Source organism: Micromonospora sp. NPDC049257, from assembly GCF_040678915.1.
GTDB classification, from domain to species: Bacteria; Actinomycetota; Actinomycetes; order Mycobacteriales; family Micromonosporaceae; genus Micromonospora; species Micromonospora antibiotica.
Genome location: NZ_JBFAQU010000008.1, coordinates 63,516 through 289,397 on the forward strand (window position 1 = coordinate 63,516; position 225,882 = coordinate 289,397).

The following is a 225,882-nucleotide window of genomic DNA, read 5'->3' on the forward strand; positions in this document are numbered from 1 at the left end:
GAGGGTGAAACCCAGCGCGGTCGTCCCGCCAACCGGAATGGTCGCGTCATCGAAAGCCTTGGCGATCGTCGGTGGCGCGACGACCGCCGCGCCGACCGTGACGGTCGCCGACGCGACGGCGCCCGGACCACTCTCGTTCGAGTCCACCGGACTTGTCGTGTTGACCTTCGTACCGCTGGTCGTAGCGGTGACGTTCACCGAGAACGTGCAACTCCCACCAGCCGGCAACGTCGCACCAGCCAAACTGATGCTGCCACCACCGGCCGTCGCGGCGATCGTGCCACCACCACACGAACCAGTCAGACCATTCGGAGTGGCCACCACCAGCCCGGCGGGTAGCGCATCGGTGAAAGTGACCCCGGTCAACGAGGTACCCGCGTTGGGGTTGGTGAGAGTGAAACTCAACGACGTCGTCCCGCCAACCGGGATCGTCGCATCTTCGAAGGCCTTCGAGATGGTCGGGGGCGCGATGGATGCGGCACAGAACGGTCGCGTGATCGTGTTGTGGATCAGCGTGACGGCACCGTTGCGGGCCAGCACCCGTCCGGCGACGGTGGCTCCCTCGCCCAGAGTCGCCGACTGCAACGCCAGGATGCTTCCGACGAAGACGGTCCGGGTGTTCAGGGTCGCCGAGCTGCTGACCTGCCAGAACACGTTGCACGCCTGGGCGCCGTTGACCAGGCTGACCCGGCTGTCAACCGCGGTGATCAGATCGGACCCCGCCTGGAAGATGAACACCGAGTTGGGATCGTTCTGCCCGTCCAACGTGACGGTGCCGGTCAGAGACATGGTGGCGGGTGACGTGTACACCCCGGCGACCAGGGTTTGCCCGCCGAGTTCGCCTACCGTGCTGGTCGTGGGCTCGGCCGCGGCGAAGTTGTACGCCGTGGTCAGATCGGACTGGGCCTGCATCGCCGCTGCGTCACCGACGTGCGTGGCGCCGTTCACCACGGGAGCCCCGGTGACTGACGTGCCCGGCCAGACACCCAGGTCCCCGTTGATGACCGAAGGACCGACGGGGGGCGGAACGTCGGTGACCGCCTGACCGGCCAACACCCCATAGGTCTCGGCAGTCCCCAACGGCACCGGAGACTGAGCCCAGGCCGGCGCCCCCGAGACGCCGACAAGGATCGTCGTAGCGACGACGGCCCCCGCCATCAACGTCGCAGTGGACCGACGACGCACGCGATACGCGAGCGAAACGGATCTCGACACGGATTCCCCCACCAATAGAGCCCGCCAGCGGGCAGAGATTCAGAACGCGAAAGCTGTACCGACGCTCGCGATGAGCATCCCAAAAGCCTCGGGCCGGAGTGTATCGGTGCAAAGGTGTTTAAAAACGACCAAATGCGCTAAAACGGCAGTAACCAGATAGGTCTTCATATCGCTCGGCCAGTCCTGCTGGCCGCGTCTCAAAGCTCGGGTCGGAGCAATGAGTTGATCGCGGCGACGCGAAGCGTGGCCTGGTCGCTCACAGCGAGATGATCGAACGTGGCGGCCATCGCCCGGCGGTGTTCGAGCTGGTTGAAGCCGCACTCGACAGGGTGACGCTGGCGGCAGGCGGTGGGGTCGAAGTCGGCGGTCGGCCACCCTTGGACCCTCTTTGTGCCCGCTTGCGCCTGACCAACCCTGATCGAGATCGTGGCCGGGCTGCCGCCCGGCGCACGGTTGGCGGGGGCGCTGTACACCTTGCCCGCGAGGACCCCGTCGGGCCGGGTGCGGGTCGACTGCCGTCGGGCCGGGGGAACCCCGTATGCGGGCGAGCGGCACACGGGTCCACCCGCCACTTCTGCGCGCCGCCATGCCCCGGTCGAACCGGCCTCTGCTGCGCTGGCTCGCAATCCCCGCGATCGGCCCTGGCCGGCCCCCCGGTCGGCCCAGACTAGGGCAAGAGGCATGTGAGCAGGCCGGAAAGGAGCGCTCCGTGACGCCGGGTTCGGCGAATGAAGGATCAGGCGTAACTCAACAGGCCACGAGGCCGTGACTGAATTCGGCCCGGCACCGCAGGCGGCCACCTGGCCCGCAGCGCGACCTGAGCGGATCACGGCCCACCTGATCGGTTGATCTGGCCGACGGCGCTGACCCAGCCAGCGGACGACGACCAGCGGGAGCCATCGATGAGTGACATTAGCCCTGACGTTGACCGTCGGCGGGGCAGTGACTACGCCGACCTCCCCTGGACGCCGCCCACTACACCTTCGTGTGGATGGACGCCCTGACCATGAAGGTCCGCGAACACGGACGCACGGTCAACGTCCACGCCCTGATCGCGGTCGGGGTCAACGCCGACGGCCAGCGTGAAGTCCTCGGCATCGACGTCGCCTCCGACGAGGACGGCGCGGGATGGCTGGCGTTCCTGCGATCACTGACCGCCCGCGGACTGTCCGGGGTCCAGCTCGTCATCTCCGACGCCCACTGCGGCCTCGTCGCCGCGATCGGCGCTGCCCTGCCCGACGCGACCTGGCAACGGTGCCGCACCCACTACCTGCGCAACCTACTCACGAAAGTGCCCAAGTCGGCGCAACCCTGGGTCGCCACCCTGATCCGCACGATCTTCGACCAGCCCGATGCCGAAGCCGTCGCAGCCCAGTACGGGCGGGTCGTCGCCACGATCGAGGCGAAGTTCCCGGCCGCCGCTGAGCACCTCGACGCCGCCCGCGACGACCTACTCGCCTTCACCGGCTTCCCGCGCGAGATCTGACGCCAAATCTGGTCGAACAACCCACAGGAACGCCTGAGCAAGGAGATCCGCCGCCGCACCGACGTCGTCGGGATCTTCCCCCAACCGGGCGGCGATCATCCGCCTCGTCGGCGCCGTCCTGGCCGAGCAGACCGACGAATGGACCGAAGGCCGCCGCTACATGGACCTGGAACTCCTCACCAAAGCCCGCCTGATCACCGTCGACAGCAGCCAACACGACACCGACCAGACCGACGCGACATCGATCGCCGCATAACATCAGACCGGATCACGCGATGGCCGTCTCTCACACCACCAGCGCGGACGTGACCGCGTTGACACAACTCGACCTCGGATCATCGATGTGCTCGCCGACAAACTAGTAGACATCGCCCGAATCTTGGCGTCAGCGAGCTACCTAAAAGTCAGGGGACTGCGTAGTGAGACAGAGCCGAAAACGCCACAGCTGGTCTCCGCGCTCTGGGACGACACCTGGACCTGCGTCGGCGGCCCGGCGCCACTTATCCACACCCTCGAACGCGACCCCGTGGCCAATGCCCGCCATGTCCGACTCGACGAGGACGCGCTGCCGCCGGGGCTGGTCCGCGAGTGACGACCCACGTCCCCGGTCAGCGGTCAGCCTCCGATCGTGGCTATCGCCCCCACTTCTCGGCAGGACGGCAGTCGCTGGTCGGTTTGCCGTAGATCCGCTTCCCGTCGGGGCCCGTGTAGCAGTGCTCGAGTTGGTCCTCGGCCTGGAACAGCGGGCGCCTGTCGATCTCGGTCCCTCCGGAGTCGTAGCTGACCAGTTGAGGGTCGTTGCTCGCTTTGAGTCTTGCGTCACTGGTCATGAGGCCGAACGCGCCTCGCGAAAGTCGTGCTGTGGTGGTGTGGCCGTCGCCGTGGTCGAGGACGAGGCGGTGGACGCGGCTGCTGGCCCGGCCGCTGATGCTGACGTCCCCGCCGTCGGACTCGGTGGAGGCCAGCAGCAGCCGCTGCACCGGCCCGGGCAGCCAGGCGCCGTGCGGCCACGGCTCGGTGGCGCCCCCGCCGGACTCCCGGGCTGTTCCCGTCCCTTCCACGTCGCAGGTGGCGTAGCCGACGTCGTTCATGAACAACACCAGTGTGCGGTCACCTCGCTCGGTGGCCACCGCGAGGTCGGCCAGGGACACCGGGACGGGTCGCTCACCCGGATTCTGCCGGGTCTGTCGTTGCGGGGAGTTCCACTGCAGGCACCGCTCGGCCGCTTCCCGCAGCGTCGGCGACAGCTCCCCGGGTCCCATGGCCAGCACCTGCATGGTCGAGCGCTCCGGCCGGTCCCGCACCACCGCCGCAGCACCGGACGCCACGGCCAGCAGCACCGCCGCAGCAATGGCGATCCGCAGTCGTGGAATACGCGGCGGAGGCGGGCTCACGAAGCCGAGAATCCGGGCCCGTATCGCAAGCGCGGCCTCCGGCGGCAGGTCCCGCTCCGCGGGCAGGTCGAGAATGTCGTTCACCGCTTCCCCTCCTGGATCTTCTCCGGCATCAGACGGGCCAGGCGGCTGCGCGCGCGGCTCACCCTCGACCGCACCGCCACCTCGCTGATGCCCAACACGGCCGCCGCGTCCGGGTACGACACGCCGGACCACAGGCACAACGCCACCGCCTCCCGCTCGGCCGGCGGCAACCTGCGGACCACCGAGAGGACCTCGGTCATCCGCCGCTCATCGTCGAGCCGCGCGGAAACCTCATCGGCAAGGTCACCATCGGCGTACCGCTCCACCGGCAGCCGCCGTATCAGCGCCAACCACCGGCGCGCCGACCGCCGCTCGGTGCGGACCGCGTTCGTGGCGACGACCAGCAACCACGGCAGCGCCGATCCGTCCACCAGGCGGACGTTGTGCCAGCGGCGCCACGCGACGAGGAACGTCGCCTGGGTGACGTCCTCAGCCGTCGACCACGACCCGGTCAGCCGGAACGCGTGGTTGTAGACCGGGCGGGAGTATCGGTCAAAGAGCCGACCGAACGCCGCCTCGTCACCGGCGGCGATCGAGGACCACAGGTCCTCGTCCGACGGCCATACTTGATGCCTCACACCACACTATGGCCGCCCACGCCGACCCTGTTGCAGGCCGACGGTCGAGGCCTGAGGCCGTGGCGCCGGCGCGAGAGCCGCAGCGCGTGTAGGCGATGGTGGCCAGCTCACCGGGCGGCGAACCAAGCGTCAGGTGTCGAGGGCTGCGAGGTTGAGGCGTTCGAGCAGGCCGGGCTTGCGTGCACCGACCGTAGCTCGGCCAGTCGTTGTTGGAACAACCCGCTGTCTCCGTCGCCTTCGGCGAGATCGCGCAGGTCGATGAGGAGTTGCACGGCGGTGTCGTACTCGCGGGCTCTCTTCGTGGCGATGAGTTCGTCGACCCGGTGCCAGGCGGCGGGGGTCGCCGGCTGCGAGGCCGGCCCGGACCGGGATGATCGAGGCGAGCGGACCGTGGCCGTCCAGATCCCACTCGTCGGTGCCGTCCTCGTCCTCGTCGTGAAGGTCGATGATGACGTGCTTGCCGGCAGTCCAAGCGGACGCGCTGTCACCCTGGCAGTACTGGGCCACGGTGGCGGGGTCGAGTACGTGTTTCGGTAGTCGCAGCATGAGCTGGCGGGTTCCCCAGTTCGCCAGGTGCAGGTGCGCGTCAAAATACCGCTCCATCAGCGTGCGCGGGTCGCCCTTGAAGTTGCCCACTCGTAGGTGTTGGCGAAGCTGGTGGCAGTGATGTCGGCGCGTGTCGACAGCGACCGCAACTCGGCCCGCTCCCGCCCAGTGAGGGGCCGGTCGACGGCGGTGAACTCGTAGTACTGGTACTCGCTCATCGCGGCCTACCTCCCGGCCCAGTGCCGGTAAGCGTCGATCCACGCGGCGCCGTCCGGCGTAGGGGTGGGCAGCGGCAGGTCGAGCAGGTCGATCCGCTGCCGGTGCTGGCCTCGGGCGCAGACCGCGACGATGGTGTCCGCAGTCAGGTTGATCTTCCGCACGGTGACCTCGACGCCGAGAACGGTAGTGGTGAACGGGACCGAAAGATGCTCCTCGATCATGGTGAACAGGCCGGTGAGCTGCTCGTCGTCGCCGTACGCGTCGACCGTGGCTTCCTCGATCATCGCCTCTAGCGCGGCGTTGCCCTTCGATGCCATCGGCGGAGGATATCGGACCGGCGTCAGGGTGTTCGGAGCCCGCTACGCGAGGATGGTCGGCATGGGTTCGGTGGCCGAATTCGTCGATCTTCGCCGGGAGGTGGAGCGGTTACGGGCGGAGAACGCCCGGCTGGTACGTCTGCTGGAGCTGCGCGGCCAGGACACGACTTGCGGCACCGGAGCAGTTGTCCGCTCCGGTTGAGCCTCCGGGGCTGGTCACGCCCTCGACACCCTCTTCCTCGCTGGCCCGATCTCCTACGACGGCCTACTCGTCCAATGCGCCGGCCGCGTCATCCGCGCCGCGCCCGGCAAGGACCTCGCCGAGGCCCACGACTACCACGACCCAGCCTCACCCATCCTCGCCGCCTCACTCCCACGCCGCATGCCCGGATACCGGGCCCTCGGCTTCACCAGAACATGAGACCCCCTCCGGCAACTCTGGCCCACCCTCTGGCTGCCACCCCAACTCCGCCAGCCTTGGGAGGAAGCCTTTCCCGAACTCGCCGCGACCCACGACAACGCGACGTAGCCCTGGGCTCCTTCCACGAACCGGCTCGCCCGCGTGGCCCGCAGATCGAACATCAAATAACCGCGTACCGAACGCACCTTCTGCCGCAGATCGAAAGCCATAGCCCTCGCAGATCGAAAACGCGGCCGTTATGATGACGCCGTGTCCGCACCACATCTGATCCCCCGCCGCGCCGCCGCGCAGGTCGATGCTGCCCTGGCGGACACCCGCGTCGTCTTGATCAACGGAGCACGACAAGCAGGCAAGAGCACCCTGGTCCGCCTCGTTGCCGGCGATCGCCTGGCCGAACGCCGCGATCTTGATCGGGCCCAGGACAGGGCGGCAGCGATAGCCGACCCGGTCGGCTTCGTGGACTCCGCCGAACTCCTGGTCATCGACGAGATCCAGCGCGCTCCGGAACTCCTGTTGGCCATCAAGGCAGCAGTCGACGAGGACCCCCGTCCGGGCCGGTATCTGCTCACCGGCTCGTCACGGTTGTTCGGCATGGTTGCCGCCCCGGACGCATTACCCGGCCGGATGGAGACCGTCGAACTCTGGCCGTTTTCCCAAGGCGAACTCGACGCAGCGCCGGACGGATTCATCGACGCCGTCTTCACGCTCGGTCCGGACCTGCGACACGAGTCGGACGTCACCCGTGCCGACTACGCGGCCAGGATAGTGCGCGGCGGCCTACCCGAGGCCACCACCCGTACCGACCCGCGCCGCCGCCAACGGTTCCTCGACGCCTACGTCCAGGCGCTCATCGACCGCGACGTCCGCCAGCTGTCCGACATCCAGCACAAGGGCGAGCTACGCAAGCTGGTACGCCTCCTCGCGGCCAGATCCGCGTCAATCATCGCCGCGAACTCCCTCGAGTCCGCCCTCTCACTCAGCCGGCCGACGATCGCCCGCTACCTCCAGGCCCTGGAAGAGATCTTCCTGATCAAACGGATCCCGGGCTGGTCCCGCAACCTGGGCACCCGCGCCACCGCCGCGCCCAAACTGATCTTCGTCGACTCGGGCATCGCCGCCAACGAGATCGCGACCGACGCCCGGGCACTGCTCCGGCCGGGCGCACCGTTCGGCCCGTTACTCGAGTCATTCGTCCTGTCCGAGCTGTCCCGGCAGCTCACCTGGTCCGAGCAGCCCGTCGATCTGTCCCACTACCGCGACCAGAGCAGGTACGAAGTCGACGCGGTGCTCGAGAACCGAGCTGGGCAGGTGGTCGGGATCGAGGTCAAAGCAGCCACCACCGTCGGACCCGACGACTTCCGCGGGCTACGCCGACTCGCCGACCGCCTCGGCAATGACTTCATCGCCGGCATCGTCCTTCACACCGGAACCGCCACACTGCCGTTCGGCGACAAACTCCGCGCCATGCCGGTCAGTACCCTGTGGCAGGTTCCCGCCCCGGCAGCAGACTGACCTCGCCCGCAGGTCACTCCTCAACCGGTCAGGGCCATCGAGGACTGAAGGGTTTCGAGGACCGAAAGGGCGCGGCCCTGCTGATCTTCAGTAAGCGATCCCAGCAGCGCCCCGCAGCGACCGGCACACGAGGCCAAGAAGTAAGAAGCCGCAGGTCATCGGCCTGCGAACACCGGCGGAGGCCATTCTTAGGAAACCGATGCTCCATCCCCCTGAGTTACGAGGGCGTGAGCGCCGAGTCTAGCGACCCCGCAGGTTCACCTGGGATGTCAGAGAGTAACCCACGTTCCTCGGATCGCCGTTGTCCCAGCCCAGGAGCGCACTCAAACGCCATCGATCGATGCGCAGGCACTCCCCACAGCGTGGCAGGGGGTCAGCTTCGGCCTGTTCGCGCCGACCCTCGACTACAGCGGCAGCGCATGGGATCGGGACGTCCTCGACCCGCGGGTTGCTACCCACCCGTCGATCCTGACGGCATTGCGGCAGGTCGGCGAGCCGCAGATGGCCGCCGTCGCGCTGGCGCACGAGGACCTGTGGACGTTGTACGCGGTGAGCAGGGTGATGGAATTACTGATCCTGCCCAGCCAGCCCCACGCCACCGATCCCGACGATCCCACGGACTGGCTCCCGTCCTCGGCGTACCAATAGTTCGTCGCGGCGATCGGCGGCACGTTCCCAGCGGGGGAAGGGTTCCATCCGTTCCTGCACGAGATCGTCGAGGTCGAGCCGGCGGACGATCCGCAGTTGCCGCCGGTGCTGGCCGGGCAGTGGTGGCCGGGGTGCCTGCTCGGGTCGCTGCTGCTCATGCGGGGCGGCGTGAGCGTCCGCGCCGGTGCCCGCCACCTGGATCCCGTACTCGCCGCTAACTCGACGTTGTACTGGGCGTGGCGGCGGCGGTACCGGCAGGCGGCCGACCTGTCGCACGGCTGGGGCGGCGACTCACAGTGGCGCACCGGATTCCGTCGTGACCACCGACTGGCCGACCGGCTCGTCTACAACACGGACGTGGCGCTGGACCCGACACCTCCCCATCCCGGCGGCCAAGATCCGAGCACGGACGTGGGCCTCCTGCGTTACCGATGCAGCACCCTGACCGACCACGACGACGACCAGTGGGTGTGGGACAGCCGCCACGTCGAACCGACAGCACCCACCGCCACACCGCCTGAGTAGGCGACGCACCCGAGCCAGGGTGAGAACGCGTCGACCCGTTCGACGGTGTCCGGCAGGGACAACACGATCACCCCGTGCGCCTCCAGCAGCCGTACCGGGTGCGACACCGGCCGCCGTCGAGCCCGAGCTCCCGGCGTGCCGCCGCCGCGACCGCGCGGACGCCCTCGGCCCGCGCCGGTTCCGGCGGGTCGAGCTGCGTCTCGGCGAGTACGCGGTGACGCGGTTTGACGGCGGGCGAGCCCTACCGCTTTACTACTACCCTAGTAAAGCAGGGAGGCTCGATGTTCCACTTCCGGCTCGACACCGGCTCCGGCGTACCGCCGTATCTGCAGCTGGTCCACCAGGTCCAGCAGGCTGTCCTGCTGGGTTTCCTGCGACCCGGTGACCGCCTGCCCCTGATCCGGGAGGTCGTCGAGTCGCTGGCCATCAATCCGAACACGGTGGCGAAGGCATACCGCCAGCTGGAGCAGGAGAACCTCGTCACCGGCCGGCCAGGCCACGGCACGTTCGTCAACGACGCGCTGCCGGCTGCGGTGCCCCCGGCCACCTACACCTCCTTGCGGAGCGGCCTGCAGACCTGGCTGCGGAGGGCGTACGCCGCAGGGCTGGACGATCAGGCGATCGCCGCGCTGTTCGCCAGCGTCCACCACCAGACCAAGACGACTGCGGAGTCAGCATGACGGCCCACCCCGCGCTGCGTACCAGGAACCTCGGCAAGCGGTACCGCAAAGCCTGGGCCCTGCGCGACTGCACCCTGGAGCTGCCCCCCGGCCGCGTCAGCGCCCTGGTCGGCCCGAACGGCGCCGGCAAGACCACCTTGCTGCGCCTGGCGGTCGGGCTGCTCACGCCGACGACGGGATCGGTCGAGGTGTTCGGCGAATCGCCCGCCACCAACAGTGTGCGGGCCCTGACCCGCATCGGTTTCCTCGCGCAGGACCACCCGCTCTACCGCCAGTTCACCGTGGCGGACCTGCTGCGCTTCGGCCGCTCCTGCAACGTACGCTTCGACCACGGGCTGGCCGCGCGACGCCTGACCCAACTGGGCATCCCGTTGCACGCCCGCGCCGGCGCGCTCTCCGGCGGGCAGCAGTCCCAGGTGGCGCTCACGCTGGCGCTGGCCAAGCGACCCGACCTGCTGGTCCTGGACGAGCCACTGTCCAGCCTGGATCCGCTGGCCCGGCAGGAGTTCCAGCGGACCCTGATGGGCGCGGTCGCCGACAGCCAGCTGACCGTGTTGTTCTCCTCCCACGCCATCCACGAACTGGAACGGGTCTGCGACCACCTCGTGGTGATCAACCACGGCCGGGTCGTACTCGACGGCGACATCGACTCGCTGCTGGCCGAACACCGGCTGCTCCTGGGTCCACGGGTCGGGGCGGACCCTCACGGCCCGTCCGTGGTCGAGGTCAGCCACAGCGACAGGCACACCACCATGCTGGTACGCCAGGCGGCAACGCCGGTCATACCCGGCTGGCAGGCGAACCCCGTCGGGCTGGAAGAGCTCGTGCTGGCCTATCTGCGCCGGCCCGCCGGCCTCGACGCCGAACACCGGGAGCAGACCGCATGACGTGGATGATGTGGCGTCAGCACCGTACCGAGGTCCTGGCACTGACGGTCTTCGTCGGCGTCGTCGCGGTGGCGCTGTTCGTCCTCGGCCGGCCGATGCACGCCCTGTTCCCGATGGGTCCGACACACTGCCTGGTGCCACCGCTGGACCAGGGCTGCCGATCCGCGCTGGCCCGGCTACAGCAGGACCACGGCTACAGCACCACCGTGCTGATCCTGCTCAACTTCGTCCCGTACGCGATCGGCGGTTTCCTCGGTGCGCCGCTGCTCGCCCGGGAGCTGGAGGCGGGCACCTGGCAGCTGGCCTGGACCCAGGCGGTGCCGCGCCGGCGCTGGCTGACCGTCAAGATCCTGGTACTCGGCACCGTCAGCGTCCTTCTCGCGGCGGGACTGTCCACGGTGGTCGCCTGGTACCGGCAGCCACTCGACCTGCTGGGCGGGTTCGACATCACCGGCTTCGACCTGACCGGAGTCGTGCCCATGGCGTACGCCCTGTTCGCGTTCGCGCTGGGCGTCGCAGCCGGGCCGGTGCTGCGCCGCAGCCTGCCGGCCGCCGCCGTGGCGTTCGTGGCATTCCTGGCCGTACGCTTCACCGTCGCCGGCTGGATCCGCCCGCACTTCCGCACGCCGGTCACCCACGTCCAGGCCTTCGTGCCGGGAGCGGGCGACATCACCGACGGTACGACCAGTGCCCGGGACATGGTCCTCGACCAGGGGTTCGTCGACGCCAACGGCCGCCACATCACCGGCCTCGACGCCGTGATCATGGAGGGAAGGGCCCGGGAGGGGGGCGGCGACCCCACCGTCTACCTCCACGACCACGGCATCCAACGGTGGGCTGTCTACCAACCCGTCGAACGCTACTGGACCTTCCAGGCCATCGAGACCGCCACGTTCGTCGCGCTGGCCCTGCTGTTGCTGGCGCTGGTCTTCTGGCGGATCCGCCGCCCCACGTTCTGACCAGATGGTCCCACCGGGATCCCAGAGGGAACGGGTCAGGAACTGCCAGTCGCTTCCACGGCGCTTCCGTGGGTTTGAGCGGCGACCATGGTGACGAGGGTGTCGATCAACTCTTCGGCGGTGGTACGCCATTTGTCGCCTTCGAGCTGACCGGTGAGTTCCATGCCGGCGATGCCGTCGGCGCTGGCGAGGAGCAGTGCGGCGTACCGGCGGGCGTGGTGTTCGCCGGTCACGTCGGCGACTATTCGAAGGGATTCGTGGGCGCCGGCAGTCGCCTAACCAGCCCTGAGGGTGAGCAGGGTGATCTCGCTCGGCGCGAAGATCCGGAATGGTGGGCCCCAGAAACCGGTCCCCCGGCTCGTGTAGAGCTGGGTCCGACCGTGCCGGCTGAGGCCCTGCACGACCGGCTGGTCGAGCCGGACCATGTAGTGGAACGGCCACATCTGGCCGCCGTGGGTGTGCCCGGACAGCTGCAGATCCACACCGGCCGCGACCGCGTCGTCGATCTGCTTCGGCTGGTGCGCCAGCAGCAGCACAGGCAGCTGCGGGTCGGCGCCGGCCAGCGCCGCCGCGTGGTCGGCGCGGTGACCGGCCACGCCCGACGCGGCGGCGGTCACGTCGTCGACCCCGGCCACGACGAGCCGTGCGCCGCCCCGCTCCACCACGAGGTGCCTGTTGTGCAGAGGCTCCCAGCCGAGGGTCCGCATGTGGTCGACCCAGCCCTGCGCCTGGCCGTAGTACTCGTGGTTGCCCGTCACGTACACCCGGGCCAGCCGGGCCTGCACGGTGCCCAGCGGCGCTGCCTGCGCCCGGCGCTGGTCGACCGTGCCGTCGGCGATGTCGCCGGTGTGGCAGACGATGTCGGGGGCCAGGTCGTTGACCACCTCGATCGTGCGGGCGGACCAGCGGGCCCGGTCGATCGGGCCATAGTGGGTGTCGGTCAGTAGCACGACCCGGACCCCGTCGAGACCGGCACCCAGCCGGTCGATGGTGATGTCCACCCGCCGGACCCGGGGCACCCGCATCGCCTCGGCGTACCCCCAGATGGCCAGGACGACCGAGACGAACGCCGCACCGACCGCCACGGCCCGGGACCGGACCGGATCGGCGACTCCCGCCACGGCGAGCGGGAGCCGGAGCACGTTCGCGATCAGCGTCCAGACGAACAGGATCCAGACCAGGCCAAGCAGTGAGTCCGCGATGCGCGCCGCCGAATCCAGCCGCCGGCGGCCGTGCCCGAGATACATCAGAACGGGGAATGCGACCACCGCGACCACGAACACGGCCGTGCCGGCGCCCATCACCGCCGCCGGCCAGCGCGCCGCCACCGTCAACGTCCACCACGGCAGCCCGAACAGCAACGCCAGGACCGCGATCAGCGTCGCCCCGGACAGCAGAGGTCGCAGCAGCCCTCGCGCCGGCCGCACCTGTACGGCATCGCCAGAAGCCATCGTCATCCTCCCGTCGGGGTCCGTGCAGCATGACACGCCCCGGGCTGGATCGACCATGCCGGCAACCTGCCCACCGGTGGCGTGACCGGTGTGCCGGCGACCTGGCAGCTCAGGGTGGCGGGATGTCGACCAGGCGGCGCAGCAGGGCGCTGAACTGGGCGCGTTCGGCCACTGTGAACCGGTCGAGCAGGTCGTTCTGGGCGGCGTCGACCAGTGTGTCCATCTCCCGCATCCGGGCGGTTCCGGCGTCGGTGATGTGAACGACGTTGCGGCGCCGGTCCACCGGGTCGGGTTCCCGGCGGAGCAGGCCGTCGGTCTCCATCCCGCTCAGCGTGGTGACCGCGTCGCCCCGGTCGATGCCCAGCCGGCGACACAGCTCTGCCTGGCTGATCCCGCCGAACTCGTCGAGCGCGGCAAGGATGCCGTACCGCATCCGGTCGCCGGGGCGGTCCAGGTGCGTCCCGACGACCCGGTTCGCGCGGGCCGCCCCGTGGTGGAGCAGCCAGGAGGTCAGCCGCCGGAGCCGAGCCGGCGGGGCCCCCGGCTGCTGAGCGGGTTCGTGCTCACTCACCCGACCAGTGTAGCTAAACGTTGGACTTCCAACGACCTGGCGATTATCGTTGGTTGTCCAACGATCTGTGATGGGGCGGCGATGACAGTGGGCAGCGCGAGCGCCGGCACGGACACCAGCGCGGGACGGACCCCCACCACGGCGGTTCCCGCCCCGGTGTGGCGGGTCGCGGTCGTCCTGGCGTCCGGTTCGGTGATGACCGGCCTGGACACCTCGCTCGTCAACGTGGGCATCGAGATCATCGGTCGGGAACTGGACGCCTCACTGACCGAGATGCAGTGGATCAACAGCGGCTACCTGCTCGCCCTCGCCGCGGCCCTGCCCACCTGCGGCTGGGTCAGCCGGCGGATCGGCACCGGTCGGCTCTGGCTCTGGGCGCTGGCCGGATTCACCCTCACCTCCGCGCTCTGCGCGCTCGCCCGCAGCGCCGACACGCTCATCGCCGCCCGGGTGCTCCAGGGGCTGACCGGCGGACTGCTCATCCCCACCGGAATGGCCATCCTCGGTCAGGTCGCGGGGAGCGGACGGATGGGTCGGGTGATCGCCGTGTCCAGCGTGCCGGCCATCCTGGCCCCGGCCTTCGGCCCGATCATCGGCGCCCTACTCATCGACAACTTCTCCTGGCGCTGGATGTTCCTGGTCAACGTGCCGATCGGGATCGTCGGGCTGCTGGTGGCCCTGCGGGTCGTTCCGCGTGGTGCGGCCGGTCGGGCCGCCCGGCCGGACGTGCCGGCCCTGTTCCTGGTCGCCCTGGGGCTGCCGCTGCTCACCTACGCCGTCACCGCAGCGATGGACCGGCGCGGGCTGTTCGCGGCGGCCGTGCTGGCCCCACTGGCGGTCGCGCTGGTCGCGCTCGTGCTCTTCGTCCACCGGTCGCTGCGCGCCGCCGAGCCGCTGATGGACCTGCGACTGACCAGGGATCCGGTCTACGCCGCCGCCGCCAGCACCATCTTCTTCTCCAGCGCGGCACTCTTCGGAGGGCTGATCGTGATGCCGCTGTACTTCCAACTCGCAATGGCCAGGGGCATCATCGACACCGGTCTGCTGCTGATGGCGTTCAGCCTCGGCGCCACGGTCACCTTCCCGGTCGCCGGACGGCTGACCGACAGACACGGCGGCGGCATCGTCACCGTGGTCGGGCTCGTGGTCACCGTCGCCGGCACCGTCCCGATGGCGGTCCTGCCGTCCGATCCGAACGTCGTCCTCGTCGAGGCCCTCCAGGTGGTCCGGGGTGTCGGCCTGGCCCTCGCCGGATCCCCGGTGGTCTCCGCCGCGCTGGCCCGGGTCCGGTCCCACCAGATGCCGGACGCCAGTGCGCAGGTGAACATCCTGTCCCGGGTCGGCGGCGCCGTCGGCAGCGCGCTCTGCGTCGTGGTACTCGCCGACGCGCTGGCCGACGCCCGATCCGAGGTCGAGGTCGCCGCGGCGTTCCAGGGCACCTTCTGGTGGCTGACCGGGATGGCCGCCGTCGCCCTCGTCCTCGCCACCTGGCTCACCCGGGCGCAACGAGGCGCCCGCCGGACGGGGCCGAAGTGACCCGGGCACCGCTGAGCACGTCCAACAATCAGGAGGTCAACCAATGCGTATCGGCATCATCATCGGCAGCACCCGCCCGGGACGGCGGGGCGAGGCGGTGGCGCAGTGGGTCCACAAGCTGGCCACGCAGCGCGGAGACGCCAGCTACGAGATCGTCGACCTGGCCGACCACGACCTGCCGCACCTCGACGAGGCGGTGCCGGCGGCGATGGGACCGGAGAACTACGTGGGCGACCACACCAGGCGCTGGGCGGAGACCATCTCGCGCTACGACGGGTACGTCTTCGTCACCCCGGAGTACAACCACTCCTACCCGGGCGTACTGAAGAACGCCATCGACTACCTCTACTCGGAGTGGCGCGACAAGTCGGCCGGTTTCGTCGGGTACGGCCTCCACGGCGGGATCCGGGCCGTCGAGCACCTGCGGCTGGTGCTGGCGGAGCTGCACGTCGCCGGTGTCCGTGACCAGGTCACCCTGAACTACTTCACCGAGTTCGGCCCGAACGGCGAGGTGCTGCCGGCCGAGCACCAGGAGCCCATCCTGCACCGGATGCTGGACCAGGTGGTGGCCTGGGGCGGCGCCCTGGCCACGCTGCGCCAGAAGTGACCGGCCGGTGGGGTGCCGTCGACGACGGCACCCCACCGTTGCGCTGCCGGTGACGCTCCGGGACGTCCACGGGGCGTCCGGCGGGAGCTACCGTCGCCACTTCTCGGCGGCCCGGCGCCGCTGGTCGGTCTGCCGTAGATCCGCTTTCCGTCCGTCGGCACCGGTGAGTTGCGGGTCGAGGTCAACCAACGGGTGGCGCTGGCCGACCTGCCCGCGCTGCACGCCCAGGCCGGCGCGGGTGAGTTGTCCGGCAAGACCGTCGTCCTCGCCCCTGCGGCCTGACCTGCTCCCGCCGCCCTCCCCGTCCGGTCCACAAGGGATGCGCTGACCGCCCACGCGAGGGTTGGGGCGTTCTCCGGCGGGGAATGAGACGGAGCCCAGTCCCGGAGGGAGGAGAGGCGATGGGATCGGCCATTGGGCCCGCCGCTCGGACCGGGGTGCCGGCGTCGCCGCCTTCGGGCCGCATCTTCGGTGCCAACTAGCTCGCCTTCGTCACCGGGACCGGGCTGTCCTCCGTAGGTAACGCCGCCTGGTACATCGCCCTGTCCTGGACCCTGGCCAGCACCGTCAGCCCGGACGTGGCAGGACTGCTGCTGGCGCTGGCCACGCTGCCCCGCCTGGCGGTGCTGCTGTACGGAGGGGCTGTCGCCGACCGGCACAGCCGCCGGAAGGTGATCATCGTCAGCGACGGTGTCTCCGCCGTCGTCATGGTCGGCGCGGCCGTCGCGCTGCTGGGCGGTGGCCCGTGGTGGGTGCTGTTACTGGCTGCGGGGGCGCTATCGGTGACCGGAGCGTTCTTCGTCCCCGCCTCGGCCGCGCTGCGACCCCAACTCCTGGCCAGGGACGATCTCATCCGGGGCAACGCCCTCTACTCCCTGGCGTTACGCGGCGGGCAGGCGGCGGGTGGACCGGTCGGCGCCTATGCGCTCGCCCTGGGCGGGGGCCTGCTGGTCGCGCTGGTCAACGCCGTCTCGTACCTGTTTTCGATGGCTGCCGTCGCTGCCACCCGCCCTCTTCCCACGCCCCCGCTGAAGTCGGTGCCTGAGCAACCCTCCCGCGCCGGGGCTTCCGGTGTCCGCGCCGGTCTGGCCTACGCCTGGCGGCACACCCGGCTGCGGAGCCTGATGTTCGTGCTGTTCCTCAACGAGCTGAGCTGCGCGGGGGTGCTCAACGTCGGGCTGGCGTTGTTCGCCCGCGACCGCGGGCTCGACGAGGGCGGTGCGGGGCTGCTGCTCACCGGCTTCGCTGTCGGCTCGGCGATCGGTGCTCTCGCCCTGATCGTGGTGCCGGCCCGGCGGGCGGCCGGGCCGGTGTTCGGCGTGGCGCTGCTCGTGCAGGCCGCGCTGCTCGTCGCACTGTCCGCAGCGGACTCCACCGCCCTCGCGGTGGCGATCTTCATGGCGCTCGGCGCGCTACTCGGGGTGACCGCCAGCCTGGGCACGTCCCTGTTGCAGTCGTGGTGCGATCCGCAGTACCGGGGCCGGGTGCTGGCGGTGCTGGCGCTGGTGGCGTTCGCCTCGATCCCCCTCGGCAACCTGCTGATCGGCGTCCTGGCGGCGCGCTTCGGCATGGCCACGGCCCTGCTCGTGCACGCGGTGATCGCGGTGGGTGCCGTCACCGTGTTCCTGTCCCGCGCCGCGCTACGCCGCGCCGCCCTGTAGCAGTGGCCCGGGGTGCCCGACTGGGCTACCGACCGGCGGGGGCGTCGGATGGCGGCTCGGTGAAGTAGTCGCGGAGCACGGCGATCTGCCCGGCGCGGAGTCGGAATATCTGCACGAGCGACATCGTCGTCTGCTGCCCGTCCGTCCCGTCGAAGGCGACGTCGATCTCGGCGATGAACACGTCGGGGTCCGGAGTGTCGTGCAGGAGGTGGGCGGAGCGCGTCAGGTTCACCGTGCCCTCGGGGGTCGGAAGCTGGTGGTAGGCGTTGGTCCCGGCCCGGATCGCCGCCCGACCGACCAGTCGGCCGTGCAGCGGATGGCCGGCGGGAACCAGCGGTGCTTCGTAGACGCCGTCCTCGGTGAACAACGCGGCGATCGCATCCGGGTCCCGGGTGACCGCACCGGCGTAGACGTACCGTTGGAAGATTTCCTGGTGTGTGAGGTCCACCCTCCAGTTTAGCCTGCGGACGAGCCGGAGCGGGGGGACGCCGAACGACGACGGCCCGACGCGGAGAACCCTTCCGCGTCGGGCCGTCGTCGTTCGGGTGGGGTCAGCTGGCCGCGCAGGTGGCGGTCGCACCGGGGCCGGTGCCGTTGCCCTGGAAGCCGAAGTTGGTCGACTGCCCGGCACCGACCTGCCCGTTGTAGCTCACGTTGGTGAACCGGACGGTCCCGCTGGTGCCGCTGGACTGTGCGCTCCAGGTGCTGGTGACGCTGGCACCACCGGGCAGGTTGATGCTGACGTTCCAGCCGTTGAGGGCGGTGGCGCCGGCGGTGACCGTCACGCTCGCCGTGAAGCCGCCGTTCCACTGGTTGACCACCACCGACGCGGTGCAGCCGTTGCCCGCAGGCGGCGGGGTGGTGGGCGGCGGCGTGGTGGGCGGGGCCGTGGTGGGCGGCGGGGTCGTCGGCGGGGCCGTGGTGGGCGGCGGGGTGGTCGGCGGGGTCGTCACGGGCGGGTTGGGTGCGCCGTTGGCCAGGCTGAAGGCCAGGTCGGGCTGGAACGAGCCGGCGGTGTAGCGGCAACCGTCGGCCTCGCCCGGCGGCTTCACCCACAGGTACGCGTCGATGTTGTTGTCGCCGGTGTTGGTCGTCGGGTACTGCCCGATGCGGCGGTCGGTGTTGTCGTCGCCGCACCAGTCACCGCTGGCACCGCCGTTGCGGCTGGTGTCGATGACCTGACGCTTGCCCGACAGGCCCATGCCGTTGAGGGCGTTGATGACGTTCCGGCCGAAGTTCGCCTCGCTGGAGGTGGGGTTGTAGTTCGACACGTTGGTGAAGAAGCCGTCGGCGTACTGGACGCCGGCCGCGCGCAGACGGTTGGCCGTCTCGCTGGGGCTGTTCCAGGTGGAGTGGCCGCCGTCGAGGTAGACCTTGGCGTTGGGGTTGGCCGCCTTGAGGGTCCGGGTGGCCGTCGAGATCGCCTGGTTACGGGCGTTGATCTCGTTGCTGTTCAGGCAGGTCAGCAGGGCGAGCGAGTCGGTCTCCAGGATGATGATGACCGTCTGGTTGCCCAGCCCCCGGGCGAAGTTCGACACCCAGGTCTGGTACTGGTTGAGGTCGGGTGCCCCACCGGCGCTGGCCCCACCGCAGTCCCGGTTGGTGATCTCGTAGATGGAGAGCACCGGGATCTGCCGCGCGGAGTTGGCGGCGCCGACGAACGACGCGGCCTCGGACTGCGCGGTCGACGGGTTGAAGTTGGCGAACCACCGGGCCTGCGGCTGGCTGGCGATCTTGTCCCGGATGACGCCGACCCGCGAGTCGCCGGGGTTGGCGGAGACCCAGCGGACGACGGCCGTGGTCGGGTCACGGTAGAGCGGTCCGGATATCGTCCCGGCGGAGGCGGTGCCGCCGGCGAGGCAGACGCCGGCGGCGGTGACGCCCGCGACGGCCGCCACACTGAAGGCCGCCACCGATCTGCGGCGGAGCGAGGAGAGGGTAGCCACGACGTATTGCCTCCTGGTCACATAGATGTTTCTACATGGGAGCGTTCCCACGACGGTAGCCGAGGCACGCGCCGCTGCCAAGACGTACGGCCCGCTCATTGGGGCATCGACCAACTTCACGGTCCGGACGGGCCGGGCGGCAGCGTACCGCCGGTGTGGAGGCCCGGCGACGGGAACGGAAGGCGGCCCCGCTCACCGGGTCACGGCGTGTGCACCCGGTCGACCTTGACGGTGAGCACGACGCGCTGCTGCCCGCCACCGCCGAAACCGGGATAGGGACGGCCGAGGTATCTCCGGGACAACTCGTCGATGTGCTCGCGGGCACCGGCGGTGGCGATGTCCACCACGCTGCCGCGCAGCGCCCAGTACCGGGCCGGGGCGGCGGGGTCGGCGACGCCGAGGGCGACGCGCGGGTCGCGCCGGACGTTGCGGGTCTTCTGGTGGGTGTCCACGGTGTTGACGAGGACGTGTTCGCCGTCGGTGCCGACCCAGGTCTGGGAAATCTGCGGTGACCCGTCCGGCATGAGCGTGGTCACGAAACAGATCGCCGTGCCGCGGAGGACCGCGGTCAGGTCGTCGGGGAGAGCCGTCATGGGCTGCGCCTTCATCTCGGGGTGTGGTGGTAGAGCCGGGCGATGACCGACTCCTGCGGCGGGTCGTCGGACAGGTCGGCGCCGCGCAGGCCCGCCAGGGCGATCCGCAGCGCGCGCCGCCACAACTGCGGGGCGAAGGCGCGGGAGGCGTCCATGACGCTGCCCACCATCAGGTGTACGGCGGCGAAGTCGGCCGGGGTCGCGCCGGCCGGCAACTGCCCGGCCCGTACGGCCCGGTCGACGAGGCCCGCCACCAACGGGGTCATCCGCTCGTGCGCCCGCTGCACCTGGGCGGTGGCCTGGTCGCGCCCCCGGAGCAGCTCCCCCAGCCCCCGGCTCTGCGCCTCGATCTCCAGTTGCCGTTCGAGGAACCAGGTGAGCCCGGTGAGGGCGTCGTCGTGGCGCGCGGCCTCCTCGGCGAAGCTGACGACCCGGTCGATGTGCTCGCTGAACAGGGCGTCCAGCAGGTCCTGCCGCTGCGGGAAACGGCGGTAGACGGTGCCCATCCCGGTGCCGGCCGCCCGGGCGATGTCCTCGTACGACACCTCCAGGCCGTTGGTGGCCATCAGCGCGTACGCGGTGCGCAGCAGCAGTTGACGGTTGCGCTCGGCGTCGCGGCGCAGGGTGGGGGGCGGATCGCTCACCTGCCGGAGCCTAGCCAAATGGAATAAAAATTCCAAGTGGAAGAAGCATTCCACATCATGGTTGCGCCGAGGCCCGCCCCACCTCCCGGCGCCGGATCGGGGCGACATCGCCCACACACGGCGACAGCGCCCACACACGGCGACAGCGGCACCGCCGTCGTGCGCGGTACCGCTGTCGCCGGGGGGCAGGCGGCCCCGACCCCTGCCGCGTGCCGACCCGCCCTCGTCGGAGGGGTTCCGTTACGGCCGCAGAGCCTGCGCGGCCGGGGTCCAGGTCGACTCGTTGCTGACGTCGGCGACCCTGATCCCCTGGGCGATCTTCTTCAGCTCGGCCACCGGCAGCTTGTTGCCCAGCCCCATCCCGCTGACCTGGAGCACGACCGAGCCGTTGGCGTTCCAGATGTTGCAGAAGCCGCCGCCTGCGGCGTCGCCGCCCGGGACCGGCCGGTCCGAGCCGGGGTAGCACTTCGTCACGCCCGGCTCCGGGGACTGGTTCGAGCTGCTGCCCGGCGTGACGAAGATGTGGAAGCCGTCCTTGATGCCGTTCTCGGTCGCGTCGTACGGCGCGCTCAGGCCCGAGGTGGGCGCGGCCGGCCGGGTGTACGTCGCGCCACCGAAGTCACCGGCGCGGGCCGCGGCGATGCCGCTGAGGCCGGGCATGGCGTGCGTGCCGGACTGCAACGGGCGGTAGCCGGCCGGCACGTAGCCGACGGTGAACGGCACCGTGGCCGGCTTCGGCCGGCTGGGCTTCAGACCGCCGACCAGGCCGCCGAGGTCCTGGAAGCTGGGCGAGGCGACGGAACCGGAGATCGACGTCACCGCCGCCCAGGCGTCGGGCGCGTACTCCCAGGCGAGCAACTTGTTGCCCTCGTCGACCGGCTTGCTCGGGTCGAGGCCGACCGGCAGGGTCGCCTGCACGGCCTTGTGCCCGGCCACGGTGACCTTCCGGCCGTTCTTGATCCCGGCCGGGTCGAAGACGCCCGGCCGGTAGACGGTCAGGTACGCCCACAGGCTGGGCTTGCCCCCGGTGGCCCGCTTCTTCTGCTCGATCTCATCGCCGCGCGCCTCGATCTCGTCGGCCGTGACCGGCTTGTCGTTCGAGATGTGGCCGTCGGAGTAGACCGAGGCGATCTGGTAACCGACCGACGCGACGATCGGGTCCTGCACGTGCAGCGGGCCCGCGTCGTACCCCTTGAAGGTGAAGGTGAACGGCGGGGCGTCGGCCCAGCGGGCCTCGGCCGGGCCGGCGGCCGCCACACCCACCGGGGGCGGTGCGGCAGTGGTGCGCTGCCCGGCGCCCAGGGTCGGCAGGGTGAACGCACCGGCGACCGCGACCACGACGAGACCGGCCACCCCGGCCGACGCGAACCCGGCCCGGCGACGCCGCTGCGCCCGCCGCCCGGCCGCGACGATGTCGTCGGCGGTACGCGTCATCGGCGGCTCCTCCCCCGTCACGGCGTCCACCAGCTCATGCAACTGCATTGGTCCACTCCTCTGTCGGCTTCCCGGTGAGATTGATGCGTTCGGCGGCGAGTGACTCGCGCAGCTTCGCCAGACCACGGGAGACCTGACTCTTGGCCGTCCCCACCGTGCAGTCGAGGACGCCCGCCGTGTCCTCCAGGCTCAGACCCAGGTAGTGCCGCAGCACCACGGCGGCCCGCTGCCGGGCCGGCACCGCGTCGAGCGCCGCCCGCAGGCGCATCCGCTCGTCGGTCGCGTCGGCCGGGTCCCGCAGCGCGAGGTCCGGCATGGCGTCGCCGGCCGACCGCTCCCGCCGCCAGGGCCGCCGGGTCTCGTCGATCGCGGCGCGGTAGACCATCGTCTTGACGTACAGGTCCGGTCGGTCCAGCTTCCGCCACCGGGGGTAGAGCTTGACCAGGGCGTTGGCCACGGCATCCTCGGCCGCGTGCCAGTCGCCGCAGGTCATGTACGCCAGCTTGCGCAGCGACGCCATCTGCGACGTCACGAACTCGCGGAACGCTTGTTCGTCTTCGGCTTTCAAGTCGACTGCCTCCTCGTGACGGAGGTAGAACGGAGCCACCGGGCCGGGGAGTTGCACGTCCGGCGAAAGTAGTTGCCGAACCACTACGCGTAGCGAAGGCGGCCGCCCGCTACCCCGCAGGGCGGATCCCGGCGGGGTAGGGCCAGGCATACCGGAAACGCTACGGCCAGTGGGCTGGGTCGGCCGGTGTCGCCCTGACAGGGTTCGAGCATGACCTCGCCCGTACCTCTGCACCTGGCGACGGCGCTGCGCCGACGCGACTACCTGGTCTCCCCGTGGCCGTGGCGCGCGCTGGCGTACCTCGCCACCACCCTGCCGGTCGCCGGACCCCTGTCGATCGGCCTGCTCGTCGTCGGGGCACCCCTGCTGGCGGTGCTCAACGCGGCACGCCAGGACCGGACGGTGGAGCTGCCCATCATCGTGTTCCTCACCGTCGTCGCCCTGACGGTGCTGGCGTTGGCCCCGATCGTCAGCGTCGCGGTGGCCCCGGTCGAGCGGTGGCGGCTGCGTCTGGTCGACCCGCGCCCGCTGCACCGGCCCCGCTTCACCGATCTGGTCGCGCGCTACACCAGCGCCGGCGCCTGGCGGGAGGTCGGCTACACCTTCCTGCTCGGCGGCCTGGTGCCGCTGGCGTACTGGCTGCTGTTCCTGGTCGTGCTGCTCGACGGGACGCTGGTCGCCAGCCCTTGGCTGGTCGGCGACGCCGACTCGGTCACCGTGGTCTGGACCACGATCGACACCGCCCACCAGGCGATCCCGTACGCGGCCGTGGGCGTCGTGTGCGTCCCGGCGCTGGTGTACCTGGCCGGCCTGCTCGCCGCCGGCCAGGCGACGGTGGCCCGACGGCTGCTCGACGGGTCCGCCGAGACCACGGCGCTGCGGGAGGTCACCCGGTCCCGGGCCCGCCTGGTCGACGCGTACGAGGCCGAACGTCGCCGCATCGAACGGGACGTGCACGACGGCGCGCAGCCCCGCCTGACCAGCCTCACCCTCCAGCTCGGCCTGGCCCGGCTGGACGTGCCCGACGACTCCCCCGCGGCCCGGCCGTTGGCCGTCGCGCACGAGCAGGCCAAGGGGCTGATGGTCACCCTCCGGCAGATCGTGCAGGGCATCCGCCCGCAGCACCTCACCGAACTCGGCCTGGCCGGCGCAGTCCGGGAACTGGCCGGGGCGGCCACCATCCCGGTCGACGTCCACGCCGACCTCGGGCAGCCGCTGCCGGAGGTGGTCGAGACCACCGCCTACTTCGTGGTGTCCGAGTCCCTGGGCAACGTCGCCCGGCACGCCCGGGCCAGCCGGGCCGAGGTGCGGCTGACCCGGTCCGCCGGCAGTCTCGTGGTGGAGATCGGGGACGACGGGTGCGGCGACGCCGACCCGGCCCGGGGCAGCGGACTGACCGGGCTCGCCGACCGGGTCGCCGCCGTCGACGGCCGGCTGCTGCTGTCCAGCCCGCCCGGTGGTCCTACCCTGGTGCGGGTGGAGCTGCCGTGCCCCCGGTGACCCGGGTCGTGCTCGCCGAGGACGGGGTGCTCCTGCGGGAGGGTCTGGTCGGCCTGCTGAGCCGGTTCGACTTCACGGTGGTCGCCGCCGTCGGCTCCGCCCCGGAGCTGCTGGACGCGGTGGACGCGCACGAGCCGGATCTGGTGGTGACCGACATCCGGATGCCGCCGCAGCACCGCGACGACGGGCTACGGGCCGCCGTCACCGCCCGCACCCGGCACCCGCACCTCGCGGTGGTGGTGCTCAGCCAGCACGTGCAGGCCGAGTACGCCTCGGCGCTGCTCGACAGCGGTGACCGCCGCCGGGTCGGCTACCTGCTCAAGGACCGGGTCGCCGACGTCGCCGAGTTCGCCGCGACCCTGCGTCGGGTCACCGACGGCGGCACGGCCATCGACCCCGACGTGGTACGGCACCTGCTGCACCGCCCCCGCGACCCGCTCGCCGCCCTGTCGGCCCGGGAGCGGGAGGTGCTGGTGCTGCTGGCCGAGGGGCACTCCAACACTGCGATCGCGGCCCGGCTGCACGTCACCGAGGCCGCGATCGGCAAGCACGTCGGCAACATCCTGGCCAAGCTGGACCTGCCGCCCAGTGACGACACCAACCGTCGGGTACTCGCCGTCCTCACCTACCTGCGTACCGGCCCGGCCCGGTGACCACTGCGGGGTCGGGCGTCGCCGCCAGCGGGTCACCGACGGCCCCGGGCAGGTCCACCACCCGGGTCGCCCAGCGGGCCAGCAGGGCCGGGTCGTGGGTGATCAGCAGCACGCCGGCGGAGTGCCGGCGCTGGTAGTCGGTGACGACGGCGGCGACGTGGGCCTGGGTGGAGGCGTCGAGCATCGCGGTCGCCTCGTCGCAGAGCAGGTGGTCGGGCCGGTGCGCGAGGGCACGGGCCAGGCAGGCGCGTTGCAGCTGCCCGTCGCTGACCGCGTGCGGACGCCGGGTGAGCAGGTCGGGGGTGAGCCCGACCAGGTCGGCCAGTTCGGCGGTACGGGCGGTCGTCGCCGCGGTCGGGGTGCCGGTCGCCCGCAGCGGTTCGGCGATCAGGTCGGCCAGGCTCAGCCGGGGGTCGCTGGCGGCGCGGGGGCTCTGGAACAGGATCGCCACGCGGGTCCGCACGGCGGCCGGCACCCGGTGACGGACGCCCCCGACGGGCCGCCCGTCCAGGGTCACCCGACCGCTGTCCGGGGCGTGCAGGAGGGCCAGCACGCGGGCCAGGGTGGACTTGCCGCTGCCGGAGGGCCCGCGCAACCCGACCGTCTCGCCGGGGGCGATGTGCAGATCGACGCGGTCGAGGACGCGCTGCCGACCGAAGTGGACGGTGATCTGGTGCGCGGCGAGTCCGGTGGGGGCCACGGCCGTGGTGTCGGGTGGGCCCGTCGGGTCGTCGACGGTGGTCGTCATGCCGGTGCCTTCGAGGTGAGCGGGTGGTGGCAGGCGAGCCGCCCCCCGCCGTCGGCGGCGAGGCGGGGTGGGGTGTGGCAGGCGTCCGTGGCCCGGGGGCAGCGCGGGGCGAAGGCGCATCCGGCGGGCAGGTCGGTGAGCATCGGCGGATGGCCGGGCACCGGGGTGAACGCCCGGTCGGGCAGGGCGTCGAGCAGTCCGGCAGTGTAGGGGTGGGCGGGCCGGTCGAACAGGTCCGGGGTGGGGCGGTGTTCGACGATGCGGCTGGCGTACATCACGGCGACGGTGTCGGCGACGCGGCGGGCGGCGGCGAGGTCGTGGGTGATCAGCAGCACGGCGGCCCCGGTGTCGCAGCGGCGGCGCAGCAGGTCCAGGGTGTGGTCGACCAGCGGGCGGTCGAGGCCGGTGGTGGGTTCGTCGGCGAGCAGCAGCGGCGGGTCGGGGGCCAGCGCCAGGGCGGTGGCCAGCCGCTGGGCCATCCCGCCGGACAGTTCGTGGGGAAAGCGGTCGAGGTCGGTCGGGTGCAGGCCGACGTCGGCGGCGACCCGTTCGGCGGCGTCGGCGGCAGCCCGGCGGGGGTGGCCGTGGGCGCGCAGGGTCTCCGCCAGCAGCCGCCGGCCGGTGCGCACGGGGGTGAGGGCGGTGGCCGGGCTCTGCGGGACGAGACCGACGGCCCGACCCCGGACCTGCCGGGCGAGGTGGCGCTCCCCCACCGCGATCAGGTCGACCGGGTCACCCGCCGTCGGGTGCAGGCGGGCCCGCCCGGTGACGGTGGCGTTGCGGGGCAGCAGGCCGAGCAGGGCGTGCGCGAGGACGGACTTGCCGCAGCCCGACTCGCCGACCACGGCCAGCAGCTCGCCGGGGTGCAGGTCGAGACTCAGGTCGCTGACGGCGTGCACGACGGTGTCGCGGAGCCGGAAGCGGACGGTGAGCCCGTCGACCGCCAGCAGGGCGCGTCGGCGGCCGGTGCCGGCGGGGGCGGTCGTGGTCACAGCTGCAACTCCGCTCGTACCCGGGGGTCGAGGCGGTCCCGCCAGCGGCCGGTGAGCGCGGCGAGGGCGAGGGTGACGGTGACCAGGGCGAGACCGGGGACGATGCTGGCCCACCAGGCACCGGTGAGCAGGGACCGCTGACCGTCGTTGATCATGTTGCCGATGGAGGCGAGGTGCGGGGGCAGGCCCAGGCCGAGGAAGGACAGTGCTGTCTCGTGCCAGACGGCATGCGGGACCATCAGCGTGGTGGCCAACGCGAGGCGCGGGAGCACGTGCGGCAGCAGGTGCCGGGTGAGCACCCGGGCCCGGCCCGCCCCGCCGGAGACCGCCGCGTCGATGAACGGGCGGCTGCGCAGGCTGAGCAGTTCGGAGCGGACGATGCGGGCGGTGGACAGCCAGTGCGTCAACGCGATGGAGGCGACGACCGCGCCGAGGCTGGGGCGCAGCATCGCCACGATGAAGATGCCCAGCAGCAGGTGCGGCAGCGCGGCGATGGTGTCCACGACGCGCATCAGGGCCCGGTCGACCCGCCCGCCGACGGTGCCGGCGACCGCGCCGACGAGGCCGCCGATGACGGTGGCGACCAGGGCGGCGACCGCGCCGACGAGCAGCGAGACGCGTAGCCCGTAGAGGCTGCGCAACGCCACGTCACGGCCGAGGTCGTCGGTGCCGGCCAGGTGGTCGGGCGAGGGTGCGAGCCGGGTCCGGGCGAGGTCGACCGCGCTCTGGTCGAGCGGCCAGAGCAGAGGCGCGAGCAGGCAGGCGACGACCGCGGCGGTGAGCACACCGGCGGCCAGCACCACGCCGGGACGACCGCCCCGCAGCAGGGTCGACAGCCGACGCGACGGCCGTCGCCGGGCGGGCCTGGTGGCCGGTGCCGGGGCGGGCGGGGCGGCCGAGGGCGGGGCGGCCGAGGGCGGGCCGGCCGAGGGCGGGGCGGGCGTGGTGGCCGGTGCCGGGGCGGGGGCGGGGTCAGTCATCGAGGCGTACCCGGGGGTCGGCGGCGGCGTAGCCGAGGTCGGTGGCCAGGTTCGCGGTCAGCACCACGACGGTGGTGGCCAGGGTGGTGGCGGCCAGCAGCGGGAAGTCCGCGCCCAGCGCGGCCTGCACGGTGACCGCGCCGAGGCCGGGCAGTGAGAACACGGTCTCCACCAGCACCGCGCCGCCGACGAGTTCGGGCAGGTGGGTGCCGACCAGGGTGAGGAAGGGCAGCAGCGCGGTCCGCAGCGCGTGGCCGAACAGGACGGTACGCCCGGGCAGCCCCCGGGCGCGGGCGGCCAGCACGTGGTCGTCGCGCAGGCTCTCGGCGACGGCGTCCCGGACGAACAGCACGAACCACGGGGCCTGGGAGATCGCCAGCACCGTCACCGGCAGCACCAGGTGCCGGGCCACGTCGGCCGGGTCGGTGCCGGTGGCGGTGAGGTCGGTGAGCCCACCGGCGGGCAGCCAGCCGAGGGTGAGGGCGAACAGGGCGATCGCGGCCAACCCGATCCAGAACACCGGCATCGACTGCACGGCGTACGCGACGGACCGCAGGGCCCGGTCGAACCAGCCACCGCGCCGGTACGCGGCGAGGGTGCCGAGCAGCACGCTGGCCACCAGGACGAGGGCGAGGGCGACACCGACGAGCAGCAGGGTCCAGCCGGCGCGGGCGGCCAGCACGGAGGTGACGGGTTCGTGCCGGCTGGTGGACCAGCCGAGGTCACCGCGTAGCAGGTTGCCCACCCAGCGGGCGTACTGCACCGGCAGCGGATCGTCGACACCCCAGTTGGCGCGCAACTGCGCGAGGTTCTCCTCGGTGGTGGTGAAGGCCGCCGCGCCCGCGTACTGCTGGGCGGGGTCGATCGGGGAGGCCGCGCCGAGGGCGAACATGCCCATGCTGGTCGCGGCGAGCACCGGTACGGCCACCAGCAGCCGGCGGCGGATCACCACCCCGGCCCCGGCCAGCCGCCGACGTCGCACCCGTGGCGGGCCGGTGGGTGGGGCCTTCGTCGTCACGGTGTCTTCGTCCAGGTGTGCACGTTCCACCAGATGCTGTTGGCGACGTCGTGCTCGTGCGGCTCGACCCGGGGCGTCACCCCGGTCACGGTGTCGCGCACCACGTAGGTGTGTTGCAGGTAGGTGAGGAACACCCACGGCACGTCGGCGGCGAGCTGCCGCTGGAAGGTGGCGTACGCGGCCCGACGGGCGGCCGGGTCGGCGCTGTCCCGGCCGGCCTGCAACGCGGCGTCGACGGTGGCGGACCGGTAGGAGCCGGGGTTGAAGAAACCCTGCCCGGCGAAGGCCGACCCGAACAGCTTGAACGAGACGAAATCCGGGTCGTACGGCGTGCCGTACCCCATGATCAGCGCGTCGGTCTTCATCCGGGGGGTGATCGCGTCCCAGGTGAGGCCCTGCGGGCTGACGGCGATGCCGATCTTCCTGGCGTCGGCGGTGACCGCGAGGGCGAGTTCCTTGCGCAGGCTGTCGGTGGCCGGGTACATCAGGGTGAACGCGGCCTTCCGGCCGGCCCTGGCCCGGATGCCGTCCGCGCCGGGCGTCCAGCCGGCGGCGTCCAGGATCGCGGTGGCGGCGGCCGGGTCGGCGGCGGGCCGGCCGGCGACCGACGCCTCGACGAACTCCGACGAGGGCGGCACCGGCCCGAACGCCGGTTCCCCCGCCCCGCCGAGTACCCCGGTCACCATGGCCTGCCGGTCGACCGCCGCGTTCAGCGCCCGACGGACCGCCAGGTCGCCCAGGACCGGGTTGCCCGTCGGAAGCATCACCCCCCGGTAGTCGGCGGTGGGGACCCGATGCACCCGGTGGCCGCCCAGCCCGTCGAACCCGACGGCGAGCTTCGGCGGCAGCTCGGCCGCGTCGAACTCCCCGGCCCGCATCCGTTGTGCGCGCACGTTGTCGTCGGCGACGAACGCCACCACCACGCCCGGGTTCGCCGGCTTGCCGCCCCAGTACCGGTCGTTGGCCGCCAGCACCAGCCGGTCCCCCGGCGTCCACGACGTCATCCGGTACGGGCCGGTGCCGATCGGCCTGCGGTTGAACTCCGCCTTGTTGACGTCCTGCCCCGCGAACGCCTTCGCCGGGACGACACCCAGCGCCAACCGTTGCAGGAACGGCGCGTACGCGTGTTTCAGGGTGAAGACCACGGTGGACGGGTCGGGGGCGGCGACGGAGGCGAGCATGTCCAGGTCCGAACGCAGCGTCGAGTCGACCTTGGGGTCCAGCACCGCCTGGTAGGTGAAGACCACGTCCTGGGCGGTGAGCGGGCTGCCGTCGTGGAAGAGCACCCCCTCGCGCAGGGTCGCCGTGACGGTCCGGCCGTCCGCCGACACCTGCGGCAACTCCCGCGCCAGGGCCGGCACGAGCTGGTTGCGGGCGTCCCGGGCGACCAGTCCGTCGAAGATCAGCGACGCGCCGTCGGGGCCGTAGTTGAGCACCGGGTTGAGGGTGTCCGGCTCGCCCGCGGTGGCCACCACCACGGTGCCGCCACCGCTCGTCCCGCCGGCCGACGGGACCGGGGACGAACAGCCGACGGCGGCGAGCAGCGCGACGCCGACCACCGCCGACACGCGTACGGACCGGGGCTTGACCATGACGTACTCCTGGGATTGTCCGGTGCGGGGCCGGCGGCTCGGGCGGTGCCGTGGGAGCGCCTGTCGGCTGCGGGCCGGTCGGCGGATCAGCGGGGCGGACAGCGAGGCGGGGCCCAGCGACAGCTCCCCGGATGCGGCGGTCGCTGGCGGGCGGGCACCCCGACGAGGTGCGGATCATCGCGCCGGGGTTGCCCACCACTGTTGCCACTATTCCGCAGTTGCACTGTATTGGCAATAAGAGCGGCACCGGCCAGGCCCGCCTGGTCGACGCCCCGCTCGCCCCGATCCGGATCGGGGCCTGGGCCCGGGCCCGGACGACACAGTCTTGACGAGGCTCATCTGATCGCCCAGAGTCGATGGAATAGGTGTCCACGGCCAGGGCTCACCGGGCGAGCCGCACTGGCCGGGACACAGCTCGGCCGAATTCGAGGGCATGGCGAGCCGTCGACGGCGATCGAGGGGAGGACCACCAACGACGACAAGATGAACGGAGAAGCGGCACATGTCAGGAATAAGCACACATTGGCGACGCGGGATCGGCAGGATGACCAGCATCCTGCTGGCGGCGGCGCTCGGCGCCGTTGCGCCGGGGGTGGCCCCGACGGCTGCGGGAGCACACCCGCCGGCCTCGACGCGCTACTCCTTCGAGAACGTGAAGATCGGCGGTACGGGTTTCGTCAGTGGGATCGTGTTCAGCCAGGCCCGGAAGAACCTGGCCTACGCGCGTACCGACGTGGGCGGCATGTACCGGTGGAACGGGGCGACCGGCACGTGGAAGCCGCTGCTGGACTGGGTGGACTGGGACCACTGGGGTTACATGGGGGTGGCGAGTGTCGCCGCCAGCCCGTCCGACGCCGACCGGGTCTGGGCGGCGGTCGGGATGTACACCAACGGCGTGGACCCGCACCACGGCGCGATCCTGCGCTCCCGGGACCGGGGTGACTCGTGGCAGGCCACCGAGCTGCCGTTCACCCTGGGTGGCAACATGAGCGGTCGCGGCATGGGCGAGCGGTTGGCCGTGGACCCGGCCAACGACAGGGTGCTCTACCTGGGTGCGCCGAGCGGCAACGGCCTCTGGCGCAGCACCGACGGCGGTGCCCGCTGGTCGCGGGTGACCAGCTTCCCCCACACCGGGGACAACCCGCAGACGACCGGCACCGCCGAGGACCCCGGGCTGGTCTGGGTGGCGTTCGACCGGAACACCGAACGGCACGGAACCACGACGAAGACCATCTACGTCGGGGTCGCCGACCCGGACGACCCGGTCTACCGCAGCACCGACGGCGGTGCGACCTGGAGCCCGCTGGCCGGGGCACCGACCGGCTACTTCCCGCACCGGGGCGTGGTCGACCCGGTCAACCACCTGCTCTACGTCACCACCGCCGACAACATCGGCCCGTTCGGCGGCGGCAAGGGCGACGTGTGGAGGTACGCGGCCACCCCGGGCACCTGGACGCAGATCAGTCCGGTCCCGTCGAGCAGCGGCGACAACTACTTCGGCTACTCCGGCCTGACCGTCGACCGCAGCGACCCGGACACGATCATGGTCGGTTCCCAGGTCTCCTGGTGGCCGGACGGCATCATCTGGCGCAGCACCGACGGCGGCGGCACCTGGTCGCGGATCTGGGACTGGGACGCCTGGCCGAACCGCAAGCTGCGTTACACCATCGACAGCAGCCCGAACCCGTGGATGACGATGGGCAGGCAGGACGACCCACCGCTCTACGCCCCCAACATCGGCCAGGTGATCTCCGCGCTGGAGATCGACCCGTTCGACTCCGACCGCCTGCTGTTCAACGGCGGCCCCGGCATCGCCGGCACCACGGACCTGACCGCCTGGGACTCCGGTGACACCTTCACCATCACCCCGATGGTGGACGGCCTGGAGGAGGGGGCGGTGCAGGGCCTGGTCAAGCCGCCCGGTGGCCCGCTGGTCAGCGCGATGGGCGACGTGGGTGGCTTCCGCCACGACGACCTCGACGCCGCCCCAAAGACGATCTTCACCAACCCGATCTTCTCCACCACCCGCAGCGTCGACTTCGCCGAGCGCAACCCCCGGGTGATCGTGCGGGCCGGTGACTTCAACGACGCCGACCGCCCCGGCGACAGTCACGCGGCGTTCTCCACCGACGGCGGTGCGACCTGGTTCCAGGGCACCGAGCCGAACGGCGTCAACTCCGGCGGCAGCATCGCCGCCTCGGCCGACGGCAGCCGGTTCGTCTGGGCCCCGGGCGACTCGGGCCAACCGGTCGTCCACTCGGTCGGGTTCGGCACCTCGTGGACACCGTCCGTGGGAGTTCCGGCCAACGCCATGGTCATCGCCGACCGGGTGAACCCGCTGAAGTTCTACGCCTACTCCAACGGCACGGTGCACGTCAGCACCGACGGCGGGGCCAGCTTCACCGCCTCGGCGGCCACCGGCCTCCCCACGACCAACTGGGGGGTACGCCTCAAGGCGGTACCCGGACACGAGGGTGAGATCTGGGTCGCCGGTGGCGCGTCCTGGACCTCGTACGGGCTGTGGCGGTCGACCGACTCCGGTGCCTCGTTCCAGCGGGTGTCGACAGTGGACACCGCCGACAACGTGGGCTTCGGCAAGGCGGCACCGGGGCGGTCCTACCCGGCGCTCTACGTCGCCGCCAAGGTACGCGGCCAGCAGGGCGTCTTCCGCTCCGACGACGCCGGCCGCAGCTGGGTGCGGATCAATGACGACCGGCACCAGTACGGCGGTCTCCCCGAGTCACTCACCGGCGATCCTGACGTCTACGGTCGGGTCTACCTGAGCGGCTACGGGCGGGGCATCGTCTACGGCGACCCGGCACGTCGGTGAGACCTGCCGGGGCCCGGCATGTTCCGGGGCCCGGCAGGTTCCGGTGGGTTTGACGGCACGAGGGCCCGGAGCCGGTCGGCTCCGGGCCCTCGGTGCTGCCTGCGGTCAGGAGATGGCGCAGGTGATGTTGCCGGGCGGCGGGGTGCCGTTGCCGGTGGCGGTGAAGCCGAAGGTGGTCGAGCCGTTGGGCGCGAGCGCACCGTTGTAGGCGGCGTTGCGGACGGTGACGTTGCCGGTGGTGCCGGTGTTGACGCCGTTCCAGACGCTGCTGATCGCCTGGCCACTGCCCAGGCTCAGGCCCACGGCCCAGCCGGTGATCGCGCCGGAGCTGGTGTTGGCCACGGTGACCTCACCCTGGAAACCGCCGGGCCAGTTGTTGATCGCCTTGTAGGTGGCGGTGCAGCCGCCGGGCCCGCTGGTGGGCGGCGGGGTGGTGGGCGGAGGCGTGGTCGGCGGGGCGGTGGTGGGCGGCGGGGTCGTCGGCGGAGCGGTGGTCGGCGGGGGCGTGGTCGGCGGCGTGGTGGACTGGAACTGGCTGAAGAAGCGCCAGATCTCGCCCGAGGTCCAGGTCCGCGAGTCGTTGGGGCTGCCCGAGCCGTCGACCGGGCTGGGGGTGTGGTCCCCGTCGAACGCGGCCCACTGCACCGGGAAGCCGGAGCGGCAGCCCGAGTAGACGGTGGTGATGTGGGTGAAGGTGTTGAGGCCCGGCTCGCGGGGGCTCTGCGCGGTGCAGCCGTTGTTCCGGACGAACGTGTCCCGCAGCGACCGGCCCATCGAGATGTTCAGCACGCTGTCGTGGGTGCCGTGGATGCCGAAGTACGGCACCGGCTGGGTGCCACCGTTGCAGCCGCTCAGCTGGGCGCCGGAGAGCACGGCGACCGCGCGGACGACGGTGGGCCGGGCGCAGGCCACCGCGTAGCTCATCGCCCCGCCGTAGCTCCAGCCCAGCACGAACCGCTGGGTGGTGTCGACGCACAGGTCGTTCTCGACCTGCCGGGTGATGTCGTCGAAGAGGGTCAGGTCCCGACCGTTGGTGTTGGCCCACCCTGCGTCGATGCCCTGCGGGGCGACGAAGATGGTGCTGTTGTTCGACAGCGGCAGCAGGCCGTAGTAGCCGGCGGAGGACACGTTCTGCGCCGAACCGTTCAACCAGTGGAAGCCGACGACCAGCCGGTACTGGCGGTTGCGGTCGTACCCGTCCGGGATCCGCAGGATGTAGCTGCGGTTCTGGCCACTGCTGGTGATGGTGCGCGTGCCGTTGCTCAGCGTGGGCGCCTTGCCGCAGCCCGCGGTCGCCGCGAGGGTGCCGTTCGTCGCGGCCTCCGCCGTGGCGGGCAGCCCGCCGTTGAGCGCGCCGCCGACGGTCGCCGCGAGGAGAACGGCCACGGCGGCGATGGTCGGAAGTAGATGTCTGTGTCTCACCATTGCTTGGCTCCTTGCCATGGGTCTTTGTCCCGGTGGTGGTACGCGACGTCGAACGGGCGGGCGTCGGCCGGCCCGACGGGGACAGCACGATGCGCACGGAGGACGACTCGGACCCGTCGGTTCGCCGTCGGCGAGTCGACTCGGGTGGGCGGACGCGCCCGTTCGGCGCGGGCGGCACGACGGCTCGGTGGGGCGGCCCGGACTGTTCACCGACCGGCAGGGGGCGCGGGAGGGGTGCCCTCGCGCACCGCCGCCGAGTGACGGGGATGACTGGGAACGTGCCCTTCGCTCCCGGCCGAAAGATAGCAGGTTATCGATAACATGCTCAACCGGTCACGTCCCGGGGCGGTCGGCGCGGATCCGCCGACACACCACGACCGGGCCCACCGCCGGCGGACGCCCGACCCGCCGCAGCCGGGGTCCGGCGCGCGGCGGCAGGTCGGACCCGGCCCGCACGACCGCGCCGTTTTCCCTGGCCAGGAACCCCTTCCGCAGGTCGGGGCGACGCTCCGGAACGGGTCGGGGACGACGCGCGCGGCGTCGACCGCTGTAGCCCCGCACGGGGTTCACCGAGCCCGACGGCACCGGGAACCGACAGCTCTCCTCGAAACTATCGGTGGCGAAATTCGTAACTTTCCGGAATCTGGACCCGTCGACGACTGTGACCGCTAACACCGGAGGCGCTCAGGGCGGTCGACCGGGGGACACCGTCGATGGCCACCACCATGCTCCGATCTCACCCCCACCCGAGGGCTGCTGAATCGTCATGGGCGACACCGGGCGTCGCCCGCGGTGGCCGGTGTCGCGGCCCACGGTCAGGATCGGGCGAACGACCCGTGGCGGGCCCGACACCGGCCGGGCCCGCCGCGCCCACCCGGGGCAGCGGGTCGCCGGTCAACTCGGCCGCTGGTCCTGCTGGTTGCGCCGGAGGGCTTCTTCGAGTTGGTCTTCGAGAATGATGATCCGACAAGCGGCTTCCAGGGCTGTGCCCTGGTCGACCATCTCCCGCGCCCGCGCGGCAAGGCGCAGCTGGTGACGGGAGTAGCGGCGGTGACCGCCGGCCGACCGGACCGGGGTGATCAGCTTCGCCTCGTCGAGGCGACGCAAAAAGTCCTGGGTGGCACCGGTCATCTCGGCGGCGCGGCCCATCGTGTAGGCGGGAAAGTCCTCGTCATCGAACATGTCGTCGGGTTGGGCCATACACACACCTCTCCGTGACGAGGGCCCCGGCGCTTTCGCGCCGGGGCCCGGGGTTTACGGGTCTGAAACACCATCTACCGACAGGTTCGTCGGTTTGTCGTATCCGCACCCGCCGCCATCGGCGGACCAGGGCGCGAGGATCGCATAAGCGTGACCGGAGACCACCTCTCGTTCGATGGAAACTGCGGTGTCCGGCTCCAGAATCGACACGTGCGTCCTGGAGGCGGGCGATCCAACGGTGTTCGGGGCCCTCCCTTTCCTCTGCTTTCACTTCCTGACGTTCGTCGTGCTGTCCATCGGTGTCGGAGCCCCACGCGACTTCATGGCCCCGTCCACGTGCAACGGACTGTCCCACCAGGCGAGCCCCGAACCAGCACTGGCCCACCTGTCTGCCCTGACCTGGAATTACATCAGGGTCTTGTCGTTCACCATCACGCTCTTGCTCTGCTTGCTGCGGTGATCAGAACTCACCGCCGTGCCGGCCGGGCCACGAGACATGTCCGGGGCCCCGCTCGGTCACTTCGTCGGCGTTTTCGACGATCTCTGCTGTCAACGACAGGAACACTAACCACTGCCGGCAAGAATATCTAGCGTTTCGCACATAGTTTTTCTCCGTGAGCGCGTGGACACCTGACGTAACGCAACGGGCCGCCGTGGTCAGACGCTGGCCAGCGCCTCGGTCGGCGACAGGGCGGCGGCGCGCATCGACGGGTAGACGCCGGCCACCACGCCCACCACCACCGCACCCCCCAGCCCGGCCAGCGTCGACGACAGCGGGATCACCACCGGCCAGTGGTGGTACGTGGCGTAACCGACGGTGACGGCCACGCCGAGCACCGTCCCGGCCACCCCGCCCAACGCCGCCAGGGCCACCGACTCGGTGAGGAACTGGCCCCGGATCTGGCCCCGGTTGGCCCCCAGCGCCCGCCGCAGGCCGATCTCGGCCCGCCGTTCCAGCACCGAGATGACCATGGTGTTGGCCACCCCGATCCCACCGACCAGCAACGCCACCGCAGCGAGGGCGAGAAACAGCGACGAGAAGGCGCTCTCCGTGGCGCGCTTCGCGGCCAGGGCGTCCGACGGTCGGCTGACCAGCACGTCGGCCGGGCTCTGCGGGCTGACCGTCTCGGGCAGCACCGCCCGGACCTGCTCCACCGCCGGCTCCAGCGACCGGACGTAGAGCACGGTGGGGTGCCCGTCGAAGCCGAGTTCGGACTGCGCGGCCGGCCAGCCGACCAGCACGGACCGGTCGATCTCCGGCAGCAGCGGGACGGCGGCCAGGATGCCGACGACGGTGAACCACCGGTCGCCGATCATCACCTGCTGACCGGGGCCACCCCCGGTGCCCACGTCGACCACCCCCAGCCGGGCCGCCGCGACCGACCCGAGCACCACGGTGGGAAACCGTGCGGTCGCCGGGGTGAGCCAACTGCCGTGCTGGACGCGGGCGTTGATGATCGGGAGCAGGTCGAGCTGACTGGCCAGCACCGTCAGGCCGGAGCCGTCATCGGGGTCGGCGCGGTCGGACCGGCGTACCAGGGTGTGGGTGTTGGCCACCGCGCTGACGCTGGTCACCGGGCCGACCCGACGTACCATGCCGGTCGATTCCTGCGGCAGCAGCGCCGGTGGGTCCTGGTCGGGCAGGGCCCGTACCTCCAGCATGTTGGTGCCGAGCGCGGCCAGTTCCCGCATGAGCTGGGCCTGGCTGGAGGCGGGGATGCCGGTGACCACGATCATCGTGGCGATCCCGATGGCGATGCCGAGCGCGGACAGCGCGGCCCGGGTTCGCCGGGTACGGATGCCGAGCAGACCCAGTCCGAGCAGGTCGGTCAGGGCCAGTCGGACCGGCCGGGCGGCGTCACGTGCGGTACCCGGATGCGACGCCTGCGGGGTGTCCGTGCTCATCGGGGCGTCACCACCCGGCCGGAGTCGGCGACCAGGTGACCGTCGCGCAGCTCCACCCGACGGGGCAGTCGGGCGGCGATGTCCCGGTCGTGGGTGATCACGGCGATGGTGGTGCCCTCGGCGTGCAGCCGGTACAGCAGCTCCAGGACGGCCTGGCCGGTGCGGGTGTCCAGCGCGCCGGTGGGTTCGTCGGCGAGCAGCAGAGCGGGCTGGTGGACCAGCGCCCGGGCGATCGCCACCCGCTGCCGCTCACCACCGGAGAGCTGGTGCGGCAGGTGCGTGACGCGGTGCGCCAGGCCGACCCGGTCGAGCGCCGCGAGGGCCAACGACCGGCGGTGCCGGCGCGGCACCCCGGCGTAGAGCAGCCCGGTGGCGACGTTCTCGGCCGCGCTCAGCCCGGCGGTGAGGTGGAACTGCTGGAAGACGAAGCCCAGCCAGCGCCCCCGCAACGCGGACAGTTGCCGGTCGGAGAGCCCGCCGACGTCGAGCCCACCCAGGTGCACCGTGCCGGACGTCGGCCGGTCCAGGGTGCCCATGATGTGCAGCAGGGTCGACTTGCCGGAGCCGGACGGGCCGACGATGGCCAGCATCTCGCCCCCGGTGATGTCGAGCGAGACACCGGCGAGGGCGGTGACCCCGCCGGGATAGCGCATGGCGGCATCGCGTACGGCCAGCACGGTCACGAGGTCGTCACCACCTTGAGGTCCTCGGTGATCCCGTCGCCGGAGACCTCGACCATCCCCTTGGCGAACATGCCGGTGGCGACGGCCACGAACCGGTCGTCGTCGGCCCGTTGCAGCGCGTAGCCGCCCTCGCTGAGCGCCACCAGCGCGCCGACCGGCACGGCGAGCACGTCCGGTCGGGTCTCGCCGGCCAGGTCGACCCGCACGTCGGCGGCGTCGGTCCCGGTCAGGTCCTCGTCGACGGTCACCGTGACGGCCCGCTTGGGCTCACTGGTCGGGCCCGCGGCGTCGTCCTGCGCGACGGTGGTGCCGACCGCCGACACCGTGCCGTCGACCGTCTTGTCGCCCGGCAGGGTGACCGTCACCCGGTCGCCCCGGTGGACCGTCCCGGCCTCGGTCACCGTGGCCTGGACGGTGATCACCTTCGCGGTGGGCGTGACGGTCAACAGCGGGGTCTCGGCGTCGTCCCCGCGTAGGGCGGTGACGGCGTCGACCCGGACCGCGCCGGGCAGCACGACGACGTCGCCGACGGCGATCCGGCCGGTCACCGGCAGTTCGACGTCCTGCTGCCAGCGCTTGATCGCCCGCATCAGCGAGCCGGTCAGCACCCCTTCACCCTTGCGGACGACGACCCGGGCGGGGGTGGCGGCGGTGCCGCCCGCCGCCGGTGTGGGTGCCGCCGCGCCCTGCCCAGCAGCCTCCTGCCCGGACGCACCCTGACCAGCAGCCGCCTGCCCGGACGCGGGCTGACCAGAGGCCGCCTGCGCCGACGCCGGCTGCCCCGGCTCCGACCCCGCGCGCTGCTGCCCCGTGGCGGTCTCCCCGGGCCCGGACGCCGACTTCTGGCCGGACGTCGACTTCTGCTGGCCTGACGTCGACTTCTGGCCGGACGCCGGTGTGGCGGGGCCCGCCTTCGCCGGCCGGACGACCTTCTCCCCCGGTACGGGCTGGTAGCCGATCTCGTAACCCAGCGCCTTGAGGTTGGTGGCGATGATCCGCACGTCACGGCCCACCGTGCCGGGTTCGGCGAGATCGCGGTAGAGCGGCAGGCCACCGTAGAACAACGGCACCGGCTGGTCGTCGATCCGGTAGAGCTGTTTGCCCCGGGTGACCGTCGCACCGGCCGCCGGCAGCCAGGTGACCGTCCCGCTCCGACCGCCCTTCACCGGTTCCGCCCGCCCGTACCCGAGGGTGCCGGTCAGCGACACGGTGGTGGCGAGGTCGGTCCGGACGACGGTGGTGGTCTGCACCGGGACCAGCGGGTCCCCGGAGGGCGTACCCGGACCACGGTGGACGGACCAGGCGACGCCGCCGCCGACGACCGCCACCGCCAGGATCAGTATCGCCGGGACGACGAGGCGTCGACCGGTGCGGCGCGGTGGGCTCTGCGCTGGTGACTGTTCTGTTGGCACACCGCCGAGCATGGCGACGGTTCTTCAGAAACCTGTCAGGATCGCCCCGCCTCACGGGTTTCTGACATCAGGCGACGACCGTGGGCACCATGCCGAAGATGCTCTCCGTGCAGGCCCGTCGCTTCGCCGTACCGGTGCTGGTGGTCGGTTGCCTGCTCAGTGGTTGTTCCACCGCCCGCACCGACGACCGGGCCGACGGCCCACGGGCCGACAGTTCCCGGGTCGCCTCGTTGCAGAGCCCGGACCCGGCGTCGAGCAGCCCGGCCGGCTCCGTCGAGGACCAGCGTCCCCTGATCCCCCTGGACGCGACCAACGACGAGATCGAGGCCCTGCGGGCGGTCTGGGGTGAGTGCGTGGCGAAGGAGGGCGGCCCCGGGTACGAGGACGGTCGGAGCGTCATCTGGAAGGAGAGCCAGAAGGACCCGAGGGCGAAGGAGGTGCGGGCGGCGTGCCGGTCGAAGGAGCCGGAGTTCTTCGATGAACGGCAGAAGCGCACGGACAACGCCGCGTTCCGGGACAACCAACGGCAGTGGTACCAGTGCGCCAAGAAGGCCGGTTACCGGCTCACCGAGCCGGACGAGGACGGCGAGTTCGGCATCACCGAGGTCGGCCCGAACGGTGACTTCCAGTCGCCCCGGATGACGGCGTGCCGGCGGGAGGCGTTCAGCCGATGACCGGCATCATCCTTTCGGGTAGCCATCCTTCCGTCCTTCGGGTAGCGTTCGCTCCACCAGATGGACGACATGACGCGGTGGCCAGTCCCGTGATCGTGACCCTGTGACAGCGCGCAGCCCGTCCGCGTGCTCCGGCGTCAGCCGATGCGGAGGTTCCTCCGGTCGCTCCGATCAGCGGGCACGTGCGGAAGGCCCAGCATGCTCACCACGTCCGAACCGACCGCCGGCACCCCCACCGACCAGCACCGCGCCGCCAGCGCCGACGAGCTCGTGGCCGCGATGGCGGCGCTGGCCGCCGACGACCCGCGCCGCCCGGTGCTGCGGGCCCGCGCCATCGAGGCGTGGTTGCCGCTCGCCCGGCACCTGGCCCGCCGCTACTCGGGGCGCGGAGTCCAGGACGACGACCTGGCCCAGACCGCCGCGCTCGGGCTGATCAAGGCGGTCGACCACTTCGACCCGGAGCGGGGTGTCGCCTTCACCGGGTACGCCATCCCCACCGTCGTCGGCGAGATCAAGCGGTACTTCCGGGACCGCACCTGGTCGGTGCGGGTCCCCCGCCGGCTCCAGGAGCTGCGCCTGGCGATCAGCGAGGCGAACAGCACGCTCACCCACACCCTGGGCCGTTCGCCGACCGTCGCCGACATCGCCAGCTACCTCGACGTGTCCGAGGAGGCCGTCCTGGAAGGGTTGGAGGGGGCCCGCGCCTACCAGGCCACCTCGCTGTCCACCCCCATCGGCACCGACGGCGGCATGGAACTCGCCGACACCCTCGGCGTCGAGGACCACGAACTCGAACTGGTCGAGATCCACGTCGCCCTCGGCCCCGCCCTCGCCACCCTGCCGGACCGCGAACGCCGGATCCTGGCCCTGCGCTTCTACGGCAACCTGACCCAGGCGGAGATCGCCGACCGGGTCGGCATCTCCCAGATGCACGTCTCCCGGCTCATCACCCGGGCGCTGGCCGTCCTGCGCGGCCGGCTCACCGACGACCGGGGGTGAGTACGGCGGGCGACCACGGGTACTCCGCCCCCATGGCGCGGTACACGGAACCCGAGCTGCGGGAGCGGCTCAAGGACGAGATCAGGGCCGGTGACCGGGGTGGTCGGCCGGGACAGTGGTCGGCGCGCAAGTCGCAGTTGCTGACCCGGGAATACCAGAAGCGCGGCGGTGGCTACCAGGGCCCGCGCGACGAGCGGCAGCAGTCCCTGCGGCGCTGGGGTGACCAGAAGTGGCGGACCCGGCAGGGCACCACCCGGGCCCGGCACGACGGCGAGACCGACCGCTATCTGCCCGACCGGGCCTGGAAGCAGCTCTCCCCGCAGCAGCAACGCGCCACCGACGCCCGCAAGCGCAAGTCGTCGACGGCCGGCCGGCAGTACGTCGCCAACACCGGGCCGGCCCGGCGGGCCCGCCGGAGCGTCACGTCGGCCGGGTCCCTCACCGAGCTGACCGTCGCCGAGGCGACCCGGCACGTCCGCGATCTTGACACCACGCAGCTCAGAGCGGCCCTGCGTGCCGAGCGCCGGGGCAAGGGCCGCAAGACGCTGATCCGTCGGCTGGAGTCGGCCCTCGACCGTCGCTGACCCCGAGCGGGGCATCGCGGCGGCACGAGATACGCGGTGAGCCGGCATCGGACGACCTACAGCCGGTCGAAGCTCTCCATGCCGGCAAGGTCTAGCAACTCGGTCCGGACAGTCGGGCACTCCTGCCCGGTCTGGTCGTCGATCTGGCGGCCACTCGGCACCGCGCCCTGCTTCTCGTACCAGGAATAGAGGTTCACGGTGAGGTTGGCCATCGCACCGGTCTCGGACCCGATACCCCGCAGTGTCGGCAACCGCCCCTCCAGGTAGGCGCACACCTCCTTCGCCGACACCGGCGTCGAGTCGCCGGCCGCAGCGGACCCGGCCGCGCTGGACGCGGCGTCGGGTGGCGCGGCGGCGGTGTCGCACGCGGACAGGGTGAGCACGAGACAGAGGGTCGACACGAGCGTACGCACGGTTTTCATCGGTTCTTCGTCCCTTCAGGGGGTGGGTAGGACGGGTCGTCCGCAGCGGACGGCTCGTCGGCCGCCCCGGCGGTCGCGGTGACGAGCCAGAGGCCGGCGGGCAGCCGGTAGCCGACGTCGGGTTCCCGGAACCGGTCGAGCAACCGGGCCGCTCCCGCGCGCGCCGCTGCCTGCCCGGCGGGCGGGGCCGCCCGGTACGCGGCACCGGCCGGGCCGATCTCGACGAGCCACTCGGCCACCGCCTCGGCGTCGTCGGGTGCCTGCATGACCACGTCACACGGCGTGGTCGTGACAGTGGTCCAGCCCGCAGCGGTGAGGATCCGGATGAGCCGCGCCGGGTCGGCGAAGGCGAACGGACCGGGTTCGGCTCCCACCGGTAGCGGTGGCAGCGCTCCGAGGTGCGGTGCCGCGCCGAGCATCGCGGCGAACAGCCACTGGTTGACGGTGCCGTCGCGGAACACGGTCGCGGCCAGTCGGCCTGCCGGGCGCATCGACCGCCGGATCGCGGTGCAGCCGGCGACCGGGTCCGCCAGCAGCATCAGGGCCATCCGCGAGTACGCGGCGTCGAACGGCGCTCCCGGTACGGCATCGAGGGTGTCGATGTCCGCCGCGTGGAACCGGATTCCGGGGTACCGGTCCGGGGGGAACCGTCGCCGGGCGGCGGCCACCATCGCCTCGGCGATGTCGACGCCGACCGCCGTGCCGGCCGCGCCCACGGCCGAGGCGAGTTCGGCCGTGGTGCCGCCGCAACCGCAGCCCACGTCGAGCACTCGTTCGGCGGGCCGTACGGCCAGGCGATCCATGGCCGCCGCGCCCAACGGTCGCCCGATCCCGTCCTGCCAGTCGGCGTGCCGGATCCAGCCGGCCGCCGCCCCTGCCCAGAAGGTGGCACCTCGGGACCGCAGGGCGGCGGCGTCGGCCATCAGAACGGCATCTCGGTGCCGTCGACGCTCACCGCGCGGAAGCCGGCCGCCTTCGTCGGGTCGAAGCCGTCCTCCTGCGCTGCCAGGCCCGCCGCCCGGACCAGCCGTTCGGACTGGAACCGGCGGAACGCGGCCTCGTCCTGCCAGATGTTGATGATGCGCCAGCCGTCCTCGACCGGGCCGGCGACGTGGGCGACGAGCCCCGGCGGCCGGTCCGGTCCGAGGTGCCGTTCGACCTGGCGGTACTCCGCCTCGCTGACGCCGGGCATCTCCTGCAACACACCGAACGGCATGGCCACCACTTTCGATAGAGTTATAATCTATCGAATAGAGCACTACACTCGTGGCGTGGTTGTCAAGAGGCGCTATGACTCCTCCCGGCGGAAGGAACAATCCCGACAGACCCGAGGGGCGATCCTCGAAGCGGCCGGTCGACTGTTCGTCGACCCCGGTTACGCGGCCACCCCGCTGACCGCCGTCGCCGCAACGGCAGGCGTCGCGGTCCAGACGGTGTACGCGCTGTTCGGCAGCAAGCGCCAACTGCTCTCCGACCTGGTCGACGTCACCCTGGCCGGCGACGACGAACCGGTGGCCCTGCCGGACCGGCCCTTCGTCGCCGAGATCCGGGCACTCGCCGACCCCCGCGCCAAGCTCATCCGCTACGCCCGCCACCTGGTCGAGGTGAACGCCCGGCAGGCCCAGGTGATGCTCGCGCTGGCCGGGGCCGCCACCGCCGATCAGGACGCCGCCGAGATCTGGCGCAAGAACGTCGACGAGCGCCGCCGGGGCATGGCCATGTTCGCCGCGGAACTCGTCGGCACCGGGGCCCTCCGCCCCGACCTGGACGTCGACCAGGTCGCGGACATCCTCTGGCTGGCGCAGGACGTCCGCAACTTCGACTGGCTCGTCCGGCAACGGGGCTGGCCACCGGAGCAGTACCAGCGGTGGTACGTGGACACGGTCGGTGGGGCCGTCCTCGCCGGCCCCCCGCCGGGGTGACCGACAGCGTGACCGGTCCCGGCGGGGTCCCCGCCGACCCACGGTCGGCTCGTGAGGCGGGCGGCACCCGGAGTGCCTATGCTCGACGGGTGGAGGACAGCGACCAGATCGTGCTGGCCGAGATGCTGCAGTCGGCCGAGGACGCCGCCCCGGTCGAGGCCGTCGAGGCGGTCACCGGAGCCATCGCCTCGGCGCTGGACGCGCTCGGCGTGTCGCTGCTGATCGCCGATCTCAGCGGTCGGGCCCTGGTCCGGCTGACCCACCAGCCGGGCGCCGACGGGCCGGGCCGCCTCCAGGACGAGGAGGCCGCCGAGGTGCTCCCGTTCGACGGCGGGCCCTACGAGCAGGCGGTGCGCCTCCAGCTCCCCCAGGTGCTGCCCGGCAACGGCCGGTGGCGGCTGCTCACACCCGTCACCGAGCGCGGCGAGGTCATCGGCCTGCTGGAGATCGACCTGCCCGACGAGCCGGACGACGAGGTGATCGCCCGGGTCGCCCGGACCGCGCACGCGTTGGCGTTCGTGATAATCGCCAACCGGCGGCACACCGACCTGTTCGAGTGGGGGCAGCGCAGCACCCCGTTCACCCTCTCCGCCGAGATCCAACGCCGGCTGCTACCCGCCTCGTTCACCTGCGAGGGCGGCGCGTTCACCCTCTCCGGTTGGCTGGAGCCGGCCGCGAGCGTCGGCGGCGACACCTTCGACTACAGCGTGGCCCGCGACGTGCTGCACCTGAGTGTCACCGATGCGATGGGCCACGGGGTCGCCAGCGCGCTGACCGCCACTCTCGGGGTGGGCAGTCTGCGCAACACCCGCCGCCGTGGCCTGAGCCTGACCGCGCAGGCCGACGAGGCCAACAGCGCCATCGCTGAGCACGCCAACGTCCGTGGCGCGTACGTGACGGCGGTGCTGGGCCGCATCGACCTGCCCACCGGGCGCTGCGAGTTACTCAACGCCGGGCACGTCCCGCCGATGCTGGTCCGCGACGGCCGGACCACGGCCCTGGAACTGCCCGGCAACTTCCCGCTGGGCATGTTCCCCGAGGCGGGCTTCCGCAGCGGGGAGGTCGCCCTGCGCCCCGGTGACCGGCTGGTCGTGGTCACCGACGGGATGCGCGAACGCAACGCCGCCGATCTCGACCTACCGGCCGCCCTGCTCGACATCGCGCCGTTGCACCCCCGCGAGGCGGTCCGGGCGCTGTCGGACGCGGTGCTGTCCATCGCCGGTCCGGCCCTGGCCGACGACGCGACCCTGCTGATCATCGACTGGTACGGCGACCACGGGCCGCGCCGTAGCACCGCCGGCGCGGACACCACCCGGGCCAGCGTCCGGCCCCACTGAGGGGATCACGACACCCGGGCCGCCGCCTCGGCGTCGGGCACCGTGTCGAAGATGCCGATGACCTGGTCGACCGACGTGATCGACAACACCGTGCGGACCGGCCGGCGGACCCCGGCCAGCCCGAGCCAGCCGTTGCGTTCCCGCAGCTCCCGATAGGCGACCACGAGCGCGCCGAGGCCGCTGGAGTCCATGAACCCGACACCGGTCAGGTCGACCACCACGACCCGGGCGCCGCCCTCGACCACTTCGCGTAACCGTTCCCGCAACTGCGGGGTGGTGCTCATGTCCAGGTCACCGGCGATCTCCAGCACTGTGCCGGCACCCTCCTGGCGGGTCGACATCGTGAATTCCACGTGAACCCCCTTCGTTGCGACGTACCGGACATCCGATGACGCAGTACGTCGTTCCCACGGTGCCAGAAACCACCCATGAGCGCTCGGCGACGCCCGCCGGGTGGGCGGGTCGGTGGCGACTCGACGACTGGCGCACGGACCGGGCCGGCGCTTCCTACGCCTGTCGTGACCTGCGCGGTCGTCCGGAGGCAATTGCGCACGGCTTGCCGCGCAAACGCGTACATAACTCACATGAGTATCTTGACCAGCGACTGATCGTCGGTACGGTCCTTACTCACGCGGCGCGTTTCTCCCTATGTGGACGTCGCGGCTGGTCCTTCGATCGGAAGGCGATACATGACCACTCCCTCAACCCCCAGGGCACGCCGGGGCCGACGGGCACTCGGCCTGATGGCCGCCGGGCTGCTCCTGGCCGGCGCGATCCCCGGTACGGCGTCGGCGGCCGAGCCCGACCCACGCGTCGGCCTCGGCGCGGGCTGGCTCGACGCACAGTCCGCGATCAGCAACCTCGAACAGGTGGCGCACCGCGACAAGCCGGCCGGATTCGTCGACCCGACCAACCCTGGCAACGGCGGGTACTACAACTCGGACCTCGCCTTCGGCGGCCGGTACGCCTTCCAGGGCAACTACAACGGCTTCACGATCACCGACGTGGCCAACCCGGCCGAGCCGACCCTGGTCACCAGCGTGGTGTGCCCCGGTGGGCAGGGTGACCTCTCCGTCCAGGGCAACCTGCTCTTCATGTCGGTCGAGGAGACCCGGGGACGGGTCGACTGCGGCACGAACCCCAACGTCGGCACCCGGTTCCAGGGCGTGCGGATCTTCGACATCAGCGACGTCCGCAACCCGGTGCAGGTCGCGGGGGTTCAGCTCTGCCGTGGCTCGCACACCCACACGGTGGTGACCGACCCCCGCGACGCCGACAACATCTACATCTACGTCTCCGGTACGGCATCCGTGCGCCCGGCGACCACGATGGAGGGGTGCAACAACAACGCCGCCGACGGGGAGAACCCGTCGCGGTGGCGGATCGACGTGATCAAGGTGCCGGTGGCCGCACCCCAGAACGCCGCCGTGGTCAACCAACCGCGACTGTTCCAGGACCCGGCCACGGGTCGGGTCGACGGCCTCCAGAACGGCCCGGTGACGCCCCGGCACCCGTCCGGGTCGACCTGGTCGCCCACGCCGAACACCAACGCCTGCCACGACATCACCGCCTACCCGGCGATCGGCCTGGCGGCCGGCGCGTGTCAGGGCAACGGCATCCTGATCGACATCTCGGACCCGGCCAACCCGAAGCGGATCGACGAGGTGGCCGACCCGAACTTCGCGTACTGGCACTCGGCGACGTTCAACAACGACGGCACCAAGGTGATCTTCACTGACGAGTGGGGCGGGGGCAGCGGCGCACGCTGCCGCGACACCGACCAGCCGCAGTGGGGCGCCAACGCCATCTTCGACATCGTCGACCGGAAGATGACCTTCGCCAGCTACTACAAGCTGCCGGTGCCCCAGTCGCTGCAGGAGAACTGCGTCGCGCACAACGGCTCGCTGATTCCGGTGCCGGGCCGCGACATCATGATGCAGGCCTGGTACCAGGGCGGCATCTCGGTGTTCGACTTCACCGACTCGGCGCACCCACGGGAGATCGCGTACTTCGACCGGGGGCCGGTCAGCCCGACCTCACTCGTGCTCGGTGGCTTCTGGTCGGCGTACTGGTACAACGGCAACCTCTACGGCAACGAGATCGCCCGCGGTTTCGACGTGTTCAAGCTGACCCCCAGCGCGCACCTGTCGGCCGCCGAGATCGAGGCCGCCGGCCAGGTGAAGCTGGCCGGGTTCAACGCCCAGGGCCAGCCGAAGATCAGCTGGACGCCGAGCTTCGCGCTCGTCCGCGCCTACCACGACCAGGTGGTACGGGCCGGCGCGATCGACCCGGCGCTGAGCACGGAGGTCGACGCGGTCCTCTCCCGGGCCAGCGGATTCGCCGCCGAGGGCAGGCGGTTCGCCGCCGAGGAGCAACTGCGTGCCCTGGCCGACAAGCTCGACACCGCAGCGCACCGCACGCTCCGGCAGTCCGTGGTGGACCTGGCGGACACCTTCAACCCGAGGGTCGCCGCCACGGTGGGCCCGGCCGAGCCGACCGGCAGCAACGGCTGGTACACCGGTGACGTCACGCTCACCCTCACCGGCCTGATCGCCGGTCTCTGGACCGGTCAGTACTCGATCGACGACGGCGTGACCTGGGTGGACGTCCCGGCCAGCGGTGTCGCGACGATCAGCGCCGACGTCAAGGGTCCGGTGCGATACCGGGCCGTCGACGGGGCCGGCAACACCTCCCGGCAGGGCAGCCAGTGGCTCAAGATCGACCGGACGGCACCCGCCGTGCAGGTTTCCGGGCTCACCGACGGCACCTCGTACGGTGACTCCGGTGCGGTGACGGTGGACTGGTCGGTCACCGACACCGGTTCCGGGCCCGGCATCAACCCGGACAGCGCGCTGCTGGACGGCAAGCGGGTCGCCCGGGGGACGACGGTCGCCCTGTCCAGCCTCCCGCTGGGCAGCCACACCCTGACGGTGACCGCGAAGGACAAGGCCGGCAACACCACCAACCGGTCCGTCACGTTCACCACGACGACGTCCTTCGCCGACCTGCGGTCCCTCGTGGACGGTTACCGGTCCGCCGGCACCGTCAGCGCGGGCAACGCCGACAAGCTGACCACCAGCCTCGGCAAGGCCGCCGCGGCGGCCAGCGGCGGGCAGCCGGCGGAGGCGGTCACCCACCTGACCACCTTCGTCGACCAGGCCCGTGCGCTCAACGCCGTCGGCGCGCGCAACCTGCTGGTCCGCGACGCCCAGGCGCTGATCGACCAGCTCGACAGGTAACCCGCCCGGTCCGGCCGGACCGACGGATCGCACGAACCGGGGCCTGCCCAGCGACGCTGGGCAGGCCCCGGCCGTTCCCCGACTCCTGCGGCCCGGTCCGGTGCCGCCCGACGGCGGCTCAGCCGAGTTTGGCCAGCACCCGAACCGGTGCCGCCCGACGGCAGCTCAGCCGAGTTTGGCCAGCATCTGCTGCATCCGTTGGATCTCGATGCCCTGGTCGGCGTTGACCTCGCGGGCGAACTGGTCGCTCGCCGGCTCCAGCCCGCCGCCGCCCGCGTACAGCTGCTCCACCATGGTCAACGCGCCCTGGTGGTGGCGGATCATCGCGGTGAGGAAGAGCCGGTCGAACTCCGTACCACTAGCCTGCTTGAGCTGGTCGAACTGGGCGGCGGTCAGCATTCCCGGCATGAGCGCGTCGTGCGCCGCCCCGTCGTGCGGGCCGGCGGCCGGCACGTTGCGCTCGGCCAGCCAGGTGCGCATCCGGGCGATCTCGTCGCCCTGCGACACCTCGATCCGCTTGGCCAGCAGCGTCACGTCCGGGCTGGTGGTCCGTCCGGCCAGCAGCGCGGTCATCGCCAGCGCCTGCGTGTGGTGCGGGATCATGCCCTGGACGAACCGGCTGTCGGCTGCGGTGAACCCGGGCGGCGAGACCTGCGCCAGGTCGGTGCCGGACAGTTGCCGACCCGGCTGGCCGGGTGCGCCCGGCTGCACCACGCGTGATGTCGGCGGCTGGTAGGCCGGGTCGTCCCGGCCCACCCAGAGGGCCACTCCCACCACCGCGCCGAGGACGACCGTGGCGACCACACCGGAAACGACCACGCGACGGGGCAGCGGCACGATTCACCTACCAGTCTGGGCTTGAGCTGCGCAGAGTCCCTGGGAATAGTGCCTCAATCCCGGCACCCCCACCAGCCCACGAATCGGTGGAATCGGGCCCATCCGTAGCCACTTTCGCTCACTCATCGAAAAGTTTCCCCGAATCGATCCAAAGTGCTAGTGTCTGCGATCAATCTTTGATGTGACGCGTTCCATACCGACCCGCCATCGGGAGAAAGTGGCGCGGTCCCTCCCCGGCCGGGCCCACCACCACTGGAGGAACCATGACCGCCCCGCACCGGCGTCGCTGGCGTCGCAGACCCGTGCTCGTGGCCGCCGGCACCGCCCTGGCCACCGTGCTCGCCACCGCCTCCGTCACCCCGGCCACCGCCGCACCCACCGCCGACCTCCCGCCCCAGGAACCCGGCGTCACCCTGCGCTCGTACGACATGGGCACCCCGCTGTCCGCGCTGTGCACCCTCAAGCCCGCGCAGACGCCCAACGTCGACAAGCTGATGCCGCAGGTCAACTGGACCAGCACGGATGACTTCGGGCTCGCCGACCGGTTCATCAGCCACGTCACCGCCAACCTCGCCGCGCCCGTGGACGGCACCTACGCCTTCCGCCTCACCAGTGACGACGGCTCCCGGCTGACCATCGGCGACGCGGTCGTCGTCGACCACGACGGGCTGCACGGCGAGACCGCCAAGGACGGCACGGTCACCCTCACCGCCGGCCGGCACCCGCTGCGCATCGAGCACTTCGACGACGGCGGCGGCCAGGTGCTGCGGCTGGAATGGCGTCCACCGGGCAACGCCGACTTCACCCTCGTCCCGAACTCCGCGCTGAGCACCGAGGCCGGGGTGGTCCGGGTGACCGCGCCGGGCTGGAAGTACTGCGAGGGGGCGACCGACTCGGCCGGCGACGGTCTGCCGCTCGACCGGGTGCACCCCGGCTACACCCTCACCGACCTGCGCCCCGACGGGTTCCGGCCGCAGGTCACCGGGATGGCGTTCCGCCCCGACGGCGCGCTGGTCCTGAGCACCTGGGGCGGCACCGACAACGCCACCGGCGAGATCTGGGTGGCCGAGGGCGCTACCGGCGCGACCAGCCCCGACCAGGTGACCTACCACCGGTTCGCCGACGGGCTGCGCGAGCCGCAGGGCGTCGCCGTGGTCGACGGCACCGTCTACGTCAGCCAGAAGCACGAGCTGACCGCGCTGCGCGACACCGACGGCGACGGCGACGCCGACGACCGCCGTACGGTCGCCACCTGGCCGTGGGGCGGCAACTTCCACGAGTTCGCCTTCGGCCTGCTCTACCGGGACGGGTTCTTCCACCTCAACCTGTCCGTCGCGATCAACCAGGGCGGCGCCACCACAGTGCCGCAGCCCGCCGCGAACCGGGGCACCTCGATCAAGGTCAACGCCCGGACCGGCAAGATCACCTATGTGGCCGGTGGGCTGCGCACCCCGAACGGGATTGGCTGGGGGCCGCGCGACGAGGTCCTCGTCACCGACAACCAGGGTGGCTGGCTGCCCGCGTCCAAGCTGGTCCAGATCCAGCAGGGGGCGTTCTTCAACCACTACACCAGCCCCGACGGGCCGTACGACGACAAGCCGGTGACCCGACCGATCGTCTGGCTCCCGCAGAACGAGATCGGCAACTCCCCGTCCACTCCGGTGCTGCTCGCGCAGGGGCCGTACGCCGGGCAGCTCGTCGTCGGCGACGTCACCTACGGCGGCCTGCAACGGGTCTACCTCGACGAGGTCGAGGGGCAGTACCAGGGGGCGGTGTTCCGGCACACGCAGGGCCTGGAGGCCGGCGTCAACGAGGTCACCCTCGGCCCCGACGGCGCGGTCTACGTGGGCGGCGTGGGGGCCGGCGGCAACTGGGGCCAGGAGGGCAAGCTGACCTACGGCATGCAGAAGCTCACCCCCAACGGCACCTCGACCTTCGAGGTCAAGCAGATGCGGGCCACCGCCAACGGGTTCGACCTGGAATACACCGAGCCGATCTCGGCCGAGACCGCCGCGCGGCTCGCCGGGGCGTACCAGGTGACGCAGTGGCGCTACGGGGCGACCAGCCAGTACGGCGGGCCCAAGCTCGACCTGGAGACACTCACCGTGACCCGGGCGGTGCTGGCGGCCAACGGGCGCACCGTCCGGCTGCGTATCCCGGGCCTGAAGGAGAACCGGGTGGTGCACGTCCGCTCCCCGCGCCCGTTCTCCGCCGCCGACGGCGAGCAGTTGTGGAACACCGAGGCCTGGTACACGCTCAACGAGATCCCCGGCCGGGTGTCCCAGCCGCAGACCTTCTTCGAGGCCGAGGAGGGTCGCACCGTCGGGGTCGGGATGGCCACCGACCACGCCGCCTACTCCGGTGCCGGCTTCGCCGCCGGGTTCGCCGACGACGGCGCGTCGACCCGGATCTCCGTCGACGTCCCCGAGGCCGACAACCACGACCTGGCGATGCGCTACAGCAACGGCCCGAACCCGTTCTCCGGCCCGAAACAGCTCAGCCTGTACGTCAACGGCAAGCGGATCGAACAGACGGTCTTCCCGTCCACCGTCACCTGGGAGGAGTGGGGCACCGTCACCAGCAGGGCACACCTGCGGCGGGGACGCAACATCGTCGAGTACCGCAAGGAGAGCGCCGACTCCGGGCACGTCAACCTCGACGTGCTCGCCGTCCGGCCACGCGGCGAACGGATCACCCTGTTCGACGGCGGCGACCTCACCGAGTGGCAGCACACCGACGGGCGCGAGCCGGAGTGGACGCTCGCCGGCAACACCATGACCGTACGCGGCGGTGACCTGCGCACCGTGCAGGCGTTCGGCGACTTCCGGCTGCACGTGGAGTTCAACCTGCCGCTCTACCCACCGGAGGTGACCGGGCAGCAGCGCGCCAACAGCGGGGTCTACCTCCAGGACCGCTACGAGATCCAGGTGCTCGACTCGTTCGGCGTCGACCCGCCGCAGAACAACGACTCCGCCGCCATCTACACCCAGAAGGCGCCCGACGTGAACGCGGCCCGACCGCCCCAGACCTGGCAGACGTACGACATCGAGTACCGGCAGGCCCGCTACGACGCGGCCGGCGTCAAGGTGGCGAACCCCCGGGTGACCGTGGTGTGGAACGGCGTCACCGTGCACGACGACGTGGAGATCCTCGGCCCGACCGGCGGCAGCCGGCCGGAGGGCCCGGCGGCCGGCGCGATCCGGCTCCAGGACCACGGCAACCCGGTCCAGTACCGCAACATCTGGATCAAGCCGCTCGACGGGTGACCCGGTAGGAGACGCGGCCGGGACCGTTTCGACGGCCCCGGCCGCGCCGCGTCGCGGGCTGGCCTGATCGGCACCTCCTTCAGGCGCGGATCCGCCCCGGCACCGAACTCCGCGCGAGCCTGGATAGAGTTACGTCAATGACGTCGCTGGAGTGGTCACCCGCCCCCGTCGGCATCGACGCCAGCCGCTGGGTGAGCCGGTCGGGTTGCCGGCCGACGCTCGTCGTGGCCCACACCATCGCGAGCTGCCAACGCTTGCTGGACGTCATCGGGTACGTCGAGGGCGACCCCCGCGTGCAGGTGGTCTTCACCGTGGCGCCGGACGTCTTCAACCATCAGGTGGCACGGTTCCTCGACCGGCTCGGCGCGCTCGTCCTGCCCTGGTACCAGGCCGTCCGGGAGCACTTCGACCTCGGCATCGCCGCCGCCCACGGCGGGCTGCACCAACTGCACGCGCCGCTCCTGCTGCTGGCCCACGGGGCCGGACGGAGCAAGCGGGTGCGACCCGGTCCGTCCGACGCGCCGGTGCTCGCAGACCCACCGGTGTACGGTCTCGACGCCCAACGGCTGACCCATGACGGGCGCGTGCTCCCGACAGCCCTCGCCCTCTCCCACGACCGTGAGTTGGAGGTGCTGCGTCGGCAGTGCCCGGAGGCGGTCGAGGCGGCTGTGGTCGTCGGCGACCCCTGCGTCGACCGGCTCGTCGCCAGCCTTCCCCGCCGCCCGGACTACCGGCGGGCCATGGGGTTGGGCGAGCATCAGCAACTCGTCGTGGTCTCCTCCACCTGGGGCAGGGACGGTGCCTTCGGCCGCTGGCCGGACCTGCTTCCACAGTTGATGAAACAGCTCCCGGCGGACCGGTACCGGGTGGCCGCGCTGCTGCACCCCGCGATCTGGGACGGACACGGGCACCGCCAGATCCGCGCCTGGCTCCGGGGCTGCCTCGACGCCGGGTTGCTGCTGCCCGATCCGACCGAGGACTGGCGTGGCCCGGTGGTTGCCGCCGACCACGTCGTCGGCGACCACGGCTCCGTCACGGCCTACGCCGCCGCCATCGGACGCCGGACCCTGCTGCTCCCCGCCCAGGGACCGGTACCGGCCACCGGTACGGCCCAGCACCTGCTCGCCACCCACGCACCCCGCCTGGACCCCCGACAGCCGCTGATCTCCCAACTCGCCCTGACCGGCGAGGTCGACCCCGAGACGGTGATGGCTGCGTTGACCGCCCGCCCGGGCAATGCCGGCGTGCTGCTGCGGCGCACCATGTACCGCCTGCTCCGGCTTGCCGAGCCCGACCAGCGGCAGCAGACCGACCCCGTCCCCATGCCCCGCCCCCACCACTGGGCGACGGAACGTGGTCTCGCCGGCTGAGCGGTGCGCATCCTCGTGACCAGGGCTCCCGGGCACCTGGCGACGCTCACCCTGGGGTCGTCGCCCTCACGGTCCGCTGGTCGTGCGCTCGCGCAGGTGGGACAGCGGTGCGTGCGGTGGACGCCACTCCAGCAGCAGCGCCGTCGCGTCGTCGTCGAGCTGCCCCTCCTGGTAGGCGACCACCGCGCGCACCAGCCGGCGCATCGTCTCCGGGGTAGCCAACTTGTCGTTGAGGGCACGGTTGACGAAGTCGACGAGACGCGTCAACCCGAACCGTTCCCCGTCGACGCCCCGCGCGTCGGTGATGCCGTCGGTGTAGGCGAGGATGCGGTCCCCGGGGTGCAGCTCCTCCTCGTACACCTCGGGGCGCTGGGTCGCCAGGTGGCCCAGGCCGAGCGGGAGCGCGGTCGGGCCCGGCAACTCACGGATCGCCTTGCCGTCGCGCAGCAGCAGCGCGCCCGGGTGGCCGGCGTTGATCACCCGGAGCCGGCCGGTGCTCCGCTCCAACTCGACCAGCAGCGCCGTGGCGAACATGTGCGGGTGCTCGGAGCGCACCCACCTGTCGATGCTGGTCGCCGTGTCGACCAGGTCTAGGCCACAGCGGCGCGCGTTGCGGTAGGCGCTGACCACCAGGGAGGCCAGGGTGCTCGCCTTGATGCCGTGTCCGCAGGTGTCGAACAGCCCGACGCTGAGCACGTCACCGTTGAGCGCGTAGTCGAAGATGTCCCCGCCGACGTCGTAGCACGGTTCGAGGATGGTGGTGAGCAGCATGTCGTCGGTGGCGAAGGTCAGCGGGGGCAGCAGGCCCCAGACGATCTCGGCGGCGACCTGCATCGGCAGCCGACGCCGCAGCCGCTCCACCACGTCGCCGTACGGTCGGCGGTTCACCACGAGTTGCGCGACGCAGGTCGCCAACTCCCAGGCCGGCTCGTTCATCGCCGGGTCCCCGGCGGCCGGCGAGACGATCTCCAGCACGCCCATCCGTTCGCACCCGACGAGCAGCGGCACCCAGATCCGGTCCGCGCTGTCGGCCGCGTGCTGCACGTCGAGGCCGGTGAACGCCCGACCGGCGAGGGTCGTCTCGATCGCCAGCTCACCCCGGTCGAGACCGGCACCGAGCAACGGTACGAGGCTGGCCTGCTGGTAGTCCGCCAGGTAGATCACGATCTCGGTGGCGTCCATGGCCGGCGCGGCCCGGTTCACCAGCAGGGGCAGATCGTCCGGCCCGCCGCGGGGTGCGGCGAGCTGGAGCCACCGCACCGCGTCACCCGCGTCGGCCAACCTGAACCTCCCCCATCTTGTCCTCCACACCGTAGGAGGCACACGGCAAACCGCCAACACCTGATTCGGGCAGCACGGCGGGCAGGGAGAATGACCGTGGCGGACATCTCGGGTCCGCGCCAACGAAGGAGGCAGGGTCGTGGTCGTCGCGGGACTCGTCCTGGCCGGCATCGCCGGCCTCATCCATGTCTACATCTTCTACCTGGAGTCGGTCGTCTGGACCACCGCCCGCGCCCGCGCGGTCTTCGGCACCAGCCGCGAGGAGGCGGAGGCGACCCGGCAACTCGCCTTCAACCAGGGTTTCTACAACCTCTTCCTGGCCGTCGCGATCGTCGTCGGCATCGTCGCCTACGCCGTCGGCGCGCACACCGTCGGCGCGACCCTGGTCTTCGTCGGCGCCGGGTCGATGGTCGCCGCCGGGCTGGTGCTGCTGATCTCGGCACCCGACAAGGCCAGTGCCGCGCTCAAGCAGCTCGTCCCCCCGCTCCTCGCCGTCGCCGCCCTGGCGATCGGGCTCAGCCTCGGGTAGCGGAGGCGGGACAGCGACGCCCGGTGACGGAGGCGGCCGTGAACCGACGAGAACCGCCAGCCCGGTGACCGTCGGGGCACGGCCTGAGGCGGTCAGGGGCGGTAGCGGTAGCCCATGCCCGGCTCGGTGATCAGGTGCCGGGGCCGGGCCGGGTCGTCCTCCAGCTTGCGTCGCAGCTGCGCCAGGTACTGCCGCAGGTAGTTGGTCTCCTGCTGGTACTCCGGCCCCCACACCTCGTGCAGGAGCTGACGTTGGCTGATCAGCTTGCCGGGGTGGCGCAGCAGCCGTTCCAGCACCGCCCACTGGGTGGGGGTGAGCCGGACCTCGGTGCCGTCGTCGCGGGTGACGGTGCGGGTGGCGAGGTCGACGGTGTGCCGACCCACCTGGGCGGTGGCCGTCGCGTCGACGGGTGAGGAGGCGAGGCGGCGGGTGACGGCGCGGATCCGGGCGAGGAGTTCGTCGACCCCGAACGGCTTGGTGACGTAGTCGTCGGCACCGGCGTCGAGGGCGGCTACCTTGTCCGCGCTGCCGGCCCGCCCGGACAGCACGATGATCGGGATGGTGGTCCAGCCGCGCAGGCCCCGGATGACCTCCACGCCGTCGAGGTCGGGCAGGCCCAGGTCGAGCACCACCAGGTCCGGCGGGTGGGCGGCGGCGGCCTTCAGCGCGGCCGTGCCGGTCCCGGCGACCTCGACGTCGTACCCCCGGGCGCGCAGGTTGATCCGCAGCGCGCGGAGGATCTGCGGTTCGTCGTCGACGACCAGGATGCGGGTCACCGGTCCGGCCTCTCGTCGGCGGCGGGCAGCCGCAACACCATGGTCAGCCCCCCACCGGGGGTGGTCTCCGGGGTGATGCTGCCACCCATCGCCTCGGCCAGCCCCCGCGACAGGGCCAGCCCCAACCCCACCCCGGTCTGGTTGTCCCGGTCGCCGAGCCGCTGGAACGGCAGGAAGACGTGCTCCCAACGGTCCTCGGGGATGCCGGGGCCAGTGTCGATGACCCGCAGCTCCACCTGCCCGGCGTGGCTGCTGGCGGTGAGCGTGGGCGGCTGCCCGGCCGGGCTGTGCCGCAGGGCGTTCGCGACGATGTTGACCAGCACCCGTTCCAGCAGGCCCGGGTCGGCGTCGACCGCCGGCAGGTCGGCGGGAATGTCGGTCCGTACGTCGGCGGCGGCCGGCCCCAGCTCGTCCAGGGCCAGCGGTACGGCGTCCTCCAGCCCGATCGCGGTGCGGGTGACACCCAGCGCGCCGGCCTGCAACCGGCTCATGTCGAGCAGGTTCGCCACCAGCCGGCCGAGCCGGTCCAGGGACTCGTCGGCGGTGGCGAGCAACTCGGCCCGGTCCTCGGGGTCGAAGTCGACGTCGGGGCTGCGCAGGCTGCTCACCGCGGCCTTCGCCGACGCCAGCGGGGTACGCAGGTCGTGGCTGACGGCGGCGAGCAGCGCGGTGCGTAACCGGTCGGCCTCGGCGAGCGGCCGGGCGGTGGCGGCTTCCTCGGCGAGTCGTTCCTGGCGCAGCGCGACGGCGGCCTGCGCGGCGAACGCCTCGACGATGCGCCGGTCGGCGGCCTCCAGCCGACGGCCGCTGAGCACCACGGTCAGCCGGTCGTCGACCGGCACCGTGGTCTCCCCCGCGCCAGGGCTGCCCGCCGGGTCCACCCCGACGCTGGCGACCCGACGCCAGGCCCCCTCCTCGTGGGCCCGGCCGGGCCGCCCCCGCGCGTCGGGGACGAGTTCCAGGACGCTGACCGCGCGCAGCCCGAAGGTCTCCCGCAGCCGGTCGAGCAGCGCCGGCAGCGGCCGTTCACCGCTCAGCACGCCACCGGCGACGGTGGCCAGGGTCTGCGCGTCGGCGGCGGCCCGGGCCGCTTCCCGGGTACGCCGGGCCGCCACGTCCACCACCCAGCTCACCGCGACCGCCACCCCGACGAAGACGCCCAGCGCGAGGAGATTGTCCGCCTCGGCGATGGTCAGCGTGCGGTACGGCGGGGTGAAGAACCAGTTCAGCAGCAGCGATCCGCCGAGCGCGGCGACCAGTGCCGGCCAGAGCCCACCGACCAGCGCCACTCCGACCACCCCGGCCAGGAAGATCAGGATGTCGTTGGTCAGGGTGAGGTCCGGCAACACCGACAGCAGCAGGGTGAGCAGCGGCAGGCCCAGCCCGGCGAGGGCGAACCCGAGCAGCCGACGCCGTCGGGACAGCGCGGCCGGCATCCCGGCCCCGCGCCGGCCCCGCCCGGCCTGCGGGTGGGTGACCAGGTGCACGTCGATCGCCCCGGAGCGGGCCGTGGTGGTGACGCCGACGCCCCGGGCGATCAGCTGGGCGAACCGGCCGCGCCGGCTCGCGCCGAGCACCAGTTGGGTGGCGTTGACCCCCCGGGCGAAGTCGAGCAGGGCGGCCGGGACGTCCCCGCCGAGCACCTGGTGGTAGCTGCCGCCGAGGCTCTCCACCAGGACCCGCTGCCGGGCGAGCTGGGCCGGGTCCGCCCCGGCCAGCCCGTCGTCGCGGGCCACGTGCACGGCGAGCAGGTCGGCCCCCTTGCTGCGGGCGGCGATCCGGGCCGCCCGGCGGATCAGGGTGTCCCCCTCCGGGCCGCCGGTGAGGGCGACGACGACCCGTTCCCGGGCCTCCCAGGTGGCGGAGATGCCCTCCTGGGCCCGGTACCGGTCGAGCTGGTCGTCGACCTTGTCGGCCAGCCAGAGCAGGGCCAGCTCACGCAGCGCGGTGAGGTTGCCGACCCGGAAGTAGTTGCCCAGCGCCGCGTCGATCCGGTCGGGCCGGTAGATGTTGCCGTGCGCCATCCGCCGGCGCAGCGCCTCCGGGGTCATGTCGACCAGTTCGACCTGTTCGGCGGCGCGGACCACGGCGTCCGGGACGGTCTCCCGCTGGGTGGTGCCGGTGATGCGGGCGACCACGTCGTTGAGTGACTCCAGGTGCTGGACGTTGACCGTCGACAGCACCGAGATGCCCGCGTCGAGCAGTTCCTGGACGTCCTGCCAGCGCTTGCCGTGCCGGGAGCCGGGCACGTTGGTGTGCGCCAACTCGTCGACCACGACCAGCTCCGGGCGGCGGGCCAGCACGGCGTCGAGGTCCAGCTCGGTGAACTCGGCGTCCCGGTAGCGCAGCGTGCGCCGGGGCAGCACCGCCAGGTCGCCGATCATCGCGGCGGTGTGCGGCCGGCCGTGCGTCTCCACCAGGCCGACCAGCACGTCGGCGCCCCGCTCGGCCCGCCGCCGGGCCTCCTCCAACATGGCGTACGTCTTGCCGACGCCGGGGGCGGCACCCAGGTAGATGCGCAGTTCACCTCGTGGCACAGGACCATCCTCTCGCTGTGCGTACCGCCCCGGGGCGCGACCGCCGGGCCGGCACCCCGGGCAGGGGTGCCGGCGTCGGGGCTCAGCGGGCGGGCAGGCTCCGGTCGAGGGCCAGGTTGAGGGCCAGCACGTTCACCGCGGGGGCACCCATGAAGCCGAGCGTCCGGCCGGTGGTGTGCTCGGCGACCAGCCGCCGGACCACCGCCGGGTCCGCGCCGCGCTCCCGCGCCACCCGGGCCACCTGGATCCCGGCGTACGCGGGGCTGATGTGTGGGTCGAGGCCGCTGCCGCCGGCGGTGACCGCGTCGGCGGGGACGGCGGGGTGTGCCGGCGCGTCCCCCCGGACCGGGGTGATCAGCCCACCGGCGGCCCGGTAGTCCTCCCCGGGTTGCGCCAGCTCCACCGGCACCCCCTGCCAGGAGGTGACGAACGGGGTGGCCGGGGCGGTCTGGTTGACGCTGACCACCCGGGTGATCCGGCCGGTCAGCCCGTCGGCGCGGAACACCGCCAGCACCGCCCCCACCCCGTCGGGCGTGCAGTACGGCCGCCGCCCGTCGACGCCGTCGAGCAGGCCGACCGCCCGGCTGCGGGCGCAGACCTGGCTGAGCAGGCTCCGGGTCGAGTCCTGCGGGTCGACGGCGAGGGTGTCCAGCACGCTCTCCGGGCCGAGGTTCGAGGCGCCGGAGGCGGTCGGGTCGTAGCCGTCGCCGGCCCCCGACGGGCGGGACTGGAAGTAGCGCGGGACGGGGTCGCCGTCGGCGTCGGTGAAGGACTGCCCGATCAGGGTGCTGCCGACGGTCCGGCCGTCCACGGTCAGCAGCGAACCGTCGGTCTTCGCGTCGAGGCCGGGGAGCCGGCCGACGGCGACCAGGGTCAGCGGGTAGGCCACCCCGAGCAGCACGGTGAACACGAGCAGGGCGCGCAACGCGGCGAGGTGGGCGGCGAGCCAGGCGGGTGGGCGCATCACGAGACTCCCGGAACGAACTGGATGAGCAGGTCGATGATTTTGATGCCGACGAACGGCGCGACGATGCCGCCGAGGCCGTAGACCAGCAGGTTGCGGCCGAGCAGCCGGGACGCGGCGGCCGGCCGGTAACGCACCCCGCGCAGCGCCAACGGTACGAGCGCGATGATCACCAGGGCGTTGAAGATCACCGCCGCGAGGATCGCCGACTCGGGGCTGCCCAGCCGCATCACGTTGAGCCGGTCCAGGCCCGGGTAGATGCCGGCGAACATGGCCGGGATGATCGCGAAGTACTTCGCCACGTCGTTGGCGATGCTGAAGGTGGTCAACGCGCCCCGGGTGATCAGCAACTGCTTGCCGATCTCCACGATCTCGATCAGCTTGGTCGGGTCGGAGTCCAGGTCGACCATGTTGCCGGCCTCCTTCGCCGCCGACGTGCCGGTGTTCATCGCGACCCCGACGTCGGCCTGGGCCAGCGCCGGGGCGTCGTTGGTGCCGTCCCCGGTCATCGCGACCAGCCGGCCGCCCTCCTGTTCCCGGCGGATCAGGGCGAGCTTGTCCTCCGGGGTGGCCTCGGCGAGGACGTCGTCCACCCCGGCCTCGTCGGCGATCGCCTGCGCGGTACGCGGGTTGTCTCCGGTGACCATCACGGTCCGGATGCCCATCCGGCGCAGCTCGGCGAACCGCTCCCGCATCCCGGTCTTCACCACGTCCTTGAGGTGGATGACGCCGAGCGCGCGGGCCGGCTCCCCGGCGACGTGTTCGGCCACCACCAACGGGGTGCCGCCGAGCCCGCTGATCTCGTCGACCAGCTGACCGACCTGTTCGCCGGGGTGACCGCCGTGCTCCCGTACCCAGGTCAGCACCGCCGTCGCCGCCCCCTTACGGACCCGGCGGGCCGGCGCGTCCTCCGGCGTCAGGTCGACGCCGCTCATCCGGGTCTGCGCGGTGAACGGCACGAAGTCGGCGTACGGCAGCAGCCCCGGTTCCTCCGCGCGCAGGCCGAACTCCTGCGTCGCCAGCGCAACCACCGACCGGCCCTCCGGGGTCTCGTCGGCGAGGCTGGCCAGCTGCGCGGCGGCGGCCAGGTCGGCGGTGGTGACCCCGTCGGCCGGCAGGAACGCGACGGCCTGCCGGTTGCCCAGGGTGATCGTGCCGGTCTTGTCCAACAGCAGGGTGTCGACGTCCCCCGCCGCCTCCACCGCCCGGCCGCTCATGGCCAGCACGTTGCGCTGCACGAGCCGGTCCATGCCGGCGATGCCGATCGCCGACAGCAGCGCCCCGATGGTGGTCGGGATCAGGCAGACCAGCAGGGACACCAGCACCACCCCGGTCACCCCGTCGTCGGTGACCGCCCCGGTGTCGGGCGCGGCGGCCTGCCAACCCTTGGCGAAGATCGCCAACGGCTGGAGGGTGACCACGGCCAGCAGGAAGATCAGGGTGAGCGCGGCGAGCAGGACGTTCAGCGCGATCTCGTTCGGGGTCTTCTGCCGGTCGGCCCCCTCGACCAGGGCGATCATCCGGTCGATGAAGCTCTCCCCGGGCCGCTGGGTGATCCGCACGACGATCCGGTCCGAGAGCACCCGGGTGCCGCCGGTCACGGCGCTGCGGTCACCGCCGGACTCCCGGATCACCGGCGCGGACTCACCGGTGATCGCGGACTCGTCGACGCTGGCGATGCCCTCGACGACGTCACCGTCGCCGGGGATGGTCCCACCGGCGCTGACCAGGACGACGTCGCCCTGCCGCAGCTGCGGCGCGGGCACCGCCTCGTCGGTGTAGGTGTCGGCGCGGGCACCCGGCGACCAGCCGACCAGGCGGGTGGCGATGGTGTCCCGCTTGGCCTGCCGCAGCGAGGCGGCCTGCGCCTTGCCCCGGCCCTCGGCGACCGCCTCGGCGAGGTTGGCGAAGAGCACGGTGAGCCAGAGCCAGCCGGTGATCGCCCAACCGAACACCGACGGGTCGGTCACCGCCAGGACGGTGGTGAAGGCCGCGCCGATCTCCACGATCAGCAGCACCGGGTTGCGCCACAGGGTGCGCGGGTCGAGCTTGCGCAGCGCGTCGGGCAGGGAGCGGAGCAGCTGCCGGGGGTCCAGCAGGCCGCCACCGGCCCGGCCACCACCCGGTGCCCGGCCGTCGGGTGGGCCCACCGCCACCCGGGCCTCGGCTGGGCCGGCGGTCGGCGGCTGCTCGCCACCGGATGCCACGGACGGGACGGTCATGTCGTTCTTCCCCATGGTGGTCACCGCCCTTCGGCCAGCGGGCCGAGGGCGAGCGCGGGCAGGAAGGTCAACGCCACCAGGATCACCGTGACGCCGACGACCATCCCCACGAAGAGCGGGCGGTGGGTCGGCAGGGTGCCCTCGGAGGCGGGGGTGGGTGCCTGGCGGGCGAGCGAGCCGGCCAGCGCGAGCACCAGGATGATCGGCAGGAACCGGCCGAGCAGCATGCACAACCCGAGGGCGGTGTTCCACCACGGGGTGTTCACGGTGATCCCGGCGAACGCCGAACCGTTGTTGTTGCTCGCCGAGGTGAACGCGTAGAGCACCTCGGACAGTCCGTGCGGGCCGACGTTCAACGCGGTCGAGGCGTTGCCGGTGGCGAAGGCGGCAGCCGTGCCGATCAGCACCAGGGCCGGGGTGACCAGGAAGTACAGCGAGGCGAAGGTGATCTCGCGGGAACCGATCTTCTTACCCAGGTACTCCGGGGTCCGGCCGACCATCAGACCGGCGACGAACACCGTGATCACCGCGAGGACCAGCAGCCCGTACAGGCCCGCGCCGACGCCGCCGGGGGCGACCTCGCCCAGCATCATGTAGCCCAGCGTCATCATCCCGCCCAGCGCGGTGTACGAGTCGTGGGCGGAGTTCACCGCGCCGGTCGAGGTCAGTGTGGTGACCGCGCCGAAGGTCGCCGAGTTCGACACGTCGAAACGGACCTCCTTGCCCTCCAGCGCCGCACCGACCGCCTGCGGCACGGTGCCGTGCCCGGCCAGCTCGAACACGTTGGTGAGGGTGACGCTGCCGAGCGCCAGGACGGCCATCACCGCGACGATCGCGTAGCCCTGCCGGTGCTGGCCGACCATCCGGCCGAAGACCCGGGGCAGGCTGAACGGGATCAGCAGGATCAGGAACAGCTCGACCCAGTTCGTCCAGGCCGTCGGGTTCTCGAACGGGTGGGCGCTGTTGGCGTTGTAGAAGCCACCGCCGTTGGTGCCCAACTCCTTGATCACCTCCTGGCCGGCCACCGGACCACCGGGGATGCTCTGCCCGCCGCCGGTCAGGGTGGTCACGTCGGTGCCGGCGGAGAGGTTCTGCACCACCCCGCCGAGCATCAGCACGACCGCGCCGAGCACCGCCACCGGCAGCAGCACCCGCAGCGTGATCCGGACCAGGTCCACCCAGAAGTTGCCCAGCTCGCCGGTACGGCTGCGGGCGAACCCCCGGACCAGGGCCACCGCCACCGCGATGCCCACCGCGGCGGACAGGAAGTTCTGCACCGCCAGCCCGGCCATCTGCACCAGGTGACCCATGGTCGACTCACCCGCGTACCACTGCCAGTTCGTGTTGGTCACGAACGACACGGCGGTGTTCCAGGCACCGTGCGGGACGACCGGGTCGAAGCCCAGCGACAGCCACAGGTGGTCCTGCCACCGCTGGAAGGCGTAGAGGAACAGCACCGAGACGGCGGAGAAGGCCAGCACGCTGCGGGCGTAGACGCCCCACGACTGCTCGGCGGCCGGGTTCACTCCGACCAGCCGGAACACCCCGCGCTCCACCCGGGACTGTCGGGTGCCGGCGACCACCCGGTACAGGTGGTCGCCGACCGGGCGGTACGCGACGACCAGCGCCACCACCAGGGACAGGATGAAGATGACGCCCGCTGTGGTCGTGGTCATCAGAAGCGCTCCGGGAACAGCAGCGCGACGACCATGAACACACCCAGGCCGATCGCCAGCACCAGGCCGACGGCGTTGACGGCGTTCACCGCTTCTCCACGCCCCTCACCACGAGGGCGAGCGCCGCGAACAGCACCACCGTCACCAGTACGAACACCACGTCAGACACGCGGACTCCCTCAACCGGACCCGAACGCCGTGACCGCCTTCCGGCCACGCCGGGCAATCACAACGCGCTCTGATCCGATCGGGCAGGGTCCATAACGCGACCTAGACGGGCAGCCGCGGTTTCTTGACGTGTTCTTCACGCCGGCCACCGCAGCCGGTGACGGCGGTCACGGTGCGGAGGGGAGGTCGGTGCGTGGACGGGCGGGACGGCCCGGGCGGTCGTACCGGCATGGTCAGCGGCGGATGGCCCGCCGGATCGACTCGGGCACCCGCCGGGCCACCGCCCGCCGCAGCCGGAAACGCAGGCTGTCCAGGTGCGCCACGGTGACCGGGCGGGCACCGTCGGCCGCACAGCGGAACGCCACCGGCAGCGTGGCGTCCTCGGTCCAGCCACAGCAGGTGACCCGGGCCTTCAGGTCCCAGGTGCCGCTGCTGCGGCCACCGTTGAGCGCGCCGACGTCGAGTCGGGCGGTGCCGCGCCGGACCAGCCGCAGCGTGCCGTCGCCCACCGGGACCAGCTCGACGGCGCCGGTGACCGGCACGAAGAACTCCTCCCGGGTGTCCCGCCGCCGGGCGATGACGTCGAGCTTGGACTGCTTGATCCCGGGGGTCGCGTCCCGCAGGTCGGCCGGTACGTCGTCCACCGGCACCACCAGCAGCCGCTGCTCCCCGTCGGCGGTGAGGGTGAGCGGCTGGTCGCCGAAGAACAACTCGCCGGTGAGGGTGACGGTCAGGACGCCGCCGTCCTGCTCGACCCGCTGCACGGTGGGCTGGGCCCGGACGGCCGCCTCCCACTGGGCCAACCGGCGCAGGTCGGCGGTGCGGCCCTGCTCGATGAGCCGGGTGATGATCCGTTGCAGTGGCGGCAGACCGGCGGCGACGCCCGGGGCGAACCGGTCCCGGATCGTGCGCTGCGCCTCGCCGACCAACTGGTCCACCCAGTCGGCGGGCGCGTCGAGCAACCGCCGGCCGCGAAGTCGGGAGACCATCTCGTTGCGCAGCCACCGCCGGTGCAGCCGGTCCCGCAGCGCACCGGCCTCGGTGTGCGCGTCGACGATGTCGAGCGCCTCACGCAGGTTGACGAAGTAGCCGGCCGGCTCCAGCGCGGTGGCGGTGACGTTGCCGGCGTCGACCCGCCGCTGGTGGTGGTAGCAGACGTAGTCGGCCAGCACGCAGGTGCGGCGGGACAGGAAGTAAGCCCGGGTGACGAAGACGTGGTCCTCCAGCCGGCGCTTGCCCTCCGGGAAACGCAGGTCGTGCTCGATGAGGAAGGAGCGCCGGAACAGCTTGTGCGCGGTGAGGCTGTCGATCAGGGGCGCGTTCGCCAGGGTGGCGTCGAACCGGTTGCGCCGGAACAGTTCGCGCGGCACCGAACGGCGGTGCCCGGCCATCTTGCCGACCACCAGGTCCGCGTCGTGCTCGCGGGCGCAGGCGTACAGCCGTTCCAGCGCCTCCTCGCCGAACCAGTCGTCGTCGTCGGCGAAGAAGACGTACTCGCCCCGGGCGTGTTGGACGCCGAGGTTACGGGGCCGCGACGGCCAGCCGGAGTTGTCGATGTGCAGCACCCGGATGTGCGGGTGGGCGGCAGCCAGTTCGTCGAGCCGGGCGCCGGTCGAGTCGGTCGAGCCGTCGTCGACGAACATGACCTCGAACTCGCCGGCCGGCAGCGACTGGCTCAACAACGAGGTGACGAGCTTCTCGATGTGCGGTCCGGAGTTGTACGCCGGGACCACGACGGTCACCTTGGGGTCATTCGTACTGGCGGTCATGGCTCTTCCTGAGGCGGTCCGTGAGCCGGCGCGGGGATGCGCCCAACCGTGCGGACGGGCACCCGTTTGGGGGGCGTTCCGTCGCCGACATGGCCCGTTCAGTTTGCGGACTTTACGCGACCGCAGGGGCTGACGCAGGCCCCGAATCGGATGATTTCTCGATCCTCGGCCCGGCGGTGCAGGACGACCCGTTCCCGCCTGGAACGCCACCCTCGACAGTGGCCGGGACCACACTCCACCGGGCACCCACCGAACCCCGGATCACCGCACGGCCGGCCCCGACCTGAGCTGGTCGGCCGGCCCCGACCTGAGCTGGTCGGCCGGCTCCGAACTGGGCTGGCCGGGCGGCTCGGAGCTCGGCCGGCGGGGCGGTGATCCGGGTGCCGGAAGGACGAATCCTCGACAGCGGACCCAAGCATGGGAAACCGCTACGCAGGGTAAACCGAGATCATGGCACCGCTTCGCACCTCGCCGCCCCCGCCTCAGGCCACCGAGTTGCGCCGGTGGGAACTGGCCGATCCCGCCGGCCTGCGTGCCCTGCGCGCCTCGCTGCACGAGGCGCTCACCGGTGAGCGGCTGCTCGACGGTCAGAACCTGGACGAGATTCCCGAGCTGATCGTCCTGGTCGCCACCGAGTTGGCCACCAATGCCCTCAAACACGGCATTCCGCCGACAATTGTCCGACTACTCACCATCGACGAGTCGCTCATCCTCGACGTCGCCGACCACGACCTCAGCACCATCCCCGAGCTGTCCGACACCCGGCCGATGGGGGCCGGCGGCCGGGGACTCCAGATCGCCATGGCGGTCTCCCTGGAGGTCGGCTGGTACGCCACCGACCGCACCAAGAACATCTGGGCGTCCTTCCCCCGCCGCTGACCCGACCGGGCAAGGCCCCGCCACATGGCCACAGCCGAGTTGGCCCGTCACATGGTCACAGCCGAGAAGCCCGACGGCCGGTCGCAGCCGAAACGGCCGCAGCCGAGAAGGCCCGCCGCACGGCGCAGCCGAGTTGGCCGGCCCGGCGGAAGGGGTCAGTCGCCGGCCGGGATCGGGTCGTCGTACTCACCGGCGGGACCGGTGAACAGGGTGCCGCCCGCCATCGGCCAGGCGTTCGGCCGGCAGCCGTGCAGGCCGAGCGTCTGCTGCTGCATCACCGGTGCCGGCCCGCCTGCCGCCGGGCACCGCTCGTGACCCCGGCCCAGCCGGTGCCCCACCTCGTGATTGAGCACGTACGACCGGTAAGTAGCGAGATCACCCCTGAAGTCCGGTACGCCCCGTGCCCACCGCGCCACGTTGATCACCACCCGGTCACCGTTGCGGCAGGAGGTGTAGCGGTCCGAGGTGTCCCCGCACAGCTCGCCCCGGGTGACCGGGGTGGTCAGCAGCACGGTGAAGTCCGCCGGGCCGTCGGCACCGACCCGTTGCAGCCGCCACCGGCCGTCGGCGGTCCAGCCCCGGCGGTCGGCAAGCACCACCGCCACCTCCCGGCCGAACCGCTCCGGGTCGACGGCGTCGATGCCACCCTCCACCGCCACCCGGTAGCGCAGCAGCTGGCCGTCCCGCCCGGCGACCGCACCCTCAGCGGTCGCCGTCCGCCAGGTGCCGGTCCCCCGTTGCGGGTAGCGCAGCGCCGCCGGGGCGGGCGCGGCGGCGGATCCGAGCGGGACGGGTGCCTCCGCCCGGGTCGGCACGGGTGGTACCGCGGCGGCGGGCGGCCGGACCGGCTCCCGGCGGACGTCGCCGATGAGCGCGCCCAGGTCGACGCCCTGCCGCTGGGCCACCACCGCACCGCCGGCAGCCAGCCCGGCCACCACCAGCACCACCGACAGGACACCGGCCGGGGTCACGCCCCGGCGTCGCCCCCGGTGCCGGCCCCGGTCAGCGGCCTCGCTCACCGTCAGGGTGCTCACCGTCGTCCTCCCCGTCCACCTGTGGTCCACTCCGGGCAGGAGTACGGGCGCGAGGCCCGAACGGATGAGTGCCCGGGAGGAGCAATCCGGACCCGGGTACCGTTGCCGGGCAGACACTCCCGACGATCCGGACACCACCCGGCCGTCACGCCGAGGAAGGACCACCCGTGCCGGACGCCGACGCCCTCATCGCCGCCGCGGTCGCGGCGGTGCGCGGCACCGACGTACGCAATGCGGAGCGGAAGCTGGACCAGCTCGTGGTCGGCGGTGACGGTGGCCGGCCGACGCCCGGCGGACCCGAAGGCCCGGCGGCGGTGGACGCCGCCCTGCTCGGCCGGTTGGTGGCCTCCCTGGGTCGGCTCTGGCCACGGGGCTGGCAGCCGGCCGACGTGGCCCGGATCGTGACCCGACGGCTGGGCGCGCGCCCCGGCCGGCTGGTCACCGAGGCCCTCGCCGCCGACCGGGCGGCCCAGCCCGGCCCGGTGCCGCAGTGGTGGGACGACCAGTTGGCCGGCCTGGACGCCCGGGTCCACGGGGACGACGACGCCGGATGGCTGACCGGTTGGACCACCCGGGAGGGTACGGACCGGATCACCGCCCTGCGCGACGCCATCGAGGTGCTGGCCCTGCTGACCGGCCTGCCGCCGGTCGCGGTGCTGCGCCCCCCGCCCGGCGGCGTCGGCGGACCGGCCACGACCGCGTCGAGCGGTCCGAGCGGATCCCGGGTGCTCGACCGGGTACGGGCGTTGCTCGCCAAGGCGGAGTCCACCACGTTCCCGGCCGAGGCTGAGGCGTTCACCGGCAAGGCGCAGGAGCTGATCGCCCGGCACAGCCTGGAACGGGCGCTGGTCGAGGCGGACACCGCCCACCCGGACCGGCCCGGTGGGGTCCGGATCAGCACCGACGCCCCGTACGCGGGTGCGAAAGCGCTGCTGGTGCAGGAGGTGGCGGCGGCGAACCGGTGCGAGTCGGTCTGGTCCGACGATCTCGGTTTCGCCACCGTGCTCGGCTTCTCCGCCGACCTGGAGGCCGTCGAACTGCTGCACACCTCACTGTTGGTGCAGGCCACCGCCGCGATGCTGCGCGGACGCCGGGAACGTCAGGGCGGCGGTCGACGCACCAAGGCGTACGACGAGGCTTTCCTGCACGCCTTCGCCCGGCGTATCGGCGAGCGGCTGCGGGCCGCGACCGACGAGGCGAACCGGCAGGCGGCGCAGGACGCCGGGGCGGACCGGCTGCTGCCGGTGCTCGCCGCCCGCTCCGGTGCGGTACGGGAGCGGATGGACACCCTCTTCCCCGGTGTCACCCGGGCCCGGCTGACCGTGCGGGACGCCGAGGGCTGGCAGTCCGGCACCTCGGCCGCCGACCGTGCCTCGCTGGCCGGTACCGCCCCGCCGGGCCGGCCGCTGCCCGGTCGACGCTGACCCGACGGCCCGGGATCCGCCCACTACGTCCCTGTGCCCGCGCCCGACCGGGCATCCCCGGCCCGGGCAGACCCTCGGCCCAGGTAAGTCTCCCGGGCCGGGCAGGACTCCAGGCCGGGCAGGACCGCTGGGTCCGCCGGGCAGGACCGCTGGGTCCGCCGGGCAGGACCGCTGGGTCCGCCGGGCAGGACCGCGTGGGGTCCGGGTCAGACGTGGCAGTCGCGGGTGAGCCGGGCCGGGATCTCGACGAAGTCGGTGCCCATCCAGCTTGCCGGGCTCTTGGCCGCCGCGCCGCCCTCGATCTTCGTGGCGGTCTCGTCGACCAACTTCTTGATCCGGGCGTCCCGGGCCTTGCGGGCCTGCGCACGGAGGTCGTCGGCGAGCCCGCTCAGTCGCCCCTTGAGCTTGCCGTTGAGCTGCTCCGGGGTGAGTTCCTCCCGGGTGGCGGCGGCCGAGTCGGCGGTGATCTGCCGGCTGCCGTCGATGATCAGCTGGTCGACGGCGCGACAGACCTGCGCGGTGTTCGCGGCGGTGCCGGCGGTCGGGGTGCCGGCCGTCGGGGTGGTGGTCGTCACCGTGTCGGGCGTGGCCTGCCCGGTGGGGGCATCGGCGGCACTGGTCGGCGTTGCGGGTGCGGCGTCGGTGTCGTCCCCGCTGTCCGAGCAGCCGCTGGCGAGGACGGCGAGGACGGCGAACGTGAGCGCGGTGGCGGAGCTGCGGTGCATCGACTTCCCCGTTTCGATGTGTCGGGCGGTACCACGGACACGATGCCGCACGGCCCGCTCGGCCGACGTCTCACCCCCGACGCGCCGCACCCCCCGACGCGCCTCACGCCGGACCGACGAGGTCGGTCCGGCGTGACGGGTGGCGCGGTTCAGCTCTTGAAAGCGTCCTTGACCTTCTCGGCGGCCTGCTTGAGGCTGGACTTGGCCTGGTCGCTGCGACCCTCGGCCTCCAGACGCTCGTTGTCGGTCGCCCGACCCACGCCTTCCTTGACCTTGCCGGCGGCGTTCTCGGTCGTGTTTTCGATCTTGTCGTCGAACCCCATGAGAGCCTCCCGAATAAGCACTTTTTCCAACGCCCCTCAACTACCCCCACCCCCCATCCCCAAAACACCCCCACCACCCGCTCCGGCCCGTTGACCAAGAGGTTTGCGTCACCAGCAAGCCGACTGGTGACGCAAACCTCTTGATCAACGCGGTCGTCCGGGGTGGAGGCTGGTGGTGGAGAAGCGGCGGAGGCGGAGGCTGTTGGCCACCACGAAGACCGACGAGAAGGCCATCGCCGCGCCCGCGATCATCGGGTTCAGCAGGCCGGCGGCGGCCAGCGGGAGGGCGGCCACGTTGTAGGCGAACGCCCAGAACAGGTTGCCCTTGATCACGGCGAGGGTGCGCCGGGAGAGCCGGATCGCGTCCACCGCGGCGGTCAGGTCGCCCCGGACCAGGGTCAGGTCGGACGCCTCGATCGCCACGTCGGTGCCGGTGCCCATGGCCAGCCCCAGGTCGGCCTGGGCCAGGGCCGGCGCGTCGTTGATCCCGTCACCGACCATGGCGACCGTACGACCCTGCGCCTGGAGCCGGCGGATCACGTCGACCTTGTCGGCCGGCAGCACCTCGGCGGTCACCTGGTCGATGCCCACCTCGGCGGCCACCGCCTTGGCGACGGTCGCGTTGTCCCCGGTGAGCAGCACCGGGGTCAGGCCCAGGGCACGCAGCCCGGCGACCGCCTCCCGGCTGGTGGGCCGGACCACGTCGGCGACCGCGAGGACCCCACGGGCCCGCCCGGACCAGCCCGCCACCACCGCCGTACGACCGGCGGCCTCCGCCTCGGCCACCGCCCGGACCACCTCCTCCGGTACGTCCAGACCCCGCTCGCGGAGCAGCCTCGGCCGCCCGACGACCAGGTCGTGGCCGTCGACGGTGCCGGTGACGCCGAGCCCCTCGGCGGCGGCGAACCCGGTGACCGGGGGCAGTTCCCCGGCTTCGGCGGCGCCGGCCGCCACGGCGCGGGCGATCGGGTGCTCGGAGCCGGCCTCCAGCGCCCCGGCGAGCCGGAGCAGTTCGGCCCGGTCCTGCCCCTCGGCGGGACGGACGTCGACCAGGGTCATCCGGCCGGTGGTGACGGTGCCGGTCTTGTCCAGCACCACCGTGTCGACCTGCCGGGTGGATTCCAGCACCTCCGGTCCCTTGATCAGGATGCCGAGCTGGGCACCCCGCCCGGTGCCGACCAGCAGCGCGGTCGGGGTGGCCAGGCCGAGCGCGCACGGGCAGGCGATGATCAGCACGGCCACCGCGGCGGTGAAGGCGGCGGTGGGGCCGGCCCCGCTGCCCAGCCACCAGCCCAGCGTGCCGACGGCGAGCACGATGACGATCGGCACGAAGACCCCGGAGATCCGGTCGGCGAGCCGCTGCACGGCGGCCTTGCCGGTCTGTGCCGCCTCCACCAGCCGGGCCATCTGGGCGAGCTGGGTGTCCGCGCCGACCCGGGTGGCGGTGACGACCAGCCGGCCGCCCGCGTTGACGGTGGCACCGGCCACCGTGTCGCCCGGCCCCACCTCGACCGGCACCGACTCGCCGGTGAGCATGCTGGCGTCGACCGCCGAGGTGCCCTCGTCGACCCGCCCGTCGGTGGCGATCTTCTCGCCGGGCCGGACCACGAACCGGTCGCCCACCACGAGCTGGTCGACCGGAACGCGGGTCTCCGTGCCGCCGCGCAGCACGGCGACGTCCCGCGCGCCGAGTTCGAGCAGGGCCCGCAGGGCCGCCCCGGCGGTCCGCTTGGAGCGGGCCTCGAAGTAGCGGCCGGCCAGCAGGAACACGGTCACCCCGGCGGCGGCCTCCAGATAGATGTTGCCGGCCCCGTCGGTGCGGACGATGTCCAGCCGGAACGGGTGGGTCATCCCGGGCATCCCGGCGTCGCCGAGGAAGAGCGCCCAGAGCGACCAGCCGAACGCGGCCAGGGTGCCGAGCGACACGAGGGTGTCCATGGTCGCCGCGCCGTGTCGCAGGTTGGTCCAGGCGGCCCGGTGGAACGGCAGCCCGCCGTACGCGACCACCGGGGCGGCCAGGGTCAGTGACAGCCACTGCCAGTAGGTGAACTGCCAGGCCGGCACCATCGCCAGCACGATCACCGGCACGGTGAGCACGGTCGACACCCGCAGCCGGGTCCGCAGGGCGCCCAGCTCGTCGACCGGCCCTGCGGCCGGTTCCGTGCCGGCGGGGGTGGGCGGCGGGGGGACGACGGCGGTGTAGCCGGTCTTCTCGACGGTGGTGATCAGGTCGTCGGGGGTGACCCCGTCGGCGTACCGGACGGTGGCCTTCTCGGTGGCGTAGTTGACGCTCGCCTCGACGCCGTCGAGCCGGTTGAGCTTCTTCTCGATCCGGGCGGCGCAGGACGCGCAGGTCATTCCGCCGATGGCCAGTTCGATCAGGTGGGGTGCGGTGGGCAGGTTCGACGTGTTCGGGGTCATCGCGGCACCTCCGGTCAACCGTGGGTGTGACCGGCCCCGCCGGTGCCGGTGACGGGCACGCTCGGCGTCGGGTCGGTGGTGGGCTCCGGGCCAACGGGGCTGGGGACGGGTCGCGGGGTGTGCGTGGGGTCGTGGCGGGTCTCGGCGGGCGGGGTGACGGGGCCGGTCAGCTGGCCGACCCCGTACGCCGCGCCGAACACCACCGCGAGGGCGAGGGCGAATCCGCCCAGCCTGGTCGGTGTGTTCACCGGTCCCCCCGGACCGTCACGCCTCGACGAGGTCGTAGCCGGCCTCGTCGACGGCGGCCCGCACGGACGCGGTGTCCAGCGGGCGGTCGCTGGTGACGGCGACCCGGCCGGAGGCCAGGTCGACCTGGACGTCGGTGACACCGTCGAGGGCACCCACCTCGGCGCTGACCGCGCTGACGCAGTGCCCGCAGGTCATGCCCTTCACCTGGTAGTTCGTGATCATGCGGCTCTTCCCTCCACTCGTCCAACATACCCCCCAGGGGTACGTCACCCTGCGACCGTAGCATACCCCCCGGGGGTACGCTATCCTGGTCGCCATGACCACACCGAGCACCCCGGTCCGGGGCTACACCGCCAGCAAGGACCAACTGCTCGCGCGGCTGCGCCGCGTGGAGGGGCAGGTCCGGGGCATCGAGAAGATGGTCGACGACGACCGGTACTGCATCGACGTGCTCACCCAGATCTCCGCCGTGCAGGCCGCCCTGGACAAGGTCGCCCTCGGGCTGCTCGACGGCCACGCCCGGCACTGCATGCACGAGGGGGCCGCCGAGGGCCGCGCCGACGAGATGGCCGCCGAGATGATGGCCGCCGTCGGCCGCCTGATGAAACGCGGCTGACCGGCCCGCCCGTCCGGCGACCTGCGGTCGGCGGGGCATCGGACGGGCGGACTGCCCGGCGTCGCGGGGCCGGTGGGATCCGGCCCCGCGACGCCTCACGGGTGGCGGTCAGCGCCGGGCGAGGATCTTGCGCATGGTGTCGATCTCGCCCTGCTGGGTGGTGACGATCTGCTGCGCCATGGCCCTGGCCCCGGCGTGCCGGCCGTCCGCCAACTCCTGCCGGGCCATGGTGATCGCACCCTCGTGGTGGGCGATCATCAGGGTGAGGAACCGGCGGTCGAAGTCCCGACCGGTCGCCCCCTCCAACCGGGCCAGGTCGGCGTCGGACATCATCCCCGGCATGCCGTGGTCCATCCCCGGCAGGTGACCGTCGGCCGGGCCGCCGGACGGGACGGGCCGGCCCCAGGCGGTCAGCCACCCGGTCATGGTGGCGATCTCCGGGGCCTGGGCGGCGCGGATCCGTTCGGCCAGCCGGGTGACCTCCGGATCGGCGGCCCGGCTCCCGGCCAGCTCCGACATGCGTACCGCCTGCTGGTGGTGCGGAATCATCATCTGGGCGAACATCACGTCCGCCGGGGCGACCCCGGCGGACACGGAGGCGGCCGGGGCGGTGCCCGCGGCCGGACGGCCGTGGCCGCCGTCGGAGGAATGGCCCCCGCCGCAGGCGGTCAGGGCGGACGCGGTGGTGAGAGCGACGCCGGCCAGGGCGGCGCGACGGGCAAGGGTACGAGTGGACACGGGCAGACCTTTCGGTACGACGGAGACGGACGGCGGACACGGCGGAGCCGCGCCCGGGTGTCCTATCTGCGCAGTACCGACACCGTGGCGAGCCGGAGCCCGAGCGGGCGCGGTGGCGGGGCGCGCGGCTCCCGGGGCCGCGACGGCGGACGGGCCACCCCGGCCGGCCTGGTACGCACCGCGCAGAGCAGCACCAGCAGCGTCACGGTGAGCGCCCCGAGCACCGCCAGGCAGACGCTCCACCCGGTGGCCGGTGAGCCGGTCGGCTCGTAGGGCAGCACCACCACACATCCGGCCCCGCACCCGAGGGGACGGGCCGTCACCATCGCGAGCCGTACCGGACCGGTCAGGTCCCCCCGGTCCATGACCGGCGACACGACGGACGTCCGGTGGGGGCGCTCGACCGGGGTGTCGTGCCCGACGGAGGCCCGGTCCGCCGAGGTGGAGTGGCCGACCGTGGAGTGGCCGACCGGCCGACCGTCGGCGGGATGACCGGCGGCCGGGTGCGCGTCGTGGCCGAGGGTGTGCATCGCGGACAGCCCCAGCAGGGTGCCGACGAGCAGCAGCAGCCGCAGCCACCGCCCGGCCGTCGTCGTTCCCGCCCGCCGCACGGTTCCACGCTAGCCGTCCCGGACGACCGGCGGGCCCGGACGGGTCGGCCACCCGACACGGGCGTACCCGCCGCAGCGGTGGCGGGGCCTGCCACCAGCACGTGAACCGCGCGGCCCGACCTGGTGCTGGCTACCATCGTCCGACGACCCGCCGCCCGTGGATGAACCGGCTGGCCGGCTGACACGTATCCCGTCCCGGATCGTTGGGAGTACTCGCACATGGGCGCCGACCACACCCGTCCCGCTCCGTCCACCCCACCCCGGGTGCGGCGGATCCTCGTCATGACGGTGGTGCCGCTCATCGTCGTCACGGTGATCGCCACGCTGCTGCTCTGGCCGGGGGAGACCCCGAAGATCGACCAGGGCGAGCAGGTGCCCCGCTACCACGGCACGGTGACCCGGGTGGTGACCGAGCCGTGCCCGCCCGCCCCGCAGACCCCCGACGGCCCGTCGGGGGCGGCCGACGGGCCGTGCGGGACGGTGACGGTCACCGTCGGGCAGGGCCCGGACAGTGGTGAGCAGGTCGAGACGCCGGTCCCGTCGGGGCCGGGGGCACCGACGGTGGCGGTCGGCGACGAGGTGGTGCTGGTCGCGTTGGCCGACCCCACCGACCCGTCGGTGAGCAGCTACCACATCGCCGAGCACCAGCGGGGCATGCCGCTGCTCTGGCTGGTCGCCCTGTTCGCGGCGGCGATCGTCGCGTTCGGCCGGCTGCGCGGGCTGGCCGCCCTGGCCGGCCTCGGGGCGAGCTTCGCCATCCTGTTGACCTTCGTGGTGCCGGGCATCTCCGCCGGGGGCGCACCGCTGCCGATCGCGGTCACCGGCGCCGCGCTGATCATGTTCGTGGTGCTGTACCTGACCCACGGGGTCACCGCGCAGACCTCGGTGGCGGTGCTCGGCACGCTGGGCAGCCTGGTGCTGACCGGCGTCCTGGGCACGCTGGCCACCGCCGCCACCCACCTGACCGGGTACGGCAGCGAGGAGGCCACCACGCTGTCGATGTACCAGCGCGACGTGGACCTGCACGGACTGCTGCTGGCCGGGATCATCATCGGTTCGCTGGGGGTCCTGGACGATGTCACGGTCACCCAGTCGGCCACCGTCACCGAGCTGGCGCACGCCAATCCGGGGCTGTCCCGGTTGCAGCTCTACCGGGCGGCGACCCGGGTCGGGCGGGCGCACATCGCGTCCACGGTCAACACGATCGTGCTGGCGTACGCGGGGGCCTCGTTGCCGTTGCTGCTCCTGCTCACCGCCGACAGCCGGCCGGTGAGCCAGATCCTGACCAGCGAGTTCCTGGCCCAGGAGATCGTCCGCAGCGCGGTGGCGACCCTGGGGCTGGTGGCGGCGGTGCCGCTGACCACCGGATTGGCCGCGCTCGTCGTCACCGCCGGGCGCGGTCCCGCCGACGCCGACGCGACCGGACCGACGCCCACCCCACGCCCCGCCCCCGACCGTGCCGAGGCGCTGGCGGCGCTGAGCGGCCCCCGGCACGGCGAACCGTCCACCCCGGCCCCCGCACGGTGGCCAGACCCGGAAAGGAGCACGGACACCGCATGGTGACACTGCGCTGTGTGACCGGAGGTGAGGTCGCGGCTGTCGGTCGCGTCACTGATTACCCCTCGCTATCGGGAAAATACGCATTTTGCCGGGTTGTGACCGTAGATCCCCGGTACGACTCTCGGGTAACCTCGCTGCCGGTCACCGCCGAAGGCGCCCACCGGAGCCAGCGGTGCCACCGCCCAATCGCCGTACGGCGAGCCGGGGAACCGAGCACCTGGGGTGAATCCGCGCCAGCGGTAGGGGCCACTTCCGTCCCGAACCCGTCAGCTAACCCGGTCGGCGGTCGACGGAAGGGACAACTGTGACGGCACCCCTACGCCACTGGTGGACTCCGGTGGTGGCCGTGCTCGCCGCCCTGGCGCTGGTCGCCGGGCCCGCCGCCTCCCCCGCGGCGGCAGCACCCAACGCGCCCACCCCCTCGGGGCACGAGGAGGACGAGGAGCCGAAGCTGCTCACCGACGTCATCGAGGCGACGAACCGGGAGTATTCGGCGGCGAAGAACCGGCTGGAGAAGTCCAAGAAGCGCCAACTCGAGTACGCCATCGAGGTGGAGAAGGCGGAGCAGGAGCTGGCGGCGTTGGCTCCGCAGGTCAACGAGATCGCGGCCCAGTCGTACCGGACGGGTCGGGTCGGCGCGGTCGCGGCGCTGCTGGAGAGCAACGCCCCGGACACCTTCGTCCGGCGGGCCGCCGCCCTGGACGAGCTGAACATGGTCAACGCCGGCAAGCTGGCCGAGGTCAACAAGGTCAAGAAGCGTGCCGAGCAGGCCAAGCTCGCCGTCGACACCGAGGTCCGTGAGCAGCAGAAGCAGACCAACCTGATGGCCAAGAAGAAGACCGAGGCCGACAAGGCGCTCGCCCTGGTCGGCGGTCGGGGCTTCACCGGTGGCCTGGTCGACGCCACCTCGCCGGTCGCCCGGATCGCCCCGGGCCAGACGGCCGACGGCGACTGGCGCGGCGAGTCGTGCAGCGAGAACGACCCCACCACGTCCGGCTGCATCACCCCGCGCACGCTGCACATGTACAAGGAGGTCAAGCGGGCCGGCTTCAACCGGTTCGTCGGCTGCTACCGCCCCGGCGGGCCGTGGGAGCACCCCAAGGGCAAGGCGTGCGACTGGTCGTTGCAGAAGAGCGGCTTCAGCCCGTGGCACAACAACGACACCCGGATGTACGGCAACAACCTCGCCGCGTTCCTGATCCGCAACTCGGACCGGTTGGGCATCTACTACGTGATCTGGAACCGGCAGATCTGGTTCCCGGCCAACGGCTGGAGTTCGTACTCCGGGCCCTCCAACCACACCGACCACGTCCACGTGTCATTGCTGTAGCCGGCCCTCACCAGCACGAAGGCCGCCCGGCTGAGCCGGGCGGCCTTCGTCGTGCGTGGTACGCCTCAGCCGGGGACGGCCGCGGGCTCGCCGGTCGGCACGGCGTCGACACCCGTCGGCACGGCCGGCCCGGGTACGACGGCAGCGGCCGCCGCGGTGGTGGGCGCAGCCGCCCGGGTGGCGGGAGCGGCGGCCTCGTGGGCCGGCGCGACCTGGCGGACCTCACCGGCGGCGAGGCGGTAGGACATGCCGACCACCGCGCACCGCCCGGCGGCCACCTCGGCGGCGATCACCGGGGAGTTGCCGAGCAGCACCTCGACGGTCTGCGCGATGTGGATGTCGACGATCCCGTCGATGTCGTGCACTCCCTGCTGGTCGGCGCGACGCAGGCTCGGCCCGACGGCGGCGACCACCGAGTAGAGGTGCCCCGGGGGCTGGGTGCCGGTACGGGCCGCCTCCCGGGCCGCCTGCACCGCCCCGCAGGAGTCGTGCCCGAGGACCACCACCAGCGGGGTGCCGAGGATCGTCACCGCGTACTCGACGCTGCCGAGCACCTCCGGCCCGGCGGTGTGCCCGGCGGTCCGGACCACGAAGAGGTCACCCAGACCCCGGTCAAAGATGATCTCGGCGGCCAGCCGGGAGTCGGAGCAGCCGACGATGACGGCGAAGGGATGCTGGCCGTCGGCGACGGCGGCCCGGTGGCTGGCACCCTGGTTGGGGTGGTGGGGCTCCCCGGCGACGAAACGCCGGTTGCCCGCCTGTAGTTCGGCCAGCGCCTGGGTCGGAGTGATCGGGGCCATTGCCTCACCTCGGTCCGGAATCGCACCTGGTCACGCCGGCCGGCGGCGACGACGGCCGTGTTCCCACGGTCACACGCAGCGAAAGGTACGTCAAGATTTCGTGATCCACGTTTCAGGCTTTGGTCGCCACGATGTCGACCAGGGGTCGAGGCCCACGGTCCGACCCGGCGGCCGACGGCGGGCCTCCCAGGTACGGGCCATACGATGACGTCATGGCGACGACGACGGGCGGCACCGGGAGCACCCGGAACTGGACGTTCCTCACCAACCACGGTCACGTGCTGCTCGCCATCGCCCGCAACCCCACCGCCCGGCTGCGGGACGTCGCCGAGGAGGTCGGGGTGACCGAGCGGGCCGCCCAGGCCATCGTGGCGGACCTGGAGACCGGTGGCTACCTGCGGCGTACCCGGGTCGGCCGACGCAATGAGTACACGATCGACCCGAGCGGTCACTTCCGGCACCCCGCCGAGGCCGACCGCCAGGTCGGTGCCCTGCTCGCCCTCTTCACCCCCACCACGCCGACTCAGGCGTCGGGGCCCACGGCCCACCCGGCCGACGCCTGAGGCATCAGCCCACCTGCCCGACCGAACCCGGCGGCGACAGCCCGGGCGACCACGCCCCAGGCGGCAGCCCAGGTGACCGGTGCCGAGTCGACGGCCCACCCCCGGTGCGTGCGTGGGCGGGCCGTCGGGCGTCCGGTGCTTCATCCGGGCCACGGCGCGGTGGCGGCACCCGGACCGCGCCCCCAGGCCGGGACGGCTCAGCAGAACCGGCCCGGGGACGGCTCGACAGAACCGGCCCGGGGACGGCTCAGCAGAAGCTGCCGGCCCGCGCGCCGCCGTCCTGCCGGGTGGTACGGAGGTCGCAGAGGTCGTAGCCGTTGGCGGTGAGCGCCGCCTTCGCCGCCGTCGTCTGCGCCCCGGTCAGCGCCGGCTCCCGGGACAGGACGAAGCCGGTGCTGCGGTCCGGGTCACCGACGACCGCCCAGCGGTAGTCGGGGTCGAGCCCGATCACCACGTAGTTCGGCCCACCCAGGTAGAGCCACCGGCTGCCGAGCTTGAGGAACGACACGGTCAACGCCGAGTCGGCCGGCGGGTTCTCGCTGCGGGCCCGACCGGTGACCGCACTGGTGGTGCCGACGATGGTCTGGCAGGTGTTGCGGACCCCGACGGTGCCGTCGGGCTGGACGTCGTACCGGGCCTTGACGTTCTTGAAGCACTGGATCTCGAAGATCGCCGGGATGGCCGCGACCTGGTACCAGTCGCCCGCGTACCGCTCGACGTCGACGTCGGCGACCGGGGTGAGTGGCCCGGTGTCGACGGCGGTCGGCGCGGCCTGCGCGGGTACGGCGGTGGCCAGCACCGTCGCGGTGGCGACGGCGACGGCCGCAGCGACCTGACGACGTACTCTCATGGTGTCTCCTCCGGTCTGTCCGGTCCCGGCGCGGCAGGATGTCGCGCCGCCGGCCAATTGCCCGGACCGACCGGGCGGAAACTGTCGGCATTCTCATCGCCGTCGATGCATCCGGGAGCAGGTCAGCGCGCGTATCCCTGCTGGGAACGGTCCGTCCACAGGGCACACCGTGGCCCGGGTCACTGGCCCGATCGGGTCGCCGACGCTGCGCGCACGGCCGGGTGGGGATAGGTTGGACGGGTGATCCGCCCAGCTTCCACCCGGCCCGTCTGGGTGTCGAGGCTGCGCGACCTGACCCGGTTGGCGGTCACCGCCCTGGTGCTCACCGTCGGCCTCGGCGGGCTGTTCGCCGCCACCGGCGGCCCGGCCGCCGCTGCCGCCCAGCCGCTCGTGGTGACCTCGCGGGTGGCCGAGCTACCCGCCGACACCTGCGCCGGTGACGACGCGTCCACCGAGCCCCGTCCCGGTGCCGGGCGACCCGCCCACGGGCCCAGCCGGCCGCTGCCGGCCGGATCCGCCGATGAGCCCACGGTCCGGCCCGCCGCCCGGTTGGACGTGGCGACGCCGGACCCGGCCCGGGACGCCACCGGCCGGCGCGGCCCGCCCCGGCACTGAGCGGCGCGGCCCTCCTGGTCCCCGTCCCCGACCGCGCCCCGGTCCGAGGTGGGCCGGCCGGATCCGGTCCGTTGAGGACACGCCGCCCGTAGCTCCCGCCCCGACCGGGCCCCCGTCCGTCCACATCGTTGTTCCACCGTGAGGTGCTGGTGATGCAGACCGTCTTCTCCGCCGTCCTGCCCGACGTCCCCGCCGCCGCCGGAATCTGGCTGATCCTGCTCGCCGTCGCGGCCGTCGCCGTCGCGGCCCTGGTCGTCCGTCCCGACCGGTTCCGGCTGGCGGTGGCCCGCCGGTTCCGCGACGCCGCCCTGCCCGACGATCGGGAGCGCACCGAACAGGACCGGGAGCACACCCGGTACGCCGAGGAGGTCGCCGTGGCGGCCGACCGGGCGGGCACCACCGCGAGCCGGCTGCGGGCCGAGTGGCTGGCCACCCAGGACGAGGTCGAGTCGGCCTGGACGGCCCTGGAGTCGGCCGAGGCGCACCTGCGTCGGCTCGCCGCCGCCGCGGCCATGCCGCTGCCGCACACCGGGCAGACCCCGGCCGAGTACGCCGACCGGGAGCGCTGGCTGCACCGGGCCGCCGAGGAGGCACACCGCCGGGGCGAGCTGTCGGACGCGCAACTCGACGACGCCCTCGCCCACCGAGCCGGCTGGGACCCGCGCCGGCACCCCGTGGAGCAGGAACTGGTGCTGCGCCGCGCCACCCGGGACCACCTGGCCGCCCGGCACCGGGCGGCGGTCGCCCGGGAACAGGCGGCGTGGCGGGCTGCCGACCTGGCCGGGGCGGCGGCGCGCAGCCTGCGGGACGAGGCGTTCGCCGCGCGGGAGCGCCGGCCGGAGCGGGCCGAGTCGGTGCTGCCGATGGCGGACAGCCCGCGCCCGTCGGCCGAAACCACCCGGGAGAACCCCACCGTGGCACGCGGCCGGGCCGCTGTCGCCGCCTACTGACCCGACCGCGACCGGTCGGCCCGTCGGGTCGGCGACGGAATCCGGCGCGACGGGCCGGGCTGGGCTAGCGTTGCGGGCATGTCCCGGGAGATGTGGGCGCTCGTGGTCGTCGGCGGCATCCTGGCGCTGGCGACGCTGGTCGGCGCGGTCCTGCTGGCGGTACGGGTCATCCGCACCCGACGGCTGCTCGGCACGCTGGGCGTGGGCGGCAAGGTGGCCTTCTACGGCGCGCTCATCTACACGATCCTGCCGGTCGACGTGTTGCCCGACCCGATCTACCTGGACGACATGGGTGTGCTGGCCGGTGCGCTGATCTACCTGGGTCGCCTGGCCCAACGCCGTCGGGCCGCCGGGCCGCCGCTGCCCGGCCGACCTGGTGCCCTGTCCGACGCCTCATCCTCCCCGCCCGGCCAGGGTCGGACCGGGCGGATGATGTCATGATCGGGGCTGAACCGGGGCGACGCCCCGCACGGGACGGGAAACGGACATGGCCGGCAGACACCAGTTGGACCCGCACGACGAGCGGGTCCTCACCTTCTGCCGGGAGCGGCACCTGGCCACGCTGACCACCCCACGTCCCGACGGCACGCCGCACGTCGTACCGGTCGGGTTGACCTACGACGCGACGGCCGGGCTGGCCCGGGTGATCACCTCCGGTGGTTCGGCCAAGGCCCGGTACGTCGCCGCCGCCGGATCGGCCGGCGTCCCGGTGGCGGCCTGCCACCTCGACGGCCGTTGGTGGCTGACCGTCGAGGGTCGGGCGGTGCTGCGCACGGACCCCGACGCGGTGGCCGAGGCGGAGCGCCGGTACGCGGAGCGCTACCGCCAGCCGCGCCCGAACCCGGAGCGGGTCGTCATCGAGATCACCGTGACCCGGCTGCTGGGTTCCCTCCCGCCCCTCCCGTCCGACTAGGACCGATCCACCGACCGTGCGCCGGGACGGCCCCGCGCGGCAACACCGGCAGCGGGCGTCCGTCGCCCGGCCTGAGGTCGGCCCCGGGGTGCGTCCCCGGCGGGTCGGCCCGGGAAGTCGGAACCGGCAGCTCATCGACGGTGATGGTTCGGGTGCCCGGTGGTGGGTACAGGCCCCGCCAGGAGCCGATCCGCCCGCAACCGGTAAGGGGCACCGAGATGAGCAACGCACAGGCCACCACGGGTCAGGATGTCGTGGACGTCCTGACCGCCGACCACCACGAGATCGAGACGATCTTCGTGGAGCTGGAGAGCCGACAGGGCAGCGCCGAGCACCGTCGCCGGCTGGCCGACGTGATGATCGCCGAGTTGGTCCGGCACGCGGTCGCCGAGGAGATGTACGTCTACCCGACCGCCCGCCGGGCGTTGCCCGACGGCGACCAGCTCGCCGAACACGAGATCGCCGAGCACGCCGTGGCCGAACGGACGCTGAAGGAGCTGGAGCCGCTGGACCCGTCCGACGCCCGCTTCGAGCCGCTGATCAGCCACCTGACGAAGAGCATCCGGCACCACGTGAAAGAGGAGGAGGCTGAGCTCTTTCCCCGGCTGCGGGCCGCCGTCGCCCACGAGGAGCTGGTCGAACTGGCCGACCGGGTTCAGGCGGCGAAGGGACACCTGCCGACCCGCCCGCACCCCGGTGCCCCGGACCATCCACCGGCGAACCGGCTGCTCAATCCCGGTGCCGGCCTGGTCGACCGGATCAGGGACGCGCTGAGCGGGCGGCCCACCACCAGGGCGGAGCTGCACGACCAGCAGGGTTGAGCGGGGGTTGGCCGTCTCCGGGTACCCCGCCGGGGCCGGCCACCACCCGCTCAGGCGCCCGGGGCGATCCGGCTGTCGTCGGCCGCGTCGGACACCACGATCGCCTCCATCGGGCAGGACTCGGCGGCATCCAGCACCGCGTCCGCCGGATCGATCCGTTCGGCCAGCGGCCGGGACAATCCGTCCACCAGCACGAAGTGGGCCGGGGCGTAGCCCGCGCAGATTCCTGCCCCGATGCACCGGGTCGGGTCCACGTGCACCCGCCAGCCGTGCTCCCCCATCTGTCCTCCGTCCTTCCGTCACCAGGTGACGGGCAACGCCGTCAGGCCCCGGACCAGCAGGCCGCTCTTCCAGGTCAGTGCCGACTCGGGCACCGCCAACCGCAGGCCCGGGGTACGGGCCAGCAGGGTCTCCAGGACCACCTGGAGTTCCATCCGGGCCAGTTGGGCCCCGATGCAGTGGTGCGGGCCGTGCCCGAAGGCGAGGTGCGGGTTCACCTTTCGGTCGAGGTCCAGCCGGTCGGCGTCGGGGAAGACGCTCTCGTCCCGGTTGGCCGAGGGGATGGAGACCAGCACCGGTTCACCGGCCCGGACCAGCACCCCACCGAGTTCGACGTCCTCCAGGGCGTACCGGGCGAACGCGGCGGTGGCACCGAGTGGGATGAAGCGCAGCAGTTCCTCCACGGCGGACGGCACCAGGGCCGGTTCGGCGCACAGCCGCTGCCAGACGTCCGGCTCGGTGAGCAGGACGTAGACCAGGTTGGGGATCTGGGTCACGGTGGTCTCGTGGCCGGCGGCCAGCAGGCCCGCCGCCAGGCGTACCATCTCGTCCTCGGTGAGTCGGTCGGCGTTGTCGTCGCGGGCCCGGACCATCGCCCCGATCAGGTCGTCGGTGGGGGTCACCCGCCGCTGGGCGATCAGCCCCGCCATGTACGACAGCAGGTTGTCGATGTAGCTCTGCGCCACCTCCGGTCGCAGGGACGTGGTCGACACGATCGCCTCCGACCAGGTGTGGAAACGGTCCTGGTCACTGACCGGCACGCCCAGCAGATCGCAGATGACCCGGATCGGCAGCGGGGTCGCGACATGGCTGACCAGATCGGCCGGCGACCCTGCGGCGATCATCCCGGCCACCAGGTCCTCGGCCAGTTCCCGGGTCCGCGGGCGGAGTTCCTCGACCCGTCGGGCGGTGAACGCCTTCGCCGCCAACCGGCGCAGCCGGCTGTGCTCGGGCGGGTCCATCCCGAGGATGCCGGCCTCCCGCTGGTAGGGGCTGCTGCGCGGCTCGTCCCGCCCGACGGCGGCGGCCCGGCTGAACCGGAGGTCACCCAGCACGGCTCGTACGTCCGCGTGCCGGGTGGCCAGCCAGGCCGGCTCACCGAACGGGAGTTGGACCCGGATCAGCGGTTCGTCGCGGCGCAGCCCGGCGTAACGGGGGTCGACGTCGAGCCGGTGCGGATCGCTGAACGGGTAGGGCCGGGCGATCGTGGCGTGCGTTGTGTCGGTCACCGGGGATGCTCCCTCTCGTCGACGGCCCGCAGTGCCGCGTGCCGGTCCACTCCACACGACTCAACGGTGAGTCATGCCCCGACTGCGGATAGTAGCGAGCCTCGTCGATGGTTACCAGAGGTGAGCAGCTATTGACACGACAATGCCGGACCACCCGAACGGGTGACCCGGCATTGGGAACGGCTCAGCGACCCTGGTCGCCCTCACCGGTGCGCGCCTGGATCGCGTCGACACCCTTGTCGATCTGCTCGTCGTGCTTGCCGCCGGTCCGCTCGTCGGCGAAGTCGCCGGCCTTGTCCAGGCCCTGGTCGACCTGCTTGTCGTGCTTGTCGGCGAAATCCTTGACCTTGTTCATGAAGTCGCTCATGGTGTCCTCCTCGTCGTCGGCCTGTTGCGTTCCCCGTCCGCCCGGGCACAAACACCGCAGCGCGGCGGCAGCGGGCGGACCACAGCGCCCGGCGGGTCGACCGCACCACCAGGGACCGGCACGACACCCCCGCTGAGCGGCGCGACAGGACAGTCCGGACGGCACCGTGCGGCGACAGCGTGCCGGCGTCACCCTTGCTGGGCGTGGCCGACCGGGTGCGACCGTCCTGAGCGGAACCCACCGGTCGGCACGACGTTGAGCCACCGGGTGTCGCGGCCGACCGGGTCGGGTATCGACCCCGCCGAGACCGAGGAGGATCCGACGTGGTCGAGGACGGTACCGGGCGTACGCCCGAAGTGACGGCTGCGGGTGCCCGCCCCACCCCACGGCAGGCCTGGGCGGCGCTGCCCTGGCTGATCCGCACGGCGGTGGTCTGGAGCGCCTGCCTGGTGGTCGTGGTGTTCGGGTGCTACCTGCTGGGGAAGGTGGCGGTGCTGCTCGCGCCGCTGGCGATCGCGGTGGCGGTCACCTTCTTCCTCACCGCGCTGCTCGACCCGGTGCTGTTGGCCCTGCGCCGGCTGCGGGTACCGGCCGCGCTCGCCGCGCTGCTGAGCGTCCTGCTGCTGCTCGGGGTGCTGGTCGGGGTGGGTGTGCTGGTGTGGAACCTGACCGCCGCCCAGTTCGGGGAGCTGAGCCAGCAGCTCGACGAGGGTCTGCAACGCTCCCGCGACTTCGTCACCGGGACCCTGCCGGTCAGTGACGCCCAACTCGACAAGCTGGTCCAGCAGGTCCGCGACGGCCTGGGTGGCAGCGCCCCGGACCCGGTCGGCGGGGCCCGTACGGCGGCCGAGGCGGTCGGCTCCGCCCTACTCGCCCTGGTACTGCTGTTCTTCCTGTTGAAGGACGGCCGGTCGATGTGGCACTGGGTGCTGCGTCGGATGACCGGCCCGAACCGGGCGGTGACCGCCGAGGCCGGTCGGGCCGGTTGGCGCACCCTCGGCGCGTACAGCCGGGGCACGATGCTCATCGCGGCCATCGACGCGCTCGGCATCGGGCTGGCGCTGGTGCTGCTCGGGGTGCCGTTGGCGCTGCCGCTGGCGCTGATCACGTTCCTCGGCGGCTTCGTACCGATCATCGGGGCGACGGTCGCCGGCGCGGTCGCCGTGCTGGTGGCGCTGGCCGCCAACGGTCCGACCACGGCGCTGCTGGTGCTGGCTGCGGTGATCGCCGTCCAGCAGATCGAGGGCAACCTGCTGGAGCCGTTGGTCATGAAGCGGCAGGTGCAGCTGCACCCGGCGGTGATCCTGGTGGTGGTCACGGCGGGCACCCTGATCGCCGGCATCGCGGGGGCGTTCGTCTCGGTGCCGATCGCGGCGGTCGCCTACCGGGTGGTCGACACCGTCCAACGGCACCGGGAGCAGGTCGCGTCGGCCCCGCCGGAAGACCGCCCGCACCACCGCCACGACGACGAGTCACCCGCCACCCCCGCCTGACCCACCGATCCGGCACCCCACACCGTCGGGCCACGATCGTGCTCGATCCGTGTCGTAGCGGCTTCCGCCTGATCCGAGCCCGCCGCACCATGGATCGAGCACGATCGTCAGCGGTACAGCCACCCAGGATCGTCACGGTGGGAGCGGTCAGGCCGGGACGGGGAGGTGGCGGCTGAACCAGTCGGCTGCGGCGTCGGCGACCTCGTCCAGGGTGCCCGGTTCCTCGAACAGGTGGGTGGCACCGGGCACCACCCGGAACTCGTGCGGGCCGGTCAGCAGCCCGGCGGCCTGTTCGTTCAGCGTGATCACCTGCTCGTCGAGGCCGCCCACCAGCAGCAACGTCGGCGCACGTACCCCGGCCAGGGCCGGCCCGGCCAGATCGGGTCGACCACCCCGGGACACCACTGCGGCGACCCGCTGCGGACGTGCGGCGGCGGCCACCAGGGCGGCGGCCGCACCGGTGCTCGCCCCGAACAGGCCGACCGGCAGCCGGCCCAGCGCCGGTTCGGCAGCGAGCCAGTCGACGGTCCCGGCGAGCCGACCGGCCAGCAGTTCGATGTCGAAGCGCAGCTCGGCGGTACGGGCGTCGACCGCATCCTCCTCGGCGGTGAGCAGGTCCACCAGCACCGTCACCAGCCTCCGGCGTTGCAGCACCCGGGCCACCGCCACGTTACGTGGGCTGTGCCGGGAGCTGCCGCTGCCGTGGGCGAAGAGCACCACTCCCACCGCGTCGTCCGGCCCGTCGACGTCGGCCGGCAACCGGGCGTCCCGCAGCGGCACCGTCGCCTCGGCGCGTACCCCCATGGTGTTGCTCCTTTCCGCCGTGCGGTCGGTGGCGGTTACCCGCCCGGCGACCGCTCTCACCCACGCCGCCCCCACCCGCGCCGCGTCCGCCCGTTGCCTTGACACCGGCGACAAGGTCTAGCGTGACGCCAGGAACTCCGCCGAGGAGGTCGGATGCTGATCGGTGAGCTGGCGGAACGGGCCGGAACGAGCACCCGCACGCTGCGGTACTACGAGACGCGCGGGCTGGTCCGGCCACGCCGCTCGGCCAACGGCTACCGGGTGTACGACGAGGCGGAGCTGCGGGTGGTGCACGAGATCCGGGCGCTGCTGGCGGTCGGCTTCGACCTCGACGACATCCGGCCGTTCGTGGCCTGCCTGCGGGCCGGCCACGCCTCCGGGGACGTCTGCCCGGACTCGGTCGCCGTGCTGCGTCGCAAGCTGGCCGAGGTGGACGCCTACCTCGACCAGCTGGGCACGGTACGGCGGCAGCTGCACGACCAACTCACCCAGGCGATCATCCAACGGGAGGAAACATGCCTCAGGACACGGCAGCGGGACAGTTGACCGCCGTCACCGACGCGACCTTCGCCGACACGGTGCTCGCCGCCGACCGGCCGGTGGTGGTCGACTTCTGGGCGGACTGGTGCCCGCCCTGCGTGGGGACCTCACGACACCTGGCCGAGCTGGCCGACGAGTTCGGCGACCGGCTGCGGGTGGTCACCGTGGACACCGACGCCAACCCCGCCACCGCCCGGGCTTACGGGGTGATGTCGCTGCCCACCATGCTGGTGTTCGTCGGCGGTGAGGTGGTCGGCTCGATCGTCGGCGCCCGTCCGAAGAACCACCTGCGGCTCGCCTTCACCCGCCACCTCGACGCCTGAACACCGGACCGGCGGCGTCCACGGCGCTGTCCGGCGACGTCGGCGCGCGGCGGTGGTAGGGGCACAGCGACGTCGGCGGGCGATGGCGATGGCGGTGGCCGGCGACGTCGGCGGGCGGTAGCAGGGTGGCGGTGGCGAGCGGGGACGGCGTTTGCGGGGGCGGCGGGCGGGAAGACGCGCGTGACGTCGGCACCGGCGCAGCAGCGCCCCGCACGGATCACGAGGTTCGCCATGGCCAAGCGGAAGACACGTCAGCAGACCCGGACCATCGAGCAGGAACGCCCCGAACAGGACGCCGAGCGCAACCTCGACTGGGCGGACGAGGCGGCTCAGGCGCGTACCCCGGACGACCCACGGGCGGTCGCACCGCGCGATGCCGGTGGCCGCCCCTCCGACGGCCCCCAGTTCTGAGCCCCGGGGGCCTTCGGGGTCGAGGGAGGGCACCAGGCACGTGATCGTGGAGAGTTCTTGTCGCTCCCGCGACAAGAACTCTCCACGATCGAACCGGTCCGGCACGACCGGACACGACCGGTCGACGGGCACGACCCGGCCGGGCCGGGCCGGACGGGATCAGGCGCGGGACTCCGGAAGGCGCAGCAGCGGGGCCCGGCCGGGTGGTTGTTCCGGCGCGGGGGTCCGTTCGTGGGTCTGCGGCACGGGTACGGTGACCGGCGCGGCGGAGGTGACCCGGACGGTCTCCCCGTGGTGTCGCAGCTCCAGGGCCGTGTCGGGGCCACCGTTGCGCAGCGAGTAGGTCGTCTGGTGGGGCCGGACGTCCACCCGCAGCCGCATCGACCGCCACTGCAACGAGAACTCCAACCGGCTCAACCCGCTGGACAGCCGGGGGGCGAACGACAGCTCGCCGTCGTGGTCGCGCAGCCCACCGAACCCGGCCACCAACGCGATCCAGGCCCCCGCCAACGACGCCATGTGTACGCCGTCGCGGGTGTTCTCGTTGAGGTCGTGCAGGTCCATCAGCGCGGCTTCCCTCAGGTAGCTGTGCGCCAGCTCGGGGTGCCCAACCTCGGCGGCGAGCACCGCCTGGGTGCAGGCCGACAGGGACGAGTCGCGCACGGTACGCCGCTCGTAGTAGAGGAAGTTGCGCAGCTTCTGCGCGTCGGTGAAGGCGTCCCCCCGCCAGTGCATCGCCAGCACCAGGTCGGCCTGCTTGACCACCTGCTTGCGGTACAGGTCGAAGTACGGGTAGTGCAGCAGCAGCGGGTACTTCTCGGTCGGGGTGTGCGCGAAGTCCCACTCCTGGAGCCGGGTGAAGCCCTCCACCTGCTCGTGCACGTCGAGGTCCTCGTCGTACGGGACGTGCATGGCCTGGGCGGCGTCCCGCCACTCGGCCGCCTCCTCCTCGGTCACCCCCAGGTCGAGGGCCTCGTCGCGCAGGCGCATCGCGCAGTCGGCGGCGGTGAGGAGGTTCCGCTGCGCCATCAGGTTGGTGTAGATGTTGTCGTTCTTGACGGCGGTGTACTCGTCGGGGCCGGTCACCCCGTCGAGGTGGAACCGGCCGTTGCGGTCGTGGTGGCCCAGCGAGCGCCACAGCCGGGCGGTCTCCACCAGCAGTTCCAGACCTATGTCACGTTCCAGCTGATCGTCACCGGTGACCAGGACGTAGCGGCGCAACGCGTCGGCGATGTCGGCGGCGATGTGGAAGGCGGCGGTGCCGGCCGGCCAGTACGCCGAGGACTCGGGGCCCTCGATGGTGCGCCACGGGAACGCCGCCCCGGCCAGGTTCAACGTGCGGGCCCGCTCCCGGGCCTGCTCCAGCGTGGCGTGCCGCCAGTACAGGGCGTCGCGGACCGCGCCCGGCTGGGTGTACGTCAACACCGGCAGGACGAACATCTCGGTGTCCCAGAACGCGTGCCCGTCGTAGCCCGGGCCGGTGAGCCCCTTGGCGGAGATCGGCCGGCGTTCGGCCCGCGCACCGGCCTGGAGCACGTGGAACAGTCCGAACCGGACCGCCTGCTGCACCTCCGGGTCCCCCTCGACCCGGACGTCGGCGGCGTCCCAGAACCCGTCGAGATATTCGCGCTGTTCCCGGTGCAGCCCGTCCCAGCCGGTCAGCCGGGCGGCGGCCAACGCCGCGCCGACCTGGTCGCGCAGGGCGGGCAGCGAGCGTCGGCTGGACCAGCCGTACGCGAAGAACTTGACCACCCGCATCGTCTCGCCGGGTTGGAGCACGCAGCCGATGGTGGTCCGGACCCAGTCCTCGTACCCCTCGGACTCGATGGTGGTCTTGCCCGGGGCGTCCACGTCGTGGCCCATCCCGGCGGCCACCCGCAGCCCGCTGACCTTGGTGCGGTGGATGAGCAGCCCGCCGTCGTCGGTGGTCAGCTCCTCCTCGGCCTGCAACGGCGACTCCAGCACGGCGGCGACCCGGGGGTCGCGGCTCTGCGCCGGCAGGTTCTCGTTGGCGACCAGCTCGGACTGGAGGATGAGCCGCAGCGGGCCGCTGACCGCCTCCACCTCGTAGTGGATCGCGGCGACCGACCGTTGGGTGAAGGAGACCAGCCGGGTGCTGCGGACCTTCACCTCCCGGCCGGCGGGCGAGCGCCAGTGCATCTCCCGGTGCAGGGTGCCGGCCCGCAGGTCGAGGACCCGTTCATGGCTGAGCAGCTCGCCGTAGCGCAGGTCGAGGGGTTCGTCGTCGACGAGCAGCCGGATCAGCTTGCCGTTGGTGACGTTGACGATGGTCTGCCCCGACTCGGGGAACCCGAACCCGGCCTCCGCGTACGGCAGCGGACGCAGCTCGTAGAACGAGTTGAGGTAGGTGCCGGGCAGGCCGTGCGGCTCACCCTCGTCGAGGTTGCCCCGCAGCCCGATGTGACCGTTGGAGAGCGCGAACACCGACTCGGACTGGGCCAGCACGTCCATGTCGAGGCGGGTCTCCCGGATGTGCCACGGCTCGACCGGATAGGCGCGTTCCCGGATCATGCGGCCGGCCCGGTCAGCAGGTCGGCGAGGTCGGTGACGACCACGTCGGCGCCGTGGGCGCGCAGCTCGTCGGCCTGGCCGGCCCGGTCCACCCCGATCACGTGCCCGAAGCCACCGGCCCGCCCGGCGGCCACCCCGGCCAGCGCGTCCTCGAACACGGCCGCGTCGGCGGGGGCCACCCCGAGCAGCTCGGCGGCGGCGAGGAAGGTGTCCGGGTGCGGTTTGCCGCGCAACCCCTCGGCGCGGGCGACCAGCCCGTCGACGCGTACCTCCAGCAGGGGTTCCAGGCCGGCGGCGGCGACCACGTCGCGGCAGTTGGCGCTGGCCGAGACCACCGCGCGGCGCAACCCGGCCTGCTCGGCCGCCTTCAGGTAGGCCACCGAGCCCGGGTACGCCTCGACGCCGTCGTGGTGGATCCGGTCCAGCAGGACGACGTTCTTGCGGTTGCCGACGCCGTTGACGGTGTCCGCGTCGGGCGGGTCGTCAGGGCTCCCCTCGGGCAGGGTGATGCCCCGGGAGGCGAGGAACGAGCGCACCCCGTCGGCGCGCGGTTTCCCGTCGACGTAGCGGTTGTAGTCCGGGCCGGGATCGAACGGCCGGAACGGTTCGCCGCCGGCCTCGGCGTGCCGGCGCAGCAGGTCGTCGAAGGTCTGTTTCCAGGCGGCGTTGTGCACCTTGGCGGTCTGGGTCAGCACGCCGTCGAGGTCGAAGAGGCAGGCGGTCACATGAGCAGGTAGGCCCAGCACGCTACGAATCTATCCACCGCCCCCACCGGGCAAACCCCCGCCACGCGGGTCAGCGGTGCGGGCGCAGGGTCCACAGGACGGTCATGGTGGCGGTGACGGTGCCGTCGGCGGTGCCGATCTCCACCGCGACCGGGAACTCGGGGCGTTGCCCGGCGTCCAGTTCGGCGAGCACCTCGGCCGGGGTGCGACCGAGCCGCGCGGTGGCCCGCACCTCCCCCATCGCCACCCGCCGGTACGCGATGTCAGCCCGCACGGCCAGCGGCACGGCCCGGTCGAGCACCTGCCCGAACGCGGCCATCACCACCGCGCCGGAGGCGGTCTCGCCGAGGGTGAACATGGCCCCGGCGTGCGGGCCGCCGACGTGGTTGTGGGTGGCCGGCGAGTCGGGCAGCCGGACGACCGCCCGGACCCCACCCTCGGCCTCGGGCGCGACCTCGACGATCTCGAAGCCGAGCGTGCGGGCGAACGGGACGGCCCGGAGCACCCCGGCCGCCACCTCGCGGGAGTCGATGGTCATGACCCCGAGGTTACCCGCCGGTAAAAACCCCCACCAGCACCTGCCGACCCCCGACCACCACCCCGCCAGAACCGGTCGACCCACGCGCACCCCCGCCCCGGTCGACTGCCACGACCTCATGATCCACACAGTTCCCTGGAAATAGCGGCATCCAGGCGGGCGGAGACCACTACATCCACGAAGTTGCGCGCAGCGCCAGGGGCAGAGCAGCGCCGGGGGCAGGGTGGGGTAGGAGAAGGCAGGGTGGGGTCAGCGCCAGCCGACGTCGATGCGGTCGCCGCGTTCGTCGAAGAAGTGCAGGGCGTCCATCCGGACCGCCACCGCCATCGGGTGCCCCGCCGAGATCGCCGGGTACGGGGCCAGCCGGACCGCCAGCTCGGCCGGGCGGCGGTGGTGGCGGCCGGGGTCGTTCAGCACGCTGGTGCGGTTGTCGCCGGCCGTCCGTTCGACCTCCTCCGGCTCGCCGGCCCGCCCGGTGAGCCGGGACATGACCTGGCCGAACCGGCGCAGTCCCCGCTGGCCCGAGGCGGCGTCCTCAGCGGGGGCGCTCATCTCGTCGACCATGATGGCGGTGGCGCCGATGTCGAGGAAGGCCAGCGACTCGTGCCCGTGGTGCTCCAGGTAACGGACCCGGCCCTGGAGCACGTCACCGGGGGTGTCCGGGGCGACCGGGGTGAGCGCCTCGGCCCGCATCCCGACCACGATCCGCTCGCCGTGGTAGTGCGCCACGGCCCGACTGCGGATGTCGTCCCACGGCAGGTAGAGCGCCTGGTCACCGAGGGTGAGCGTGACGTACCGGTCGAGGTGGACGTAGACCGACGCCTCCAGCAGGTTCATCCGGGGGCTGCCGAGGAACGCGGCGACGTAGAGGGTCGCCGGCCGGCCGTACACCTGGGTGGGGGTGCCGACGTCCTGGAGCACGCCCTTGCGCATGATGGCCACCCGGTCGGCCATGGTCAGCGCCTCGGCCTGGTCGTGGGTGACGTAGATGGTGGTGACGCCCAGCTCGCGGGTCAGCGCGGAGATCTCGGCACGCAGCTCCGCCCGCAGCCCGCTGTCGAGGTTCGACAGCGGCTCGTCCATCAGGAACAGCCCCGGCCGGCGGACGATCGCCCGACCCATCGCGACCCGCTGCCGTTGGCCGCCGGAGAGCTGGCTCGGTTTGCGGCCGAGCACGTCGCCGATGCCGAGCGCGCTGGCCACGTCCTGTACCCGCTCGCCCCGGGGCACCGGCTCCACCCCGGACAGCTTGAGCGGGAAGCCGATGTTGTCACCGACGGTCATGTGCGGGTAGAGCGCGAAATCCTGGAAGACCATGGCGATCTTCCGGTCGCGCGGCGGCAGGTCGTTGGCGACCTCACCGTCGAGCATCACCGCGCCGGTGGTCGGCTCCGCCAGTCCCGCGATCATCCGCAGCACGGTCGACTTTCCGCAACCGGACGGGCCGAGCAACACCATGAACTCACCGTCGACGACGTCGAGACTGACGTTGTCGACGGCAACTGTCCCATCCGGGAATACCTTTGTGACGTCCTTCAACGCGACGGTGGTCACCGTCTCCTCCCCCAGCTTGGCCGAACCCCGGGTTGACTGTGACGAGCATCATCGGGTTAGCACATCGGGTAAACGTGCCATGTTCGACTGATGACAGCCCTATTACGGGCCAGTACGGCGATCCGCCCGGATCACCCAGGTTCCCCCAGGAAGACCCGGCGGACCACCCGCTCCGCCGCGTGCCCGTCGTCCCAACCGCAGAACCGCTCCCGGAACGCCTGCCGCGCCCGCTCGGCCGACTCCCCGGTCACCGCGCCGCAACGGAAGACCGCACACAGCTCGTCGAAGGTCAGCGCGACCTCCCCCGGCGGCTCGGCGGTGACGTCGAAGTAGACCCCCCGGGCCAGCCGGTAGGCGTCGTGGTCCGGGGCGTAGATGACGATCGGCCGGTCCAGCACCGCGTAGTCGAACATCGCCGACGAGTAGTCGGTGACCAGCACGTCGGCCGCCAGATAGAGGTCCTCCACGCTGGCGACGTCACTGACGTCGACCACCCGACCCCCGGCCCGCCGCCGGGCCCGGCCCTGCCGGTCGTGGAAGTAGTGGCTGCGCACCAGCAACCGCCCGGCCGGCCCGAGCACCTCCAGCAGCCGGTACGGGTCGAACGGCGGCCGGTAACCGGGCAGGTGCTCCCGGTGGGTCGGCGCGTAGAGCACCACCCGCTCGTCCGGGGTGACGCCGAGCCGGGCCCGCACCGCAGCCACCTCCTCGGTGGTGGCGGTGACCAGCCGGTCGTTGCGCGGGTAGCCCACCTCCAGCCGGACGTAGTCCGCCGGATAGGCGCGGTCCCACATCTGGGTGGAGAACGCGTTGGAGCTGACGCTGTAGTCCCAACGCTCCACCCGGCGCAGCAGCCCCGCGAAGTCCATCCCGACCGCACCGAGCGGGTACCGCTGCTGGTCCAGCCCCATCACCTTGACCGGGGTGCCGTGGTGGGTCTGCACGTGCACCTGACCGGGGCGCTTACGCACGAAGTCCGGGAAGTTGACGTTGTTGACCAGCCAACGGGCCCGCGCCAGCACCCGCTGACAGTCGAGGGTGCCGGCCACGACGTACTCGGTGCCGGGCGGGAGGGTGTCGATCCGGTCCCGGCGGACGATCCACACCCCGCGTACCTGCGGGGCGAGCCGGCGGGCGGCGGCGTGCACCGCCGCCGGGTTGCAGGCGTAACCCCGGTACCAGTAGGCGGCGTAGACGGCCAGCGTCGGGTCGATCGGCCGGCGCATCTCGGCCCGGTAGCACTCGTGCAGCAGCGCGTCCCGGGCCAGCCGGGCGGTGCGCCGGGCCACCGGCCGGGCCCGCCGACCGGCGCTGCGGGCGACCTCCCGGGCCTGGTTGGCGGTACGCAGCGCGCTGAACGTCCGCCACCTGCCGGCGGCGACCAGCCGGTGCTTGAGCCCGTCCCACCCGTCCGGCACCGGATAGCCTCCGGTGGGTCGGAACCGCCGGTGGTCGGCGGTGATCCGCTGGAAGAACGCCGGCCGCAGCTGCGGGGCGATCCGGTCGCCGTTGCCGAGCACGGTCAGGTAGTGCCAGATCATCCGTTCGAAGACCACCGGTCGCAGCTCAGCCAGGTCGGGCCGCTCGTCGAGGAACCCGAACACCCGGTGCCACTGGTCGAAGACCTCGAAGTGCCGGTCGTCGAGGGTCCGGGTGATCGCACCGGCCCGGCGCTGCCGGTAGTTGACGCAGACCCGGTCGAGCACCCCGATCCGCCCGGCGGCCAGCAGCACCGGGTAGCTGAACGCGACGTCCTCGTACCAGCCGGGGGCGAAACGCAGCCCGAGGCCGGTGAGGAACTCCCGGCGGACCAGCCGGTTCCAGGCGGTGTGCAGCAGGCGCAGCGCCTCCGGCCGCTCCGCCAGGCGGAACGTCGCCGCGCCTGGCGGTTCGGGAAACACCTCCGACAGGGCGCTGCGGGTGGCCCGCTCGTCCCAGTGCACCCGGACGTGGTCGACCAGCAGCACGTCCGGACGGGTGGCGGTGAGCCGGTCGGCGACCTCGGGCAGGCAGTCGGGGGCGAGCCAGTCGTCGCCGTCGAGGAACCAGACGTACTCGCCGGTGGCCCGGTCCAGCCCGGCGTTGCGGGCCGGACCGAGCCCCACGTTGCGTGGCAGGCGGAGCGCCCGGACCCGGGGGTCACGGGCGGTGTACTCGTCGAGGATGTCGCCGCAGGTGTCCGGGGAGCCGTCGTCGACCCCGATCACCTCGATGTCCCGCACCGGCTGGCCGAGCAGCGAGTCCAGGCATTCGCGCAGGTAACCCTGCACCCGGAAGGCCGGTACGACGAAGCTGATCAGCGTCATCCGCCCCGCCCCTGTCGTCAGCCCGGCGAACCACCCCGCACGGGTACGGCCGCCGCCCGGCTCGCGCGGGCCGGCAGGACGACCCAGGCCAGCACGACACTTGCCACGAACACCAGCAGAAGGTACGCACCGAGTGTAGCCATTACAGGGCTGGCAAATCCGGCGATCGCCGCCACCGCCAACAGCACCGAACGCCCCTCCCAGCCCAGCGTCCACCGGTGCAGGGGCGGGGCCACCTGCCGCTTCTCCAACCGGGCGGTCAGGTCGTAGTGGTGCACGGTCAGCACGAAGACGTACCCGAAGAGCAGCCACGCCGGCACCCCGCCGACCACCCCGACCACGGCGGCGAACAGGTACTCGCCGGCCCGCAACGCCGCCGGCACCAGCCAGTCCAGCGGCCCGTTGTGCGCCGCACCCGCACCCAACCCGGCCACCAGCAACACCAGCAGCGCCACCGGCAGCCACCAGCGCAGACCGCCCGGATCACCGTCGCCGGCCGCCCGGAACAACCCCACCACCAGCAGCACCGCCGGCCCGAGCACCCCGAGCACCGCCAGGGTCAACGGGCCCATCGGGCGGACCACCGGCAACCGGGCCGCCACCGGCCCGTCGTCACGGTGCAACGTCGCGTCGACCGTGTCCAGCACCGGCACCCACATCCAGCGCGCCCGCAAGGTCCGCAACGCGCCCGTGTAACCGAACGCCAGCACCCCCCACACCAGCACCGAGACCAGGCTGACCAGCGGCCCGAACAGCGCGGCGGTGACCGCGATCAACGCCCACCGCTCACCGATCGGGAAGACCACCGTCCGCTTCAGCCAGTACGACACCGAGCCGGTGTCCGCCTGCACCCGGGTCGAGGCGGCGTTCAGCTTCCCGCCGATCCCCCCGGCGGTCGGGGTGGCCGGGCGGGGTCGCCGGGCCGCCTCGTCGTGCAGCACCCCGTACCAGGCGTCGGTCATGTGCCGGACGGTCTGCAACGTCATCGCGGCGATCGCCAACGCCCAGCCGTAACGGAACCCGGCGTGCGTCGCGCCGTAGCCCAGCCCGGCGTAGACCAGGTACTCCTTCGCCCGGTCGGCCATCGTGTCCAGCCAGCCGCCCCAGGCGCTGAAGTGCCTGGTGTACCGGGCCAACTGCCCGTCCACGCAGTCGAGCACGAAACCCAGGTAGAGCAGCACCGCGCCGGCCACCAGGGCGACCCGGCCACCCGCGCCGAAGAGCACCGCCGCGACCACCGCGAACAACACCGAGATCATGGTGACCCCGGTCGGCGTCAGACCCAGCCGGGCACACGCCTTCGTCACGTACGGCGACCAGGTGCTGACGAAGTAGGTGGTGAAGAAGTCGTCGCGTTCCTTCACCGACAGCCGCAGCTCCGCCCGGTCCTCGTCCACCCCGGCCAGGGCCGCCTCGGCGGCGGCCAGGCCGGCCGGGTCGGTGACCCGGTGCGCCACGAGCAGGCGTACCCGGTGGGCGAAGGTCAGGGTGCCGAGGTCGGTGAGCGCCGCGAACAGCCGGTCCACGGCGGCACCGGCCACGCCCCCCGCTACCGGGCCGTGGGCGGCCTGCACCACTACCTGGCCGTGGGCGGCCTGCCCCGCCACCCGGCCATCGGCGGCCTGCGGGCCGTGGACGGCCTGCGGCGACGCCGGGCCGGCGGCGGCGCGGGCCGCGGCGGCCAGGGTCGGCAGGTCGTCCGCCCCGACCCGCACCGCGCCGCCGAAGACGCCGGTGGCGTCGGCCAGCTCCGGGCCCGCGTCGACCACCTGGCCGCGTTCCTCGCGGACCACCGTCTGACCGGCGGCCGGCGCGTCGGTGAGCACCAGGGCCACCGTCGGGCCGACCGGGCTGGTCACCAGATGCCGCAGTACGGCCGTGTGCGCGACCAGGTCGCCCCCGGTGACCAGCACCGGACCGGTGACGGTGTCGACCAGGGCGGCCAGCTCGGCGAGACCGGCGACGGTGTGCACCCGGTCCGCCCCGGCCCGGCGCAACTGGTCGGCGAGCCGGTCGGCCAGGGGTACGCCCGCGCCGGTGGGGGGGCCCGCGGCCGGCGCACCGGCGGCGAGCACGATCGCCAGGGTCACCTCGGCACCGCGGCGTGGTACGCGTCGAGCGCCTCCGCGACCGTCCCGTCCACGGTCAACCGCCCGCCGTCGAGGTAGAGCCCCCGACGGCAGAACCGGGTCAGATCCTTCTCGTTGTGTGACACCAGCACCAAGGTGCGCCCCTCCGCGAGCAGTCGGTCGATCGTCGAATAACACTTCCGGCGGAACTCCGCGTCGCCCACCGCGGTCACCTCGTCCATCAGCAGGATCGGGTGCGGCAGGTGCGAGATGATCGCGAACCCGAGCCGGACCTTCATCCCCGACGAGTAGTGCCGCACCGACGTGTCGATGGCCCGTTCCACCTGCTCACCGGCGAACGACACGATGTCGTCGAAGTGTCGCCGCAGGTAGCCCGGGGACAGTCCGTGCAGCCCGCCGACCAGATAGAGGTTCTCCCGACCGGTCAGGTCGTTGGAGAACCCGGCGGAGAGTTCCAGCAGCGGCGCGACGTCACCCCGGACGGTGATCCGCCCCTCGTCGGGGATCAGCACCCCCGCGATCAGCCGCAGCAGGGTGCTCTTGCCGGTGCCGTTACGCCCGATCACACCGAGCGTGTCGCCCGGCGCGACGGTGAACGAGACGTCCCGCAGCGGCCAGAACTGACCGGCGGTGGTGGCCCGGCCGCCCCGGTGGATGAACAACTCCCGCAGCCGCAACTGCCGACGCCGGTTGCGGACGAAACGGATGCCGAGACCCTGCGCCTCGATGATCGGCGGCACCTAGAGTTCCTTCAGCACGGCCGGTTCGAGCTTGCGGAACGCCCACCAGCCGGCCACCAGCACCAGCAGGCTGCCGGCGATCGTGGTGGTCAGCAGCCGGGCGTCCGGGAACTCGTCCGGGTACCAGATGGCGTGCTGGAGCTGGAAGATGCCGACCAGCGGGTTCAGCTCGTACGCCACCTTCACCCAGGCCGGCATGCCGGACTCCCGGACCAGGCTCAACGGATAGATGATCGGGGTGGCGTAGAACAGCACCCGGATGACCAGCCGCATGAACCGTTCCACGTCGCGCATCAACACGTTGACCGCCGACAGCAGCAGGGCCAGCCCGACCAGCAGGGTGCCCTGCACGGCGACGGCCAGCGGCAGGCTCAGCAGCGACCAGCCCAGCTCGATCCGGCCGTGTACGGCGTAGACGGCGGCGACGGCCAGCAGGATCGGCAGGCCCGCGACGTACTCGGCGAACCGGCCGGTGACCCGGCCGATCGGGAAGACCTGCCGGGGTAGGTTCATCGTGGTGATCAGGCGGGACTGCCCGGTCAGCGCATTGGTCGCCTCGCTCAACGCCGAACTGGTCCACATCCAGGCGAAGATGCCGGTGATCAGGAACAGCGGGTACGACCCGGCGGCCTCGCCGAGGTGCCGGTTGGTCGGCCCGGAGTAGAGCACCCCGAAGACGAAGAAGTAGATCGCGCCCATCCCCAGCGGCTCGATCAGCGACCAGAAGTAACCGAGCACGGACTGCTGGTATTTCACCGCGAGATCGCGTCTGACCAGGATGCGCAGCGAGTTGCGGTGCGACCACAACGCCGTGACGCCTGCGGTCACCGTCGCCTCCCGCCTGACAACAACGGACGACAGGTTAGCAGTCGGTGAACGAACGCCCCCTCAGCACTCGATCACGTTGACGGCCAGGCCGCCGCGTGCCGTCTCCTTGTATTTGACCTTCATGTCCGCCCCGGTCTCGCGCATGGTCTTGATGACCTTGTCGAGCGAGACGTGGTGCACCCCGTCGCCGCGCAACGCCAACCGGGCCGCCGTGATCGCCTTGATGCTAGCCACCGCGTTGCGCTCGATGCAGGGGATCTGCACCAGCCCCCCGACCGGGTCGCAGGTCAGCCCGAGGTTGTGCTCCATGCCGATCTCGGCGGCGTTCTCCACCTGCTCGGGGGTGCCGCCGAGCGCCTCGGCCAGCCCGGCGGCGGCCATCGAACACGCCGACCCGACCTCACCCTGACAGCCCACCTCCGCCCCGGAGATCGAGGCGTTCTCCTTGAACAGCACCCCGATCGCCCCGGCGGCCAGCAGGAACCGCACCACCCCCTCGTCGGAGGCCCCCGGCACGAACCGGGTGTAGTAGTGCAACACCGCCGGGATGATCCCGGCCGCACCGTTCGTCGGAGCGGTCACCACCCGGCCACCGGCGGCGTTCTCCTCGTTGACCGCGAGCGCGAACAGGGTCACCCAGTCCATCGCGCGCAGCGGGTCCGTCGAGCCGGCGTCGGCCTCCAGGCTGCGGCGCAGCTCAGCGGCCCGACGACGGACCCGCAACCCACCCGGCAGCACCCCGTCCCGCTCGCCACCCCGGGCCACGCACTCCCGCATCACCCGCCAGATGCCCAGCAACCCGGCCCGGACATCCGCCTCGCTGCGCCAGGACAACTCGTTGGCGAGCATCACCGCACTGATCGACAGGCCGGTGCCGGCGGTGACGTCCAGCAGCTCGGCGCCGGTCGAGAACGGGTGCCGTACGGCCGTGGTGTCCGACGTGATCCGGTCCGCCCCGGCCGCCGCCTCGTCCACCACGAACCCGCCACCGACCGAGTAGTACGTCCGGGTCCGCACCTCGACCCCGGCCGCGTCCCAGGCCACGAAGGTCATCCCGTTCGGGTGGTACGGCAGCGACCGGCGGCGGTGCAGCACCAGGTCCCGGTCCGGCTCGAAGTCGATCTCCTGGCCACCGGGCAGGGCGAGCCGACGCCGGGTGCGGACCTCGGCGACCCGGGGGCCGACACTGTCGGTGTCCACCGTCTCCGGGCTCTCACCGGCCAGCCCGAGCAGCACCGCCCGGTCGCTGCCGTGACCGTGACCGGTCGCACCCAGCGAACCGAACAGCTCCGCCCGGACCCGGGTGACGGTGTGCAGCAACCCGTCGGCCTTCAGCCCGGCGACGAAGGTACGCGCGGCCCGCATCGGGCCCACCGTGTGGGAACTGGACGGCCCGATACCGACACTGAAAAGGTCGAAGACACTGATCATCGCTGCGCTTCCTCGCCGTCGCCCGGTGGTGCCGGGTCCGGGCCGGGTCCGTGGCCGCCCGGGGTCCGCCGGTGACCTGCTGATCCCGCCCGGGGTGGGGGCGGTGTCGACCGGCGAGCCTACCCGCCCACCCCACCCCAGCCCCTTCCCGTCCCGCACCCCGCACCCCGCACCCCGCACCCCGCACCCCGCACCCCGCACCCCGCACCCCGCACCCCGCACCCCGCACCCCGCACCCCGCACCCCGCACCAAGATCGTGCTCGATCCTGGTTGTAGTGGCATCCCTGCGCCTTGGGCGAGGCCACTACAACCAGGATCGAGCGTGATCTTGGTGCCCGAACGGCCGGGGTAGGCGGCGCGGGCTGTGGCGGGCAGCGGCCAGACAGCGCGGGCAGCGGCCAGACAGCGCGGGCAACGGCGGGCAACGCAGGCAGCGCGGGCAACGGCCAGGCAGCGCGGGCAACGGCCAGGCAGCGCGGGCAGCGCCCGGGGCATCAGCCGGGGCCGACTCGGGTAACCACCTACGGGTACGGGGTCACCGGATCACTCTCGGGGCGGAGGGCAAGGTGGCCACCCCTTCCTACCGTGGAATGCAGCGCGGCGGATCGCCGCAGAGTGGAGTTAGACGATGAGTCGCAAACTGGTCCGACCCCGCGAGGGGCGCATGCTCACCGGTGTCTGTGCCGGCCTGGCCCGCCGGTTCAACACCTCGGCCACCCTGGTCCGGCTGCTGTTCCTGCTCTCCCTGCTGCTGCCCGGCACGCAGGTGATCGTCTACCTGGTGCTGTGGATCCTGATGCCCAACGAGGACCGCTACGCCACCACCACCTACTGACCGCGCCGGGCCACCCGACGAAGACCGTAACGCCGCCGCCCGACGAGGCGCATCGCTGCCGCCGCGCCGCCCGACGAAGATCGCATCGCTGCCGCCGCGCCGGGCGTCGCCCGGTCACCGTGGATGCCGCCTCCCGTCCCAGGGAGGCGGCATCCTGGCGTTCCCACTCCCTGACACCAACCCCATCGACATCCACAAGCCCCCACCCGATCAATCACCCGTCGACAGCGTGCAGATGGGGTTACACGCGGTGATCAAGAGGTTTACGTCAACTTGAAGATCAAGAATGACGTAAACCTCTTGATCACCGGGATCAGCCGGGGCACCGGGGGGGCACCGGGGTCGCCGGGGTCGCCGTTGGGCGTGGTGCTGTGCGCTTGCGGTGAGGGGCTGCGGGTTGGCCGGGGCGCGGACGGTGGGGGCGCTGCGGGTCAGGGGGCCGTGTAGGTGATGGTGATCTTTTCGTAGCCGAGCGAGCGGAGCAGGCCCTCCAGCATCTTGCGGGTGTTCTCCTCGGCGCGCTTGGCCAGCCCGCTGTCCCGGGCCGCCGTGGTGATCCGCTCCTCGGCCATCCGGTAGACCTGCTGCTGCCGGTTGGGGTCGCCCTGGACCAGCTCACCGATCCGGTTGAACAGGCCGCGCTCCTCGGCGAAGACGTAGCTCTTGTCCATGTCGAGGTTGGTCTGGCCGAGCTGCGGCGCGGGCAGCTTGATCTCGACGGACTTACCGTCGGCGGACGGCACCACCGCCCCCTCGCCGATCTTGCCGAAGTCCACGTACGCCTCGACGCTGCCCGCCCCGACGAAGAGGGTCCGCTGGTTGAGCAGGAACTCCGGCACGTTCTTACGGTCGTTCTGGAGGTCGACCACGACCTGGAAGTTGCCCTCGGCCGCGACGTAGCGGCTGAGGTCCTGGATCGACTTGAGCAGCGGCGGCTGGCTGCGGTCGGTCTGTTCCTTGGCGAACGGGTTGCGGAAGTCCGGGAAGAGCCCGGTCACCTGCGTACCGAGCAGCACCACCACGACCAGCGCCGCCGCGCCGAGCACCCAGAGCAGCCCCCGGGCCGGGCCGCCACCGGTGCGGGGCGGGTCGGCCGGTGGGGTGTCGGGGTCGACCGGGTCGCCCGACCGGGTACGCAGTGTGTCGGCGGTCGGGTAGCCGGGGAACTCACTCTGGGGGGTCTCACCGTCGCGGGCCATCGCCCTCACCGTCCTCGTCAGACACGTGCCTCTGTCGATGACGGTACGGCCACCGTGCGACGCGCGCGCGGCGAGCGCCCCGAACGGGTGACGGGCGGTCGTCAGCCGAAGGCGGACAGCCCGGTGAGCCGCTGCCCGATGACCAGCTGGTGGATCTCGGAGGTGCCCTCGTAGGTGAGCACGCTCTCCAGGTTGTTGGCGTGCCGCATCACCGGGTACTCGCCGGACACCCCGTTCGCGCCGAGGATCGTCCGGCACTGCCGGGCGATCGCCAGCGCCTCCCGCACGTTGTTCAGCTTGCCCACGCTGACCTGGTCGGGTCGCAGTGTTCCCGCGTCGGCCAGCCGGCCCAGGTGCAGGGCGAGCAGCAGTCCCTTGTTCCACTCCACGGCCATGTCGGCGAGTTTGGCCTGGGTGAGTTGGAACCCGGCGAGCGGCCGGCCGAACTGGGTGCGGGTGGCGGCGTACGCCAGGGTGGTCTCCAGGCAGTCGCGGGCGGCGCCGAGCGCCCCCCAGACGATGCCCTGCCGGGCCTCCGTCAGGCAGCTCAGCGGCGCCCGCAGCCCGACCGCCGCCGGCAGCAGGGCGTCCGCCGGCAGCCGGACCCCGTCGAGGGTGATCTCGCCGGTCACCGAGGCGCGCAGCGACATCTTGCGGCGGATCTCCCGCGCCGTCACCCCGGGGCTGTCCATCGGTACGAGGAAACCCCGCACCCCCTCGTCGGTGCGGGCCCAGATCACCCCGACGTCGGCGATCGGCGCATTGGTGATCCACATTTTCGCGCCGTCGAGGATCCAGTCGTCGCCGTCGCGGCGGGCCCGGGTGGTCATCGAGGCCGGGTCGGAGCCGTGGTCGGGCTCGGTCAGGCCGAAGCAGCCGATCGCCTCGCCGGCGGCCATCGCGGGCAGCCAGCGTTGCTTGTGGTCCTCGCTGCCGAAGCGCCAGATGGCGTACATGGCCAGCGAACCCTGCACCGACACCAGGGAGCGGACGCCGGAGTCGCCGGCCTCCAGCTCCAGGCAGGCCAGCCCGTACGCGACGGCCGGGGCGCCGGCGCAGCCGTACCCGGTCAGGTGCATGCCGAGCAGGCCGAGCCGGCCGAATTCCCGGGCCAGCTCGCGCGCCGGGACGTGGCCGTCCTCGTACCAGCCGGCGACGTGCGGGCGGACCCGGTCGTCGACGAGCCGGCGGACGACGGCCCGGATCTGCCGTTCCTCCTCGCTCAGCAAGGCGTCGACGTCCAGCAGGTCCAGTACGGTGCCCATGGCCGCCACCTTAACGAGTGTTCAGGCGGGCGTCACTCGGGCTGGCCGGTGTAGACCAGCACCCGGGCGTGGATCTGGTTGCGTTGCTGCAACGCCGCCCGCAGCGCCCGGTGCAGGCCGTCTTCCAGGTAGAGGCCGCCGCCCCACTCGACCACGTGCGGGAACAGGTCGCCATAGAAGGTGGAGTCCTCGGCGAGGAGCTTGTCGAGTGCCAGCTCACGCTTGGTGGTGATGAGCTGGTCGAGCCGCAGCGGGCGCGGTGGGATCTCCGCCCACTGTTTGAGAGTCAGGTTGTGTTCCGGGTAGGGACGCCCGTCCCGGACCGCTCGGAAAATCACGGCACGCTCCCCTCCCCGTGGTCAGGCCGACCCTCGGCGTGGTGCCGGGTCACGCCGAGGTGCCGCGCCGTGCGGCACCGATGACGGTGCCAGCCTATCCGCCCCTGCCACACCGCGTTTTGCTCCCCGTTGTCGGTTTCTCTCGCTCCGTCACCCACTGCGCAGGGTACGAACCGGCATCAACTCCACCGACCGCGCCGGACCACCTCGTCCACCGGCCGACGCCCCCGCCGCAGCGACGGTGACCGATGGTCAGCCGAGCGGTAACCCACCGTGACCGCGCCGATCGGATGGTAATCCGGCGGCACCCCGAACGCCTCCCGGTACGCCGCCAACCGGTCGGGCGGAATGCCGAAGAAACACGCCCCCAACCCCTCGTCCACGGCGGTGAGCAGCATCAGCAGCGCGGCGAAGCCGGTGTCGACGTACCAGTAGGGCACCGGCCAGCGGTCCTCCGAACGGTCCGCCCACCCTTTGTCCGGCTCCGCGTACCGCTCCAGGTAGACCGACCGGTTGGCGTGCGGCACCACGATCAGCGGGGCGCGGCGCATCCCCGCCAGCCACCGGTCGCGGCCACCGCCCGAGGGGGTGGCCGCCGCCCAGAACCGCTCCCGGTCCGCCGGCTCCTCCAGCACCAGGAAACCCCAGCCCTGGGCGAAGCCCGCCGACGGCGCCCGGACCGCGTGGTCGAGCAGCCGGTCCACCACCTCCGGCGGGACCGGCCGGTCCGGGTCGTAGTTGCGGACCATCCGGCGACGCCGGACCACCTCGCCGAACTCCATGCTCAGACCCCGGGCCGGATGCCCCAGTTGCCCCGCCAGGTCTCCCCCGGGGCCAGCGCGATCACGTCCCGGCCGGACCGGAACGCGTCGGGCGGGCAGGTCATCGGCTCCACCGCCACCGACCGGCGGTGCCGCTCACCGGTGAGCGCGTCACCGGTGAAGACCTGCCACCAGCCGAACTCGCGGTCCGCCCAGAGGTGCACCCCGTCCGCGTCGTCGGGGGCGGTCAGGGTCACCGACGAGCCGCCGTCGGAGTCCCGGATCACGTCACCGAAACAGAGGTCGAGCTGCGCGGCACCGATCGGGCGGGGGCTGGTCCAGTCGTACTCGGTGCCGGCCACCGGGGTCGCCCCGATCGGCAGCAGCCGGGCGTCGACCTGCAACCGGCTGCGGGCCGGCAACCGCATCGTGAGGTCGTCCACCGCGACCCCCGCCAGCCGCAGGTAGGGGTGCACGGAGAACCCGAACGGCGCGGCCTCGCCCCCGGTGTTGGTCACCTCGTGCTCGCCGCGCAACCCGTCCGCCCCGACGCTCCACCGGGTACGCAGCCGCAACGACCACGGGTAACCCGGGGTCGGCGGCAGGTCGTAACCGAGGGTGACCGTGTCGGCGGACTCCTCGATCAGCTGCCAGCGCACCCAGTTGACCAGGCCGTGCAGGGCGACCCCCCGGGTCGGCTCGGTCAGGTCGAGCTGCAACGACCGGTCCCCGAAGGTGTACTTCCCGTCCCTGATCCGGTTCGGCCAGGGGGCCAGCACGTGTCCGGCGCTGCCGGGGCTGATCTCGTCCTCGGCGTACCCGTCGAGGTAGTCCACCCCGTCGCGCCGGTACGTCCGAACCCCACCGCCGACCTCGACGATGACGGCCTCGTGGCCGTCGGCGGCGATGGTCCACTGTGTCCCCGAGGGCGGCCGGTGCATGGCGTTGTCCATGTCGTGACCCTAGTCGGTGCCCTGGCCCGCCCGCCGGACCCGGCTGGCCCGTCCCACCTGGCGTGCGGTCAGCGGCGGTCCTCGGTCACCGAGCCGGCCCGGTAGCGCAGCAGGGCCGGGAAGCACGCCACCAGCAGCACCGCCAGCCCGGCCGAGAACAGCCCGCCGGCCACCCAGGCGACGCCACCACCGAACCCGGCGGCCATCGCCCCGGCCCGCAGGTCGCCCAGCCGTGGCCCGCCGGCCACCACCACCGTGTTGACCCCCTGGAGCCGGCCCCGCATCCGGTCCGGCGCGTAGACCAGCAGCATCGACTGCCGCAGCACCGCGCTGACCAGGTCCGCCGCCCCGGCCACCGCGAGCAGCAGCACCACCAGCCAGAGCTGGCGGGCCAGCCCGGCCGCCGCGATGGCCAGCCCCCAGCCGACCACCGCCACCACCAGGGCGAGCCCCTGCCGCCGCAGCCGGCCGATCCAACCGGAGGTCAGGCCGCCCAGCATCGCGCCGATCGCGATGGCGCTGTAGAGCCACCCCACCGCCGCCCCGCCGCCGAACCGTTCCTGCGCCACCTCGGGGAAGAGCGCCCGGGGCATGGCCAGGATCATCGCGATCAGGTCGATGGCGAACGAGGAGAGCAGCACCGGTGTGGTCGCCAGGTAGCGGAACCCGTCGAGGATGCCGGCCAGGCCACCCCGACGCGCCTCCCCCTCGGCCGGTGGGGCCGGGGGCATCGCGGGCAGCCGGACCGTCGCCACCACCAGCGCGGTGAACAGCAGCGCGTCGGCCGCGTAGGCGACGGGCAGCCCGGTGCCGGTGCCGAAGGTGGCGAAGACCAGGCCGGCGGCGAGCGGGCCGGCCACCGACGCGGCGGTGAAGGTGGTGTAGTTCAGGGTGGTGCCCGCCGGGACCAGCTCGGGCGGGAGCAGCCGGGGCAGGATCGCCGAGCGGGCCGGCGAGCTGATCGCGAACGCGACCGAGTGCACGGTCACCAACGCCAGCAGCAGCACCGGGCTGCCGAGGCCGGACAGCGCGTGCCCGAGCAGGCCGAGCATCGACACCCAGAGCAGCGCCGAGCCGACCAGCAGCACCCGCCGCCGGTCCCGGGCGTCGGCCACCGCCCCGCCCCAGAGGCCGAAGACCAGCAGCGGCAGGAACCCGGCCACCCCGAGCAGCCCGACCCAGAACGAGTCCCGGGTCAGCGCGTACATCTCCACCGGCACGGCGACCGCGGTGAACTGAAACCCGAACATCGCCACCGTGTTGCCGAGCCACATCCGGCGGTACGCGGGGACCCGCAGCGGCCGCAGGTCGATGGCCAGCCGCCGGGCCCGACCCGTACGGGCCGGTTTGACGGCGGTCACGGGGCCAGCCGCTCGACGGCCCAGCCGCCCCCCTCGACCCCACGGAACCGCAGCCGGTCGTGCAGCCGACCGGCCCGGCCCTGCCAGAACTCCACCGTCTGCGGCCGGACCCGGAACCCACCCCAGTGCGGGGGCGCCGGGACCGGCGTGCCGGCCGGGAAACGCTGCTCCGCCGCCCGGTACGCCTCCTCCAGCGCGGCCCGGTCCGGCACCACCTCGGACTGGGTGCTGGCCCAGGCGCCGAGCTGGGAGCCGCGCGGCCGGCTGGCGAAGTACGCCTCGGTCCCGGCCCGGTCGACGTGCTCCACCCGACCGGTCACCACCACCTGCCGCTGCATCGCGAACCAGGGGAAGACCAGACTGGCCCACGGGTTGGCGGCCAGCTCGACGCCCTTACGCGAGGAGTGGTTGGTGAAGAAGACGAACCCCTGCGGGTCGTACTCCTTGAGCAGCACGGTCCGGCCGCTGGGCCGGCCGGTGGCGTCGGCGGTGCCGAGGACCATCGCGTTGGGCTCGGGCAGCCCGACCGCGACCGCGTCGGCGAGCCAGCGGCCGAACTGGGTGGGCCAGTCGGCGGCCAGGTCCGGCTCGGAAAGGCCCCGGTCGGCGGCGTACTCGTTGCGCATCGCCGCCAGGGCGGGTGTGTCGCCCGTCACGTCGTTCTCCCTCTCGCCGGGCATCCGGCGTCTGGAGACGCTGGCCAGCCCACTGATCAGTCTCACGGAGAGCGCCCCGGCGTCCAGCGGCGGGGATGTCGCGTGCAGCACAGTCGCGGTGGGTCGCGCGCTTGGTTACTCACCAGGCAAGATGGCGAGAACACATCCCTGAGGGTCGCCTAAGGTACCGGGCCGGACCGAGCCCGTGGCGGGCGCACCGAGCCAGAAGCCAGGAGACGACATGGCCGACTTCAAACCGGGCCTCGAAGGCGTCGTGGCCTTCGAGACAGAGATCGCCGAGCCGGACCGCGAGGGTGGCGCGCTGCGCTACCGGGGCGTGGACATCGAGGATCTGATCGGTCAGGTCTCCTTCGGCAACGTCTGGGCGCTGCTGGTCGACGGGCGCTTCGGCCCCGGCCTGCCGCCCGCCGAGCCGTTCCCGGTGCCGGTGCACTCCGGCGACATCCGCGTCGACGTGCAGTCCGCGGTCGCGATGCTCGCCCCGTACTGGGGGCTCAGTCAGCTGCTGGACATCTCCGACTCCCAGGCCCGCGCCGACCTGGCCCGGGTCTCGGTCACCGCGCTCTCCTTCGTCGCCCAGTCCGCGCGTGGCCTGGGCCTGCCGGCGGTGCCGCAGAAGGAGATCGACAAGGCGGAGACGATCGTCGAGCGGTTCATGAAGCGCTGGCGGGGCGAGCCGGATCCCCGGCACGTCAAGGCCGTCGACGCGTACTTCATCTCGGCCGCCGAGCACGGCCTGAACGCCTCGACCTTCACCGCCCGGATCGTCGCCTCCACCGGGGCCGACGCGGCGGCCTGCATCTCGTCGGGCATCGGCGCGCTCTCCGGCCCGCTGCACGGTGGTGCCCCGTCGCGGGTGCTCACCATGCTGGAGGCCGTCGAGCGCAGCGGTGACGCCGAGGGGTACGTCAAGGGCGTCCTCGACCGGGGCGAGCGGCTGATGGGCTTCGGCCACCGCGTCTACCGGGCGGAGGACCCGCGCGCCCGGGTGCTCCGGCGCACCGCCCGGGAGCTGGGCGCACCGCGTTTCGAGGTGGCCGAGGCGCTGGAGAAGGCCGCCCTGGCCGAGCTCCAGGCCCGCCGCCCGGACCGCGTCCTCGCCACCAACGTCGAGTTCTGGTCGGCCGTGGTGCTCGACTTCGCCGAGGTGCCGGCGCACATGTTCACCTCGATGTTCACCTGCGCCCGGATGGGCGGCTGGTCGGCGCACATCCTGGAGCAGAAGAAGCTCCAGCGGCTGGTCCGCCCGTCGGCCCGGTACGTCGGCCCGGGCACCCGCAAGCCGCAGCAGGTCGAGGGCTGGGACGCCATCCCGCACGGCGTCTGATCCCGTTCGCACCGGGGGGGCGTCGACCGACCGGTCGACGCCCCCGCGCGTGTCACCCGGGTCCGGCCGGACGGACGACCCGGCGACGCGCGACCCGGCCGACCGCGACCACCGGCCGGCCGGTCGGCGACGGGTGGACGATCAGGAGCGGCCCGGCCGGCGACCGGCCGTTGATCACGCAGCGGTGTGGCCGACGCCTCAGGTCCGGGCCTGGGACCAGCCGGCATCCGGGCCACCGCAGGTGCGAGGATGAAGGCCGGCAGTGTCGCCGGACCGGGCACGGACCCGGCCACGTGGTGCGCCCCGCGCACCCGTCCGCCGGCAGTCCCGCGCCTGGTGAAGGGCCCGCCCTAGCCCCATGCGGAAGGATCGAGAAAACCGTGGCTGACGCACCGACCATCCGGATTCCCGACGACATCAAGCCCGCCGACGGGCGGTTCGGCTGCGGGCCGTCCAAGGTCCGTCCGGAGGCGGTGTCCGCACTCGCCGACGTGGCGACCAGCTACCTGGGCACCTCGCACCGGCAGCAGACCGTCCGCGCCGAGGTCGCCCGGCTGCGCAAGGGCATCGCCGAGTTCTTCTCCCTGCCCGAGGGCTACGAGGTGATCATCGGCAACGGTGGCGCCACCGCCTTCTGGGAGGTCGCCACCTTCGGTCTGGTCCGCGACCGGGCCCAGTTCGCCAGCTTCGGCGAGTTCGGCGCGAAGTTCGCCAAGTCGGTCAAGGACGCGCCGTTCCTCGGTGAGCCGACGGTCCGCAAGGCCGAGCCGGGCAGCGCCCCGGGCCTGCTGGCCGAGGCCGGGGTGGACGTCTACGCCACCCCGCACAACGAGACCTCCACCGGGGTCGCGGTGCCGATCAACCGGGTCGCCGACGCCGACCCGGGCTCGCTGCTGCTGGTCGACGCCACCTCCGGCGCGGGCGGCCTGGACGTCAACGTCGGCGAGACCGACGTCTACTACTTCGCCCCGCAGAAGTGCTTCGGCTCCGACGGCGGCCTCTGGCTGGCCCTGATGTCGCCGGCCGCGTTGGAGCGGGCCACCGAGATCAAGGGCTCCGGCCGTTACATCCCGGCCTTCCTCGACCTGGTCACCGCGATCGACAACTCGCGGCTGGAGCAGACCTACAACACCCCGGCGTTGGCGACCGTCTTCCTGGCCGCCGAGCAGACCGACTGGATGAACTCGCAGGGCGGCCTGAGCTGGGCGGCCAAGCGCACCGCCGAGAGCGCCGGGATCGTCTACGGCTGGGCCGAGCGGGCCGCGTTCGCCACCCCGTTCGTCACCGACCCGGCGCTGCGTTCCAACGTGGTCGCCACCATCGACTTCGCCGACGGGGTGGACGCCGCCGCGATCGCGAAGGTGCTGCGGGCCAACGGGATCGTCGACACCGAGCCCTACCGCAAGCTCGGTCGCAACCAGCTGCGGGTCGCGCTGTTCCCGGCGGTGGAGCCGGCCGACGTGGAGGCGCTCACCGCCGCCATCGACTACGTGGTCGAGCGGCTCTAGTCACACCCGTCACGGTGGGTGGTCGCAGCGGTCGCTGCGGCCACCCACGGTGATCATTGCCGCAGCTCAGTCGCGACATGCGCAAGTCGCATCCCCCACCTGTGGGCAGATGAGCGTACGGTGGTGCGAGGACGCCCGGGTGGCCGGCTCGTGGCGTGACGGCCAGCGAAGCGGGACGGAGGCTACGCCATGCGCCCAGTACGCTTCGTCGCCCTCTCCGAGGACGGCCAGGCGCTGGTGCTCGCCGACGAGGTCGGGCGCCTGCTCGCCCTCCCCATCGACGAACGCATCGCGACCGTGCTGCACGCCGAGCCCGGTGCGCCGCCGCTCACCGTGGTCCCCACCGGGGTCGACCCGACCCCGTCACTGTCCCCTCGGGACATCCAGGCCCGCATCCGTTCGGGCGAGTCCGCCGAGGACGTCGCCCGGATCGCCGGTGTGCCCGTCGACCGGGTGCTGCGCTACGCCGGCCCGGTGCTCCAGGAGCGGGCCATGCTCGCCCAGCACGCCCGGCGCACCCGGCTCAAGGGTGCCGAGAAGGCCACCCCGCTGGCCGAGGTGGTCAACGGTCGGCTGGCCCAGCACGGCATCGACACCGAGAAGATCTCCTGGGACGCGTTCCGGCGGGACGACGGCACCTGGCGGATCATCGCCACCTGGCCGTCCGGCAAGGCCACCGCGCAGGCCGTCTGGGATCTCGACAAGCTCCGGCAGAACGTCACCCCGCACGACGACATGGCGCAGTACCTGTGCGCCGAGCGTCCCACGCCGATCCTCGGCCAGGAGCCGGCACCGGAACGGGGCGGCCACGCGCTGCCCGGCCCGTCGCGGGGCGAGCCGAGTCGGGGCGGACACGGCCTGCCGGCCGCCAGCGAGCAGGCCCGTCCGGGCCGGGACCCGATCCGGGCCGGGCGGGACGCCCTGCTCGCGTCGCTGGACCGTCCGCTCGGCGGCACCTCGGGGCGGGGTCTCGACCCGCGTTCCCCGGCCGCGCTGGCCGGTTCCGACGCGCCCCGTCAGCGGGCCGTCGGCGGTGGTGCCGCCGCACTGCTCGGCGGTGGGCAGGGTTCCGCCTTCGACGACGACTCGGACGCGCCCAAGGAGGTCCCGGCCGTGCCGTCGCTTGCCGTGCTCCGGCCGCGCCGCACGGGCACGGCCGCGGCGGCCGCTGCGGGCGGCGAGTCGACGGACGCCTCGGGCAAGCCGCGTAAGCGCCTGCCCAGCTGGGACGACGTCCTGTTCGGCACCGGCCCGGCGGCCCGCGAGTCCTCCTGATCGCAGTGGGCCACTCTGGCATCGTGAGGCACTCGAGGTCCGCGCGTGTCAGGGTGGTCCCATGGAGTACACGAATCTGGGACGTACCGGTCTGTCGGTGAGCCGGCTCTGCCTCGGCACGATGAACTTCGGGCCGCAGACCTCCGAGCCGGACAGCTTCGCCATCATGGACCGGGCGCTCGAACACGGCATCAACTTCTTCGACACCGCCAACGTCTACGGCTGGCAGACCGGTGAGGGGATCACCGAGCAGATCATCGGTCGTTGGTTCGCCCAGGGCGGGGGCCGGCGGGACAAGGTCGTCCTGGCCACCAAGGTCTTCGGCAAAATGGGCGAGTGGCCCAACGACCAAGGCCTGAGCGCCCGGCACATCGTCCGGGCCTGTGAGGACTCGCTGCGCCGGCTCCAGACCGACGTGATCGACCTCTACCAGATGCACCACGTCTCCCGCAGCACCCCGTGGGAGGAGATCTGGCAGGCGATGGAGACCCTGGTCGCCCAGGGCAAGGTGATCTACGTCGGGTCGTCCAACTTCGCCGGTTGGCACATCGCCCAGGCGCAGGCCGCCGCCGGGAAGCGCAACTTCCTCGGCCTGGTCGCCGAGCAGTCCATCTACAACCTGCTCACCCGGCACGTCGAGCTGGAGGTGATCCCGGCCGCGCAGCACTACGGGCTGGGGGTCATCCCGTGGTCGCCGCTGCACGGGGGGCTGCTCTCCGGGGTGCTGCGCAAGATGGCCGAGGGCGGGGCCGCGCGGGGCACCGCCGGCCGGGCCGCCGACGGGCTCGCCGCGCACCGGCCGGCCATCGAGGCGTACGAGAAGTTCTGCGCCGAACGGGGTGACGACCCGGCCGACGTGGCGTTGGCCTGGTTGCTTTCCCGGCCCGGGGTGACCGCCCCGATCATCGGCCCGCGCACCGTCGCCCAGCTCGACAACACCCTGGGCGCGCTGACCGTGGAGATCGACGAGGCGACGGAGCAGCGGCTCGACGAGTTGTTCCCGCCGGTCGGCAACGGTGGTCCCGGCCCGGAGGCCTGGGCCTGGTGACCGGTCCCCCGACGGGGACCAAACAGCGGCATCCGAGCGCCTCGGACACCGCCACTGCACCCCCCTTCGCGTCGCCGTCACGGAACCGTCGCCCGCCGGGCCCGGCCCCGATCGTCATGATCAGCAGGGGGCGGGGCGGAGCGGCCAGGTGGCGAGGGGGGTGTGGTGGGGGCCGGGGCGGCTGTGCACCAGCACCAGCTCATCGGCCGGCCATCGCGGACCGAGGTGGGCGTCGAGGGCGAGCCGGTCGGCGTCCACCTCGGACGGGTCGAGCCGGTCACCGGGCCGCGCCACCGTCAGGTGTGGACGGAACGGCTTCCCGTCGTACGGCAGGCCGGCCCGGTCCAGCTCGGCCCGGATCAGCCCGGCCAGCGTCCGCAGCGCGGTCACCTCACCCCGCACGTCCACCCACAGCACGGTGGACCGGCCCTGCCCGAACAGGCCCCCGCCGCCCAGCCGTAACAGGGGTGGGTGCGTCCAGCCGGCGCGGGCGGCTTCGGCGGCCGCGCCGAGGGCACCTGCCACCTCGGGCAGCCGGCCGGGCTCGACCTCACCGAGGAAGGCCAGCGTGACGTGCAGGTGTGCCGGCTGCGCCAGGCGTACGTCGAGGCCGGCGGCACCGGCTGTGCCGACCCGCAGCCGGGACACCCGGGCGGTGAGGTCGGCGACGGCGGACGGTGGCGGGTGGACCGCGACGAAGAGTCTCACGCCCGCCGGTCACGGGGGCGGCGGTCGGCGGGTGTGGTCGGCAGCGTGAGCCCCGCCGCGGCCAGCACGCCCTCGACCCGGACCCGTTCGATCTCCCGGTCGACCCCGGTCAGCTCGGCCAGGTGCTCGGGGATCTCCAGTGCCCGGCAGGCGGCGCGGAGCCGGTCGTCGTACGCCTCGATGACCGAGCTGTGCCAGACCACCGAGCGACCGCCGGCGGCGAGCCGGTGCTGGCCCAGGCGGCGCAGGTCGGCGGCGAGGAGTTCGAGGGGGCGGCGGTCGGCCCGGTCCAGCTCGGTCAGGTCGATGTCGCGGGTGGCCGGGTCGGCGGCGAGGGCCCGGTCGAGGCGGGCGATGGTGCGGCGTTCCCGGCGGCGTTCCCGCCACTCGGCCCAGCCGCAGGCCACCCGGTCGGCGATCTCGTCGAGGCAGAAGAGCAGGGCGAAGGCCACCGGCAGGCAGGCCACGGCGAGGATAGCCAGTATCAGCGTCAGCGCGCTCCCGCCTGCCACACCTCGACGCTAGGGCCCGGCGGGGCCGCGCGCCACCGCTTTGTTGCTATCTGCACGCTCTGCGTGTCCGCCCCACCGCTCACCGCCCGCTGGGGGTGAGCAGGCGGGGGCGGGACACCACGTAGAAGCGGGGCATCGGCAGCACCCGGAAGCGCAGCCGGGCCCCGGAGCGCCGCAGTTGCCAGGTGAGCGCGAGCAGGGCGGTGGCCAGCGAGATGAGTCCACCCATCCAGATGCTCGCGCCGGCGCCGAAGGTCTCGGCGACCCAGCCGATGATCGGTGCGCCGACCGGGTTGGTGCCGAGGAACACCAGCACCCACAGCGCCATCACCCGGCCCCGGAAGGCCGCGTCGGTGCCGAGCTGCACCCGCTGGTTGGCCGCCTGGGCGAAGAAGACCATGAAGAAGCCGGTCGGCATGAGCAGGGTCACCACCAGCCAGTACGCCGGGGCGAGGCCGACCAGGGTGCCGAAGACCGCGCAGCCGACGGCCGCACCGAGCACCAGCCATACCGACGGGCGGCTGCGCCGTCCGGTGCCGGCGAGCGCCCCGACCAGCGCGCCGACCGCCAGCGCGGTGCTGAACAGGCCGAACGAGGCGGCCCCGGTGTGGAAGACCGTCTTGGCCAGTGCGGCGAGGGTGAGCTGGAAGTTGAACAGCGACATCCCGATCACCGACATGACCACCATGGGCAGCAGCAGGTCGGGGCGTTGCCGGACGTAGCGCAACCCGTCGATGATCTTTGCCGAGTCCCGTTCGCCGATCGGGAGCAGGTCCTTGCGGTACAGCTCGGCCGGGCGCATCCGGACCACGTTGGCCAACGGCGCGACGGAGCTGACGGCGGTGAACAGGAAGACCGGGCCGACGTCGAACGCGGCGATGGCCAGGCCGGCGACGGCGGGGCCGATGATCCGGGCCGAGTTGAACACCGCCGCGTTGAGGGAGAGCGCGTTGGGCAGCAGGGTGGTGCCGACGAGTTCGCTGACGAACGCCTGCCGGACCGGGGTCTCCACCGCGTTGGCGGTGCCGAGCAGGGCGGCGAACGCGAAGACGTGCCACAGCTCGACCAGGCCGGTGAGCACCAGCAGGCTCATCCCCAGCGCCAGCACCGTCCAGAAGGCGTTGGCGACGAAGAGCAGCATCCGCTTGTCGTAGCGGTCGGCGAGCCGGCCGGAGAGCAGGGTGAGCAGCAGCACCGGGGTGAACTGCAGGGCGGTCACCACGCCGAGCGCGGTGGCGGAGTTGTCCGAAAGCTCAAGGACGAGCCAGTCCTGGGCGATGAACATCATCCAGACGCCGATCAGTTTGACCAGCTGTCCGGTGGCGAAGAGTCGGTAGTTGCGGACTCGTAGGGACTGGAACATCGTGCTCAGCTTCGCCTGCACTCTTGGTGCGCCTCCTCGGGTCGCGTACGCGTCATCGACGGCGGACGGCGCGGACCCGGTGGGGCGTCAGGCGCGGGCGAGCTGCTGGAGGATCTCGGCGGCCCGCCGTAGCGTGTCGCGTTCGTCCTCCGCGAGCGCGGCCAGCCGGCTGGCAAGCCACTCGTCGCGGGCCCGCTCGAACTGGTCGAGCACGGCCCGGCCTGACTCGGTGGCCGCCAGGATGACCTGCCGGCCGTCGGTCGGGTGGGGGGTGCGCTGCACCAGGCCGCGCTCCTCCAGCTTCGCGACGATCTTGCTCATCGTCGGTGGCTGGACCCGTTCGACGTCGGCCAGCTCCCGGGGCGTCAGCGCGCCCGCCAGCCGGAGGCTGGTGAGCGCGGAGAGCTGGGTGACCGTCAGGTCGCCGACCGGGCGGGCCTGCCGGACCCGCCGGTTGAGTCGGGTGATCGCATCACGCAACTGGGGTGCCAGCTGCGCCGGTGGCACGCGGTTTGCCGTCACCGTCCGCTCCGTCACAGTCGTTAGCCTAACTAATGAGCCTGGCTAACGACATCCGATATGACCATGCTCACGAGGGGAATACCGCCGCTGCGGGCCGGGCAACCTGACGGGTCGCCCGGCCCGGAGACCGACGGGTGGCGCTACGCCAGCGCGGACTCGATCGGCCCGCGCAGGAAGTACAGCACGAACAGCACCGCCACCGCGTAGAGCAGCGGATGGATCTCCCGCGCCCTGCCCTTCGCCAGCTTGAGCAGCACGTAGCTGATGATGCCCGCCCCGATGCCGTTGGAGATCGAATAGGTGAAGGGCATCAGGGTGATGGTGAGGAACGCCGGGATGGCGATCTCGTAGTCGGTCCAGTCGATGGTCCGCACCGCGGTCATCATCAGGAAGCCGACCACCACCAGCGCCGTCGAGGCCGCCTCGAACGGGATCACCGTGGACAGCGGCGACAGGAACATCGCCAGCAGGAACAGCCCACCGGCGACCAGGTTGGCCACCCCGGTCCGGGCACCCTCCGCGACCCCCGAGGCACTCTCGATGTACGACGTGTTGCTGGAGACGCTCGCCGCGCCACCCGCCGCCGCGGCGATCGAGTCGACCAGCAGGATCTCCTTCGCCCGGGGCGGGGTGCCCTGCTCGTCGAGCATGTCCCCCTCCTGGCCGATCGCGACCATCGTGCCCATCGTGTCGAAGAAGTCCGTGATCAACAGGGTGAAGACGAACATCAGCGGGATCAACCAGCCGGCCCGGCTCCACGAGCCCAGCACGTTGAAGTTGCCCAGCAGCGACAGGTCGGGGATGTCCACGATCCGCTCGGGCAGCTTCGGCACGTTCAACGACCAGCCGTGCGGGTTGGGCTTGCCGTCGACGAAGGACGGCCCCACCTTGGCGACCGCCTCCACGATGATCGCCAGCGCGGTCGAGGCCAGGATGCCGATCAGGATCGCGCCGCGCACCCGCCGCACCACCAGCACCAGCGTCACCAGCAGGCCGACCACGAAGACCAGCATCGGCCAGCTGACGATCTTGCCGTTGATGCCGAGCCCCACCGGCACGGTGGTGTTCGCCGCGTCCGGCACCCGCCTGACGAAACCGGCGTCGACCAGCCCGATGATGGTCAGGAACAGCCCGATGCCCACCCCGATCGCGGTCTTGAGCTGCGTTGGGACCGAGCGGAACACCGCCGTACGCAGGCCGGTGAGCACGAGGATCGCGATGAGCACACCCTCGATCACCACCAGCCCCATCGCGTCCGCCCAGGTCATCTGCGGGGCGATCTCGAACGCGACGAGCGCGTTCACCCCCAGACCGGCGGCCAGCGCCATCGGGAACCGCCCGACGACCCCCATCAGGATCGTCATCAGGCCGGCCACCAGCGCGGTCGCCGCGGCCAGGGCGGGAATCGACAGCTTCTTGCCGTCACCGTCGGCGGCTCCGCCCAGGATCAGCGGGTTCAGCACCACGATGTACGCCATCGTGAAGAAGGTCGCCAGACCACCCCGTACCTCGCGGCTCATCGTCGAGCCACGGGCGGAGATCTCGAAAAAACGGTCGAAACCGTTCCGGGGGTGGGCGGGATCAGAAGGAATGCCGTTGTCCGGCGGCGCTATGGCCATCAGGTCCTCGCAGGTGATCTACCGTTGTCGCGCGCATCGTCCCAGATCAGCGGCGGGCCGGGAAGATGCTTCGCGGTACGCTTCTGCCCGTGCCGCAGGAGCAACCACCACGACCCGAGCCACTCGACCCGCCGATGGTCCCGTTCGCGGTGGCCGGGTTGATCGCCTGGGCGGTGGTGGGCCTGCTGATGCTGGTCTTCTTCCGTGGCTGGCTCACCGAACACGGCCACCAGGACTGGCTCTGGACCTGCCTGGCCGGGTTCCTGTGGGGCTTTCCCGGTCTGGCCACGATGATGCGGCACGACGCCCACCGTCGTCGCCGTCGGGCATCCGCCCGGCAGGACTGACCCGCCCCGCACACCGGGCGTCCGGGGCGTCACGCCCACGCCGAGCCCGCCTGCCGGCGGACCGGCCCCGCAGCCAGGACCGGCCGGACGGCTACACCGGCTCGGACTCCTCCGCCGGGTCGGATGCCCCGTCCACCGTCATCGACTCGACCGCGCTGTCGTCGTACACCGTCGGAAGCTCGTCGACCGCCGGCTCGGCGGTCTCCACCAGGGTCTCCGAGTGCGCGCCGCAACCGTGCTCGGCGCTGACCACCCGACCGTCGTCGGGGGCGTAGAAGTTGCCGCAGGCCCCGAACGCCTGCCGCAGCGCACCGGCCAGCGGCAGATAGAAGCCACAGGTGCCGCAGCGGGCCGAGGCGGGGGCAGCGGTGGAGATCGGGGCGGACGGGCCGTGGTCGCCGTCGTACCAGCGCTGGGCCGCCTCGGCCCGGCCCTCGCGGGACAGCACCCGGGGCCGGCCGAGACCCAACTCCCAGGAGGTTTCCTCGACCGCCGGGTCGTCGGAGAGCAGGTAGCCGGGGGCGAGCCGGTCGTCGTCCGACGGAGTGAGGAGCAGGTCACCCGGGCCGAGGTCACCCGGCTGGAGGCGTTCCTGCCACGGCAGCCAACCGGGCGCGAGCAACGCGTCCGAGCCGGGCAGCAGCACCGTCTCACAGACAGTGACCTGCCGGCTGCGGGGGACCCGGGTGACGGTCACCGCCCAGCGCCAACCCCGGTAACCACCGAGCAGGCATTCGAAATAATGGGTGACCACCCGGTCACCTTCGGCGACAGCCCGCAGGTGGTCGCCGATGTCGGCGGGCTCCACCTCGGTGATCGCGTCGCGGGCCACCTCGACGGCGGCGGCGCAGACCTGGTCGAGGCGGGCGGCACGAGCGGGAGCGGGCCTGGTCACCCGACCATTGTTCCCCATGCGCGGCACGCACCGACAGGCACTCCCCGAGTGAGTCTTCCCCCGTGGTGCGGCACACCTGGATCAGATGGGCGAGGATGGTGCACATGCCGCTGTTCTCCCGCTCCGGGCGGTCCGTACTGGGACGGACCGTCGGCACCGGCATCCGCGCCACCCGCCTGCTGCTGCGCGGCTCGGTCAACGGCGGACGCTGGATGACCCGACGGGCCGGTTCGGCCCGCGCGAAGGGTGCCGGCGGAGAGACCGGCATGGTCCGCCTCTTCGACCTGCACGCCGTCTCCTGTGCCGGGGACACGTTGATCGCCATCGGCCTGGCCGGGACCATCTTCTTCGACGTCCCGCTCGGTGAGGCACGCAGCAAGGTGGCGCTCTACCTGCTGGTCACGATGGTGCCGTTCGCGATGCTGGCACCCGTGGTCGGCCCCCTGCTCGACCACTTCCGGCACGGCCGGCGGTACGCGCTGGCCACCACCATGCTCGGCCGGGCCTTCCTGGCCTGGCTGATCTCGGACTACATCGGCAGCCTCGGGCTCTATCCCGCCGCGTTCGGGGTGCTGGCGCTGTCCCGGGCGTACGGGGTGGCCCGGTCCGCCGCCGTGCCCCGACTGCTGCCGGAGGGGCTCGGACTGTCCCAGGTGGGGGCGCGGGCCAGTGTCTACGGCACGGTGGCCGGGGCGTTGGTGGCCCCGCTGGGGTTGGCGGCGTTCTGGTTCGGGCCGCAGTGGCCACTCCGGGTCGCCTCGGTGATCTTCCTGGTCGGCATGGTGATCGCGTTGCGCTTGCCGCCCCGGGCGGACTCCGAGCCACCGGAGCGGGTGCCCCGACCACTGCGGGCGCTGCGCCGCAAGGGGGACCGCCCGTTGGGCCGGGGGCGGCCGGCGGGTCGACTGGTGATCGCCACCCTGATCGGCGCGGCGGGGGTCCGCGCGCTCTACGGTTTCCTGCTGCTCTTCCTGGCGTTCGCGCTCAAGAAGGGGGACCTGACCAACGACCTCTTCGGCCGCCGGCTCAGCGACCAGGCGGCGCTGGGCATCATCGGCGGGGCGCTGGCGATCGGCGGCTTCCTGGCCACCGCGGTCGGCACCCGGCTGCGGATCCACCGACCGGCGGCGATCCAGTCCAGCACGATGATCATCGTGGCCGGGGTGGGCATCCTGACCGTGCTGAAGTTCTCCCTGCCGATGGTGGCGCTGTTCTGCCTGGTCGCAGCCCTGTCCAGCGGCATCGCCAAGCTCGCCGTCGACGCCTCGATCCAGGAACGCATTCCCGAACGGTTGCGGGCCAGCTCCTTCGCCCACTCCGAGACCGCCCTGATGCTCGCCTTCGTCGCCGGTGGTGGGCTCGGCCTCGTCCCGTTCGAGGGCCGCATCGGCATCGCGGTCGCCGCCGGGGTGGGCGTCCTCGCCGCAGCGCGGGGAATCGTCGTCGCGGGCCGGCTGCGCGCCGAACGGCTGCTGGGCCGACCGTTGACCGACGAGGAGTTGGCCGCCCAGGACCGGGCCGACGCCACTGCCGCGCGGACGACCGACCCGGCCTCCGGGGTGACCGACCCGCCCGGTCCCGCCGCCGGCTCCACCGACGCCGCTGCCGGTCGTTCCGCCGGCACGCGGGTCGATATGGCCGCCGATCGCCCGGCCGACAGCGCCGACGACGAGGCGACCGAGGCGGCGGCCCGGGCCGCACCGACCTCACCGGCCCCGAGCGGGGCGGCCGGACGGCACGACGACGGGTTGGCCCCGCCGGGCTACCACATCTACCGGCCGTCCTCGGCAGTCCCGGGCAGCGGTGTCGACGACCAGCCACGGCAGTCGCCGGGGTCGGTGTCGTGACGGGTCTGCTGGTGTTGACCGCCGTACCGGCCGAGGCGGAGGCCGTCCGGGCCGGGCTGGCCGACCCGACGGTGACGGTCCGGGCGATCGGCGTGGGACCGGCCGTGGCCGGCGCCGCCACGGCCCGCCTGCTGGCTCTGGCCGAGGCTGCCGGTCGTCCGTACCGGGCGGTGGTCAGCGCGGGGATCGCCGGGGGCTTCGCCGGCCGGGCCCCGGTCGGCGCAACGGTGCTCGCCTCCCGCAGCGTCGCCGCGGACCTCGGGGCCGAGTCCCCGACCGGCTTCATCCCCGTCGACGAGCTGGGGATGCCCCCGGAACTGCTCGGTGGCGGCCCCACCATCGACACCGACCCGGCGCTGCTGGGCGCGCTACGCGCCGCCCTCCCGACGGCCGTCGTCGGGGCGGTGCTCACGGTCAGCACGGTCACCGGCACCGCCGCGAGCACCACCGCCCTGGCCGACCGGCACCCCGACGCGGTGGCCGAGGCCATGGAGGGGTACGCGGTGGCGGTCGCCGCCGCGCAGGCCGGCCTCCCCTTCGTCGAGCTGCGTACCGTCTCCAATCCGATCGGTCCCCGGGACCGCGACGGCTGGCGGATGCGCGAGGCGTTCACCGCCCTGACCCAGGCTGCCCGCGCGCTGTCCTGACAGATGCGGACGGGTGCTACGGCGGTCGGGGTGCCGGGCCGACCGGGCGTCGCAGGGACATGGCGAGCGGGCGACCGGCGGCCACCCGGAAACCGCAGGATGCCAGGAAAGAGCTGCTGAACTGGTCCTCGACCACCGTGTGGACCAGGCCGATGCCCATGTCCTCCATCCGCTGCGCCATGGCCGCCACCAGCCGGCCACCGATGCCGATCCGACGGTGCCCGGCCGCGACCAACACCCCGTCGAGCACCAGCTCGCGCGGCCAGTCCAGGTCGTCGCCGTAGATCAGCTGCGGATCACGCTCGTGGGCACGCAACTCCCCCAGCAGGGTGCCGTCGGGCAGTTCGGCCACGAACCGCCAGGCCGTCGAGGGCCGGCCGTCGCCGATCACCCAGCGGACCGTTGCGTCCCGACGGACCCGCTCCGCCGCCCGCCTCCGGTCCCGGTAACCCCGGTTCCGTTCATACGCCGCCGGCGGCAACCGCAGCGGCCACAGCGGGGGCGGCAGGTTGTACCAGTCCGCCCACCAGGCACCCGGCCAGTCCTTCGGCTCCCGCACCGGCCAGACGTCGAGGTGGGCCGGATAGCGCCGACCGGCGGTGTCCCGTAGGTCGTCGTGCGGCACCGGCGGCAGCGAACAGGTCACCCCGGCGGTCGGCGCCTGGACGGTCGACGTGGCGGTGATCGGGGGCGGGGGCGGGCCGTCGGTCGGGGGCGGGGCGTCCGTCGGGGGCGGGGCGTCGGTCGGCGCGGGAGGTGAGGTGGTGGGCGGTGAGGTGGTGGGCAGTGAGGTGGTGGGCAGTGAGATCGTCAGGGTGCCACCGACGGCCCGCACCAGTCGCTCGACCGTGTGGAACCGTGGATCGGCCGCACTGCCGGACTCGATCCGGGCGATGGTCGCCTGGGGCACCCCCGAACGCCGGGCCAGCTCCCGCTGGCTCAGGTCGGCCTCCCGGCGCAGCGCCCGCACCGTCCGGCCCAGATCGGCCGGCAGGGCCTCCTCCGTCGTCACACCACCATGCTCCCGGTGCTACGCCTCGGCTTCAACAACCTCATCTCCGACTGTGGACAACCCTGTGGAAAACCGGTGGAGCTGGGGACAAGGTAGCAAGCTCGCGTCCTTTAGAGCTGATGACGTCAGCGATTCACGGATTGGTCTATCCAGGCATACCGACCAAAAACGTCGGTGACGGATAGGTCTTGAAAGATAAATAAGTCTTGAAAGACGGATGGGTCTTGAGACCGGTGAGGGAGTCCCGGGCCGCTTCCGGCTCATGCCCCGGGTCGTCAGCCCGCCATGGTCTCGACACCGGTGTCCGGCCGGGTAGCGCGGCCCCGGGCATACCGAGAAAAGGTCAAACCACCACGCCTCGGCCAGGGTGGGGTACGCGTCACCTCCGCGCCCGGCGCTCCGCCCCACGCTGACCCCGCCACCACTCCGCCACACCCTCACCCCGCCACCGCCCTACCCCACGCTGACCCCGCCACCGCCCCGCCCCACGCTGACCCCGCTGCCGCTCGACCCCAGGCTGACCCCGCTGCCGCTCGGCCCGCGCTGACTCGATGGCGTCATCAGCTCGAAAGGGCGCACACGTAGTACTCGTCGCCCCGCCCCGCCCCGCCCCGCCCCGCCCGGGCCTGGTGGGATCACGAGCCGGACGCAGGTCCTCCCGAGCGGGTGAGACCCACCGGGCCAGAACGACCCGGCCAGAACGACCCGCCGGGCCAGAACGGGCCCGCCGCCCAGAACGCCCCGGCCAGAACAGCCCACCGGTCAGAACGGGCCCGCCGCACGGCCAGAACGGGCCCGCCGCACGGCCAGAACGGCCCGCCGGCCAGAACGGGCCCGCGCACGGCCAGAACGCCCCTCCGACCAGAACGGGCCCACCGGCCAGAACGGGCCGCCGGGGGCGGGCGGGGTGGGCGTCACATCGGGGGATGGCGGGGCGGATGCCGCAGCGGCGCTACCGTGGGGGCGTGGCGCTCTCCCTGGCGATCTCCCCCTGCCCCAACGACACCTTCGTCTTCGACGCGCTGGTGCACGGCCGGGTGCCGGGTGCGCCGCCGGTCGAGGTGACCTTCGCCGACGTCGACGTCACCAACACCGCCGCCGAACGGGGGGCCTTCGACCTGGTGAAGGTCAGCTACGCGGCGCTGCCCTGGCTGCTCGACGACTACCACCTGCTGCCCTGCGGCGGTGCGCTCGGCCGGGGCTGCGGCCCCCTCGTACTCACCCGTGGCACCGAAGCTCAGGACGCCACCACCGACGGCACCACCACCGCAGGCGGGGCCACCACCGATGCCAGCACGGCAACCGGGCCCGCCAGCACGGCAACCCGGCCGGCCAGCGCAGCCGGCGGGGCGGGGCGGGCGGACCGGGTCGACCTGAGCGGGGCCACGGTGGCGGTGCCGGGTGACCGGACCACCGCGTACCTGCTGTTCCGGCTCTGGTCGGCGGGACAGCCACCGGCCCGGATCGAGATCGTGCCGTTCCACGAGATCATGCCGGGCGTGGCAGCCGGCCGCTACGACGCCGGCCTGGTGATCCACGAGGCCCGGTTCACCTACCACCGGCACGGGTTGACCGCGCTGGTGGACCTGGGTGAGTGGTGGGAGGCCGACACCGGCCTACCCATCCCGCTCGGGGCGATCCTGGCCCGCAAGGGCACGGTCGACCCGGTGGCCGCCGCCGACTGGATCCGGGAGTCGGTACGCCAGGCGTGGGCCGACCCGTCGGCCAGCCGGGGGTACGTGCTCGCGCACGCGCAGGAGATGGAGCCCGACGTGGTGGACCGGCACATCGGCCTCTACGTCAACGAGTTCACCGCCGACCTGGGGGACGCGGGGTTCGCCGCCGTGGAGGCGCTGCTGGGCCGGGCTGCCGACGCCGGGCTGGTGCCTCAGACCTCCAACTCGCTGGCCACCGCGTGGACCAGCTGAGCGATCTTCTGCGCGGTCTTGCGGTCGGGGAAGCGGCCCCGGCGCAGGTCCGGCTGCACCTTCGCCTCCAGCACCTTGATCATGTCCTCGACCAGACCGTGCAACTCCTCGGCCGGCCGGCGGCGCAGCTCCGCCATGGACGGCGGGGCGTCCAGCAGCTTGACCCCCATCGCCTGGGCGCCACGCCGGCTGTCCACCACGCTGAAGTCGACCCGTTGACCGCCCTTGAGGTCGGTGACACCCGCCGGCAGCGCGCCCTTCGGCAGGAACACGTCGCCACCCTCGTCGCTGGTGACGAACCCGTATCCCTTGGCCGCGTCATACCACTTCACTCGACCCGTCGGCACCTTGGAAACCCCTGCTTCACTCGATACGACTACTGCTCCAAGGCTAGCCCGATGATCCGGTCGAGCGCCGCCGGGAATCCGGTGAGGTCGTCGAGGACCAGCTGCGCTCCGGCGGCCCGCAGGTCGTCCGCCGGGCACGGGCCGGTCGCCACCGCCACCCCCGGGATACCGGCCGCCCCGGCCGCCACCATGTCCGCCACATGGTCACCGACGTAGAGCGCGGCACCGTGCTCCCGCAACGACGTCGCCTTCTGCTCGGCGAACAGGTCCCCGGCCAACTCGTCGACCGCCAGCCCGAGGTGGTCCAGGTGCAGCCGGGCCAACCGGCCGATCTTGGAGGTGACGACCATCACCCGGCCGCCGTGTGCGTGCACCGCGTCGACCGCCTCCCGGGCGCCGGGCATCGGCACCGACGGGGCGATCGCGTACGCCGGGTACAGCTCCCGGTAGAGGACCACCGCCTCCTCGATCCGCTCGGTCGGGAACCAGTGGGCGAGTTCGGTGCGCAGCGGCGGACCGAGCCGGGAGACCGCCAGTTCGGCGTCGACCGGCACACCGGTGCGGGCGGTGAGCGCCCGGTAGGCGGCGGCGATGCCGGGGCGGGAGTCGATCAGGGTCATGTCGAGGTCGAAACCGACCATCAGCGCGGACATTCTGCGAAGGTACCCGGACAGGTCAGCCCGAGCCGGACGTCCGGGGGGCGCAATCGCCCGCCTGCGGGCTAGCGTGGAACGACGATGACCACCTCACTCGCCGACCAGTTGCGCGCGCTGCCCGACGAGGCGCTCGCCGCGCTGCTCCAGCTGCGCCCCGACCTCGTCGTACCGGTGCCGGCCGACGTCTCCGCGCTCGCCCTGCGGGCCGAGTCGCGGGTGTCGGTCGCCCGCGCGCTCGACGGGCTGGACCAGTTCACCCTCCAGATCCTCGACGCCGCCCGGCTCACCCGGCACCCCTCGGACGGCACCAGCTCCACCGAGGCGGTGCTCGCCATGGCCACCGCCGGGCCGCACCCACCCGCCCCGACCACCGTCCGCAGTGCGCTCGACCGGCTCCGCGCCCGGTTCCTGCTGTACGGCCCGGAGCAGGCGCTGCGGGTCGCCGGCAGCGTGGACGAGCTCGCCCCGTACCCGGCGGGGCTGGGGCGACCGGCCGACGAGCTGGACCCGCGGGCGGCGGCGCTGTGTGCGGACGCCGCGAAGCTGCGCCGGACGCTGCTCGCCGCGCCCCCGTCGGCGCGGGCGATCCTGGACCGGCTCGCCGCCGGCCCGCCCGTCGGCAGCGTGCCGCCGGGCTCACTCCAGGCCCCGGCGCTCGGCGCGGAGGCCGACCTGCCGCCCGACCCCACCAACGGCGGTGCCCCGACCGGGTCGCCGGTGCGTTGGCTGGTCGAGGCGCGGCTGCTGGTGGCGGTCTCCGCCGGGACGGTCGAGCTGCCCCGCGAGGTGGGGTTGCTGCTGCGCCGCGACACCGGCCCGCTCGGGCCGCTGCGGACCAGCCCACCCCCGGTCGACGCACCACCCCGCGAACCGAAGGCCGCCGACTCCGCCGGGGTCGGGCAGACCATGGAGGTGGTACGGCACACCGAGGCGCTGCTGGAGGAGCTGACCGGCGAGCCGGCCCCGGTGCTGCGCTCCGGCGGGGTCGGGGTCCGCGACCTGCGCCGGCTGGCCCGTGCGGTGGCCCTGGACGAGTCGACGACCGCGCTCCTGGTCGAGGTTGCGTACGCGGCCGGTCTCCTCGGTGAGCTGGACCTGCCCGCCGCCGCCAGCCGCTACGGCGGAGAGCAGCAGGTGCTGCCCACCGGGGCGTACGAGGTGTGGCGGGCGATGTCGCTGGCCCACCGCTGGGAGCAGTTGGCCCGGGGTTGGTTGACGATGAGCCGGCAGGCCGGCCTGGTGGGGCAGCGCGACGACCGGGACCGGCCGATCAGTGTGCTCTCCGCCGAGGCGGAACGGGCCGGTGCGCCGGCCGCCCGCCGGGCGGTGCTCGGGGTGCTGGCCGACCTGGAACCGGGTACCGCCCCCACCGTCGATGAGGTGCTGGCGCTGCTCGACTGGCGGGCACCCCGGCGCAGCAGGGGGCGGGAGGCCGCACACCGGGAGGTGCTGACCGAGGCGGCCCGGCTCGGGGTGACCGGCCTCGGTGCGCTCACCTCGTACGGGCGGCTGCTGCTCGCGAGCGTCACGGAGCCCGACGAGCGGGGCGGGGACGACCCGCTGGGGTTGCGCACCGACACCGAGAGCGGTGACCCCTCGGGCACGGTGCGGGCGTTGGACGCCCTGCTCCCCGCCCCGGTCGACCATTTCCTGGTGCAGGCCGACCTGAGCGTGGTGGTGCCCGGCCCACCGGACCCGACGTTGGCCGGTGAGCTGGAGGCGGTGACCGAGCCGGAGTCGGCGGGTGGGGCCAGCGTGCACCGGGTCACCACGGCCAGTGTCCGGCGGGCCCTTGACGCCGGTTACACCGCCGACGACCTGCACGAACTGTTCCGCCGCCGGTCGCGTACCCCGATCCCGCAGGGGTTGACCTACCTGGTGGACGACGTGGCCCGGCAGCACGGCGGGTTGCGGGTCGGCTCCGCCGGTGGGTACGTGCGCAGTGACGACGAGGCGCTGCTGGCGGAGGTGCTGGCCGACCGGCGGTTGACGCCGTTGGCGTTCCGCCGGCTGGCCCCGACGGTGCTGTGCACGTCCTACCAGGTGGGGCGGATGCTGACCGCACTGCGTGACGCCGGGTACGCCCCGGTGCCGGAGGACGCCAGCGGCACGATGGTGCTGGCCCGTCCCCGGGTCCGGCGGGCCCCGGCCCGGGTGCCGACCGGCCGGGCGGTGGACCCGCTGGCCACGCCCCGGTTGGCGCTGCCCCGGCTGCTCGGTGTGGTGGAGCAGATCCGGCGGGGTGAGGCGGCGGCGCGGGCGGCCCGGCGGGCCCCGGCGGTGGTCCGGGGTGGCGCGGGCCGGGCTGCGGCCGGTCCGCTACCCGCGCACGGTCACGCCGAGGCCCTGGCGGTGCTCCAGCAGGCGGTCCGGGACAAGGCGCTGGTCTGGGTCGGTTACGTCGACGCGCACGGGGCGACGCTGTCCCGGCTGCTGCGGCCGGTGTCGATCGGCGCGGGTTACCTGCGTGCCGAGGACGAGCGGACCGAGATGCTGCACACCTTCGCCCTGCACCGGATCACCGCGGCGGTGCGGGAGGACTGACCGGCACCCCGGCACCCTCGTCACCCGTGGCCGACGTGCGGCGCGACGGTCACTGCCGACGCTCAGCGGCGGCTGCGGCGTACGGTGCCGACGACGGAGACGATGAGCAGCAGGGCGAAGCCGGTGCCGGCGGCCTCACCGACCGAGTCGATGAAGCCCTGCCGTTGCACCAACCAGCCGAAGAGGAACCAGCCGACGACGGCGATCCCGGCGACGGCGTACCCGACCATGGTGGCCGTGGAGACCTCGTCGGTCGGTGTCACCCGGTCGCCGTTCGACGCGTCCTCGGCGATCATCTCGTGATCGACGGTCATCCCAGCCCTCCCACCCCGTCCGGCCCCTGACTTCCAGGGTGGCACCCGGTTGCCAGGACGGACAGGGGGAAATACCCCCGATCCGGCCCCTATGGACAACTACCGAGGTGCCGGAGGCGAGACGGGCTGCGGCGAGACGGGTCAGGGCCGGCGCGGCGGTGTTGCCGGGCAGGGGCGCAGGAGGTGCGGGTCAGGTGCCGGGGCGGCGGCCGACCAGGACCACCCGGGAGCCCACCTTGCCCAGCTCCCACCAGCGCACCGCGTCGGTGTGCAGCAGGTTGACGCAGCCGTGCGAACCGATGCCCGCGTTGTGCAGGTAGGTGGTGGTCTCGTGGAAGCCGATCCCGCCGTTGAAGCGCTGCCAGTAGGGCAGCCACACCTCGTACGGGTTGGACCACTCCTTGAGGTTGCGCAGGTTCACCTTGTAGGTGCCGGCGGGGGTGGCGTACCCGGCCATTCCGGTGCGGGTGACGGTGGGCTTGGCGACCACCTTGCCGTCGCGCATCACCCAGGTGGTCTGCCGGGTGAGGTCCACGCAGAAGGTGGTGCCGGAGCCGGCGGAGCAGCGCTTGACGTCGGTGGTGGCGAGTCGCTTCGCCACGTCGAGCGTCAACGGGCCGGCACGACCCTCGGCGGGGCGGATGTCGTACCGCTGCTGGAACTTCTTGATCGCGGCGCAGTCGGCGTCGGTCTGCCGACCGTCCACGGTGACCGTGCCGAACCCGCCCAGCCGGGCCAGGTACGTCTCCACCTCACGCTGGTGCTCGCCCAGCTGGCAGCGGGTCTGGTTGGACTTCTGCGGGACACGCGGGCGACGCCCGGTCGACGCCTTCGGGGTCTTGGTGGCGCGGACCTTCGGCTGCGGCTTCTCCCGGTGCCGGGGCTTCGTGTCGGACCCGGTCAGCTGGTCGGGCAGGGAGCCGGCGCCCGCCCCCGTTACCTGTTCCGCACTGCCGACCGGGGCGAGCCCTCCTCCAGTGCCACCCGGGTCGGCCTGCGGCACGGACGCACACCCACCCGCGCCGACCAGCATGACCATGGCCAGGGCGACGACCCGGGCTCTGTGGCGGACCTGCATCATGTGCCTCCCCGGATCGGTCGTCCCACTGGTAGACGTGTGTCCCCCGGGAAACGTTGCACCCATTGCGAAGATTTTCTGGCAGTCTCCCACCCCCGTGCAACACTGGATGGTCGACCTGCGGCGGGATCCGCCGCAGATCGGGGAATCCGGCCGAGGAGAGGGACCTGGCGTGAGCGGTGGACCACTGATCGTGCAGTCGGACAAGACCCTGCTGCTGGAGATCGACCACCCGGACGCGCAGTCCTGCCGGATGGCGATCGCGCCCTTCGCCGAGCTGGAACGTTCCCCGGAGCACGTGCACACCTACCGGCTCACCCCGCTGGGCCTGTGGAACGCCCGCGCCGCCGGCCACGACGCCGAGGCGGTGGTCGACGCGCTGCTGAAATACTCCCGCTATCCGGTGCCGCACGCCCTGCTGGTGGACGTGGCCGACACGATGGACCGGTACGGCCGGCTCCAGCTCGCCAACGACCCGGCGTACGGCCTGGTGCTGCGCGGGTTGGACCGGATGGTGCTGATCGAGGTCGCCAAGAGCAAGAAGCTCGCCGGGATGCTCGGTGACAAGATCGACGACGACACGATCCGGGTGCACCCGTCCGAGCGGGGTCGACTCAAGCAGGCGCTGCTCAAGCTGGGCTGGCCGGCGGAGGACCTGGCCGGGTACGTCGACGGTGAGGCGCACCAGATCGAGCTGGCCGAGGCCGGCAAGGACGGCGGCAAGCCGTGGACGCTGCGGTCGTACCAGCGGGAGGCGGTGGAGGCGTTCTGGGCCGGTGGTTCCGGGGTGGTGGTGCTGCCCTGCGGCGCGGGCAAGACCATGGTCGGCGCGGCGGCGATGGCCGAGGCGAAGGCGACCACGCTGATCCTGGTCACCAACACGGTCGCGGGCCGGCAGTGGAAGCGGGAGCTGATCGCCCGCACGTCGCTCACCGAGGAGGAGATCGGGGAGTACTCCGGCGAGCGCAAGGAGATCCGGCCGGTCACCATCGCCACGTACCAGGTGCTCACCTCGCGGCGCGGCGGCGCGTTCACCCACCTGGACCTGTTCGGCGCCCGCGACTGGGGTCTGGTCGTCTATGACGAGGTGCACCTGCTGCCCGCGCCGATCTTCCGGTTCACCGCGGACCTCCAGGCCCGCCGCCGGCTGGGCCTGACGGCCACCCTGGTCCGCGAGGACGGCCGGGAGGGTGACGTGTTCAGCCTGATCGGCCCCAAGCGGTACGACGCGCCGTGGAAGGACATCGAGTCGCAGGGCTGGATCGCCCCGGCCGAGTGCACCGAGGTCCGGGTCACCCTGACCGACGCGGAGCGGATGTCGTACGCGACGGCGGAGGCCGAGGAGCGTTACCGGATGGCGGCGACCGCCCGCACGAAGCTGCCGGTGGTCCGCGCCCTCGTGCAGCGGCACCCCGACGACCAGGTGTTGGTGATCGGGGCCTACATCGACCAGTTGCACCAGCTCGGGGAGTACCTGGACGCGCCGATCATCCAGGGTTCCACCACCAACAAGGAGCGGGAGCGGCTGTTCGACGCGTTCCGCTCCGGCGAGCTGCGGACCCTGGTCATCTCGAAGGTGGGCAACTTCTCCATCGACCTGCCGGAGGCGGCGGTGGCGATCCAGGTGTCCGGCACGTTCGGCTCCCGGCAGGAGGAGGCCCAGCGGTTGGGTCGGGTGCTCCGGCCGAAGGCCGACGGCCGGCAGGCGCACTTCTACACGGTGGTCTCCCGGGACACCATCGACACCGAGTACGCCGCCCACCGCCAGCGCTTCCTCGCCGAGCAGGGGTACGCGTACACCATCGTCGACGCCGACGACGTCCTCGGCCCGCCCCTGCCCACGGTCGACTGACCTGCGCGGTGGGGTGCCGGCAGCCGGTCGCGGCAGGCGTGCCCCACGCGCAGGGCGGCTGCGGCCGGGTCGGGGTGCGCTGGTCCCTCGCGCGCCCGGGCCCCGTTGCGTCGGTCCTCTCGCCCTGCGTGCGGCGGGGGTGGGTTGTCCCTCGTGCGTCCTTTGGAGCTGATGACGTCAGCGATTCAGCCGGCATTTCCTCGGCTCGCTCAGCCGGGGTCGTCCCGCCCGACAGGCGGTCGTCTCCCCCGGCGGGTACGGTGTCCACAGTCGACTGTGGACACCGGCACGTCGAAGGGGATCCGAGTGAAGCGCCGAATTCTGCACGTCCTGACGATCGCGGTCGTCGCCGTCCCGGGCACCGTCGTGGCCGCCGCACCGGCCTCGGCCAGCGACGCGCCCGGCTACGTCTGCAACCTCACCCAGAACACCTGGCTGCGCACCGCACCGCACGGCCAGGTGCTGCGCACCCTGACCGCCGGACGTGGGTTCCGCTGGCACGGCCAGGGCTCCTCCGAGGACAACGACACCTGGATCTACGGCCACGGCGCCGAGGACCCGTCCCTGGACGGCTGGGTCCCGGCCGGCAACACCACCTGCTGACCCCACCCGCCGGTATACGCCACCATGATCCACTAAGGGGAGCCGATGTAGCATCGCCGGGATTGCTCGGCAGCGCTACATCGGCTCCCTTGAGTTCATCACGGCGTGCCCGGAAGGCTCAGTTCCGCCGGGGCGGGATGCCGATCTCCTCGATCCGGGCCAGGATGGCCGCGCCGAAGGCGGCGAATCCCACTTCCGGATCCGGCTGCCGAACAAACGCATCGCCTTCCCGCGAGGAGGCCAGCAGACAGGTCGCGTCATAGAGACCCGCGTTCCGGAGGCGCTTGCAGAGGATCACGTACCGGTCGAGGTACGACGTCTCGCCGAAGGCCGGGTCGACGGGGAACGTGCCGCTACGCGGCACACTCCTCCGCAGGGAACGGGGCTCCTCCTCCACCAGCAGCAGGTAGCCGAGCCACGGTCGCACCGCCCCGAGCAGGCCATGGTCGTACGCCTGCCGCAGGTCGACCGCGCTGCCGATCGCTTCTTCACTGCGGTTGTTGGAGTTGTTGCCGAACGAGGGGCCGAAGTGCGACTTGAATTCGATCGCGGCGACGAGCGCACCCTCGTGGATCACCACGAGATCCCACTGCTTGGCGGCCCGGAAGTAACCGGGAAGTGTCACACCGGATTTGCAGCGGACCGCATCGGGAGGAAACCCGGCATCACGGAAGACATCTGCGAGGAGTTCCGTGATGGCGTCGAGATGACCGCCGCCGGTGACCGCTCCTCGCAACCCGGTGTCGGCCCGACCCGACAGCACCTTCCTGGCGGCCTGCGATTCTCGCACCAGCCAGGAGCTACGCACCGCCTCCTCGAGCGAGTGCTGATCCATCGATCATCTCTCCGAACTCTTCGATCCCGTACACGCGTAGCGCCACCCTTGTCGCCGCACGAGTGTCCCGCCGGTCGAAGGCGCTGGTGAGAGCAGCCCGGTCGGCGGTCGAGATCAGCTCAGGCCGCGGGACACGGATCCGACGCAGATACTGGGCCTGGAAACGAAGGGTGCCGCCCCGCATCCTAACGGCATAGGCCTCCACAAAGGCCTGCGCGACACCCGAGAGCAGAAGTCCACCGAGGACTCGGAGGTCCCAGGAATCGGAGACGATGTAATAAAGATTGTGGTGCGGATAGAAGCCACCCTTGTCCAGGACGGGGTGAATCGTGGTCTTCATGTCCGGAAAGAGCAACTTGGGGCGCTCGACCAGAGAATGGTCGACCTTGTCGATGGTCCGGTACCACTGCGCGGGACGCCGACCGGCCACATGCCGACGCCTGAGGGCCGCCGAGTGTCGCTGGTAGTAGGCCCGCAGTCGAGGCAGCGCCGCCAGGTCCACGAGCTGACCATCCGCGTCCCAGGGGTTGACCAGATAGTGGCCCGACCAGGAGTGACATCCCGACGTCGTGTCCCTGACCATCGACAACGGCAGCAACCGCCGCGGCTCGACATCGGCGTCCGTCGTGATGAAGACGCTGTCGGCACCGGTGGCCACGCCGATACCGACCCTGGTCCCCGTGTGAGCGTCCTCCAATGGCGGAAAACGATCATTCAGCTCTTCGATCAGCGCCAGCCGGGACGGTGAACCCGCTGGCCAGGACTCGCCCCCGGTGAACCAGTGCGGCAGCCGGGCAACCTCGTACCTGGTGCTCACCCCGGCCGCCGGCACCGGCCGTAACCCCGGGGCAGACATCGCCTCCGCCAACCCGGGGGCGTCCTGCGCCCCGAACCCCCGCCGGGTCTCCACCACCACAGCCTCACCCTGGCCGGCCCGGCGGATGACCGTGACGGCCGGATAGGCCGACACCTGCCTCTCGAACGCGTCGACATCGTGCATGTTCACGGTGATGTCGACGCTGTAACCGGCGGCGATCAGCTCCCGTAGCTGCCGGCCGTACTGGTTGCGCATCCACCGGTCGGCACAGATGAACGCGAGGACCCCACCCGACGCCAGGGAACGTAACCCCTGCTCGAAGAAGCCGACGTAGAGATCGGAGCGGCCGGTCATGGTCGGGCAGGCGGCACGGTAGGCGAGCATGCGGTCCGCCGGCACGTCCTCCAGTCGGACGTACGGGGGATTGCCCACGACGAAGTCCACGCCGTCCGGAACGTCCGGGTCGAGCAGGTAGTCCCCCTGCCGAACCCACGCCGTCGCCACCTCGCGCGCCTCGGGAAGCGACCAACCCTCGTTGACCAGAACCTCCCGCACCAGTCTTCTGCTGGCCGTCACGTTCGAGGTCAACAGGTCGAAAGCGTGAACCGCCCGCCTGGCGTCGAGCAGCGGCCGGTCGTGCTTCCGGCACGAGTCGCTGACCCGGGCGGCCATCGCGGCCAGGAATGCCCCACCGCCGCAGGCCGGCTCGACCGCCGTCAGCGGCGCGAGGTCGCGGTCAGGGGTGTAGCCAGCCAGGTCGAGGATCAGGTCGACCACCCAACGGCGGGTGAAGACCTCGCCGTGCTCGACCGACTCCGCCGGGATGGCGGTCAGCGACGACAGCATCTCGCCGAGCATGAGCTGCCGCGTCTCCCCTGCCACCGCCTTCACCCGACGAGCATAGGGCAGCAGGCCCGCCACAGATCAGACCAGCACACCGACCACGCGGCGACCGGTCACCGCCGGGTGGACTCCTGCACCCATCGACCGCGGCCGACCCAGCCCCGGTGATCAAGAGGTTTGCGTCAATCTGAAGATCAAAGTTGACGCAAACCTCTTGATCACCGGGGCGAACGGGGCGGCCGGGCGGCCGGGCGGCGGGGCAGCGGGGGCGCGCGGAGGCGCAGCGCGGGGCGGGGGCGTGCGGGGGTTACTAGAGGGTGCGGGTGATGTGTTCGGTGGAGATTCGGGCAGCCGACCTGGTGGGGTCGGGGTTGGCGCAGATGACCACGGAGGCACCGGCCGCCAAGGGGGCCAGCAGCCACTTCACCGGCTGTTCGTGCTCGGCCGGGTCGACCAGCAGCCGGTCGCCGGGGCGCAGGTCGAGTTGGGCGGCGACCTCCTTGGCGAGGCGACCCCAGACGGCGTAGCTGGTGCCGTCGGGGGTGGCCGGGGCGGCGGGGTGGACGGCGGCATAGTCGGGCGGGGCGTCGGTATGCCGGGCCACCTCGGCGGACCAGTCGAGCCAACCCACCGGCACGTCGGCCAGCGACCCCGGCCCGGTGCCGACGAGATAGCGGTGCACCCCCTCGGGCACGTCCTCCAGCCAGTCGTCGAGGCGTTCCGGGGTGACGAACACCGCGTCGTACGGTCGGTCGCCGCCCGGTTCGAGGACCGGCAACCCGGCGGTGGCGCGCGGCCGGAACGACACCGCCATCCCCACCGACCAGGCCCCGAGCAACACCGCAGCGGTACGCCAGTGCGGCGGCAGCAGCACCGCGACCCGGCTGCCCGGCCCCAGCCCGCACCCGTCGCGCAGCAGTCCGGCGGTGCGCGCCGCCCAGTCACCGAGCTGGTTCGCGGTCAGCTCCGGCCGCTCGCCGGTCGCGTCGTCGCAGTAGGTCAGCAGCGGCAGATCGACCTGCTCAGGCACATCGGTCGACGTGGTGACGGCGAGGTGGGCAACCATCGGGCCTCCTGTCCGGACGGAACGTCCCACCCTACCGAGCCCACGAGCCACCGAGCGCCAGCCCGGCCACCACCCACCCACCGCACCGCACCGCACCGCACCGCACCGCACCGCACCGAGGAGAGTTGAGTACGCGTGCGCATGACATCGGCACCCGCCGCGACAAGACTCGACCCATGCGAACGAGGATCATGGTCGCCCTTGCCGGGGTCGGCCTGAGCGGGCTGATGTTGACCAGCGGCTGCGGCTACCGGGAGAGCATCTGCAGCGACGGCGAGTACCCGGCGATCGCGGTGGGTGGGCAGGGCGGCAGCGCCTGCTTCCCCGACGGTCAGGAGCCGACCGCACCGTACGTGCGTTACCCGCAGGGCAAGGTCCCGCAGCATGTCGACGACGAGTGGGACGTCTACTGGCGGGACCACGGCATCGACGCGAACGGCACCGTCATCGAGCGGTGACCGGTTCGACCGGGCATGGTGGCGCGTGGCACGACGCGGCTCATGCCACCGGCAGTTCGGGGCCGCCGTCGAGCAGCGCGGCGAGCAGGTCGCCGGACTTCTCCACCCGCCGCAGCACCTCCCCTGCGGTGTACGGCTTCGCCGAGGGCCGTTTCCCGGCCGCCCCCGCCTCGACCTCGTCCCAGGTCAGCGGCGTGGACACCGCCGGCATCGACTGCGCCCGCAGCGAGTACGGCGCGACTGTCGTCTTCGCCGCGTTGTTCTGGCTCCAGTCGATGAAGACCTTCCCGGGCCGCAGGTTCTTCGCCATCCGCGACACGACCAGTTTCGGGTGTGCCTGCTCCAACTCCTGGGCGATCCGTTTCGCGTAGTCGGAGACGACCTCGGCGTCCTGGGTGGCGCTGATCGGGCAGCAGAGCTGCATGCCCTTCTTGCCGGAGGTCTTCGGGTAGGCCGTCACCCCGTCGAGGGTGAGCCGGTCGCGCAGCAGGACGGCCACCCGGCAGCACTGCCGCAGGGTGGCCGGCGGGCCGGGGTCGAGGTCGACCACCATCAGGTCCGGGTGGGTGCCGATCCGCCACTGCGGGGTGTGCAGTTCGAGGGCGGCGAGATTGGCCAGCCAGACCAGGGTGGGCAGGTCGTCGGCGACCACGTAGTCGATGGTCTCCCGACCCTTGCTCGATCCGGGCACGGGCAGCGTCTCGGTGCGTACCCAGGTGGGGGTGGCGGCGGGGGCGTTCTTCTCGAAGAACGAGCCACCGGTGACGCCGTTGGGAAACCTGATCCGGGTCAACGCCCGGTCGGCCAGGTGCGGCAGCAGCACCGGGGCGATCCGGGTGTAGTAGTCGATCACCTCGCCCTTGGTGAAGCCGACCTGCGGAAAGAGCACCTTGTCCAGGTTGGACAGGTCCAACGCCCGGCCGTCGACCTCGACCTTCACCCGCTCAGGCATCCTCCACCTCCTCGGGCGGCTTGTCGGGGCGCAGCCGCAGCACCCGGGGGAACCGCAGCCGCCCGTCCGGGGTGCGCTGGCCGTACTTGACCTCCACCACGATGAGGGGGGTTACCCAGATCGCCCCCCGGGCATCCTCGCGCGGCACGTCCCCGCCGAACGGCGACCCGTCGGTGCGCAGCGGTTCGAGTTCGCGTAGCAGTTCCCGTTCCAGGGCCGCGCCGATCCCACCGCCGACCCGCCCCCGGTAGGTGAGCCGCCCGTCCGGGCCGGGCACCCCGACCAGCAGCCCGCCGATCTTCCGCGCGCCGGGCCGCCAGCCGCCGACCACGAAGTCGCCGGTCACCTCCAGTTTGACCTTCACCCAGTCCGGCGAGCGCACCCCGGGCCGGTAGACCGAGTCGGCCCGCTTGGCCAGCACCCCCTCCAGGCCGTGTTCCCCGGCCGCCTGGTAGGTGGCGGCACCGTCGGTGAAGCAGGGTGGCACCGCCCACCGGGCCGCCCCCAGCCCCAGGCCGTCGAGCGCCGCCCGCCGTTCGTGGTACGGCCACCCGGTGAGGTCCTCGCCCCGCAACCGCAACACGTCGAAGATCATGTAGGTGACCGGGATGGTGGCCGCCAGCCGGGCCGCCTTCGCCCGGTCCCGCACGTGCATCCGCTCGGCGAGGGCGGTGAACGAGGGCTGCCCGGCCGGGTCGAAGAGGACCACCTCACCGTCGAGCAGCGCGTCGTCGACCTGCTCGGCCAGGGTCACCAGCTCCGGGTACGCGGCGGTGATCTCCACACCGGAGCGGGCGTACAGGTGCGGGTGGCCACCGACCAGGTCGGCGAGCGCGCGTACCCCGTCCCACTTGAACTCGTACGCCCAGCCGGCACCCACCGGGAGCGGCCCGGTCGTCGCGAGCATCGGCTTCAACGGCGGGCCGGGCACCTGTCCGACTGTAGTTGCGCACGGAAGCGCGTGCGGCGGCTTCGATCGTTTGCGATCCTGGTCAGATCGGGGAGAGGAGCAGGGGATGCGGGCGATCTGGAAAGGAGCGGTGTCGTTCGGGCTGGTCTCGATCGGGGTGAAGCTCTACTCGGCCACCGAGGAGAAGGACATCCGGTTCCACCAGGTGCACCGCGACGACGGCGGCCGGATCCGCTACAAGCGCACCTGCTCGGTCTGCGGCGAGGAGGTCAGCTACGACGGCATCGCCAAGGGGTACGACCTGGGCGGCGGCGAGCTGGTGATCCTGACCGACGCCGACTTCGCCGACCTGCCGTTGACCAGTTCCCGGGCGATCGACGTGCTGGAGTTCGTCCCCGCCGAGCAGGTCGACCCGATCCTCTACAACAAGGCGTACTTCCTGGAGCCCGAGGGGACCGCCACCAAGCCGTACGTGCTGTTGCGGGACGCGCTGGCCGACTCGGAGCGGGTGGCGATCGTCAAGGTGGCGCTGCGCCAGCGGGAACAGTTGGCCACCCTGCGGGTCCGCGACGGGGTGCTGCTGCTCAACACGATGCTCTGGCCCGACGAGGTGCGTACCCCCGACTTCGGTTTCCTCGACGAGGACCTGAAGGTCCGCCCGCCGGAGCTGGCGATGGCCGCCTCGCTGATCGACTCGATGGCCGGGGAGTTCCAGCCGGACGCCTTCACCGACGACTACCGGGCGGCGTTGCAGGAGGTCATCGACGCCAAGGTGGAGGGCCGTGAGGTGGTCCAGCCGGCGGAGGAGGAGGCCGCGCCGGCCGCCGCGGTGGACCTGATGGCGGCGTTGAAGGCGTCCGTCGAGCGGGCCCGGGTGGCCCGGGGCGAGACGCCGTCCGGCGGGGCGGGCGAGCCGACGCCGATCTCGTCGGCCCGGTCGGCCAAGCGGGCGTCGAAGGCCCAGCCGGCGAAGACCCCGACGGCGAAGGCGGCGAAGGCCCAGGCGGCGAAGGCGGAACCGGCGAAGAAGACCCCGGCCCGGAAGGCCCCGGCGCAGAAAGCGGAACCGGCGAAGAGAACCGCCGAGAAGAAGACCGCCAAGGCCCCCGCGAAGAAGACCGCCGAGAAGAAGACCACCAGGGCCCCCGCGAAGCAGGCCGCCGAGAAGAAGGCCGCCCCGCGCAGGAGCGCCTGACCGGGCGGGTTCCGACGCCGTCGGGGCAGGTCCGGCGTTGCCCCGGCGCGACGGCGGACCGTCCGCCGGGGCCCACCCCCGGCGGTCAGCCCATGCCGAGCTTCTGGGTGGGGGTGATCCGGACGATCACCCGCTCCTCGCCCGGCCGCCGGAACGGGTAGGTGTCCTGCCCGAGGTACTTCTTGGCCAGCCGGTCGATGTGCGCGTCGGCGCCCTCGGTGACGAACTCGGCGGTGCCCCTCACCCAGAGGGTGCGGAAGTCGTCGGCCCGGTCGACCACCGAGATCGCGACCACGGGGTTCCGGGCGATGTTGTGGTATTTCTGCCGCCCCAGGGCGGTGTTGAACAGGATGTGCTCGCCGTCGACGTCCACCCAGACCGGGGTGACGTGCGGCGTGCCGTCCGCCTCGATGGTCGCCACGTGGGCGAGTTGCGGCTCGGAGAGCAGAGCCCGGTCGTCGTCGGTGAGGATCGCCATGGTCGAGAACCTACCGCCGCCCGGCGTCCGGCACCCGCCAAGAGAGGGAGGAAACCGGAGGCCCCGGCCCGTTCGGGGACACGGCGGGCAGGCGACGGCCCACCCACGGCATCGACCCGGGTACCGTGTGCGCTGGCCACGGCACCGGGTCGCCGGGCCGGCCACCCACATCAGCAGGGAGTCGAGGACGTGAGCGAGCGTACGGAGAACCGTTCGGCGGGCCAGGGCCAGGGCTCGGAGACGAAGGCACAGCGGCGGCTCGCCGCCCAGTTGGCGGCGCAGAAGGCCGCCGAGGCGCGCAAGCGCCGGCAGGCGTGGTTGGGTGCCGTGGCCGGCGTCGCCGTCATCGCGGTGATCGTCGGGGTGTTCGTGGTGGTGCGCAACGGCGAGAAGGAGGACCCGAAGCCGGCTGCCGCTCCCGTCGGCTGCGCGGGTGACTTCCCCAAGCTGCCCGAGGGTGCCGACCAGGCGCTCTGCACGAAGCCGCAGGCCACCAAGGGCGAGGGTGAGCTGACCGGGCTGAAGGCGACCCCGTTGATCCGGGGCACCGGCCCGGCCGCGCAGGCCGGCCAGCAGATCACCGTGAACTACGTGGGTGTGTCGTACAAGACCGGTGAGGAGTTCGACGCCTCCTGGAAGCGGTCCGAGCCGTTCACCTTCGGCCTCGGCCAGGGCAACGTCATCCCGGGCTGGGACCAGGGCATGCAGGGCCAGACCGTGGGCAGCCGGGTGCAGCTCGACATTCCCGCCGACCTGGCGTACGGCGACAAGCCGCAGCGTCCGGGTGCGCCCTCCGGCCCGCTGCGGTTCATCGTCGACGTGCTGGCGGTGCAGTAGACCACAGGGGTCTTCCGGTCCGACACCTACCGGCAGTAGGTTCGGGGTCACCGTGGGCGGCCGGCCCGTGCCACGGTGACCCCCACCGACCCGGAGGTGCGCGTGCCGGCGCTTGACGTTCCCGGGCGGACCGCCCGGGTGATGTGGACGCACGTCGAACCCCTGCACGCGATCACCTACTTCCATCCCCGGGCCCGCGCCGCCCACGAGGCGATCGGGCTGCGCGGCTACTGGCGGGGCTACTTCGCCGGCCGGGCCGCCCCGCTGGGCCCGGTCGACGCCGCCCCGGTGATCGCCGCTTTCTTCACCTTCGCCCCGCCCATGGTGAGCCGTGCGCTGCCGGCGGTGTGGCAGCTGGCCTCCCCCGAGGAGGCGTTGCGCGCCCGACTCACCGGTGCCGTGCAGGCGCTGGCCGAACTCACCTACGAGCTGCCCGAGGCGCACCTGGCCGAGGCGGCGGAGCTGCTGGAGGCGGCGGCTGTCGGGGCGGACACCGCCGGCCGGGTGCTCGGTGCGGCCAACGCCGCCCTGCCCCGGGGCGACTATCCGCTGGCCCGGCTCTGGCAGGCCGCCACCACGCTGCGGGAGCACCGGGGCGACGGGCACGTGGCCGCCCTGGTCGCCGCCGGTCTCGACCCGGTCGAGACGTTGGCCTTCCGGGTGGCCGGGGGCATGCCGGCGGAGCACCTGCTCGGCCGGGGTTGGACGCCGGAGCAGTGGGTGCAGGCCCGGGGCCGGCTGGTCGACCGGGGTTGGCTGACCGGCGACGGCGAGACCACCGAGGAGGGGCGGGCCGGCTTCCAGGCCGTGGAGGACGCCACGGACGTCGCCGCCGGCCGGCCCTGGCGGGTCCTCGGGCCGGACGGCACCGGGCGGCTGCGGGAGTTGCTCGTCCCCGTCGCCCGCGCCTGTCACACGGTCATCCCTACGGACAGCCCCATCGGGCTGCCCGCTCTGCACCCCTGACCGCCCCCGCTCTGCACCCCTGACCGCGCCGGCCCGGCTGCCGGGGCGGTCGCGGTCGACCACGCCGGTCCGGGCTGGTCGCGACCCCTCCCGCTCCGCCCGGCGCGATATTGACACACCTATTAACCTCAGGATGACCGCGACGTCGGGAGCGCTCCCACGTCGAGGTGGAGAGCCGTCCCCTAGTCCCCGTGGCACCGCCACGGGCCCCCACTCTCCAGGTCGGCTGCCGGTCGCCGCCAGCCCCATCGACCACCGCAACGACGACCGTCGTGCGGGCCGGCCCCTGTGCGCCGCAGCCTGCCCGGTCGCGAAAGGTAGGAACGTGCGACGTACGAAGACCGACCAGTGGACCCAGGAACTGCGCGACGTGCGAGACCCCGCCGAACTGTTCGGTGGAAGCGCCCAGACGGCGGTTCTCCGCCTGCTCACCATGGCGGGCAAGGTTCCCTTCCGGTCCGCCTTCGACGGGCTGACCCTGCGTGAGCAGGCATTCGTCCGGCACCTGCTCGGCCGGCAGCAGCTGCGCCTGACCCCACCCGGCGACGACGTGTCGCCCGCCCGGTTCGTGCTGTCCCACTCGACGCTCGGCAAGCTGACCGTGCACGAACCGGCCCGGGGTGACCTGCCGACCGAGGAGGTCGTGGCCGAGATCGCGCTGCCCGACTGGATGACCGAGATGCTCGACGAGGAGTGCCTGGCGGCCGAGGCCGAGGAGGAGCACCAGCGCCACGAGCTGGACCAGCTGCTGCACACCTGGTACGCCGACGGCAGCCTGCCGCAACGGCTCGAAGAGGTCATCGACTGGGTCGAACGCGTCGAGACGGTGCTGATCTACGTGCAGCGTCGGGTGTTCTCCCGCTCCGACTCCGGTTCCAGCACCCTGATCCGCGACGGCGTGCTGCCCGCGCTGCGGGACCGCGCCCCGGCCGACTGGAGCCCGGAGGAGCGGCTGTTCGTGTCGGCGATCCAGTTGCTGTTCCGCACCGGCCGGGCGGTGCGGTTCGAGGAGTTCAACGGCCGCCAGCTCAGCGCGGTCAGCCTGCGGCGGGTGCTCACCACCCGCTGTGCGACGTACCTGCGGGCGCTCGGCGAGCCGGTCACCGGGCAGGTGAGCACGGCGACCCTGACCGAGCTGGCCGTCCTCGCCGGTGACCTGGTGGAACGCGTCGACGGCGGCGACCACATGCGCTACCGGCGGGTCAACGGGCTGACCTACGCCAAGGACGAGTACCTGCTGCCATGGGCGCAGGACCAGCGCCGTCAGGACGAGCTACCCCAGACGCTTCGTACCCTCAGCGGCCTCCTGACCGAGCAGGTCGACGACGGGGACGCCCCCACCTGGGTACGGGACGCCACCACCGCCGCGCTGCGTACCGCCCACCGCGGTGGTGACCGGCACGAGCTGACCCGGATCCTGGAGGGCATCGTGCTGGGCGCGGTCGTCGACGCCCACGCCGACTACGGCATGTCCAGCGGCATCCGGGACCTGTCCCGGCTGAGCGGGCCGGCCGGGCAGTACGGCGAGGAGGTGGCGGGCCTGAAGAAGCCGGACTTCTTCTGCTGCGTGCTGCCCAGCCCGCAGATGGCCGCCGACCTGCCCGGCGACGCCGTCACCGACATCCTGTGGCAAGTCGCCCAGCGGATGATGTACAACCGTTGGCACTTCGTGCCCGGCAACTTCGACCGGGTCGAGGTGCCCCGGCAACGGCACTACTTCTTCCCGCCGCTGGTGCCCGACATCGGCGAGTGGGGCGACCTGCGCCACGGTGGTCACAGCACCGCCCGCGTCCGCTACACCCTGCGCGCCCCCGGCGCGGCGATGTGGAAGCAGCCGCTCACCGTCGCCGGTCGACAGTACCGGGGCGCGTTCGACATCCGGCTGGTACGCATGGACGGGCCACCGTTCACCCTGGACGACCTGCGGATCGCCTCCCGGTACTCCGCCCTGGTCGACGTGTTCTGGCGGGAGATCGCCGGCTACGCCGAGGCCCACGACGGTTGGACCCCGACGATCGCCTCGTTCGACGCCGACTGGTACGCGAAGCACACCTGGCACGAGCCGGTGGAGCGGCTGGTCGCGAGCACCCAGACGGTCGGCGGGCGCGCGTGAGCGTCCACCCGCACCACGTCGTCGTCAACGACGAGGACCAGCATTCCCTGTGGCCGACGGACCGGCCCGTGCCCGACGGTTGGACGACGGTCTTCACCGCGTCGACCGAGGCGTGCCTTTCGTACGTCGCCGAGCACTGGACCGACCTGCGGCCCGCGTCGCTGCGTACCGCCGATGGGTTCTCCTCCCCCGACGGGCGGCGGGGTCCGGCCACGGTGGACACCGCGCGGTCGGTCGCCACCGGGCCGCGCCGTCCGATCGACCAGGTCCCGTTGCACGTGCTCGTCGACGAGGCGCTCGCGGCCGACCCGGGGCGGATCGCGGTGCGCTTCGCAGGTGTCGAGGTCACCGCGGGTGACCTGCTGGCCCGGGTCCGGCACACCGCCCGGGTGCTGCGGGCCCACGGTGCGGGTCCGGAGACGCCGGTCGCGGTGCTGCTGCCCCGCTCGGTGGACGCGGTGGTGGCGATCCTCGGGGTGCTGGCCGCCGGGTCGGCGTACCTGCCGCTGTCCGTCCACGACCCGGCGGACCGGCGGACCCGGATCCTGGCCGACGCGGGTGACCCGGTGCTGCTGACCGGGCCGGGGCACCGGGGCCTGGTGCCCGCCGGCTACCCGGCGGCCGTGCTCGACGTGTCGGCGTTGCCCGACGCGCCCGGCGGCGACGACGGTGACGGTGGCTGCCGGGTGGAGAACCTGGCGTTCATCATGTACACCTCAGGCACCAGCGGCGCACCCAAGGGTGTCCTCGGCACCCACCGCCAGCTGGTCAACTATGTGCGCTGGTGCGCCGAGGAGTTCGCGTTCCAGCCGCAGGAGCGGGCGGTGCTGCACGCCCCGCTGTACTTCGTCGGGTCGGTGATGACCCTGTTCACCGCCCTCGTCGCGGGCTGGGAGCTGGAGGTCGCCCCGGAGCCGGTCGCCTTCGACGACCTGATCGCGTTGACGGGCGTCGCACCGTGCGGGTTCCTGAAACTCACCCCGTCGCACGTACGGGCGATGACCGCCCTCGGTGGCGTGGACGACGTCGCCCGTCAGGTCATGATCGGCAGTGAGCCGCTGTACCTGACCCCCGAGTTCGACAGGTGGATCAGCAACAGCCCGAAGTCGGGCTTCGGCAACCACTACGGCATGAGCGAGACCGTCGGCGCCACCTGGTACTGGATCGGCACGGACCGTACGGTCGGCCGACGGCTGCCGGTCGGTGCGCCCATCCCCAATGCCGAGGTGCACATCCTCGACGAGCAGGGTCGGCCCGTGCCACCGGGTGGGACCGGCGAGATCTGCCTCGGCGGGGCCGTCATCGGCCGTGGCTACCACGGTCAGCCGGTGCTGACCGCCCAACGGTGGATCCCCCATCCGGCGGGCGGCGGTGCCCGGCTGCTGCGCACCGGTGACCTCGGCCGGTTGGGTCCCGACGGGGTGTTGGACGTGCTCGGCCGCGCCGACCGGCAGGTGAAGATCCGTGGCCAGCGGGTCGAGCCGCCGGCGGTCGAGGACGCGCTGCGCCGGTGCCCCGGTGTCGCCGAGGCGGTGGTGATCGCCGAACCCGACGGCCACGACCTGCACCTGGTCGCCTACCTGCGGTCCGAGGCGGAGCCGCGACCCACCGAGGCGCAGTTGCGCGCCCACGCCGCCGGGTTGCTGCCGGAGGCGTCCGTCCCGAGCCGGTTCCGCTACGTCACGCAGTACCCGCTCACCCCGAACGGCAAGGTCGACACCCGTCTGCTGCCCACCACCGCGACGGTACGACCCGCACTGAGCACCACGTACGTCGCGCCGTCCGGGGAGTTGCAGACGGCGGTGGCGGCGGTGATCGCCGGGGTGCTGCGGGTGGACCGGCTGGGGGTCGACGACGACTTCTTCGAGTTGGGCGGCGACTCCATGCAGGTCGTCGAGGTGGTCACCCGGCTCGACGAGGAGCTGGGCCTGCCGGTGGGTATCGCCGACCTGTTCGACCGCCGTACGGTGCGCGCCCTGGCCGCCGCGTTGGACGGCCCCGGCACCCCGACGGTCGGGACCCCGACGGTCGTGGCCGTGGAGCCGGCGGACCGGTCGACGCCGACCGGGGTCGGGCAGCCGGTCGCCCCGGACACGGCGATCCAGGCGCGGTTCGCCGGAGCGCCCACCGCCTCCGCACCGCTGACCTGGGGTCAGGTGGCGATGTACCGGCCCATGCAGTGGTTCGGGGAGGCCAGCAAGGACTTCAACATCAGGCGGGTGCTGCGGTTGACCGCCCCGGCCCCGGCCGAGCGGGTGACTGCGGCCTGGTCGGAGCTGGTGCTGCGGCACCAGGTGCTGCGGACCCTGATGACCGACGACGGCGACGGCCCCCGCCAGCACCTGCGTGCCGACGGGACGTACCCGCCGCTGGTGCGGGACACCACCGCCGACGCGCTGCCGCAGGCCGCCGACGACGCCGCAGCCGAGCTGGCCGGCACCGCGTTCCAACTGGACCGGGAATGGCCGGTGCGGTGGGCGCTGCTGCGGGTCGACGGGCTGGTCGAGGCCGTCGCCGTGGCCGCGTCGCACGTGTCGCTGGACGCCTGGTCGCTGGAGTTGCTGCTGGCCGAGCTGCGCACCCTGGTCGACGGGGAACGCGCCCTGCCCGCACCGGGCTGGCAGCCGTTGGACCAGGCCGGCTACGAGGCTTCGCCCGCCGGGCAGCGCCGGGCCCGCCAGTCACTGGCGTACTGGCGGGCCCGGTTGCCTGCGGTGCCGCACCGGATCTTCGACGGGCCGGAACACGACGGGGGTGCGCTGCCGGTCGTCACCTGGCGGATGGAGTCGACCGCCGTGGCCGCTGCCGCCGCCACCCTGGCCGAGCGGACCGGCGCGTCGTCGTCCACGGTGGTGCTGACCGCCGCGCTGCTGGTCCAGGCGGCGCTGACCGGCCGGGACCGGGCCGTGGTGAAGCTCATCGCGGGCAACCGGAACACCCCCCGTCAGCGGCAACTCGCCACCGGCATCGCCCAGAACGCGTTGCTGGTCTTCGACGTCGGCGACGGCGACGTCGAGGACGCGGTACGGCGCTGCTACCGCGACTCGACCGAGTCCTACTTCCACGCCACCTACCCGCCGGAGGCGTTGGACGACCTGATCGCGGCCGAGGGCGCCCAGGCCGACCTGTCGGTGTACTTCAACGACTCCCGGATGGGCCGGGAATTCGACCCGCCGACGGGTACGCCCGACCGTGCGACGCTTGAGGAACTGGCCGCGCACACCACGGTGTGGCAGCTCACCGCCGTCGCCCGGCACGACATGACCTTCTTCCTCGCCATGCCCCACCTCGCCGGGGGCTGCGCGCTGCACCTGCTCGCCGACACCCGGCGCGTGCCCGCAGCCACCTGCCTGCGGGCGCTGCGGGGCATCGAGACGTTGCTGTGCGAGGCGGTGCTGCGACCGGTGCCGGTCCGGGACGTCGCCGCGCTGCTGGACCTCGGTTGAACCGCCCCACCCCACCGCAAGGAGCCTCGATGACCGACCCGTACCCGCTGCTGCACCGGTTGGCCGCCGCCGACGACGACGCGCTCACCGGCACCCCGCTGCCGCCCGACGGTCGCTACCAGGTCGTCACCACCACCATCGACGAGGTAACCGCCCAGATCGTGCGTACCCTCACGCACGGGTTCGCCGGCCGCAGCCCGGCCGACTTCCCGCTGCTGGTGCTCGGCTGGGGGCGCTGCCGGGTGGGTTCGACGGCGGTGACGAACCTGTTCGGCATGGCCCAGGCGGCGGCCTACTACCAGCCGGTCAAGACCATCGGCCGGTTCGCGCTCACCGGTGGTGAGGGTTCGCCGTGGAAGCTGCCCGACGGTGAGCCGGTGCTGTTCGCCAAGGAGATGGCCGGGCCGTACGTGCCGTTCGAGGCGTTGTTCAACCCGGCGCGTTGCCTGATCGAGGCGGGGTGGCCGGTCGACCGGCTGCGCCTGCTGGTGCTGGACCGTCAGCCCCGGGCGTCGCTCGACTCGTGGATGGCCAAGTGGGCCGGCAAGATCGGCCGGGAGCGGGTGGTGCAGAACTTCGTGCTCAGCACCCTCAACTACGCGCGGATGCGCCGGTACGCGGCGGCGGAGGGGCTGGCGGTGACGCACTTCCCGTACGAGTGCAGCCGGTTCCCGCAGGAGACGGTGTCGCGGTTGTTCACCCGCCTCGACATCGGTCACCTGTACCGGCCGGAGATGCTCACCGGTTGGGGTGCCGCCGGTGACCTCAACTCCGACCAGTCCAAGATCCACAATCCGGTCGAGCCGGAGCCGTACGTCGTGCCCGGCCTGCACGGCAACGCCGACGAGTACCGCTTCCGGGAGCGTCAGGTCACGGCCCTCACCGAGGCGGAGCTGGCCGTGGCGGACAGCCCCGAGGTGGTCGACTCCTACCAGCTCTCGGTGCGTGGCTGCGCCCAGGAGCTGGAGCTGCCCGTGGTGCTGCGGGACAAGGTCTTCGGCTGACCCGATGACCACCTCCACCACCGGCACCGGTCAGCAGTGGCGCGAGGCCGCCGCCGCCCGGCTGCGCATCGCCCGGCAGTTCCCCGCCGCCGGGCCCGGCTGGAGTGCCGTCGCGCTCGCGCTCAGCGTGTCCCGGGGGGTGCTGCCGGTCGTGTTCGCGATCGCCGTCAGCGTCACCGTGGGGCGGATCGGCCCGGTGCTGGCCGGCACCACCGCGCAGGCCGAGGTGTGGTGGCCGCTGGCCGCGGCCGGGGCGGCGTTGATCGCGCTGCAACTGGCCGAGGCGGCGCAGAAGGCCGTCGCCGAGCAGCTCGGTCGACGGGTCGACGGGCACATGTACCGGCGGCTCATCGCCGCGTCGCTGTCGACCCGGGAGATCACCCCGCTGGAGGACCCGGCGGTCCTGGACGAGTTGGGTGAGGCCGGGCACGAGCTGCGGTTCGCGTTCCGCACCCCCGGCGCGGCGTACGCCGGGCTGATCGCGCTGATCGGGCCGTACACCCAGGTCGTCGGGTTCACGGTGGTGGTCGCGGTGGTGCTGGGCCCGTGGGCGGCGCTGGCGATGCTGGTGGTGGTGCTGTTGTTCCGGCACGGCCAGCGGGGTGGGTTGCGCCGCTACGCCCGGGTCATCCGCGACGTGGCGGCGCTGCGCCGGGAGAGCCGTTACCTGCGCGGGCTGGCGATGGGTCCGGCCGCCGCGAAGGAGCTGCGTGTCTTCGGCCTGACCGGCTGGCTGACGGAGCGCTACCGGCAGGTCTACCGTCGGGTCCTGGCCCCGGTGTGGGCCGAGCGGCGGCGCATCTACCTGCGGCCCTACCTGCTCTACACGGCCGTCGGGTTGGTCGGCGTGGCCGCCGTGCTGGCGCTGGCCGGGGTACGCGCCGCCGACGGGGCGGTCGACCTGGCCGGGTTGGCGCTGGTGTTGCAGGCGGTGATGGCGCTGATCCGGCTGGGGGAGTTCTATCCCGACTCCGACACCCAGACCCAGTACGGCATGAACGCCGAGACCGCCGTCACGGCGTTCGAGCGGGCCATGGCCCGCTATGCCGAGCCACCCGACACCGGCCGGGCCGGGCCGCCCGCCACCACCGCCCCGGCGATCGACTTCACCGGGGTACGTTTCGGCTACCCCGGTGCGGCCCGGCCGGTGCTCGACGACCTGGACCTGCACATCCCCGCCGGGCAGTGCACCGCCCTGGTGGGGGCGAACGGGGCGGGCAAGACCACCCTGGTGAAGCTCCTGGCCCGGCTGTACTCGCCCGACGCCGGCACGGTACGCGCCGACGGCGCCGACATCGCCGACCTGCCGGCGCGGGACTGGCAACGCCGGATCGCCGTGGTGTTCCAGGACTTCGTGCGCTACGAGCTCTCCGCCGCCGCCAACATCGGCTTCGGTGCCGTCGAGCACCTCGACGACCGGGCCGGGGTACGCCGCGCGGCACAGGCGGCAGGGCTGCTCGACACCCTCGACGCGTTGCCGAACGGCCTGGACACGGTGTTGTCCCGGGCCTACGAGGGTGGTCTGGACCTGTCCGGTGGGCAGTGGCAGCGGATCGCCATCGCACGTGCCCTGTTCGCGCTCTACCACGGCAGCACCGTGCTCGTGCTCGACGAGCCCACGGCGGCGTTGGACGTCCGCGCCGAAGCCGAGTTCTTCGCCCGGTTCGCCGAGCTGACCCGGGGCCGGACGACGATCCTCATCTCGCACCGGCTGTCCAGCGTCCGGTTGGCCGACCGGATCGTCCTGCTCGACCAGGGGAAGGTCGTCGAGCAGGGCAGCCACGACGAGCTGATGGCGGCGGGTGGCCGGTACGCCGCCATGTTCACCCTCCAGGCGGAACGTTTCGCCGACGACGACGCCGGCAGCGGCCCGCAGACCGAGGTGGTGAGGTGAGCCGATGATGAGGTCGATCAGCGGGTTGATGCGGTTGTCGTGGCGGCAGGACCGCCGCAAGATGACCGTGGCGTTGGCGCTGATGGCGGGCAACGCGGTCGCGGTTCCGGCGGCGGCGGTGGCGCTGAAACACCTCACCAACGCGGCGGCGGCGGGTCACGCCGGGACGGCCGCCTGGTCGGGCCTGGCCGTCGCGGTGGCCGCGATCGCGGCGCTGACCTGCGCCCACTTCGCGCACATCGCGTACTTCGAGGTGTCCGAACTCAACGTGCTCAGCACCGACGAGCAGCTCGTCGAGATCAGCAACGGCACGCCGTACCTCGACCACCACGAGCGGCCCGACAGCGCCGACCGGATGGCCCTGGCCCAGGACGAGTTGCAGCGCATCGGCGAGGGGTTGCAGGCGCTGCTGACCGGCGGTTCGCTGGCGGTCAGCCTGTTGCTGACCACCGTGCTGCTCACCCTGGTCCACCCGGCGCTGGTGGCGTTGCCGCTGCTGGCCGCCCTGCCGGTGCTGGCGGGCCGGTGGGCCCAGGCCGCCGCCGACCGGGCCCGCGAGGAGAGCATCGTCGACACCCGGCAGGCCCGGCACCTGTTCGAGCTGACCACCGACGCGGCCTCGGCCAAGGAGCTGCGGCTGTTGGGCCTGGTCGAGCACCTGCAACAGCGTTACGCCGAGCACTGGCAGCGGGCCACCGCCCGGATCTGGCGGGGCGAGCTGACCGCCGGGTGGTGGCGTGCGGCCGGGCAGGCCGTGTTCGGCCTCGGCTACGTCGCCGCGCTGGTCCTGGTCGTCGGCGACGCGATCCGGGGCCACGCGGACGTCGGCGACGTGGTGCTGGCCATCCTGCTCGCCTCGCAGCTCAACCAGCAGGTGGCCGGTGCGGTGACGATCACGCAGCAGCTGGTGCGCAGCGGCCGGTCGCTGCGCCGGCTCGACGAGGTGCGGGAGCTGGTGCCGCAGCCGGTCCCGCCGCCCGGTGCGCCGGTCACCCCGCTGCGCCCGCCCGAGCGGCTACTGGAGGGCATCCGCCTGCGCGGGGTCACCTTCGGCTATCCCGGCGCGGACGGGCCGGTGCTGCGCGACGTGGACCTGCTGCTGCCCGCCGGCAGCACGGTGGCGATCGTCGGCGAGAACGGCGCGGGCAAGACCACGCTGGTCAAGCTGCTCAACCGGTTCTACGAGCCCGACCGGGGCGCGATCCTGATCGACGGCGTCGACCTGCGCCACATCGACCTCGCCGCCTGGCGGGAGCGGACCACGGCCGCGTTCCAGGACTACGCCCGCCCGGAGCTGACCGCCCGGCTGGCCGTGGGCATCGGCGACCTGCCCCGGGCCACCGACGACGACGCGGTACGCACCGGCCTGGCCCGCGCGCACAGCGGCGTCGTCGACCGGCTGCCCTACGGGTTGGACACCCGCCTGGGTCGTAGTCACGCCGACGGCGGGGTGGACGCCTCCGGCGGGCAGTGGCAGCAGCTCGCACTGGGCCGGGCGATGATGCGCGACGCCCCGCTGCTGATGGTGCTGGACGAGCCGGCGTCGGCGCTGGACGCCGAGGCCGAGCACCGGCTGTTCGCGCGGTTCACCGACGGCGCGGCCCGGGTCGCCGCCGACAGCGGCGGGGTGACGGTGTTCGTGTCGCACCGGCTCTCCACCGTCCGCAGCGCCGACCTGATCATCGTGATCGGCGACGGCGGGGTACGCGAGATGGGCACCCACGACGAGCTGATCCGCCTCGACGGGGTGTACGCCACCCTCTACGCCACCCAGGCCACCGCCTACCGCTGAGTTCATGGCCGCACCTTCGAGCTGGGCCGCCGCTGCTGCCCGACCGGCACGGGGGCGGTCCGGCGGTGGACGACCAGCCCCGCCGGCTGCACAAAGATCGACCGTCGGGCCACCGCGTCGCCCTTGTCGTCCAGTTGGTAGACGTCGAGCCAGCACCAGCCGTCGTAGGTGATCCAGTCCAGCATCCGGATCACCCGGCACCGGATGGGCTTGACGAACTGAACGCTGGCCGCACGGGTCACCTGGATCAGGTCTCCCGCCGCCGGCAGGGGCGCCCTCATCGACGCCAACCAAACACTCCGCGGTACCTGCGCCACGCCCTGATCCGGGTGCGGGCGGCCTCCAGCACCGCGCAGAAGCCACTGTCGGAGCACTTGTCGCAATGTTCGTAGCGGTGGCACTCCAGGCAGTCCCAGGCCAGCTCCACCAACAACGGCACCTCACGCGTCACGGTCGCCTCCCAGGGCTCGGGTCATTGCGGCACCCCGCCCCACCGAGCCCAGCTCCACCAGGGCGGGGGCACCGCGTCACCGATTCCACACCCCGAGTTACGCACCTGTCAATCCTGGTAGGCATAATTTGGTGGGACATACTTTGGTCGGGCGTAATTATGCGCTGCCAAATGGGGTAGGCATGGCGATGCCTACCTTGTTTGGCATGGGTGAGCCAGAGGTGCCTGGGCCGCTCGTCGGCCCGGCGGAGATGTTGACCATGCTCGGCGTAGGACGCTCCCGGCTGCGCCAGATCACCGCTCACCCGAAGTTCCCGCGCCCGTTCCAGACGCTGCAAGGCGGCTCTGTGTGGCTGCGGTCAGAAGTCGAGGCGTACATCAGGGAATACCGCCGCCCCAAGCCGCCAGCGGACGAGGACGAGCAGGGCTGACTCCATCGGGACCACCCCGAGGCCGGCGGGCGCTGCCGGCACCGGGCGACCGGGCTCCGGCGGGGTCGGGGAGGATGGCGGGGTGACGGTGGATGCGGTGGTGTTCGACCTGGACGGCGTGATCGTGGACTCGGAGCCGGTCTGGGAGGAGGTGCGCCGGGCGTACGTGGCGGCGCGGGGCGGCACCTGGCAGCCCGACACCCAACGGCGGCTGATGGGGATGAGCACCGGCGAGTGGGCCGAGTACCTCAGCGGTGAGCTGGGCGTCGACCGCAGCGCCGAGCAGGTCGCCGCCGAGGTGGTCGAGGAGATGGCCCGGCGGTACGCGGTGCGCGTACCGCTGATCGACGACGCCGACCTGGTGGTACGCCGGCTGGCCGCGCGGTGGCCGCTGGGGTTGGCCAGTTCCTCGCCGACCCGGCTGATCGTCGCGGCGCTGACCGCCGCAGACCTCACCGCCGAGTTCCGGGTGACCCTGTCGACCGAGCGGACCGCCCGGGGCAAGCCCGCACCCGACGTCTATCTCGCCGTCGCCGAACGGCTCGGGGTCGACCCGGCCCGGTGCGCCGCCGTGGAGGACTCCTCCAACGGGGTCCGCTCGGCCGCCGCCGCCGGGATGCGGGTGATCGCGGTGCCGCACGGGTCGTACCCGCTGGACCCGGACGCGGCGGAGCTGGCCGCCGTGGTGCTCACCTCGGTGCATGATCTCACCCCCGAGGTGGTTGACCAGCTCGGCTGAACCGCCCCCGCGACCCGGCCGGTCCGCTTAGCGTCGGAACCATGAGAGCTGTGGTTTACCAGGGGCCGCACGAGGTGGCCGTCAACGAGGTCGAGGACCCGCGCATCGAGCACCCCGACGACGTGGTCGTGCAGATCACCACGACCGCGATCTGCGGTTCGGACCTGCACATGTACGAGGGGCGCACGCTCGCCGAACCGGGCATCGTCTTCGGCCACGAGAACATGGGCACGGTGGTCGAGGCCGGCACCGGGGTACGCGGGATCAAGGTCGGCGACCGGGTGTCGATGCCGTTCAACGTGGGGTGCGGGTTCTGCCGCAACTGCCGGGAACAGAAGACCGGCTTCTGCCTCACCGTCAACCCCGGCTTCGCCGGTGGCGCGTACGGCTATGTGGCGATGGGGCCGTACCGGGGTGGTCAGGCGGAGTACCTGCGGGTGCCGTTCGCCGACTTCAACTGCCTGAAGCTGCCGCCCGGCACCGAGCACGAGAACGACTACGCGATGCTCGCCGACATCTTCCCCACCGGTTACCACGGGGTGGCGATGACCGGGCTGCGGCCCGGCGAGCGGATCACCGTGATGGGTGGCGGGCCGGTCGGGTTGATGGCCGCGTACTCGGCGGTCCTGATGGGTGCCGCCGAGGTGTTCCTGGTGGACCGGGTGCCGGACCGGCTGCGGCTGGCCGAGTCGATCGGCGCGACCCCGATCGACTTCTCGGCCGGGGACCCGGTGGCGCAGATCCTCGACCGGACCGACGGGGTGGGCACCGACCACGGGGTGGACGCGGTCGGCTACCAGGCCACCGGGGCGGGTGGTGCGGAGCAGCCGGCGTCGGTGCTGAACAGCCTGGTCGAGGTGGTCCGGGCGACCGGCGCGATCGGCGTGGTCGGCCTCTACCTGGCGCACGACCCGGGTGCGCCGGACGAGCACTCCGGCAAGGGTGAGCTGCTGTTCAAGATGGGCAAGCTCTTCGAGAAGGGCCTGCGGATGGGCACCGGGCAGGCCAACGTCAAGACCTACAACGAGTACCTGCGGAACCTGATCATGGCGGGGCGGGCCACACCGAGCTTCGTGGTGAGCAAGGAGTTGCCGCTGGACGCGGCACCGGACGCGTACCAACGTTTCGACCGTCGCGAGGAGGGCTACTCGAAGGTGGTGCTCAAACCGGCGGCCTGAGGAGACGGCGATGCAGACGATCGTGTACGAGCGCACCGGCGACCCGTCGGTGCTCCAACTGGTCGACCGGCCGGTGCCCGAGCCGGGCCCGGGAGAGGTGCTGGTCCGGGTGGCGGTGGCCGGGGTGAACCCGACCGACTGGAAGAGCCGGCGGCAGCAGCCGTTGCCGGTCGGCTGGCAGACCCCGGGGCAGGACGGCGCGGGGGTGGTGGAGGCGGTCGGCGCGGGGGTCGACCGGGCCCTCACCGGTGAACGGGTGTGGCTCTGGGAAGCCGCCTGGCAGCGGCCCTGGGGCACCGCCGCCGAATACACGGTGGTGCCGGTCCGGCAGGTGGTGCCGCTCGGGGACGCCTCGTTCGACCTGGGTGCCTGCCTGGGCATCCCGTTCCTCACCGCGCACCGCTGCCTGACCGTCGGGGAGTACGTGCCGGACACCCTGCACGCCGGGGCGCTCAGCGACCACGTGGTGCTGGTGCAGGGTGGGGCGGGTGCGGTCGGCAACGCGGCGATCCAGTTGGCCCGCTGGGCCGACGCCTGCGTCGTCGCGACGGTGAGCAGCCCGGAGAAGGCGCAGTTGGCGGCGGCGGCCGGAGCCTCCTTCGTGGTCGACTACCGGGAGCAGGACGTGGTCGAGGAGGTCCGCAAGATCGCCCCCGACGGGGTGCACACGATCGTCGAGGTCTCGGCCGCCCGCAACGCCGCCGTCGACGTGCAGCTGCTGCGTACCGGCGGGGTGGTCTGCGTCTACGCCGACGACGGTGGGGGTGAGCTGACCCTGCCGATCCGGCCGCTGATGGCGCCCAACGCCCGCTGGCAGTTCGTGCTGGTCTACACGGCCCCGAAGGCGGCCAAGGCGCACGCGGTCACCGACGTGGCGGCGGCCGTCGCCCAGGGGGCCGTGCGGGTGGGTGAGGCGGCCGGCCTGCCGCTGCACCGTTTTCCGTTGGCGCAGGCCGCAGACGCGCACCAGGCGGTGGAGGACGCGGTGGTGGGGAAGGTGCTGCTCGACACCGCCGGGCAGTAGTTCCGAGGACAGTTCGCAATAACCCGGACAGACGCGAGGAAGTTTCGCAACAATGACATAGCGGGTCGCCCGCGAGGAAGGGCGGCCCCGGCGCGGTGCGAACGCCGGGGCCGCCCCTGGGGAGGGATGTTTCAGGAGTGACGTCCCTACCCCATCGGCGACGAGTCGCCGAAAAGTGTTACGGCCCCGCCAGCTCCCGTACCTCCAGGTCGCCGTCGGCGTACCGCGCACGCACCACCTTCTTGTCGAACTTGCCGACACTGGTCTTGGGCACCGCGTCGATGACCGCCCAGCGCTCCGGCACCTGCCAGTGTGCCACCGAGCCGGCGAGGAACGCACGGAGCTGCTCCACACCGGTCGACGCGCCCGCACGCACCACCACCGTGGCCAGTGGACGCTCACCCCACCGCTGGTCCGGCACCCCCACCACACAGGCCTCCTGCACGTCCGGGTGGGCCATCAGGGCATTCTCCAACTCGACCGAGGAGATCCACTCCCCACCCGACTTGATCACGTCCTTGGCCCGGTCGGTGAGGGTGAGGAACCCGTCCGGCGAGAGCATGCCGACATCCCCCGTACGCAGCCAGCCGTCGTGGAACTTCTCCGGGTCGGGGGCGTCCTCGCCGACGTACCGCGCGGTCACCCACGGCCCGCGCACCTCCAACTCCCCCACGGACGTCCCGTCGGCGGGCAACGGCTCACCCAGCGGGTCGACGATCCGGGCCGCCACCCCCGCCGGCACCCGACCCTGCGTGTAGCGGTACCGCCAGGCGTCGTCCCCGGTCGCCCCGGCCGGCGCCCGGGACACCGACCCCAGCGGGGACATCTCGGTCATCCCCCAGGCGTGGATCACGTCGATGCCGTGCCGCTCGGCGAACGCGTGCATCAACGCCGGCGGGCAGGCCGAACCGCCGACGATCACCTCCTTGAGCGACGAGGTGTCCACGTCGTGGGCGTCCAGGTGCGCCAGCAGGTCGTTCCAGATGGTCGGCACCGCGCCGGCCAGGGTGGGCCGCTCGGCGGCGATCATCTCGGCGATCGGCGCGGCCTGGAGGAACCGGTCCGGCATGATCAGTGACGCGCCGGAGAGGAACGCCGCGTACGGCAACCCCCACGACATCGCGTGGAACATCGGCACGATGGCCAGCTCCCGGTCCCCCGGACCCAGCCCGAACCCCTCCGGCAGGCACACCTGCAACGAGTGCAGATAGATCGACCGGTGCGAGTAGGCGACCCCCTTGGGATTGCCGGTGGTGCCGGAGGTGTAACAGAGCGCGGCGGCGTCCCGCTCGTCCACCTCCGGCCAGTCGAAGTGCTCGGGCCGGCCGGCCAGCAGGTCGTCCCACCGGTGGAAGGTGACCTGGTCCCCGGCGACCGCCCGCAACGGCCCGGGATCGCCCCCGCCGACCACCACCACGTGCCGCACCGTGGTCAACTCGCCGAGCACCCGGGCCAGCAGCGGGATCAGCGTCGAGTCGACGAGCACCACCCGGTCCTGCGCGTGGTTGGCGATGTAGGCGACCTGGTCGGGAAAGAGCCGCAGGTTGAGCGTGTGCAGCACCGCACCCATGCTCGGCACCGCGAAGTACGCCACCAGGTGCTCGTTGTTGTTCCACATGAAGGTGGCGACCCGTTCGTCGCCGGTCACCCCGCACTCGTCGCGCAGCGCGTGGGCCAGCCGGGCCGCCGCGCGACCCACCTCGGCGTACGACATCCGGCGCGGCTCGGCACCCGTCCAGGTGACCACCTCGGCCGTGCCGTGCACCGTCGCACCGTGTTCGAGGATCCGGGCGACCTGGAGCGGGGCGTCCATCATCGTGCTACGCATGGGTGACAAGCTAGTGTCGCCGGTCACACCTTGGGAACCCCCGGAACGCCGAACCCCTCCCCGGATGGTGCGTAGATTGTCCGGGTGAGTATCTCCTGGGCCGACTCGTACGTGGGACAGCTACGCGCCCTGGCCGGCGATCGGACGCTGATGTTCGTCGGCGCGCGGGCCGTGGTACGCGACAACGCCGGCCGGGTGCTGCTGATCCGCCGCTCGGACAACGGCCAGTGGGCGCTGCCGGCGGGCGCGATGGAACTCGGCGAGTCGATCGCCGACTGCGCGGTCCGCGAAGTCCGCGAGGAGACCGGCCTGCGCGCCCTGCGGGTCAGCGCCTTCGCCCTCTACACCGGCCCCGACCGCACCCACACCAACATGTACGGCCACACCTACCAGATCTTCACCACCGCGTTCCGGGTCGACGACTGGGACGGCGAACTCACCCGCGTCACCGACGAGACCACCGACGCCGCCTTCCTGCACCCGCACGAGTTCCCCGCCCCGCTCTCCCTCTCGGTCCCGGAAACCCTCGCCGACCTCACCGTCTTCGACCAAACCAACCGCCTCATCCTCAAGTAGCCCCCCGCCCTCGCCCTCCCCGCCCCCGCCCCGAGCAGCCTCTCCACCTGCGCCCGCTTAGCCCACTTCACCCCCATTCCCGCCCCGGTGATCAAGAGGTTTACGTCAACCTCCGCGCGATTTCTGACGCAAACTTCTTGATCACCGGGGCGGGGTGGGGCCGGGGGCGGGGGCGGGCGGGGATGGGGTGGGGTGGGGTTAGAGCATGGTTTGGGATTTGGCGTTGAGGTCGGCGGCGGCTTCCGCCTTGGACTCCTTGGTCAGGGGTTTGCCGCCGGGGGCGGGGGCCTTGCCGCCGAGGGGGTCGACGCCGCCGGTCGCGCCCTGCGGGCCGGCACCCCGGAGCTGATCGTTGGGCAGGGCCAGGGTGACCAGCACGGCCACCAGGGCGATCAGGCCGGTGGTCAGGAACACCAGGTGCAGCGACTCGACGAAGGACGCCTGGATGGCCGCCCGGACCGGGCCGGGCAGGGCCAGGATGGTCGCCGGGTCGTTGATCGAGATGCTGGTGCCGCCGCTGGCCGCCACCGCCGCCTGCTGGTCGGCCGGGAGCTGGGCGATCGCGCCGGGCAGCCGGTCGGCGAGCCCGCTGGCGAGCCGGGTGGAGAGCACCGCGCCCAGGATGGCCACCCCGAACGAACCGCCCAGCGACCGGAAGAACGTCGCCGAGGAGGTCGCCGCGCCGAGGTTCCGCACGTCCACGGCGTTTTGTACGCCGAGGATCAGCGACTGCATGCACAGGCCCAGCCCGACGCCGATCACCACCATGTAGCCGAACGCCGCCCAGAGCGAGCTGTCCACCTGGAGCCGGGTGAACAGCAGCATCCCGACGACCAGCACCACCGAACCGGCCACCGGGAACCACTTGTACCGGCCGATCCGGCTCATCGCCCGGCCGGTGACGATCGAGGTGACGATGATGCCGGCCATCATCGGCAGCATCAGCAGGCCGCTGCGGGTGGGCGAGGCGCCCTTGACGATCTGCAGGTAGAGCGGGATGAAGATGATCGACCCGAACATCACCAGACCGAGCACGAAGCCCGCCGAGTTGGCCAGCGCGAACGTCGCGGAGCGGAACAGCCCCAGCGGCAGGATCGGTTCGGTGACCCGGGCCTCCTGGAGCACGAACGCAACCCCGAGCACCGCACCCGCCACGAACAGCCCGATGATCGTCGGCGAGCCCCAGGCGTACGAGTTGCCGCCCCAGCTCAGCGCCAGCAGCAACGCGCTCACCCCGGCGACCAGCAGCGCCGCGCCCAACCAGTCGACGGTGTGCTCCCGCCGCTCGAACGGGATCAACCGCAGCACGTGGTAGCAGACCACGATCGCCAACAGCGCCAACGGCACGTTGAGATAGAAGATCCACCGCCAGTTGGTCTCCGCGAAGTAGCCGCCGACCAGCGGCCCGGCCACCGAGGAGACGCCGAAGACCGCGCCGAACAACCCCTGGTAGCGGCCACGTTCCCGGGGCGACACCACGTCCGAGATGATGGTGAACGCCAACGTCATCAGGCCACCCGCGCCGATGCCCTGCACGCCCCGGGTGACGATCAGCTGGGTCATGTCCTGCGACAGGCCGGCCAGCAGCGAGCCGAGCAGGAACGTGCCGATCGAGAACAGGAAGACGGGTCGGCGGCCGTACAGGTCGGCCATCTTGCCGTAGAGCGGGGTGGAGGCGGTCGAGGCGAGCAGGTAGGCGGTGACCACCCACGAGTAGTGGTCGATCCCGCCCAGCTCGCCGACGATGGTGGGCAACGCCGTACCGACGATGGTCTGGTCCAGCGCGGCCAACAACATGCCGGTCATCAGGCCGAACATCAACATGCGCAGCTGGCGGGCCTGGAGCACCGGGCTGCCGTGGGTCTGGGCGGTCATCCCGCCTTCTTTCCCGCTCCCCCGCGAACATGCCTACCACCGCAGGAAACCTGCCCGCGGACCCGCCCGGCACCGACGGGCACGCGGGCCACCGGGGACCCGCCTGCCCGTCGGGGGTACGCCTCAGGCGGGCACGCGGGCCACCGGGGACCCACCTGCCCCTCGGGGGTACGCCTCAGGCGGCGAACCGGTCGACGAGTGCGGCGCAGAACGCCGGGAGGTCGTCGGGATTGCGGCTGCTGACCAGGTTGCCGTCGGTCACCACCTGCTCGTCCACCCAGGTCGCACCGGCGTTGGTCAGGTCGGTACGCAGGCTCGGCCAGCTGGTGATCCGGCGACCGGCCACCACGCCCGCCTCGACCAGGGTCCACGGGCCGTGGCAGATCACCCCGACCGGCTTGCCGGCCGCGAAGAACGCCTGCACGAACCGGACCGCGTCCGGGTCCGTACGCAGGAAGTCCGGGTTGGCCACCCCGCCGGGCAGCACCAGCGCGTCGTAGCCGTCGGCGTCCGCGTCGGCCGCCGTCACCGCCACGTCGTACGTCTTGCCCTGGTCCAGATGGTTGAAGGCCTGGATGGTGCCGGGCTTGAGCGATACCAGCTCGGCGGTCGCGCCCGCCTTCTCGACCGCCTCACGCGGCTGGACGTACTCGACCTCCTCCACGCCGTCGGTGGCGAGGAACGCGATCCGCTTGCCCTGCAATGTCGTGGCTGCCATGTCGGTTTTCCCCTCTCCGGATACCTCTGGTCGGTTCCCGGGGTGTAGGGCCCGAAACGTGACCCTGGTCGCCGGGCATGGCGGAGGGTTTGGCCTGGTCGGCGCGGGGGACCCCGGTGGGCATGGCAGGAGCAGCAGCGGAACAGCGCCGGCTCGCCACCGTGGTGGAGAGCTGGCGGGACCGGGCCGTCCTCGTCGTCGGCGACGCCATGCTCGACGAGTGGCGCTTCGCCGAGTCGGAGCGGCTGTGCCGGGAGGCGCCCGCGCCGATCCTCACCCTGCGTCGACGGATCACCGCCGCAGGTGGGGCCGCGAACACCGCGGTCAACGTCGCCACCCTCGGCGGAAGGGCGCTGCTGGTCGCCCCGGTCGGGGCGGACGTGGCCGGCGACGAACTGCACGATTGCCTGGACCGGGCCGGCGTCTGGGACCGTACGGTCGGCGAACCGCACCGGCCGACGCCGGTGAAACGCCGGATGCTGGCCGGCAACCAGATCCTGCTCCGGGAGGACTCCGGCGAGCCCGACGAACCGCTCGACGACGACGGTGTCGCCCGGCTGCTCACCGCCCTGAGCTGCGCCACCGAGGAGCTGCGGGCGGTGGCCGGCGGGGCCGCGCCCACCCTGGTGGTCTGCGACTACGGTCTCGGCGCGCTGCCCGCCCCGGTGCGCGCCTGGCTGTTCGCCCACCGGCACCGGTACGCCACCGTCGCCCTGGACGCCCACGACCTGGCCGACTGGCGGGGGCTGAACCCGACGGTGGTCACCCCCAGCTTCGCCGAGGCGACCCGGCTGCTGGCCCGCGCCGCCGCCGGCTTCGGCGCACCGCCCACCCCGACCCGTACCGGCGGCACCGGCCTGCACCTGGACCACCCGCCGAGCGATCCGACGGACGGGCCGTCGGAGCTGGTCGTGGGCACCGCCCCGGGTGGGGTCGGCCGGGCACCCGCCGGCCCGACCGGCGAACCGACCCCCGGTGAGGGGCGGGTCGCGATGACCGGCGACGGGTTGAGCGTGACCGGGGCCGGGGTGACCGTCAACGCCACCGTCGGGGAGGGCGTCGACCGGGCCGAACTGGCGCAGGCGCGGCTGGCCGAGCTGCGCGCGCACACCGGCGCGGACGTCGTCGCGGTGACCCTGGACACCGAGGGCGCCATCGTCGGCGGCGCGGACGGCGCACACCGGCGCAGCCACAGCACGCCCGTCCCGGCCAGTCACGCCGTCGGCGCGGGGGACGCCTACCTGGCGGCGATGACCCTCGCGCTGGCCGCCGAGGCGTCGCTGCCGACCGCCGCCCAGTTGGCCCAGCTCGCCGCCACCATCACCGTCTCCGACACCGGCACCTGTGTGTGCCGGTGGGAGGACCTGCTCGACGCGCTCGGTGGCGCACCCGACGGCACCGCCCACCCGACGCTGGTCGGCACCGGCGAGCTGGACGCGATCGTCGCCGACCACCGGCGGGCCGGCCGGTCGGTGGTCTTCACCAACGGCTGCTTCGACGTGCTGCACCCCGGTCACGTGCGTTACCTGGAGCAGGCGCGGGCCCTGGGGGATCTGCTGGTGGTCGCGGTCAACTCCGACTCCAGCGTCCGCCGGCTCAAGGGTGCCGACCGGCCGGTCAACCCGGTCGAGGACCGGATCACCCTGCTCGCCGCGTTGTCCTGCGTGGACCACGTGGTGGTCTTCGAGGAGGACTCGCCGGTCGGCCTGATCGAGGCGGTCCGCCCCGACGTGTACGTCAAGGGCGGCGACTACCCGCCGGAGATGGTCCCGGAGGCGTCGCTGGTCCGCCGGCTCGGCGGTCAGGTACGCACCCTCGGCTACGTGCCGGACCGGTCCACCTCGGCGATCATCGACCGGATCCGCGCCCAGGCCGCCGAGGGCGCCGCCGACCAGGCCACCCGGACCACCGCCGGCCAGGCCACCCGGACCACCGCCGGCCGGGCCGCCCACACCGCCGGCCGGGCCGCCGCCGACGGTCGTGCCGGGGCGGTACGACCCGCCGTCGACCCGTCGGCGGCACCCGGCCCGGAGCCGACGACGACCCACCCGACCCCGACCCCGACCGCGCAGAGCCTGGGCAGGACCCCGTGAACCGACCGCTCGACCTCGGCACGCCCGGGGAGTTCCGCCGACCCCGTCGGCTCGACGTGCTGATCCCCACCCGCAACCGCCCGGCCGAACTGGCGGTCACCCTGGCCGGGCTGGCCGCCCAGGTCGAGATCCCCGACTTCGGGGTGGTGGTCAGCGACCAGTCCGACGACGACCCGGCGTACGCGCACCCGGCGGCGGCCACCATGGTCCGGGCGTTGCGCCACCGGGGGCACCCGGTGCTGCTGACCCGCCGACTGCCCCGGCGCGGGCTGGCCGAACACCGGGCGTACCTGCTGGACCGGTCGGTGGCCCGGTACGTGCTCTGCCTCGACGACGACGTCTGGCTCGAACCGGGCACCCTCGGCCGGCTGGTCACCGCGATCGGGAAACTGGGCTGCGGGTTCGTCGGCAACGCGGTGCACGGCCTGTCGTACGCCGACGACGTCCGCCCCGAGACGCACGGGCACTACGAGGAGTGGGACGGGCCGGTGGTGCCGGAACTGGTCCGCCCCGACACCCCGCAGTGGCAGCGGGCCGCCATCCACCCGGCCGCGAACCTGCTGCACGTCCAGCAGAAGGTGGGCCTGCCGCCGGGGGCGTGGCGGGCGTACAAGATCTCCTGGATCGGCGGTTGCGTGCTCTACGACCGGGCGGCGCTTGTCGACTCGGGCGGCTTCGAGTTCTGGCGGCGGGTTCCGGCGAACCACCAGGGCGAGGACGTCGCCGCCCAGCTCGCGGTGCTGGCCCGGTACGGCGGCGCGGGTGTGCTGCCCAGCGGCGCCTACCACCTGGAGTCACCGACCACGGTCACCGAACGTGCCGTCGAGGCGTGGGAGGTGGTCGCCGCCGACACCACACGGCAGACCACCACGCGTCCGGCCCGCGCCGACACCACCCAACCGGCCTGATCCGGCCCCACACCGCACAACCAGCCCGGGTCGCACCGGCCAACTCGACCCCGGCCGCCGGTCGCGGTGAGGGCGGTCTGGGGCGTGGCGGTCTGGGGCGTGGGCGGTCAGGGGCGTGGCGGTCAGGGGGCGGTCACCGCGCCCGGTTCGGGGTGGAGCAGGTCGGCGGCGGCTTCGAGCACCTCGACCACCGGCACGTCGGCGACGAACGAGTCCCGGTGCGGGCAGTTGCCGTCGCCGGGCCGGTGCGGATAGATGCCCGGGGTGCAGTCGACCCCGCAGACCGGGCAGCGCGTCGTCCAGGCGGCGATCGGGCGGTGCCGGCCGCGCAGCGGGGTCGCCCCGTTGATCATGTTGCCGACCCAGTAGACACCCACCGTCGGGGTGCCCACCGCGCCGGCCAGGTGCAGCGGGCCGGTGTCGTTGGAGACCACCAACGCGCAGCCCGCGTAAGCGGCGGCCAGCCCGCCGAGGCTGAGCGTGCCGACCTGGGGACGGACCGGCACCCCGGCCGCCGCGACCACCTCGTCCACCACCGCCCGCTCGGCGGGGGTGCCGGTGACCAGCACCTCGTACCCGTCGTCGTGCAGGGTCCGGGCCACCTCGGCGAACCGCCGCGCGGGCCAGCGCCGCCGGGTGTCGCTCGCCCCGGGGTGCAGCGCCACCCGGGGCCGGTCCGGCTCGCCAAGCACCGCCCGCGCCTGCGCCTGGTCCGCGTCGGTCACCGAAAGCGTCGGTACGACGGTGACCGCACCCGCCCCGACCAGGGCCACCACCTCCAGGTAGCGGGTCACCTCGGGCTGGTAGTAGACGTAGCGCAGCCAGCGGTCCAGCGGTGGGGCGTCCTCGGCGCGCAACCCGGCGGTGACCCGGGCCCCCAACCGGCTCATGATCGGATTCGAGTTGGCTCCGCCACCGTGCACCTGCAACGCCAGGTCGTAGCCCTCCCGGGCCGCGTCGGCCAGGAAGTCGTCGAGCGACCCGGGCGGCTCGTCGGGGCCGGGCTCGCGGATGCCGGGAGCCGGTGGGACGACCAGCACCCGGTCGACCGGGCCGGGCCGGTCGCGCCACAGCGTCGCGTGCCACGGCGCACCGAACAGCACGATCTCCGCCGTCGGGTACGCCGCCCGCAGCGACTCCAGGGCGGGCAGCAGGAAGATGAGGTCGCCGAGCGCGTTGGCGCGCAGCACGGCGATCCGGGCCACGTCGGGCACCCGCTCGCCCAACGGGCCACCCAGTGCCGGGCTGTCCACCGGGGCCCCTACGGCCGGTCGGGCGGGTCGACGGCGGTGTCCGGGTGGTGCAGTTCCCGGTCCGCCGCCGGGTCCACGCCGGTGGGCGTACCGGTGCGGGTGGGGCCGGGCGGGTAGCCGGCGCGGCCGACGGTGATGGTGCGCGGCGTGGGCCGCGCCGCCCGGGGCAGGTGGACCCGGAGCAGGCCGTGGTCCATCACCGCGTCGATGGCGTCGGGGTCGACCCGCGACGGCAGGTCCACCCGGTGTTCGAAGCTGCGGGTCTCGACCCCACCGGGGATGCCCTGGTCGGCGTTGACCTCGGCCTCCGACCGGGCCCGGACGCAGAGTTCCCGGTCGTCCAGCTCGACGGCGACCTCCTCCGGGGCCACCCCGGGCAGCCGCACGGTCACCTGCCAGCCGTCGGCGACCTCGGTCAGCTCGACGTCGGGCGACACACCCCGGCCGCCGGCCAGCCGGCTCAGCTCGGCGCGCAACGCCTGGAGTTCGCCCGTCAGGTCCCCGCCCTGCTGGCGGCTGCCCCGGCCCGGCTGCTCCCCGCCCTGCTGGCGGCTGCCCCGGCCCGGCTGCTCCGTCATCGCACCTCTCCCACCGGTCGGCTGGCCGGGACGGGCCGCAGCGAGCTGGGGGCGTCCAGGCCGGCGTCGGAGTCGACGCCCACCCCCAACCGGTCGACCAGTTCCCCGCCGAGCCAGGCGCTGACGCCGAGGATGGCCAGGCCGACCACCTCGATGGCGATCAACGCGCCACCGGCCGCCCGGGAGCCGGCGTTCAACCGGACCGCCCAGACGGCGGCGAAGAGCAGGATCACCGCGACGTTCGCCGCCGCGTGGGTGAGCGCCACCCGCTTCGCCCGGGTGCCGGCCGGGATGGCCAGCAGGTCGAACGCGCCGGCCACCGCGGCCAGCAGACCACCGACCAGGCCGACGGTGATGTTCCAGTACGCCACCTCGGCGAGGAAGTCGGGGCCGCCGACCGTGTCCACGACGTCGAAGAGGGTGCCGGTGACCAGCAACGCGACCGGGAACATCACCAGCATCGGATGCACCGGGTGCCCGAGCACCTTCAGTCGGCTCTCCATCGCGGGCCCTCCACTGCTTCGTCCGGGGGCAGGGTGGCCGGTCGGGGACAAACCGGCTCGCCATGCCCGCATAGGCTGCGTACGGCGGCCGGTGTGCCACCGCCCGCCACCGAGATCAACGGACGGGGGAGGCGGACGTGACGGTGGAGATCACCTCACACGAGGAGCTACGCGCGCTACTGGGGGCACCGATGCCCCGGGCGGCGGCCAAGGAACGCACCGTGCTGCACGAACGGGACCGGCAGTGGTTGGCCGCCTCGCCGTTCTGCCTGGTCGCCACGGCCGGCGCGGACGGCAGCTGCGACGTCTCCCCCAAGGGCGACCCGCCCGGCTTCGCGCTGGTGCTCGACGACCGGACGATCGCCGTCCCGGAGCGGCCGGGCAACCGGCGGGCCGACGGCTACCGCAACATCCTCGACAACCCGCACGTCGGGTTGATCTTCCTGATCCCGGGCCGGACGGACACCCTGCGGATCAACGGCCGGGCGAAGCTGGTGCGCGACGCGCCCTACTTCGACGACATGCTGGTCCAGGGGCACCGGCCGGTGCTCGCCGTCGAAGTGGCCGTCGAGCAGATCTTCTACCACTGCGCGAAGGCGTTCCTCCGCTCCGAGCTGTGGCAGCCGGAGACCTGGCAGCCGGACACGTTGCCGTCCCGCGCCCGGCTGGTCAAGGAGGTCGAGACGCCGGCCGAGAGCCTGGCCGACCTGGAGCGCTACTACGGCCCGGCGTACGCGGAGAAGCTCTACCGGGGTTGACCGGCGGGTCCCGGGCCGGCGGTGGTCGGGGCCGGCGGCCCGACCGGGTTCAGCGTTGCCAGGGCGGCGGGACGCGGACCGAGGCCATGCCCGCCGCCGTCGCCGCCGCGACCCCCAGGTCGGTGTCCTCGAACACCAGACACTGCTCCGGCGGTACGTCGAGCAGCCGGGCCGCCAGCAGATAGCACTCCGGGTCCGGCTTGGCCCGCGCGTAGTCCTCCGCGCAGATCAGCACGTCGAACCGGTCGAGCAGGTCGAGCGCGGACAGCGAGGCGGTCACCGATTCCCGGGTGCTGCCGGAGACCACCGCGAACGGCACCCGCCGGTGTGCCCGCTCGATGTGCGCCAGCACCCCGGGCACGGCGGTGAGCTGCGGCAGGAAGGTCTGATAGGCGTCCTCCCGGCGACGCGCCACCACGTCGACCGGCATGGCCAGCCCGTGCCGCGCGTTGAGGTCGACGACGATGTCGGCCACCGGCCGGCCGCCCCAGGCGTAGAAGAGGTCCTCGGGCAGGTCGCAGCCCCACTCGTCGAGCGCGGCCCGCCAGGCCAGGTGGTGCACCGGCATGGAGTCGACGATGGTGCCGTCGCAGTCGAACAGGTAGGCCCGGAAGTCGCCGGGCGGCAGGGGCAGCACGGGCCCAGGATAGCCACGCCGGGACCTGCCCCTCTCCCACCGGCCGTCTCCCGCCGACACGCGACGACCGGGCTGCGTGGTGGGTCGGGCTGCGGTCCGGTCAGTGGTCCGGGTCGGTGCGGGTCAGGTCGCGCAGCGCGTCCTGCGGGGCGGCGCGGCGCAGGTAGTCGCGGCGCATCCGGCGACGGTCACGCCGGCACCGGCCGCACGCCCAGGGCAGCGGCCACCACCGGCCACAGAAGGCACATCTCATCGAGGGGTCCCATCCTCGCAAGCGTACGGTGGCCGACTGCTCACATTAGTCGTGCCGAGCCACGGGCACCGACCCGTGCCGACGCGGGTGGCCGGAGCGCAGCCCTGCACCGACGCGGACGCCCCCGGGGGCGTCGGCGGCCGGCAGGGGCGGGCGGCGGCGGGTGCGGACGGTCAGCCGGCGGGCGTCGGCTGCCGGCAGGGGCGGTCGGCGTCGGCGGTCGGGGCAGGCCGCCGGCTCGGCGGTCGGGCAGGCGGGCGGCGTCGGCGGTCGAGGCGGCGGTCAGCGGCCGAGGAGGTCGTCGATCTCGTCGTCGAACAGCAGCGCGGGGTCGAATCCCATGTCGGCGAAGTGGCCGGCGAGTTCGAGGGACAGGACGCCGTGCACCCGGGTCCAGAAGGCCAGCGCCTGCCGCAACGCGGCAGCCGGCACGGTCGGGTCCCCGGCCCAGCCGCGATGGTCGTCGAGATGGGCCTCGATCCGCCGTCCGGAGGGCTGGACGTCGCGTCTGCGGTAGGCGTCGACGACCGTCGCCATGATCTCGGCCGAGATGGCGGTGGTGTCGTCGGGGGCGTGGTAGCCGGGCACGGGCGTACCCCAGATCAGCAGGTAGCGCTGCGGATCGTCCAGAGCCCAGGCCCGCACGGTGTTCGCCAGTCCGGCGACGTCGGCACCGGCGTCGGCGGCGGTACGGAGCGCGTCGGCGAGGCTGCGGTACGCGTCGCGGATCAGGGCGGTGATCAGCTCGTCCCGACTGGCGAAGTACCGGTAGAGGGCCGGGCCACTCATCCCCAGTTGCTCGGCGATCGCCTTGAGGGACAGCGCCGACACCCCGGTCGTGGCGAGCTGCTCCCAGGCCCGTTGTTTGATCTCCGCCCGCACCTGGGCGCGGTACCGCTCGCGCGGACCGGTCACGTCGGCACCCATGGACCCCCCGTTCGCACACCTACCATCACGACAGTTACAGGCTATCACTTCCGCTATTGACCGAAGTTCCCTGAAGTTATACGGTCTAACTCAAGCGACATGGCGTCGCAAAGTGAGAGAGGTGGAGTCAGATGGCATCGACCACGAACCAGCCGGTGATCGCCTGCGACGGGCAGGGCGTCGACCCGACGGCCCGCATCCGGTACCGCGCCGAGATGCTGATCGACGCGTCGCTGCACACCGTCTGGCACCTCCAGACCGACGTCGAGAACTGGCCCTCCTGGCAGGCCCCGGTCACCACCGTCGCCCGCCTCGACGACGGCGACCTGCGCGCGGGGTCGGCGTTCCGCTGGACCACGCCGGTCCCGGAAACCCCGATGACCCCGGCGACGACGCTGACCATCACCTCGACCGTCACGCAGCTGACGCCCTACCGGTGCATTCGCTGGGCCGGCCCGGGGACCGGCGACGGACTCCACATCGACAACGGCGTCCACGTCTGGACCTTCACCGAGGTCCCCGGCGGCGTACTGGTCCGCACCGAGGAGACCTGGACCGGCGCCCAGGTCGAGGCCGACGTGGCAACCTCCACCACCTACCTCGGGTACGGGCTGCAGGCGTGGCTGGCCGACCTCAGGACCGCCGCCGAGAAGGCGGAAGCCGGGCGGACCCGCCCCTGAGCCCGCCCACCGGACGCCGTCCCGTCACCCGACCCCTCGCACCGGAAGGAACCACCATGTCCCATGCCCCGCCTGCGCTCGCGAACCCGGGTGCCCTGCCCCGCTCACGACCCCTCGTCATCAGCGCCTGGGCGGTCGCCGTCCTCGTCGCCGTCCAGTTCGCCATGGTGGCCGTCGTCCCGGTGGCGATCGCGCTGGTCACCGTGCTGCGCCGCGACGCCCTCCGCCCGCTACGGTGGTGGGCCGTCGCACTCGGCGCGGCCTACGGCGCGGGTCTGGCGCTCTGGGCGATCGGCCCGGACCGCGCCCCCAGCCTGTCGAAGAACCTCCACCCCGGGCACGAGGTCGTCATCGTCGTCCTCGGCACCGCCCTCGCGGTCGCCTACCACGCCCTGCGCAGACGCCACGGTGCCCGCTGACCGGGCAGCCGTTCGCCCGCGCTGGTCCGGCCGGGCGTTCCCCGGGGGTCTGCGGTCAGGAGGTGCAGAACGGCGCCGGCTGGGTGAGGCCGAGTTTCTTGCAGTCCCACCCGGCACCCTGGTCCTGGTACCGCCAGCCCACCTCGGCCGTGTAGTGGAACAGGTAGCGGATGTCGCCGCCGGACGGGCGCTTCACGTCGGCCGTCGCCCAGGTCTGCACGCACTGCACCTGCGGGGACGCGAAGGACCAGTCCGGTGGCAGTTCGACCAGGCTGCCGAGGGTTTCGACCGACGGACAGTCGGGTTGACCGGGTCCGGCACCACTGGGGGCGGCTGCGGGTGTCGACGCGTCGGGCCGGTGACCGGCGACGAAGGCGACCGTACCGCCGATGGCGAACACCACCGTTGCGGCGGCGACGCCGGTGGCGATGGTCGCCCGCCGCTGCGTCTGCCGCGACCGGCGCAGGGTCCGCTCGTACAGGTCGGCGCTGCCGCCGTGCTCGCTCAGATCAGACATGGCCTGACGCAGCGGCCCGAGGTTGTCGGTCATCAGGCCTCCTCCAACACGGCCGAGAGCAGTTCGGGCGCGATCTGCCGCATCCGGGCCAGTGCCTTACTGGTCTGACTCTTGATCGTGCCGACCGAGCACTGCAACAGATGCGCGGCCTCGGCCTCGCTGCGGTCCTCGAAGAACCGGATCACCAGCACCGCGCGCTGCCGCTGGGTGAGCTGGGCGAGAGCCTGGTGCAGGGCCAGCTTGAGATCGGTCCGGTGGGTGTGGTCGCTGCCGGGCTGCGCCACGTCGGCCAGTTCCCCGGGCAGGGACTCGGCCACCCTGCGTCGCCGCCACCAGCTCACCTGCTGGTGGTACATCGCAGTGCGGGTGTACGCCTCGAAGTGCCCCGGATCGCCCAGCCGCCGCCGGCCCCGATGCGTACGGGCCAGGGCGTCCTGCACCAGATCCTCGGCGAGGTGACGGTCACCGGTCAGCAGGAACGCCGTCCGGAGCAACGCCGGCGAGCGGGTCTGCACGAACTCCCGGAACTGGTCGTCGATCGACTCCGCCATGCCCCGCTCGTGCCCCCTGGTGCCGCACAGGTTGTCAGGGCGCGGCGGCGGTGCTGCCGGCTGACTGTGGCGCACACCGTAGCCAGTGTGCGCCACAGCGCGCAACCGCGACCACTCTGGTCAGTCGGAGATGCAGAACGGGGCCGGCACGGTCAGACCCAGGTCCTTGCAGTCGTAACCGCTGCCCTCGCCGTAGTACTTCCAGCCCGTACCAGCCGTGTGGTGGAACAGGTAGACGCCGTCACCGGCCTTCGGACCCTGCGGCGCGGCCCCCGCCCAGTCCTTCACACACTCGACCTTGCCGAAGGTCATCCCCTTCGGCAGCTCGACCAGGGATTCCAGCATATTCACCGAAGGACACGAGGGACTCGTGGTCGCCGGCTTCGTCGTTGCCGGCTTCGTCGTCGGCTTCTTCGTCGCGGGCACCGAATCCGAGATGCAGAACGGGGCCGGCACGGTCAGGCCCAGGTCCTTGCAGTCGTAACCGCTGCCCTCGCCGTAGTACTTCCAGCCCGTACCAGCGGTGTAGTGGAACAGGTAGACGCCGTCACCGGCCTTCGGACCCTGCGGCGCGGCCCCCGCCCAGTCCTTCACACACTCGACCTTGCCGAAGGTCATCCCCGCCGGCAGCTCGACCAACTTCTGCAAGGTGCTCGCGGAGGGACAGTCGGCACTCTTGACATCCCCGGCCGTCGTGATGTTCACCGTGGACGTCGGGCTCGGGGTGCCACTCGCCGGAGCGGACGCCGTCGAACCGGGACCTGATTCCTCGGTGGCGCCGCAGGCGGTCAGGGCGAACAGAACGGTGACAGCGGGCAGCAGCAGAAGACGACGTGCGGGCATATTCGGACCCCTATGGATCGTGGCGATCGTTGCTTACATCCGGGTACATGCGATCCACCGCCCGCAGGTTGCCGCCCCCAGAACTCTTTCTCAGAATTTTCCCGGCGACCCGTACGCCCCGGGCCGGAACCGTGGCCTACCCCCGCTCGCGCAGCGTCCGATCGTCAACCAGGAGCCCGTCGCCCAGCCCGGCCATCCGGGCCCAGAACCGCAGCGAGCGCAGCTTCCCGAGCAGATCCGGGCCGGCATACGGGGGCCCGAGCGCGCCCGGAGGCAAAGACAGCGGGGTCCACCCGCGCGAGTCCGGCTCACCGCTGAGCCCGCCGGCCGCGAGCACCTCGACCGGCCGGGCGGCGGCTGCCCGGTGCCAGCCGAGCAGCAGCGGCGTGCCGGCGTGGTAGGCCGACGACGCCGGTCACCGTGGCTCACCCCACGGTCCCCGGCGCAGCTGCGGCCCGTACACCTGCTGGGGCTGGTTGGCGGGTGCCGCTCCCCAGCCCGGTAGGACCTGCCCGGCGATCTGGTGCGGGCTGGTCCTCCGGGCCGCCAGCGGCTGTGGCCACGACACGGTCACCTGGCTGGGCTGCCGACTGGCCGGGATGACCGCCTCGACGGCATCGGGCAAGGGTTCCAGTTCGACCGGTGTCATCGACACCCGGGGAAGCGTGATGATCGCCGGATCGACCTCGACCGCCTGCACGACCGAGCACCGGCCCTCGGCCTTGACCAGGATCATCGCGTATTCGGGCAGGTCCTGGAGCACCTGCGGCTCAACGGTGTACTCATACACCCGCTGAACCGATCGGGCGTCGCTCCAATTGGTGCCCTTTGCGAGTGATTCGGTCTGGCTCCAATTCCGGGTCTTGCTCCAGTTGGCACCGCGCTGACTACTGAACGTCAGTGCGCTGCGGCTGGTGGCGGAGGAGCCGCCCTCGGTCTCCGACTCGGAGTACGTATCGGCGAGCGTGTGTGTGTCGTTGCCGCCCAGAGTACGAGTGAGCTGGCTGAGCACGAACCGGTGTCCCTTGCCAATGAAGTCCGCGGCCTGGGTCGCCTCCTGGTGATTGTCGAGCCGCATCAGCGCGACCTCGCCGCCGCCGATGGTGCGCAGCGACTCCTCCCGCAGATGGCCGAAGAACAGCACGAGCCGGATGCCCCGGCGCTCACAGAGAGTGCTGAGCATCTCGATCGAACGGTGATGCACCTCGTCCGCACCGATGATCACCAAGGAACCCGTCGGAGCGGACTCGCGCAGCACCCGTCGTGCCAACCACTGCACCAGCAGGTCCTTGAGCAACTCGTTCTGGGCGTTACGACCGCCGCTGTCGGCGATCAGACAGGTCAGATCGGCGTTCCCGGCGTCGCCCGGCTCGGCACCCATCACCTCCAACGGATGCAGCAATGCCTCGATGCGGCGCAGCTGCTGGTACATCTGCCGACGGCTGCCGCCCGACCGGAGGTCGAGCAGTCGGGCGGTCTCCTGCGGAGTGAGCGCGTCCTGCACCGGCCGATCGGTAAGCACCCGCAGCGCGGCCAGCAGCCGAGCCATGCCGAGATTCGGTGCCAGCACACCGCACAGCTCGCGCAGCAGCATCGAGTCCTGCGACCGGTCGGCCCGGCTGGGCCCCTGCGCATCGCCGTACATCGCCTCTACCAGGCAATCGACCAGCTCGTCCGGTTTCAGCCCACCGACCAGATCGAGTTGGGCGAGCTGGGACGGCAGCCGGTACTCCTGCACGGTGCGGTCGGTCGTGACGCCGAGCTGCATGAGTTCGCCGCAGAGCGCCTCACCGGTGAAGTCGACCAGGGTCATGCCGCCACGGGTGGCGAGCAACGATCCACCGAACACGGTCAACACCGCTTCCCAGCCATACATCGTGCCCCCGATGATGTCGACCCGTCGGGTACTCGCTGCCGGAGTGACGGCCGACCACTCGCACATGGCGTCGACCTTCCGCCGTTGCTGCATGTCGTGCCTCCGGCGTCGCCCGTCCCACGCGGCGTACGCCTGGTGGTACTCGTGCTGGGCCTGCTGCCGGGCGGTCTCGATCGAACTGCGCGCGATCAAGGGCGCCATTCCGGCGATCACCGCCCCGCCGATGCCGCCGATGCTCACGAGGGTGGCCAGGAAGCTGTACACCCAACCGCCGCCGTCGTCGTCGCTGCCGGCGCTGCCCATGGACACGACACCGCCGCAGCACACCAGCAGGCCGGCCAGGCCGAAGCCCACGCAGATCGAGATCAGGATCCCCTTCGTGGCCCACCGTTCGGCCCGCATCAGTCGCTCGTACAGGTGAGCCGGTACCCGACGGGGTGGTGGCGGCGGTTCGGGATAGCGGCGCAGGTAGAGGTTCCGATCGTTGAAGATCCATCCCAGGCGTTCGCCAGGGGTAGCGAGCTGCGGCAACGGATCAGAATACGAAACAATTTCGGCCATCGCTGCGGCTGCTGCTTTCCGAGGGAGGATGCTGACTGGTGGAGAAGTCAATCAAGGACCAAACGAATTGAAAAGGGGCACCGGCTTTGCCGCACGTGTCGTCGGCGGATCCGCAGCGCCCAGGAGCGCGGCGAGTTCGACTGACGGTTACCGTTCGACCGAATGTCGACCGGAAGCGATGCCCTCGGTTTTCACCATATCGTCGGCCATAGCAGCAGGCACAGTTCCGGCTGCCAGGCGGGGGGATGAGGCGCATAGACAGGCGTCAGCTCGCGACCGTGGTCACGGCGCTGCTGGCGGTGCTGTTGGCGCTCGGCGCAGCGAACGGTGATGGCCAACGCGGCGAGCAGCACCTGGTCGACGGCTCGCTCCCTCGTCCGGCGCAATCAGCAGCCCGAGATGCGGCTGCCCGCGAGGCGCTGACTACAGTGCCGGGGCACCGGCCGGCTGGACCGCGACCCGGAGCGGCCCCACACCTTCACCGGGAATGGCTTCGAGAACAGGCAGAGACCGGCGACCATGCGCCCCGGGCTGCGGGGGGGGACCGGCGTGAAGCCGCAGCAGCGAATCGATGGGTGGCTGGTTTCCGGGGGAGGCGAAACGGACCGGAAGATACAGGGATCTGACGATCACCGGTAGGCGTTTGCGGGGGATTCAGGGGCGATTCACAACCGTATCGACGAAGATGCGGCCCTGGCCAGCGCTGATACCGACCGGGGCCACTGCAGTCTGCGGGTTGCCCGGTGGGGAAGAAGACCTTCTCGACCTGGTGCTCCGGCACGAGCCCGCACCGGCATCCAGCCGCCTCGCCGGCGGGGTTTCGGGGGCGGTTCGACACTACATCGATGATAATGCGGCCCTGACCAGCGAACTCGCCGATCAGGGCCGCTCTCTGAGCCGCCTGACGGAATCGAACCGTCGACCTACGCATTACGAGTGCGTCGCTCTAGCCGACTGAGCTAAGGCGGCAACGATCATCGAGTATACGGTACGGTCCCCGACGGAACCGAGAGGGTTCCGGCGTCGGGTGACCCGGACATCATGGGACATCGGTGTCGTGCGGGACGACTAGGCTGCTCCGGTGAGCGACGACCACGTCACCCCCGACGGCCACGCCACTCCCGACGGCCCCACCACCCCCGACGGCGGTGGACAGAGCGTCGACGACCGTGCTTCGGCCGGTCCCGCCCCCGTCGACGCCCCGGCGGACCGCGCCGCACCGCACCCGACCGTCGATCCGGACGCCGAGCACGCTCCCGGTGAGCGGGCCGTCCGCAGGCCACGGGGCACCGATCCGGTGGAGCTGGGTTTCACTCCCCGTAAGCCGGTCCCCTGGCTCGCGCCGTTCCTGTTGATCAGCACCGGCATCCGTACCCTGCTGGCGATGCTCTTCGGGGCGTACCTCGACAAACGGGAGTTGCAGAACGCGCTCGACGCGCGGATCGGCGCGCAGGTCGGCCCGGACGGTGGGCTGTGGCTGGACTACGTGGCCGACCTGGGCGACGGCTTCGACGCCACCTACTCGGTGGCGTACCTGCTGGCCCAGCCGGAGCTGACGGTCGACGGGCACCGGCTGCCCCGGGCGCAGACCCTGGTGATGGGGGGCGACCAGGTCTACCCGTCGGCGGCCTACGAGGCGTACGAGGACCGGTGCAAGGGGCCGTACCAGGCGGCGCTGCCGGTGGCCCCGCCGCAGCGGCCGACGCTGTTCGCCGTGCCCGGCAATCATGACTGGTACGACGGGCTGACCGCGTTCCTGCGGCTGTTCGTCCGCTCCCGGGACCGCAACTTCGGCGGCTGGGGCACCGGCCAGTCCCGGTCGTACTTCGCGGTGGAACTGCCGGCCGGGTGGTGGCTGCTCGGCCTCGACGACCAGTCGGGGTCCTACCTGGACGACCCGCAGCTGTCGTACTTCGACGAGGTGGCCCGCCGGCTCGGCCCCGACTCCCGGGTGATCCTGGCGGTGCCGGCACCGACCTGGGTGAAGTCCGTCGACCATCCCACCGCGTACGACTCGATCGACTACTTCGTCCGGACGATCATCGCGCCCACCGGCGCGCACGTGCGGCTGCTGGTCTCCGGCGACCTGCACCACTACGCCCGGTACGCCGGCCCGGAACGACAGTTGATCACCTGCGGCGGGGGCGGCGCGTACCTGTACCCGACGCACACCCTGCCCGAGCGGATCGAGGTGCCCCCGAAGGACACCCTGTCCCGCCGGGCCAGCCGCACCCGGGCGTACGACCTGGTGGCCCGGTTCCCCGACGCGGCCCGCTCCCGCCGCTACGGCTGGGGGATCTTCCACCGGCTGCCCCGGCGCAACCCGGGTTTCGGGACCCTGCTCGGCACCCTGCACACGCTGCTGATGCTCGCCATGGCCGGGGTCGCGGCCAACCGGACCGGCACCGAGCAGCGGCTGCTCAGCGTCCCGCTGGTGATCATGTTGGCGGTGACGCTGCTCAGCGCGGCGTTCTTCGCCCAGCCGCCCAGCGCCAGCGGGAAACGGCACGTCCGGCACTGGCTGCTCGGCATCGGTCACGGGCTGGCGCACGTGGCGCTCGCGGTCGCCGGCACCTGGGTCTGGCTGCACCTGCCGTTCTACCACTGGCCGTGGCCGCTGCCGGCAGTCGCCGCCGCCGTGGTCTACGGCCCGGTGATCGGGCTGGTCGCCACCCAGGTGGTGGCCGCATACCTGCTGGTGGCGGGCACCTTCGGGGTCAACGTCAACGAACTCTTCGCCGGGCAGGGCATCGAGGACTCGAAGTCGTTCCTGCGGATGCGCATCGACCCGGACGGCACGCTGACCGTCTATCCGATCGCCGTCGACCGGGTCTGCCACGACTGGCAGCTCAACCCCGACCAGTCCCCCACCGCCTCCTGGCTGACCCCCCGCACTCCGCTGACCCCCCACCTGGCCGAACCCCCGATCACCCTCACCTGACTCCCCACCCACCACGCGCCACCCGCCGGCCCGCCGCCCTCCCCCCGCCCGCCCGCCGATGTTGATCAAGAGGTTTGCGTCACCAGGCGCGATCAAACTGACGTAAACCTCTTGATCAACCCCGATCAGAGGGGGGTGGAGGCGGAGCGGGCGGGGAGGTCAGGGAGTGGATCATGGATTTGAGGGCGTGGAAGGCGGTTGAGCGTTCGGCCCCGGTCATGCCGGAGAGCATTCTGACCTCGACCGAGCGGACGGCGGCGGTCGCCTGGTCCAGGCTGCGTCGACCGCTCGGCGTAAGCCGCGCGGGCAGCGCCTTGCCCACGGGAGCCTCGGCGGGCCTGGTCACGTAGCCCTCCCGTTCCAGGTTCTGGAGCAGGACGTTCATCGTCTGCCGGGTCACGAACGCCCCCCGCGCGAGCTCGGAGTTCGACAGGCCCGGTCGCTGCGCCAGCAGTTCGAGGCAGGCGTAGTGCGTCACACCCATCCCGAGCGGGCGGAGCACCTCCTCCATCGCCGCCCGCAGGGCGCTCGACGCCTCTTTCAGCAGGTAGCCCAGGGACGTGTTCAGGTCGATGCCGGCATCACCTTGACTCATGTCAGGATTCTGACATAGGTTGAGCCGTGTCAGGAACCTGACATGAAAGAAGGAGTACCACCATGCCCGTCACCGGCCCCGACTTCATCTCGCTCCAGGCACGCGACCTCGCCGCCTCACAGGCGTTCTACGAGCACTATCTCGGCCTCATCCGCTCGCCGGCCGGGCCCCCGCACGCCGTCGTCTTCGCGACCAAGCCGATCGCGTTCGCCCTGCGCGACGTCGTCACCGGCACCGATCTCGACTCCGTCGCCCAGCCCGGCATCGGTGCCGCGATCTGGCTACACGCCACGGACGTGCAGGCCATCCACGACGCGCTCGTCACCGACGGGCACACCATCGTCTCCGCACCTGTCGACGGCCCCTTCGGCCGGACGTTCACCTTCGCCGACCCCGACGGCTACCAGGTCACCCTGCACGACCGCGCCTGAGGTGCCGGCCCTGGCGGTAAGCGGCCCGGGCACACGCACGGGGCGCGGGGCACGTCGATCAGCGCGTCGCCGCCTCCGGGCCGGACAGGTCACGGCTCTCGTAGGCGCTGCGGGACCCGCAGACGTCGGCACGGGAACACATGGAGCGCGAGCCGTCGGCGTCCAACCGGACGGTCACCGCGTCCCGGGGGACGCTGTGGCCGACCACCCGGCCCTCCCCCTCGGGTGTGGTGACCCGGCTGCCGACCGCCGGGGCGGACTCGGTGAACCTGGCATAGAGCGGGTGCTCGTACTTGAGGCAGCACATCAGCCGGCCACAGGCCCCGGAGATCCGCAGCGGGTTCAACGGGAGGTCCTGGTCCTTGGCCATCCGGATGGTCACCGGCTCGAAGTCGTTGAGGAAGGTGGCGCAGCACAGGTCCCGGCCGCAGGAGCCGATGCCACCCTGCACCCGGGCGGAGTCACGGGCGGAGAGCTGCCGCAGCTCCACCCGGCAGTGCAGGGTCGCACCCAGGTCCCGGACCAGGGAGCGGAAGTCCACCCGGTGCGGGGCGGTGAAGTAGACCGTCGTCCGGTCCCCGGTGCCCTCGGTGGCGGCGAGGACGTGGTCCACCGCGACCACCTTCATCGGCAGGCCGTGCTCCCGGATCAGCCGCTTCGCCGCCACCTTCGCCTCCGCCTTACGCCGCCGCAGCAACTCGTCGCGGCGCAGGTCGTCGTCGCCGGCCAGCCCGACCAGCTTCGGGAAACCGTCGGTCTCCTCGGTGACCCACTGCGCCGCCCAGACGCACTCCGCCACCTCGGGGCCGTCGTCGGTGGGGACGAGCACCCGGTCACCGACCTGCGGACGGAACTCCCCCGGGTCGAGGTAGTAGAGCCGCCCGTACCGGTTGAAGCTGACCGCGCAGAGCATGCCCATGACATCAGCCTACGACGGATCGGCGGGACCCGGTCGGGTGCGGCGGGCGGGCATCCCGCCGGGGAGTCGACCCGGTCACGGTCAGCCGATCCGCAGCGGGCCGCCGTGGTACGACGGACCGCCGGCCGACCGCCAGGTCGACTCGGCCAGGCTGGGTGACCACTGGCGCAGTAGCGTCTCCGCCCCGTCGTAGGCCACCCCGAGCACCGCGAGCACCCGGGTGGCGATCTCGGCCGCCGCCCCGGACCCGACGGCGGGCCCGGCACCGGAGGCGGTCGCCGCCCGGACCCGGACCGCCTCGGTGGAGCCGAGCACCTCGGCCAGCACCCGGGCCACCGCCAACCGGCTGCCCTCCACCCAGTCGGCCAACGCGTCGGCGTAACCGGCGGTGGACTCCAAGCGGCCCACCAGGCTCTCCGGCCCCTCGTCCAGATGGCGCAGCAGGGCGGTACGGGCCTCGTCGTAGGACGACCCGGCCGGGCCGGACCAGATCCCCGGGTCGGTGAGGGCGGCGCACGCGTCGTCGTACCCCCGGATGAGCCGGCGCACGGCGTGGCCGGCGGTCGCCAGTGGCGCGGGGTGCAGGTCGAGGAAGGCGCGCAGGGCCTCCCCCGGCAGCAGCTGCATCCGGCGCAGCAACGGCCAGACGGGGTGCCCCTCGGGGGCCCCGGCGGCGAGCAGCGTGTCGACCCGGGCGAGCAGGTCGAGACCCGGCTCGGCGAGGCGGTCCAGCGGGTCCATCACGCCTCCCCGCCCAGCCGGCGGCGGGCGGCGTCGTCGGCGGTGGCGTAGCGGTCGGCGGCGCTGCGGACGGCCGACGCGGCGGCGGCCAACCGGGCGGCGGCGGCACCCGCCTCGCGGGCCCGGCAGTCGGTGGCGGCGGTCCACTGCCGGTGCAGGGCCCGTCCGACCTCACCGGGACGACCGGCGGCGTGCGCACCGAACGCCGGATGCGGCGGGTCACTCACCGTGACCGTGCGGGAGAGCGCGGCGAGGGTGGCGCTGGCCTCGTCGAGGCGGGCAGCGAGGGCGCGCAGGGCGTCCACCTCAGGCCCCCGCGAGCGGGCGGTAGGCGGTGAAGGTCTCGTTGTGCAGCTTCTCCCGGGCCCACTGGGCGGCGTCGGCGGCGGCCGTGACGACGGCCTGCACCGAACCGGCCACGTCCCGGGGGTGGCGGTTGTGCAGCGGCCCGAGGAAACGCACGTCGGTGATCCGGCCCCCGGCGGTCACCACCACCTCGACCAGCCCGTCGGGCGAGCGGACGGTCACCTCGACGGTGTCGACCGCCCGGTCGAACTCGGCCTGGAGGGACTCGATCCGGCGGTACCGCCGCACCGCCTCCTCGATCCACGCCTCGTCGATCTCGCCGCGCGGCATCCGATCTCCCCCCAGGTAGACCTCACCCTGCGTGCCACCACGATCACTGCGGCCCACCGGGACCGTACCGCACCCCGTCAACACGTGTCGATGGGCGGAAACGGGGGTCAGCCGCGCCAGAGGGAGAGCATCATCGCCTCCACGGCGATGCGGGGTTTCACGTTCGCCTCGATCGCCGCCCGGCACTCCAGCACCGCCTCCAACCGGCGCAGCGAGCCCTCGGGGGCCCATTTCTGCCCACCCGCCTCGGCCAACGTCGCGGTGTCGGTGTGCACCGGGGCGACCGGCGCGCGCAACGCCGAGGTGAGCGCGTCCCGGTAGAAACCGGCCAGGTCCACCAGGGCCCGGTCCAGGGCGTCCCGCTGGGCCCGGGTGGCCCGGGACTTCTGCCGCTTCTCCAGGTCCTTGAGCTGGCCGGCGGAGCCACGGGTCGCGCCCGCCGCGCCCCGGCCGGTGCCGCCCGCGCCCAGCGCGGTCTGCAACGCGGCCCGCTCGGCCGCATCGGATTCCGCCACCGAAGCCGCCGCCTCCGCCTCGGCCGCCTCGATCAGCGCCGACGCCGCGTCGAGCGCGGTGCCCACCCCGGTCAGCCGGCGCGGCACCGCCAGCACCGCGTCCCGGCGCTGGCGTGCCTCGGGATCGCGGGCCAACCGTCGGGCCCGCCCCACGTGCCCCTGCGCGGCGGCGGCGGCCCACTGCGCCACGTCGGGCGTGACGCCGTCCCGCCGGACCAGCACCTCGGCGACCGCCGCCGCCGAGGGCTGCCGCAGCGGTACGACCCGACAGCGCGACCGGATCGTCACCGAGACGTCCTCCGGGTGGGTGGACGGGGCGCAGAGCAGGAAGACCGTGCGGGGCGGTGGCTCCTCGACCGCCTTGAGCAACGCGTTGCCGGCCGCCTCGGTGAGCCGGTCGGCGTCCTCGATGATCACCACCTGCCAGCGTCCGCCGGACGGGGTGCTCGCCGCCCGCAGCACCAGGGCGCGCATCTCGCCGACGCCGATGGAGAGCCCTTCGGGGGCCACCAGCCGGACGTCGGCGTGGGTGCCGGTGAGCGTGGTGTGGCAGCCGGGGCAGCTGCCGCAGCCGGTGCCGTGCACGCACTGGAGGGCGGCGGCGAAGGCGCGGGCGGCCACCGAGCGACCCGAGCCGGGCGGGCCGGTGAAGATCCAGGCGTGGGTCATCCCGGCCGCCGGATCGACGGGCGGGGGGGTCCCCCCGGCGGTGGCCCCCTCGTCGGCCTCGGCCAGGGCGGCCAGGTCGTCGTCCGGGTCACCGGTGGGGGTGGGCAGGTGGGCGGTGCGCAGCACGGCGGCGGCCGACGCGGCGGCCCGGCGCAGGGTGTCGACCGCGTCGGCCTGACCGACCAGGTCGGCGAAGACGTCCGACATCAGGTGCGGTGCTCCATCCCCACCAGCTCAGAGTCGGATAACTCGGGCTGCACCGAGGTGTCCGGCCCGTGCGCCGGGCGGGGGTGCACGATGCCGGCCGGGTCCACCAGCAGCTCCTGCACCCGGCGGGCGACCAGGCGGGCGATCTCGTCGACCGGGCGGGCCGCGTCGAGCACCAGGTAACGCTTCGGGTCGTTGGCCGCGAGGTCGAGGAAGGCGTACCGGACCCGCTCGTGGAAGGCGACCGACTCCGCCTCCAGCCGGTCGGTCCCCCGGTTGCGGGCCGCCGCCCGGGACAGGCCGGTGCGCGGGTCGACGTCGAGCAGCACCACCAGGTCGGGCTTGAGCCCGCCGGTGGCCCACGAGGAGAGCCAGGAGACCTCGTCGACCGGCAGCGTACGACCGGCGCCCTGGTAGGCCAGGGACGAGTCGACGTACCGGTCGCTGATCACCACCGCACCCCGGATCAGGGCGGGCCGGACCACGGTGGCGACGTGGTGGGCCCGGTCGGCGGCGTACAGCAGCGCCTCGGCGCGCGGGGACGGCGCGTCCGCGCCGGAGTCCTCCAGCACCAGGGCCCGGATCCGCTCACCCACGGCCGTGGCACCCGGCTCGCGGGTCACCACCACGTCGCGGCCCTGCTCACGCAGGCGGGTGGCGAGCGTTTCCAGCTGGGTGGACTTACCGGCCCCCTCGCCGCCCTCGAAGACCACGAAGAGCCCGTTGGAGACGAACGGCTCGGCCGGCATCAGTGGCCGGCCGCGCATCGAACCCCACAGGTCGGCCAGGACCGGCACGCCCTTCTTGTCGTCCATCTGGCCGAACGCGCTGATCCCGGCGAAGATGCCGGCCAGGCCGGCGGCGAGCAGCAGCAGTCGGGTGGACGAGACCGAGATGCCGAGGTCGGCGATGGTCAGCTGGCGTGAGCCGCCGACCCCGACCAGCAGGCTGCTCAGCGCGATGGCCAGGATCAGCACCAGCCGGGTGCCGATCTGCACCACGGCGAAGACCCGGCCGCGTACCTCGTCGGCGACCTCGCCGCCGAGCAGCGTGGTGCCGGCGAGGAAGGCCATGCCGGCGCCCGCGCCGACCATGATCGCGCCGAGGATGGCCATCGACAGGTGGATGGCGAAGGCCAGCACCAGCACGGACGCGCTGGCCAGCACGATGCTCATGCCGAACCAGCGGCGGCGGGACATGTCCCGCACGATCATCGGGCCGAGCCCGATGCCGACCGCCAGCCCGATGAAGATCGCGCCGAACAGCATGTAGAAGGCGGCGTCGCCGGCGCCCAGCGAGGCGGCGAAGAACTTGGCGGTGCCGATCACGATGCCGCCGCCGGCGAACGCGCCGAAGATCCCCAGCACCAGGCCCCGGACCAGCGGGGTCTGGCCGATGAACTTCCAGCCCTCGGTGAACTGGCTGAACATGCCCTGCTCGGCGCGCTCACCCCGCTCCCGGGCCTGGGCCTGGCTGATCTCCTTGATGCCGAAGGCCACCACCAGCGCGGTGGCCAGCCGGGAGAAGGCGTTGAACCAGAGGGCGAGCTGGGCCGGCTCGGCCCAGCCGGGCATCTCCCCGCCGGTGATCCCCCGCACGCTGCGGTCCAGCACCGCCAGTCCGATCGCGGCGGCGACCGGGGTCAGGCCGTACGTGGTGATCAGGGTGAGCTGGTTGGCCGTCTCCAGCCGGGCGCGCGGGATGAGGTTGGGGACCGCGGCCTCCTTGGCCGGAATCCAGAGCAGGGTGATCGACTCGATGAGGAAGGTGGCGATCGCCGCCCAGGTGACGACCACGCCGCCCCGGACGCCGAGCAGCGCGACCAGCGGGATCGAGGCGAAGAGCACGAACCGCAGCAGGTCGCAGATGACCATCGTCCAGCGCCTGTCGAACCGGTCGGCGAGCACGCCGGCCACCGGCCCGAGCACCAGCGCCGGGAGCAGCCGGATCGCGATCACGCCACCGAACACGGCGCCCTGGGCGGTGCTGCCGGACACCTGCGCGGCGGCGAAGACCGAGGTGGCGAGCAGGCCGAGCCAGTCGCCGAAGGAGGCCGCGCCGAGGACGATCCAGAGCCGCCGGAACGGCCTGATGCGCAGCACGGAACGGATCGCCGCCGCACCGGACCGGTCGGTCGGGGCGGTGCCGCCGGGCGGTGGGCCGGATGACGACGCGCCGGACGACTCGCCGTGCTGCTGGCTTTCGATGGCCGTACCTCCACGTGCCGGCCCAACGCTGGGCAGTCCCGGTGGAACACTCTAGACCCGGTGGGGGCCTCCCCACCGGCGACATTCTCCTGCTCGCCGAGCCTAGGCCGCGAACGCCACCGACCGCAGCCCGGTAGGACGTGAGGGTATTTCGCATTGCCGTCCGGACAGTTAGCGTGCATTCGTGGCCATCGACAGCGACACCCTGCGCGAACGCCTCGACAAGGCGACCGCCCACCTCGACCCGCCCTACGCCGTGGTGGACCTCACCGCCTACGACGCCAACGCCGCCGCGCTGGCCGCCCGCAGCGCGGGCAAACCGGTCCGCGCCGCCAGCAAGTCGATCCGGGCCCGCGACCTGCTCACCCGGGCGCTGCGGCAACCCGGCTGGTCCGGTGTGATGGCGTTCACCGTTCCCGAGGCGAACTGGCTGGTCCGCTCCGGTGTCACCGACGACGCGCTGGTGGCGTACCCGAGCGCCGACCGGGGGGCGCTCGCCGAGCTGGCCGCCGACCCGCAGCTCGTCGCGGCGGTCACCCTCATGATCGACAGCACCGAGCAACTGGACCTGATCGACGTCGTGTGCCCACCGGGCAGCCGCCCCGAGCTGCGGGTCTGCCTCGACCTGGACGCCTCCTGGCGACCGCTGCGCGGGCGGGTGCACGTCGGAGTACGCCGCTCGCCGGTGCACAGCGCCCGGGCGGCCGGCGCGCTGGCCGCCGCCGTCGCCCGCCGACCCGGCTTCCGGCTGGTCGGCCTGATGTCGTACGAGGCACAGATCGCCGGCCTCGGGGACGCCCCGCCCGGACAGGCCGCGCTCAGCGCCGCGATCCGGATCGCCCAGCGCGGGTCGTACCGGGAGCTGCTGGCCCGCCGGGGTGCGGCGGTCGCCGCCGTCCGGGAACACGCCGACCTGGAGTTCGTCAACGGCGGCGGCACCGGCAGCGTGGCCGCCACCAGCGCCGACCCCGCGGTCACCGAGGTCACCGCCGGATCGGGGCTGTACGGGCCGACGCTGTTCGACGCCTACCGGGCCTGGCGGCCGACCCCGGCGGCGTTCTTCGCCTGCACGGTGGTCCGCCGGCCGACGCCGGAGATCGCCACCGTGCTGGGCGGGGGCTGGATCGCCTCCGGACCCGCCGCCACGAGCCGGCTGCCCCGGCCGTGGCTGCCGGCCGGGCTGGCGCTGGTCGGCAGCGAGGGCGCGGGCGAGGTACAGACCCCGCTGACCGGTGCCGCCGCAGCCGGGCTGCGGATCGGCGACCGGGTGTGGTTCCGGCACGCCAAGGCGGGTGAACTCTGCGAGCGGGTCAACGAGCTGCACCTGGTCGACGGCGACACGGTCGTCGCCACGGTGCCCACCTACCGGGGGGAGGGCCACGCCTTCCTCTGACCGTCGCGCGCCCCTCGCCCGACGCCGGGCCGTTCCCCGGTCCGCGGCGGGCGGGGCGGTCAGGGCTGGGCGACGGGCGGGGTGGGGGCCTCGACGTGCCGGTGCAGGTATTCGCGGATGAGCGCCTTGGCCTCGGCCAGGACCCGCTCGTCGCCCTCCTGCTTGCGGCGGAACGCCAGCTTGATCAGGGCGTCCGCGGCCTCGACGGCGATCTCCAGGCAGAACCGCAGGCGCGGCTCGTCGACCATGCCGAACCGTTCGGTGAGCACCCGGGCCAACTGGTCGGCGATCACGCCGTTGTTGTCCCGCTGCTCGTCGAGCAGGTGCAGGTCGACGACGTCGCCGAAGTGCAGGGTGCGGAACCCCGGGACGGTGCGGTGCATCGAGATGTACTCGTCGATGCCCGCGTCGACGCCGTCCCACCAGTGGGTCAGGTCGTCGGAGGCGAACCGCTCGTCGAGGCGCTGGAGGTAGGACTCCATGGTGCGCAGGGTCAACGCCTGCACGATCGCCCGCTTGTCCGGGAAGAACTGGTAGACCGACCCGATCGCCACCTCGGCCCGCTCGGCGAGCAACGTGGTGGTCAACCCCTCGTACCCCACCTCGTCGACGAGTTCGGCACAGGCGTCCAACATCCGTTGGACGCGCGCGACACTTCGACCCTGCACCGGAACGCGGCGCAGCGGCCCGGTCGTGGCGGCTGGTGTGGACACTCGACGCCACCCCCCTTCGACGGAAGAACATATCCACATGTCACGAGACCGTGACTACCGGTACAACGAGCGGACCTCGATTGCGGTATTTACCAGGCACAACGTTCCTGATATGAAGGCAGTTCACATTCATGTCGAGGAGCGCCGATGGCCGGTACCGCCACCGCCTGGTCCAACTGGGCGGGCAACCAACACAGCGTCGCCACCGCCATCCTGCGCCCTACCACCGTCGAGGACATAGCCGAGGCGGTCCTGGACGTGGCGGGCGCAGGTGAGCGGATCAGAGTGGTCGGCAGCGGCCACTCGTTCACCCCCATCGCCGTGTCCGACGGGCGGCGGATGGAGCTGTCCGCCCTGCGGACCGAAGTCCGGGTCGACCGGGCGGCCCGACTGGTCACCGTCCCCGCCGGGACCACCCTGCGGGCGCTCAACGCGCTGCTCGCCGGGCACGGCCTGGCCATGCCCAACCTGGGCGACATCGACGCGCAGACCATCGCCGGGGCGATCTCCACCGGCACCCACGGCACCGGTGCCGCGTACGGCTGCCTGTCCACCTTCGTCGAGGCGCTCACCCTGGTCACCGGCACCGGCGAGGTGCTGCGCTGCTCGGCCGAGGAACACCCGGAGATCTTCGCCGCCGCCCGGGTCGGCCTGGGAGCGCTCGGCGTGCTCGCCGAGGTCACCCTGCGCTGCGTCGACGCGTTCACCCTGCGCGCACACGAACGCCCCGCCCCGCTCGACGAGGTGCTGGGCGACCTGTCCGGTCTCATCGGCCGGCACGACCACGTCGAGTTCTACTGGTTCCCGTACACCGACCGGGTGCAGCTCAAGACCAACGACCGGGTGCCGGCCGACGACCGGCCGCTGCCGCGCTGGCGGGGCTGGCTGGACGACGAACTCCTCGCCAACACGGTCTTCGCCGGGGCCTGCCGGCTGGGCCGCGCCGTGCCGCCGCTGGTCCCCACCATCAGCGCGGTGTCCGCGCGGGCACTGACCGAGCGCACCTACACCGGCCGCTCCGACACCGTCTTCTGCACCCCGCGCCGGGTCCGCTTCGTCGAGATGGAGTACGGCATCCCGCGCGCCGCCCTGCCGCAGGCGCTGGCGGAGCTGCGCCGCATCGTCGACCGGCTGCCGTTCAAGGTGCTCTTCCCGGTCGAGGTGCGGTTCACCGCCGCCGACGACATCTGGCTGTCCCACGGCTACGGGCGTGACTCGGCCTACCTCGCCGTCCACCAGTACGTCGGCATGCCGTACGAGCCGTACTTCCGGGCCTTCGAGGAGGTCGCTGCCGGGCTGGGCGGCCGACCCCACTGGGGCAAGCTGCACTACCGGGACGCGGCGTCCCTGGCGACCGCGTACCCGAGATTCGCCGACTTCCAGGACCTCCGCGCCCGACTCGACCCCGGCCGGGTCCTCACCAACCCCCACCTCGACCACATCCTCGGCGAGTGACCCACCCGCCGCCAGGGGTGACGACGACGGCGGGAACGGCACGGTAGCCTGCCTGCGATGCCCCGAATCTCCACCCGCCGTAACGGTCTCCTGGCGTGCTGCGCGGCCCTGTCGCTGTGGCTCGTCGCGTGTGGCGAGCCACCCGACGAGCCCACCGCCGCCCCGCCCGCCCCGGCAGCCCCGGACACGGTGGTGACCGACTTCGTCAGCCGGCTCAAGCCGACCGATCCCTACCGCGACCCGGACCCGACGGAACGGCAGACGGCCCGTCGGGCGGTGACACTGTTGGTGACCGGGGACCAGTCGGGGCTGCCGGAGGCGAGCGGGCTGCTGGCCAAGCTGGGCTTCACCGCCAGCAGGGGCCGCGATCCGCAGACCGGGCGCGACTACGCGCTGTTCGTCACCGGGGCCGGCGCGGAGCGGCCCTGGGGCCTGATCATGGTGGACCTGTCCCAGCCGGTACGGCTCGCCGTCGAGGTGCCCCACCCCAACTCGGACCTGCACACGGAGGACATCGGACTGCGGCTGTTCCGGGCGACGCCGGGCAGCATCATGCTGGTCGCCGGCGCACACCGCCGGGCCGGCGACGGGCGGGCGGACGCGGCGCACAACTCCCAGGGCCTGTTCCAACTGGCCAGCGAGCGGTTCGCCCGCAACCGGATCAACCAGATCCAACTGCACGGCTTCGCCGAGCAGAGCCTCCCCGGCGAGGAGATGGTGGTCTCCAACGGGCAGAAGCGCTCCACCCCCGCCCTGCGCCGCACGGCCGACGCGCTGGACACCGCCGGCTTCGTCGCCTGCCGGGCCTGGACCAGCAGGTGCGGTGAGTTGGAGGGCACCACCAACACCCAGGCCGAGGCGGCCCGCAAGCAGGGCGCGGTCTTCGTCCATCTGGAGATCACCTGGGCGGTACGCCGTGCCGAGGACCGTCGGGCGGACCTGGTGGCGGCACTGGTGGCCGCCGACCTTCCCCGCCGCTGACACCCACCGGCCCGCAGCCCCGGCACCCGAGAACGCCACCCCCGCGTTGCCGGCCGGCCGGGGTCAGACCCGGCGTGCCGACAGGAACCGGCCCGACCAGTAGCCCGGCCCGTCCAGCAGCGACTCACCGCCGAAGTCACCGAACGTCGGACCGTCCGCCTTGACCCGGCTGGAGAAGAACCGGTGGTGACCGGCATCGTCGACACCGAGATAGATGCCGGAGTGCTCGATGCTCGGGCCGGCGTTCGCCCCGTGGTTGAAGAAGACCAGGTCACCCTCCTGGAGGACGCCGTAGTCCCGGGCCGCCCGACCGGTGTTCGGGATCAGCAACGCGCCGGGGCCGAAACCGGCCATCGCGTACGCCCGGCGGGGCAGTCCGGCACCCTTGGTGTTGGTGCCCCGCAACGGGTACTTCATCCGGTAGCCGTAGACCATCCGGATGAAACCCGAGCAGTCCAGGCTGCGGAAGTGGTCCTTGGCCGGCCGCTCGTGCTTGCCGTCCGGGAAGTCCCACTCCACACCGAGGTAGTCGTAGAAGTCGGAGTTCTCGGCACGACCGTCCGGGTCCGCCGCCGAGAGTGGGCCGAAGGAGGCGTCACCGGCGAACTGGCGGCCCTTGGCGTCCTTACGGGCGGGCGCGTCGTCCAGGTAGTCCATCGCGATGGCGAGGGCGTCCGGGCTGTCGTCCCCCACCGCCTTGTCCAGCCACGGCCGGAACCATGCCGCCTTCTCCTCACCGGCCTTCCACGGGGTCGGGGCGAGCCGGATCCAGGCGTCGGTGGTCACCGACGACTTCGTGAAGCGGGGCTCGGTGAAGGTCCGCTCGGGGCCGGCGACGCGTACCGTGCGGGCCTTGTCGGTGAACACCGCCAGCACCCGCCCGGCCGCGTCGCGGACCTGGGTCCGCGACGGTTTGCCCAGCCGGGTGAAGGTCAGCTCGGCGGACTCGACCGACGCCGCGCCCGGGCCGGCCGCGCTGCCCGGCGGGGCGGTCGACGCGGACCGGTCGGGACGGAGCGCCACGACGACGATCACACCCGCGGCGATCAGGACGACGGCCAGCGTCGCCCAGATCCCGTTCCTGCTCTGTGACACGGGGGATGCCTGCTTCCGTAGTCTCGGCTCAACTCACCGGCACCAGGCCGGCCAGGATGCCACTGAAGATGATCAGGTACGAACCCACGGAGACCGCCCCGGTGGCCAGGATCGTCGCCAGCGGCGGTTGACGGACCAGCTGGTAGGCGATCAGGCCAGGTGCCACGAAGCCGAGGGTCTGGTGCGAGAACAGCAGCGGGAAGTCCTGCTGGATGACCAGGAAGAGGGTGGTCTGGAGCAGCACGCTGAGCAGCACGATCGCCGCGAACAGCCGCTTGCCGTAAAGGATGACCACCCGCTGCATGACCCGGGTGAGTCCCCAGGTCACCCCGGTCATCGCGACGATCACCAGCACCTGGCGGTACTCCTCGACCAGGGCCAGCGCCAGCCAACCCGGCGTGATCATGCCACCGGGGGAGAGATTGGTGGTGAGGTAGCAGGCCAGCGCGAGGACCAGCCCGACGCCCAGGCAGAGCGTGGACAGCTCGGGCGTCAGTTCTCCGTTGATCATGAGGAACTCCGGTAGACGGACGGCCGTCGATGCGACGACTGCGGATCGGGATCGGGTGGTGTCGCAGCGGTGCCGTCGGCCGGTGGCCGGCGGCTCCGGTCCCGGCGCGGATCGTGGTCCACCGGGGCCTGCTCCGGGGGCCCGCCCACCGGCCGGCCGCGCCGGGTCGGCGGCTCCTGCTCCACCAGGCCGAACGGGTCCCGCTGGCCCGGAGACTGGGCGTGGTAACGGTCCAACTGCTCGGGGGCCAGCGCGGCGTACCGGTCCAACTGCTCGGGGGCGAGCGCGGCGTACCGGTCCGGACGCCCGGGGGCGGGCACGCCGGGGCGTTCCGGCCCGTCGTACGGTCGGGCCGTCGGGGGGCCGGGCCACGGCGCCGGGGGCGCGAGGGGCACGGGGGGTGCCGGGGGCGCGGGAGGGTTGCCGTACGTCGTCGCCGGCCGCCGGGAGGCACCGGAGGCCGGTCCGGGCGGCGAGTCGCCCCCCGGTGCGCCGTACCGACGGGCAGGGGCCTCGCCGACTGGCCGAACACTCGGACCCGGCGGCACGACACGAGCAGGCGGACCCGCCGGCACCGCACGCACAGCCGGACCCGGCGGCACCGCACGCACAGCCGGACCCGACGGCACCACACGAGCAGGCGGACCCGGCGGCACGACACGAGCAGCCGGACCCGGCGGTACCGCACGAGCAGGTGGCTCCTGGGATACGGGACGGTCCAGACGGCTGAGCTGCGCGAGCAGGATCTCGCCCTGACCGTGGATGTTGCCGATCGCCAGCACCGAGGCGAACCCGTCGATGCTGCCGAGCACCCCGTCGAGCAGTTCCTCGGCCCCGATCCGACCGCCCAGGTCGACCACCCGGCCCTGCCAGCTCTCCTCGATCTTGACGCGGGCGCTCCGGGTCGGCTCACCGATCAGGACGACCTTGTCCGGGTCGATCCGGGAGACCAGCGCGCCCATCTGGCCGTTCCGCTCCACCCGGTCCGGCCGACAGTTGATCAGCACGTGCAGTGGTCGGGGGATCGACCCCTGTTCCTGCAACTGCTTGATGTTCATGAACGTCGACTCGGGGTCGTTGGCGGCGAAGATGTTCGCGAACCGCAGCGACGTGCCGTCCCGGCGGTACTCCTCGACGCTGAGCACCCCCGGATCGGGGGGTGCCGTCCACATACCGGTCAGGGCGGCCTCCCGGGGCACCCCGAGCAGTTCGGCCACCTTGAGGGCGATGGCCACGTTCTCCTTGAACGTGGTCCAGGTGAAGCCCGCCATCTCGTCGTCGGTGACCGATTCGGGGTCGACCGGGATCAGCTTGCAGGACCGCTTGTCCGCCTCCGCCTGCAGGATGTGCAGCCGGTCGGACTCGGCGGTGACGCAGATCCCGCCGACCGGCATGGACCGGCTCAGCGAACGGGCCACGTCGTCCAGGGTCGGCCCCATCTCGGCGAGGTGGTCCTCCCGGACGTTGCAGAGGATGCCGATGGTGGACTGGATCAGCTTGGTCTGGTTCAGCTCCTGCAACGGCGGCATGACCGCCATGCACTCGATCACCAACGCGTCCGGGTAGTAGGCGGCGGCCCGGCGGACGATGCCGATCTGCTCCACCACGTTGGCGATGCCGAACTTGCGGTAGACCGGCTCTTCGCTGGCGTCCGGGAAGATGAACCGGGCCGCCGTGCCGGTCGTCTTGGCCACCACGACCAGCCGGCCACCACGCAGCGCACCGGCGGTGAGCCGGGTGATCGAACTCTTGCCCCGGATGCCGTTGACGAGCACCCGCTGCGGGATGCGGTGCAGGCTGCGGTGATGGTTGCGCTGCTCGATGATGCCGCCCGCCAGCAATCCGAGGCACGCGAGGAGAAACACCAGATAGAGGAAGAGCATCTCAGTCACCCCTGCGGGACGACCGGACACCACGGCTACCCGCCTTCCGTCGTGGCGGGACCTTCGTCATGATCGCCGTGGGCATGCCCTCGGTGCCGCGCAGTCGTGCCGCACCCCCGAGCCGCTGCTCGCCGTGGACCGCCGCCTGACGACACACCTCCAGGCAGACCGCCACCGCGCCGATGTCGTCGTGCCAGCGCGGTGAGATCACCCGGCTGCTGTCCCCACCGGCGAGCGCCGCCGCCTCCCGGGACAGGTTGCGCAACGGCCGGAGTTGGAAGAAGTAGTACCAGCTGAACAGCAGCAGGCCGATGCCCGCCGCGACGACCGCGACCAGGAGCGCGCCCTGACGCATCTCGTTGCCGGGCAGCGCGTAGTCGGTGACCGGGCGCTCGGCCACCACCGTCCACTCCAGGTGCGCCGCCGAGCCCTCCAGCGCGACCGGCGCGGTGATCAACAGCTCACGGTCACCGTCGACCTCCGCCACCCGGGCGTACGGCTTCCCGCTGAGCGCCTCCGCCGCCGCGGTGCGCACCTGCCGGCTGGAGACCTGCTCGAAGGCGAGGTAGCCGGCCGAATCCAGGATGTCCCGCTGGTCCACGTCGACCACCCGCAGTCGCCCGTCGACCCGCTCCAACAGCCGGGTCAGGTAACGCACGTCGAACTCGGCGACCAGCGACCGCCCGTCCGCCAGCTGCGTGTACGCGTAGACGATCGGCAGTCGGCCCTGCACGTCGTGCAGCACCACACCGCCCTCCCCCGGCAACGGACCACCGGGTCGCAGCGGGGTCCGGCCCACGCTGGTGACCACACCGCCGTTCGCCGACACGAGGTAGCCGCTGCGGAACCTGCGGTTGTCGTCGAGCAGGCGGTCGAGCGCCCGGCGCAGCTGGCCGGTGCCGGCGGTGCGGTTGTCCGCGCCGACCAGGGCGAGCTTGGTGTAGCCACCGTCCAGGGTGTCGTCGACCGCGCCGGCCACGGCGGCGACCTGGTTCTCCGAGTCCCGCACCACCTGGGCCGGGAGGTCGTCCTCGTGGGGGGCGAGGGTGGCCAGGATCCCGCCTGCGGCCAACAGCACCGCGACGACCGCCGTGACGACCGCAAGACCTGCCGGTACGCCGCCGGTCGGGTCGTCCGGGCCGCGCCCCGCCGGGGTCGCGTGCTGCTGGGCGGCGAGCGTGCCGAACGCCGAGGCGATCCGGTTGACCTGGGCGTTCGCCGTCCTCGGCGGCCCCTGCATAGGGTTGCCCGAGGCCACCGCCTTGGCGTGGACGAGGAGCAGCCGCATCGGCCGCACCAGTCCGAACTGGAGGATCAGCAGCACCGCACCGGCACCCACCAGTAGGACGAGCGCGGCCAGCAGGGGCTCCCGGGTGACCGCAGCGGCGGTGACCGGGACGTACACCAGGGAGACCACCACGACACCGACCTTGCCGACGGCGTCGGCGGTGGCCACCGGGGCGATCGGCGCGGCCGGGTCCCGGTCGACCGGGCCGGCGGCCGGTGCGCCGGTGCGGGTGGCGGCGGACCCCCCGGACGTCGCTCCCACCGCCCCGGTGATCAGCCCGTCCAGCGCGGGATCGGCCGGTACGGGTGCCCCCTGCACGAGGGACCGCCCACCTCCGGGCACGGCGATCAGGACGGCCTGCTTCGCCTTCGGGTCCAGCCGGAGGGTACGGATGTGCAGGTTCAGCTCGGCGACGAGCAACCGCCCGTCGGACAGCGGTTCGACCAGGAGCAGCCGGGGGTCGTTGCCCTCGACCACCGGCAGGGCGATCCGGCCGGCGGCGGTGCCGGGGGGCAGCGCCACCGGTTGACCGACAGCGGCCACAGTGGACTTTCCGGCCGCGTCGAGGACGCCGACGCCCCGCCACTTCGGTTGGTCTCTGGTGAGTGCGGCGAGTTGGGTGGCCGCCCCGGCCGGCCGCGCGTCGTAGGCGCCTGCCGTGCGGGCCAACTCCTCCCGGCTACGGGCGACCGAGCTGTCGAGGCCACGGGCGACCGCCCTGACGAAGTCCCGCTGCGAGTCGGTCACGGCCCGGGGCACGCCGGCCTCGCTGTCGCGGCCCAGGTAGGCGAAGGCGAAGACGGCGAGCAGGGTGAGCAGCAGGGCGGCCACCAGTGCCGGCGTACCGACCCCGGTCAGCAGACGGGGCTGCGGAAGCTGTTTCTCCAGGCTGATCAGACGCCAACGGGCCAACTCTCCCTGCCCGTCCCCGGGGCGGTGGAGGCCCGCCCGCACCGGCGGTGGCGGATGGTTCATCCACGCACCCACAGTAGACAGTCGTCACCCATGTAACCGTTCCTCCCCGTGGACCAGCCGGCGTGCGAGGCTAACAGCGCTCACCGCCCGCCGGATGGCGCGATTCGCCAACTATCGAGCGAATCGGATATTCAACCGCGTGATTTACCCGTTCGGCGTGGCCGAACCACCGGGCGGGCCAAGAACCTCAAGACCATCCGCTTCTCCCCCACGGGCCAAGAGGTAGCCCCGGATGCGGGCGGCAGCAGCCCGGTAGATCTCCCGGCGGTGCGCCGGGGTCGCCGGATCCGCCAGCGCGGTCGGCAGATCCACCAACCGGATGTCCGGATTCAGATCGATCCAGGTGGGAACGGCCTCGGCCCGGGTCACCCGCCACTTCCCCTTGGCCGTCTCGGTGAAGGTGAACCGCCCCATCACGCCCTCCCGGTTGGCGGGGATCGGTTCCGCGTGCCGGGCGACCTGGTTGCCCATCCCGAAGACCACCCACTTCTGGCCGATCTTCTCGATCGGCTGCACCACGTGCGCATGGTGACCCAGGATCAGATCGATGTCCGGGGACGCGATCAACAGCTTCGACCACTCCTCCTGCTTGGCGTCCGGCAGGTTCTCGTACTCGGTGCCCCAGTGCAGACTCAGCACCACGATCTCCGCACCCGCCGCGCGCAGCTTGCGCGCCGCCGCGAGGATCCTGGGCGGCTCGATGAGGTTGGCGATCCACTCCTTGCCCGCCGGCCGTCGCAGCCCGTTGAAGTGCAGGCTGTAGGCCAGGTGCCCGACCCGTACCCCGTTCTTGGTGTAGATCCGTGGGGTGAGCGACTCCTTCTTGGTCCGCGCGCTGCCGGTGTGCCCGATCTTCGCCGCGTCCAACGCGTCCAGGGTACGGACGACCCCCGCCTCGCCCTGGTCGATGCTGTGGTTGGACGCCGTCGAGCAGGCATCGAAGCCGGTGCCCCGGATCGCGTCCACCACCTGCGGAGGGACGCTGAACTTCGGGAAGCCGACGAACGGCCCGTCCGGCTTGGCCAGCGGGGTCTCCAGGTGACAGATCGCCAGGTCAGCACCCTCGACCGCCGGGCGGGCGTGCCGGAACAACGGGTTGAAGTCGAGCGCGGCGGAACGCCCCGCACGCTTGGCGTCCCGGCCCGCCTGATGGGTCAGTTCCGGGTGCACCAGCACGTCACCGGCGCCCAGGATGGTGAACAGCCGACGCCCGGAGGAGTCCTGGCGTACGGCCGGGTCGGGCGGGGTGCTGACCGGCCCGACCTCGGCGACCGGCGCACCCGCACCGATACCCGGCGGGTCAGCGGGCGAATCGCCCCGTGTCCCGCTGGTACGCCAGACGATCAGCCCCGCTCCGGCCAGCACCGTCCCGACGAGGGCGACGATGCCCGCCACCTTCAGCGGCCGGCCGCCACCCGCACTCTCCGATTTGGACACCGCGACAGAGTAGGCCATCACGCACCGGACGTGAGGCCCCTTTCAGCGGCTCACTCGCCGTCGGCAGCCACCGTGGCCTTGCGGGGAGCAGCCTTGCGGGCCGGCGTCTTCTTGGCCGTCGTGGCCTGCTTCGTCGCGGTGGCCTTGGTGGTCGTGGCCTTGGCCGCCGTCGTCTTCTTCGCCGCCGTGGTCTTCTTGGCCGGCGCCTTCTTGGCGGGGGCCTTCTTCGCCGCCGCCTTCTTCGGGGCCGGGCCCTTCGCCCGCTTCTCGGCCAGCATCTCCGACGCCTGCTCGACGGTCAGTTCCTCCGGGGTCTGCCCGCGCCGCAGCGACGCGTTGAACTCCCCGTCGGTGACGTACGGCCCGAACCGGCCGTCCTTGATCACCAGTGGCTTCTCGGTCAGCGGGTCGACGCCCATCTCGCGCAGCGGGGGCGCGGCGGCCCGACGCTGGCGGGTCTTCGGGGCGGCCAGCAGGGCCAGCGCCTCGTCGAGGGTGACGGTGAACATCTTGTCTTCCGAGTCCAGCGAGCGGAACTCGTCACCACGCTTGACGTACGGACCGTAGCGGCCGTTGTTGGCGACCACCTCACCGCCGTCCGGGGCGACCCCGATCACCCGGGGCAGGCTGAGCAGCTTCAACGCCTCGTCGAGGGTGAGCGAGTCGGGGGTCTGCGTCCGCAGCAGCGACGACTTGCGCTCGCCGCTGGCGACGTACGGGCCGAACCGGCCGGACTTGAGCACGATCGGTTCCCCGGTGGCCGGGTCGTCGCCGAGCTTGCGCTCGCCGCCCCCGCCGAGGAACAACTCGTGCACCTTCTCCGGGGTCAGCTCGTCGGGGGCCAACCCTTCCGGGATCGGCGCCCGGTCGCCCTGGCCGCCGCCCTCCTCGCCCTCGGCCTTCGGCGTCGGCTGCTCGCCGGGCAGGGCCCGTTGCAGGTACGGCCCGAACCGGCCCACCCGCACGACGACCTCACGCCCCTCGTCGTCGGTGTGCAGCGGGATCGAGTTGACGCTGCGCGCGTCGATCTCGCTGAGGTCCTCGGTGACCAGTTTCTTCAACCCGCCCGCGTGGGCGATGGCCTGGTCACCGGTGCCGTTGCTGCTGCCGAAGTAGAACGCGGTGAGGAAGTCGACGGCGGCGTGGTCGCCCCCGGCGATCTCGTCCAGCTCGTTTTCCATGCTGGCGGTGAAGTCGTAGTCGATCAGGCGCGGGTAGTGCCGTTCCATCAGCCCGATCACCGCGAACGCCAGGAACGTCGGGATCATCGCCTGGCCGCGCTTGGTGACGTAGCCGCGGTCCTGGATCGTCTGCATGATCGACGCGTACGTCGACGGGCGGCCGATGCCCAGCTCCTCCAGCGACTTGACCAGCGACGCCTCGGTGTAGCGCGACGGCGGCTGGGTGTGGTGGCCCTGCGCGGCCAGCTCGTCGGCGGTCAACGGCTGGTCCTTGACCAGGGTGGGCAGCCGCCGCTCGGCGTCCTCGGCCTCGGCGTTCTCGTCGTCGCTGGACTCGACGTAGGCCCGCAGGAAACCCGGGTCGGTGATGGTCTTGCCGGTGGCCCCGAAGTCCGCCTCCTCCTGCGCGGCGGAGACCGCCCGGATGCGCACCGAGACGCTGGAGCCGACCGCGTCGGTCATCTGCGAGGCGATGGTGCGCCGCCAGATCAGCTCGTAGAGCTTGAACTCCTCGCCGGACAGCTCCTTGGCCACGTCGCCCGGGGTGCGGAAGTTGTCCCCCGCCGGGCGGATCGCCTCGTGCGCCTCCTGGGCGTTCTTCACCTTGCCGGTGTAGCGGCGCGGCTCCGGTGGCACGCTGCGCTCGCCGTACAGCTCGACGATCTGCCGGCGGGCCGCCGCGATGGCGGTCTCCGACAGGTTCACCGAGTCGGTACGCATGTAGGTGATGTAGCCGTTCTCGTAGAGCCGCTGCGCGGTGCGCATCGTCTGCTGCGACGAGAACCGCATCTTGCGGGCCGCCTCCTGCTGGAGGGTGGAGGTGATGAACGGCGCGTAGGGGCGACGACGGTAGGGCTTCTCCTCGACCCGGGTGACGGTGAACGGCCGCCCGTCCAACCGGGCCGCCAGGCCCCGCGCCCCGCTCTCGTCGAGGTGCACCACGCCCGCGCCGGGGCGTACCCGGCCGGTGGTCGGCTCGAAGTCCTTGCCGGTGGCGATCCGGTCGCCGTTGAGGGCGACCAGGGTGGCGTTGAAGGTACGTGGGCCCTCGCCCGGCTTCGCCACCGCCAGGGTGGCGAGGATGTCCCAGTATTCCGCGGTGCGGAAGGCCATCCGCTGGCGTTCCCGCTCGACCACGATCCGGGTCGCCACGGACTGCACCCGGCCCGCCGAGAGCCTCGGCATGACCTTCTTCCACAGCACCGGGGAGACCTCGTAGCCGTACAGCCGGTCGAGGATGCGGCGGGCCTCCTGGGCGTCGACCAGGTCCCGGTCGATCTCCCGGGGGTTGGCCACCGCGGCCTGGATGGCCGGCTTGGTGATCTCGTGGAAGACCATCCGCTTGACCGGCACCTTGGGCTTGAGGGTCTCCACCAGGTGCCAGGCGATGGCCTCGCCCTCGCGGTCCTCATCCGTGGCCAGGAAGATCTCGTCGACCTCCTTGGCCAGCTTGACCAGCTTGTTGATCTGCTGCTTACGGTCGGCGGAGACGACGTAGAGGGCATGGAAGCCGTTGTCGACGTCCACCCCGAGGCGGGCCCACGGCTCACCCTTGTACTTGGCCGGCACGTCGGCGGCGTTACGGGGGAGGTCCCGGACGTGGCCGAAGCTGGCCTCCACGACGTACCCCGGGCCGAGATAGCCCGAGATCGTCTTGGCCTTCGCCGGTGACTCGACGATGACCAGACGGGTGGTTCCAGCGTTGCTCGGCACGTCTCTCCCCGACTCCGCTCCTGCTCCAGGCCCGATTCGGGCCGTGTCGCGCCCGCCGGACCACGGTTGGTCCGGATGTCCAACGTAACGCGCCGCCCGGGTTCCGGGTCCCGGGGGCGGCAATCAACGTCCGCGCGGCGACACCACCGACGCCACGCCGGCCGCAGCGGCCGGACGGCGCCACCGTACACCGTGGGTAGGCCCGGAAGTGGGCCACGGTGACGGGGACGGACCCCCGACCTGGGCGAATCCCGCTGCTCACGGAGTGAGACGGTCAGCATACTGTCCGCGATACTGTCCATGATCGGACACTTGGCCAGTCTGCACGACCGCCTCCGGTAGGCCGATGGTGCCGCATCCGGGGCGTCCCGACAGCGCAACATCGCCGCCGTCGGGTCGATCACCACCCGGGCCCGGGCCAACGGGGCCAGGCGGTGCAGGGCAGGGTGGGGCCGGGCAGAGCGTCGCCAGGCGGGGCGGTCACGGCCAGAGGTCGACGGGGGCGGTGGGCGGTCGGTCGCCCACCAGCTCGGCCAGCCGGGCCAGCCGCCGCCCGCCGATCCGGAACGCCGGGCCACCCGCCTCCGCCTCCAGCAGCGCCGCCGGCAGACCCACCACGGCGAGCGCCGCCCGCACCACCGGCCACCACGGCTCGTCCCGGGGATGCAGGCGCAGCAACAGGCCGGCCTCGTCGGCCGCCCCCGCGGCGGCCAGCCACAGCCGCAACCGCCGGCCGTGCAGGTGGAAGTGGCCCGGCGGACGCTTGACCCCGCCGGCCAGCCAGGCCGTCGCCAGCGGGGCGAGGGTGGTCAGATACGAGGTACGCACGACCCAGCGCTGCTCCCCGGTCGCCTCCCAGCCCGCCGCGAGCCCCCGCCGGGCCAGCTCGGCGACGAGCACGTGCACCCGCCAGGCCGCGTCCACCTCGACGGACAACCGGGCGGTACGCCCCATCCGGTGCACCTCCCCCGGGCCGGCCAACAGCCCGGACAGATCGGCGACGGACGGATCGGCCGCCTCGGAGCCGAACAGCGACAACTGGCGCACCGGCTCCCCGGGCGGGTCGGTACGACTCAGCGACACTCCGGGACCTCGTCGAAGGCCTGTTTGAGCTCTTTCGAGTTGAGCCGCCCGGTGTCCAGCGCGCTCGCGTCGTACTCCTTGTTGAGCTTGTCCACCGCCGCCTGGACGCCGTCGTAGAACACGGTGGCCCGCCCGGTGTCCAGCGCGTCGATGGTGTCACCGGCGCGTCCGTAGGCGTCCCTGATCCTCTCCAGGGACGTCCGGAACCCCTTCGACACCTCGTCGCCGCGGTCGGTCTCCGGGATGCCCGCGTCGGCGATCCGGCGGCGGGCCGTCTCGCTGGCCTGCTCGGCACCGGCGAAGAGCCGCACCAGGTTCTCCTTCGCCTGTGCCGGGGTGGTCTGCGCGGTCATCTGCTGGTGGGTGCTGCTGGTGAGCTTGCTGATCTCGGCCCGCCACGGGGTGAGCGCCTCGCAGACCGAGGCCGCCCAGGCCCGTGGGCTGGGACCGCCGCCGCAGCCGGCGACGACGAGGACGGCCGTGGTGAGGACCACCGTGAGCTTTCCGGCGGCACTCGCCCGACACGTACGCATGCGATGCAGCGTACGGCCTCCGGGCGATTGCGCCAGCGATCAGGTTTCGCGCTGGTCGGCCCCCGCAGCGGGTCCCCGGGACGGCCGGGAACCCGCTGCGTCGTCACTCAGACGTTGGCCGGTTCGACCTGCTTGGGGTCGTTGCCCGCACCGGTGCCACCACCGTCCGGGGTGGAGTCCATCGCGACGCCCTTGCGCTTGCTGAACACCACCGCCGCGACCACGATCAGGGTGGCGACCGCCGCGATCGTCAGGCGCAGCGGGGTGTTCCGGTCGTCGCCGACGCTCCAGGCCACCACGGCCGGCGCGATCAGCAACGAGACCAGGTTCATCACCTTGATCAGCGGGTTGATCGCCGGGCCGGCGGTGTCCTTGAACGGGTCACCGACGGTGTCGCCGATGACCGTCGCCTCGTGCGCCTCGGAACCCTTGCCGCCGTACGCGCCGTCCTCGACGAGCTTCTTGGCGTTGTCCCAGGCCCCACCGGAGTTGGACAGGAAGACCGCCATCAGGGTGCCCGCCCCGATCGCCCCGGCCAGGTAGGAGGCCAGTGCGCCCGGCCCGAGGCCGAAACCGACCGCGATGGGGGCGAGGATGGCCAGCAGGCCGGGGGTCATCAGTTCACGCTGGGCGTCCCGGGTGCAGATGTCGACGACCTTGCCGTACTCGGGGCGCTGGGTGCCGTCCATGATCCCGGGCAGCTCGCGGAACTGCCGGCGGACCTCCATCACGACCGCGCCGGCCGAGCGGGAGACCGCGTTGATGGCCAGCCCGGAGAAGAGGAAGACCACCGCCGCACCGATGATCAGACCGACCAGGTTGCGCGGGTTGGCGACGTTGAGCGCGCCGAGGATCTCGGCACCGACGTCACCCACGCCCGCGTCGGAGTACGCGGTACGCAGCGTGTCGGTGTACGAGCCGAACAGCGCGGTGGCCGCGAGCACGGCGGTGGCGATCGCGATGCCCTTGGTGATCGCCTTGGTGGTGTTGCCGACCGCGTCCAGCTCGGTGAGGATCCGCGCGCCGTTCTCGTCGATGTCGCCGGACATCTCGGCCACGCCCTGCGCGTTGTCGGAGATCGGGCCGAAGGTGTCCATCGCGACGATCACGCCGACGGTGGTGAGCAGGCCGGTGCCGGCCAGCGCCACCGCGAACAGCGACAGGGTGATGGAGCCGCCGCCGAGCAGGAACGCGCCGAAGACCCCGGCAGCGATCAGCAGCGCCGAGTAGACCGCCGACTCCAGGCCGACGCTGATGCCGGCGAGGATGACGGTGGCGGCACCGGTCTGCGAGCTCTTGCCGATGTCCTGCACCGGGCGGCGGGTGGTCTCGGTGAAGTAGCCGGTCAGCGCCTGGATGGCGGCGGCCAGCCCGATGCCGATGACGACCGCGGCGATGGTCACCCCGCGCGGGCCGAGCGGCGGGTCGCCGCCGTCCACGCCGAGGCTGGCCCGCCACTCGGGGCCGAGCAGGTCGGCCCAGGTCGGCTGGAGGTAGAAGTAGGAGGCGATCGCGACCAGCACCGCGGAGAACAGGGCCGAGAGGTAGAAGGCCCGGTTGATGGCGGTGAGGCCGTTGCGGTCGGAGGCGCGCAGCCGGGTGATGAACACCCCGACGATCGCCACCAGGACCCCGATCGTGGAGATGATCAGCGGCAGGACCAGGCCGTCCTCACCGAACGCGGCACGGCCGAGGATCAGCGCCGCGACCAGCGTCACCGCGTACGACTCGAAGAGGTCGGCGGCCATGCCGGCGCAGTCGCCGACGTTGTCACCCACGTTGTCGGCGATGGTGGCGGCGTTGCGCGGGTCGTCCTCCGGGATGCCCTGCTCCACCTTGCCGACCAGGTCGGCACCGACGTCGGCGGCCTTGGTGAAGATGCCGCCGCCGACCCGCATGAACATGGCGAGCAGGGCGGCACCGAAGCCGAAGCCCTCCAGCACGGTCGGCGCGTCACCCTTGAAGAAGACGACCACCATCGCCGCGCCGAACAGGCCGAGACCGACGGTGAGGAAGCCGACCACGCCACCGGTGCGGAAGGCGATCTTCATGGCGGCTTCCCGGCCACCGGTCGCCTCCCGGGCCGCCGCGGCGACCCGCAGGTTGGCGCGGGTGGCCAGCCACATGCCGGCACCGCCGATGAACGCGCTGAACAGGGCGCCGACCACGAAGAACACCGATCGGCCGATCTTCACCGCGAGTTCGCTGCCGTCGGTGTCGTGCACCGGCAACAGGAAGAGCAGCACGACGGCGACGACCACGAAGATCGCCAACGTCCTGAACTGCCGGAGCAGATAGGCGGAGGCGCCCTCCTGCACCGCGCCGGAGATCTCCTGCATGTTGGTGGTGCCCTTACCGGCTGCCAGCACGGCCTTGGTCAAGGCGGCGGCGAAGACGAGTGCCACCAGCGCGATGACCGCGGCGATGACGACGTACGTCAGGTTCTCACCGGTGAGGGACAGCGCGCCGCTATCGGCGGCCAAGGTCCCGGACATCTATGTCCTCCTGTACCGAACACTGTCGCGCCGGCCAGTGGACGTATGGCCGACGCCTGGATGCGGTGGCGCACCTGCTCCGACCCACCCCGACGGCAGATGATCAACATCTATGTTCGCTGGCTGCGGGAAGGATCACGTGCTGACAACTCACAGACTGTAGCCCTGGTCAGTGTTGGAGGTCACACCTGGGGGACACCGTGTCCGGATGATCTCCGTAACTGTGTTATGAGGAAAAATCTGATATAGGAGGCCATCAACAGTAGGAGGCGGTGACCCACCAAGGGTCACCGCCTCATGTACGCAGAGTGTCGATCAGCGGCCGACCGGCCACACCATCCGGACCTCGGTCCCGACGCCCTCGGCCACCGGACGGACCTGGAGATCCTCCACGAAACCAGCGAGCAACGCGAAGCCCACCCCGGTGGTCAGGGCCTCGTCGGTCAACGCCTCGTTGGCCAACTCGTCGGCGTTCAACGCGGCCAGGCCCAGCCCCGCCTCGATCGGCGCCCGGTCCACCACCCGCACCGAATACGCTCCGGAGTCGGACATCTCCACCAGCACCGGATCGGCCAACCCGTACTGGTGGTGCAGGGCGACCGCCCGGGTGCACGCCTCACCGATGGCCAACCGCACCTCGTCGAGCAGATCCTCCCGAACCCCGGCCCGACGGGCCACCGCGACACCGACCAGGCGGGCGGTACGCACGTGCACCGGGGCCGGCGAGAAGGAGAGCCGGACCGTCGCCATCACGTGCCGGAGCCGGTGGGGTCGGCGGCGATCGCCGCGTCGACCGTCGGATGCAGGGGGAAGACCTGGTCCAGGGCGGTGATCCGGAAGATCTTCAGCAGCGGCTCCTTGTCGCAGACCAGGGCGAACGACCCCCCGGCCGAACGCAGCCGCTTGAGGGCGCCGACCAGCACCCCCAGGCCCGTGGAGTCGAGAAAGTCCACCCGGCCCAGGTCGACCACGACCTGCCGGGCGCCGCCGTCGATCAACTCCAGGAGCCGTTCGCGCAGTCGTGGTGCGGTGTAGACGTCCACCTCACCGCCGACCTCGAGCACCGTGTGCTCCCCCACGGTGCGGGTCGCCAGCGACAGCTCCATCAGTCCTCCTCCGAGAGCCGTAAACTCTCCTGGGCATCTAACCATCCCCGCCGGACGGCCCGGCGAGGTCACCGGCGGCGGCTCCTCCATACCCACCGGGCCGGTTGTTCAGCACCGAACACCAGTGCGAGAGTGCAGGACGTGAACCCCGCAGCCACCGCTACCGCAGGCCCCGGCACCGGGCGAGGGCCCGCCGAGCTGCTGCACCGGCTGCGCACCCGGCACCGGGCCGACCCGGTCACCCACGTCGAGCGGGTGCCGGCCCGCGCCGGGCAACAGGCGCCCTGGCCGCAGTGGGCACCCGAGGAACTACGGTCGGCGTTCGCCCGACGCGGCGTCACCGCCCCCTGGCGGCACCAGGCCGAGGCCGCCGAGCTGGCGTACGCCGGGCAGCACGTGGTGGTCGCCACCGGCACGGCGTCCGGAAAGTCCCTGGCGTACCAGCTCCCGGCGCTGGCCACCCTGCTCGCCGACCCCCGGGCCACGGTGCTCTACCTGGCCCCCACCAAGGCCCTCGCCGCCGACCAGCTGCGCGCCGTCGCCGGCCTCGACCTCGACGGGGTACGCCCCGCCTGCTACGACGGCGACACCCCGCGCACCGAACGGGAGTGGATCCGCCGGCACTCCCGGTTCGTGCTCACCAACCCGGACATGCTGCACCACGGCATCCTCCCCGGGCACGCGCACTGGTCTGGGTTCCTGCGCCGGCTGACGTACGTGATCGTCGACGAGTGCCACACCTACCGGGGCGTCTTCGGCTCCCACGTGGCGCACGTGCTGCGTCGGCTACGCCGCCGGTGCGACCAGTTCGGCCGTACCCCCGTGTTCCTGCTGGCCTCGGCCACGTCGGGCGACCCGGCGGCGACCGCCGGGCGGCTCACCGGCCTGCCGGTCACCGCCGTCACCGAGGACACCTCGCCGCGCGGCGGGGTCACCTTCGCGCTCTGGGAACCGCCGCTGCTGCCGCCGAACACCGACGTCGAGGCCGTCGCCGACGACCTGACCCAGGTCCGCCGGTCGGCGCTGCGGGAGACCGCCGACCTGCTCGCCGACACTGTCGCCGAGGGGGTACGCACGCTCGCCTTCGTCCGGTCCCGACGCGGCGCGGAGGTCGTCGCCGCGAACGCCCGACGGGCCCTGGACGAGGCGGTGCCCGGCCTCGGCGAACGGGTCGCCGCCTACCGGGCCGGCTACCTGCGCGAGGAACGCCGGGAGCTGGAACGGGCCCTGCTCCACGGTGAGTTGCTCGGGCTGGCGTCCACCAACGCGCTGGAGCTCGGCGTCGACCTGGTCGGGCTGGACGCGGTGCTGATCTGCGGCTGGCCGGGCACCCGGGCGTCGCTGTGGCAGCAGGCCGGCCGGGCCGGCCGCTCCGGCGACGAGGCGCTCGCCGTGCTGGTGGCCCGGGACGACCCGCTCGACACCTACCTGGTGCACCACCCGGAGGCCCTGTTCGGCCGGCCCGTCGAGGCAACGGTGCTCGACCCGGCCAACCCGTACGTGCTCACCCCGCAGCTCGCCTGCGCCGCCGCCGAGTCCCCGCTCACCCCTACCGACCTGGACCTGTTCGGCGAGGGGGCGAAGGAGGCCGTCGACGAGTTGGTGCGGGCCGGTGACCTGCGGCAGCGGCCCACCGGCTGGTACTGGCGGCACCGGGAACGCCCCGAGGTCGACCTGCGTGGCCAGGGCGGGGCGCCGGTCTGCGTGGTGGAGGCGTCCACCGGCCGGCTGCTCGGCACCGTCGACGGCGGGTCGGCGCACTTCCTCGTCCACCCCGGGGCTGTCTACCTGCACCAGGGCGTCTCGTACGTGGTCGACGCGTTGGACCTCGACGACGGGTGCGCGCTGGTGCACGCCGAGGAGCCGGACTGGTCCACCCACGCCCGGGACGTCACCTCGCTCTCGGTGGTGTCGGTCCGCTCCTACCGGGACGCCGGGCCGGTCGGGCTCTTCCTCGGTGAGGTGGACGTGACCAGCCAGGTGGTCTCCTACCAGCGTCGCCGGATCGCCTCCGGCGAGGTCATCGACACCCGCCCGCTGGACCTGCCCGCCCGGGAGCTACGGACCGTCGCGGTCTGGTTCACGCTCTCCCCACAGTCGCTGGCGGCGGCCGGGGTCGAGCCGGCGGACGTGCCGGGGGCCCTGCACGCCGCCGAACACGCCGCGATCGGGTTGCTGCCGCTGATGGCCACCTGCGACCGGTGGGACATCGGCGGGCTGTCCACCGCCCTACACCCGGACACCGAGGCGCCCACCGTGTTCGTCTACGACGGTCACCCCGGCGGGGCCGGCTTCGCCGAGCGGGCCTACCGGACGGCAGCGGCCTGGCTGGGCGCCACCCGGGACGCCATCGTCGAGTGCGGCTGCGAGTCGGGCTGCCCGTCCTGCGTCCAGTCCCCCAAGTGCGGCAACGGCAACAACCCGCTGTCCAAGCCGGATGCGGTCCGGGTCCTCGACGTGGTCCTGACCAACCTCCCCACCGGGATGCCCGTCCCCACCCAGCCCACCCCTGCCCCGCTGGTTCCTGTCCCACCGGCTCCCGCCCAGCTGACTCCCGCCGAACCGGCTCCCGCCCCGGCTGCTGCCCAACCGGCTCCCGCCCAGCCGGCTGCTGCCCAACCGGCTCCCGTCCAACCGGCTCCCGCCCAGCCAGCTCCCGCCCAACCGGCTGCTGCCCAACCGGCTCCCGCTCCCGCTGCTGCCCAGCGGGCCTCCGCCGAGCGGTAGCGCGGCGCGGTCGGCGGTTGCTGCGGGTGCGGTGCGATTCCGGCCCGTGATCGTGCTTGAGCCGGAGGACAAGTGGGCATTGATGCATGGGAGCGCTTCCATCGATAATGGGGAGTGCAGCCCCACCGCCGACCCTGCCGTTCTTCCCCCTTTGGAGGAGAAGCCGTGGCCGACACCATCGCCGAGACCGTCGACCTGCTCTACACCATCGACCAGGACAATCTCACCCCGGACCAGTTGATCGCGCTGGGTGCCGCACTGGCCAGCCTGGCGCAGGCGGAACGCCTGGACCAGATCAACGAACGACTGCGGGGCATCCACCAGGTGCTCAACACCTGGGCGCTCAAGGCGACCGCCGAGGGGCGTTGACGGCGACCGCTCACCGCTGACGACGGCGAGGCTCACCACTGACCACGGCGAGGCTCACTACTGACGGTGGTGATCGCTGACTGCTGGCTGGCACTGACGGTGGTGATCGCCGGCTGCTGCCTGGTGCCTGGTGGCGGGCGCTGACCGTGGGGTTGTGCGAGACTCCGGCGCACCCTTCGGAGGAGTTTTCATGCAGCTAGACAGTTTGCAGGCGCAGCACCAGTTCCACGTCCGACAGCGGATCCGGATGATGGTCAACCAGTACGAGGTCCGGGCCGTGGCGGCGGACGGCACCGAGGGCGAGTTGTTGGCGTTCGCGCAGCAGAAGCGGCTCGCCTTCAAGGAGCAGGTCACCATCTACACCGACGACTCCAAGCAGCACCCCCTGCTCGGTTTCAAGGCCCGGCAGCGGCTCGACCTCGGTGCCACGTACGACGTGACCGACCACGCCGGCACGCCGATCGGGCTGTTCCGCAAGGACTTCGCCCAGTCCCTGCTCCGCTCGACCTGGCACGTCGAGCAGGCCGGCCTGCCGCAGATCACCGGTCAGGAACGCAGCATGCCGGTGGCGCTGCTGCGCCGGTTCGTCGACTCGCTGTCGTGGCTGCCCTACCACTTCGATTTCATCGCGGGTGGCCAGTCGGTCTTCTCCGTGATCAAGAAGTGGGGGCTGCGGGACCGTTACGTCGTCGAGGTGTCGCACCCGCAGATCGACCGGCGGCTGGTGATCGCCATGGCGATCGGCCTGGACGCACTCCAGGGCCGCTGAGCCACCGGCCGGCCCGGTCTCGGCTCGCCACCGGCCGGCCCGGTCTCGGCTCGCCACCGTACGGCCCGGTCTCGGCTCGCCACCGTACGGCCCGGTCTCGGCTCGCCACCGTACGGCCCGGTCTCGGCTCGCCGCCGTACGGCCCGGGACGGCCGTCGCCCGGCTCGCCTCCACGGCGTCGACGTCTCGCCGGGACCTCCGGAACCCGCCTTCCGGCTGCCACGCCGTGCTCGGGCACGGCAGCCGGAGACGGGTTGCCGCACCGGCGTGCGGCGGTCAGCCGCGCACCGGTCCGGCGCGGGCGGTGACGGTGGCGAACCGCCGCAGTCCCGGCAGCGGGGTGACCGCCACCTCGACCGTCACCACCACGTCGAGCCCGTCCACCTGACAGGCGACCAGCCGGGCGGCGTTGGCGCGGACGAACTCGTCGGCGGTCGCACAAGCCGGCCCGGCCCCCTGCCACACCTGACCGGCCCCGGCCAGCGCCCCGAAGTCGGCACCGACCCGGGCCTGGTGCCGTGCCAGCCGGGCTGCGCCGATCGCCGCCCCGAACCCCCCGACCAGCACGAAGACCATGCCGACGGCGAGCAACAGCACGGTCGCCCCGCCCCGCTCCGACGCGCGGTCGGCGCGGACCGGCGCATGCTCCCTGGCGGTGGCCTCGGCGGTGCCCGGGACGCGGACGGTCCGGCAGGCGCGGATCACGAGCCGGTGCCCGGCAGGCCCGAAGCCGGCAGGCCCGGTTCGATGGCGGCGACCGTGCTGGCCTCGACGGTCAGCCGTGGCAGCCGGGCCCCGAGCGCCCGGACGGGGGCCCGCACCGTCACGGTGACCCGGTCCGCCTGCACCGAGATCGAGACGACCGCAGCCTCGGGTGCGATCCGGGTGCCCGTGTCGGTGCCGTCCCCGCCCCGGGCGGCGGCGAGCGCCGCCTCCCGGGCCGCGTCCAGGCAGGTCGCCTTCGTGGTGACCGCGTCGACGGCGGTGAGCCCGGCGAACAGGAGCACGAGCAGCGCCGGCAGGCCGGCCGCCAGTTCGGCGGTGAACGAACCCCGGTCCCGACCGGCCGGCCGGCGCGGTCTCACTTCAACGCCCGATCGATCACGGCCGTCAGGGCCGACTGCACGTTGCCCGAGGTGAGCACCTTGAGCAGGATGCCGGCGAAGGCGACGGCGGCGAGGGTGCCCACGGCGTACTCGGCGGTGTTCATCCCCGCGTCGCCGCGCAGCCGGGTGTGGAGCCGGCGGAGAAGTTTGCGCATCTGTCGTTTCCCTTTCTCGATGAGGGGTCACAGCACGTCGCCGAGGACGGCGACGATCACCGGCACCAGGCCGGCGAGAATGAAGGCCGGCAGGAAGCACAGGCCCAGCGGCAGCACGATCAGCACGCCGGCCCGTCGGGCGGACGCCTCCGCCGCCGTGGACCGGTCGGCCCGAAGGTCGTCGGCGACGCGGGTCAGGGCACCGGCCAGCGCCGCACCGCTGCGGGAAGAGCGCAGCGCGGCACCGACCATCCGGTCGGCCCCGGGCACCGGCGTGAGGTGTGCCCACGCCTCCGCTGGCTCGCCGCCGAGCAGCAGGGTCCGCCCGATCCGTCCGAGCCGGACCGCCAGTGGACCGTCCAGAGCATCGGCCACCGCGAGCACCGAGCGGTCCACCGGTGCACCCGCTCGCATGGCTGCTGCCAGCAGGTCGGCGGCGAGTGGCAGGTCGGCGGTCTCCCGTGACCGGCTCTTGCGAACGGCAGGTGGTTCGATCCGGCGGAGCATCCGGTCCGCCGTCAGCGCGGTCAGTGCCCCGCCCAGGGCTCCGACCCAACCGCCGGCCAGCAGTAGGACCGCCAGCCCCGCCAGGGCGGCTCCGAGCCGTACCCGGTCGGGCCACCAGCCTGGCCGGCGTCTGCCGGTCCGCCGGCCGGTCAGTACGTCCCACCTCCGGCCGGCCCGGTTGCCACGCACCATGACCAGCAGCGCGGCCGTGACCAGGCAACCGGCTGACACGTTCGCCGGTGACATCAGCCGCCGCCACCCGGCGTGGCACCCAGCCGCTCGGCCCAGAGCAACCCGCCGACCTGGAGACCCATCGCGGTCAGCGCGCACCCGGCACCCACCGGGGTGTGCAGCAGCACCGCCAGTGGGTCGACGCCGATGCCGTAGCCGAGGGCGACACCACCGAGTGGAAGCGCGGCCAGCAGCAGCGCGGTGGCGTTGGCACCCGCCGCCTGGGCGGCCGCGGCGGCCATTCCCCGGTCGAACGCCCGCGCGTCGGCCTCGACCCGTTCGAGGAGGTCGGCCAGGGGTGCCCCCGTCCGGTCGGCGAGTCGGACCGCCGCCCGAGCCAACCGTTCGAGCCGGTCCGTCCCGGCCGGATCATCCGTCGTCGTGCCCGAGCGGCTTCCCCGGCCCGGGAGTCCGTCGCCCGACCGGGACACTGACAGCAGGCCCACCGGTGTGCCCGTACCGACGCCATGATCGGTAGCGGGTCCGGGGTCGGTGCCGAGCAGGCGGGGGGCGGTCAGCGGAGCCGGCCCGGCCACCGGTCGGCCGGGGCCGCTCGGACGGTCCGCGCCCGATGGGGCGGCGGTGCGGTCGAGCGTCGGAACGGGCAGACCAGCACGCAGGTCCGCAGCGAGCGCCCCCAGCCGGTCCAGTTGGCGGCGACGCTCCCGGCTGGCCTGCCCTGCCGCCCGCCTGCGACGCACGGCGCGGACCCCGAGCATCCCGTATCCGGCCAGGAGAGCGGCGGCGACCGGCCCGGCGGCGACACCACCCGCACCCGCTCCCACGAGCCCGACCAGCAGCATGATCCGTCGCGGACGGTCGGACGCCCGCCACCGCAGCGGGCCTCGACCGGTGACCCACCGATTGACCGTCGGAGGTGCGCCATGGGTGTCCGGAGGGGCCGGGGTGCCCGGCGGTGTGGCGAGCACACGGCGGCGGCGACGCCGGTTGGGGCTTACCGGCCAGGCGACCACCAGGGCCGCACCGGCCAGGAGGGCCGTGACCAGCCACCACGGGGATGTCACGCCAGCCCCGCCGTACCGGACCCGGGTGCCCGCAGCAGGGACGGCACCGGGACTCCCCGATCCCGCAGCAGGGTGACCAGCGCGGGCCCGGCAGGCCCGACGCCGTGGCCCCGTACCCAGGCCGGCACCACCGTCACCAGCCGGTCCGACCCGTCCGCCAACAGTAGGCAGATCGACTCCAGCAGTCGGCCGTCGGCGCCTCGACGGACCTGCACCAGCACCTGGAGCGCAGCGGCGACCTGGGCGTGCAGCGCCGCCCGGGGCAGCCCGCCGAGCAGCCCGAGGGCCTCCAACCGGGCCGGCACGTCGGCCGGGGTGTTGGCGTGCAGGGTGCCCGCCCCGCCGTCGTGGCCGGTGTTGAGCGCGGCCAGCAGGTCCACCACCTCCGCACCCCGGCACTCGCCCACGACCAGCCGGTCGGGACGCATCCGCAACGCCTGCCGGACCAGCGCGCTCAGCCCGACCACGCCCGCGCCCTCCACGTTGGCCGTCCGGGCCTGGAGACCGACCACGTGCGGGTGCACCGGGTGCAGCTCGGCGGCGTCCTCCACCAGCACGATGCGTTCCGTCGTCGGCACCAGGCCCAGCATCGTGTTGAGCAGGGTGGTCTTGCCCGAGCCGGTGCCGCCGGTGACCAGGTAGGCCAGCCGGGCGGCGACCACCGCGGCGAGCACCGGTGCCACCGGGTGCGGCACGGTGCCCTGTTGGACCAGCTCGTCGAGGGTGAACGGGCGGTGCCGGAAGGTCCGCAGGGACAGGTACGGCCCGTCGGTCGCCACCGGAGGCAGTACGGCGTGCAGCCGGGTGCCGTCGGGCAGCCGCGCGTCAGCGTAGGGCGAGCCGTCGTCGAGTCGACGCCCGGCGGCAGCGGTGAGCCGTTGCGCCAGCCGGCGTACGTCGTCGACCGTGCCGAGCGGCACCGCCACCTGGTGCAGCCCGGCGCCCCGGTCGACCCAGACCCGGACACCGTTGACGAGTACGTCGGTGACCTGCGGGTCTTCGAGCAGTGGGGCGAGCGGCCCGGCACCCACCAGATCGTCGTGCACCCGGTTGGCGATCCGCAGCACGGCGGTGTCGCCGAGGACGGCGGCGGAGGGTTCGGCACGGACGGCGGAGACGATCGCCGCCGGGGTGACCGGGGTCGCCGCTTCGGCCATCCGTTGTCGGACCCGGGCGGCGAACCCGTCGGACCGGTCGGTCATGCCGCACCCGGCACGGGCAGCCCGGTCAGCTCGGTGACCAGTCGGCGGCAGAGTGCGGCGAGGGGGCCACGGCCAGCGGCGGCCGGTGCCTCACCGCGTTCCAGCCCCCGGCACAGCGCCGGTTCGGGGCGCAGCGTCCCGGCCAGCGGGAGCCCCAGGGCCCGAGCCACCTCGGTCGCTCGCAACCGGCCGGGGGCGGGGCCCCGGACGATCACTCCCAGGGTGGCGCAGTGCGGGGCTGCGGCGGCGACCACCCGGGCCGCCGCCGCGGTGGCCCGCAGCTCCGCCGGCACCACCACGTACGCCTGGTCGGCGGCCTGCAACGCGATCACTGCGGCGTCGTCGAGCTGGCGCGGCAGGTCGACCACGACGAAGTCCCGACCCCGCCGGGCCGCGTCCACGGTTGCGGCCATCGCCTGCGCGGGCAGGGCCAGCGGCTCACCCCGGTCCCAGGAGAGGACGACCAGGTCACCCCGGTGCGGCAGGGCGCGGACCAGGGCGGGCGCGTCGACCCGGCCGTCGGCGTCGGTGAGGGACGGCCAGCGCAGCCCGTCCAGTTCCTCCCAGCCGAGCACCAGGTCGAGCCCGCCGCCGAGCGGGTCCGCGTCGACCAGCAGGGTCCGCAGGTGGGCGCGGGCGGCGGTGACCGCCAGGCCACCGGCGAGGACGCTGGCACCGGCCCCTCCCCGGCCGCCGAGCACCGCGACCGTCCGGGCCGGGCCGGCCGGGTTGCCGCCCGGCGCGCACTCGGTGAACCGGTCGACCAGCCAGGGCTCGGCGGCGGGCAGAACGGCGACGTGCTCGGCACCGATCAGCTCGGCGATCTCCCAGCCCGGGTCGAGTTCACCCGACCGCCCGACCAGCACCGTGCGGGGCCGGCGGGGCAGCCGACCCCGCAGGCAGGCCTGGGCCTGGTCGCTGCCGACGAGCACCAGGGGCGCGGGGAGCCAGCGGGAACGGGCGGCAGCCGCGTCGGCGGCCACCTCCACCTCGGTGCCGCCCGCTGCGGCGAGCCGCAACAGCTCGTCGAGGAGGTCACTGTCGGAGGTGACCAGCAACGGCAGTCGTCGGTGGGGCGGAAGGGAGGTACGGGGCGGCATCACGGCCTCCAGCGGTCGGGGGTGCTGGGTCAGACCCTGCGCCGGATCCCCCGGTGCGTGCCGCCCGCGACGGCTTGCCTGTGGACAACGGGACGGCCTGTGGACAGCCCCCGCCACCGCAGGTGATCTGCTATGACCACCGGCCGGCGGGTTGGTGGGCGGACTGGCCGCAGGCCCCTCCCCGACCGCCCGTTCGACCGCCCGCAGAACCCGACCGGAGGTCCCTGACCAGCACCGGAGCCACCGCCAGCACACCATCTGGTGGGCCGGAGCGGCCGAACGACGCCGGCAGTCCCGGGACGTGCGGGAAGGAACGCGAAAAAATGTCCTGTTCACCCCGCCCGAGTGATTGACGGCATACGGCGTCGTACGTCAATAATCGTGACCGCACGCCACCGCGAAGGTGGCATCCGCCGCTCTCGGAACCGGGGCCATGGCCGACTCATCCGACGAAACCACCACCACCCTGCGCATCGGTGGCTGGCTGCCGGCACCCCGGCACCACCAGACACTGCCGCCTTATCTCGTCCCCCCGGCCGGCCGGCATCTGATCGACGCCTCCCCGACCGGGTCACCGACCGGCCCACTGCCGGCGCCCGCCCACGCCGTCGAACCCGCCGGCATCGGACGGACCCTACTGCTGGCCGGAGTGGCATTCGGCCTGGTCGCCAGCCTCGTTCTCGCCCTGTCACCGTTGTGGTCGGGCCCGCGGCGCGACACCGCCGCCCTCCCGATGACGCCCTCGTGGATCGCGGACCGCCCGGACCTCGCGGCCGTCGAGAGCCCCACGCCGGTCGCCGAACACGCGCCCGCGCCGGCCTCACTCGCCACCCGCGCCGCCGCCCCGGTCGCGCCGGCGCCCCACCAGCCACACCAACCCGCCACGGGTACGACGTCCCGCCCGGCCGCGACGACGACCCCACCCCGGCCCGCCCCGACGACCCCACCCCGGCCCACGACGAAGCCGCCGACCAACCAGCCCGGACCGGGTGAACTGACGCCGCTGCCGGCATCCCGGGAACACTCGCTGCGGTCCAGCTCGAACGGAGCCTCGACGTACGTCGAGTTCGTCAACGCCCGCAGTTCGCAGGTCGTCGTCTACTGGCTCGACTACCAGGGCCAACGACGGCAGTACAAGGTGCTCGACGCCGGCCGGTCCTACCGCCAGCAGACGTACCTGGGGCACCCGTGGGTGGTCACCGACCGGCACGGCCGCGCCCTGGCCTGCTTCCTGCCCGCCCGTACGACGATGAGGGCGGTGGCGCGGTAGGCCACCGACCGGTCGACGGCGCGCAGATCCACCAGTTCGCGGGGCGGAGCGCTCCCACCGGAAAGGGACGACCCCCGTCGGGGGGAGACGGCCTCAAGCTGCCACCCGACACCGATCGGTAGCGGTCCGCGTCGGCAAGCAGGTGTAGGGCGGCGGTGATACACGTTCGACATCGGCCACTGTCGGGGCTCGCGCTGCTCTCTTGCTGCCTGTTCGAGGTCCAACGTATCCCTCACAGGCTCCATGCGCATTGCCCGGCTTTGGCTGTCTACGCTCGCGACCATCAGGCGCCTGTCCGAACGCGTCGCGTTCGTAGCCTTCGGTCAAGGTCTGACGACTCGTTGACGGTCCTGGGCTCACCCATGCCTGCCGCCCTTCGCCAGCCGGCCGGACCCCCAAGGCAACCATGGCCCCTGACCGACACGCCGGTCAGGGACCATGGGGGCAAGGGTTCGGTGCCTGCCGCCCCTTGTAGAGACCTTCCTTCTGCCTACGGGTAACCCTCCGACGACCGTCCCACACTGCCGCTCGCCGCACGCCGCCGCAACCTGGCCAGTCCGAGTGCCATGTGGGCCGACAGGCCAAGGTAAACGACTGCCATCACTCCCGCGATGATGACCACCTCGACGGGAAGCACTGAGAAGACCGCCCCGATAATCGCCAGCAGCGCGATTGCCACCGCTGCGCCTGCGCCGAGCGATACCTCGACACCAGGTGCCTTCAGAGGCGACGTCTTGCCTGACTGGTGGAGGCTGACCAGCGGCAACGCAATCTGGAGATCAGCACCTGCCGTGGGGTACCCCTCCGTCCTGGTGAGGTCGATCTCGATCGACGCCGGATCGCTGCGGTCCGGTCCTTCCATCGCGCGGCCTTTCTAGATCCACGTTCGGCTTCATTGCCAGGACTGGTACCGGACCATCCGGTGGAGGGGTGACCCCCGAGAGGATTGCGGAGCGTCATGATTTTGTCACTCAGGACCGCAGGAAGTACCAGTTGGCGTAGCATACTCGCCCACCCGGCAGACCCAGCACGGGGCTGGCTTTAAGCCCCCACGTTCCCCAGCTTCTTGCCATACTGGGAGAAAAATGTGACGTACATCACAGCTCGATCGGATGCCCGTAACCTTTTGCACTGTCAGGGCGTTTCCAAAGCGGCAAACCGCCTACTTTCAGCTGTCTTAACCTCACTGTGGGTTGTGATCTCGACGGAGAACCTGGATGCTACAGGGCAAGCGGGGTTGTCAGTACGGACAGCAAGAGACATAGTAAGGGCCTGGTTAAGGCATGATCATTCCGAAATCTGACCATGCAATAGCCAGCTCTTGTCCGTAGGGGAGACGGGCATCTCTGGTGGAAGGAGCAGGTGTGACACGCGCAGCGACAATTCCGAAGGCTGGGTCGGGTCAGTCGGCCAGTGAGGAACTGTCCCAGCAGGATGTGTCGACCAGCATCACAGACGGTTCGCCAATGCTGCCTGAACCTCGTGGTCGTAGCGGGCGCGGCAAGCCAATAAAGATCACTGTCAACTTGATCGTTCGCGCCTGGACCGCACTGGAGGATGCCTGCCGGCTGACCGGTGAGAGCAAGACGGACGCAGTCAACCGCTCGATCCAACTTTACGCGTTCATGCAAAAGTCCATCCAAAGTGGACATGTGATCAAGCTAGTGGGCCCGGACGGCAAGGAGCGGGAGATCCATCTCCTTTAGTGGGCCACAGTCCTTGCGTCGAAGGCGCTGCCCAGGCTTCAGTATCTTTGCGAACGAAGCCATCGCGCATGTCACCGGGGTCAACGAGGGGGCTTCAACCGACTTCGACATAGGGCTCGGAGCCAAAGGCCGGTATCCACCTTAAGGTGGATACCGGCCTTTGCGCTTCTGCAAGTCATGCCGACATGAACGTAGTCGGATTTTGGTCAATACCGCAGAGCCCGTCGTGACATGCCAGCCCTGAAGCACGTACGCTGTCTTGACTCCAGACAGCCACTCCCCCTGCAAGGACTGTCAATGCCTACGGGTTCATATGAAAAACGCCGCAGCTGGCCTGCCTGGCAAGGTGACGCTGAGCAGTTCCAACGCCTAGCAGCAGCACTAAAGCAGGTAGAGCAAGAACGACTGGAAAAACGACTTACCTCATCGGAAGATGCTATCGAATCTGAGGTATTCATGTCGGTGCGAGAAAGGATTGACAACTACGGCGGGCCCCTCGATGCAATCATCAAGCAATTCGATAGAAGAACCGCGCTCGGTGTGACATTCCGCGTGAAGGTGGGAATAGAGGACAGCATCGAGTTGGACCTTGCGGGTCGCGAGTTTTTTCCCGAAGTGGAACTACACGTGAGATCCACCGATCTAGACTTCACCCGAACCACTTACGCCCGCCTATCGGATGAGATAGATAAGGGTATTCCATGGTGGGGCAAGGTGTCTCCAATCCTTCGAAACATATTAGCCCTCACCACAGCCACAACCCTCCTTGTTGCAACAGTCTCGCTCATTGCGTATCGGTCAAAAGAATTTCATTTATCCGACTTGGGCCGCGTAGCATTTGCGGCCAGCTTTTCCGCAGCACTTGCAACCTTCGGCGGAATGGTCACAGGGATAGCCAGGCGGGGGCCGATGGAATGGTTCTTCCCGCAGTTCGAAGTTACTGGAGACGGAGTTTCTTCTGCAACTCGACGCGTCACCACTATCGTTCTTCTCGTATTGTCTATACCCATTGGCATCCTCGTCAATGTGATCTCTCCTTGAATGTTGACAATTGTCGTTTACGAGGCGGACCTGCCATCCCGTCTGCCGTCGACCCGCACTCCTGTGGAGCGGGCCGCCGCCCGGCCCGCCACGTCAAGACGGCCTTGACGGCTCGTACGGACGCTGGCGGGTCGGGCGGCGGTCTGCTCGGCTCGCCCGGGTCGACGGTGGGCGGGATGGCTCCCCACCGCCACCACCCACGGACCGCAAGCCGCCGACGGACCCCCGGCCATCCTGGAGCCGGAGCGCCCCCGCCGGAGGCGCAGTAACCGCAACCCCACCACCGACCCGGCAGCCGCCGACGGACCCGGCGTGCGCTCCCCTCCGCCGCGCGGTGCTCGCCGCGCGGCCCGGCCGGCTGCCGGCCCAACCACCCCACCGGGAAACGGCCTGTCGTCAGCCGGCGGCCCACCGGGCTACCCGCCCTCCGCGCCAGCCCGCCGGGCGTGTTGCGTGGCCGGAGTCGGAGCGCCAGCGGAGCGACGGACGCGCGCCCAGGCGGCGGCGCGTGCGGCCCGTTCAGGGCCGCCTTGAAGACGTACAGATAGTTTGAACCACATCGCCGGCAGCCGGCCGCCCCGGCCGTCTGTGACTGGACACGGGATGGTGCAGGGACCGCGTCGCTCCGTACCCTGGCGGGATGGCCGACCTCGTCGATACCGCTCGGGAAGTTGCGCGACACCTGTTGGAGACGCCGCTACCTCGTCGGTGGAGTCACGTCCAGGCGGTGGCCGCCAAGGCGGACCGAATCAGCGCGGCAGTCCCGGCCGAGGATCGCGCGGTGCTCGTGGCGTCGGCGTGGGTGCATGATGTGGGCTACAGCCCGGACCTGGTCGACACCGGCTTTCACTCCCTCGACGGTGGGCGATGGTTGCGGCGTGAGCGGTTCAACGAGCGCATTGCCGCCCTGGTGGCTCATCACTCCTGCGCCTGGCTGGAAGCCGAGGAGCGTGGGCTCGGTGAGGTCCTGGCCGCCGAGTTCCCTCGGGAGGAATCCGCAGTGACCGACGGACTCTGCTTCTCGGACATGACGACCGGGCCGGACGGCCAGGACTTCGAGGTGCTGGAGCGGCTCGCGGAGATCCGGTCACGTTATGGGCCAGACCACCTGGTGACCCGGTTCATCGGTCGGGCGGAACCGGAGATGGTCGCCGCCGTGCAACGGACTCAGCGCCGGCTCGCGGGCAGCGTCGCTCAGCCGATGTAGGGCTCGGGACGTTCCTCGTAGCCGTGGGTGATGCGGAGCAGGGTCGACGGGTGGATGTCGAGCGCGGCCAGCTCGTCGCGGGCAACCCACCGGACTTCGTGTGACTCGTCGCTCGGGGTCGGGATGCCGCTGACCGGTACGGCGCGGAAGCAGAGCGAGAACTGCTGTCGTACCTCGCCGTCTGAGTACTCGATGACGTGACCGGGGTCGGAGTAGACGCCTACCATCCCGGTCACCTCGACACTGATGCCGGTCTCCTCGCGGGTCTCCCGGACTGCCGTCTCGGCGACCGATTCGCCGATCTCCTGGCCACCGCCAGGCAGGGACCACAGACCGTTGTCGGTGCGCCGGATGAGTAGCACCCGGGCCTGCTCGTCCCGGACGAAAACGGAGACGGCGACAACGATGCTGTTGGCCTTCGGCGCGTTCGGGTCGTGGTAGTGCTCGGTTCTCGCCATGTCTCTAGGCTGCCACCTCGTCGCCGGGTCGGCGCTTCGAGGCCAACACGACTCGATCGAAGCTGTCGGAGTAGGTGCGGAACAGGTCACCGCCGTTGAGCTTGCGTAGGTGCATCACGGGCGCGTGGGGCGCCGGAAAACCGAGGACGTGCATGTTGACCAACATCTCGTCATCGAAGCGGTAGATCGAGTTGTAGAGGGTCGTGTCGTGGTAGAGCACGTTCACCCCTGGCGCATCATCAAGCCGCTTGTAGTACCCCTGAACCTGCCGGATCTTCGCAGCCATCACGCCAGGCGCACCCTCCTCGACGCTCCTTCGCTCAATTGCGGCGCTGGTCGGATCACCGAGCAGAATGTTCACCGTTACACCGTCAAGGCCCTTTTGACGCAGGACGTCGACAAGCATCGGGTCCTGCTCCACGAGGAATAGGCCCGCGTAGGCCAGTACGTCGATGCGCTGCTCGGCCCGTTCGATCAGTCGTCGCCACAGATCGTTCGGCACCGAGGATCGCCGGGAGTAGAGCTGAACCATTTCGCTCTGCCCGATTTTCGATGCCCGTTCCGGGGTCACCGCTTCCGGCCAGAGATACGGGACGTCTTCGCGCACCATCGCCGCGATGGCGTGCCGATGACGCGGGTACGGCGTCCGATTCTGGGTGATCCAGCGTTCTACGGTCTTCGCGTCGACCCCGATCCGCTCCGCTACGGCGACGGGAGTCAGGCCGTTGCGCAGGATGGCATCGCGTAGCCGGTCGTTCGGCATCGGACACTCCTCAAGGGACGACTTTAGGACGACTACAAAGTAGCCGAGACGTCCCATAGTCGTCCAGCCCATCGGATGGGTTGTCCCCCGCTTTCCGGGAGTCTTTACCGCAGAGGCCAAGAGCAGAAAGTCCACCGGGGACAAGCTCACTACCTGGCCCGAGACACAGGAGGTTTGTTGTGAAGCTGTACGTGGACACCCAGAGCAAGCAGGTTCAGGTGACGAGGGATCCGGAGCCGAAGAACGACCAGAACGGCAACCAGCGGTCGGAGAAGAACACTGGCCGGCTCATGTGGTCCACCCAGGTCTTCGTGCTCGACGAAACCGGTGGCGAGATCATCACCATCACCACGGCGGGAGAGAAGCCGAGCGTGACGGTGGGACAGCTCGTCGCTGTCGAGCAGTTGGAGGCCATTCCGTGGGCGACCAACGGGCGTAACGGCGTCGCGTTCCGTGCCATCTCGCTGAAGCCGAAGGCTGGTGCCTCGGCGGCCAAGTGAGGTTCTTCGCTCACCGTGCTGTGTGAGCCTCTGGTGTCTTCGCACGAAGCGGCCTGACGGTCCGCTGATCTGATCCGCCCAAGGTTCCGGGAGCGTTTCTGGCTCCTACTCTCCCGGCCCTCGGCAACTGCGGTTGCCCTCTCAATATGGCGCGGGGTCGGTACTGGCTCCTACACCTGCCGACCCCGCCTGCCATCCAACCCGTCTGCCCATTGTCGTTGGGAGTGGTTGTCATGCTCGTTTCCGCCATCGTGTTCGCCGTCGTCGCGGCGACCTTCTACGCCGGCCACCAGGTGGCCGATCACGTCTTCGGCCAGTCCGACAAGCAGGCCGCCCACAAGGCCGCTCCCGGCTGGGACGGCTGGCGTCACCTGCTGGGCCACATCGTGGCCTATCACCTCGTGGTGGTGGTCATGTTGACCATCGCCATCGTCGCGCTCGACCTGCCCGTCACGGTTGTCGGGCTCACTGCCGGTGTCGGCTTCTCCGCCGTCTCCCATGCCATCCTCGACCGGCGTTGGCCGGTGCGGTGGCTGCTCATCCACACCGGAAGCGCCGACTTCGCCGACCGTCAAGCCCCGATCTGCGGCATGTACCTGGCGGATCAGTCCCTGCACGCGGCCTGCCTGTGGGTGTCCGCACTGCTCATCGCCTGCATCTGAGCCCATCGGCTGCTGCGGCGGCCTGAGTGATTTCGAGCGCGGGGCCGGTACTGGCTCCTACACCTGCCGACCCCGTGCTCTCCAACCCATCCAGCCCAATCGCTTGGGAGGACGTGTCATGTCCAAGTCTAGCCCTCGCCGCTCGTTCGGGCGGAAGTCAACCGGAACCGTGACGGTCATCGAGGCCAAGGTTCACCGGTCATCGGCCCGGAACGCCCGCATGGCGTTCATCCTCACTGCGGTCATCATCGGCGTACTCGCTGCCGTGGTGGCCGCTGCCTACGTACACCCGATCATCGCGCTGTTCATCGGCGCGGCCGTCAGCGTCCCGTGTGGCGCGCTGGCCTGGCTCCTGGTCCGCATCTGGCCGGTACTGCGGCTGCTCTGGTGGTGGACCCCCGAAATCGTCCTGGCCGTGCTACTGCTCACCGGCTGGGTGCAGCTCGCCACCCACACTCCGACCCCGGTCACCCTGGCCGTCGTCGCCGTCGTCCTCGGCGTCCCGGCCGCTGTTCCTGTCCTCCGCCGTCAGGTCGTCGCCTGGGTGTGGTGCCTGATCGTGCGCCACCGGCTGCGGGTGTGCTTCGCGCAGTTCATCATCGCCAACCAGTCGGGCTCCCTCCCGCTGATCCTGTGGGCCACGCCGACCCCGGTCGGCGAACGGGTCTGGGTCTACCTGCGGCCCGGCCTGTCCCTGGCGGACCTGGAAGGCCGCCTCGACAAGATCGCCGTGACCTGCCACGCCTCATCCGTCCTGGTCGAACGGGCCTCGGACGGCAACGCCGCGTACCTGCGGTTCGACATCAAGCGCCGTGAGGTGCTCACCGCAACCGTCACGTCTCCCCTGGCCGACGTCATCGACCCTGACGCCCCGGCCACCGACCGGCCGACGCCGGTCATCCCCACCGCCCTGGACCTGCCCGACGTCCAGGCGTCGACCATCACCCTGCCCGTCCAGCCCAAGAAGCAGGCCGCCACGTCGATCAACGGCAGCAAGCCGGCCCCCGCGCCGTCGTCGGACGCCGACGACCTCTCCGACTGGCTCTGATCCCGCACCCAACCTGACCCGGACGCGGGGAGCCCTACGGGCTCCTTCGTGTGGCTTCCCGCGCCCACCAACGCCCAAGGAGGGCACCCATGGCTACGGCATCCGCCCCGACCGCCGGCATTCCGGTGGGGCCTGGCCTGTCGATGTTCGACCCGATCTTCATCGGCATCGACGAGTTCGGCCAGCACGTCTACATCACCCTGGCCTACCGCAACCTCCTCGCCGGAGGCGAACCCGGTGGAGGCAAGTCCGGCCTCCTCAACACCATCGCCGCCCACGCGGCGCTCTCCGTCGACTCCCGCCTTGTCCTACTGGACGGCAAGCTCGTCGAGCTGGGGCAGTGGGAGGACTGCGCCGACGCGTTCATCGGCCCCGACATCACCGCCGCCCTCGACGTCCTGCGACGCCTGCAAACGGTGATGAACAACCGCTACGCCTGGCTACGCGCCCACGGACGTCGCAAGGTCACCGCCCTCGACGGACTCTCCGTCATCACCGTCCTCGTCGACGAAATCGCCTTCTACTCCGCCACCATCGGCAGCAAGCAGGAGCAGGAAGAGTTCGTCGCCCTGCTCCGCGACCTGGTCGCCCGGGGACGTGCCGCCGGCATCCCCGTCATCGCCGCGACTCAGCGGCCGTCGTTCGACATCATCCCCACCAGCCTGCGGGACCTGTTCGGCTACCGCGCCGCGTTCCGCTGCACCACCCCCAACAGCTCGAACATCGTCCTCGGCCACGGCTGGGCCGAGCAGGGCTACACCGCCACCGACATCGCCCCCACCAACCAGGGCGCGGCCTACCTCATCGCCGAAGGCGGCACCCCTCGCCGCATCAAGGTGGCCTACCTCGATGACGCCCAGATCGCCGGCATCGCCGACTACGCCACCTGGACCCGTCGCCCCACCCGCCTATCCGCACCCACCGGAACCCGAGTCGACTGGGAGACCGCCGCATGAGCCTGCTCCAGCGCATCCACGCACGTCGCACCCCGCGACCGACCACCCGCTACGTCAACCGCTTCGTCGTCGGCACGCCCGCCGAACTCGCCACGCTCCTGAAGCTGGCCGCCGATCACGGGATTCTCGCTTTCGCCTCCGCGCCCGTGCCGCTGGCCGACGACCCCACCCGATTCCGCCGCCACCTGCGGCTACGCACCCGCTGAACGGCCGACGGAACCGGCTCAAGCCCTGGAAAGCAGACCGGTTCCGCCGACCTCCCACCAAGCCCTTCTGAAAGGACGTGGCTGCCGTGAAGGCTACCCAGAACCCACCCACCACCGGAACGGTCACCCCTGCTGACCTGCTCCGGATGGCTGCCCTCTACCTACGCCGGCACGGCTGGCACCAGGGCACCTACTACGCCCCCACCACCAACATCCCCACCCCGCCGGCCTGCGCCGCCGGGGCTATCCGCATCGCCTGCGCCGGTCGCCCGGTCGAGCAGTTCGCCCAGCTCGATGGCGACACCATCGCCGACTACGTCACCACCCTCGACGTGCTCGTCGACCACCTCGACGCCACCGCGCCCGTGTTCTTCGTCGACGAGGACGGCTACCTCCTCGACGAACACACCTCCCCCTACTCCTGGAACGACGACCCGACCCGCACCGCCGAGCAGGTCGTCACCGCCCTTGAGGCCGCCGCCACCGAGTGGGACCGCCTCCACACCGCCGGAGGTGAGAACCGGTGAGCACCGTCAAGGCGTCCTTGACGCCATCCGTCCCGGCTCAGAAGCGTCGGGAGGTCGTCGAGAACGACCAGTTCGCCGCCTTCACCCGGCGCATCATCCGCGCACACGGCCGACGCGTCGCCACCGGCGACGTCGAAGCACTCCGCGACCTCGTCGCCCTCTCCGCCGACCTCGACCGGGCCATCGGTGACGCCGTCATCGGCCTGCGGGCCTTCGGCTACTCCTGGGCCGAGATCGGCTCCCGCCTCGGCATCTCCCGCCAGGCCGCCCAACAGCGTTGGGCAGACCGCTCATGACCGTCTTCTACGACCCGACCGGCAGCCGCTACGGCCTGCCCACCTATCCGTACCGGATGGCCCCCGACGGCCTTGCTACCCGGCGGCAACTGCGCGCCGCCGGCCTCCGGCCCGCCGGACAGGAGCCCGTCTGCCAGGTCCTCTGGCGTCGCGGTAAGCGGGTCGCCTACCTCTACCGTCTCGATCTCGCCAAGCCGAAGCGGACCGCCACGCCCGCCCAGCGGGAGGCCATCGCCAAAGCGCTCCGCGCCCGCCGCACCTGTGCCGTCTGCGGCCTGGTGCAGCCCTACTACATCCCCCGCCGCTACGGCTGCTGCCTCGACTGCCACGGAGGCCACTGATGCCCGCGAAGACCTCGACTGCCGGCACCCGTGTGGAGGGTGTCGTCCTGGTCCTCATCCTCATCGCCGTCGCCGGCTTCGCCGGGGCCGCCTCGTTCACCCATGTCAAGGACTGGACCCTCGCCAACTCCCCCACCGGCACCGGGCAATGGTTCGGCTGGGCCAACGCCGTCATCTCCGAACTCGTCCCCATCGCCTGCCTACTGACCATCCGCCGACGCCGCCGGCTCGGCGCTTCCATCGGCTACCCGCTGTTCCTGCTCATCGCCGCCGCCGGCCTCTCCCTCGCCGCACAACTCGCGGTCGCCAAGCCGGGCATCTCCGGGTGGCTCCTGTCCGCCGTACCCGCCCTGGCCTTCATGGCCCTGGTGAAACTCGTCCTCGCCCCGGCACCCGCCAGCACCGAAGCCATTCCGTCGGCCGCCAAGCCGTCCGAGCCGATTCACGTCCAGGTGACCGAGCAGGTCACCACCGAGCCGGCACCGCCGGCCGCCATCACCACCGACCCGGAGCCACTCCCGGACACCCGACCCACCGCGACGGAACCCGTCGCCATGCCGGCACCGAAGCCGGTCGACGTCCCTACCCACCTGCTGCCCATGGCTCGCTTCGCCGCCGTCCAGCACGAGCAGAACACTGGAGCACCCATCACCCCGGACGAGCTGGCCGACCGGCTCGACGTCACCCCGGCCGTCGCCGGGCAGCTCCTCACCACCCTGGCCGGGGGTGCCCGATGACCATCCACGTCGTCGAAATCGAACACGTCATCCACGCCTGCCCCGTCCACCCCGACGGGCACCCGTACGACATCCGGCGCACCGTCGTCGACGTCATCCCCGGCGGACCCTGCCGGGCACCGGTCACCGTCCGCTGCGGCGAACAGACCACCCGCATCCCCTGCCACCGGCACGAACCGGCCAAGCGCCAATGCGGCGCCTGCCGGGTCATCGTCACCGAACGCACCATCACCACCCGCACCCCCAACGACGGGAACGCGGCCTGATGGGCTCGACGCTGGACCTCACCCCCCGCGCTTCGGCCCGGGGGGTGGGCTCGAACGCCGACGTCCCACCCATCTACGGCTACACCGCAGCCGGTTCCGCCTTCGAACGCGCCACCCGACCCGACTACTTCGGCTGGATCGAGCACGTCCGCGCCGCCGCCGGCTGCACCCGACCCATCCGCCTCGCCGGCAGCCTCCACACCGTCGACCACACCACCGGCCGGGTCCTCGACCAGCGGCACACCGACACCATGCCCGACGCGGTCATCTACACC

At 72.3% G+C, this 225,882-nt stretch carries 218 protein-coding genes, 1 tRNA gene, 3 pseudogenes and 1 riboswitch (1 of these 223 cut by a window edge); of the genes and pseudogenes, 92 read left to right on the forward strand and 130 right to left on the reverse strand.

Annotation, left to right across the window (positions count from 1 at the left end):
* Positions 1–1,215: ice-binding family protein (locus AB0K25_RS14750; RefSeq protein ID WP_363820544.1), on the reverse strand; the 1,215-nt coding region annotated here is incomplete at its 3' end.
* 958 nt (positions 1,216–2,173) lie between these two features.
* Between AB0K25_RS14750 and AB0K25_RS14755 the strand changes: the two are divergent.
* Positions 2,174–2,957, forward strand: a pseudogene (locus AB0K25_RS14755) (IS256 family transposase); the annotation flags it as partial.
* A gap of 376 nt (positions 2,958–3,333) precedes the next feature.
* On the opposite strand, the gene AB0K25_RS14760 reads toward AB0K25_RS14755, so the two are convergent.
* From AB0K25_RS14760 to AB0K25_RS14780, 5 genes are all read right to left on the reverse strand, one after another.
* On the reverse strand, positions 3,334–4,179 hold the full coding sequence (locus AB0K25_RS14760) for a hypothetical protein (protein ID WP_357533252.1): 846 nt from the start codon (positions 4,177–4,179) through the stop codon (positions 3,334–3,336).
* Positions 4,176–4,757: a sigma-70 family RNA polymerase sigma factor gene (locus tag AB0K25_RS14765; RefSeq protein WP_357533250.1), complete on the reverse strand. Its 582-nt coding sequence runs from the start codon at positions 4,755–4,757 to the stop codon at positions 4,176–4,178. Before AB0K25_RS14765 ends, AB0K25_RS14760 begins: the two co-directional genes overlap by 4 nt.
* 129 nt (positions 4,758–4,886) lie before the next feature.
* Positions 4,887–5,393, reverse strand: coding sequence for a hypothetical protein (locus AB0K25_RS14770; RefSeq protein ID WP_357533248.1), 507 nt, complete (start codon positions 5,391–5,393; stop codon positions 4,887–4,889).
* Complete coding sequence (locus AB0K25_RS14775) at positions 5,360–5,521, reverse strand: hypothetical protein (RefSeq protein ID WP_357533246.1); 162 nt, start codon at positions 5,519–5,521, stop codon at positions 5,360–5,362. The genes AB0K25_RS14770 and AB0K25_RS14775 overlap by 34 nt, the downstream gene beginning before the upstream one ends.
* Positions 5,522–5,527: 6 nt before the next feature.
* On the reverse strand, positions 5,528–5,839 hold the full coding sequence (locus AB0K25_RS14780; protein ID WP_357533244.1) for a hypothetical protein: 312 nt from the start codon (positions 5,837–5,839) through the stop codon (positions 5,528–5,530).
* 61 nt (positions 5,840–5,900) lie between these two features.
* Here AB0K25_RS14780 and AB0K25_RS14785 point away from each other — a divergent pair, with 61 nt between their 5' ends.
* From AB0K25_RS14785 to AB0K25_RS14815, 7 genes are all read left to right on the forward strand, one after another.
* Positions 5,901–6,041 carry a hypothetical protein gene (locus AB0K25_RS14785; RefSeq protein ID WP_357533242.1) on the forward strand — a complete coding sequence of 47 codons (141 nt, stop codon included), beginning with the start codon at positions 5,901–5,903 and terminating at the stop codon, positions 6,039–6,041.
* A 468-nt stretch (positions 6,042–6,509) separates the two neighbouring features.
* On the forward strand, positions 6,510–7,772 hold the full coding sequence (locus AB0K25_RS14790; protein ID WP_357533240.1) for an ATP-binding protein: 1,263 nt from the start codon (positions 6,510–6,512) through the stop codon (positions 7,770–7,772).
* A 477-nt stretch (positions 7,773–8,249) separates the two neighbouring features.
* On the forward strand, positions 8,250–8,420 hold the full coding sequence (locus AB0K25_RS14795) for a hypothetical protein (RefSeq protein WP_219466386.1): 171 nt from the start codon (positions 8,250–8,252) through the stop codon (positions 8,418–8,420).
* A gap of 96 nt (positions 8,421–8,516) precedes the next feature.
* The gene (locus AB0K25_RS14800) at positions 8,517–8,945 is read left to right on the forward strand and encodes a hypothetical protein (protein WP_357533238.1); all 429 of its coding nucleotides are present in this window, start codon (positions 8,517–8,519) and stop codon (positions 8,943–8,945) included.
* Positions 8,946–9,226: 281 nt separating this feature from the next.
* Positions 9,227–9,625, forward strand: a complete 399-nt coding sequence (locus AB0K25_RS14805; RefSeq protein WP_219466379.1) for a GntR family transcriptional regulator — start codon at positions 9,227–9,229, stop codon at positions 9,623–9,625.
* Positions 9,622–10,512 carry an ABC transporter ATP-binding protein gene (locus AB0K25_RS14810; protein ID WP_357533236.1) on the forward strand — a complete coding sequence of 297 codons (891 nt, stop codon included), beginning with the start codon at positions 9,622–9,624 and terminating at the stop codon, positions 10,510–10,512. Before AB0K25_RS14805 ends, AB0K25_RS14810 begins: the two co-directional genes overlap by 4 nt.
* Positions 10,509–11,471: an ABC transporter permease subunit gene (locus tag AB0K25_RS14815; RefSeq protein WP_219466374.1), complete on the forward strand. Its 963-nt coding sequence runs from the start codon at positions 10,509–10,511 to the stop codon at positions 11,469–11,471. Before AB0K25_RS14810 ends, AB0K25_RS14815 begins: the two co-directional genes overlap by 4 nt.
* Before the next feature lie 35 nt (positions 11,472–11,506).
* Here AB0K25_RS14815 and AB0K25_RS14820 read toward each other — a convergent pair whose 3' ends face one another.
* The 3 genes from AB0K25_RS14820 to AB0K25_RS14830 all read right to left on the reverse strand — a co-directional run bounded on the left by AB0K25_RS14820 (position 11,507) and on the right by AB0K25_RS14830 (position 13,493).
* Positions 11,507–11,704 (reverse strand): hypothetical protein, encoded by a 198-nt coding sequence (locus AB0K25_RS14820; protein ID WP_219466371.1) that lies wholly within the window; start codon positions 11,702–11,704, stop codon positions 11,507–11,509.
* A 42-nt stretch (positions 11,705–11,746) separates the two neighbouring features.
* Positions 11,747–12,922 (reverse strand): metallophosphoesterase, encoded by a 1,176-nt coding sequence (locus AB0K25_RS14825; RefSeq protein ID WP_357533233.1) that lies wholly within the window; start codon positions 12,920–12,922, stop codon positions 11,747–11,749.
* A 109-nt stretch (positions 12,923–13,031) separates the two neighbouring features.
* Positions 13,032–13,493 carry a MarR family winged helix-turn-helix transcriptional regulator gene (locus AB0K25_RS14830; protein ID WP_219466365.1) on the reverse strand — a complete coding sequence of 154 codons (462 nt, stop codon included), beginning with the start codon at positions 13,491–13,493 and terminating at the stop codon, positions 13,032–13,034.
* Positions 13,494–13,574: 81 nt separating this feature from the next.
* Here AB0K25_RS14830 and AB0K25_RS14835 point away from each other — a divergent pair, with 81 nt between their 5' ends.
* The 3 genes from AB0K25_RS14835 (at position 13,575) to AB0K25_RS14845 (ending at position 17,297) form a co-directional block, all read left to right on the forward strand.
* Positions 13,575–15,029: a DHA2 family efflux MFS transporter permease subunit gene (locus AB0K25_RS14835; protein WP_357533231.1), complete on the forward strand. Its 1,455-nt coding sequence runs from the start codon at positions 13,575–13,577 to the stop codon at positions 15,027–15,029.
* 43 nt (positions 15,030–15,072) lie between these two features.
* Positions 15,073–15,636: an NAD(P)H-dependent oxidoreductase gene (locus AB0K25_RS14840; RefSeq protein WP_219466361.1), complete on the forward strand. Its 564-nt coding sequence runs from the start codon at positions 15,073–15,075 to the stop codon at positions 15,634–15,636.
* Positions 15,637–16,142: 506 nt separating this feature from the next.
* Positions 16,143–17,297 (forward strand): MFS transporter, encoded by a 1,155-nt coding sequence (locus AB0K25_RS14845; RefSeq protein WP_357533354.1) that lies wholly within the window; start codon positions 16,143–16,145, stop codon positions 17,295–17,297.
* Between the two features lie 25 nt (positions 17,298–17,322).
* On the opposite strand, the gene AB0K25_RS14850 is transcribed toward AB0K25_RS14845, so the two are convergent.
* The 6 genes from AB0K25_RS14850 to AB0K25_RS14875 form a co-directional block, all read right to left on the reverse strand.
* Positions 17,323–17,745: a nuclear transport factor 2 family protein gene (locus AB0K25_RS14850; protein WP_219466358.1), complete on the reverse strand. Its 423-nt coding sequence runs from the start codon at positions 17,743–17,745 to the stop codon at positions 17,323–17,325.
* Between the two features lie 103 nt (positions 17,746–17,848).
* Positions 17,849–19,243, reverse strand: coding sequence for a glycoside hydrolase family 6 protein (locus AB0K25_RS14855; RefSeq protein WP_308290996.1), 1,395 nt, complete (start codon positions 19,241–19,243; stop codon positions 17,849–17,851).
* 200 nt (positions 19,244–19,443) lie between these two features.
* A complete protein-coding gene (locus AB0K25_RS14860; RefSeq protein WP_219466354.1) occupies positions 19,444–19,836 on the reverse strand; it encodes a PPOX class F420-dependent oxidoreductase in 393 nt (130 codons plus the stop codon).
* A gap of 11 nt (positions 19,837–19,847) precedes the next feature.
* Positions 19,848–20,480: a TetR/AcrR family transcriptional regulator gene (locus tag AB0K25_RS14865; RefSeq protein WP_308290995.1), complete on the reverse strand. Its 633-nt coding sequence runs from the start codon at positions 20,478–20,480 to the stop codon at positions 19,848–19,850.
* Positions 20,481–20,720: 240 nt separating this feature from the next.
* A complete protein-coding gene (locus AB0K25_RS14870; protein WP_219466347.1) occupies positions 20,721–21,962 on the reverse strand; it encodes a hypothetical protein in 1,242 nt (413 codons plus the stop codon).
* Complete coding sequence (locus AB0K25_RS14875; protein WP_208565688.1) at positions 21,949–22,482, reverse strand: SigE family RNA polymerase sigma factor; 534 nt, start codon at positions 22,480–22,482, stop codon at positions 21,949–21,951. Before AB0K25_RS14875 ends, AB0K25_RS14870 begins: the two co-directional genes overlap by 14 nt.
* Before the next feature lie 210 nt (positions 22,483–22,692).
* On the opposite strand from AB0K25_RS14875, the gene AB0K25_RS14880 reads away from it, so the two are divergent.
* Entirely contained in the window at positions 22,693–23,982 is a 1,290-nt protein-coding gene (locus tag AB0K25_RS14880) for a sensor histidine kinase (RefSeq protein ID WP_219466339.1), read from the forward strand.
* Positions 23,970–24,635 (forward strand): response regulator transcription factor, encoded by a 666-nt coding sequence (locus tag AB0K25_RS14885; RefSeq protein ID WP_219466336.1) that lies wholly within the window; start codon positions 23,970–23,972, stop codon positions 24,633–24,635. Before AB0K25_RS14880 ends, AB0K25_RS14885 begins: the two co-directional genes overlap by 13 nt.
* Here AB0K25_RS14885 and AB0K25_RS14890 read toward each other — a convergent pair.
* Genes AB0K25_RS14890 through AB0K25_RS14910 form a run of 5 tightly spaced genes read right to left on the reverse strand, consistent with a single transcriptional unit; the run spans position 24,604 to position 29,965 of the window.
* A complete protein-coding gene (locus AB0K25_RS14890) occupies positions 24,604–25,383 on the reverse strand; it encodes a dipeptide/oligopeptide/nickel ABC transporter ATP-binding protein (RefSeq protein ID WP_219466333.1) in 780 nt (259 codons plus the stop codon). The genes AB0K25_RS14885 and AB0K25_RS14890 overlap by 32 nt on opposite strands.
* On the reverse strand, positions 25,380–26,375 hold the full coding sequence (locus AB0K25_RS14895) for an ABC transporter ATP-binding protein (RefSeq protein ID WP_219466330.1): 996 nt from the start codon (positions 26,373–26,375) through the stop codon (positions 25,380–25,382). Before AB0K25_RS14895 ends, AB0K25_RS14890 begins: the two co-directional genes overlap by 4 nt.
* Entirely contained in the window at positions 26,372–27,355 is a 984-nt protein-coding gene (locus AB0K25_RS14900; protein ID WP_363820557.1) for an ABC transporter permease, read from the reverse strand. The genes AB0K25_RS14895 and AB0K25_RS14900 overlap by 4 nt, the downstream gene beginning before the upstream one ends.
* A complete protein-coding gene (locus tag AB0K25_RS14905) occupies positions 27,348–28,373 on the reverse strand; it encodes an ABC transporter permease (protein WP_308290994.1) in 1,026 nt (341 codons plus the stop codon). The genes AB0K25_RS14900 and AB0K25_RS14905 overlap by 8 nt, the downstream gene beginning before the upstream one ends.
* Positions 28,370–29,965, reverse strand: a complete 1,596-nt coding sequence (locus AB0K25_RS14910; protein WP_219466328.1) for an ABC transporter substrate-binding protein — start codon at positions 29,963–29,965, stop codon at positions 28,370–28,372. The genes AB0K25_RS14905 and AB0K25_RS14910 overlap by 4 nt, the downstream gene beginning before the upstream one ends.
* A 544-nt stretch (positions 29,966–30,509) precedes the next feature.
* On the opposite strand from AB0K25_RS14910, the gene AB0K25_RS14915 reads away from it, so the two are divergent.
* Positions 30,510–32,795: a xyloglucanase gene (locus AB0K25_RS14915; protein ID WP_357533225.1), complete on the forward strand. Its 2,286-nt coding sequence runs from the start codon at positions 30,510–30,512 to the stop codon at positions 32,793–32,795.
* Positions 32,796–32,900: 105 nt separating this feature from the next.
* Here AB0K25_RS14915 and AB0K25_RS14920 read toward each other — a convergent pair whose 3' ends face one another.
* From AB0K25_RS14920 to AB0K25_RS14940, 5 genes are all read right to left on the reverse strand, one after another.
* Entirely contained in the window at positions 32,901–34,238 is a 1,338-nt protein-coding gene (locus tag AB0K25_RS14920; RefSeq protein WP_357533223.1) for a cellulose binding domain-containing protein, read from the reverse strand.
* A gap of 876 nt (positions 34,239–35,114) precedes the next feature.
* Positions 35,115–35,420, reverse strand: coding sequence for a MerR family transcriptional regulator (locus AB0K25_RS14925; protein WP_363820562.1), 306 nt, complete (start codon positions 35,418–35,420; stop codon positions 35,115–35,117).
* Positions 35,421–36,077: 657 nt separating this feature from the next.
* A complete protein-coding gene (locus tag AB0K25_RS14930; protein ID WP_208565681.1) occupies positions 36,078–37,325 on the reverse strand; it encodes an ABC transporter permease in 1,248 nt (415 codons plus the stop codon).
* Entirely contained in the window at positions 37,322–37,978 is a 657-nt protein-coding gene (locus AB0K25_RS14935; protein ID WP_208565854.1) for an ABC transporter ATP-binding protein, read from the reverse strand. The genes AB0K25_RS14930 and AB0K25_RS14935 overlap by 4 nt, the downstream gene beginning before the upstream one ends.
* Before the next feature lie 26 nt (positions 37,979–38,004).
* Positions 38,005–39,420: a peptidoglycan-binding protein gene (locus AB0K25_RS14940; protein WP_357533219.1), complete on the reverse strand. Its 1,416-nt coding sequence runs from the start codon at positions 39,418–39,420 to the stop codon at positions 38,005–38,007.
* Positions 39,421–39,509: 89 nt separating this feature from the next.
* Between AB0K25_RS14940 and AB0K25_RS14945 the strand changes: the two genes are divergently transcribed.
* The 3 genes from AB0K25_RS14945 to AB0K25_RS14955 all read left to right on the forward strand — a co-directional run bounded on the left by AB0K25_RS14945 (position 39,510) and on the right by AB0K25_RS14955 (position 41,677).
* Positions 39,510–40,094, forward strand: coding sequence for a hypothetical protein (locus AB0K25_RS14945; protein WP_357533217.1), 585 nt, complete (start codon positions 39,510–39,512; stop codon positions 40,092–40,094).
* Positions 40,095–40,292: 198 nt separating this feature from the next.
* Positions 40,293–41,093, forward strand: a complete 801-nt coding sequence (locus AB0K25_RS14950) for a SigB/SigF/SigG family RNA polymerase sigma factor (protein WP_219466310.1) — start codon at positions 40,293–40,295, stop codon at positions 41,091–41,093.
* 32 nt (positions 41,094–41,125) lie between these two features.
* Complete coding sequence (locus AB0K25_RS14955) at positions 41,126–41,677, forward strand: hypothetical protein (RefSeq protein ID WP_357533214.1); 552 nt, start codon at positions 41,126–41,128, stop codon at positions 41,675–41,677.
* 56 nt (positions 41,678–41,733) lie between these two features.
* Here AB0K25_RS14955 and AB0K25_RS14960 read toward each other — a convergent pair whose 3' ends face one another.
* From AB0K25_RS14960 to AB0K25_RS14970, 3 genes are read right to left on the reverse strand one after another with little or no spacing between them, the layout of a single operon-like run.
* Positions 41,734–42,099: a hypothetical protein gene (locus tag AB0K25_RS14960; RefSeq protein WP_219466303.1), complete on the reverse strand. Its 366-nt coding sequence runs from the start codon at positions 42,097–42,099 to the stop codon at positions 41,734–41,736.
* Positions 42,096–43,022 carry a methyltransferase domain-containing protein gene (locus tag AB0K25_RS14965; protein ID WP_219466300.1) on the reverse strand — a complete coding sequence of 309 codons (927 nt, stop codon included), beginning with the start codon at positions 43,020–43,022 and terminating at the stop codon, positions 42,096–42,098. Before AB0K25_RS14965 ends, AB0K25_RS14960 begins: the two co-directional genes overlap by 4 nt.
* Positions 43,022–43,315, reverse strand: coding sequence for a hypothetical protein (locus AB0K25_RS14970; RefSeq protein WP_141723074.1), 294 nt, complete (start codon positions 43,313–43,315; stop codon positions 43,022–43,024). Before AB0K25_RS14970 ends, AB0K25_RS14965 begins: the two co-directional genes overlap by 1 nt.
* Before the next feature lie 55 nt (positions 43,316–43,370).
* Here AB0K25_RS14970 and AB0K25_RS14975 point away from each other — a divergent pair, with 55 nt between their 5' ends.
* Positions 43,371–44,021 (forward strand): TetR/AcrR family transcriptional regulator, encoded by a 651-nt coding sequence (locus AB0K25_RS14975; RefSeq protein WP_308290993.1) that lies wholly within the window; start codon positions 43,371–43,373, stop codon positions 44,019–44,021.
* 89 nt (positions 44,022–44,110) lie between these two features.
* Complete coding sequence (locus AB0K25_RS14980) at positions 44,111–45,358, forward strand: PP2C family protein-serine/threonine phosphatase (protein WP_219466297.1); 1,248 nt, start codon at positions 44,111–44,113, stop codon at positions 45,356–45,358.
* Positions 45,359–45,363: 5 nt separating this feature from the next.
* Here AB0K25_RS14980 and AB0K25_RS14985 read toward each other — a convergent pair whose 3' ends face one another.
* Entirely contained in the window at positions 45,364–45,711 is a 348-nt protein-coding gene (locus tag AB0K25_RS14985) for an STAS domain-containing protein (RefSeq protein ID WP_308290992.1), read from the reverse strand.
* Between the two features lie 336 nt (positions 45,712–46,047).
* On the opposite strand from AB0K25_RS14985, the gene AB0K25_RS14990 reads away from it, so the two are divergent.
* On the forward strand, positions 46,048–48,597 hold the full coding sequence (locus AB0K25_RS14990) for a hypothetical protein (RefSeq protein ID WP_255597847.1): 2,550 nt from the start codon (positions 46,048–46,050) through the stop codon (positions 48,595–48,597).
* Positions 48,598–48,762: 165 nt separating this feature from the next.
* Here the strand turns inward: AB0K25_RS14990 and AB0K25_RS14995 are convergent, their stop codons facing one another.
* Complete coding sequence (locus AB0K25_RS14995) at positions 48,763–49,434, reverse strand: DUF305 domain-containing protein (RefSeq protein ID WP_219466287.1); 672 nt, start codon at positions 49,432–49,434, stop codon at positions 48,763–48,765.
* A 263-nt stretch (positions 49,435–49,697) separates the two neighbouring features.
* Between AB0K25_RS14995 and AB0K25_RS15000 the strand changes: the two genes are divergently transcribed.
* The gene (locus AB0K25_RS15000; RefSeq protein WP_363820572.1) at positions 49,698–52,700 is read left to right on the forward strand and encodes a family 16 glycoside hydrolase; all 3,003 of its coding nucleotides are present in this window, start codon (positions 49,698–49,700) and stop codon (positions 52,698–52,700) included.
* Positions 52,701–52,837: 137 nt separating this feature from the next.
* A complete protein-coding gene (locus AB0K25_RS15005) occupies positions 52,838–54,070 on the forward strand; it encodes a hypothetical protein (protein WP_363820575.1) in 1,233 nt (410 codons plus the stop codon).
* A gap of 66 nt (positions 54,071–54,136) precedes the next feature.
* Here AB0K25_RS15005 and AB0K25_RS15010 read toward each other — a convergent pair whose 3' ends face one another.
* On the reverse strand, positions 54,137–55,351 hold the full coding sequence (locus AB0K25_RS15010) for a PP2C family protein-serine/threonine phosphatase (RefSeq protein WP_255597845.1): 1,215 nt from the start codon (positions 55,349–55,351) through the stop codon (positions 54,137–54,139).
* A gap of 139 nt (positions 55,352–55,490) precedes the next feature.
* Between AB0K25_RS15010 and AB0K25_RS15015 the strand changes: the two genes are divergently transcribed.
* Positions 55,491–55,880 carry a DUF1304 domain-containing protein gene (locus AB0K25_RS15015; protein WP_219466280.1) on the forward strand — a complete coding sequence of 130 codons (390 nt, stop codon included), beginning with the start codon at positions 55,491–55,493 and terminating at the stop codon, positions 55,878–55,880.
* Positions 55,881–55,972: 92 nt separating this feature from the next.
* On the opposite strand, the gene AB0K25_RS15020 is transcribed toward AB0K25_RS15015, so the two are convergent.
* From AB0K25_RS15020 to AB0K25_RS15050, 7 genes are all read right to left on the reverse strand, one after another.
* Entirely contained in the window at positions 55,973–56,656 is a 684-nt protein-coding gene (locus AB0K25_RS15020; protein ID WP_363820578.1) for a response regulator, read from the reverse strand.
* On the reverse strand, positions 56,653–59,193 hold the full coding sequence (locus tag AB0K25_RS15025) for a DUF4118 domain-containing protein (protein WP_357533200.1): 2,541 nt from the start codon (positions 59,191–59,193) through the stop codon (positions 56,653–56,655). The genes AB0K25_RS15020 and AB0K25_RS15025 overlap by 4 nt, the downstream gene beginning before the upstream one ends.
* Before the next feature lie 82 nt (positions 59,194–59,275).
* Positions 59,276–60,157, reverse strand: coding sequence for a potassium-transporting ATPase subunit C (locus AB0K25_RS15030; RefSeq protein WP_363820580.1), 882 nt, complete (start codon positions 60,155–60,157; stop codon positions 59,276–59,278).
* Complete coding sequence (gene kdpB / locus AB0K25_RS15035) at positions 60,157–62,379, reverse strand: potassium-transporting ATPase subunit KdpB (RefSeq protein WP_357533198.1); 2,223 nt, start codon at positions 62,377–62,379, stop codon at positions 60,157–60,159. Before kdpB ends, AB0K25_RS15030 begins: the two co-directional genes overlap by 1 nt.
* 20 nt (positions 62,380–62,399) lie before the next feature.
* Positions 62,400–64,055 (reverse strand): potassium-transporting ATPase subunit KdpA, encoded by a 1,656-nt coding sequence (gene kdpA / locus AB0K25_RS15040; protein WP_363820583.1) that lies wholly within the window; start codon positions 64,053–64,055, stop codon positions 62,400–62,402.
* On the reverse strand, positions 64,055–64,144 hold the full coding sequence (kdpF, locus tag AB0K25_RS15045; protein ID WP_067312053.1) for a K(+)-transporting ATPase subunit F: 90 nt from the start codon (positions 64,142–64,144) through the stop codon (positions 64,055–64,057). The genes kdpA and kdpF overlap by 1 nt, the downstream gene beginning before the upstream one ends.
* A 312-nt stretch (positions 64,145–64,456) precedes the next feature.
* Entirely contained in the window at positions 64,457–65,992 is a 1,536-nt protein-coding gene (locus tag AB0K25_RS15050; protein WP_363820585.1) for a glycosyltransferase family A protein, read from the reverse strand.
* A 450-nt stretch (positions 65,993–66,442) separates the two neighbouring features.
* On the opposite strand from AB0K25_RS15050, the gene AB0K25_RS15055 reads away from it, so the two are divergent.
* Positions 66,443–66,871 carry an ATP-binding protein gene (locus tag AB0K25_RS15055; RefSeq protein ID WP_363820588.1) on the forward strand — a complete coding sequence of 143 codons (429 nt, stop codon included), beginning with the start codon at positions 66,443–66,445 and terminating at the stop codon, positions 66,869–66,871.
* A gap of 155 nt (positions 66,872–67,026) precedes the next feature.
* On the opposite strand, the gene AB0K25_RS15060 is transcribed toward AB0K25_RS15055, so the two are convergent.
* A complete protein-coding gene (locus tag AB0K25_RS15060; protein WP_308290990.1) occupies positions 67,027–67,905 on the reverse strand; it encodes a DUF3152 domain-containing protein in 879 nt (292 codons plus the stop codon).
* A gap of 167 nt (positions 67,906–68,072) precedes the next feature.
* On the opposite strand from AB0K25_RS15060, the gene AB0K25_RS15065 reads away from it, so the two are divergent.
* On the forward strand, positions 68,073–69,329 hold the full coding sequence (locus AB0K25_RS15065; RefSeq protein ID WP_357533194.1) for a DUF2786 domain-containing protein: 1,257 nt from the start codon (positions 68,073–68,075) through the stop codon (positions 69,327–69,329).
* Between the two features lie 206 nt (positions 69,330–69,535).
* Here AB0K25_RS15065 and AB0K25_RS15070 read toward each other — a convergent pair whose 3' ends face one another.
* The 5 genes from AB0K25_RS15070 to AB0K25_RS15090 all read right to left on the reverse strand — a co-directional run bounded on the left by AB0K25_RS15070 (position 69,536) and on the right by AB0K25_RS15090 (position 73,269).
* Positions 69,536–70,054 carry a hypothetical protein gene (locus AB0K25_RS15070; protein WP_219466256.1) on the reverse strand — a complete coding sequence of 173 codons (519 nt, stop codon included), beginning with the start codon at positions 70,052–70,054 and terminating at the stop codon, positions 69,536–69,538.
* Positions 70,055–70,203: 149 nt separating this feature from the next.
* Positions 70,204–70,377 (reverse strand): CsbD family protein, encoded by a 174-nt coding sequence (locus AB0K25_RS15075; RefSeq protein WP_219466254.1) that lies wholly within the window; start codon positions 70,375–70,377, stop codon positions 70,204–70,206.
* Positions 70,378–70,521: 144 nt separating this feature from the next.
* Positions 70,522–72,798 (reverse strand): heavy metal translocating P-type ATPase, encoded by a 2,277-nt coding sequence (locus AB0K25_RS15080; protein ID WP_363820593.1) that lies wholly within the window; start codon positions 72,796–72,798, stop codon positions 70,522–70,524.
* Between the two features lie 14 nt (positions 72,799–72,812).
* Complete coding sequence (locus AB0K25_RS15085) at positions 72,813–73,046, reverse strand: hypothetical protein (RefSeq protein ID WP_363820596.1); 234 nt, start codon at positions 73,044–73,046, stop codon at positions 72,813–72,815.
* 16 nt (positions 73,047–73,062) lie between these two features.
* On the reverse strand, positions 73,063–73,269 hold the full coding sequence (locus tag AB0K25_RS15090) for a copper ion binding protein (protein WP_219466249.1): 207 nt from the start codon (positions 73,267–73,269) through the stop codon (positions 73,063–73,065).
* Positions 73,270–73,363: 94 nt separating this feature from the next.
* On the opposite strand from AB0K25_RS15090, the gene AB0K25_RS15095 reads away from it, so the two are divergent.
* Complete coding sequence (locus tag AB0K25_RS15095; protein WP_091244878.1) at positions 73,364–73,663, forward strand: metal-sensitive transcriptional regulator; 300 nt, start codon at positions 73,364–73,366, stop codon at positions 73,661–73,663.
* 108 nt (positions 73,664–73,771) lie between these two features.
* Here AB0K25_RS15095 and AB0K25_RS15100 read toward each other — a convergent pair whose 3' ends face one another.
* Positions 73,772–74,401 carry a DUF305 domain-containing protein gene (locus AB0K25_RS15100; RefSeq protein ID WP_308290989.1) on the reverse strand — a complete coding sequence of 210 codons (630 nt, stop codon included), beginning with the start codon at positions 74,399–74,401 and terminating at the stop codon, positions 73,772–73,774.
* A gap of 62 nt (positions 74,402–74,463) precedes the next feature.
* The gene (locus AB0K25_RS15105) at positions 74,464–75,012 is read right to left on the reverse strand and encodes a hypothetical protein (RefSeq protein ID WP_255597844.1); all 549 of its coding nucleotides are present in this window, start codon (positions 75,010–75,012) and stop codon (positions 74,464–74,466) included.
* A gap of 219 nt (positions 75,013–75,231) precedes the next feature.
* Here AB0K25_RS15105 and AB0K25_RS15110 point away from each other — a divergent pair, with 219 nt between their 5' ends.
* Together AB0K25_RS15110 and AB0K25_RS15115 are read left to right on the forward strand one after the other, a co-directional pair.
* On the forward strand, positions 75,232–76,575 hold the full coding sequence (locus AB0K25_RS15110; RefSeq protein WP_219466232.1) for a YibE/F family protein: 1,344 nt from the start codon (positions 75,232–75,234) through the stop codon (positions 76,573–76,575).
* 166 nt (positions 76,576–76,741) lie between these two features.
* Positions 76,742–76,873: riboswitch (cyclic di-AMP (ydaO/yuaA leader) on the forward strand.
* 3 nt (positions 76,874–76,876) lie between these two features.
* Positions 76,877–77,902, forward strand: a complete 1,026-nt coding sequence (locus tag AB0K25_RS15115) for a hypothetical protein (protein WP_219466230.1) — start codon at positions 76,877–76,879, stop codon at positions 77,900–77,902.
* A 65-nt stretch (positions 77,903–77,967) separates the two neighbouring features.
* Here AB0K25_RS15115 and AB0K25_RS15120 read toward each other — a convergent pair whose 3' ends face one another.
* Entirely contained in the window at positions 77,968–78,702 is a 735-nt protein-coding gene (locus tag AB0K25_RS15120) for a carbonic anhydrase (RefSeq protein ID WP_208565656.1), read from the reverse strand.
* Positions 78,703–78,914: 212 nt separating this feature from the next.
* Between AB0K25_RS15120 and AB0K25_RS15125 the strand changes: the two genes are divergently transcribed.
* On the forward strand, positions 78,915–79,265 hold the full coding sequence (locus tag AB0K25_RS15125; protein WP_363820600.1) for a helix-turn-helix domain-containing protein: 351 nt from the start codon (positions 78,915–78,917) through the stop codon (positions 79,263–79,265).
* A gap of 247 nt (positions 79,266–79,512) precedes the next feature.
* On the opposite strand, the gene AB0K25_RS15130 is transcribed toward AB0K25_RS15125, so the two are convergent.
* A complete protein-coding gene (locus AB0K25_RS15130; RefSeq protein WP_363820603.1) occupies positions 79,513–80,115 on the reverse strand; it encodes a lipocalin family protein in 603 nt (200 codons plus the stop codon).
* Positions 80,116–80,355: 240 nt separating this feature from the next.
* Between AB0K25_RS15130 and AB0K25_RS15135 the strand changes: the two genes are divergently transcribed.
* From AB0K25_RS15135 to AB0K25_RS15155, 5 genes are all read left to right on the forward strand, one after another.
* Positions 80,356–80,730, forward strand: coding sequence for a hypothetical protein (locus AB0K25_RS15135; RefSeq protein ID WP_363820606.1), 375 nt, complete (start codon positions 80,356–80,358; stop codon positions 80,728–80,730).
* Positions 80,731–80,882: 152 nt separating this feature from the next.
* Positions 80,883–81,680 carry a hypothetical protein gene (locus AB0K25_RS15140; protein ID WP_357533185.1) on the forward strand — a complete coding sequence of 266 codons (798 nt, stop codon included), beginning with the start codon at positions 80,883–80,885 and terminating at the stop codon, positions 81,678–81,680.
* 78 nt (positions 81,681–81,758) lie between these two features.
* Entirely contained in the window at positions 81,759–82,121 is a 363-nt protein-coding gene (locus tag AB0K25_RS15145) for a YkvA family protein (protein WP_357025532.1), read from the forward strand.
* 46 nt (positions 82,122–82,167) lie between these two features.
* Complete coding sequence (locus tag AB0K25_RS15150; RefSeq protein ID WP_219466212.1) at positions 82,168–82,593, forward strand: TIGR03618 family F420-dependent PPOX class oxidoreductase; 426 nt, start codon at positions 82,168–82,170, stop codon at positions 82,591–82,593.
* A gap of 218 nt (positions 82,594–82,811) precedes the next feature.
* Complete coding sequence (locus AB0K25_RS15155; protein ID WP_208565649.1) at positions 82,812–83,414, forward strand: hemerythrin domain-containing protein; 603 nt, start codon at positions 82,812–82,814, stop codon at positions 83,412–83,414.
* A 50-nt stretch (positions 83,415–83,464) separates the two neighbouring features.
* Here AB0K25_RS15155 and AB0K25_RS15160 read toward each other — a convergent pair whose 3' ends face one another.
* The 3 genes from AB0K25_RS15160 to AB0K25_RS15170 all read right to left on the reverse strand — a co-directional run bounded on the left by AB0K25_RS15160 (position 83,465) and on the right by AB0K25_RS15170 (position 85,289).
* Positions 83,465–83,695, reverse strand: coding sequence for a ferredoxin (locus tag AB0K25_RS15160; RefSeq protein WP_208565648.1), 231 nt, complete (start codon positions 83,693–83,695; stop codon positions 83,465–83,467).
* Between the two features lie 18 nt (positions 83,696–83,713).
* The gene (locus tag AB0K25_RS15165) at positions 83,714–84,922 is read right to left on the reverse strand and encodes a cytochrome P450 (RefSeq protein WP_219466206.1); all 1,209 of its coding nucleotides are present in this window, start codon (positions 84,920–84,922) and stop codon (positions 83,714–83,716) included.
* Positions 84,923–85,106: 184 nt separating this feature from the next.
* Positions 85,107–85,289, reverse strand: coding sequence for an antitoxin (locus tag AB0K25_RS15170; protein WP_219466194.1), 183 nt, complete (start codon positions 85,287–85,289; stop codon positions 85,107–85,109).
* A 323-nt stretch (positions 85,290–85,612) separates the two neighbouring features.
* On the opposite strand from AB0K25_RS15170, the gene AB0K25_RS15175 reads away from it, so the two are divergent.
* A complete protein-coding gene (locus tag AB0K25_RS15175) occupies positions 85,613–86,782 on the forward strand; it encodes an AI-2E family transporter (RefSeq protein WP_363820612.1) in 1,170 nt (389 codons plus the stop codon).
* A gap of 147 nt (positions 86,783–86,929) precedes the next feature.
* Here the strand turns inward: AB0K25_RS15175 and AB0K25_RS15180 are convergent, their stop codons facing one another.
* A complete protein-coding gene (locus tag AB0K25_RS15180) occupies positions 86,930–87,586 on the reverse strand; it encodes a dienelactone hydrolase family protein (RefSeq protein ID WP_208565848.1) in 657 nt (218 codons plus the stop codon).
* 153 nt (positions 87,587–87,739) lie between these two features.
* Here AB0K25_RS15180 and AB0K25_RS15185 point away from each other — a divergent pair, with 153 nt between their 5' ends.
* From AB0K25_RS15185 to AB0K25_RS15195, 3 genes are all read left to right on the forward strand, one after another.
* Complete coding sequence (locus AB0K25_RS15185) at positions 87,740–88,132, forward strand: MerR family transcriptional regulator (protein ID WP_219466188.1); 393 nt, start codon at positions 87,740–87,742, stop codon at positions 88,130–88,132.
* Positions 88,102–88,449: a thioredoxin domain-containing protein gene (locus AB0K25_RS15190; protein WP_279632642.1), complete on the forward strand. Its 348-nt coding sequence runs from the start codon at positions 88,102–88,104 to the stop codon at positions 88,447–88,449. The genes AB0K25_RS15185 and AB0K25_RS15190 overlap by 31 nt, the downstream gene beginning before the upstream one ends.
* Positions 88,450–88,680: 231 nt before the next feature.
* Positions 88,681–88,860 (forward strand): hypothetical protein, encoded by a 180-nt coding sequence (locus AB0K25_RS15195; RefSeq protein WP_208565644.1) that lies wholly within the window; start codon positions 88,681–88,683, stop codon positions 88,858–88,860.
* A 159-nt stretch (positions 88,861–89,019) separates the two neighbouring features.
* On the opposite strand, the gene AB0K25_RS15200 is transcribed toward AB0K25_RS15195, so the two are convergent.
* The 9 genes from AB0K25_RS15200 to AB0K25_RS15240 form a co-directional block, all read right to left on the reverse strand.
* On the reverse strand, positions 89,020–91,392 hold the full coding sequence (locus AB0K25_RS15200) for a glycoside hydrolase family 65 protein (RefSeq protein WP_219466178.1): 2,373 nt from the start codon (positions 91,390–91,392) through the stop codon (positions 89,020–89,022).
* On the reverse strand, positions 91,389–92,138 hold the full coding sequence (locus tag AB0K25_RS15205) for a beta-phosphoglucomutase family hydrolase (RefSeq protein WP_219466175.1): 750 nt from the start codon (positions 92,136–92,138) through the stop codon (positions 91,389–91,391). Before AB0K25_RS15205 ends, AB0K25_RS15200 begins: the two co-directional genes overlap by 4 nt.
* 49 nt (positions 92,139–92,187) lie before the next feature.
* Entirely contained in the window at positions 92,188–92,655 is a 468-nt protein-coding gene (locus AB0K25_RS15210; protein WP_363820618.1) for a DUF4442 domain-containing protein, read from the reverse strand.
* Positions 92,656–92,904: 249 nt separating this feature from the next.
* Positions 92,905–94,209 carry an ABC transporter ATP-binding protein gene (locus tag AB0K25_RS15215; protein WP_357533176.1) on the reverse strand — a complete coding sequence of 435 codons (1,305 nt, stop codon included), beginning with the start codon at positions 94,207–94,209 and terminating at the stop codon, positions 92,905–92,907.
* Positions 94,210–94,340: 131 nt separating this feature from the next.
* On the reverse strand, positions 94,341–96,515 hold the full coding sequence (locus AB0K25_RS15220) for a bifunctional glycosyltransferase family 2 protein/CDP-glycerol:glycerophosphate glycerophosphotransferase (RefSeq protein ID WP_363820621.1): 2,175 nt from the start codon (positions 96,513–96,515) through the stop codon (positions 94,341–94,343).
* A 17-nt stretch (positions 96,516–96,532) separates the two neighbouring features.
* Positions 96,533–98,590, reverse strand: coding sequence for a DUF5941 domain-containing protein (locus AB0K25_RS15225; protein WP_363820735.1), 2,058 nt, complete (start codon positions 98,588–98,590; stop codon positions 96,533–96,535).
* A gap of 11 nt (positions 98,591–98,601) precedes the next feature.
* Positions 98,602–99,345, reverse strand: a complete 744-nt coding sequence (locus AB0K25_RS15230; protein WP_219466164.1) for an ABC transporter ATP-binding protein — start codon at positions 99,343–99,345, stop codon at positions 98,602–98,604.
* Positions 99,346–100,173 carry an ABC transporter permease gene (locus AB0K25_RS15235; RefSeq protein WP_208565637.1) on the reverse strand — a complete coding sequence of 276 codons (828 nt, stop codon included), beginning with the start codon at positions 100,171–100,173 and terminating at the stop codon, positions 99,346–99,348.
* 60 nt (positions 100,174–100,233) lie between these two features.
* On the reverse strand, positions 100,234–101,604 hold the full coding sequence (locus AB0K25_RS15240; RefSeq protein WP_357533171.1) for an L-serine ammonia-lyase: 1,371 nt from the start codon (positions 101,602–101,604) through the stop codon (positions 100,234–100,236).
* Positions 101,605–102,233: 629 nt separating this feature from the next.
* Here AB0K25_RS15240 and AB0K25_RS15245 point away from each other — a divergent pair.
* Positions 102,234–102,440, forward strand: a complete 207-nt coding sequence (locus tag AB0K25_RS15245) for a PspC domain-containing protein (protein WP_363820626.1) — start codon at positions 102,234–102,236, stop codon at positions 102,438–102,440.
* Between the two features lie 431 nt (positions 102,441–102,871).
* Here AB0K25_RS15245 and AB0K25_RS15250 read toward each other — a convergent pair whose 3' ends face one another.
* From AB0K25_RS15250 to pdxH, 7 genes are all read right to left on the reverse strand, one after another.
* The gene (locus AB0K25_RS15250; protein WP_357533170.1) at positions 102,872–103,639 is read right to left on the reverse strand and encodes a DUF4230 domain-containing protein; all 768 of its coding nucleotides are present in this window, start codon (positions 103,637–103,639) and stop codon (positions 102,872–102,874) included.
* A 101-nt stretch (positions 103,640–103,740) separates the two neighbouring features.
* Positions 103,741–104,904, reverse strand: a complete 1,164-nt coding sequence (locus AB0K25_RS15255) for an acyl-CoA dehydrogenase family protein (protein ID WP_363820629.1) — start codon at positions 104,902–104,904, stop codon at positions 103,741–103,743.
* Positions 104,905–104,936: 32 nt separating this feature from the next.
* Positions 104,937–105,242, reverse strand: coding sequence for a type II toxin-antitoxin system VapB family antitoxin (locus AB0K25_RS15260; protein ID WP_208565632.1), 306 nt, complete (start codon positions 105,240–105,242; stop codon positions 104,937–104,939).
* Positions 105,243–105,421: 179 nt separating this feature from the next.
* Positions 105,422–106,024, reverse strand: a complete 603-nt coding sequence (locus AB0K25_RS15265; RefSeq protein ID WP_219466141.1) for a nitroreductase family protein — start codon at positions 106,022–106,024, stop codon at positions 105,422–105,424.
* A 2-nt stretch (positions 106,025–106,026) separates the two neighbouring features.
* Complete coding sequence (locus AB0K25_RS15270) at positions 106,027–106,956, reverse strand: aldose 1-epimerase family protein (RefSeq protein WP_208565630.1); 930 nt, start codon at positions 106,954–106,956, stop codon at positions 106,027–106,029.
* A gap of 68 nt (positions 106,957–107,024) precedes the next feature.
* On the reverse strand, positions 107,025–108,317 hold the full coding sequence (locus tag AB0K25_RS15275) for an MFS transporter (protein ID WP_357533163.1): 1,293 nt from the start codon (positions 108,315–108,317) through the stop codon (positions 107,025–107,027).
* The gene (gene pdxH / locus AB0K25_RS15280; protein WP_363820738.1) at positions 108,314–108,997 is read right to left on the reverse strand and encodes a pyridoxamine 5'-phosphate oxidase; all 684 of its coding nucleotides are present in this window, start codon (positions 108,995–108,997) and stop codon (positions 108,314–108,316) included. Before pdxH ends, AB0K25_RS15275 begins: the two co-directional genes overlap by 4 nt.
* A 217-nt stretch (positions 108,998–109,214) precedes the next feature.
* Between pdxH and AB0K25_RS15285 the strand changes: the two genes are divergently transcribed.
* The 4 genes from AB0K25_RS15285 to AB0K25_RS15300 all read left to right on the forward strand — a co-directional run bounded on the left by AB0K25_RS15285 (position 109,215) and on the right by AB0K25_RS15300 (position 114,152).
* Entirely contained in the window at positions 109,215–110,321 is a 1,107-nt protein-coding gene (locus tag AB0K25_RS15285) for a citrate synthase 2 (protein WP_088643529.1), read from the forward strand.
* Between the two features lie 380 nt (positions 110,322–110,701).
* Positions 110,702–111,829, forward strand: coding sequence for a phosphoserine transaminase (serC, locus tag AB0K25_RS15290; RefSeq protein ID WP_208565628.1), 1,128 nt, complete (start codon positions 110,702–110,704; stop codon positions 111,827–111,829).
* Positions 111,830–112,018: 189 nt separating this feature from the next.
* Positions 112,019–113,104, forward strand: a complete 1,086-nt coding sequence (gene sepH, locus AB0K25_RS15295) for a septation protein SepH (protein ID WP_208565627.1) — start codon at positions 112,019–112,021, stop codon at positions 113,102–113,104.
* A gap of 61 nt (positions 113,105–113,165) precedes the next feature.
* Positions 113,166–114,152 carry an aldo/keto reductase gene (locus tag AB0K25_RS15300; RefSeq protein ID WP_208565626.1) on the forward strand — a complete coding sequence of 329 codons (987 nt, stop codon included), beginning with the start codon at positions 113,166–113,168 and terminating at the stop codon, positions 114,150–114,152.
* Between the two features lie 120 nt (positions 114,153–114,272).
* On the opposite strand, the gene thpR is transcribed toward AB0K25_RS15300, so the two are convergent.
* The 5 genes from thpR to AB0K25_RS15325 form a co-directional block, all read right to left on the reverse strand.
* Positions 114,273–114,860, reverse strand: coding sequence for an RNA 2',3'-cyclic phosphodiesterase (thpR, locus tag AB0K25_RS15305; RefSeq protein WP_219466136.1), 588 nt, complete (start codon positions 114,858–114,860; stop codon positions 114,273–114,275).
* A complete protein-coding gene (locus AB0K25_RS15310; RefSeq protein WP_219466130.1) occupies positions 114,857–115,372 on the reverse strand; it encodes a hypothetical protein in 516 nt (171 codons plus the stop codon). Before AB0K25_RS15310 ends, thpR begins: the two co-directional genes overlap by 4 nt.
* 79 nt (positions 115,373–115,451) lie before the next feature.
* Positions 115,452–116,756, reverse strand: a complete 1,305-nt coding sequence (locus AB0K25_RS15315; protein WP_219466125.1) for an MFS transporter — start codon at positions 116,754–116,756, stop codon at positions 115,452–115,454.
* Positions 116,757–116,822: 66 nt separating this feature from the next.
* Positions 116,823–117,272 carry a MarR family transcriptional regulator gene (locus AB0K25_RS15320; RefSeq protein WP_208565622.1) on the reverse strand — a complete coding sequence of 150 codons (450 nt, stop codon included), beginning with the start codon at positions 117,270–117,272 and terminating at the stop codon, positions 116,823–116,825.
* A gap of 125 nt (positions 117,273–117,397) precedes the next feature.
* On the reverse strand, positions 117,398–118,876 hold the full coding sequence (locus AB0K25_RS15325) for an NCS2 family permease (RefSeq protein WP_219466122.1): 1,479 nt from the start codon (positions 118,874–118,876) through the stop codon (positions 117,398–117,400).
* An 89-nt stretch (positions 118,877–118,965) separates the two neighbouring features.
* Between AB0K25_RS15325 and AB0K25_RS15330 the strand changes: the two genes are divergently transcribed.
* A complete protein-coding gene (locus tag AB0K25_RS15330) occupies positions 118,966–119,223 on the forward strand; it encodes a DUF2530 domain-containing protein (RefSeq protein WP_208565620.1) in 258 nt (85 codons plus the stop codon).
* Between the two features lie 91 nt (positions 119,224–119,314).
* Here AB0K25_RS15330 and AB0K25_RS15335 read toward each other — a convergent pair whose 3' ends face one another.
* Positions 119,315–120,136 (reverse strand): DUF3027 domain-containing protein, encoded by an 822-nt coding sequence (locus AB0K25_RS15335; RefSeq protein ID WP_208565619.1) that lies wholly within the window; start codon positions 120,134–120,136, stop codon positions 119,315–119,317.
* A gap of 86 nt (positions 120,137–120,222) precedes the next feature.
* On the opposite strand from AB0K25_RS15335, the gene AB0K25_RS15340 reads away from it, so the two are divergent.
* Both AB0K25_RS15340 and AB0K25_RS15345 read left to right on the forward strand, forming a co-directional pair.
* On the forward strand, positions 120,223–121,965 hold the full coding sequence (locus AB0K25_RS15340) for an MFS transporter (protein ID WP_219466119.1): 1,743 nt from the start codon (positions 120,223–120,225) through the stop codon (positions 121,963–121,965).
* Entirely contained in the window at positions 121,962–122,612 is a 651-nt protein-coding gene (locus AB0K25_RS15345) for a futalosine hydrolase (protein ID WP_219466116.1), read from the forward strand. Before AB0K25_RS15340 ends, AB0K25_RS15345 begins: the two co-directional genes overlap by 4 nt.
* A gap of 16 nt (positions 122,613–122,628) precedes the next feature.
* Here AB0K25_RS15345 and AB0K25_RS15350 read toward each other — a convergent pair whose 3' ends face one another.
* Positions 122,629–123,624, reverse strand: a complete 996-nt coding sequence (locus AB0K25_RS15350) for a GNAT family N-acetyltransferase (protein ID WP_363820640.1) — start codon at positions 123,622–123,624, stop codon at positions 122,629–122,631.
* Between the two features lie 965 nt (positions 123,625–124,589).
* On the opposite strand from AB0K25_RS15350, the gene AB0K25_RS15355 reads away from it, so the two are divergent.
* Positions 124,590–125,552 carry a 1,4-dihydroxy-6-naphthoate synthase gene (locus AB0K25_RS15355; protein WP_363820643.1) on the forward strand — a complete coding sequence of 321 codons (963 nt, stop codon included), beginning with the start codon at positions 124,590–124,592 and terminating at the stop codon, positions 125,550–125,552.
* On the opposite strand, the gene AB0K25_RS15360 is transcribed toward AB0K25_RS15355, so the two are convergent.
* Positions 125,513–125,899 carry a cold shock domain-containing protein gene (locus AB0K25_RS15360; protein ID WP_204925856.1) on the reverse strand — a complete coding sequence of 129 codons (387 nt, stop codon included), beginning with the start codon at positions 125,897–125,899 and terminating at the stop codon, positions 125,513–125,515. The two genes, AB0K25_RS15355 and AB0K25_RS15360, sit on opposite strands and share 40 nt — an antisense overlap.
* 29 nt (positions 125,900–125,928) lie before the next feature.
* On the reverse strand, positions 125,929–126,552 hold the full coding sequence (locus tag AB0K25_RS15365) for an HAD hydrolase-like protein (protein ID WP_219466109.1): 624 nt from the start codon (positions 126,550–126,552) through the stop codon (positions 125,929–125,931).
* An 84-nt stretch (positions 126,553–126,636) separates the two neighbouring features.
* On the opposite strand from AB0K25_RS15365, the gene AB0K25_RS15370 reads away from it, so the two are divergent.
* Positions 126,637–129,099 carry a helicase-associated domain-containing protein gene (locus tag AB0K25_RS15370; RefSeq protein ID WP_363820646.1) on the forward strand — a complete coding sequence of 821 codons (2,463 nt, stop codon included), beginning with the start codon at positions 126,637–126,639 and terminating at the stop codon, positions 129,097–129,099.
* 62 nt (positions 129,100–129,161) lie between these two features.
* Here the strand turns inward: AB0K25_RS15370 and AB0K25_RS15375 are convergent, their stop codons facing one another.
* Together AB0K25_RS15375 and AB0K25_RS15380 are read right to left on the reverse strand one after the other, a co-directional pair.
* Complete coding sequence (locus AB0K25_RS15375; RefSeq protein ID WP_208565612.1) at positions 129,162–129,413, reverse strand: hypothetical protein; 252 nt, start codon at positions 129,411–129,413, stop codon at positions 129,162–129,164.
* Positions 129,414–129,603: 190 nt separating this feature from the next.
* The gene (locus AB0K25_RS15380) at positions 129,604–130,494 is read right to left on the reverse strand and encodes a L,D-transpeptidase family protein (protein WP_363820649.1); all 891 of its coding nucleotides are present in this window, start codon (positions 130,492–130,494) and stop codon (positions 129,604–129,606) included.
* 169 nt (positions 130,495–130,663) lie between these two features.
* Between AB0K25_RS15380 and AB0K25_RS15385 the strand changes: the two genes are divergently transcribed.
* Entirely contained in the window at positions 130,664–132,343 is a 1,680-nt protein-coding gene (locus AB0K25_RS15385; protein WP_219466101.1) for a DNA repair helicase XPB, read from the forward strand.
* Between the two features lie 306 nt (positions 132,344–132,649).
* On the forward strand, positions 132,650–132,946 hold the full coding sequence (locus AB0K25_RS15390) for a hypothetical protein (protein WP_363820653.1): 297 nt from the start codon (positions 132,650–132,652) through the stop codon (positions 132,944–132,946).
* A 118-nt stretch (positions 132,947–133,064) separates the two neighbouring features.
* Here AB0K25_RS15390 and AB0K25_RS15395 read toward each other — a convergent pair whose 3' ends face one another.
* The 3 genes from AB0K25_RS15395 to AB0K25_RS15405 form a co-directional block, all read right to left on the reverse strand.
* On the reverse strand, positions 133,065–133,781 hold the full coding sequence (locus tag AB0K25_RS15395; RefSeq protein ID WP_357533142.1) for a PaeR7I family type II restriction endonuclease: 717 nt from the start codon (positions 133,779–133,781) through the stop codon (positions 133,065–133,067).
* The gene (locus AB0K25_RS15400) at positions 133,747–135,489 is read right to left on the reverse strand and encodes an Eco57I restriction-modification methylase domain-containing protein (protein ID WP_357533140.1); all 1,743 of its coding nucleotides are present in this window, start codon (positions 135,487–135,489) and stop codon (positions 133,747–133,749) included. Before AB0K25_RS15400 ends, AB0K25_RS15395 begins: the two co-directional genes overlap by 35 nt.
* A gap of 262 nt (positions 135,490–135,751) precedes the next feature.
* Positions 135,752–136,507 (reverse strand): TIGR03089 family protein, encoded by a 756-nt coding sequence (locus tag AB0K25_RS15405; protein ID WP_363820657.1) that lies wholly within the window; start codon positions 136,505–136,507, stop codon positions 135,752–135,754.
* Positions 136,508–136,683: 176 nt separating this feature from the next.
* Here AB0K25_RS15405 and AB0K25_RS15410 point away from each other — a divergent pair, with 176 nt between their 5' ends.
* The gene (locus AB0K25_RS15410) at positions 136,684–136,965 is read left to right on the forward strand and encodes a hypothetical protein (RefSeq protein WP_219466092.1); all 282 of its coding nucleotides are present in this window, start codon (positions 136,684–136,686) and stop codon (positions 136,963–136,965) included.
* Between the two features lie 40 nt (positions 136,966–137,005).
* Here the strand turns inward: AB0K25_RS15410 and ligD (AB0K25_RS15415) are convergent, their stop codons facing one another.
* Together ligD (AB0K25_RS15415) and ligD (AB0K25_RS15420) are read right to left on the reverse strand one after the other, a co-directional pair.
* Positions 137,006–137,917 carry a non-homologous end-joining DNA ligase gene (ligD, locus tag AB0K25_RS15415; protein ID WP_357533135.1) on the reverse strand — a complete coding sequence of 304 codons (912 nt, stop codon included), beginning with the start codon at positions 137,915–137,917 and terminating at the stop codon, positions 137,006–137,008.
* Positions 137,910–138,848, reverse strand: coding sequence for a non-homologous end-joining DNA ligase (gene ligD / locus AB0K25_RS15420; RefSeq protein ID WP_363820661.1), 939 nt, complete (start codon positions 138,846–138,848; stop codon positions 137,910–137,912). Before ligD (AB0K25_RS15420) ends, ligD (AB0K25_RS15415) begins: the two co-directional genes overlap by 8 nt.
* An 85-nt stretch (positions 138,849–138,933) precedes the next feature.
* Between ligD (AB0K25_RS15420) and AB0K25_RS15425 the strand changes: the two genes are divergently transcribed.
* Positions 138,934–140,022, forward strand: a complete 1,089-nt coding sequence (locus AB0K25_RS15425; RefSeq protein WP_363820664.1) for a Ku protein — start codon at positions 138,934–138,936, stop codon at positions 140,020–140,022.
* An 85-nt stretch (positions 140,023–140,107) separates the two neighbouring features.
* Here the strand turns inward: AB0K25_RS15425 and AB0K25_RS15430 are convergent, their stop codons facing one another.
* Entirely contained in the window at positions 140,108–140,500 is a 393-nt protein-coding gene (locus AB0K25_RS15430; protein ID WP_208565601.1) for a PPOX class F420-dependent oxidoreductase, read from the reverse strand.
* A 189-nt stretch (positions 140,501–140,689) separates the two neighbouring features.
* Between AB0K25_RS15430 and AB0K25_RS15435 the strand changes: the two genes are divergently transcribed.
* From AB0K25_RS15435 to AB0K25_RS15465, 7 genes are all read left to right on the forward strand, one after another.
* The gene (locus AB0K25_RS15435) at positions 140,690–141,337 is read left to right on the forward strand and encodes an FKBP-type peptidyl-prolyl cis-trans isomerase (RefSeq protein ID WP_208565600.1); all 648 of its coding nucleotides are present in this window, start codon (positions 140,690–140,692) and stop codon (positions 141,335–141,337) included.
* Positions 141,338–141,478: 141 nt separating this feature from the next.
* The gene (locus tag AB0K25_RS15440; RefSeq protein WP_357533350.1) at positions 141,479–142,303 is read left to right on the forward strand and encodes a hypothetical protein; all 825 of its coding nucleotides are present in this window, start codon (positions 141,479–141,481) and stop codon (positions 142,301–142,303) included.
* 325 nt (positions 142,304–142,628) lie between these two features.
* On the forward strand, positions 142,629–144,416 hold the full coding sequence (locus tag AB0K25_RS15445; RefSeq protein WP_363820667.1) for a hypothetical protein: 1,788 nt from the start codon (positions 142,629–142,631) through the stop codon (positions 144,414–144,416).
* Positions 144,413–147,862, forward strand: a complete 3,450-nt coding sequence (locus tag AB0K25_RS15450; protein ID WP_363820670.1) for an AMP-binding protein — start codon at positions 144,413–144,415, stop codon at positions 147,860–147,862. The genes AB0K25_RS15445 and AB0K25_RS15450 overlap by 4 nt, the downstream gene beginning before the upstream one ends.
* A 29-nt stretch (positions 147,863–147,891) precedes the next feature.
* Positions 147,892–148,866 carry a hypothetical protein gene (locus tag AB0K25_RS15455; RefSeq protein ID WP_219466072.1) on the forward strand — a complete coding sequence of 325 codons (975 nt, stop codon included), beginning with the start codon at positions 147,892–147,894 and terminating at the stop codon, positions 148,864–148,866.
* A gap of 4 nt (positions 148,867–148,870) precedes the next feature.
* On the forward strand, positions 148,871–150,760 hold the full coding sequence (locus AB0K25_RS15460; RefSeq protein ID WP_219466069.1) for an ABC transporter ATP-binding protein: 1,890 nt from the start codon (positions 148,871–148,873) through the stop codon (positions 150,758–150,760).
* Positions 150,761–150,764: 4 nt separating this feature from the next.
* Positions 150,765–152,552, forward strand: a complete 1,788-nt coding sequence (locus AB0K25_RS15465) for an ABC transporter ATP-binding protein (protein ID WP_219466066.1) — start codon at positions 150,765–150,767, stop codon at positions 152,550–152,552.
* 2 nt (positions 152,553–152,554) lie between these two features.
* Here the strand turns inward: AB0K25_RS15465 and AB0K25_RS15470 are convergent, their stop codons facing one another.
* Together AB0K25_RS15470 and AB0K25_RS15475 are read right to left on the reverse strand one after the other, a co-directional pair.
* The gene (locus tag AB0K25_RS15470) at positions 152,555–152,833 is read right to left on the reverse strand and encodes a hypothetical protein (RefSeq protein ID WP_219466063.1); all 279 of its coding nucleotides are present in this window, start codon (positions 152,831–152,833) and stop codon (positions 152,555–152,557) included.
* Positions 152,830–153,003, reverse strand: coding sequence for a hypothetical protein (locus tag AB0K25_RS15475; RefSeq protein ID WP_219466060.1), 174 nt, complete (start codon positions 153,001–153,003; stop codon positions 152,830–152,832). The genes AB0K25_RS15470 and AB0K25_RS15475 overlap by 4 nt, the downstream gene beginning before the upstream one ends.
* 206 nt (positions 153,004–153,209) lie before the next feature.
* Between AB0K25_RS15475 and AB0K25_RS15480 the strand changes: the two genes are divergently transcribed.
* From AB0K25_RS15480 to AB0K25_RS15495, 4 genes are all read left to right on the forward strand, one after another.
* The gene (locus tag AB0K25_RS15480) at positions 153,210–153,434 is read left to right on the forward strand and encodes a hypothetical protein (protein WP_219466059.1); all 225 of its coding nucleotides are present in this window, start codon (positions 153,210–153,212) and stop codon (positions 153,432–153,434) included.
* An 82-nt stretch (positions 153,435–153,516) separates the two neighbouring features.
* Complete coding sequence (locus AB0K25_RS15485) at positions 153,517–154,173, forward strand: HAD family phosphatase (protein ID WP_219466057.1); 657 nt, start codon at positions 153,517–153,519, stop codon at positions 154,171–154,173.
* A 41-nt stretch (positions 154,174–154,214) separates the two neighbouring features.
* Positions 154,215–155,351: a glutathione-independent formaldehyde dehydrogenase gene (locus tag AB0K25_RS15490; protein ID WP_363820677.1), complete on the forward strand. Its 1,137-nt coding sequence runs from the start codon at positions 154,215–154,217 to the stop codon at positions 155,349–155,351.
* A gap of 10 nt (positions 155,352–155,361) precedes the next feature.
* Complete coding sequence (locus AB0K25_RS15495) at positions 155,362–156,375, forward strand: NADPH:quinone reductase (protein WP_363820680.1); 1,014 nt, start codon at positions 155,362–155,364, stop codon at positions 156,373–156,375.
* A gap of 178 nt (positions 156,376–156,553) precedes the next feature.
* On the opposite strand, the gene AB0K25_RS15500 is transcribed toward AB0K25_RS15495, so the two are convergent.
* Complete coding sequence (locus AB0K25_RS15500) at positions 156,554–158,203, reverse strand: fatty acid--CoA ligase (protein WP_255597840.1); 1,650 nt, start codon at positions 158,201–158,203, stop codon at positions 156,554–156,556.
* A gap of 84 nt (positions 158,204–158,287) precedes the next feature.
* Here AB0K25_RS15500 and AB0K25_RS15505 point away from each other — a divergent pair, with 84 nt between their 5' ends.
* Positions 158,288–158,779, forward strand: coding sequence for an NUDIX domain-containing protein (locus tag AB0K25_RS15505; RefSeq protein ID WP_208565590.1), 492 nt, complete (start codon positions 158,288–158,290; stop codon positions 158,777–158,779).
* A 198-nt stretch (positions 158,780–158,977) separates the two neighbouring features.
* On the opposite strand, the gene AB0K25_RS15510 is transcribed toward AB0K25_RS15505, so the two are convergent.
* Positions 158,978–160,654: an MDR family MFS transporter gene (locus AB0K25_RS15510; protein WP_219466034.1), complete on the reverse strand. Its 1,677-nt coding sequence runs from the start codon at positions 160,652–160,654 to the stop codon at positions 158,978–158,980.
* Between the two features lie 175 nt (positions 160,655–160,829).
* Complete coding sequence (locus AB0K25_RS15515) at positions 160,830–161,372, reverse strand: type 1 glutamine amidotransferase domain-containing protein (protein WP_208565588.1); 543 nt, start codon at positions 161,370–161,372, stop codon at positions 160,830–160,832.
* Positions 161,373–161,494: 122 nt separating this feature from the next.
* On the opposite strand from AB0K25_RS15515, the gene rfaE2 reads away from it, so the two are divergent.
* On the forward strand, positions 161,495–163,465 hold the full coding sequence (gene rfaE2 / locus AB0K25_RS15520) for a D-glycero-beta-D-manno-heptose 1-phosphate adenylyltransferase (RefSeq protein ID WP_357533115.1): 1,971 nt from the start codon (positions 161,495–161,497) through the stop codon (positions 163,463–163,465).
* Entirely contained in the window at positions 163,462–164,373 is a 912-nt protein-coding gene (locus AB0K25_RS15525) for a glycosyltransferase family A protein (RefSeq protein ID WP_219466028.1), read from the forward strand. Before rfaE2 ends, AB0K25_RS15525 begins: the two co-directional genes overlap by 4 nt.
* Positions 164,374–164,495: 122 nt before the next feature.
* Here the strand turns inward: AB0K25_RS15525 and AB0K25_RS15530 are convergent, their stop codons facing one another.
* Genes AB0K25_RS15530 through AB0K25_RS15540 form a run of 3 tightly spaced genes read right to left on the reverse strand, consistent with a single transcriptional unit; the run spans position 164,496 to position 166,707 of the window.
* Positions 164,496–165,626, reverse strand: a complete 1,131-nt coding sequence (locus AB0K25_RS15530; RefSeq protein ID WP_363820686.1) for a glycosyltransferase family 9 protein — start codon at positions 165,624–165,626, stop codon at positions 164,496–164,498.
* 8 nt (positions 165,627–165,634) lie between these two features.
* Complete coding sequence (locus AB0K25_RS15535) at positions 165,635–166,204, reverse strand: Hsp20/alpha crystallin family protein (protein ID WP_357533110.1); 570 nt, start codon at positions 166,202–166,204, stop codon at positions 165,635–165,637.
* Positions 166,201–166,707, reverse strand: a complete 507-nt coding sequence (locus tag AB0K25_RS15540; protein WP_219466022.1) for a DUF2231 domain-containing protein — start codon at positions 166,705–166,707, stop codon at positions 166,201–166,203. The genes AB0K25_RS15535 and AB0K25_RS15540 overlap by 4 nt, the downstream gene beginning before the upstream one ends.
* Positions 166,708–166,844: 137 nt before the next feature.
* On the opposite strand from AB0K25_RS15540, the gene AB0K25_RS15545 reads away from it, so the two are divergent.
* Positions 166,845–167,465 (forward strand): pyridoxamine 5'-phosphate oxidase family protein, encoded by a 621-nt coding sequence (locus AB0K25_RS15545; protein WP_219466020.1) that lies wholly within the window; start codon positions 166,845–166,847, stop codon positions 167,463–167,465.
* Positions 167,466–167,514: 49 nt separating this feature from the next.
* Here the strand turns inward: AB0K25_RS15545 and AB0K25_RS15550 are convergent, their stop codons facing one another.
* From AB0K25_RS15550 to AB0K25_RS15560, 3 genes are all read right to left on the reverse strand, one after another.
* Positions 167,515–168,102 carry an HAD family phosphatase gene (locus tag AB0K25_RS15550; RefSeq protein ID WP_363820691.1) on the reverse strand — a complete coding sequence of 196 codons (588 nt, stop codon included), beginning with the start codon at positions 168,100–168,102 and terminating at the stop codon, positions 167,515–167,517.
* Positions 168,103–168,202: 100 nt separating this feature from the next.
* Entirely contained in the window at positions 168,203–168,355 is a 153-nt protein-coding gene (locus AB0K25_RS15555; protein WP_208565582.1) for a hypothetical protein, read from the reverse strand.
* 282 nt (positions 168,356–168,637) lie between these two features.
* Positions 168,638–169,270 (reverse strand): TetR/AcrR family transcriptional regulator, encoded by a 633-nt coding sequence (locus tag AB0K25_RS15560; RefSeq protein WP_219466018.1) that lies wholly within the window; start codon positions 169,268–169,270, stop codon positions 168,638–168,640.
* A 143-nt stretch (positions 169,271–169,413) separates the two neighbouring features.
* Between AB0K25_RS15560 and AB0K25_RS15565 the strand changes: the two genes are divergently transcribed.
* Entirely contained in the window at positions 169,414–169,962 is a 549-nt protein-coding gene (locus tag AB0K25_RS15565) for an SRPBCC family protein (RefSeq protein ID WP_357533107.1), read from the forward strand.
* A gap of 56 nt (positions 169,963–170,018) precedes the next feature.
* On the forward strand, positions 170,019–170,381 hold the full coding sequence (locus tag AB0K25_RS15570; RefSeq protein ID WP_208565579.1) for a hypothetical protein: 363 nt from the start codon (positions 170,019–170,021) through the stop codon (positions 170,379–170,381).
* 55 nt (positions 170,382–170,436) lie between these two features.
* Here the strand turns inward: AB0K25_RS15570 and AB0K25_RS15575 are convergent, their stop codons facing one another.
* From AB0K25_RS15575 to AB0K25_RS15595, 5 genes are all read right to left on the reverse strand, one after another.
* Positions 170,437–170,931 (reverse strand): hypothetical protein, encoded by a 495-nt coding sequence (locus AB0K25_RS15575; protein ID WP_219466010.1) that lies wholly within the window; start codon positions 170,929–170,931, stop codon positions 170,437–170,439.
* The gene (locus AB0K25_RS15580; RefSeq protein WP_219466008.1) at positions 170,931–171,449 is read right to left on the reverse strand and encodes a SigE family RNA polymerase sigma factor; all 519 of its coding nucleotides are present in this window, start codon (positions 171,447–171,449) and stop codon (positions 170,931–170,933) included. Before AB0K25_RS15580 ends, AB0K25_RS15575 begins: the two co-directional genes overlap by 1 nt.
* A 120-nt stretch (positions 171,450–171,569) precedes the next feature.
* On the reverse strand, positions 171,570–172,088 hold the full coding sequence (locus AB0K25_RS15585; RefSeq protein ID WP_363820697.1) for a hypothetical protein: 519 nt from the start codon (positions 172,086–172,088) through the stop codon (positions 171,570–171,572).
* Between the two features lie 619 nt (positions 172,089–172,707).
* Positions 172,708–174,570, reverse strand: a complete 1,863-nt coding sequence (locus tag AB0K25_RS15590; RefSeq protein ID WP_363820700.1) for a hypothetical protein — start codon at positions 174,568–174,570, stop codon at positions 172,708–172,710.
* Between the two features lie 1,054 nt (positions 174,571–175,624).
* A tRNA-Thr gene (locus AB0K25_RS15595) sits at positions 175,625–175,698 on the reverse strand.
* Positions 175,699–175,810: 112 nt separating this feature from the next.
* Between AB0K25_RS15595 and AB0K25_RS15600 the strand changes: the two genes are divergently transcribed.
* A complete protein-coding gene (locus AB0K25_RS15600; protein WP_308290985.1) occupies positions 175,811–177,670 on the forward strand; it encodes a metallophosphoesterase in 1,860 nt (619 codons plus the stop codon).
* 115 nt (positions 177,671–177,785) lie between these two features.
* On the opposite strand, the gene AB0K25_RS15605 is transcribed toward AB0K25_RS15600, so the two are convergent.
* Positions 177,786–178,265: a MarR family transcriptional regulator gene (locus AB0K25_RS15605; protein ID WP_219466002.1), complete on the reverse strand. Its 480-nt coding sequence runs from the start codon at positions 178,263–178,265 to the stop codon at positions 177,786–177,788.
* A 62-nt stretch (positions 178,266–178,327) separates the two neighbouring features.
* Between AB0K25_RS15605 and AB0K25_RS15610 the strand changes: the two genes are divergently transcribed.
* Positions 178,328–178,696 (forward strand): VOC family protein, encoded by a 369-nt coding sequence (locus AB0K25_RS15610; protein WP_219466000.1) that lies wholly within the window; start codon positions 178,328–178,330, stop codon positions 178,694–178,696.
* Positions 178,697–178,754: 58 nt separating this feature from the next.
* Here AB0K25_RS15610 and ricT read toward each other — a convergent pair whose 3' ends face one another.
* The 6 genes from ricT to tmk form a co-directional block, all read right to left on the reverse strand.
* Positions 178,755–179,615, reverse strand: a complete 861-nt coding sequence (gene ricT, locus AB0K25_RS15615; protein WP_219465998.1) for a regulatory iron-sulfur-containing complex subunit RicT — start codon at positions 179,613–179,615, stop codon at positions 178,755–178,757.
* Between the two features lie 81 nt (positions 179,616–179,696).
* Positions 179,697–180,356 (reverse strand): hypothetical protein, encoded by a 660-nt coding sequence (locus AB0K25_RS15620; RefSeq protein ID WP_357533097.1) that lies wholly within the window; start codon positions 180,354–180,356, stop codon positions 179,697–179,699.
* On the reverse strand, positions 180,356–180,661 hold the full coding sequence (locus AB0K25_RS15625; protein WP_219465995.1) for a hypothetical protein: 306 nt from the start codon (positions 180,659–180,661) through the stop codon (positions 180,356–180,358). Before AB0K25_RS15625 ends, AB0K25_RS15620 begins: the two co-directional genes overlap by 1 nt.
* A gap of 1 nt (position 180,662) precedes the next feature.
* Positions 180,663–180,992, reverse strand: a complete 330-nt coding sequence (locus tag AB0K25_RS15630) for a YbaB/EbfC family nucleoid-associated protein (protein WP_219465994.1) — start codon at positions 180,990–180,992, stop codon at positions 180,663–180,665.
* Between the two features lie 107 nt (positions 180,993–181,099).
* A complete protein-coding gene (locus tag AB0K25_RS15635) occupies positions 181,100–182,383 on the reverse strand; it encodes a DNA polymerase III subunit delta' (RefSeq protein ID WP_208565568.1) in 1,284 nt (427 codons plus the stop codon).
* Entirely contained in the window at positions 182,383–184,485 is a 2,103-nt protein-coding gene (tmk, locus tag AB0K25_RS15640) for a dTMP kinase (protein ID WP_357533094.1), read from the reverse strand. The genes AB0K25_RS15635 and tmk overlap by 1 nt, the downstream gene beginning before the upstream one ends.
* A gap of 289 nt (positions 184,486–184,774) precedes the next feature.
* On the opposite strand from tmk, the gene AB0K25_RS15645 reads away from it, so the two are divergent.
* Positions 184,775–185,983, forward strand: coding sequence for an amino acid deaminase/aldolase (locus AB0K25_RS15645; protein ID WP_357533092.1), 1,209 nt, complete (start codon positions 184,775–184,777; stop codon positions 185,981–185,983).
* Between the two features lie 59 nt (positions 185,984–186,042).
* Here the strand turns inward: AB0K25_RS15645 and AB0K25_RS15650 are convergent, their stop codons facing one another.
* Positions 186,043–186,618 (reverse strand): TetR/AcrR family transcriptional regulator, encoded by a 576-nt coding sequence (locus tag AB0K25_RS15650; protein ID WP_208565565.1) that lies wholly within the window; start codon positions 186,616–186,618, stop codon positions 186,043–186,045.
* A 225-nt stretch (positions 186,619–186,843) separates the two neighbouring features.
* Between AB0K25_RS15650 and AB0K25_RS15655 the strand changes: the two genes are divergently transcribed.
* Together AB0K25_RS15655 and AB0K25_RS15660 are read left to right on the forward strand one after the other, a co-directional pair.
* Positions 186,844–188,151, forward strand: a complete 1,308-nt coding sequence (locus AB0K25_RS15655) for a D-arabinono-1,4-lactone oxidase (protein ID WP_219465989.1) — start codon at positions 186,844–186,846, stop codon at positions 188,149–188,151.
* A gap of 57 nt (positions 188,152–188,208) precedes the next feature.
* The gene (locus tag AB0K25_RS15660) at positions 188,209–189,132 is read left to right on the forward strand and encodes a hypothetical protein (protein ID WP_357533090.1); all 924 of its coding nucleotides are present in this window, start codon (positions 188,209–188,211) and stop codon (positions 189,130–189,132) included.
* A 63-nt stretch (positions 189,133–189,195) separates the two neighbouring features.
* On the opposite strand, the gene AB0K25_RS15665 is transcribed toward AB0K25_RS15660, so the two are convergent.
* From AB0K25_RS15665 to AB0K25_RS15715, 11 genes are all read right to left on the reverse strand, one after another.
* Positions 189,196–190,227 (reverse strand): NlpC/P60 family protein, encoded by a 1,032-nt coding sequence (locus tag AB0K25_RS15665; protein ID WP_219465974.1) that lies wholly within the window; start codon positions 190,225–190,227, stop codon positions 189,196–189,198.
* Positions 190,228–190,255: 28 nt separating this feature from the next.
* Positions 190,256–190,738, reverse strand: a complete 483-nt coding sequence (locus AB0K25_RS15670; protein WP_208565561.1) for a poly-gamma-glutamate biosynthesis protein PgsC/CapC — start codon at positions 190,736–190,738, stop codon at positions 190,256–190,258.
* A complete protein-coding gene (gene pgsB / locus AB0K25_RS15675) occupies positions 190,735–192,621 on the reverse strand; it encodes a poly-gamma-glutamate synthase PgsB (RefSeq protein ID WP_357533087.1) in 1,887 nt (628 codons plus the stop codon). Before pgsB ends, AB0K25_RS15670 begins: the two co-directional genes overlap by 4 nt.
* A gap of 1 nt (position 192,622) precedes the next feature.
* Positions 192,623–194,884 carry a cache domain-containing protein gene (locus AB0K25_RS15680; protein WP_357533085.1) on the reverse strand — a complete coding sequence of 754 codons (2,262 nt, stop codon included), beginning with the start codon at positions 194,882–194,884 and terminating at the stop codon, positions 192,623–192,625.
* A gap of 144 nt (positions 194,885–195,028) precedes the next feature.
* On the reverse strand, positions 195,029–196,321 hold the full coding sequence (locus AB0K25_RS15685; RefSeq protein ID WP_308290984.1) for a CapA family protein: 1,293 nt from the start codon (positions 196,319–196,321) through the stop codon (positions 195,029–195,031).
* A gap of 50 nt (positions 196,322–196,371) precedes the next feature.
* On the reverse strand, positions 196,372–199,215 hold the full coding sequence (gene topA, locus AB0K25_RS15690) for a type I DNA topoisomerase (RefSeq protein ID WP_357533083.1): 2,844 nt from the start codon (positions 199,213–199,215) through the stop codon (positions 196,372–196,374).
* A gap of 480 nt (positions 199,216–199,695) precedes the next feature.
* Positions 199,696–200,298 carry a hypothetical protein gene (locus tag AB0K25_RS15695; RefSeq protein ID WP_357533081.1) on the reverse strand — a complete coding sequence of 201 codons (603 nt, stop codon included), beginning with the start codon at positions 200,296–200,298 and terminating at the stop codon, positions 199,696–199,698.
* Positions 200,289–200,831 carry a hypothetical protein gene (locus AB0K25_RS15700; protein WP_208565556.1) on the reverse strand — a complete coding sequence of 181 codons (543 nt, stop codon included), beginning with the start codon at positions 200,829–200,831 and terminating at the stop codon, positions 200,289–200,291. Before AB0K25_RS15700 ends, AB0K25_RS15695 begins: the two co-directional genes overlap by 10 nt.
* A 107-nt stretch (positions 200,832–200,938) precedes the next feature.
* Positions 200,939–203,326, reverse strand: a complete 2,388-nt coding sequence (locus AB0K25_RS15705; protein WP_219465955.1) for a sodium-translocating pyrophosphatase — start codon at positions 203,324–203,326, stop codon at positions 200,939–200,941.
* 315 nt (positions 203,327–203,641) lie between these two features.
* Positions 203,642–204,079, reverse strand: coding sequence for an ATP-binding protein (locus tag AB0K25_RS15710; protein ID WP_091244524.1), 438 nt, complete (start codon positions 204,077–204,079; stop codon positions 203,642–203,644).
* A complete protein-coding gene (locus tag AB0K25_RS15715; protein WP_219465953.1) occupies positions 204,076–204,432 on the reverse strand; it encodes an STAS domain-containing protein in 357 nt (118 codons plus the stop codon). The genes AB0K25_RS15710 and AB0K25_RS15715 overlap by 4 nt, the downstream gene beginning before the upstream one ends.
* 132 nt (positions 204,433–204,564) lie before the next feature.
* Between AB0K25_RS15715 and AB0K25_RS15720 the strand changes: the two are divergent.
* The 3 genes and pseudogenes from AB0K25_RS15720 to AB0K25_RS15730 all read left to right on the forward strand — a co-directional run.
* Positions 204,565–206,910: pseudogene (locus tag AB0K25_RS15720) on the forward strand (DEAD/DEAH box helicase); the annotation flags it as partial.
* 414 nt (positions 206,911–207,324) lie between these two features.
* Positions 207,325–207,528, forward strand: coding sequence for a hypothetical protein (locus AB0K25_RS15725; RefSeq protein ID WP_208565553.1), 204 nt, complete (start codon positions 207,325–207,327; stop codon positions 207,526–207,528).
* A 190-nt stretch (positions 207,529–207,718) separates the two neighbouring features.
* Entirely contained in the window at positions 207,719–208,297 is a 579-nt protein-coding gene (locus AB0K25_RS15730) for a hypothetical protein (protein ID WP_357533077.1), read from the forward strand.
* A gap of 276 nt (positions 208,298–208,573) precedes the next feature.
* Here the strand turns inward: AB0K25_RS15730 and AB0K25_RS15735 are convergent, their stop codons facing one another.
* The 7 genes and pseudogenes from AB0K25_RS15735 to ssd form a co-directional block, all read right to left on the reverse strand.
* On the reverse strand, positions 208,574–208,873 hold the full coding sequence (locus AB0K25_RS15735) for an Rv3654c family TadE-like protein (RefSeq protein WP_363820741.1): 300 nt from the start codon (positions 208,871–208,873) through the stop codon (positions 208,574–208,576).
* A gap of 125 nt (positions 208,874–208,998) precedes the next feature.
* A complete protein-coding gene (locus AB0K25_RS15740) occupies positions 208,999–209,382 on the reverse strand; it encodes a TadE family type IV pilus minor pilin (protein WP_357533075.1) in 384 nt (127 codons plus the stop codon).
* Positions 209,379–209,558: a DUF4244 domain-containing protein gene (locus tag AB0K25_RS15745; RefSeq protein WP_091244508.1), complete on the reverse strand. Its 180-nt coding sequence runs from the start codon at positions 209,556–209,558 to the stop codon at positions 209,379–209,381. Before AB0K25_RS15745 ends, AB0K25_RS15740 begins: the two co-directional genes overlap by 4 nt.
* Before the next feature lie 27 nt (positions 209,559–209,585).
* Positions 209,586–210,311 (reverse strand): type II secretion system F family protein, encoded by a 726-nt coding sequence (locus AB0K25_RS15750; protein ID WP_357533073.1) that lies wholly within the window; start codon positions 210,309–210,311, stop codon positions 209,586–209,588.
* Positions 210,311–210,631 (reverse strand): annotated as a pseudogene (locus tag AB0K25_RS15755) (hypothetical protein); the annotation flags it as partial. The gene AB0K25_RS15750 and the pseudogene AB0K25_RS15755, both read right to left, overlap by 1 nt.
* 686 nt (positions 210,632–211,317) lie before the next feature.
* Positions 211,318–212,523 (reverse strand): TadA family conjugal transfer-associated ATPase, encoded by a 1,206-nt coding sequence (locus tag AB0K25_RS15760; RefSeq protein WP_357533071.1) that lies wholly within the window; start codon positions 212,521–212,523, stop codon positions 211,318–211,320.
* On the reverse strand, positions 212,520–213,623 hold the full coding sequence (gene ssd, locus AB0K25_RS15765; RefSeq protein ID WP_357533069.1) for a septum site-determining protein Ssd: 1,104 nt from the start codon (positions 213,621–213,623) through the stop codon (positions 212,520–212,522). Before ssd ends, AB0K25_RS15760 begins: the two co-directional genes overlap by 4 nt.
* A gap of 433 nt (positions 213,624–214,056) precedes the next feature.
* Here ssd and AB0K25_RS15770 point away from each other — a divergent pair, with 433 nt between their 5' ends.
* Positions 214,057–214,893, forward strand: a complete 837-nt coding sequence (locus AB0K25_RS15770; protein ID WP_357533067.1) for a hypothetical protein — start codon at positions 214,057–214,059, stop codon at positions 214,891–214,893.
* Positions 214,894–215,383: 490 nt separating this feature from the next.
* Here the strand turns inward: AB0K25_RS15770 and AB0K25_RS15775 are convergent, their stop codons facing one another.
* Positions 215,384–215,755, reverse strand: a complete 372-nt coding sequence (locus AB0K25_RS15775; RefSeq protein WP_357533065.1) for a hypothetical protein — start codon at positions 215,753–215,755, stop codon at positions 215,384–215,386.
* 502 nt (positions 215,756–216,257) lie between these two features.
* Here AB0K25_RS15775 and AB0K25_RS15780 point away from each other — a divergent pair.
* From AB0K25_RS15780 to AB0K25_RS15790, 3 genes are all read left to right on the forward strand, one after another.
* Positions 216,258–216,599, forward strand: a complete 342-nt coding sequence (locus tag AB0K25_RS15780; protein WP_357533063.1) for a hypothetical protein — start codon at positions 216,258–216,260, stop codon at positions 216,597–216,599.
* Positions 216,600–216,896: 297 nt separating this feature from the next.
* The gene (locus tag AB0K25_RS15785; protein WP_357533061.1) at positions 216,897–217,640 is read left to right on the forward strand and encodes a hypothetical protein; all 744 of its coding nucleotides are present in this window, start codon (positions 216,897–216,899) and stop codon (positions 217,638–217,640) included.
* 640 nt (positions 217,641–218,280) lie between these two features.
* Positions 218,281–218,847, forward strand: coding sequence for an HD domain-containing protein (locus tag AB0K25_RS15790; RefSeq protein ID WP_357533059.1), 567 nt, complete (start codon positions 218,281–218,283; stop codon positions 218,845–218,847).
* Here AB0K25_RS15790 and AB0K25_RS15795 read toward each other — a convergent pair.
* A complete protein-coding gene (locus AB0K25_RS15795; protein WP_281901124.1) occupies positions 218,835–219,305 on the reverse strand; it encodes an NUDIX domain-containing protein in 471 nt (156 codons plus the stop codon). The genes AB0K25_RS15790 and AB0K25_RS15795 overlap by 13 nt on opposite strands.
* 4 nt (positions 219,306–219,309) lie before the next feature.
* Positions 219,310–220,068 carry an XRE family transcriptional regulator gene (locus tag AB0K25_RS15800; protein WP_088643450.1) on the reverse strand — a complete coding sequence of 253 codons (759 nt, stop codon included), beginning with the start codon at positions 220,066–220,068 and terminating at the stop codon, positions 219,310–219,312.
* A gap of 179 nt (positions 220,069–220,247) precedes the next feature.
* Here AB0K25_RS15800 and AB0K25_RS15805 point away from each other — a divergent pair, with 179 nt between their 5' ends.
* From AB0K25_RS15805 to AB0K25_RS15855, 11 genes are all read left to right on the forward strand, one after another.
* Entirely contained in the window at positions 220,248–220,568 is a 321-nt protein-coding gene (locus AB0K25_RS15805) for a hypothetical protein (RefSeq protein WP_204958695.1), read from the forward strand.
* Positions 220,569–220,819: 251 nt separating this feature from the next.
* Complete coding sequence (locus AB0K25_RS15810) at positions 220,820–221,230, forward strand: DUF3307 domain-containing protein (protein ID WP_357533056.1); 411 nt, start codon at positions 220,820–220,822, stop codon at positions 221,228–221,230.
* A gap of 118 nt (positions 221,231–221,348) precedes the next feature.
* Positions 221,349–222,278, forward strand: a complete 930-nt coding sequence (locus AB0K25_RS15815) for a hypothetical protein (RefSeq protein ID WP_357533054.1) — start codon at positions 221,349–221,351, stop codon at positions 222,276–222,278.
* A gap of 89 nt (positions 222,279–222,367) precedes the next feature.
* Positions 222,368–223,234 (forward strand): FtsK/SpoIIIE domain-containing protein, encoded by an 867-nt coding sequence (locus tag AB0K25_RS15820; RefSeq protein WP_208566250.1) that lies wholly within the window; start codon positions 222,368–222,370, stop codon positions 223,232–223,234.
* Complete coding sequence (locus AB0K25_RS15825; RefSeq protein ID WP_357533052.1) at positions 223,231–223,440, forward strand: hypothetical protein; 210 nt, start codon at positions 223,231–223,233, stop codon at positions 223,438–223,440. The genes AB0K25_RS15820 and AB0K25_RS15825 overlap by 4 nt, the downstream gene beginning before the upstream one ends.
* Before the next feature lie 86 nt (positions 223,441–223,526).
* Positions 223,527–223,967 (forward strand): DUF6197 family protein, encoded by a 441-nt coding sequence (locus tag AB0K25_RS15830; RefSeq protein ID WP_357533050.1) that lies wholly within the window; start codon positions 223,527–223,529, stop codon positions 223,965–223,967.
* Positions 223,964–224,263, forward strand: coding sequence for a hypothetical protein (locus tag AB0K25_RS15835; RefSeq protein ID WP_194823647.1), 300 nt, complete (start codon positions 223,964–223,966; stop codon positions 224,261–224,263). The genes AB0K25_RS15830 and AB0K25_RS15835 overlap by 4 nt, the downstream gene beginning before the upstream one ends.
* Complete coding sequence (locus tag AB0K25_RS15840) at positions 224,260–224,604, forward strand: RRQRL motif-containing zinc-binding protein (RefSeq protein ID WP_281901140.1); 345 nt, start codon at positions 224,260–224,262, stop codon at positions 224,602–224,604. The genes AB0K25_RS15835 and AB0K25_RS15840 overlap by 4 nt, the downstream gene beginning before the upstream one ends.
* Positions 224,604–225,341 (forward strand): hypothetical protein, encoded by a 738-nt coding sequence (locus tag AB0K25_RS15845; RefSeq protein ID WP_357533047.1) that lies wholly within the window; start codon positions 224,604–224,606, stop codon positions 225,339–225,341. Before AB0K25_RS15840 ends, AB0K25_RS15845 begins: the two co-directional genes overlap by 1 nt.
* Positions 225,338–225,607 carry a hypothetical protein gene (locus AB0K25_RS15850; protein WP_281901144.1) on the forward strand — a complete coding sequence of 90 codons (270 nt, stop codon included), beginning with the start codon at positions 225,338–225,340 and terminating at the stop codon, positions 225,605–225,607. The genes AB0K25_RS15845 and AB0K25_RS15850 overlap by 4 nt, the downstream gene beginning before the upstream one ends.
* On the forward strand, positions 225,607–225,882 hold the 5' end (the start) of the coding sequence (locus tag AB0K25_RS15855) for a replication initiator (protein ID WP_357533044.1). It continues 1,545 nt past the right edge of the window; the window shows 276 of its 1,821 coding nt (coding positions 1–276); it begins with the start codon at positions 225,607–225,609; its stop codon lies beyond the right edge, outside the window. The genes AB0K25_RS15850 and AB0K25_RS15855 overlap by 1 nt, the downstream gene beginning before the upstream one ends.

What these genes read in the sequence shown, in the direction of transcription:
- AB0K25_RS15185 (WP_219466188.1), top strand. Translation starts at nt 87,740, where the DNA reads ATGCTGATCGGTGAGCTGGCGGAACGGGCCGGAACGAGCACCCGCACG.
- AB0K25_RS15030 (WP_363820580.1), bottom strand. Translation starts at nt 60,157, where the DNA reads ATGCGCCCACCCGCCTGGCTCGCCGCCCACCTCGCCGCGTTGCGCGCC.
- AB0K25_RS14960 (WP_219466303.1), bottom strand. Translation starts at nt 42,099, where the DNA reads ATGAAAACCGTGCGTACGCTCGTGTCGACCCTCTGTCTCGTGCTCACC.
- AB0K25_RS15540 (WP_219466022.1), bottom strand. Translation starts at nt 166,707, where the DNA reads ATGGAGAGCCGACTGAAGGTGCTCGGGCACCCGGTGCATCCGATGCTG.
- AB0K25_RS15480 (WP_219466059.1), top strand. Translation starts at nt 153,210, where the DNA reads ATGGGTGAGCCAGAGGTGCCTGGGCCGCTCGTCGGCCCGGCGGAGATG.
- AB0K25_RS14935 (WP_208565854.1), bottom strand. Translation starts at nt 37,978, where the DNA reads ATGCGCTATCCCGGCGGGGTCACCGCCCTCGCCGGTGTCTCGCTCGAC.
- AB0K25_RS14890 (WP_219466333.1), bottom strand. Translation starts at nt 25,383, where the DNA reads ATGACGACCACCGTCGACGACCCGACGGGCCCACCCGACACCACGGCC.
- AB0K25_RS15325 (WP_219466122.1), bottom strand. Translation starts at nt 118,876, where the DNA reads ATGGCCATAGCGCCGCCGGACAACGGCATTCCTTCTGATCCCGCCCAC.
- AB0K25_RS15070 (WP_219466256.1), bottom strand. Translation starts at nt 70,054, where the DNA reads ATGCACCGCAGCTCCGCCACCGCGCTCACGTTCGCCGTCCTCGCCGTC.
- AB0K25_RS15845 (WP_357533047.1), top strand. Translation starts at nt 224,604, where the DNA reads ATGCCCGCGAAGACCTCGACTGCCGGCACCCGTGTGGAGGGTGTCGTC.
- AB0K25_RS15000 (WP_363820572.1), top strand. Translation starts at nt 49,698, where the DNA reads ATGACCGCCCCGCACCGGCGTCGCTGGCGTCGCAGACCCGTGCTCGTG.
- AB0K25_RS15160 (WP_208565648.1), bottom strand. Translation starts at nt 83,695, where the DNA reads ATGGGGGAGCACGGCTGGCGGGTGCACGTGGACCCGACCCGGTGCATC.
- AB0K25_RS15455 (WP_219466072.1), top strand. Translation starts at nt 147,892, where the DNA reads ATGACCGACCCGTACCCGCTGCTGCACCGGTTGGCCGCCGCCGACGAC.
- AB0K25_RS15510 (WP_219466034.1), bottom strand. Translation starts at nt 160,654, where the DNA reads ATGACCGCCCAGACCCACGGCAGCCCGGTGCTCCAGGCCCGCCAGCTG.
- AB0K25_RS14805 (WP_219466379.1), top strand. Translation starts at nt 9,227, where the DNA reads ATGTTCCACTTCCGGCTCGACACCGGCTCCGGCGTACCGCCGTATCTG.
- AB0K25_RS14780 (WP_357533244.1), bottom strand. Translation starts at nt 5,839, where the DNA reads ATGGCATCGAAGGGCAACGCCGCGCTAGAGGCGATGATCGAGGAAGCC.
- AB0K25_RS15800 (WP_088643450.1), bottom strand. Translation starts at nt 220,068, where the DNA reads ATGCCGAACGACCGGCTACGCGATGCCATCCTGCGCAACGGCCTGACT.
- AB0K25_RS14785 (WP_357533242.1), top strand. Translation starts at nt 5,901, where the DNA reads ATGGGTTCGGTGGCCGAATTCGTCGATCTTCGCCGGGAGGTGGAGCGG.
- AB0K25_RS15500 (WP_255597840.1), bottom strand. Translation starts at nt 158,203, where the DNA reads ATGCGTAGCACGATGATGGACGCCCCGCTCCAGGTCGCCCGGATCCTC.
- AB0K25_RS15570 (WP_208565579.1), top strand. Translation starts at nt 170,019, where the DNA reads ATGTCCCATGCCCCGCCTGCGCTCGCGAACCCGGGTGCCCTGCCCCGC.
- AB0K25_RS15790 (WP_357533059.1), top strand. Translation starts at nt 218,281, where the DNA reads ATGGCCGACCTCGTCGATACCGCTCGGGAAGTTGCGCGACACCTGTTG.
- AB0K25_RS15785 (WP_357533061.1), top strand. Translation starts at nt 216,897, where the DNA reads ATGCCTACGGGTTCATATGAAAAACGCCGCAGCTGGCCTGCCTGGCAA.
- AB0K25_RS14990 (WP_255597847.1), top strand. Translation starts at nt 46,048, where the DNA reads ATGACCACTCCCTCAACCCCCAGGGCACGCCGGGGCCGACGGGCACTC.
- AB0K25_RS14915 (WP_357533225.1), top strand. Translation starts at nt 30,510, where the DNA reads ATGACCAGCATCCTGCTGGCGGCGGCGCTCGGCGCCGTTGCGCCGGGG.
- AB0K25_RS15220 (WP_363820621.1), bottom strand. Translation starts at nt 96,515, where the DNA reads ATGACGCTGATCAGCTTCGTCGTACCGGCCTTCCGGGTGCAGGGTTAC.
- AB0K25_RS15170 (WP_219466194.1), bottom strand. Translation starts at nt 85,289, where the DNA reads ATGAGCGACTTCATGAACAAGGTCAAGGATTTCGCCGACAAGCACGAC.
- AB0K25_RS15080 (WP_363820593.1), bottom strand. Translation starts at nt 72,798, where the DNA reads ATGACCCCGAACACGTCGAACCTGCCCACCGCACCCCACCTGATCGAA.
- AB0K25_RS15670 (WP_208565561.1), bottom strand. Translation starts at nt 190,738, where the DNA reads ATGATCAACGGAGAACTGACGCCCGAGCTGTCCACGCTCTGCCTGGGC.
- sepH (WP_208565627.1), top strand. Translation starts at nt 112,019, where the DNA reads ATGCGCCCAGTACGCTTCGTCGCCCTCTCCGAGGACGGCCAGGCGCTG.
- AB0K25_RS15795 (WP_281901124.1), bottom strand. Translation starts at nt 219,305, where the DNA reads ATGGCGAGAACCGAGCACTACCACGACCCGAACGCGCCGAAGGCCAAC.
- AB0K25_RS15090 (WP_219466249.1), bottom strand. Translation starts at nt 73,269, where the DNA reads ATGATCACGAACTACCAGGTGAAGGGCATGACCTGCGGGCACTGCGTC.
- AB0K25_RS14965 (WP_219466300.1), bottom strand. Translation starts at nt 43,022, where the DNA reads ATGGCCGACGCCGCCGCCCTGCGGTCCCGAGGTGCCACCTTCTGGGCA.
- AB0K25_RS15190 (WP_279632642.1), top strand. Translation starts at nt 88,102, where the DNA reads ATGCCTCAGGACACGGCAGCGGGACAGTTGACCGCCGTCACCGACGCG.
- AB0K25_RS14910 (WP_219466328.1), bottom strand. Translation starts at nt 29,965, where the DNA reads ATGGTCAAGCCCCGGTCCGTACGCGTGTCGGCGGTGGTCGGCGTCGCG.
- AB0K25_RS14825 (WP_357533233.1), bottom strand. Translation starts at nt 12,922, where the DNA reads ATGGCTTCTGGCGATGCCGTACAGGTGCGGCCGGCGCGAGGGCTGCTG.
- AB0K25_RS15775 (WP_357533065.1), bottom strand. Translation starts at nt 215,755, where the DNA reads ATGGAAGGACCGGACCGCAGCGATCCGGCGTCGATCGAGATCGACCTC.
- pgsB (WP_357533087.1), bottom strand. Translation starts at nt 192,621, where the DNA reads ATGCTCTTCCTCTATCTGGTGTTTCTCCTCGCGTGCCTCGGATTGCTG.
- AB0K25_RS15140 (WP_357533185.1), top strand. Translation starts at nt 80,883, where the DNA reads ATGCAGACCGTCTTCTCCGCCGTCCTGCCCGACGTCCCCGCCGCCGCC.
- pdxH (WP_363820738.1), bottom strand. Translation starts at nt 108,997, where the DNA reads ATGCCCGGCGAGAGGGAGAACGACGTGACGGGCGACACACCCGCCCTG.
- AB0K25_RS15495 (WP_363820680.1), top strand. Translation starts at nt 155,362, where the DNA reads ATGCAGACGATCGTGTACGAGCGCACCGGCGACCCGTCGGTGCTCCAA.
- AB0K25_RS15240 (WP_357533171.1), bottom strand. Translation starts at nt 101,604, where the DNA reads ATGATCAGTGTCTTCGACCTTTTCAGTGTCGGTATCGGGCCGTCCAGT.
- AB0K25_RS14880 (WP_219466339.1), top strand. Translation starts at nt 22,693, where the DNA reads ATGACCTCGCCCGTACCTCTGCACCTGGCGACGGCGCTGCGCCGACGC.
- AB0K25_RS15255 (WP_363820629.1), bottom strand. Translation starts at nt 104,904, where the DNA reads ATGGGCACCGTACTGGACCTGCTGGACGTCGACGCCTTGCTGAGCGAG.
- AB0K25_RS15575 (WP_219466010.1), bottom strand. Translation starts at nt 170,931, where the DNA reads ATGACCGACAACCTCGGGCCGCTGCGTCAGGCCATGTCTGATCTGAGC.
- AB0K25_RS15655 (WP_219465989.1), top strand. Translation starts at nt 186,844, where the DNA reads ATGGCCGGTACCGCCACCGCCTGGTCCAACTGGGCGGGCAACCAACAC.
- AB0K25_RS15155 (WP_208565649.1), top strand. Translation starts at nt 82,812, where the DNA reads ATGAGCAACGCACAGGCCACCACGGGTCAGGATGTCGTGGACGTCCTG.
- AB0K25_RS14930 (WP_208565681.1), bottom strand. Translation starts at nt 37,325, where the DNA reads ATGAGCACGGACACCCCGCAGGCGTCGCATCCGGGTACCGCACGTGAC.
- AB0K25_RS15265 (WP_219466141.1), bottom strand. Translation starts at nt 106,024, where the DNA reads ATGGAGTTCGGCGAGGTGGTCCGGCGTCGCCGGATGGTCCGCAACTAC.
- AB0K25_RS15125 (WP_363820600.1), top strand. Translation starts at nt 78,915, where the DNA reads ATGGCGACGACGACGGGCGGCACCGGGAGCACCCGGAACTGGACGTTC.
- AB0K25_RS15370 (WP_363820646.1), top strand. Translation starts at nt 126,637, where the DNA reads ATGACCACCTCACTCGCCGACCAGTTGCGCGCGCTGCCCGACGAGGCG.
- AB0K25_RS14870 (WP_219466347.1), bottom strand. Translation starts at nt 21,962, where the DNA reads ATGCAGTTGCATGAGCTGGTGGACGCCGTGACGGGGGAGGAGCCGCCG.
- AB0K25_RS15745 (WP_091244508.1), bottom strand. Translation starts at nt 209,558, where the DNA reads ATGCGCAAACTTCTCCGCCGGCTCCACACCCGGCTGCGCGGCGACGCG.
- AB0K25_RS14920 (WP_357533223.1), bottom strand. Translation starts at nt 34,238, where the DNA reads ATGGCAAGGAGCCAAGCAATGGTGAGACACAGACATCTACTTCCGACC.
- AB0K25_RS15055 (WP_363820588.1), top strand. Translation starts at nt 66,443, where the DNA reads ATGGCACCGCTTCGCACCTCGCCGCCCCCGCCTCAGGCCACCGAGTTG.
- AB0K25_RS15210 (WP_363820618.1), bottom strand. Translation starts at nt 92,655, where the DNA reads ATGACCATCGACTCCCGCGAGGTGGCGGCCGGGGTGCTCCGGGCCGTC.
- AB0K25_RS15430 (WP_208565601.1), bottom strand. Translation starts at nt 140,500, where the DNA reads ATGGCGATCCTCACCGACGACGACCGGGCTCTGCTCTCCGAGCCGCAA.
- ligD (WP_357533135.1), bottom strand. Translation starts at nt 137,917, where the DNA reads ATGCCTGAGCGGGTGAAGGTCGAGGTCGACGGCCGGGCGTTGGACCTG.
- AB0K25_RS15050 (WP_363820585.1), bottom strand. Translation starts at nt 65,992, where the DNA reads ATGACCGCCAGTACGAATGACCCCAAGGTGACCGTCGTGGTCCCGGCG.
- AB0K25_RS15120 (WP_208565656.1), bottom strand. Translation starts at nt 78,702, where the DNA reads ATGGCCCCGATCACTCCGACCCAGGCGCTGGCCGAACTACAGGCGGGC.
- AB0K25_RS15195 (WP_208565644.1), top strand. Translation starts at nt 88,681, where the DNA reads ATGGCCAAGCGGAAGACACGTCAGCAGACCCGGACCATCGAGCAGGAA.
- AB0K25_RS15760 (WP_357533071.1), bottom strand. Translation starts at nt 212,523, where the DNA reads ATGACCGACCGGTCCGACGGGTTCGCCGCCCGGGTCCGACAACGGATG.
- AB0K25_RS15750 (WP_357533073.1), bottom strand. Translation starts at nt 210,311, where the DNA reads ATGTCACCGGCGAACGTGTCAGCCGGTTGCCTGGTCACGGCCGCGCTG.
- kdpB (WP_357533198.1), bottom strand. Translation starts at nt 62,379, where the DNA reads ATGACCGTCCCGTCCGTGGCATCCGGTGGCGAGCAGCCGCCGACCGCC.
- AB0K25_RS15285 (WP_088643529.1), top strand. Translation starts at nt 109,215, where the DNA reads ATGGCCGACTTCAAACCGGGCCTCGAAGGCGTCGTGGCCTTCGAGACA.
- AB0K25_RS15705 (WP_219465955.1), bottom strand. Translation starts at nt 203,326, where the DNA reads ATGTCCGGGACCTTGGCCGCCGATAGCGGCGCGCTGTCCCTCACCGGT.
- AB0K25_RS14815 (WP_219466374.1), top strand. Translation starts at nt 10,509, where the DNA reads ATGACGTGGATGATGTGGCGTCAGCACCGTACCGAGGTCCTGGCACTG.
- AB0K25_RS15715 (WP_219465953.1), bottom strand. Translation starts at nt 204,432, where the DNA reads ATGGAGCTGTCGCTGGCGACCCGCACCGTGGGGGAGCACACGGTGCTC.
- AB0K25_RS15580 (WP_219466008.1), bottom strand. Translation starts at nt 171,449, where the DNA reads ATGGCGGAGTCGATCGACGACCAGTTCCGGGAGTTCGTGCAGACCCGC.
- AB0K25_RS15200 (WP_219466178.1), bottom strand. Translation starts at nt 91,392, where the DNA reads ATGATCCGGGAACGCGCCTATCCGGTCGAGCCGTGGCACATCCGGGAG.
- AB0K25_RS15820 (WP_208566250.1), top strand. Translation starts at nt 222,368, where the DNA reads ATGGCTACGGCATCCGCCCCGACCGCCGGCATTCCGGTGGGGCCTGGC.
- ricT (WP_219465998.1), bottom strand. Translation starts at nt 179,615, where the DNA reads ATGGGCATGCTCTGCGCGGTCAGCTTCAACCGGTACGGGCGGCTCTAC.
- AB0K25_RS15650 (WP_208565565.1), bottom strand. Translation starts at nt 186,618, where the DNA reads ATGTTGGACGCCTGTGCCGAACTCGTCGACGAGGTGGGGTACGAGGGG.
- AB0K25_RS15850 (WP_281901144.1), top strand. Translation starts at nt 225,338, where the DNA reads ATGACCATCCACGTCGTCGAAATCGAACACGTCATCCACGCCTGCCCC.
- AB0K25_RS14840 (WP_219466361.1), top strand. Translation starts at nt 15,073, where the DNA reads ATGCGTATCGGCATCATCATCGGCAGCACCCGCCCGGGACGGCGGGGC.
- kdpA (WP_363820583.1), bottom strand. Translation starts at nt 64,055, where the DNA reads ATGACCACGACCACAGCGGGCGTCATCTTCATCCTGTCCCTGGTGGTG.
- AB0K25_RS15005 (WP_363820575.1), top strand. Translation starts at nt 52,838, where the DNA reads ATGACGTCGCTGGAGTGGTCACCCGCCCCCGTCGGCATCGACGCCAGC.
- AB0K25_RS15110 (WP_219466232.1), top strand. Translation starts at nt 75,232, where the DNA reads ATGGGCGCCGACCACACCCGTCCCGCTCCGTCCACCCCACCCCGGGTG.
- AB0K25_RS15095 (WP_091244878.1), top strand. Translation starts at nt 73,364, where the DNA reads ATGACCACACCGAGCACCCCGGTCCGGGGCTACACCGCCAGCAAGGAC.
- AB0K25_RS15660 (WP_357533090.1), top strand. Translation starts at nt 188,209, where the DNA reads ATGCCCCGAATCTCCACCCGCCGTAACGGTCTCCTGGCGTGCTGCGCG.
- AB0K25_RS15075 (WP_219466254.1), bottom strand. Translation starts at nt 70,377, where the DNA reads ATGGGGTTCGACGACAAGATCGAAAACACGACCGAGAACGCCGCCGGC.
- AB0K25_RS15610 (WP_219466000.1), top strand. Translation starts at nt 178,328, where the DNA reads ATGCCCGTCACCGGCCCCGACTTCATCTCGCTCCAGGCACGCGACCTC.
- rfaE2 (WP_357533115.1), top strand. Translation starts at nt 161,495, where the DNA reads ATGGCAGGAGCAGCAGCGGAACAGCGCCGGCTCGCCACCGTGGTGGAG.
- AB0K25_RS15380 (WP_363820649.1), bottom strand. Translation starts at nt 130,494, where the DNA reads ATGATGCAGGTCCGCCACAGAGCCCGGGTCGTCGCCCTGGCCATGGTC.
- AB0K25_RS15150 (WP_219466212.1), top strand. Translation starts at nt 82,168, where the DNA reads ATGGCCGGCAGACACCAGTTGGACCCGCACGACGAGCGGGTCCTCACC.
- AB0K25_RS14945 (WP_357533217.1), top strand. Translation starts at nt 39,510, where the DNA reads ATGCCGAAGATGCTCTCCGTGCAGGCCCGTCGCTTCGCCGTACCGGTG.
- ssd (WP_357533069.1), bottom strand. Translation starts at nt 213,623, where the DNA reads ATGCCGCCCCGTACCTCCCTTCCGCCCCACCGACGACTGCCGTTGCTG.
- AB0K25_RS14860 (WP_219466354.1), bottom strand. Translation starts at nt 19,836, where the DNA reads ATGACGGCTCTCCCCGACGACCTGACCGCGGTCCTCCGCGGCACGGCG.
- AB0K25_RS15590 (WP_363820700.1), bottom strand. Translation starts at nt 174,570, where the DNA reads ATGCGGGCCGAACGGTGGGCCACGAAGGGGATCCTGATCTCGATCTGC.
- AB0K25_RS14775 (WP_357533246.1), bottom strand. Translation starts at nt 5,521, where the DNA reads ATGAGCGAGTACCAGTACTACGAGTTCACCGCCGTCGACCGGCCCCTC.
- AB0K25_RS15605 (WP_219466002.1), bottom strand. Translation starts at nt 178,265, where the DNA reads ATGAGTCAAGGTGATGCCGGCATCGACCTGAACACGTCCCTGGGCTAC.
- AB0K25_RS14955 (WP_357533214.1), top strand. Translation starts at nt 41,126, where the DNA reads ATGGCGCGGTACACGGAACCCGAGCTGCGGGAGCGGCTCAAGGACGAG.
- AB0K25_RS15440 (WP_357533350.1), top strand. Translation starts at nt 141,479, where the DNA reads ATGTGGACGCACGTCGAACCCCTGCACGCGATCACCTACTTCCATCCC.
- AB0K25_RS15770 (WP_357533067.1), top strand. Translation starts at nt 214,057, where the DNA reads ATGGCCGACTCATCCGACGAAACCACCACCACCCTGCGCATCGGTGGC.
- AB0K25_RS15245 (WP_363820626.1), top strand. Translation starts at nt 102,234, where the DNA reads ATGAGTCGCAAACTGGTCCGACCCCGCGAGGGGCGCATGCTCACCGGT.
- AB0K25_RS15635 (WP_208565568.1), bottom strand. Translation starts at nt 182,383, where the DNA reads ATGTCGGACGTCTTCGCCGACCTGGTCGGTCAGGCCGACGCGGTCGAC.
- AB0K25_RS15630 (WP_219465994.1), bottom strand. Translation starts at nt 180,992, where the DNA reads ATGCCGCGCGGCGAGATCGACGAGGCGTGGATCGAGGAGGCGGTGCGG.
- AB0K25_RS15535 (WP_357533110.1), bottom strand. Translation starts at nt 166,204, where the DNA reads ATGACGGAGCAGCCGGGCCGGGGCAGCCGCCAGCAGGGCGGGGAGCAG.
- AB0K25_RS15335 (WP_208565619.1), bottom strand. Translation starts at nt 120,136, where the DNA reads ATGGGGAACAATGGTCGGGTGACCAGGCCCGCTCCCGCTCGTGCCGCC.
- AB0K25_RS15490 (WP_363820677.1), top strand. Translation starts at nt 154,215, where the DNA reads ATGAGAGCTGTGGTTTACCAGGGGCCGCACGAGGTGGCCGTCAACGAG.
- AB0K25_RS15730 (WP_357533077.1), top strand. Translation starts at nt 207,719, where the DNA reads ATGCAGCTAGACAGTTTGCAGGCGCAGCACCAGTTCCACGTCCGACAG.
- AB0K25_RS15700 (WP_208565556.1), bottom strand. Translation starts at nt 200,831, where the DNA reads ATGCGTACGTGTCGGGCGAGTGCCGCCGGAAAGCTCACGGTGGTCCTC.
- AB0K25_RS15465 (WP_219466066.1), top strand. Translation starts at nt 150,765, where the DNA reads ATGATGAGGTCGATCAGCGGGTTGATGCGGTTGTCGTGGCGGCAGGAC.
- AB0K25_RS15515 (WP_208565588.1), bottom strand. Translation starts at nt 161,372, where the DNA reads ATGGCAGCCACGACATTGCAGGGCAAGCGGATCGCGTTCCTCGCCACC.
- AB0K25_RS15340 (WP_219466119.1), top strand. Translation starts at nt 120,223, where the DNA reads ATGCCGCTGTTCTCCCGCTCCGGGCGGTCCGTACTGGGACGGACCGTC.
- AB0K25_RS14925 (WP_363820562.1), bottom strand. Translation starts at nt 35,420, where the DNA reads ATGGCCCAACCCGACGACATGTTCGATGACGAGGACTTTCCCGCCTAC.
- AB0K25_RS15555 (WP_208565582.1), bottom strand. Translation starts at nt 168,355, where the DNA reads ATGAGATGTGCCTTCTGTGGCCGGTGGTGGCCGCTGCCCTGGGCGTGC.
- AB0K25_RS15815 (WP_357533054.1), top strand. Translation starts at nt 221,349, where the DNA reads ATGTCCAAGTCTAGCCCTCGCCGCTCGTTCGGGCGGAAGTCAACCGGA.
- AB0K25_RS15130 (WP_363820603.1), bottom strand. Translation starts at nt 80,115, where the DNA reads ATGAGAGTACGTCGTCAGGTCGCTGCGGCCGTCGCCGTCGCCACCGCG.
- AB0K25_RS15735 (WP_363820741.1), bottom strand. Translation starts at nt 208,873, where the DNA reads ATGGTCTTCGTGCTGGTCGGGGGGTTCGGGGCGGCGATCGGCGCAGCC.
- AB0K25_RS15680 (WP_357533085.1), bottom strand. Translation starts at nt 194,884, where the DNA reads ATGAACCATCCGCCACCGCCGGTGCGGGCGGGCCTCCACCGCCCCGGG.
- AB0K25_RS15460 (WP_219466069.1), top strand. Translation starts at nt 148,871, where the DNA reads ATGACCACCTCCACCACCGGCACCGGTCAGCAGTGGCGCGAGGCCGCC.
- AB0K25_RS15405 (WP_363820657.1), bottom strand. Translation starts at nt 136,507, where the DNA reads ATGGTTGCCCACCTCGCCGTCACCACGTCGACCGATGTGCCTGAGCAG.
- AB0K25_RS15270 (WP_208565630.1), bottom strand. Translation starts at nt 106,956, where the DNA reads ATGGACAACGCCATGCACCGGCCGCCCTCGGGGACACAGTGGACCATC.
- AB0K25_RS14950 (WP_219466310.1), top strand. Translation starts at nt 40,293, where the DNA reads ATGCTCACCACGTCCGAACCGACCGCCGGCACCCCCACCGACCAGCAC.
- AB0K25_RS15410 (WP_219466092.1), top strand. Translation starts at nt 136,684, where the DNA reads ATGCGAACGAGGATCATGGTCGCCCTTGCCGGGGTCGGCCTGAGCGGG.
- AB0K25_RS15395 (WP_357533142.1), bottom strand. Translation starts at nt 133,781, where the DNA reads ATGGATCAGCACTCGCTCGAGGAGGCGGTGCGTAGCTCCTGGCTGGTG.
- AB0K25_RS15825 (WP_357533052.1), top strand. Translation starts at nt 223,231, where the DNA reads ATGAGCCTGCTCCAGCGCATCCACGCACGTCGCACCCCGCGACCGACC.
- AB0K25_RS14970 (WP_141723074.1), bottom strand. Translation starts at nt 43,315, where the DNA reads ATGCCGTTCGGTGTGTTGCAGGAGATGCCCGGCGTCAGCGAGGCGGAG.
- AB0K25_RS14835 (WP_357533231.1), top strand. Translation starts at nt 13,575, where the DNA reads ATGACAGTGGGCAGCGCGAGCGCCGGCACGGACACCAGCGCGGGACGG.
- AB0K25_RS15180 (WP_208565848.1), bottom strand. Translation starts at nt 87,586, where the DNA reads ATGGGGGTACGCGCCGAGGCGACGGTGCCGCTGCGGGACGCCCGGTTG.
- AB0K25_RS15300 (WP_208565626.1), top strand. Translation starts at nt 113,166, where the DNA reads ATGGAGTACACGAATCTGGGACGTACCGGTCTGTCGGTGAGCCGGCTC.
- AB0K25_RS15620 (WP_357533097.1), bottom strand. Translation starts at nt 180,356, where the DNA reads ATGGACCCGCTGGACCGCCTCGCCGAGCCGGGTCTCGACCTGCTCGCC.
- AB0K25_RS15840 (WP_281901140.1), top strand. Translation starts at nt 224,260, where the DNA reads ATGACCGTCTTCTACGACCCGACCGGCAGCCGCTACGGCCTGCCCACC.
- AB0K25_RS15365 (WP_219466109.1), bottom strand. Translation starts at nt 126,552, where the DNA reads ATGTCCGCGCTGATGGTCGGTTTCGACCTCGACATGACCCTGATCGAC.
- AB0K25_RS15145 (WP_357025532.1), top strand. Translation starts at nt 81,759, where the DNA reads ATGTCCCGGGAGATGTGGGCGCTCGTGGTCGTCGGCGGCATCCTGGCG.
- AB0K25_RS15425 (WP_363820664.1), top strand. Translation starts at nt 138,934, where the DNA reads ATGCGGGCGATCTGGAAAGGAGCGGTGTCGTTCGGGCTGGTCTCGATC.
- AB0K25_RS14810 (WP_357533236.1), top strand. Translation starts at nt 9,622, where the DNA reads ATGACGGCCCACCCCGCGCTGCGTACCAGGAACCTCGGCAAGCGGTAC.
- AB0K25_RS15565 (WP_357533107.1), top strand. Translation starts at nt 169,414, where the DNA reads ATGGCATCGACCACGAACCAGCCGGTGATCGCCTGCGACGGGCAGGGC.
- AB0K25_RS15470 (WP_219466063.1), bottom strand. Translation starts at nt 152,833, where the DNA reads ATGAGGGCGCCCCTGCCGGCGGCGGGAGACCTGATCCAGGTGACCCGT.
- AB0K25_RS14900 (WP_363820557.1), bottom strand. Translation starts at nt 27,355, where the DNA reads ATGACTGACCCCGCCCCCGCCCCGGCACCGGCCACCACGCCCGCCCCG.
- AB0K25_RS15375 (WP_208565612.1), bottom strand. Translation starts at nt 129,413, where the DNA reads ATGACCGTCGATCACGAGATGATCGCCGAGGACGCGTCGAACGGCGAC.
- AB0K25_RS15250 (WP_357533170.1), bottom strand. Translation starts at nt 103,639, where the DNA reads ATGGCCCGCGACGGTGAGACCCCCCAGAGTGAGTTCCCCGGCTACCCG.